This is a genomic window from Chthoniobacterales bacterium (assembly GCA_035274845.1).
GTDB lineage: Bacteria > Verrucomicrobiota > Verrucomicrobiia > Chthoniobacterales > UBA10450 > AV80.
This window is the reverse complement of the sequence record DATENU010000020.1, coordinates 115,343-343,110: the sequence shown is the minus strand read 5'-3', so window position 1 is coordinate 343,110 and position 227,768 is coordinate 115,343. Positions and strand designations below refer to the sequence as shown.

219 protein-coding genes, 3 tRNA genes and 1 riboswitch (2 of these 223 running past the window's edge) are annotated in these 227,768 nt (G+C 58.9%); of the genes, 104 read left to right on the top strand and 118 right to left on the bottom strand.

Annotated features, from left to right (window positions below; translation table 11 throughout):
* The 3 genes from VJU77_15115 to VJU77_15105 form a co-directional block, all read right to left on the bottom strand.
* On the bottom strand, positions 1-1,616 hold the 5' portion of the coding sequence (locus VJU77_15115; GenBank protein HKP04681.1) for a hypothetical protein. 487 nt of this gene lie to the left of the window's left edge; only the first 1,616 of its 2,103 coding nucleotides appear in the window; it begins with the start codon at positions 1,614-1,616; its stop codon lies off the left edge, out of view.
* Between the two features lie 138 nt (positions 1,617-1,754).
* Positions 1,755-2,843 (bottom strand): magnesium/cobalt transporter CorA, encoded by a 1,089-nt coding sequence (gene corA / locus VJU77_15110; protein HKP04680.1) that lies wholly within the window; start codon positions 2,841-2,843, stop codon positions 1,755-1,757.
* A 3-nt stretch (positions 2,844-2,846) separates the two neighbouring features.
* Positions 2,847-3,287 carry a hypothetical protein gene (locus tag VJU77_15105; GenBank protein HKP04679.1) on the bottom strand — a complete coding sequence of 147 codons (441 nt, stop codon included), beginning with the start codon at positions 3,285-3,287 and terminating at the stop codon, positions 2,847-2,849.
* A 123-nt stretch (positions 3,288-3,410) separates the two neighbouring features.
* Here VJU77_15105 and VJU77_15100 point away from each other — a divergent pair, with 123 nt between their 5' ends.
* The 3 genes from VJU77_15100 (at position 3,411) to VJU77_15090 (ending at position 5,331) form a co-directional block, all read left to right on the top strand.
* The gene (locus tag VJU77_15100; protein ID HKP04678.1) at positions 3,411-3,767 is read left to right on the top strand and encodes a hypothetical protein; all 357 of its coding nucleotides are present in this window, start codon (positions 3,411-3,413) and stop codon (positions 3,765-3,767) included.
* A 246-nt stretch (positions 3,768-4,013) separates the two neighbouring features.
* Positions 4,014-4,565: a hypothetical protein gene (locus VJU77_15095; GenBank protein HKP04677.1), complete on the top strand. Its 552-nt coding sequence runs from the start codon at positions 4,014-4,016 to the stop codon at positions 4,563-4,565.
* 166 nt (positions 4,566-4,731) lie between these two features.
* On the top strand, positions 4,732-5,331 hold the full coding sequence (locus VJU77_15090) for a DUF4145 domain-containing protein (GenBank protein HKP04676.1): 600 nt from the start codon (positions 4,732-4,734) through the stop codon (positions 5,329-5,331).
* Positions 5,332-5,564: 233 nt separating this feature from the next.
* Here VJU77_15090 and VJU77_15085 read toward each other — a convergent pair whose 3' ends face one another.
* From VJU77_15085 to VJU77_15065, 5 genes are all read right to left on the bottom strand, one after another.
* Positions 5,565-6,887 carry a dual specificity protein phosphatase family protein gene (locus VJU77_15085; GenBank protein ID HKP04675.1) on the bottom strand — a complete coding sequence of 441 codons (1,323 nt, stop codon included), beginning with the start codon at positions 6,885-6,887 and terminating at the stop codon, positions 5,565-5,567.
* Positions 6,874-8,679 (bottom strand): bifunctional alpha/beta hydrolase/class I SAM-dependent methyltransferase, encoded by a 1,806-nt coding sequence (locus tag VJU77_15080; GenBank protein ID HKP04674.1) that lies wholly within the window; start codon positions 8,677-8,679, stop codon positions 6,874-6,876. The genes VJU77_15085 and VJU77_15080 overlap by 14 nt, the downstream gene beginning before the upstream one ends.
* A 71-nt stretch (positions 8,680-8,750) precedes the next feature.
* Positions 8,751-9,464, bottom strand: a complete 714-nt coding sequence (locus VJU77_15075; GenBank protein ID HKP04673.1) for a lysophospholipid acyltransferase family protein — start codon at positions 9,462-9,464, stop codon at positions 8,751-8,753.
* A complete protein-coding gene (locus VJU77_15070) occupies positions 9,461-10,414 on the bottom strand; it encodes a phosphatidate cytidylyltransferase (GenBank protein HKP04672.1) in 954 nt (317 codons plus the stop codon). Before VJU77_15070 ends, VJU77_15075 begins: the two co-directional genes overlap by 4 nt.
* Positions 10,414-11,079, bottom strand: coding sequence for a CDP-alcohol phosphatidyltransferase family protein (locus VJU77_15065; GenBank protein HKP04671.1), 666 nt, complete (start codon positions 11,077-11,079; stop codon positions 10,414-10,416). Before VJU77_15065 ends, VJU77_15070 begins: the two co-directional genes overlap by 1 nt.
* Before the next feature lie 317 nt (positions 11,080-11,396).
* Between VJU77_15065 and VJU77_15060 the strand changes: the two genes are divergently transcribed.
* From VJU77_15060 to VJU77_15040, 5 genes are all read left to right on the top strand, one after another.
* Positions 11,397-12,176: a hypothetical protein gene (locus VJU77_15060; protein HKP04670.1), complete on the top strand. Its 780-nt coding sequence runs from the start codon at positions 11,397-11,399 to the stop codon at positions 12,174-12,176.
* 309 nt (positions 12,177-12,485) lie between these two features.
* Positions 12,486-12,992 carry a hypothetical protein gene (locus VJU77_15055; GenBank protein ID HKP04669.1) on the top strand — a complete coding sequence of 169 codons (507 nt, stop codon included), beginning with the start codon at positions 12,486-12,488 and terminating at the stop codon, positions 12,990-12,992.
* Positions 12,993-13,111: 119 nt separating this feature from the next.
* Positions 13,112-13,333, top strand: a complete 222-nt coding sequence (locus VJU77_15050) for a hypothetical protein (protein HKP04668.1) — start codon at positions 13,112-13,114, stop codon at positions 13,331-13,333.
* Entirely contained in the window at positions 13,326-13,571 is a 246-nt protein-coding gene (locus VJU77_15045) for a hypothetical protein (protein ID HKP04667.1), read from the top strand. Before VJU77_15050 ends, VJU77_15045 begins: the two co-directional genes overlap by 8 nt.
* A gap of 101 nt (positions 13,572-13,672) precedes the next feature.
* Positions 13,673-15,268, top strand: coding sequence for a hypothetical protein (locus tag VJU77_15040; GenBank protein HKP04666.1), 1,596 nt, complete (start codon positions 13,673-13,675; stop codon positions 15,266-15,268).
* Between the two features lie 574 nt (positions 15,269-15,842).
* On the opposite strand, the gene VJU77_15035 is transcribed toward VJU77_15040, so the two are convergent.
* The 3 genes from VJU77_15035 to VJU77_15025 all read right to left on the bottom strand — a co-directional run bounded on the left by VJU77_15035 (position 15,843) and on the right by VJU77_15025 (position 18,024).
* Positions 15,843-16,490, bottom strand: coding sequence for an NAD(P)-dependent oxidoreductase (locus VJU77_15035; GenBank protein ID HKP04665.1), 648 nt, complete (start codon positions 16,488-16,490; stop codon positions 15,843-15,845).
* Between the two features lie 5 nt (positions 16,491-16,495).
* Positions 16,496-16,831: a hypothetical protein gene (locus VJU77_15030; protein HKP04664.1), complete on the bottom strand. Its 336-nt coding sequence runs from the start codon at positions 16,829-16,831 to the stop codon at positions 16,496-16,498.
* Positions 16,832-16,917: 86 nt separating this feature from the next.
* On the bottom strand, positions 16,918-18,024 hold the full coding sequence (locus VJU77_15025) for a hypothetical protein (protein HKP04663.1): 1,107 nt from the start codon (positions 18,022-18,024) through the stop codon (positions 16,918-16,920).
* A 128-nt stretch (positions 18,025-18,152) separates the two neighbouring features.
* On the opposite strand from VJU77_15025, the gene VJU77_15020 reads away from it, so the two are divergent.
* Positions 18,153-19,007, top strand: coding sequence for a Ku protein (locus tag VJU77_15020; protein HKP04662.1), 855 nt, complete (start codon positions 18,153-18,155; stop codon positions 19,005-19,007).
* Between the two features lie 179 nt (positions 19,008-19,186).
* On the opposite strand, the gene VJU77_15015 is transcribed toward VJU77_15020, so the two are convergent.
* Positions 19,187-19,897, bottom strand: coding sequence for a DUF72 domain-containing protein (locus tag VJU77_15015; protein HKP04661.1), 711 nt, complete (start codon positions 19,895-19,897; stop codon positions 19,187-19,189).
* 44 nt (positions 19,898-19,941) lie between these two features.
* Positions 19,942-20,343: a fluoride efflux transporter CrcB gene (gene crcB, locus VJU77_15010; protein HKP04660.1), complete on the bottom strand. Its 402-nt coding sequence runs from the start codon at positions 20,341-20,343 to the stop codon at positions 19,942-19,944.
* Between the two features lie 196 nt (positions 20,344-20,539).
* Here crcB and VJU77_15005 point away from each other — a divergent pair, with 196 nt between their 5' ends.
* Together VJU77_15005 and VJU77_15000 are read left to right on the top strand one after the other, a co-directional pair.
* A complete protein-coding gene (locus VJU77_15005) occupies positions 20,540-20,857 on the top strand; it encodes a hypothetical protein (GenBank protein HKP04659.1) in 318 nt (105 codons plus the stop codon).
* 148 nt (positions 20,858-21,005) lie between these two features.
* Positions 21,006-21,158: a hypothetical protein gene (locus VJU77_15000; protein HKP04658.1), complete on the top strand. Its 153-nt coding sequence runs from the start codon at positions 21,006-21,008 to the stop codon at positions 21,156-21,158.
* Positions 21,159-21,481: 323 nt separating this feature from the next.
* Here VJU77_15000 and VJU77_14995 read toward each other — a convergent pair whose 3' ends face one another.
* From VJU77_14995 to VJU77_14980, 4 genes are read right to left on the bottom strand one after another with little or no spacing between them, the layout of a single operon-like run.
* Positions 21,482-22,351, bottom strand: coding sequence for a type II CAAX endopeptidase family protein (locus VJU77_14995; protein ID HKP04657.1), 870 nt, complete (start codon positions 22,349-22,351; stop codon positions 21,482-21,484).
* Position 22,352: 1 nt separating this feature from the next.
* The gene (locus VJU77_14990) at positions 22,353-22,760 is read right to left on the bottom strand and encodes a DUF1801 domain-containing protein (GenBank protein ID HKP04656.1); all 408 of its coding nucleotides are present in this window, start codon (positions 22,758-22,760) and stop codon (positions 22,353-22,355) included.
* Between the two features lie 6 nt (positions 22,761-22,766).
* Complete coding sequence (locus tag VJU77_14985; GenBank protein HKP04655.1) at positions 22,767-23,291, bottom strand: NAD(P)H-dependent oxidoreductase; 525 nt, start codon at positions 23,289-23,291, stop codon at positions 22,767-22,769.
* Positions 23,288-24,154: a TraB/GumN family protein gene (locus VJU77_14980; protein ID HKP04654.1), complete on the bottom strand. Its 867-nt coding sequence runs from the start codon at positions 24,152-24,154 to the stop codon at positions 23,288-23,290. The genes VJU77_14985 and VJU77_14980 overlap by 4 nt, the downstream gene beginning before the upstream one ends.
* An 87-nt stretch (positions 24,155-24,241) precedes the next feature.
* Between VJU77_14980 and VJU77_14975 the strand changes: the two genes are divergently transcribed.
* From VJU77_14975 to VJU77_14940, 8 genes are all read left to right on the top strand, one after another.
* Positions 24,242-25,363, top strand: coding sequence for a tetratricopeptide repeat protein (locus VJU77_14975; protein ID HKP04653.1), 1,122 nt, complete (start codon positions 24,242-24,244; stop codon positions 25,361-25,363).
* Between the two features lie 550 nt (positions 25,364-25,913).
* A complete protein-coding gene (locus VJU77_14970) occupies positions 25,914-26,453 on the top strand; it encodes a hypothetical protein (protein HKP04652.1) in 540 nt (179 codons plus the stop codon).
* A gap of 130 nt (positions 26,454-26,583) precedes the next feature.
* The gene (locus tag VJU77_14965; GenBank protein HKP04651.1) at positions 26,584-27,039 is read left to right on the top strand and encodes a hypothetical protein; all 456 of its coding nucleotides are present in this window, start codon (positions 26,584-26,586) and stop codon (positions 27,037-27,039) included.
* Between the two features lie 930 nt (positions 27,040-27,969).
* A complete protein-coding gene (locus tag VJU77_14960; protein ID HKP04650.1) occupies positions 27,970-28,326 on the top strand; it encodes a hypothetical protein in 357 nt (118 codons plus the stop codon).
* Complete coding sequence (locus VJU77_14955) at positions 28,320-29,990, top strand: AMP-binding protein (GenBank protein HKP04649.1); 1,671 nt, start codon at positions 28,320-28,322, stop codon at positions 29,988-29,990. Before VJU77_14960 ends, VJU77_14955 begins: the two co-directional genes overlap by 7 nt.
* 204 nt (positions 29,991-30,194) lie before the next feature.
* Positions 30,195-30,605 (top strand): hypothetical protein, encoded by a 411-nt coding sequence (locus tag VJU77_14950; protein HKP04648.1) that lies wholly within the window; start codon positions 30,195-30,197, stop codon positions 30,603-30,605.
* 112 nt (positions 30,606-30,717) lie between these two features.
* Positions 30,718-31,953, top strand: a complete 1,236-nt coding sequence (locus VJU77_14945; protein HKP04647.1) for a M24 family metallopeptidase — start codon at positions 30,718-30,720, stop codon at positions 31,951-31,953.
* A gap of 58 nt (positions 31,954-32,011) precedes the next feature.
* A complete protein-coding gene (locus VJU77_14940; GenBank protein ID HKP04646.1) occupies positions 32,012-32,395 on the top strand; it encodes a VOC family protein in 384 nt (127 codons plus the stop codon).
* Between the two features lie 7 nt (positions 32,396-32,402).
* Here VJU77_14940 and VJU77_14935 read toward each other — a convergent pair whose 3' ends face one another.
* Positions 32,403-34,514: a hypothetical protein gene (locus VJU77_14935; protein ID HKP04645.1), complete on the bottom strand. Its 2,112-nt coding sequence runs from the start codon at positions 34,512-34,514 to the stop codon at positions 32,403-32,405.
* Between the two features lie 217 nt (positions 34,515-34,731).
* On the opposite strand from VJU77_14935, the gene VJU77_14930 reads away from it, so the two are divergent.
* Positions 34,732-35,601, top strand: coding sequence for a hypothetical protein (locus VJU77_14930; protein ID HKP04644.1), 870 nt, complete (start codon positions 34,732-34,734; stop codon positions 35,599-35,601).
* A 62-nt stretch (positions 35,602-35,663) separates the two neighbouring features.
* On the top strand, positions 35,664-36,752 hold the full coding sequence (locus tag VJU77_14925; GenBank protein ID HKP04643.1) for a transporter substrate-binding domain-containing protein: 1,089 nt from the start codon (positions 35,664-35,666) through the stop codon (positions 36,750-36,752).
* Positions 36,753-36,763: 11 nt separating this feature from the next.
* Here VJU77_14925 and VJU77_14920 read toward each other — a convergent pair whose 3' ends face one another.
* Positions 36,764-37,162, bottom strand: coding sequence for a hypothetical protein (locus VJU77_14920; GenBank protein ID HKP04642.1), 399 nt, complete (start codon positions 37,160-37,162; stop codon positions 36,764-36,766).
* Between the two features lie 103 nt (positions 37,163-37,265).
* Between VJU77_14920 and VJU77_14915 the strand changes: the two genes are divergently transcribed.
* Both VJU77_14915 and VJU77_14910 read left to right on the top strand, forming a co-directional pair.
* On the top strand, positions 37,266-39,329 hold the full coding sequence (locus VJU77_14915; protein ID HKP04641.1) for a M13 family metallopeptidase: 2,064 nt from the start codon (positions 37,266-37,268) through the stop codon (positions 39,327-39,329).
* 71 nt (positions 39,330-39,400) lie between these two features.
* Positions 39,401-40,012, top strand: a complete 612-nt coding sequence (locus tag VJU77_14910; GenBank protein ID HKP04640.1) for a TonB family protein — start codon at positions 39,401-39,403, stop codon at positions 40,010-40,012.
* Here the strand turns inward: VJU77_14910 and VJU77_14905 are convergent.
* Genes VJU77_14905 through VJU77_14895 form a run of 3 tightly spaced genes read right to left on the bottom strand, consistent with a single transcriptional unit; the run spans position 40,009 to position 43,745 of the window.
* On the bottom strand, positions 40,009-40,542 hold the full coding sequence (locus tag VJU77_14905; GenBank protein ID HKP04639.1) for a response regulator: 534 nt from the start codon (positions 40,540-40,542) through the stop codon (positions 40,009-40,011). The two genes, VJU77_14910 and VJU77_14905, sit on opposite strands and share 4 nt — an antisense overlap.
* A gap of 6 nt (positions 40,543-40,548) precedes the next feature.
* On the bottom strand, positions 40,549-43,116 hold the full coding sequence (locus VJU77_14900; protein ID HKP04638.1) for a PAS domain S-box protein: 2,568 nt from the start codon (positions 43,114-43,116) through the stop codon (positions 40,549-40,551).
* Complete coding sequence (locus VJU77_14895) at positions 43,113-43,745, bottom strand: hypothetical protein (protein ID HKP04637.1); 633 nt, start codon at positions 43,743-43,745, stop codon at positions 43,113-43,115. Before VJU77_14895 ends, VJU77_14900 begins: the two co-directional genes overlap by 4 nt.
* A 251-nt stretch (positions 43,746-43,996) precedes the next feature.
* Here VJU77_14895 and VJU77_14890 point away from each other — a divergent pair, with 251 nt between their 5' ends.
* From VJU77_14890 to VJU77_14880, 3 genes are all read left to right on the top strand, one after another.
* The gene (locus VJU77_14890; GenBank protein ID HKP04636.1) at positions 43,997-45,295 is read left to right on the top strand and encodes a hypothetical protein; all 1,299 of its coding nucleotides are present in this window, start codon (positions 43,997-43,999) and stop codon (positions 45,293-45,295) included.
* Between the two features lie 65 nt (positions 45,296-45,360).
* Entirely contained in the window at positions 45,361-46,782 is a 1,422-nt protein-coding gene (locus VJU77_14885; GenBank protein ID HKP04635.1) for an MBOAT family O-acyltransferase, read from the top strand.
* Positions 46,757-47,830 (top strand): hypothetical protein, encoded by a 1,074-nt coding sequence (locus VJU77_14880; GenBank protein ID HKP04634.1) that lies wholly within the window; start codon positions 46,757-46,759, stop codon positions 47,828-47,830. The genes VJU77_14885 and VJU77_14880 overlap by 26 nt, the downstream gene beginning before the upstream one ends.
* Positions 47,831-47,964: 134 nt before the next feature.
* Here the strand turns inward: VJU77_14880 and VJU77_14875 are convergent, their stop codons facing one another.
* The 4 genes from VJU77_14875 to VJU77_14860 are packed head-to-tail and all read right to left on the bottom strand — an operon-like array spanning position 47,965 to position 51,363.
* On the bottom strand, positions 47,965-49,155 hold the full coding sequence (locus VJU77_14875; GenBank protein HKP04633.1) for a toll/interleukin-1 receptor domain-containing protein: 1,191 nt from the start codon (positions 49,153-49,155) through the stop codon (positions 47,965-47,967).
* Between the two features lie 57 nt (positions 49,156-49,212).
* Entirely contained in the window at positions 49,213-49,704 is a 492-nt protein-coding gene (locus VJU77_14870) for a hypothetical protein (GenBank protein HKP04632.1), read from the bottom strand.
* Positions 49,705-49,736: 32 nt separating this feature from the next.
* Positions 49,737-50,873, bottom strand: a complete 1,137-nt coding sequence (gene solA, locus VJU77_14865) for an N-methyl-L-tryptophan oxidase (GenBank protein HKP04631.1) — start codon at positions 50,871-50,873, stop codon at positions 49,737-49,739.
* Positions 50,874-50,883: 10 nt separating this feature from the next.
* Entirely contained in the window at positions 50,884-51,363 is a 480-nt protein-coding gene (locus VJU77_14860; GenBank protein ID HKP04630.1) for a hypothetical protein, read from the bottom strand.
* 88 nt (positions 51,364-51,451) lie between these two features.
* Between VJU77_14860 and VJU77_14855 the strand changes: the two genes are divergently transcribed.
* Positions 51,452-52,186: a PH domain-containing protein gene (locus VJU77_14855; GenBank protein HKP04629.1), complete on the top strand. Its 735-nt coding sequence runs from the start codon at positions 51,452-51,454 to the stop codon at positions 52,184-52,186.
* Positions 52,187-52,202: 16 nt separating this feature from the next.
* On the opposite strand, the gene VJU77_14850 is transcribed toward VJU77_14855, so the two are convergent.
* The 3 genes from VJU77_14850 to VJU77_14840 are packed head-to-tail and all read right to left on the bottom strand — an operon-like array spanning position 52,203 to position 54,119.
* Positions 52,203-52,754 (bottom strand): dihydrofolate reductase family protein, encoded by a 552-nt coding sequence (locus tag VJU77_14850; protein HKP04628.1) that lies wholly within the window; start codon positions 52,752-52,754, stop codon positions 52,203-52,205.
* 32 nt (positions 52,755-52,786) lie between these two features.
* Positions 52,787-53,461 carry a hypothetical protein gene (locus VJU77_14845; protein ID HKP04627.1) on the bottom strand — a complete coding sequence of 225 codons (675 nt, stop codon included), beginning with the start codon at positions 53,459-53,461 and terminating at the stop codon, positions 52,787-52,789.
* 1 nt (position 53,462) lies between these two features.
* Positions 53,463-54,119: a DinB family protein gene (locus VJU77_14840; protein ID HKP04626.1), complete on the bottom strand. Its 657-nt coding sequence runs from the start codon at positions 54,117-54,119 to the stop codon at positions 53,463-53,465.
* A 93-nt stretch (positions 54,120-54,212) separates the two neighbouring features.
* Between VJU77_14840 and VJU77_14835 the strand changes: the two genes are divergently transcribed.
* The 6 genes from VJU77_14835 to VJU77_14810 all read left to right on the top strand — a co-directional run bounded on the left by VJU77_14835 (position 54,213) and on the right by VJU77_14810 (position 60,494).
* Positions 54,213-54,686, top strand: coding sequence for an OsmC family protein (locus tag VJU77_14835; protein HKP04625.1), 474 nt, complete (start codon positions 54,213-54,215; stop codon positions 54,684-54,686).
* Positions 54,687-55,040: 354 nt separating this feature from the next.
* Positions 55,041-55,874 (top strand): type II CAAX endopeptidase family protein, encoded by an 834-nt coding sequence (locus tag VJU77_14830; GenBank protein HKP04624.1) that lies wholly within the window; start codon positions 55,041-55,043, stop codon positions 55,872-55,874.
* A gap of 71 nt (positions 55,875-55,945) precedes the next feature.
* A complete protein-coding gene (locus tag VJU77_14825) occupies positions 55,946-57,100 on the top strand; it encodes a DUF3466 family protein (protein HKP04623.1) in 1,155 nt (384 codons plus the stop codon).
* Positions 57,101-57,241: 141 nt separating this feature from the next.
* A complete protein-coding gene (locus tag VJU77_14820) occupies positions 57,242-57,835 on the top strand; it encodes a LemA family protein (GenBank protein ID HKP04622.1) in 594 nt (197 codons plus the stop codon).
* 24 nt (positions 57,836-57,859) lie between these two features.
* Positions 57,860-59,896, top strand: a complete 2,037-nt coding sequence (locus tag VJU77_14815) for a M48 family metallopeptidase (GenBank protein HKP04621.1) — start codon at positions 57,860-57,862, stop codon at positions 59,894-59,896.
* A gap of 31 nt (positions 59,897-59,927) precedes the next feature.
* Positions 59,928-60,494: a DNA-3-methyladenine glycosylase I gene (locus tag VJU77_14810; protein ID HKP04620.1), complete on the top strand. Its 567-nt coding sequence runs from the start codon at positions 59,928-59,930 to the stop codon at positions 60,492-60,494.
* Positions 60,495-60,503: 9 nt separating this feature from the next.
* On the opposite strand, the gene VJU77_14805 is transcribed toward VJU77_14810, so the two are convergent.
* The 4 genes from VJU77_14805 to VJU77_14790 form a co-directional block, all read right to left on the bottom strand.
* Positions 60,504-60,872: a hypothetical protein gene (locus VJU77_14805; GenBank protein HKP04619.1), complete on the bottom strand. Its 369-nt coding sequence runs from the start codon at positions 60,870-60,872 to the stop codon at positions 60,504-60,506.
* A 15-nt stretch (positions 60,873-60,887) separates the two neighbouring features.
* A complete protein-coding gene (locus VJU77_14800) occupies positions 60,888-62,195 on the bottom strand; it encodes a DEAD/DEAH box helicase (GenBank protein HKP04618.1) in 1,308 nt (435 codons plus the stop codon).
* 66 nt (positions 62,196-62,261) lie between these two features.
* Complete coding sequence (locus tag VJU77_14795; GenBank protein ID HKP04617.1) at positions 62,262-63,155, bottom strand: lysozyme inhibitor LprI family protein; 894 nt, start codon at positions 63,153-63,155, stop codon at positions 62,262-62,264.
* Between the two features lie 19 nt (positions 63,156-63,174).
* Positions 63,175-64,098, bottom strand: coding sequence for a hypothetical protein (locus VJU77_14790; GenBank protein ID HKP04616.1), 924 nt, complete (start codon positions 64,096-64,098; stop codon positions 63,175-63,177).
* Between the two features lie 234 nt (positions 64,099-64,332).
* On the opposite strand from VJU77_14790, the gene VJU77_14785 reads away from it, so the two are divergent.
* The gene (locus tag VJU77_14785) at positions 64,333-65,157 is read left to right on the top strand and encodes an MOSC domain-containing protein (protein HKP04615.1); all 825 of its coding nucleotides are present in this window, start codon (positions 64,333-64,335) and stop codon (positions 65,155-65,157) included.
* A 202-nt stretch (positions 65,158-65,359) separates the two neighbouring features.
* Here the strand turns inward: VJU77_14785 and VJU77_14780 are convergent, their stop codons facing one another.
* From VJU77_14780 to creB, 6 genes are all read right to left on the bottom strand, one after another.
* Positions 65,360-66,442: a hypothetical protein gene (locus VJU77_14780; protein ID HKP04614.1), complete on the bottom strand. Its 1,083-nt coding sequence runs from the start codon at positions 66,440-66,442 to the stop codon at positions 65,360-65,362.
* Between the two features lie 163 nt (positions 66,443-66,605).
* Positions 66,606-67,133 carry a hypothetical protein gene (locus VJU77_14775; protein ID HKP04613.1) on the bottom strand — a complete coding sequence of 176 codons (528 nt, stop codon included), beginning with the start codon at positions 67,131-67,133 and terminating at the stop codon, positions 66,606-66,608.
* Positions 67,115-67,903 carry an archaeosortase/exosortase family protein gene (locus VJU77_14770; protein HKP04612.1) on the bottom strand — a complete coding sequence of 263 codons (789 nt, stop codon included), beginning with the start codon at positions 67,901-67,903 and terminating at the stop codon, positions 67,115-67,117. The genes VJU77_14775 and VJU77_14770 overlap by 19 nt, the downstream gene beginning before the upstream one ends.
* On the bottom strand, positions 67,888-69,897 hold the full coding sequence (locus VJU77_14765) for a VIT and VWA domain-containing protein (protein HKP04611.1): 2,010 nt from the start codon (positions 69,895-69,897) through the stop codon (positions 67,888-67,890). Before VJU77_14765 ends, VJU77_14770 begins: the two co-directional genes overlap by 16 nt.
* 83 nt (positions 69,898-69,980) lie before the next feature.
* Positions 69,981-71,417, bottom strand: a complete 1,437-nt coding sequence (gene creC / locus VJU77_14760; GenBank protein HKP04610.1) for a two-component system sensor histidine kinase CreC — start codon at positions 71,415-71,417, stop codon at positions 69,981-69,983.
* Between the two features lies 1 nt (position 71,418).
* Positions 71,419-72,093, bottom strand: a complete 675-nt coding sequence (creB, locus tag VJU77_14755; protein ID HKP04609.1) for a two-component system response regulator CreB — start codon at positions 72,091-72,093, stop codon at positions 71,419-71,421.
* Positions 72,094-72,235: 142 nt separating this feature from the next.
* Between creB and VJU77_14750 the strand changes: the two genes are divergently transcribed.
* Together VJU77_14750 and VJU77_14745 are read left to right on the top strand one after the other, a co-directional pair.
* Positions 72,236-72,673 (top strand): cupin domain-containing protein, encoded by a 438-nt coding sequence (locus VJU77_14750; GenBank protein ID HKP04608.1) that lies wholly within the window; start codon positions 72,236-72,238, stop codon positions 72,671-72,673.
* Positions 72,674-72,687: 14 nt separating this feature from the next.
* A complete protein-coding gene (locus tag VJU77_14745) occupies positions 72,688-73,152 on the top strand; it encodes a DUF4126 family protein (protein HKP04607.1) in 465 nt (154 codons plus the stop codon).
* A 563-nt stretch (positions 73,153-73,715) separates the two neighbouring features.
* Here the strand turns inward: VJU77_14745 and VJU77_14740 are convergent.
* On the bottom strand, positions 73,716-76,016 hold the full coding sequence (locus VJU77_14740; protein ID HKP04606.1) for a cytochrome P450: 2,301 nt from the start codon (positions 76,014-76,016) through the stop codon (positions 73,716-73,718).
* A gap of 14 nt (positions 76,017-76,030) precedes the next feature.
* Between VJU77_14740 and VJU77_14735 the strand changes: the two genes are divergently transcribed.
* The gene (locus VJU77_14735; protein HKP04605.1) at positions 76,031-76,171 is read left to right on the top strand and encodes a hypothetical protein; all 141 of its coding nucleotides are present in this window, start codon (positions 76,031-76,033) and stop codon (positions 76,169-76,171) included.
* Positions 76,172-76,195: 24 nt separating this feature from the next.
* Here VJU77_14735 and VJU77_14730 read toward each other — a convergent pair whose 3' ends face one another.
* On the bottom strand, positions 76,196-76,639 hold the full coding sequence (locus tag VJU77_14730) for a VOC family protein (protein ID HKP04604.1): 444 nt from the start codon (positions 76,637-76,639) through the stop codon (positions 76,196-76,198).
* 101 nt (positions 76,640-76,740) lie between these two features.
* On the opposite strand from VJU77_14730, the gene VJU77_14725 reads away from it, so the two are divergent.
* Positions 76,741-77,229 (top strand): asparaginase domain-containing protein, encoded by a 489-nt coding sequence (locus VJU77_14725; GenBank protein HKP04603.1) that lies wholly within the window; start codon positions 76,741-76,743, stop codon positions 77,227-77,229.
* Between the two features lie 117 nt (positions 77,230-77,346).
* Here the strand turns inward: VJU77_14725 and VJU77_14720 are convergent, their stop codons facing one another.
* Genes VJU77_14720 through VJU77_14710 form a run of 3 tightly spaced genes read right to left on the bottom strand, consistent with a single transcriptional unit; the run spans position 77,347 to position 79,670 of the window.
* Entirely contained in the window at positions 77,347-77,640 is a 294-nt protein-coding gene (locus VJU77_14720) for a hypothetical protein (GenBank protein ID HKP04602.1), read from the bottom strand.
* Positions 77,641-77,700: 60 nt separating this feature from the next.
* Positions 77,701-77,970: a UBP-type zinc finger domain-containing protein gene (locus tag VJU77_14715; GenBank protein HKP04601.1), complete on the bottom strand. Its 270-nt coding sequence runs from the start codon at positions 77,968-77,970 to the stop codon at positions 77,701-77,703.
* Positions 77,967-79,670, bottom strand: a complete 1,704-nt coding sequence (locus VJU77_14710; GenBank protein ID HKP04600.1) for an FAD-dependent oxidoreductase — start codon at positions 79,668-79,670, stop codon at positions 77,967-77,969. Before VJU77_14710 ends, VJU77_14715 begins: the two co-directional genes overlap by 4 nt.
* Before the next feature lie 61 nt (positions 79,671-79,731).
* Here VJU77_14710 and VJU77_14705 point away from each other — a divergent pair, with 61 nt between their 5' ends.
* The 6 genes from VJU77_14705 (at position 79,732) to VJU77_14680 (ending at position 84,421) form a co-directional block, all read left to right on the top strand.
* Positions 79,732-80,586 (top strand): neutral zinc metallopeptidase, encoded by an 855-nt coding sequence (locus VJU77_14705; GenBank protein ID HKP04599.1) that lies wholly within the window; start codon positions 79,732-79,734, stop codon positions 80,584-80,586.
* Between the two features lie 399 nt (positions 80,587-80,985).
* A complete protein-coding gene (locus VJU77_14700; protein HKP04598.1) occupies positions 80,986-82,128 on the top strand; it encodes a DUF2911 domain-containing protein in 1,143 nt (380 codons plus the stop codon).
* 49 nt (positions 82,129-82,177) lie between these two features.
* Positions 82,178-82,528, top strand: coding sequence for a cupin domain-containing protein (locus VJU77_14695; GenBank protein ID HKP04597.1), 351 nt, complete (start codon positions 82,178-82,180; stop codon positions 82,526-82,528).
* A gap of 32 nt (positions 82,529-82,560) precedes the next feature.
* A complete protein-coding gene (locus tag VJU77_14690; protein ID HKP04596.1) occupies positions 82,561-83,040 on the top strand; it encodes a histidine phosphatase family protein in 480 nt (159 codons plus the stop codon).
* A gap of 45 nt (positions 83,041-83,085) precedes the next feature.
* Positions 83,086-83,808 carry an SIMPL domain-containing protein gene (locus tag VJU77_14685; GenBank protein ID HKP04595.1) on the top strand — a complete coding sequence of 241 codons (723 nt, stop codon included), beginning with the start codon at positions 83,086-83,088 and terminating at the stop codon, positions 83,806-83,808.
* 52 nt (positions 83,809-83,860) lie between these two features.
* Positions 83,861-84,421 carry a DUF1697 domain-containing protein gene (locus VJU77_14680; GenBank protein HKP04594.1) on the top strand — a complete coding sequence of 187 codons (561 nt, stop codon included), beginning with the start codon at positions 83,861-83,863 and terminating at the stop codon, positions 84,419-84,421.
* 247 nt (positions 84,422-84,668) lie between these two features.
* On the opposite strand, the gene VJU77_14675 is transcribed toward VJU77_14680, so the two are convergent.
* The gene (locus tag VJU77_14675; protein ID HKP04593.1) at positions 84,669-86,330 is read right to left on the bottom strand and encodes an alpha-amylase family protein; all 1,662 of its coding nucleotides are present in this window, start codon (positions 86,328-86,330) and stop codon (positions 84,669-84,671) included.
* A gap of 351 nt (positions 86,331-86,681) precedes the next feature.
* On the opposite strand from VJU77_14675, the gene msrB reads away from it, so the two are divergent.
* Positions 86,682-87,230 (top strand): peptide-methionine (R)-S-oxide reductase MsrB, encoded by a 549-nt coding sequence (gene msrB / locus VJU77_14670; protein ID HKP04592.1) that lies wholly within the window; start codon positions 86,682-86,684, stop codon positions 87,228-87,230.
* Positions 87,231-87,237: 7 nt separating this feature from the next.
* Here the strand turns inward: msrB and VJU77_14665 are convergent, their stop codons facing one another.
* The 3 genes from VJU77_14665 to VJU77_14655 all read right to left on the bottom strand — a co-directional run bounded on the left by VJU77_14665 (position 87,238) and on the right by VJU77_14655 (position 89,837).
* Entirely contained in the window at positions 87,238-87,906 is a 669-nt protein-coding gene (locus VJU77_14665) for a nitroreductase family protein (protein ID HKP04591.1), read from the bottom strand.
* Between the two features lie 52 nt (positions 87,907-87,958).
* Entirely contained in the window at positions 87,959-88,357 is a 399-nt protein-coding gene (locus VJU77_14660; GenBank protein ID HKP04590.1) for a hypothetical protein, read from the bottom strand.
* Between the two features lie 109 nt (positions 88,358-88,466).
* Complete coding sequence (locus VJU77_14655) at positions 88,467-89,837, bottom strand: hypothetical protein (protein ID HKP04589.1); 1,371 nt, start codon at positions 89,835-89,837, stop codon at positions 88,467-88,469.
* Positions 89,838-89,982: 145 nt separating this feature from the next.
* Here VJU77_14655 and VJU77_14650 point away from each other — a divergent pair, with 145 nt between their 5' ends.
* Positions 89,983-90,402, top strand: coding sequence for a secondary thiamine-phosphate synthase enzyme YjbQ (locus tag VJU77_14650; GenBank protein HKP04588.1), 420 nt, complete (start codon positions 89,983-89,985; stop codon positions 90,400-90,402).
* 88 nt (positions 90,403-90,490) lie between these two features.
* Here VJU77_14650 and VJU77_14645 read toward each other — a convergent pair whose 3' ends face one another.
* Positions 90,491-92,302: a hypothetical protein gene (locus VJU77_14645; protein ID HKP04587.1), complete on the bottom strand. Its 1,812-nt coding sequence runs from the start codon at positions 92,300-92,302 to the stop codon at positions 90,491-90,493.
* Between the two features lie 74 nt (positions 92,303-92,376).
* Here VJU77_14645 and VJU77_14640 point away from each other — a divergent pair, with 74 nt between their 5' ends.
* On the top strand, positions 92,377-93,159 hold the full coding sequence (locus VJU77_14640; protein HKP04586.1) for a hypothetical protein: 783 nt from the start codon (positions 92,377-92,379) through the stop codon (positions 93,157-93,159).
* Positions 93,160-93,286: 127 nt separating this feature from the next.
* Here VJU77_14640 and VJU77_14635 read toward each other — a convergent pair whose 3' ends face one another.
* The 5 genes from VJU77_14635 to VJU77_14615 form a co-directional block, all read right to left on the bottom strand.
* The gene (locus tag VJU77_14635) at positions 93,287-94,189 is read right to left on the bottom strand and encodes an alpha/beta hydrolase (protein ID HKP04585.1); all 903 of its coding nucleotides are present in this window, start codon (positions 94,187-94,189) and stop codon (positions 93,287-93,289) included.
* 34 nt (positions 94,190-94,223) lie between these two features.
* The gene (tsaA, locus tag VJU77_14630) at positions 94,224-94,631 is read right to left on the bottom strand and encodes a tRNA (N6-threonylcarbamoyladenosine(37)-N6)-methyltransferase TrmO (GenBank protein HKP04584.1); all 408 of its coding nucleotides are present in this window, start codon (positions 94,629-94,631) and stop codon (positions 94,224-94,226) included.
* A gap of 41 nt (positions 94,632-94,672) precedes the next feature.
* Positions 94,673-95,401: a hypothetical protein gene (locus VJU77_14625; GenBank protein HKP04583.1), complete on the bottom strand. Its 729-nt coding sequence runs from the start codon at positions 95,399-95,401 to the stop codon at positions 94,673-94,675.
* A gap of 109 nt (positions 95,402-95,510) precedes the next feature.
* Positions 95,511-97,007, bottom strand: coding sequence for an alpha/beta hydrolase (locus VJU77_14620; protein HKP04582.1), 1,497 nt, complete (start codon positions 97,005-97,007; stop codon positions 95,511-95,513).
* Between the two features lie 120 nt (positions 97,008-97,127).
* Entirely contained in the window at positions 97,128-98,750 is a 1,623-nt protein-coding gene (locus VJU77_14615) for an alpha/beta hydrolase (protein HKP04581.1), read from the bottom strand.
* Between the two features lie 177 nt (positions 98,751-98,927).
* On the opposite strand from VJU77_14615, the gene VJU77_14610 reads away from it, so the two are divergent.
* Positions 98,928-99,710, top strand: coding sequence for a hypothetical protein (locus VJU77_14610; GenBank protein ID HKP04580.1), 783 nt, complete (start codon positions 98,928-98,930; stop codon positions 99,708-99,710).
* Positions 99,711-99,826: 116 nt separating this feature from the next.
* Here the strand turns inward: VJU77_14610 and VJU77_14605 are convergent, their stop codons facing one another.
* Positions 99,827-100,660 carry an ion transporter gene (locus tag VJU77_14605; protein HKP04579.1) on the bottom strand — a complete coding sequence of 278 codons (834 nt, stop codon included), beginning with the start codon at positions 100,658-100,660 and terminating at the stop codon, positions 99,827-99,829.
* A 148-nt stretch (positions 100,661-100,808) separates the two neighbouring features.
* Between VJU77_14605 and VJU77_14600 the strand changes: the two genes are divergently transcribed.
* The 5 genes from VJU77_14600 (at position 100,809) to VJU77_14580 (ending at position 111,034) form a co-directional block, all read left to right on the top strand.
* Complete coding sequence (locus VJU77_14600) at positions 100,809-101,177, top strand: hypothetical protein (GenBank protein HKP04578.1); 369 nt, start codon at positions 100,809-100,811, stop codon at positions 101,175-101,177.
* 292 nt (positions 101,178-101,469) lie between these two features.
* Positions 101,470-106,191 (top strand): autotransporter-associated beta strand repeat-containing protein, encoded by a 4,722-nt coding sequence (locus tag VJU77_14595; GenBank protein ID HKP04577.1) that lies wholly within the window; start codon positions 101,470-101,472, stop codon positions 106,189-106,191.
* 377 nt (positions 106,192-106,568) lie between these two features.
* The gene (locus VJU77_14590) at positions 106,569-107,297 is read left to right on the top strand and encodes an alpha/beta hydrolase-fold protein (GenBank protein ID HKP04576.1); all 729 of its coding nucleotides are present in this window, start codon (positions 106,569-106,571) and stop codon (positions 107,295-107,297) included.
* Positions 107,298-107,540: 243 nt separating this feature from the next.
* Positions 107,541-109,760: a PKD domain-containing protein gene (locus VJU77_14585; protein ID HKP04575.1), complete on the top strand. Its 2,220-nt coding sequence runs from the start codon at positions 107,541-107,543 to the stop codon at positions 109,758-109,760.
* 389 nt (positions 109,761-110,149) lie between these two features.
* Entirely contained in the window at positions 110,150-111,034 is an 885-nt protein-coding gene (locus VJU77_14580; protein HKP04574.1) for a DUF4386 domain-containing protein, read from the top strand.
* A gap of 152 nt (positions 111,035-111,186) precedes the next feature.
* On the opposite strand, the gene VJU77_14575 is transcribed toward VJU77_14580, so the two are convergent.
* Together VJU77_14575 and VJU77_14570 are read right to left on the bottom strand one after the other, a co-directional pair.
* Positions 111,187-111,651 carry a DUF1801 domain-containing protein gene (locus VJU77_14575; GenBank protein ID HKP04573.1) on the bottom strand — a complete coding sequence of 155 codons (465 nt, stop codon included), beginning with the start codon at positions 111,649-111,651 and terminating at the stop codon, positions 111,187-111,189.
* Positions 111,652-111,764: 113 nt separating this feature from the next.
* Complete coding sequence (locus VJU77_14570) at positions 111,765-113,030, bottom strand: aspartate aminotransferase family protein (GenBank protein HKP04572.1); 1,266 nt, start codon at positions 113,028-113,030, stop codon at positions 111,765-111,767.
* A gap of 57 nt (positions 113,031-113,087) precedes the next feature.
* Between VJU77_14570 and VJU77_14565 the strand changes: the two genes are divergently transcribed.
* A complete protein-coding gene (locus tag VJU77_14565; protein ID HKP04571.1) occupies positions 113,088-113,684 on the top strand; it encodes a hypothetical protein in 597 nt (198 codons plus the stop codon).
* A gap of 657 nt (positions 113,685-114,341) precedes the next feature.
* Here the strand turns inward: VJU77_14565 and VJU77_14560 are convergent.
* The 7 genes from VJU77_14560 to VJU77_14530 all read right to left on the bottom strand — a co-directional run bounded on the left by VJU77_14560 (position 114,342) and on the right by VJU77_14530 (position 122,867).
* Complete coding sequence (locus VJU77_14560; GenBank protein HKP04570.1) at positions 114,342-114,587, bottom strand: hypothetical protein; 246 nt, start codon at positions 114,585-114,587, stop codon at positions 114,342-114,344.
* Between the two features lie 285 nt (positions 114,588-114,872).
* Positions 114,873-118,949 (bottom strand): hypothetical protein, encoded by a 4,077-nt coding sequence (locus tag VJU77_14555; GenBank protein ID HKP04569.1) that lies wholly within the window; start codon positions 118,947-118,949, stop codon positions 114,873-114,875.
* Positions 118,950-119,064: 115 nt separating this feature from the next.
* On the bottom strand, positions 119,065-119,841 hold the full coding sequence (locus tag VJU77_14550) for a DUF899 domain-containing protein (protein HKP04568.1): 777 nt from the start codon (positions 119,839-119,841) through the stop codon (positions 119,065-119,067).
* A gap of 208 nt (positions 119,842-120,049) precedes the next feature.
* Entirely contained in the window at positions 120,050-120,679 is a 630-nt protein-coding gene (locus VJU77_14545) for a hypothetical protein (protein HKP04567.1), read from the bottom strand.
* A complete protein-coding gene (locus VJU77_14540) occupies positions 120,676-121,305 on the bottom strand; it encodes a hypothetical protein (protein ID HKP04566.1) in 630 nt (209 codons plus the stop codon). Before VJU77_14540 ends, VJU77_14545 begins: the two co-directional genes overlap by 4 nt.
* Positions 121,306-121,475: 170 nt before the next feature.
* Positions 121,476-122,363 (bottom strand): DNA ligase, encoded by an 888-nt coding sequence (locus VJU77_14535; protein HKP04565.1) that lies wholly within the window; start codon positions 122,361-122,363, stop codon positions 121,476-121,478.
* A 126-nt stretch (positions 122,364-122,489) separates the two neighbouring features.
* Positions 122,490-122,867 (bottom strand): VOC family protein, encoded by a 378-nt coding sequence (locus VJU77_14530; GenBank protein HKP04564.1) that lies wholly within the window; start codon positions 122,865-122,867, stop codon positions 122,490-122,492.
* A gap of 125 nt (positions 122,868-122,992) precedes the next feature.
* Here VJU77_14530 and VJU77_14525 point away from each other — a divergent pair, with 125 nt between their 5' ends.
* Positions 122,993-124,201, top strand: a complete 1,209-nt coding sequence (locus tag VJU77_14525) for a hypothetical protein (protein HKP04563.1) — start codon at positions 122,993-122,995, stop codon at positions 124,199-124,201.
* Between the two features lie 49 nt (positions 124,202-124,250).
* On the opposite strand, the gene VJU77_14520 is transcribed toward VJU77_14525, so the two are convergent.
* Together VJU77_14520 and VJU77_14515 are read right to left on the bottom strand one after the other, a co-directional pair.
* Positions 124,251-124,385 carry a hypothetical protein gene (locus VJU77_14520; protein HKP04562.1) on the bottom strand — a complete coding sequence of 45 codons (135 nt, stop codon included), beginning with the start codon at positions 124,383-124,385 and terminating at the stop codon, positions 124,251-124,253.
* Between the two features lie 129 nt (positions 124,386-124,514).
* A complete protein-coding gene (locus VJU77_14515; GenBank protein HKP04561.1) occupies positions 124,515-124,895 on the bottom strand; it encodes a VOC family protein in 381 nt (126 codons plus the stop codon).
* A gap of 501 nt (positions 124,896-125,396) precedes the next feature.
* Between VJU77_14515 and VJU77_14510 the strand changes: the two genes are divergently transcribed.
* Positions 125,397-126,299, top strand: coding sequence for a hypothetical protein (locus VJU77_14510; protein HKP04560.1), 903 nt, complete (start codon positions 125,397-125,399; stop codon positions 126,297-126,299).
* Positions 126,300-126,668: 369 nt separating this feature from the next.
* On the opposite strand, the gene VJU77_14505 is transcribed toward VJU77_14510, so the two are convergent.
* The 5 genes from VJU77_14505 to VJU77_14485 all read right to left on the bottom strand — a co-directional run bounded on the left by VJU77_14505 (position 126,669) and on the right by VJU77_14485 (position 134,668).
* Positions 126,669-130,136 carry a hypothetical protein gene (locus VJU77_14505; protein HKP04559.1) on the bottom strand — a complete coding sequence of 1,156 codons (3,468 nt, stop codon included), beginning with the start codon at positions 130,134-130,136 and terminating at the stop codon, positions 126,669-126,671.
* Between the two features lie 6 nt (positions 130,137-130,142).
* Positions 130,143-130,376 carry a hypothetical protein gene (locus tag VJU77_14500; protein ID HKP04558.1) on the bottom strand — a complete coding sequence of 78 codons (234 nt, stop codon included), beginning with the start codon at positions 130,374-130,376 and terminating at the stop codon, positions 130,143-130,145.
* Positions 130,376-132,367: a phosphomethylpyrimidine synthase ThiC gene (gene thiC / locus VJU77_14495; protein HKP04557.1), complete on the bottom strand. Its 1,992-nt coding sequence runs from the start codon at positions 132,365-132,367 to the stop codon at positions 130,376-130,378. The genes VJU77_14500 and thiC overlap by 1 nt, the downstream gene beginning before the upstream one ends.
* A gap of 79 nt (positions 132,368-132,446) precedes the next feature.
* Positions 132,447-132,545, bottom strand: a riboswitch (TPP riboswitch).
* 211 nt (positions 132,546-132,756) lie between these two features.
* Complete coding sequence (locus tag VJU77_14490) at positions 132,757-133,194, bottom strand: nuclear transport factor 2 family protein (protein HKP04556.1); 438 nt, start codon at positions 133,192-133,194, stop codon at positions 132,757-132,759.
* A gap of 175 nt (positions 133,195-133,369) precedes the next feature.
* Positions 133,370-134,668, bottom strand: coding sequence for an N-acetylmuramoyl-L-alanine amidase (locus VJU77_14485; protein ID HKP04555.1), 1,299 nt, complete (start codon positions 134,666-134,668; stop codon positions 133,370-133,372).
* 269 nt (positions 134,669-134,937) lie between these two features.
* Here VJU77_14485 and VJU77_14480 point away from each other — a divergent pair, with 269 nt between their 5' ends.
* Positions 134,938-137,172 carry a M13-type metalloendopeptidase gene (locus tag VJU77_14480; protein ID HKP04554.1) on the top strand — a complete coding sequence of 745 codons (2,235 nt, stop codon included), beginning with the start codon at positions 134,938-134,940 and terminating at the stop codon, positions 137,170-137,172.
* A gap of 151 nt (positions 137,173-137,323) precedes the next feature.
* On the opposite strand, the gene VJU77_14475 is transcribed toward VJU77_14480, so the two are convergent.
* The 4 genes from VJU77_14475 to VJU77_14460 all read right to left on the bottom strand — a co-directional run bounded on the left by VJU77_14475 (position 137,324) and on the right by VJU77_14460 (position 141,850).
* The gene (locus VJU77_14475; GenBank protein ID HKP04553.1) at positions 137,324-138,139 is read right to left on the bottom strand and encodes a M23 family metallopeptidase; all 816 of its coding nucleotides are present in this window, start codon (positions 138,137-138,139) and stop codon (positions 137,324-137,326) included.
* Complete coding sequence (locus VJU77_14470; protein HKP04552.1) at positions 138,136-139,470, bottom strand: hypothetical protein; 1,335 nt, start codon at positions 139,468-139,470, stop codon at positions 138,136-138,138. Before VJU77_14470 ends, VJU77_14475 begins: the two co-directional genes overlap by 4 nt.
* 134 nt (positions 139,471-139,604) lie before the next feature.
* A complete protein-coding gene (gene ruvA, locus VJU77_14465; protein HKP04551.1) occupies positions 139,605-140,219 on the bottom strand; it encodes a Holliday junction branch migration protein RuvA in 615 nt (204 codons plus the stop codon).
* A gap of 209 nt (positions 140,220-140,428) precedes the next feature.
* Positions 140,429-141,850, bottom strand: a complete 1,422-nt coding sequence (locus tag VJU77_14460) for a glycosyltransferase family 39 protein (GenBank protein HKP04550.1) — start codon at positions 141,848-141,850, stop codon at positions 140,429-140,431.
* A 105-nt stretch (positions 141,851-141,955) separates the two neighbouring features.
* On the opposite strand from VJU77_14460, the gene VJU77_14455 reads away from it, so the two are divergent.
* The gene (locus tag VJU77_14455) at positions 141,956-142,588 is read left to right on the top strand and encodes a phosphatase PAP2 family protein (protein HKP04549.1); all 633 of its coding nucleotides are present in this window, start codon (positions 141,956-141,958) and stop codon (positions 142,586-142,588) included.
* A 49-nt stretch (positions 142,589-142,637) separates the two neighbouring features.
* Here VJU77_14455 and VJU77_14450 read toward each other — a convergent pair.
* Positions 142,638-142,725 (bottom strand) — tRNA-Ser (locus VJU77_14450).
* Positions 142,726-143,048: 323 nt separating this feature from the next.
* Here VJU77_14450 and VJU77_14445 point away from each other — a divergent pair.
* The gene (locus VJU77_14445) at positions 143,049-144,179 is read left to right on the top strand and encodes a PA0069 family radical SAM protein (GenBank protein HKP04548.1); all 1,131 of its coding nucleotides are present in this window, start codon (positions 143,049-143,051) and stop codon (positions 144,177-144,179) included.
* 87 nt (positions 144,180-144,266) lie between these two features.
* A complete protein-coding gene (locus tag VJU77_14440; protein HKP04547.1) occupies positions 144,267-144,809 on the top strand; it encodes a hypothetical protein in 543 nt (180 codons plus the stop codon).
* A gap of 6 nt (positions 144,810-144,815) precedes the next feature.
* Here VJU77_14440 and VJU77_14435 read toward each other — a convergent pair whose 3' ends face one another.
* From VJU77_14435 to thrB, 6 genes are all read right to left on the bottom strand, one after another.
* Positions 144,816-145,766, bottom strand: a complete 951-nt coding sequence (locus VJU77_14435) for a pyridoxal-phosphate dependent enzyme (GenBank protein HKP04546.1) — start codon at positions 145,764-145,766, stop codon at positions 144,816-144,818.
* Between the two features lie 7 nt (positions 145,767-145,773).
* On the bottom strand, positions 145,774-146,637 hold the full coding sequence (locus VJU77_14430) for a DMT family transporter (protein ID HKP04545.1): 864 nt from the start codon (positions 146,635-146,637) through the stop codon (positions 145,774-145,776).
* Between the two features lie 81 nt (positions 146,638-146,718).
* Positions 146,719-147,636, bottom strand: a complete 918-nt coding sequence (gene ligD / locus VJU77_14425; protein HKP04544.1) for a non-homologous end-joining DNA ligase — start codon at positions 147,634-147,636, stop codon at positions 146,719-146,721.
* A gap of 143 nt (positions 147,637-147,779) precedes the next feature.
* Positions 147,780-148,160 carry a hypothetical protein gene (locus VJU77_14420; protein ID HKP04543.1) on the bottom strand — a complete coding sequence of 127 codons (381 nt, stop codon included), beginning with the start codon at positions 148,158-148,160 and terminating at the stop codon, positions 147,780-147,782.
* Positions 148,161-148,248: 88 nt separating this feature from the next.
* Positions 148,249-149,439, bottom strand: a complete 1,191-nt coding sequence (gene lpxK, locus VJU77_14415; protein ID HKP04542.1) for a tetraacyldisaccharide 4'-kinase — start codon at positions 149,437-149,439, stop codon at positions 148,249-148,251.
* Positions 149,423-150,349 (bottom strand): homoserine kinase, encoded by a 927-nt coding sequence (gene thrB / locus VJU77_14410; GenBank protein HKP04541.1) that lies wholly within the window; start codon positions 150,347-150,349, stop codon positions 149,423-149,425. Before thrB ends, lpxK begins: the two co-directional genes overlap by 17 nt.
* 100 nt (positions 150,350-150,449) lie before the next feature.
* Between thrB and VJU77_14405 the strand changes: the two genes are divergently transcribed.
* Both VJU77_14405 and VJU77_14400 read left to right on the top strand, forming a co-directional pair.
* The gene (locus VJU77_14405) at positions 150,450-151,358 is read left to right on the top strand and encodes a class I SAM-dependent methyltransferase (GenBank protein HKP04540.1); all 909 of its coding nucleotides are present in this window, start codon (positions 150,450-150,452) and stop codon (positions 151,356-151,358) included.
* 356 nt (positions 151,359-151,714) lie between these two features.
* Positions 151,715-151,999, top strand: a complete 285-nt coding sequence (locus tag VJU77_14400; protein HKP04539.1) for a hypothetical protein — start codon at positions 151,715-151,717, stop codon at positions 151,997-151,999.
* Positions 152,000-152,087: 88 nt separating this feature from the next.
* Here the strand turns inward: VJU77_14400 and VJU77_14395 are convergent, their stop codons facing one another.
* Positions 152,088-152,297: a dodecin gene (locus VJU77_14395; protein ID HKP04538.1), complete on the bottom strand. Its 210-nt coding sequence runs from the start codon at positions 152,295-152,297 to the stop codon at positions 152,088-152,090.
* A gap of 398 nt (positions 152,298-152,695) precedes the next feature.
* On the opposite strand from VJU77_14395, the gene acs reads away from it, so the two are divergent.
* Genes acs through VJU77_14375 form a run of 4 tightly spaced genes read left to right on the top strand, consistent with a single transcriptional unit; the run spans position 152,696 to position 157,737 of the window.
* Positions 152,696-154,645: an acetate--CoA ligase gene (gene acs, locus VJU77_14390; GenBank protein HKP04537.1), complete on the top strand. Its 1,950-nt coding sequence runs from the start codon at positions 152,696-152,698 to the stop codon at positions 154,643-154,645.
* Positions 154,646-154,696: 51 nt separating this feature from the next.
* Positions 154,697-156,568 carry a hypothetical protein gene (locus VJU77_14385; GenBank protein HKP04536.1) on the top strand — a complete coding sequence of 624 codons (1,872 nt, stop codon included), beginning with the start codon at positions 154,697-154,699 and terminating at the stop codon, positions 156,566-156,568.
* A gap of 21 nt (positions 156,569-156,589) precedes the next feature.
* On the top strand, positions 156,590-157,240 hold the full coding sequence (locus tag VJU77_14380) for a M15 family metallopeptidase (protein HKP04535.1): 651 nt from the start codon (positions 156,590-156,592) through the stop codon (positions 157,238-157,240).
* Complete coding sequence (locus VJU77_14375; GenBank protein ID HKP04534.1) at positions 157,237-157,737, top strand: hypothetical protein; 501 nt, start codon at positions 157,237-157,239, stop codon at positions 157,735-157,737. The genes VJU77_14380 and VJU77_14375 overlap by 4 nt, the downstream gene beginning before the upstream one ends.
* Here the strand turns inward: VJU77_14375 and cutA are convergent.
* The 5 genes from cutA to VJU77_14350 form a co-directional block, all read right to left on the bottom strand.
* A complete protein-coding gene (gene cutA / locus VJU77_14370) occupies positions 157,734-158,060 on the bottom strand; it encodes a divalent-cation tolerance protein CutA (GenBank protein ID HKP04533.1) in 327 nt (108 codons plus the stop codon). The genes VJU77_14375 and cutA overlap by 4 nt on opposite strands.
* Positions 158,061-158,064: 4 nt before the next feature.
* Entirely contained in the window at positions 158,065-159,174 is a 1,110-nt protein-coding gene (mnmA, locus tag VJU77_14365; protein ID HKP04532.1) for a tRNA 2-thiouridine(34) synthase MnmA, read from the bottom strand.
* 28 nt (positions 159,175-159,202) lie between these two features.
* Entirely contained in the window at positions 159,203-159,784 is a 582-nt protein-coding gene (locus VJU77_14360) for a DNA-3-methyladenine glycosylase (protein ID HKP04531.1), read from the bottom strand.
* Positions 159,785-159,788: 4 nt separating this feature from the next.
* Positions 159,789-160,580 carry an energy transducer TonB gene (locus VJU77_14355; protein ID HKP04530.1) on the bottom strand — a complete coding sequence of 264 codons (792 nt, stop codon included), beginning with the start codon at positions 160,578-160,580 and terminating at the stop codon, positions 159,789-159,791.
* Positions 160,581-160,674: 94 nt separating this feature from the next.
* The gene (locus tag VJU77_14350; GenBank protein HKP04529.1) at positions 160,675-161,136 is read right to left on the bottom strand and encodes a hypothetical protein; all 462 of its coding nucleotides are present in this window, start codon (positions 161,134-161,136) and stop codon (positions 160,675-160,677) included.
* A gap of 156 nt (positions 161,137-161,292) precedes the next feature.
* Between VJU77_14350 and VJU77_14345 the strand changes: the two genes are divergently transcribed.
* The 5 genes from VJU77_14345 to gspG (VJU77_14325) all read left to right on the top strand — a co-directional run bounded on the left by VJU77_14345 (position 161,293) and on the right by gspG (VJU77_14325) (position 165,360).
* Complete coding sequence (locus VJU77_14345) at positions 161,293-162,588, top strand: type II secretion system F family protein (protein ID HKP04528.1); 1,296 nt, start codon at positions 161,293-161,295, stop codon at positions 162,586-162,588.
* An 18-nt stretch (positions 162,589-162,606) separates the two neighbouring features.
* Entirely contained in the window at positions 162,607-163,671 is a 1,065-nt protein-coding gene (locus VJU77_14340) for a hypothetical protein (protein ID HKP04527.1), read from the top strand.
* 5 nt (positions 163,672-163,676) lie between these two features.
* Positions 163,677-164,093: a type II secretion system major pseudopilin GspG gene (gene gspG, locus VJU77_14335; GenBank protein HKP04526.1), complete on the top strand. Its 417-nt coding sequence runs from the start codon at positions 163,677-163,679 to the stop codon at positions 164,091-164,093.
* Positions 164,094-164,300: 207 nt separating this feature from the next.
* Positions 164,301-164,726, top strand: a complete 426-nt coding sequence (gene gspG / locus VJU77_14330) for a type II secretion system major pseudopilin GspG (GenBank protein HKP04525.1) — start codon at positions 164,301-164,303, stop codon at positions 164,724-164,726.
* Between the two features lie 208 nt (positions 164,727-164,934).
* Positions 164,935-165,360, top strand: coding sequence for a type II secretion system major pseudopilin GspG (gspG, locus tag VJU77_14325; protein HKP04524.1), 426 nt, complete (start codon positions 164,935-164,937; stop codon positions 165,358-165,360).
* 3 nt (positions 165,361-165,363) lie between these two features.
* Here the strand turns inward: gspG (VJU77_14325) and VJU77_14320 are convergent, their stop codons facing one another.
* From VJU77_14320 to VJU77_14290, 7 genes are all read right to left on the bottom strand, one after another.
* On the bottom strand, positions 165,364-166,017 hold the full coding sequence (locus VJU77_14320; protein HKP04523.1) for a hypothetical protein: 654 nt from the start codon (positions 166,015-166,017) through the stop codon (positions 165,364-165,366).
* A gap of 60 nt (positions 166,018-166,077) precedes the next feature.
* Entirely contained in the window at positions 166,078-166,623 is a 546-nt protein-coding gene (locus VJU77_14315) for a hypothetical protein (protein HKP04522.1), read from the bottom strand.
* Positions 166,620-167,792, bottom strand: a complete 1,173-nt coding sequence (locus VJU77_14310; protein HKP04521.1) for a hypothetical protein — start codon at positions 167,790-167,792, stop codon at positions 166,620-166,622. The genes VJU77_14315 and VJU77_14310 overlap by 4 nt, the downstream gene beginning before the upstream one ends.
* 64 nt (positions 167,793-167,856) lie before the next feature.
* On the bottom strand, positions 167,857-168,873 hold the full coding sequence (locus tag VJU77_14305) for a hypothetical protein (protein ID HKP04520.1): 1,017 nt from the start codon (positions 168,871-168,873) through the stop codon (positions 167,857-167,859).
* Positions 168,873-169,484, bottom strand: a complete 612-nt coding sequence (locus VJU77_14300; protein HKP04519.1) for a type II secretion system protein GspJ — start codon at positions 169,482-169,484, stop codon at positions 168,873-168,875. Before VJU77_14300 ends, VJU77_14305 begins: the two co-directional genes overlap by 1 nt.
* Complete coding sequence (locus VJU77_14295; GenBank protein ID HKP04518.1) at positions 169,477-169,878, bottom strand: hypothetical protein; 402 nt, start codon at positions 169,876-169,878, stop codon at positions 169,477-169,479. The genes VJU77_14300 and VJU77_14295 overlap by 8 nt, the downstream gene beginning before the upstream one ends.
* On the bottom strand, positions 169,865-170,338 hold the full coding sequence (locus VJU77_14290) for a prepilin-type N-terminal cleavage/methylation domain-containing protein (GenBank protein HKP04517.1): 474 nt from the start codon (positions 170,336-170,338) through the stop codon (positions 169,865-169,867). Before VJU77_14290 ends, VJU77_14295 begins: the two co-directional genes overlap by 14 nt.
* Before the next feature lie 409 nt (positions 170,339-170,747).
* On the opposite strand from VJU77_14290, the gene VJU77_14285 reads away from it, so the two are divergent.
* The 5 genes from VJU77_14285 to VJU77_14265 all read left to right on the top strand — a co-directional run bounded on the left by VJU77_14285 (position 170,748) and on the right by VJU77_14265 (position 177,619).
* On the top strand, positions 170,748-171,854 hold the full coding sequence (locus tag VJU77_14285; protein HKP04516.1) for an FTR1 family protein: 1,107 nt from the start codon (positions 170,748-170,750) through the stop codon (positions 171,852-171,854).
* Positions 171,855-171,933: 79 nt separating this feature from the next.
* A complete protein-coding gene (locus VJU77_14280) occupies positions 171,934-172,692 on the top strand; it encodes a DUF6662 family protein (GenBank protein ID HKP04515.1) in 759 nt (252 codons plus the stop codon).
* Between the two features lie 2 nt (positions 172,693-172,694).
* Entirely contained in the window at positions 172,695-173,024 is a 330-nt protein-coding gene (locus VJU77_14275; protein HKP04514.1) for a hypothetical protein, read from the top strand.
* 89 nt (positions 173,025-173,113) lie between these two features.
* Complete coding sequence (locus tag VJU77_14270; protein HKP04513.1) at positions 173,114-174,328, top strand: PilT/PilU family type 4a pilus ATPase; 1,215 nt, start codon at positions 173,114-173,116, stop codon at positions 174,326-174,328.
* Positions 174,329-174,463: 135 nt separating this feature from the next.
* Positions 174,464-177,619: a hypothetical protein gene (locus VJU77_14265; protein ID HKP04512.1), complete on the top strand. Its 3,156-nt coding sequence runs from the start codon at positions 174,464-174,466 to the stop codon at positions 177,617-177,619.
* Positions 177,620-177,623: 4 nt separating this feature from the next.
* On the opposite strand, the gene VJU77_14260 is transcribed toward VJU77_14265, so the two are convergent.
* Positions 177,624-178,019: a hypothetical protein gene (locus VJU77_14260; GenBank protein HKP04511.1), complete on the bottom strand. Its 396-nt coding sequence runs from the start codon at positions 178,017-178,019 to the stop codon at positions 177,624-177,626.
* Between the two features lie 155 nt (positions 178,020-178,174).
* Here VJU77_14260 and VJU77_14255 point away from each other — a divergent pair, with 155 nt between their 5' ends.
* Positions 178,175-178,885 carry a sugar phosphate nucleotidyltransferase gene (locus tag VJU77_14255; GenBank protein HKP04510.1) on the top strand — a complete coding sequence of 237 codons (711 nt, stop codon included), beginning with the start codon at positions 178,175-178,177 and terminating at the stop codon, positions 178,883-178,885.
* A 104-nt stretch (positions 178,886-178,989) separates the two neighbouring features.
* Here VJU77_14255 and pssA read toward each other — a convergent pair whose 3' ends face one another.
* Positions 178,990-179,814 (bottom strand): CDP-diacylglycerol--serine O-phosphatidyltransferase, encoded by an 825-nt coding sequence (gene pssA / locus VJU77_14250; protein HKP04509.1) that lies wholly within the window; start codon positions 179,812-179,814, stop codon positions 178,990-178,992.
* 3 nt (positions 179,815-179,817) lie between these two features.
* Complete coding sequence (locus VJU77_14245; protein ID HKP04508.1) at positions 179,818-180,447, bottom strand: phosphatidylserine decarboxylase; 630 nt, start codon at positions 180,445-180,447, stop codon at positions 179,818-179,820.
* 243 nt (positions 180,448-180,690) lie between these two features.
* Here VJU77_14245 and gyrB point away from each other — a divergent pair, with 243 nt between their 5' ends.
* Positions 180,691-183,294, top strand: a complete 2,604-nt coding sequence (gene gyrB / locus VJU77_14240; protein ID HKP04507.1) for a DNA topoisomerase (ATP-hydrolyzing) subunit B — start codon at positions 180,691-180,693, stop codon at positions 183,292-183,294.
* Positions 183,287-185,881, top strand: a complete 2,595-nt coding sequence (gene gyrA / locus VJU77_14235) for a DNA gyrase subunit A (protein ID HKP04506.1) — start codon at positions 183,287-183,289, stop codon at positions 185,879-185,881. Before gyrB ends, gyrA begins: the two co-directional genes overlap by 8 nt.
* A 14-nt stretch (positions 185,882-185,895) precedes the next feature.
* On the opposite strand, the gene VJU77_14230 is transcribed toward gyrA, so the two are convergent.
* The 6 genes from VJU77_14230 to VJU77_14205 form a co-directional block, all read right to left on the bottom strand.
* Entirely contained in the window at positions 185,896-186,372 is a 477-nt protein-coding gene (locus VJU77_14230) for a PH domain-containing protein (GenBank protein ID HKP04505.1), read from the bottom strand.
* A 187-nt stretch (positions 186,373-186,559) separates the two neighbouring features.
* A complete protein-coding gene (locus tag VJU77_14225; protein ID HKP04504.1) occupies positions 186,560-186,745 on the bottom strand; it encodes a hypothetical protein in 186 nt (61 codons plus the stop codon).
* 89 nt (positions 186,746-186,834) lie between these two features.
* Positions 186,835-187,185, bottom strand: coding sequence for a peptide chain release factor-like protein (locus tag VJU77_14220; GenBank protein ID HKP04503.1), 351 nt, complete (start codon positions 187,183-187,185; stop codon positions 186,835-186,837).
* 104 nt (positions 187,186-187,289) lie between these two features.
* On the bottom strand, positions 187,290-187,856 hold the full coding sequence (locus VJU77_14215) for an NAD(P)H-dependent oxidoreductase (protein ID HKP04502.1): 567 nt from the start codon (positions 187,854-187,856) through the stop codon (positions 187,290-187,292).
* Positions 187,857-187,874: 18 nt separating this feature from the next.
* On the bottom strand, positions 187,875-188,327 hold the full coding sequence (locus tag VJU77_14210; protein ID HKP04501.1) for a hypothetical protein: 453 nt from the start codon (positions 188,325-188,327) through the stop codon (positions 187,875-187,877).
* A gap of 40 nt (positions 188,328-188,367) precedes the next feature.
* Positions 188,368-188,453, bottom strand: a tRNA-Leu gene (locus VJU77_14205).
* Positions 188,454-188,586: 133 nt separating this feature from the next.
* Here VJU77_14205 and VJU77_14200 point away from each other — a divergent pair.
* The 7 genes from VJU77_14200 (at position 188,587) to der (ending at position 194,248) form a co-directional block, all read left to right on the top strand.
* Positions 188,587-189,117, top strand: a complete 531-nt coding sequence (locus tag VJU77_14200) for a peptidoglycan recognition family protein (protein ID HKP04500.1) — start codon at positions 188,587-188,589, stop codon at positions 189,115-189,117.
* 16 nt (positions 189,118-189,133) lie between these two features.
* A complete protein-coding gene (locus tag VJU77_14195) occupies positions 189,134-189,523 on the top strand; it encodes a hypothetical protein (GenBank protein HKP04499.1) in 390 nt (129 codons plus the stop codon).
* Complete coding sequence (locus tag VJU77_14190) at positions 189,520-191,058, top strand: hypothetical protein (protein ID HKP04498.1); 1,539 nt, start codon at positions 189,520-189,522, stop codon at positions 191,056-191,058. Before VJU77_14195 ends, VJU77_14190 begins: the two co-directional genes overlap by 4 nt.
* Before the next feature lie 19 nt (positions 191,059-191,077).
* Positions 191,078-191,467, top strand: coding sequence for a hypothetical protein (locus VJU77_14185; GenBank protein ID HKP04497.1), 390 nt, complete (start codon positions 191,078-191,080; stop codon positions 191,465-191,467).
* Between the two features lie 93 nt (positions 191,468-191,560).
* Positions 191,561-192,142 carry a type 1 glutamine amidotransferase domain-containing protein gene (locus VJU77_14180; protein HKP04496.1) on the top strand — a complete coding sequence of 194 codons (582 nt, stop codon included), beginning with the start codon at positions 191,561-191,563 and terminating at the stop codon, positions 192,140-192,142.
* A gap of 66 nt (positions 192,143-192,208) precedes the next feature.
* On the top strand, positions 192,209-192,814 hold the full coding sequence (gene pgsA / locus VJU77_14175) for a CDP-diacylglycerol--glycerol-3-phosphate 3-phosphatidyltransferase (protein ID HKP04495.1): 606 nt from the start codon (positions 192,209-192,211) through the stop codon (positions 192,812-192,814).
* Positions 192,815-192,838: 24 nt separating this feature from the next.
* The gene (gene der, locus VJU77_14170; GenBank protein ID HKP04494.1) at positions 192,839-194,248 is read left to right on the top strand and encodes a ribosome biogenesis GTPase Der; all 1,410 of its coding nucleotides are present in this window, start codon (positions 192,839-192,841) and stop codon (positions 194,246-194,248) included.
* Positions 194,249-194,340: 92 nt separating this feature from the next.
* Here der and VJU77_14165 read toward each other — a convergent pair whose 3' ends face one another.
* Both VJU77_14165 and VJU77_14160 read right to left on the bottom strand, forming a co-directional pair.
* Positions 194,341-196,533 carry a tetratricopeptide repeat protein gene (locus tag VJU77_14165; GenBank protein HKP04493.1) on the bottom strand — a complete coding sequence of 731 codons (2,193 nt, stop codon included), beginning with the start codon at positions 196,531-196,533 and terminating at the stop codon, positions 194,341-194,343.
* Positions 196,530-197,417: a carboxypeptidase-like regulatory domain-containing protein gene (locus tag VJU77_14160; protein ID HKP04492.1), complete on the bottom strand. Its 888-nt coding sequence runs from the start codon at positions 197,415-197,417 to the stop codon at positions 196,530-196,532. Before VJU77_14160 ends, VJU77_14165 begins: the two co-directional genes overlap by 4 nt.
* A gap of 181 nt (positions 197,418-197,598) precedes the next feature.
* Here VJU77_14160 and VJU77_14155 point away from each other — a divergent pair, with 181 nt between their 5' ends.
* The 12 genes from VJU77_14155 to VJU77_14100 all read left to right on the top strand — a co-directional run bounded on the left by VJU77_14155 (position 197,599) and on the right by VJU77_14100 (position 210,236).
* Positions 197,599-198,585: a MoxR family ATPase gene (locus tag VJU77_14155; GenBank protein ID HKP04491.1), complete on the top strand. Its 987-nt coding sequence runs from the start codon at positions 197,599-197,601 to the stop codon at positions 198,583-198,585.
* Entirely contained in the window at positions 198,582-199,538 is a 957-nt protein-coding gene (locus tag VJU77_14150) for a DUF58 domain-containing protein (protein HKP04490.1), read from the top strand. Before VJU77_14155 ends, VJU77_14150 begins: the two co-directional genes overlap by 4 nt.
* A 3-nt stretch (positions 199,539-199,541) precedes the next feature.
* Positions 199,542-200,042, top strand: coding sequence for a DUF4381 family protein (locus tag VJU77_14145; protein HKP04489.1), 501 nt, complete (start codon positions 199,542-199,544; stop codon positions 200,040-200,042).
* A complete protein-coding gene (locus VJU77_14140) occupies positions 200,029-201,087 on the top strand; it encodes a VWA domain-containing protein (protein HKP04488.1) in 1,059 nt (352 codons plus the stop codon). Before VJU77_14145 ends, VJU77_14140 begins: the two co-directional genes overlap by 14 nt.
* A gap of 64 nt (positions 201,088-201,151) precedes the next feature.
* Positions 201,152-203,332: a VWA domain-containing protein gene (locus VJU77_14135; protein ID HKP04487.1), complete on the top strand. Its 2,181-nt coding sequence runs from the start codon at positions 201,152-201,154 to the stop codon at positions 203,330-203,332.
* A gap of 10 nt (positions 203,333-203,342) precedes the next feature.
* On the top strand, positions 203,343-205,211 hold the full coding sequence (locus VJU77_14130; GenBank protein HKP04486.1) for a BatD family protein: 1,869 nt from the start codon (positions 203,343-203,345) through the stop codon (positions 205,209-205,211).
* Complete coding sequence (locus VJU77_14125) at positions 205,208-205,963, top strand: tetratricopeptide repeat protein (protein ID HKP04485.1); 756 nt, start codon at positions 205,208-205,210, stop codon at positions 205,961-205,963. Before VJU77_14130 ends, VJU77_14125 begins: the two co-directional genes overlap by 4 nt.
* Before the next feature lie 59 nt (positions 205,964-206,022).
* The gene (locus VJU77_14120) at positions 206,023-207,435 is read left to right on the top strand and encodes a TonB-dependent receptor (GenBank protein HKP04484.1); all 1,413 of its coding nucleotides are present in this window, start codon (positions 206,023-206,025) and stop codon (positions 207,433-207,435) included.
* A 100-nt stretch (positions 207,436-207,535) separates the two neighbouring features.
* A complete protein-coding gene (gene pilM / locus VJU77_14115) occupies positions 207,536-208,609 on the top strand; it encodes a pilus assembly protein PilM (protein HKP04483.1) in 1,074 nt (357 codons plus the stop codon).
* Positions 208,610-208,618: 9 nt separating this feature from the next.
* The gene (locus VJU77_14110) at positions 208,619-209,263 is read left to right on the top strand and encodes a hypothetical protein (GenBank protein ID HKP04482.1); all 645 of its coding nucleotides are present in this window, start codon (positions 208,619-208,621) and stop codon (positions 209,261-209,263) included.
* On the top strand, positions 209,260-209,829 hold the full coding sequence (locus VJU77_14105) for a hypothetical protein (protein HKP04481.1): 570 nt from the start codon (positions 209,260-209,262) through the stop codon (positions 209,827-209,829). The genes VJU77_14110 and VJU77_14105 overlap by 4 nt, the downstream gene beginning before the upstream one ends.
* Complete coding sequence (locus tag VJU77_14100) at positions 209,826-210,236, top strand: hypothetical protein (protein HKP04480.1); 411 nt, start codon at positions 209,826-209,828, stop codon at positions 210,234-210,236. Before VJU77_14105 ends, VJU77_14100 begins: the two co-directional genes overlap by 4 nt.
* A gap of 24 nt (positions 210,237-210,260) precedes the next feature.
* Here VJU77_14100 and VJU77_14095 read toward each other — a convergent pair whose 3' ends face one another.
* Positions 210,261-212,306, bottom strand: a complete 2,046-nt coding sequence (locus VJU77_14095) for a carbon starvation CstA family protein (protein HKP04479.1) — start codon at positions 212,304-212,306, stop codon at positions 210,261-210,263.
* 72 nt (positions 212,307-212,378) lie between these two features.
* Here VJU77_14095 and VJU77_14090 point away from each other — a divergent pair, with 72 nt between their 5' ends.
* A complete protein-coding gene (locus tag VJU77_14090) occupies positions 212,379-213,125 on the top strand; it encodes a class I SAM-dependent methyltransferase (protein ID HKP04478.1) in 747 nt (248 codons plus the stop codon).
* Here VJU77_14090 and VJU77_14085 read toward each other — a convergent pair.
* A complete protein-coding gene (locus tag VJU77_14085; GenBank protein ID HKP04477.1) occupies positions 213,076-216,432 on the bottom strand; it encodes a valine--tRNA ligase in 3,357 nt (1,118 codons plus the stop codon). The genes VJU77_14090 and VJU77_14085 overlap by 50 nt on opposite strands.
* A gap of 182 nt (positions 216,433-216,614) precedes the next feature.
* On the opposite strand from VJU77_14085, the gene VJU77_14080 reads away from it, so the two are divergent.
* From VJU77_14080 to murI, 3 genes are all read left to right on the top strand, one after another.
* Positions 216,615-217,730 carry a beta-propeller fold lactonase family protein gene (locus VJU77_14080; protein ID HKP04476.1) on the top strand — a complete coding sequence of 372 codons (1,116 nt, stop codon included), beginning with the start codon at positions 216,615-216,617 and terminating at the stop codon, positions 217,728-217,730.
* A 143-nt stretch (positions 217,731-217,873) separates the two neighbouring features.
* Entirely contained in the window at positions 217,874-218,992 is a 1,119-nt protein-coding gene (locus VJU77_14075; GenBank protein HKP04475.1) for an N-acetylmuramoyl-L-alanine amidase, read from the top strand.
* Positions 218,985-219,815, top strand: coding sequence for a glutamate racemase (gene murI, locus VJU77_14070; protein HKP04474.1), 831 nt, complete (start codon positions 218,985-218,987; stop codon positions 219,813-219,815). Before VJU77_14075 ends, murI begins: the two co-directional genes overlap by 8 nt.
* A gap of 88 nt (positions 219,816-219,903) precedes the next feature.
* Here murI and VJU77_14065 read toward each other — a convergent pair whose 3' ends face one another.
* The 8 genes from VJU77_14065 to VJU77_14030 form a co-directional block, all read right to left on the bottom strand.
* Positions 219,904-220,242: an MmcQ/YjbR family DNA-binding protein gene (locus VJU77_14065; GenBank protein HKP04473.1), complete on the bottom strand. Its 339-nt coding sequence runs from the start codon at positions 220,240-220,242 to the stop codon at positions 219,904-219,906.
* Positions 220,239-220,508, bottom strand: a complete 270-nt coding sequence (locus VJU77_14060) for a luciferase family protein (protein ID HKP04472.1) — start codon at positions 220,506-220,508, stop codon at positions 220,239-220,241. The genes VJU77_14065 and VJU77_14060 overlap by 4 nt, the downstream gene beginning before the upstream one ends.
* A 137-nt stretch (positions 220,509-220,645) precedes the next feature.
* On the bottom strand, positions 220,646-222,226 hold the full coding sequence (locus tag VJU77_14055; GenBank protein ID HKP04471.1) for an FAD-dependent oxidoreductase: 1,581 nt from the start codon (positions 222,224-222,226) through the stop codon (positions 220,646-220,648).
* Between the two features lie 28 nt (positions 222,227-222,254).
* Complete coding sequence (locus VJU77_14050; protein HKP04470.1) at positions 222,255-223,616, bottom strand: glycine--tRNA ligase; 1,362 nt, start codon at positions 223,614-223,616, stop codon at positions 222,255-222,257.
* A gap of 102 nt (positions 223,617-223,718) precedes the next feature.
* On the bottom strand, positions 223,719-224,165 hold the full coding sequence (locus VJU77_14045; protein ID HKP04469.1) for an OsmC family protein: 447 nt from the start codon (positions 224,163-224,165) through the stop codon (positions 223,719-223,721).
* A 45-nt stretch (positions 224,166-224,210) separates the two neighbouring features.
* On the bottom strand, positions 224,211-224,846 hold the full coding sequence (locus VJU77_14040; protein ID HKP04468.1) for an OmpH family outer membrane protein: 636 nt from the start codon (positions 224,844-224,846) through the stop codon (positions 224,211-224,213).
* A 26-nt stretch (positions 224,847-224,872) separates the two neighbouring features.
* Positions 224,873-225,532 (bottom strand): hypothetical protein, encoded by a 660-nt coding sequence (locus tag VJU77_14035; protein ID HKP04467.1) that lies wholly within the window; start codon positions 225,530-225,532, stop codon positions 224,873-224,875.
* The gene (locus tag VJU77_14030; protein HKP04466.1) at positions 225,525-226,220 is read right to left on the bottom strand and encodes a sigma-70 family RNA polymerase sigma factor; all 696 of its coding nucleotides are present in this window, start codon (positions 226,218-226,220) and stop codon (positions 225,525-225,527) included. Before VJU77_14030 ends, VJU77_14035 begins: the two co-directional genes overlap by 8 nt.
* A 277-nt stretch (positions 226,221-226,497) precedes the next feature.
* Here VJU77_14030 and VJU77_14025 point away from each other — a divergent pair.
* Together VJU77_14025 and VJU77_14020 are read left to right on the top strand one after the other, a co-directional pair.
* A tRNA-Val gene (locus tag VJU77_14025) sits at positions 226,498-226,572 on the top strand.
* A gap of 13 nt (positions 226,573-226,585) precedes the next feature.
* The gene (locus tag VJU77_14020; GenBank protein HKP04465.1) at positions 226,586-226,855 is read left to right on the top strand and encodes a GIY-YIG nuclease family protein; all 270 of its coding nucleotides are present in this window, start codon (positions 226,586-226,588) and stop codon (positions 226,853-226,855) included.
* A 156-nt stretch (positions 226,856-227,011) separates the two neighbouring features.
* Here VJU77_14020 and VJU77_14015 read toward each other — a convergent pair whose 3' ends face one another.
* Together VJU77_14015 and VJU77_14010 are read right to left on the bottom strand one after the other, a co-directional pair.
* Positions 227,012-227,329, bottom strand: coding sequence for a hypothetical protein (locus tag VJU77_14015; protein ID HKP04464.1), 318 nt, complete (start codon positions 227,327-227,329; stop codon positions 227,012-227,014).
* Between the two features lie 58 nt (positions 227,330-227,387).
* Positions 227,388-227,768, bottom strand: partial view of an ATP-binding protein gene (locus tag VJU77_14010; protein HKP04463.1) — the final stretch only. The gene runs 2,613 nt beyond the window's last position; only the last 381 of its 2,994 coding nucleotides appear in the window; its start codon lies beyond the right edge, outside the window; it ends in the stop codon at positions 227,388-227,390.

The following is a 227,768-nucleotide window of genomic DNA, read 5'->3' as shown; positions in this document are numbered from 1 at the left end:
ATCGCCGACTCGAGATCATTCGTGGGCGCGAGATTCGCGTTGAGGAGGGCCTGTTCCTGGGACTCTCGCCAATTATTATTGTTCACGAGCAGGTTGCCGGCGGAATCGTAAAGATCGAGCACGGGATCGCTGAGGCCCCCCTGGACTCCAGCGGCGGCGAGCGACGGCCCGAGTCCGCGCACCACGACCTGCTTGGCGGTGTTTCCAGAAATGATTAAGCCGGAAATCGCCACATTGTTCCCAGTGCCGACTTGGACCCGGGTGGACATGTTCCCGAGCGCATCGTGGCCAGTCACCCGGACAACGACCGCGTCGTAGGCCACGGCATGCACGCCGTCATCCGCGCTGAGCAGGAACGTGTAAGTGCCCGGCGTGTTCATGGTCGCTGTCGTCGACGCTTGACCTGGGTTTCCGATGACAACGCCGGCCGGACCGGAATAAAGTTTCCAGAGAAGAGTCGCCTGCCCGGACGGATCGGTCACGGTCCCGCTCAGCGCGATGTTGGCCGGTGCTTCCAGAAATTGATCGGCGCCCGCCGAAACACTCGGCGCGCCAGGCGACCGTGGACCTTCCGTCGGGCCTGTCGTCTGGATAATCTCGAAGCTGCTGATGCCGATGGTCGAAAGATGATCGAACGCCGTTGCGCTGAACCGATCGTCGGGACAAACAGAGACCGAGAAGAAATTCCCGTTGTCCGCGACCAGCGCTCCATATTTTTTGAGCGCCCGCAGAACGGCTTTTTCCTCGATCGTCCAGGTCTCGGGAATAACGAAACTCGATTTGAGCCGGACGCGCTGGCCCATCGCCGGGTAGTTCGTCGAAGTGGCCGGAATCGAGGAAGCGTAGTGGGTCGCGGGGTAAATATATTCGCGGCGGGTCTTGGCCACGACGATGCGCAAGGCGTGCTCGACCATGCCGCGCTGGCATTCATCGTAGCGAACCACGGCCGGAAACATCGGCAATCCCGCCGCGTCACCCGAAGTCCATCCGGCGGGACGCAACGTATTTGAATTGAGATTGAATTTCGCACCGTTCGACGCCTCCCAACCGCCGGTAGTCAACTTCGTCAGCCACGTCTCCCAAATCGAGCCCGCACCCGGCGCCACGATGATGGCGTGGCGATCCCCGCCCGTGTTGTTCACATCCTGTTGCCATTGCTGCAAGGTGAGATTGCCAGTCCCACGCGGCCAGGTCTCGATCGGGAGATTGCTCGGAATGGGATAGCTGCCATTCGGAAAGGTGCCCCCGTCGAGGTCTGATTCGTCCGGGTAGTTGAAAAATGGGATTGTCAGCCGCGGCTGATTGTCCGGGACGAGGACATAATTCATCTCGTAGAATGGGCGAAGCGTCCGGCGGTTGGACGCGAGGTCATTCGTGATCTGGGCAATGATTGCCTCGGAGTTCGGGTGCACCGGCCGGCGGGAAATGTCTTCGTTCCACGGGTTCTCACGCGGCATGATTTGCATCGCGGAAACGATCGCGTCCGCTGCCGCGGTATTGAACAGGGTCGGCGCCGTAACTACCGGCGCGGGCCCCAGGATCCGGCCCTCGTGGTTGATCCGTTCGGCGTTGACCGCGGAAGCAGCAATTAACGAGAGGAACAAAAGGCGTCGCATGTGCGGTAAAGGCAGCAGTACTTAAGCCGAAAAACGCGTTGTAGCGACGGCGCTCTGTCGCCGTAAGAACGCTTTGGCAGCAGAGCACGCTTGTTACGCCGACAGAGCGGCGTCGCTACAACGTGATCGAAGCAACCCTTACAACCAGCGCCGTTTCTTGAAATAGATGATCTGGAAGATCGCCAAGGCGAGCATGACGGCCCAACAACCGACGTATCCATACGGGGAAACCAGCTCCGGCATGTTCCAGGGAAGTTTCTTGCCGTCCACCTCGCGCGCGAAATTCATCCCATAAACGCCCACGATAAAAGTGAGCGGAATAAAGATGGAGGTGACGACCGTCAAAACCCGCATGATCTCGTTCGTCCGAATACCGACAGCGGAGAGATACAATTCCATCAATCCCGAGAGCACGTCGCGATAACTCTCCACCAAATCCATCAGCTGGACCGTGTGATCGTAACAATCGCGCAGATAGACCTTCGTCCCCTTGGTGACAAAGCCGGTTTCATCGTGCATGAGAATGTTCACCAGATCGCGCTCCGGCCAGACGTAACGGCGGAGGCGCGCGAGGGTCCGTTTGTGGCCGTGCAATTCCGCAACCGGGCTCGCGTTGGGTTGTAAATCGACCAGGCCTTCTTCGATCGCCTCGATCTTCGCCCCCACGTCTTCAAGCACCGGGTAATAGTGGTCCACGATCGAATCGAGCAACGCGTAGGCGAGATAATCCGGGCCCATCTTGCGAATGGTGCCGGTGGTGTTGCGGATGCGGGCCCGGACCGGCTCGAAGACATCGAACTCCGCTTCTTCCTGGAGGGTAATGAGAAAATGTTTGCCGAGGAACATGCTGACTTGCTCGCCGCACATGATCTGCCCGCGATCGAGGTAAAGCATGTGGGCGACGAGGAAAAGATAGTTGTCGTATTGTTCGACCTTTGGCCGCTGAAAAGTGTCGAGCACATCCTCGAGAGCCAGGGGATGCAAATTGAACTTCGAACCGAGCGCCCGCAGAACCTCGATGTCGCCCAGGCCGTCGATGTTGATCCAGGTCACGCGCTGGTTGTCGAAATGCGAAAGGAGCTCGGTGGTGTCCTCGATCACGCGCTCTTCCAGGGCAACGCGGTCGTATTCGATGAGCGTAATGACCGGCTTGCGCCGCAACACTTCTTTCTCCAGGCGCAGGGTGCCGGGAGATTCGCCCGGAATTGATTTGCGTAATCTGAGCATGAGTTACGGAAAAGGCTGCGCCGTCATCGCCGCGACCGCCACGTTTTTTCTCCGGCGCAACTCCATGATCCAAAGGCCGGCGATCGTCAACACGTCGCTGATCAGGTGGGTGGTTTGGGTGGAACTGACGGTGGCCGGTTGCAGCGTCGGTTCCAGAAGGTCGCGCACCGGTTTGATCTCGGTGGCGGTCGAACCGGCATCGGATTGTTTAAGCGCCGCGAGAGTCGCGTGCCGCTGCGTCGCCGTCGCTTTTATGGCGTCAAGATTTTCGTAGGCGAAGAGACCGAACAGGATCGAAACGATCAAGGTCGTCAGGGCGGCCGGCTGTTTCCGCAAAGACGAAAAAGCGAGAATCCCGCCGACGATGACGACATAGAGCGTCCAATAATTCTGCAACGCGGTGGTCCGCTCGAAATAGAGCTGAATCAGATCGGTATATTTCATGGCAGCGCTCATTATTGAAGGAGCCGCGGCGTGAGTGCGAGGAGAAATACGGGTTCGCTCTTCACCAGCGGTCTGACGGGGAGGTAACCGGGCTGTTACTTTTCTTCATTTTCGAATTTCGATTTGCGATTTTCGATTGAGGAAGGCAAAAGAGAAGGGGTGATGTTCCTCCATATCCTCGCCGGAGAGACGATTTTCCAGCAGCAGGAAAGAACGCTTTGGGGCATAGAAAGCGCGCTGTGGTGGGCCGTGGCCTTGCTGGTCATCGTGGCGTTGACAGGTTTTGCCGCGGTCGCGCGCCTTACGAAATTACGGGAGGTGAGCCGAGCGATCCTGGAGGAGCAACAGAAAGCGACGAAGATGCTGCAATATCTCAACGAGCGGGAATACGAGAAGGCGAAGCAGGTCCACGGCGACAGAGCGCCGTCGCTACAGCAAGAGAAGAAACCGGCGGTACCGGAGATTTACCGGATCGATTAGCCGCGCGCCCCGGATAAGGGAGATCGGCCAATTCAATCTTGAGTGGCTCCCTGGTTTCGTGATTAATTAGCAAGAGCGTATAGTGCGGATCTGGAGGTGCCATGGCTCCCTTCTACCGGCCCACCCCACAAATGACCAACCCCAACCCCAATTTCCTTAATCCCTCGAAAATCCGCGTGCACATGCACGTGCACGCGCTTTCGCCTAATTCTCGTTAGGCCACTAGTGTCGGCCGTATTTCCTGTTATGAAGACTGTCAGATTGCCCCGCTCCTTCACAGTGACTGCTTCAGGAACTGTCGGAGAGGTGTCGCGGGTGGACGAGACGTTCATCGAGAACACAAAGAAAATCATCCTGGCCGCTGCTCACATTGAGTCGCAGCTTGAGCGGATTATCATGCGATTTCTGTTTCCGCAGGCAAATGAGCAGCAATCGCTCTTTGAAGCCGCGATTCTTACGGCAGAGTTTTTCACGATGTCGGCGAAACGACGTGTTTTCCTCGCTATTTTAGCGAACTTCGACGCCATCTCTGGCGCCGAGCGATCCGAGATTGATCGCCTCCTCGCTAGAGTCATCCGCTACCGAAACGCGTTTACACATGGTCGAGTTTCTTACGGCAAGGCTTATGAGGCGACCCTGAGTTACTTCGAGGGCGCGCCTAGGACAGCAGTGATCACAGATGATTACTTGACCACCTTGGAGACGGATATTCTTTCTTGCTTCACCGTGATAGATGAGCTCGCTGTAAAAGCCGGACTGTATCCGGCACCCAAAACAATGACCATGCCCTCGGCCTAACCCTACGATGGAGCGAACGACGGACCGCTGTGCGCTTTCAGTTTGAGATGACTTCCACACTTCTATTCCGTTCGACACGCGGTCTCGTCCGCCGTCGCTCATCTTGTTCTCGTTAGACCTGTTCAAGATGAAGGAACCAGTCCTTGTATGTCCACACTGCGGTAATATGACCCCGCACAAAGAGGTCTTCCGCCACAGCTACATCGGAGATTGGTATAACTCCAAAGGAGAGCCGATGGAAGATCCTCCCGAATCCTGCTATATCGGTTTCTCCTGCTCGACGTGTGGCGATCTAAGTATTTACGAGAGCGTCGACGACGCTGGCGAAATCGGATCGTTGGTTTTCCCAGCTGATGTCGCTCTCGATAAATCCATTCCGGAAATAGTCGCTGAAAACTACCGTGAGTCCAAGCGCGTGCAAAAGGTTTCCCAAAATGCTTTCGCGGTGTTGATGCGGCGCGCTCTGGAAGCTCTCTGCGACGACAGAAAAGTGCCGTCAGGCACGCTTCATACTCGGCTCAAACATCTCGCCAACACTGGGGAAATCCCGCCTACACTTGTTGATATCACATCGGTCCTGCGCACCCTCGGGAATTCCGGCGCTCATAACACTGAACAGAAGGTAACGGTCCCGATGACGTGGCAAATGGATAAGTTCTTCCGAACTTTGGTTGAGTATGTTTATGTAGCGCCGGCGCGTCTAGCGGAGTTTCAGAAAAGCATCGCGCAAACCAAAACTCAACAAAGCGGAGCAGAAGAGGCCTAACCCCTATGAAGAGTGTCAACGAGTGAGTTGGCGTGTGGCCTTGGCGCAACAGGCTTTCAACCCAGGGCACAAACTCCGTCGGCGCGAAACGCCGGGCTGCCTTGGCCAGGAGGTTGGGCTTCCGCCGATGAAGTTCCTCCCGCCAGCTGCCGATCGCATTATCCCGGAAAAGCGACGCCCACGATGTTTTCCCTGCCTTCAGGCCGAGGCTCAACTTTGCAGTGCAACATTAGCTAGAGCGCTTCATTCGTGAATCGATTTAGGGCCGCCACGATTTCGGGTCGAATGATTACCGTGGGACGAACGCCCCGAATCAGGTCGAGCGCTTCTGGAACCGTCGCGGCCAGCCCGGCGCGCAAGAGATACGCGGCCGCAGCCGCAGCCGTCCGCGAGTATCCGATTTTGCAGTGAACGTAAACGATGCCCCTGGCGGATTGTTCCGCGATGAAGACTGCCATTTCCTCGAGCTGCTCCGTCGTCGGCGCGGTGAGGTCGAGTACCGGCATGTTTAGATAAGTCATCGTCCGGAATGGCGGCGGCTCGGAAAATTCGGCGGTGAGATCGAGGATGGCGGTGACTCCCTGCTGGACGGCCGCGGCAGCTTCCCGTCGGTTGAGAGTTCGGCCGATCCACACTCGCGGCGTCAGCTCGTGCCACGCCCGGCATTGCCGCTGGTAGTAGAGGCGGGAGAGTTTGTGACCTAACAAAACAGGGCCCAGCGCCCACCACGACGTCCAAGGTAACTGACCGTTCTCTTTCCGGAACACTACCGGGCCGAAACCGAAGTAGGCTGCCGATGCGATGCCCAGCGACACCACCGGCCAAAGCAGGAACGCTCCCCACGGCCACCAAAGAACAACCAAGCCCAGAACAATCAGAGTGCCGATGAAATAGTATGCGCCGACGCGCCGATTCGCCATGACCGGAAGGCGCGGAGCCGGTTGCCGAAAGAAGTAGAGGCAATAGGCGCCCAGGGCGAAGCCGGCCACGACATCCATGACATGATGTTGATAAGTCAGGACTGCCGAGAGTCCGATGAGAATGAACCAGATGTTGGAAGCCTGACGTAAGACGCCGCGGGTATGGCGCGCGTAAAATTCCGCCAGGATGGTGCGCAGCGCGATGTGGAGCGATGGCAGCAAATTGTAAGGCTGATCCAGTCCCCGGAACCAATCGAAGAGCGCGCCGAGCCAGCCGTCCGCGTGCGGGCGCTCAAAAGCAAAGCGCAACGGGAAGAGGAGAAAGCAAATCCCGCCGACGAGAATCGCGGCCGCGATCCGGTTTGAAAACGTAGCGAGTTCGCGGTTGTCCCGGCAAAGAAACGGGGCCGCGACAAAAAACAGGTCGATCGACATGTAGGGAGCGATCATGAGCGGGACAAAGGGGATGGAACGCTCCCACTCGAAGAACAGCGTCGGGACGTTGGCCCGGTGCGCGGTGAACCAGTTGCACCAGCCGTAAACAATGAGGAAAAGCGCCGAGAGGCCGATTGAGGCCGCAAGAGCCTTAAAGGTGGATCGATCGCTCCGCCGCTCGATGTTCTTACCGTGCGCCATTGGCGCCATTCTCACCATCGCGCGACGGAGCGCGCGATCCACCTGGCGATCCATCACGTCGCGCCACGGACACGCTGAAAATCCCCCACTCATCGATCTCCATCGTCATCTTTTCGAAGCCGGCTTCACGGACCACCTCATCCATTTCCGCCGTCGTGCGACAGCGCATGATCCACGGCTCTCCTTCCCGGTTGCGCAAAACTCTCGCGATGAATTCGAGCTGCGGGTGCCACGGCTGGTTCGTGTAGATGAGATAACCGCCCGGCTGGATGGCGTCGGCGAGACCGCGGAGCGACGTCAGCACCTCCGCATTCGAAGGAAACAGCTCGAACAATCCCGAGACAATGCCGATCGTCGGGCGGGGTTCGATCGCGGCCAGCGAGGAGCGATCGAACGCGTTCCCCACCTCGACGGTTACGTTCGTTAGGCCAAGTTCGGCCGCGAATCGCGCCGCGGCCTCCACATTCTCCCGTTTGTAATCCCGCAGCAGCGCCGTCATCGGGATCTCCGGCAAGCGGTGCATGGTTTCGAGCAGATAACGGCCGCCTCCCGCCGCGATGTCGGCGATCCGGACGGGCAGGCCGCTGGCCTGAACGCGCTCGATTACCTGCCGTAAAAGGATTTCGAGATTTTTCTTTCGCTGCCGAATTCCGCGCCAGCCCGGGCTGTTCAGATAATTGCGGTCGATGAGCCGGCCCAGCGCCGTTGCGCCGCGCGGTTTGTTTTCGTAAACATAATCGAGCGTCAATCCGGAATCGAAACCGCTTCGCCAGCCGAGGTCGATCCCTTTGCTCAGGCGTCCGCCGGTTTTCAATGCGCCGCGGACGAGGGCAAACTGGGGACCGCCGCGCAGCTTCAGGCGCTCGTATTCCTCCCAGGTATGACCGTACTTGTCGGCTTCGAGCAACGAGGTCCGAGCAGGCGGCGCCGCGAAACGTTCGAGAATGAATTCGCGGGCACGATCGACCACCAGGGCCCGTTCCTTTTCGTGAAAGAGCGCATGAAACGCCGCCGGAAAAACGTGCATCCTTTTCATCGGCGACGAAAGGCCGTTGAAGAATTCTCGTTGCGCCTCCAGGCTGACGACCCAATCGCGGCCGGCGGAAAGCATCAGCGTTGGGACATTGATCGCGCCCGCATCGGCCAGGAGTCGCGTGCCGGCGTCGTGTAACCCAAGGAGAACGTTGACGGCGATCTGGCGAAAGATCAGCGGGTCGGCGTTGTAAAGCGCCGCCTGCCCGGGATCGTGGGTAAGCATCTTCGCTTTCACGTAACTCTTCACGAAGCCGGGTCCGAAGAATTTTTGTTTCAACCGGAGCGACGGAATGGCGAACGGAACGTAAAGCCGAACCCGAAACGCGGGAGTGGCCAGGATCATCGCGCGGATCGGCGGCGCGTAATCGTGCACCCAGGCCGCGGCGGTGACCGCCCCGACGCTGTGGGCCAGGACGATCATGTTTGGCAACTCGAAGCCATGATGTTCGCTGACGTGGCGGACAAAGGCATCGACGTCTTTCACCATCATGCCGAAATTCTCCGCCGAACCGCGCTCGCCCGGCGACCGGCCGTGGCCGCGCGCGTCCCATGCGAAGACGGCGACGTCGTCGAGGCCGAGCATTTTCACAAATTCCGCCCACCGTCCGGAATGTTCGTGACCGCGGTGGAACAGGAGGAGCGCTTTGTCAGTTTTCTTCGCGGGAATCCAGGCGCGATAAAAAAGCTGCACGCCGTCCCAGGTCGAAAAGAATTGCCCGGCTGGCGCTCCGCTTGCCGATCGCGGTTCCGATGGCAACCGGAGCGGTTGCCCTACAACAGATTCAGACGGCGTCGGTTGCCCGGAAATGGATTCAGTGGCTTGCACGGTTATGGCGCGAGTTTCTGCACGGCAGCCCGCAGCTCCGCCGCAATTGCGGCGCTCGAATTCCTGTCGGGAATGATCGCACCATAGCTTCGCGGCGCGCCGATGATCAGCCGCACTTTGCGCGGGCGTGGCAGCCGGGAGCCTTTCGGCCAGGCCCGGGCAGCGCCGTCGAGGTAACAGGGCAAAACGGGAATGTCTCGCCCGGCCAGAAGCGCGCCGATGCCCGGCTTAAATTCCTGGAGCGTGCCGCTCGTCGACCTGGTCCCTTCCGGAAAAATGATCAGGACGTTGCCGGCATTCGCCAGCAACTCGGCGCAAATTCCGAGACTTTGCCGGACATGGTTCTGGCGCGCGAAAGGCAGGGCGTTCGCCACCACCGTCGCGATCCAAGTTCGCGGCACGCTTTTGAAAAAATAATCCGCGGCAGCCGCGGGAAAGGCCCGGTGCAATCTTCGTAACGGGAGAGCGGAGAGCAGGCAAACGGTATCGAGATGGCTGGAGTGGTTGGCGACCAGAACAAATGAGCGATTACTGCGCAGATGTTCTTCGCCCACGATTTCGAACCGGCAATAAACCCGAAGAAGAGCCCGAATGATCAGCGCCACGAGCGAACGCAAGCCATAGACGAGCATGTCCGGCTCACGAGGAAAATGGCGGAGCCGTTCGACCATGGTTTGGTCGAGGTCCTGGGCGGAGTCGTATTGCCATTTCTTCATCGCAATTCGGTGTAGTAACCAGCCATGTGGAGGAAGAGCGGCGCAACGTAAATCAAACTGTCGATCCGATCGAGAATGCCGCCGTGGCCTGGGATCAAACCTCCCATATCTTTCGTGCCAATGTCACGCTTGATCACGCTGATGGAAAGGTCGCCGAGTTGTCCGCCGATGCCAACGATCAGTCCGGTCAGGATCAATTGCCACGGGCCGAACTCCGGGAACGAAAACCGCAGCAGCCACGGCAGCACCATTGAGACCGCCAGCGCGCCAAGAGCGCCTTCCCACGTTTTTTTGGGACTGATCTCGCTCCGCAACGGGTGACGTCCGAAAAGCCGGCCAAAGGTGAACGCGGCCACGTCGTTCAGTTCCGTCGCGAAGATGACATAGAGAAGATAGCCATAGGCGTTCACGGCATTGGCCAGGAATCCGAGGTGGCCGAACATCCAACCGATGTAAACAAAGCCAACAATGCCGAGCGACATTCGCTGCAATTCGCCGCGGGCGCGGTTTCTCAGGATCGGCACGAGCAGAATCAGCGCAATGGCGAAGACCGGCACCGCCACAAAAAAGCTGTACCAGCCCTGGCCCGGTTCCTCGCCGCGCGGATGCGAAACGAGCGACGCCACGCCGACCGTCACGATGCCGGCATAGACAGCGCCGGTCATCCACCAGTCGCGATAGAGCCCGGAGGCGCGCGCGAATTCCTTAAACCCGAAAATGGCGAGAAGCGTAACGCCAACAATCGTGGGAACCCGCCCGGCGAAAAGCACCGCCAGGCCGATCGGCGCCATCACGAGCCACGAACGATAGGTGCTCCAGATCGGCCCGAGTGGTTTCTTGAAACCCCAATGGAGAAGACCGAGCACGATCCCCCCGCCCGCCAGCGAGAAAGAAATAATGAAGAGATAGGCGCGGAAGATCGGGTCCTCGAGCGCGTGATGTGGCGACATTAATGAGAGGCGGACTTCGCTTTCAACGCCGCCATGATTCGCTTCAGCCGGATCGCCATGGTCTGCAAGCAACCTGCCACGACAATCAGGCAAGCCCAATCCAGAATCGTCAAGCTTCCGAAGCGAACCGCCCCGTGGTTCCAACGGAGGCACGCGAACGTGAGCCACGCGCCGGCGTGAAGCGTCACCATCCGCCACGGCTTCGACATCGTTCCGCTGAATTCGCGCTCTCCCCCAACCGCTTGTCCAAACATCCCCACATAGGCGGTCAGGAGGGCGAAAATTGCAGCCCAATAACCCAGGAACGGGTTCATCCAGCCGCTGTGGGCGGCGCCGGCGAAAATCAGCACGTCGGAAACACGATCCGGAAGATCGTTCAGGATTTCTCCGCGCGAGCTCGCTTTGCCGGACGCGATCGCCACCATGCCATCGAGCATGTTGAACCAGAGCCGCAATTGGCAGAAGAGCGGCGCCAGGATAAGCAGCCACGGATGTTCCCCTGATTTCCAAAAGCAAACCGCCGCCAGCGCCGCGGCGACGATCGACGCGTACGAAATCGAATCCGGATGAACGCCCAGCCGGACGCAAAGCCTGGTCGCAAAATGGGCGGTGGAACGAAACCCTTCCGCGATCGGCCGTCGCGAAGTTGGTTCGTATTGCCCCATGCGAAATCGTGCGATCTGGTTTTGGTTCTACGGTTTCTCCGGCGCACGGTCAATCGGCGGCTTTACAATTCGAGGCAAATACGGCCGCACGGTGTAGCCGCGGCCCGCGGGATTAGTGTAGCAACACATTATTGCAAGTCGGCCCGAATCAGTTAAACCCTTCAATTATGCCTCCGGTGGAACAAGTCCCTCCCCACTCAACCCGCAAATCGCTCGTCGTTTGGGCTGCGGTCACGCTCGCCGTTGCCGGGATTAGTGCGTATACGACACTCACTGTTCGCGAGAAAACAGACCCTGATTGTCAGCGACTTCATGGAATGCTTGAAACGGAATCCCAAGCGCGACGTGACGCCCAATCCCAATCACGTGACGCAGAAAAGGAAGCGACGAAGGAGAAAATGGCGCGAGAAGAGGCAGAGAGCCGTGTAGCGGTCGCAATTGCCAAACAAACCGATTCAGAGAAGCGCCTTAGCGATCTCGAGCGACAGATCGCAATCGCACGTGAGGCCAAAACTGCCGCCGAGCCGCGAGCAGAACGTGACAAAAAAACCACGGAAGGAGTCGGAGGAGAAAGAAATAAAACGGACAAGGCAATATCAACATTCAGCCGCGAACAGAGTGCAACATCGTCGGAAGCTGAAGCGACTCCTGCGCCCCAAGACGTAACCCGGCGCAGCTTCGACTGGGGCGATGTAGTTGCGACGCCTGAATGGGCGCGGCTGGGCGCACAGGAGCTCGAAGTATCAGTGAACTTTGTGAATAGGAGCCAACGGACGCTGTGGATAATCCCCGCCTCGCGAAGAAGCGAAGGCGGCATTCAAGCGTCAGACAACGTCAAGAATAACTATGATTTGAAGGCTACCGGTGGCTTCAAACGTCAATCTGAAAATCTGCGGGCGGATTCGCCGAGGGTTAACCAATTTCTCGAGCTCCAACCGAGTGTGCCGTCCCCGGCTACTTTCACGTTCGTCCGAGGAAGATTATCGATCCGCGGCGCGACTGAGGTTCGTTTCTTCGCCACGCTCACTATTATCGAGGACCGCCAGACGTTGAAGTCTTACAATCGAGCGCTCACGGCAACCTTGAATCTGAAGTGAGCACGCGCAACGGCAGTAAGGTTAGCCCAATTCGCAGCGATGAACGTGATTCACGTATATCATCGAAGCACCCTCACCCCGAGCTTTTTGCAAGAAAACGCCCGACTCTGTGGCCCTGCGAAACGGGCACTCAGACCCACCCGCGATTACTCTTCGGGATGAGAGTGGTGGTTTAGGATTCCGAGTCGTGACATTTCCGAATGGAATATCCCTTCCCAAAACGAATGTCGATACTGCGCTCTGACCCAGACCTCATTCCACTTCCGTCAGACTGCTCCCAGAGCCGGTACCACACGGAGTTCACCTAGTATGACCGACGACTTGGAACATAAGCGCTCTAACGCGTTGGAGCAGTATAAGGAGCTTTGCGAAACGTGTAGATACTACGACGCCAAGTTCTGGTCTTTCCCCGCCACCGCCTTCACATTCGAAGCTGCTGGGCTCCAGTTCCTGCTAGGTAGCCCACGAAGCGGTTGGCAACCAATAGTGGTGGCCGCTATGCTGACGATGGTTTTCTTTGGGTTTACCTATCAACTAATTCGTTTCCGCTCCTATCAATTGGTAACCGAAATGAATGCCCGAGCGCTCTTGAGTGAGTATTTCCCACATCTGCGATCATTTAATCAGTTTACCAAACTGGGACGCTTGTCGCACAGGGACGGTGCCGCCTTTTATTCAAGGCTTGCCGGCTTTTCAAGCACCTCCTACATGATCGTAACCATGCTCGTCTTTACGTTGTTCAATATGGGACTCACCGCGACATTTGTTCGACGGTTATGCGATCCAAATTTCCTTTCCTCCATCATGAGCAACTGATTGAATCCCTAGTGCGATCGATACCGTAATTGAGCGCGGAAGCACTTGCTCTCGATTTCATACATCGCAGCGAGGGTTCGGGGTTGAGTTTCCGAAGAGTTCGCGCTTATCTTGACCGCGTGAGTGCTGCCCAAATCATCGAGGAAATTCAGCATCTGACACCGACCGAACAAGCCGAGGTCATCCAATTTGCCTACCGCCTCGATGCCGAGCGAATGTTGAGTGGGAAAGAGCTGGTAGCGCTTGCGAAAAAAATGGTCGCGGCCACCGATTCCACGGAAGCCCTCGAGATTCGTGAGCAGATGATCCGCGGATTCTACGGCGGCAAGCCCGATGCCTAAGATTCGCCGGGAAGGGATTCCGGCCCCCCTCCTCCGGCACCTTTTCGATCGTATCCGCGAGCGTGAGATCTCCGAAGAACAGATTGGTCTGCTTTCGGATTGGCTCGAAATGAACCCCGAAGTTCCACACGGCAAATGGTTCAAACGTTTTCCAGGGTTGATAGTGTGCGGTGAGGGCGACCTAATTAAGACGTTTCTCCGGCCGGGGCAGATCGCGGAGGGCGGCGAAGTGCTGTGATCAGGCGGCGGTCCGATCAGATGGCGCTGAATTAGGGATGGGAAGGTGAATGCAATCGGCCGCTTTACATCCCGGAACGTAATTCATAGGCTCGGCAGCCGATGAAACCTCCATGTTTTCGGCGAAGCGCGGCGGCGATTGTGAGCCTCATCATCGCCTCCGCAATGCAGGCCGCCCCTGAACAACCGGCAAAACCGAAATTTGATCTGGCCCAGGTCCCCAAGTGGTCGGCGGACGATCTCAATTTCTTTCTGCACGGATCGATGAGCACCGAGGTTGTCCCCGAGCGGGTGCTGCGCGCTTTCATCAAGATTTATCCCGACCTTTTTCCGGCCTCCGACCTCGCCTATCTCGGTTTGATCCCGGACCCGGCTTTCGGTTGGCCGATCGGCATCAGCCGGAAATCCGATGTTAAACATCTCGGCGGTTTGTCGGCTGTCGGAATCAACTGCGCGTCGTGTCACGTGGCCCAGATCAATTCCAGCGGCGCCAGGGAGCCGATGCGGATCCTGGGCGCAACGAGCCATTTCGACGTCGAAGCGTTTTTCGGTTCGATCTTGATCTCGACCTTCAAGACCTCCGAGCCGGGCAACATGAAGTTGTTCTTGAATGCGTATTTCGCCGGGCCCGACAACGCGCCATCGAAGGAGGGAACGGTGCTGGACCGGGCCTGGGAAGCGCAGCAAGCCGGCATCACCGAGCGGATGGCGGCGGACCCGTTCGGCTCGAAGGAGGTCGCCGCGGGTGAGCTACACGAGATCGCGCCCGCCGATTTGGAACTGGCCAAAGACGCCTCCGGCCTTCCACAGCTCGCGCATTCAATGCTCAAGCTTTTTCACAACATGCGCGCGGCCCTGCACGTTCCGGATCAACCGCCGGACAAGGTGCCGCCGGCTTCCGGTCCGGGACGCAATGATGCTTTCGGCCTTCTCTCGGCCAGTCTCTTGAACAAGCCGCAACCGTACGCGCCGATAAAATTCGGTCTCGTTTGGGATGTGGACAAACGGACCTGGGTCCATTGGGATGGCAACACCAAGTCTCCTATAGCCAGAAATCTGCTGGCCTCGCTCGGTCTTGGGGCACCGCTGCATGGGAAACACGGCGACCTGGATTTTGCGATGGTGAAACGGCAAACCGATCTCTCCGAAAGTATTCGTCCACCGAAGTTTCCCTTCGCGATTGACCGCGCGGCGGCGAAGCAAGGCGCGGTTCACTTTGAAAAATCATGCGCCTCCTGTCACGGCGGCCCGGAGAGCGACAAGCGTTTGTATTCGATCGCCGATGTCGGGACCGATCCTCGCCGCGCGGAAATGTTTACCGAGAAACAGGCGGAAGGGTTCAACAAGTTCCTGGCCGAGCTGGAAGCGGTCGGTTACGAACCGCCGAAAGAATTTGGAGTCCGCAGCACCGGAAAATATTGGGCGGCGAGCCTGGGCGGCGTCTGGGCCCGGTCGCCTTATCTGCACAATGGTTCCGTTCGGACAATGCAGGAATTGCTCACCGCGCCGGCGCAGCGGGCGAAAAATTTTCATCGCGGCTCACAGGATTATGACGCAACCCAGATGGGTTACGCCGACGGCGGCGTTTATGTGTTCGACACGACCACTCCGGGAAATTCCAATTCCGGCCACGACTACGGCACCAAGCTTTCCAGCGAGCAAAAGCGGGAGCTGATAGAATATTTGAAGACGCTCTGAGCTGGCGAAGAAGGCGATCTCAAATGACGAAGCACGAATGACGAATGTCGAAGTTAGAGCCGGACCATGCTTTTAAGTTGTTCGTCAGTTGCTGCATCGCGTGCTTCCGTCACCCCTGCCGGGGTTTGATATCGTGCACGCTGGCAAACCCGGAGCTTTGCTGCGCTGCGCTCCGGGCTTGATTCCATCGTGCCTCCGGCACTGGTTTCGTTACCTATGAAATCGTAAGCGAGCGGCGGCGAATTTCGCTACTGCGCGCTCGTGCGGAAGCGTGGGACGGGACTGGCGATGAGCTGAAGCACCGAAGGTGCGGCGCAGTAAAGCCCGGAGTGAAGCGTCAGCGGAACTCCGCGTAAACCATTCCAAGAGACCCGAGCCCGGAAAGGGCGACGGAAGCGGGGAAATGATGAATGTCGAAACAATGACGAAACCCGAATGTCGAAGTTAGAGTACTTGCAGCCGGGATCGGTGATCCCGGCCGAGCGCATGCCTCACCCGATCCCCGGGATCAAGAAGCGACGGTTTTCAACCGTCGCGGAAGAGGGCGGTTTGGAAAGCGCCCCTCCTTGTTTTACTACCGGCGCGACATCTCGCGGATCTTCGGCACATCGAGAATCCGGACGCCTTCGGGAGGATTCTCGACTGCCCAGACGAGGGCCTCGAGCATCTGGGAAATGGTGATGAGTCCGAGCCGCTGCGCTGCGTCGCGTGTTGCCGGCAAGCGTTCCGCGATCCAGTAAAACGGCACGAGTGCATAGGCCCAGCGATGCCCGGGTCCCAGGACATACCAGGGCCGAACAAAAGTGGCGTTGATTCCGCTTGCGCGAATCATCGCTTCGCCTTCGCTGCGCACGGCAATGAATGCCTCCATCATCGGCGCCGGGTGCGCGACGCTTAGATAAATAAAGTGCCTGACTCCGGCGTCACGCGCCGCATTCAGCGCGACCTTCGCGGAAGGCAGGTCAATCGCGCGAAATTGCGCAGCCTTGGCCGGACTCGGATGCGGCACTCCAATAAGATGGACGAAGGTATCGCAGCCTTTGATCGCCTCCGTGTAAGAACCTTCTTCGAGCGGATCGGCCACGATCGAAGTCGCACCAGGCAATTGCTTTTTTGAACCCGGGCGAACCACCGCCCTCACTTCGTGCCCGCGACCGGCCAGCAACGGAATGAGCCGGCTCCCGATGTAACCCGTCCCCCCGGTGACAACGATCGAGGCCACAAAGGTTACGGGGTTCCCAGCGGCCGGATTTCGCCCGTCACTTCAGCGACAACCGGATAACCTTCGAGCGTTTTGGGCAATGCCCGTTCCGTTTCCGCCGAGGTCCGCGCGAGCATGACTTTCAAGCAGGGTGTCTTGCCGTCCTCCAAAAGAGCGACATACACGCCGACCACACCCGGGATCGCGAGCAACTGTTTGTCGTGATCATGCAAGACCGCGTTGATGTCGCGCTTCGCCTCGGGTGAATTGTTTTGCGCCATATTTTTCTGGCAACCGGCCGCGAAGGCGAGAGCGACCAGACAGGAAAGGAAGCTCAGCCAGCGCGATCGATTTCCGGCCATCAGGAATGATCGCCTTTCCTGCCAGAAAGCAAAACACCCGTTCGCAAAAAGCGAACGGGTGTTTCGAAGATTCGTTGGTTGAGGTTTTAGTTTCCGACCATGGTCGCGCCGAGGAAGCTCAGCACCTGTCCGATCGGGTTCGCGATCGCCGTCGAGCTGCTGCCGGCAAAGAGGAGGCCGACCGCGCGCGCATGCGTGGCCACATCTTCCACCATGAGCGATCCGGAATCGCCGCTGTTCAGGAAACGGCTGCCGTTGTTTCGGACGACGATCTGACCGGTGAACGTCTTGGTGAAGGCGGTTCCGCCAGCGCACTCGTTCTCGTATTGAACGCTGATGGTCGCGTTCAAACCGGAAATGGAGCTACGGGTGAGCCCGGTGGTGCGCCCACTCTTTTTCACGGCCTGGCCAATCGACGCCCCGACAGTCTGATTTGAGATCGTTCCGATCTCGAGGATGGCGCCATCACTGCGCACCATTCCGGGAATGACCGCGCCGACAGAGCAATCGACATTGCTGGCGGGAAGGGAGCTTCGCTTGACCAACGTGGCCACATCCTGGCCGCTGGCCGCGTTGCAATTAATATCGATAAGACCCGGCTGGACTATCGGGTCGCCGGTGAGGGCTATCCTGCCGTTGCCGCCGGGAACGATATCCGCCTCGAACACATGATAATTACTGAGGATGTGTTGGACGCCGCCGATTGAAACCAACGAGCCGAGCGTGCCGCCGCAGCAGAAACCGTTGGCCAAATCGTAACGCCATCCACCGGAAGTGCCGAGCTGAATGGGAGGCGTTTGCTTCGCTTTATGGCTGACCGCGGTGACGCTGGCGGCCGAACCAACCATGGACCGGAACTTATCGGTCAACTGCACCTGCACTCTTACTCCGCGCAGCTCACGCGGCAGATTCTGAACCACTTCACCGGCCTTGGGTGCGTCCTGATCGACGTAAACCAGCAGGGAGGTCCTGCCGGAATCATCGAGCCCGATGGCAGTCCCGAGGACTTCCTTCTGGCGCATCCAGTCGGTGGTTACTTCATTCTGCACGGCCTTGACGGCCATGACGTTGGCGTGGGTCTCATCGAGCACTCCGGCGGCGGGAGCCGCGAAGCTGCTGAGGGAAACAAGTCCGGAGAGGGCTCCGGCCGTAAGTGCTGCAAGAGCACGAAGGAACTGGCGAGGTTTTAACATGGGACGGATATATCGAATAACGACAGATGTGGCAAGCATAAAAACGGGTATTGCGAAAATTCTCAGACATGGCCAAAACCCTGCTTTGATTGACATTAACCGGGGGTTGTGAATAACCTCCCACCACTATGCGCGCCATTTGGAAAGGCAGTATCAGTTTCGGACTGGTTTATATCCCGATTGCCGTTTACCCGGCCACCCGCGAAGAGAAGCTCAGCTTCCGCCAGCTTCGGGCCACCGATCTCAGCCCAATCAAATACAAAAAAGTGGCGGAAGTCGACTCCAAGGAAGTGAGCGCGGACCAGATCGTCAAAGGCTTCGAATATGAGCGGGGCCAGTATGTGGTGATGAAAGAAGACGATTTCGCCAAAGTCCGGATCGAGTCCACTCATTCGATCGACATCACCGATTTCGTCGATCTCGCCCAGGTCGATCCGAAATTTTTCTATAAGCCTTACTTTCTGGAACCGCAGAAAGGCGGCGAAAAAGCCTACGCCCTTTTGCACAAGGCTCTCAGCGGGACGGGCAAGATCGGCATTGCCAAAGTGGTCATCAGCAACCGCGAGTACCTTGCCTCGGTAAAGCCGGACGGATTGTTCCTCGTCCTCGACCTGATGCACTTCGCGTCTGAGATTTTGAGCCCGGAGGAATTGAAGAACGGCAGCGTCACGGCGATTACCGACAAGGAATTGAAGATGGCGCAATCGCTCGTCGAGAGCATGTCGGTCGCGTGGGAGCCGGAAAAATACCGCGACGAATATCGCACCGCCGTGATGGAGCTGATCGAACAGAAAGCGCAGCACAAAGAGGTCACTGGCAAACCGGCGCCTGCCGTCCGCGCGACGAACGTGGTCGACCTGGTAAAGGTGCTTCAGGAAAGCTTGAATCGGAATCAGGCGGTCAAACCGAAACGAAACGGGGCCCGCTCGAGCAGCCGATCTACCGCAACGCTGGTCAAGCAAAAGCGTCGCGTCGCGGCGTAAGCATCAAGGAGCGGCGCTTTCCAAACCGCCGTCTTTCTTCTGTAGCGCCGCCCATGCGGCCCGCGTGGAACGCTCGGGCCCGCGAATGACGCGAATGGGCGCAAATCAATGTTAGGGACGGCGCGCTGCGCCCGGCCGGATCGAACCCGTCTGTTTTCTCCATTCGCGTCATTCGCGGGCTAGCCTTTTACCTCGAGTTTCTCCATCAGCTGTTTCGCCAGCTTCGGCCCCATGCCGCTCTCTTCGTGCTTTAGATAAACGAAAACGTCCGGCCAGACACTTTCCTTCTCCTTGATCGCGGTGGCCCACCGTTCCATGTCGGCGTCGGTGTAATCTTCGCGTCGAAGCCGGAGATAACCGTAATCGGCCGTCGCGACCACGGGAGTGCTCAGGTCCGCGCTTTCCGCAATGCAGAGCGCAATGTTCTTTCCATTCAGGATCGCGAACACCTCCTCATCGAACCACGAGGGATGCCGAAACTCGAACGCGGCCCGCAGTCCCGCCGGCACGTCCTCGAGAAACTCGCCCAGCACAGCCGTGTCCTTCTTGAAGTTCGGCGGCAATTGGAACAGCACCGGACCGAGCTTGGCTTCCAGGTCCGTAATGACCTGGCAAAAATAGCGCATGGTGTCCCCGCAATTTTTCAGCTTCGCGAAATGCGTCACCTTCTGGGGTGCTTTGAGACTGAACTTAAAACGCTCGGGCGTTCCCTCCCACCAATTCTGGATCGTCTTCGGGCTCGGGATTCGCCGAAAGCTGTAATTCACTTCCGTGGTCGCGAAGCGCTCCGCGTAAAACGCCAGCATCTTGCTCGCCGGCAAATCCTCCGGATAAAATGGCCCTTTCCACTCCGGATATTGGAAACCCGATGTGCCGATCCAGTAGTTCATGCTTTTTGGATAACGCCGGGCCGGGCGCGAAATCAATCAGCTAATTAATGCTGCGCCGGCCAGAAGATCTCGATCGTTTTGAATCCGGCGAAAACGGCGGCGAGACCGCAGACCACGCTAAGCCCGACGTAAAGCATCGAGGTTGAAACCAGGCCCCGGCGAATAAGGAACAGCGTCTCATAGCCAAAAGCAGAGAAGGTCGTGAACCCGCCAAGCAGGCCAGTGAACAGGAACAACCGAGTCCGCATCGAGAACAAATCATGATGCTCGACGAGCCCGGCCAGCAGACCGATCACGAGGCAGCCCGCCACGTTCACGCAAAAGGTGCTCAGTGGGAAGTTCCATGTCTGCGTCTCGTGCAGGACTGCGCCGCCGAGTTTGTAGCGCGCCACCGAACCAAGCGCGCCGCCCAGCGCCACCATTAGAATCTGTTTGCTGTCGAACATGCAAGTTGCCCAGTCAGTCCCTTCGATTGACCTTCCGATGCGCCGGGCTCATTGTCATCTCGCTGAGTTCAACCCGTTCATGAAATTTCCGCCAGAAATTGATTCGCCTTGCCCGATGCGGTGGGACGAAATGCGTGGGAACTCTCGTGTCCGGTACTGCGATCACTGTCAGCTCAATGTCCAGAACCTCTCCGCGATGTCGCGTCGTCGCGTGGCCAATGTTATGACGCGGACCCAGAGCGAGCGGGTATGCGTGACCTACACGCGTCGCGGAGATGGCAGCATGGTCACCCGCCGGGACCTCTTTCGCGAACGAGTGGTCAGCCGGTTTCGTCGGATTTTTTCCTGGCTCCTGACCGCCTCGGCGCCGCTAGTGGTCGGTGCCTGCCAGACACATTCTCAACTCACCGGTCGGAGCGCACCGCAATGCAAGAATCCTCCGCCGCAAAAGCCGAAGCCGGCGACAGAGGAGCGTGTCATCGTAACCGGCGGCGTGTTTGTGCCGCGCGGGTGACATCCCGGCCAGGAGGAGTGAACGCCGGGCAGCATTTTGTCCTGCCGATAAGATTTACGATGCGGTAGCTCCGGCCGAATCCGCCCCACCCGTAGTTCCAGTCGAGATTCGCGCGTGACAAACTTCCGCGGCCAGTCAGGATCGGGCCATGATTACCAAGAACCTGGGCATGCTGCTGTTGGCCATTTACCTCATCCTAGTCGGAATCGTCGGCATTTTCGGCGTCAGCCTGGGCGCCGCCGCCATCGTGCTGCCCATCCTGGCCCTTGTCGCCGGGATTCTCATTTTGCTGGGCAAATAGGATCGAGCGATCCTTTCGCTCTTGCTCTTGCTCGTGCAATTCGAGCGACGCCGTACGGCATCTCTTCGGCGCGCCGCGCCTTCTTCTGTAGCCGTTTCGCTGCGCGAAACGCCGGGGCTGAGCAGGGACACGCGACCTTGCGTCTCCCACAGGGCGACGGCTGCAAAAGAGGGCGGTTTGGAAAGCGCCCCTCCTTGTCCAGAGGGCGCGGCGCGCCGGAGACAATCGAGCGACAGAGCTCTCGATCCACCGGGGATGCTAAGATAAGAGCGTGGCGGCGGCCCGCCGCGGCGGGCCGTTACTGAGCCGGCCAAAGAGCGCCGCTAAGCGGGACGGCGCTGGACAAACGCGCGCCAGGCGAAGATCGCGCCGATCCCGACCGTGATCACCAGGCCGATACCGAATTCGTCGATGACGTAATTCGTCCGGCCGGTATCGCGAGTGAGCGGGGTGAGGATCGATTGAATAAAAAGATTGTGGCTGCCGTGGAAAATGGCGGCGGGCCAAAGACTGTTCGACCGCAACGTCAGCCACGCGAGGATGAACGAGTCAGCCACGACCATGAGCGTGAAGCAGGTCAGGCTATACCAGGCGGGCGCACCCTTGTTGTAATCCGCGTAAAGCAGGACCGGGAAATGATAGGCGGCCCACATCAGCCCGCTGATGAGACTGACGCCGGTGAAACCGACGACCTTGTTCAGTTCCGGGACAAGGAAGCCGCGCCAGCCAATTTCTTCACCCAGGGCCCGCGAGGTTTTGCCAACAAGGCCAACGGTGGCAGTTAACAGAACGAAGAGCAAAAGCGCCCAAGATGGAGGATAGCCTGACCACCCCATCTGCGCGGCCGTGCGGCTGAGAAAATCGGGTTCGAGGAAACCACCCAGTGGCGTGAGCCACGTGACCAGATAAACCGGAAGAGCGTAAGCCAGCGGAATGAGATAAGCCAGCCAGGCGTAGCGCGTCCCGCCCCACTTCCACGGCAACTCGCCGATTGGTTCGTCGAAGAGGCGTTTGGTGAGAAGTGCGGACAGTCCGGGGCTCCACATCGCGCCGGTGACATAGAGCAAATTGCCCGCGTCCATCTTGCCGGCGTGGAACACGAATTCGTTAAAAACATGACTGAAGCCCAGCGTGAACGCGTAAAAGGTCGCGATCTTCTTCCAGACCCGCGCGGCTGATTCGGTGGCAGCCACTTTAGTAAAGGTCGGCCTTCAGCTGGCGCGCGGCTTTCTTCACTAACTCGAGAGCGACCTTGAGGTTCAGGTCCTCGAGTTTCTTGAAGCGAACACAGACCCGCCCAACGTTGACATTGCCGAGGCGATGCGCGTTGCGTTCCGCCAAATAACCACTCTCGTCAGAGCCGCTAAGGTAAAGACTAATGCCGCGCTTCCGGCTCGAGATCGCAACCACGCCCGAGTCCCCTTCCCGGCCGCTTTCGTACTTGTAGCGATAGCGGCCGTAACCAATCCCCCAGGATTGCATGAATGGCTTGAGTTGCGGCATCGCCTTGCGAATTGCCTTGTGGATTGCGGTGACCGTCGCCTTGTGTTCCGGCGGCAGACTCGCCAGGTACTCGGTTGGCGTAGCCGGCTCCTTCTTCATCGCCTGTCAACCGCGGAGCGCTTTGGTGAAGCGAATCAGCTCATCTGCCAGCTCGTCGATTCGTTCGCCCACTTCCGTGTCCTTCAGGTCGTCGCCTTCGAACGCACGTCCGGTCGCATAAACAAAGCGCGGAATAATCACACTGCGAAAGTCCAGCATCAGGCTGTTTGCGAACGCCATCACCGACATATAACTGCTCATCCCGCCCGCCGCGCAGAGAAAGCCCACAACCTTTTCTTCCCACGCGCTCCCCGTCAGCTCGACCAGATTTTTCGCCGCGGCGGAGACGTCGTAATTATAAACCGGCGTCGCGAGGAGAATGCCGTCGGCCGCCTTGATTGCTTTGCTTACCTTTTGGGCGGCCGGCTGCGTATAGCAGGCGTCGGCATCGCACAACGGCAAACCGAGCTCGCTAATGTCGAGCCAGGTGCATTCGGCTTTCGCTTTCTCCAAATGCTTAAAAGCCCGGCGTGCCATCCGGCGGCTATTGCTGTCCGGATTGCCGCTCGTGCTGATAACGAGGAGTTTCACAGCTTTTCCAACCGATAACCCCGCGCCTTGAGCAGCGCCAGGAGTCCGTCGCTCCCGCCCAGATGCGCGGCGCCCACGACTACGAAGTAAGTCTTACCGCCCCGCAAATATTCTTCCACCTTCGGGATCCAATTCCGATTGCGCGCACCGATGATGCGATTGCCGAAGGCGGGAAAATCGGCGAACGATGCGTGGGTGATGCGCGCCAGCGTATCCACGTCGCCACGACGCCACGCCGACATGACGGCCCCCCGATCCGCGCCGCCGCTTTGCGGGATCAGCGTAATCAAAAGAAGCGCTTCGCTTTGCTTATCGGAGAGTCCGGAGAAGACGGCGGAGTGTTCCTGGGCCGACTCGAGTCCAAGGGCCGGCTTCGAGTTTGCCCGGGCCCGCTTGATCAGGAACTCGTCCACTCCGAGCTCATCGGACACGCCGCTTTGCGGAGAATCGAGCAACAGGACCAACAACCAGGGCCGGTATTGCGAATATTTTGACTCCGGAATTTTCATCAGCGAAAAGATCCGCTTCAGGTACTCGTAGGTCCGCGGATCGACGTGATTCTTGAGGTTGTCTCCCTTGGGATACTTGCCGGCCTTGAGAAGCGCGTCGCCGGAGCCGGCCAGGGCTTTGGGATCGATTTCGAAGACGATCCGGTGAGAGGCGTCGAACGCGATGTTGTAAGCCTGAGGCAACGGGTAATCGGAGCTGCGCAGCGCGTGCACCGACCCGCCGAGATAAAGAGTTCCACCCGTCGGGCCGGTCACCTTCCAGACACACCCGGAGGAGGCCTCGACGGAGCCGGCCGTTAGCAGCAACGCGACGAGGGAAAACGCCAGTCCTGGGAATCGGCTTTTGAAAAACACGCTCTGCCTCTATCAGCAGTGCCGAAAAGCGACAAGCCAGTTATTCAGTATTGACGGGAATAAACATTTCTGGCCCCCTCCTCCCCCGTGAAACCTTTGCCCACCCTCTGTTCCCGCTTGCTCGTCTCAGTTCTCGCTCTGACGGCCATCACCATTTCGATCGCAAACGGCCAGGACCCGTCCATCGACCGGTTGCTCAAGAAATTGCCGCCGCCGGAAAAATTGGTGAAACCTTCGGTGCAAAAGGCGATTCACAAATCCGATGCGTCGGTGAGCGACCCGCTTGTGCCTCAAATCTTTGCCGCGCTCAACTCCAACAGCTTCGGGCGGGCCCTGGAACTTTGCCGCAAACTGACGGCCGCCCATTCCAATAACGCCGCCGCCCATTGCCTCCGGGGCCTGGTCGCGATTCTGGCGAATCAATTCGCGGAAGCTCGCAGTTCCCTTAAACAAAGCGAAAAACTGAATCCCTCCCTCGGGGGGACTCAGCTTGGCCTCGCGGCGGTCGAGGCGTTCCAACAACATTATGCGGCCGCGATTCCCCCCCTGAAAAGGCTGACGCAGCTGGACCCAGGTTATCTGTTCGGCTGGCTAGCCTTGAGCGATTGCTGCCTGCGAGTCGGCCGCAACGCGGAGGCCGCGCAATACGCCCGCAAAGCGACGACCCTCGCCCCCTCTTCCGCCGACGCCTGGATGCAACTCGCGCGGAGCGAGCGGGCGGGCGGAAACATGAGCGCCGCGTTGGGCGCCCTAACCCGTGGCGCCGAGGTCTCACCCGACAGTGCCGACATCATGGCGATCATCGGGTACGCTTATATCAACGCGAACAAAATCGCGCAGGCCATTGCCCCGCTCCAGCGCGCCGCCCGGCTAGCGCCGCGGGATTATCTCATCCACGCCCAGCTCGGCTTCTGCCTTCAGGCCACTGGCCAGGTCGATGCCGGCATTCAGCATTTGCGCACCGCCACCAATCTGGCCCCGAAAAATTATGCCGCCGTCTGGGAACATCTCGGGCTCGCTTACCAAAAGAAAGGGATGCATCGCGAAGCTGTGAAAGCCTTCGAGAAAGCGACCCAGATCTCTCCCGGCCTCACCCTCGCCTGGCGTCATTTGGCCGACGAGTACCGCGCCCTCGGCCAACCCGCCGAAGCCGACCGCGCCGCCGCTCATGCCCGCTCCGCTCCCAGCAGCAAGAAAGCTAAGGGTTGATAGTCGACCAAGGAGCGGCGCTTTCCAAACCGCCGTCTTCTGTAGCGGCGGTGTCTCCACCGTCGTCTCTGTAGCGACCCTTTCGAAAACGCCCTCTGCGCCAAAGGCGCAATTTCAGATCAGCCTGGGGCAACGCCCCAGGACTCGCGAATCCCCGTCGATCCTCCGCGCTGAAAGCGCGATTCACTAAAGCGGGGACAACCGCGAATGGCCGCTAATAAACCTGCCCGCGATGCTACGCACAGTGTTGCAGGCACTGCGCGAATCAATGGTAGGGACGGCGCGCCGCGCCATCCGATGCCGTTTCGACCTTTCGGCAAGGCTCAAGACTTGCAGCAGGCTCAAGGCCCAGAGCTTGCCGAGGGGGAGCGAACGGCGGACCGCTGTCCGCTCCACTTTTGAGATGATTTCTCCACCTTCACTCCGAGCGACGCGCGGCCTCGTGTCGCCCGCATCGCTACCGCCATGCCCGCAGTGCTTCGCAACAGCGATGCAGGCGCGGCGCAGCGGTTGCGGGTAGGTCGGCCGTCGCTCATCTTGTTCCCGTTAGATGTCTGCGCGCCTCGTCATTCTGTTCACCCTGTGGAGCCTCTATCATGCATATGCGATCGAGCCAGACCCCATTTATCAGGAGACGGCCGTCCGCCACGCTCGTCCGCGTGCCGCGGGCGAGCGCTTTGATCCGCAGGAGGACGACCCAAAGCTACGCGACGTTTTCGCCGCGGTGGATGCCGCAGCCGAGCGTCGCGTCGCCAATGTTAAACGCAATGACAAATTCATCTTCGCATTTTGGGCCGAAAAGAAGGCAATCCTCCGTGACCAGCACCATATCGATTGGAAGACACCTAGCGAGCTCAACCCTCAGTTCACCTATAGCGACTACGGCCAACGAGAGATCAGCAAACGCGAGACCCTCGAGATTACACGGGTGATTCGCCGGCGCACGTCGAATCCGATCACCATTGATCGCGATTTCGAGGGCAAGGTCAGAGTCTGGACCAAAGGTTCCGGACGCGAAAGTACAGTTTATGTCGTGCAGCTGGAGCGAGGCGAATGGAAGATTGTGGATGTGGAGCACTGGCTTCCATGACGACGACATCTAACCAAACGGCGGAGCCAACGGCTGGCAGCTTTGGTTCCTCACTTTCTATAAACTTCCACCCTCAAGCCGAAGCGACGCTCTCCCGCCAGCCGTCGCTCATCTTCTTCTCGTTAGGCGTATGACGCGGATCACTCTTCTACTATTACTAGTCTGTGCTTCTGCGACGTTGTCAGCCGGCGAGTCACCGGTCAGAGTTACCGTCCAGCAGCTGCTGGTCGCCCCCGAAAAATTCGTCGGCAAGCGCGTCGACGTAACGGGCTATTATTCCGTGCACGCCGAAGACAGCCAGCTCTATGCGAGCAGCCGAGCGATGAGCAGCGGTACCGTCGACGATTCCATCTGGTTGGGGTCAGATTCCAAGGAGCCAAGTTCTTACCGGCGAACAGCGCGGGAAGTTGAGGAGGGGCGGCGTGTTGCGAATCGCGATGTTCGTGTTATCGGCACTTTTCATTATCAGCCGAGGCCTTACCTCGGAAAGAGCGTGCCCTATGAACGGCGATTTCAGGGCTTCGGCAGCTACCGCTTGAACAAACGCGCCATTCTCGAAATCACTTACATCCAACCCGCACATTAAAGCCACTTAATACTCCTAACCATACGATGCCGTTTCGACCTTTCGCAAGACTCAAGGCTTGCAGCAGGCTCAAGGCCCTGAGCGAGCCGAAGGGGAGGGAACGACGGACCGCTGTGCGTGCACTTTGGGGATGACTTCTACATGTCCACTCCGAGCTACGCGCTCTCCCACGCCCGCAGCGCTATCGCGCAGCGATTGCGGGCAGGTTATCCGCCACCGCTCATTTTGTTCTCGTTAGATGGTGCTCGCGCCCCCATTGAATCGTACGGTCCGATTGGCCACTTTGGCATTGCTCGCCGTTGCCACGTTCAGCCTGCTCTTTGTCTGGGGAGAACTACTTCATCGCTACACGCTTTTTCGTTCGGACGGCTCCGAGCCCTACGCGAATCACGTTGATGCGTCCTATTTTGTTTCGATACCTCGATACGCGCTTTTCGGCCTCGTCGCTTCTGCCGTTACGCTGTTAGCCGCGCTTTTGCAGCGGCGCTTCATTATCGCGCTGCTCTGCTGCGTCTTGGCGGTGTCCGCCGTTTATGCCCCACGGCTACTTCGGACTTTTCATGACAGACACATTTTGGTCACCTACGAGGAATTCATTGCATGCTGGACACACGTAATTTGTCCCTGACTCCGACCGCACCAAATAACCAGCCGCTCGCGCGAACGGCTGGCAGCCCATTGAAAGGCGGAATTTGAAAGTGGAAAACTGAAAGCGACGCGCTCTTCCATTCATGTCGAGGTGCTCAGTCGAAGGAAAAATGATGATGTATATCCGGAGTCATTCGACTCTGCGTACAAACGCTGGCAGGAGAAAGCCGCAGCTGGAACGGGCGAGGTTTGCCGGACGAGCCTGTATGAGTGCGTCGACACGAAAGCAAAGTAAGAGCTTTTATGTTGCCGCGGGTCAGTCCGCTCCATTGTATTTAGATTGTGAGCACTCGCCGCGCAGTAAAGTTTCTGTTGGTTTTGGCTTTGGTCGTTGCCGCCCTTTTGTGCTTGCCGCTTGCGATCGGGGTTTGGCTGCCGGATGTCCTCGTCGATCGCTCTCCCACGATCGCGTCGCTTCGGCTCAGCGATGGCAGCGAATTTCGCGTCGTTCAGTATTGGAACCACTTTGACTTCTACACGACCGAGCTCCGGCACATTCTTCCAGATGGACACCAGCAAACCTGGGTCCTCGACGGAGACGATCACAAACGGTGGCGGATCCCGCTCACCGTCGATGAAAACGCGCGAACCGTATTCGTGCCGCACCAAGGCGCCAACCTCAAGACAATCAAGTGGTGATTCGCCCAAACGAATCCGCCTTTCTTCGGGCCCGCGAGCTCCTGCAGCGGCACCGCGACGACTACGCCAAGGCCTACCGCGAGTTCGCCTGGCCATCGCTCGACCGGTTTAACTGGGCGCTCGACTATTTCGACGCGATCGCGCGCGGCAATTCGACCACCGCGCTCCACGTCGTCGAGGATGATGGGACCTCCCTGACGCGCACCTTTGCGGAAATGAGCGAACGCTCGACCCGCGTGGCCGACTTCCTCAGCCGGCAGGGCGTCCGTCGCGGAGACCGGATCCTGATCATGCTCGGGAACGTTCCCGAGCTCTGGGAAACTGTTCTCGCCGCGATGAAGCTCGGCGCCGTCTTCAGTCCGGCCACGACGCTGCTGACCGGGGAGGACCTTCAGGACCGGATCGATCGCGGCGGCATCCGGCACGTGATCGCCGCCGAGGGCGCCGAGAAGTTCGATGAGGTGAAGGGTGACTACACGCGCATCGCCGTGGGCCCGCCGCGTCGAGGATGGATTCCGTACCGCACTGAGGGGGAACGCGATTTCGTGCCCGAGGGGGAGACGCGTGGCAACGATCCGCTCCTCCTCTACTTCACCTCCGGGACCACGGCGAAGCCGAAGATGGTGCTCCACACGCACGTCAGCTATCCGGTCGGCCATCTCTCCACCATGTACTGGATCGGGCTGCGGGAAGGTGACGTGCACTGGAACATCAGCTCGCCCGGCTGGGCGAAACACGCCTGGAGCAGCTTCTTCGCGCCTTGGAATGCGGGCGCCACGATCTTCGTGTTCAACTACGCCCGCTTCGACGCGAAGCGCGTCCTCGACATGCTCGTCGCGCACCGCGTGACCACACTCTGCGCGCCGCCGACCGTATGGCGGATGCTCATCCTGGAGGATCTTCGGGCGTGGCGTCCCGCGCTTCGCGAGATCGTGAGCGCCGGCGAGCCGCTGAATCCCGAGGTCATCGAACGCGTGCGGGAGGCCTGGGGTATCACGATTCGTGACGGCTACGGACAAACGGAGTCGACGGCGATGTTTGGCAATGCTCCGGGGCAAATGGTCAAGCTGGGGTCGATGGGTAAACCGCTCCCGGGCTACCGCGTAGCCCTCCTCGATCCCGATGGCAACCAAAGCGAAGACGGCGAGATCGGCGTGGAGCTCGATCCGCCGCCCGTCGGGCTGATGGCCGGATATCTCGACACGCAAATGCCGGTGGCGGAGGCCGGTGGCCACCGCTATTACCGCACTTCAGACGTCGCCTCGCGCGACGCCGACGGCTACTACTGGTACGTCGGTCGTGCGGACGATGTGTTCAAGAGCGCGGACTACCGCATCAGTCCGTTCGAGCTGGAGAGCGCGCTCATCGAGCACGAGGCGATCGCCGAGACCGCGGTCGTGCCGAGTCCCCACGCGCTTCGGCTCGCCGTGCCGAAAGCGTTCATCATGCTGAAACCCGGCTACGCGCCGACCGCGGAGACAGCGCGCTCGATCTTCAGTTTCTGTCGCGAACGCCTCGCGCCCTACCTGCGCATTCGCCGCCTCGAGTTCTCCGAGCTGCCAAAGACAATCTCCGGAAAGATTCGCCGCGTGCAGCTCCGCGCGGCCGAACATCGCGCCGGGCGGGTGAAGGCATCAACCGAATTCTGGGAAGAGGACGTTTAGCAATGAGAGCGGCGATCTTAATCCTGCTGTTGAGTCTGCTTTTCCTCGCGGGCTGCGCCACCGATCGCAGAGCGAACGAACCCGCGCCGGAGCGGCGGTTTTTCGAATCGCCGGATGTTGACAGCCTCCACTGAGTGATTAGATGAAACCATCTCCTCCCGGAGTCATTTGGTTTCCCTCAATTCCCGGCAGGCCGACAAATTTATGGCAGCTGACTTCATCATCCTCTCGGAACACCAGGTGGTTTTTAGTTACGGCTGGGGCATCCTTTCCTTCGCGGACCTCGAAGAACATCGGCGGCGCCTGACCCAGGACGCTGCGTTCGACGCAACTTTCCGGCAAATTGCCAACCTGACGGATGTGACTGAGATGCGGTTTTCCAACGACCAGATCTGGTCGCTCGCACGCGAGCCGGTTCTGGCGCCGCGCTCGCTTCGGGCCGTGGTGGCGGGCGACAAGCAATACGGGTTCGCCCGAATTTTTCATGGCTATTCCGAGGGCCAGAATGTGCGCGTCTTCCGCCAGCTGAAAGAAGCCGTGGATTGGCTGGAGTTGTCGGCGGAAGTGGCAGACAAGGCTTTCGCCGAAATCCGCCAGCGGCACGGGTTGGCGTAAGCAAACGCTGGAGCGCAACCGCGCCGGCGTCTACACTCCTTCTTCTCTTATGCGACCGACCCAATTCTTCGCGGTGGCAACGCTCGCCGTTTTCTTCATCTTACCCCCCGCCATGCGTGCCGACCCTACACCTGCCGAACGAGTCGTGGCGATCCAGGAAGCTCTGCGCGCCGCGAAACTGGATGGCTGGCTCTTCTACGATTTTCGCGGGAGCGATCCGCTCGCAGCGCGCATCCTGAAACTCGGCGAGCACGCTTCCGGTTCCCGCCGCTGGTTCTATTACATCCCCAGTGAAGGCGAACCGACCAAGATCGTTCACTCGATCGAGCGCGGGAAACTCGACGCTCTCCCGGGCCAGCGGGTGATCTATCGCGGCTGGGAAGAACTGCACGCCTTTGTGGCCCAGGCGATCGCCGGTCCCGCGGAAAAACGATCTCGAGACCGGACGCAGAAACGCGTCGCGATGCAGTATTCGCCGGACAACGACATTCCCTACATCTCGCGCGTCGATGCCGGCACGGTGGAGCTGGTCCGGCGCAGCGCGGAAGTAGTCACCAGCGCCGAACTGGTCCAGCAATTCGAAGCGGTCGTCACCCCCGAACAAAAGCAGTCGCACTTCGAAGCGTCCGACAAACTGCATCGCGTCCTGATGGATGCATTCGCCGAGATCGGCCGGAATATCCGCGCGGACAAGGCGATCACTGAATACGACATCCAACAGTTCATTGCCCGCCGGCTCGAGGAAGAAGGGATGGTCCGCGAGGAGGGCATCGTCGCCGTGAACGCCAACGCCGCGAACCCGCATTACTTCCCTACTCGCGAAGCGGCGACGCCGATCAAACGCGGCGACTTCGTCCTGCTCGATATCGTGAGCAAACTAAAGAAGACGGGTGCCATTTGCACCGATCAAACCTGGACCGGTTTCGTCGGAGATAAGGTGCCGGAGGAGCATGTCCGCATTTTCAATATCGTCCGGGAAGCCCGCGACGCCGCGACGGAGTTCGTGCGCAAGAATGTCCGGGAAGGAAGACGGATCCACGGCGCCGAGGTGGACGATGTCTCGCGCGGCGTGATCAAGAAGGCCGGTTACGGCGAGCAATTCACCCACCGCACGGGCCATTCGATCGGTGAAGAATGCCACGGCAACGGTGTGAACATCGATAACTTCGAGACGCGCGACTCGCGCTTTATCACGGCAGGCGTTTTGTTTTCCATCGAGCCCGGCATCTATCTCGAAGGAAAGTTCGGCGTCCGCTCCGAGATCGACGTTTACGTCGGCGAGAAAGATATCGAAGTCACCGGCCAACCGATCCAGACGGAGATCGTGCCGATCCTGAAGGCGCTGTAGGGGCGCCATTGCCGATTTTAGATTTCAGATTGCAGATTGCAGATTGTGGTACCGCCCCATGCGACTTGAGCAAATCGACCACGCTGCTCTTCATTGTGCGTCGCCGGAACGCACCATGGAGTGGTATGTGAGCACACTCGGGTTTGAGCACGTATTTCAAGGGGAGTGGTCGGGCGTGCCGATCTTCATTCGGCTGGGCTCCACCTTCATGGCCCTCTTCCCGCAGAAGAAAGGCGAGCAGGCCGGGAGTCGCAGCGCGGTGTCGCATCTTGCGTTTCGCGCGGCGACCAGCGGCGATTTTCAATCGGCGCAGGCCGAGCTTGCGTCGAAAGGCATCCCCTTTGCGTTTGAAGACCACGGCATTTCGCACTCGATCTACTTTCGCGACCCGGACGGATTTCAGCTCGAGATCACGACCTACGACGTCGCGGACGCTAATTGATTAAAAGTTAGGGCGATCCGCGGTCGTAGACTTCCACCAGACCAACACCGGTGCCGCCATTGTTTCCCGCCAGCAAAGCCGTGTAGAGCCCCGGCGAAAGCGTCGCCGCAATCGCTGCTTCGAGATTATTTCCAGGCGCCAGACCCGCGCCGCTGATTTCCGCTGCCTGGGCCGGGTTTTCCTGCCAGTCGTTATTCGCGATCAAGAGCGCTCCATTTTGATCGCGCAGTTCCAGAGTAGGATTTGCCAGGGCATTGGACACTCCGGCCGCGGCGAGGCTCGGGCCCATCCCACGCACTACAAACCTGTCATTCCCGCTGTGGCTGCCGACAATGAAGCCGGCGATCACGATGTTGTTCCCGGTATCGACAAAGGCCCGCGTGCTGAGGTTGCCTAGCTTCGAAGGAGCTTCCGGGTTGAGATCGTAAATCTCGACCAGGGCGACCCCTTGAGTGGAATTCGTACACCTGACAATTGCAGTGTAAGCGCCCGGGTCCAGGGTGGTGTCGATTGCCGATTCGAGATCGTTGGCAGGCGCGAGACCGGTGGCCAGGATCGCCGCCTCCTGCGCAGCGTTATCTCGCCAGTTATCGTTCGTGCTGGTGACAAACGCGCCAGGACCGTGCAGCTCCAGCACGGGATCGGGCAGCGCATTGGAGATACCCGCCCGGACCAGAGAAGGTCCGACAGCCCGGAGAAGAACATGTTTCGGCGCGTTACCGGTAATGATGAAGCCGCCGATGCCAACATTTTCCCCGGTCTGAACCCGCATCCGCGTGGAAAGATTTACGGCCTGCGCGGTTCCCGGCGGAAATGGAGTGGGCGCAGGTGTCGGGGTCGCATTGCAGGGGGCCGGGCCTTGGATTGCGGCGAGAACCGGAGATCCCGTCTTAAAGAATCCGATCAGCGCATTCGTTGTCTGCGGCGGACGATCGGCATCGAAACGGAAATTATACAACGTGCCCCAGCGAATGGCGTTCGCATTCTGGTTCTGGGCGAAAGTCTCGGATCTCCAGCTCACCGCGCCGGCAGTCTGACTCGAGGTCCAGGCAGCGTTGCTGAATCCCGCGTCACCGCGGGTTCCATCGTTGGGGAATCCAGGATGATTGAGCGGAGCGTGAAATCCGAGGTTGCTCACACTGACGCCGCATCCCAGAGGCACACTGAAGTATTGGATGGCGCGATCGAGATTTTGGTTATAGACGGCGTATTCATAGTGCCACACCCCCGCGGACGGGTTGGTCACTTTGGAAGCTACGAACCCGCGACCGTCGGCACCCGCCTCGGGCTCAATTGGAACGATGGTCGCTCCAGTCCAGGCATTGATGGCCGGACTCATCCGCACGGTTTCTCCAGGGGCAGAAAAAGTGAAGCTACTCGCGCCGACAGCGACATCGTACCGACGGTAGGACGCATTGTTGTACATGTTGCATTGCCCGGGATGAGTCTGGCACCACGTATACTCATCTGGCGTGTTGTATTGGACTTCGGCATAATAGGTCGCGCCTGGATTTGCCGCGGGATCCAAATCGCCCGACTCCGTCAGAATCATGTGCGATTCGGGAGCATGAGTGTGGCCGGTGTGATCCCTTGCCGTCGACGGAAAATTACCGGTAAAAGGATTTACCCAAGCCCGCGACCCGAGATCGCCTTGCCACGCGCTTTGAAAGGAAAAATAGGTATCGGAACACCCAACGCCAAGACGAGTGCCGTCAAATGGGGTTGGCCGAGTACAACCAAAACCGCACAAATTGGCCGCGTCTGCGCCATAAGTATGTTTTACCCAGGATTGGCCAATTTGTTCAAAACGATCGTCATTGCCCGATCCGCCGCTCATTCGGTAGAGGTTTTGCGCGACGGTGGGATGATTGAGGCTGGGAAAGGCAACGAAATGCGCTTCCGCGTCTCCGGCATTGCAGGAGGTTATCCCTATTCCCAGGCCAAGACGCGTCTGGGTGTTTCCATAGACGGCCAGTTCATCCATGTCTCCAGTGATGACGTCCGGTCCCGGGACACGTGTTCCCGGGCTATTCCCCGCTGCCTCAACGGAATCTCTAACGCTGTTGTTCAAGAGCAAGAGCAGCAAGAGCGACAGACAACGTAACATTTTGCTAAACATCTTAGTCCTCCAGTTCAGCCCGTTTAGGGAATTTTGAAGTTGTTCGCCCCAAGACCTCGTCCCACCTATCGCGGGCGAGTCGATCCTAGGCATCTTGTTCTGCGAAGTAGAGGCTTTTCTTGACCCGGGCCTGGTCATACGACCTGGCAGGCCGCGGCTAAGCAAACGGAGATCGTGCCAATTCTAAAATCGCAGGAGGAGACGGCTCGTTTCCTGCATGCAGAATGCCGCGCGGCAGTATCCATTTTCTGCCAAACAATTGATGGTCAAATTCCTTTCAGTTCTCTGGGTGGCGGCGGTTAGTTTCGCCATGCTCCTGTCCCTCCTGCTCTGCGCAGGCGAACTTTGGCGGGTGTTGTATTGGGGAGTTCCGGCCACCCGTCTGCCGGAGTTCGCTGGTAGCATTCTTCTTTCTGGCGCTACCGTTCTTTATGCAGCCGTCGAGCTGTGGAGGTGGTTCTACCAGCGCCGGCCGTTGCTTCCACGCGTTGCTGTCGTAGCCGTGACTCTCCTCGGGTTCGTAACTTCAGTGCTGCTCGTTCCGATGGCGAAAAAACGGAGTGCCGATACCAGGATCATCCCGGAGCTGGCGTTCACTCAGCAGGAACGGCTCGATCGCGCAATCAGCGAACTAAATCAGGCGAAAACCGAAGAGGAGAGGTTTTACGCGCTTGGGGATGCGGCCAGGGAGAGTTTCATCGCGGGTAATATCGACGATGCCCGGAGGTACGCGGAGGAATTGCGGGCGCTGGCCCCGAAATTCGACTCTTGCTGGAACTATGGCAACGCGATTCAAAACGCGAACCTTGTTCTCGGCCGAATCGCTATCTGCGAAAAACGCATCGACGATGCAAAACGGCATTTGCTCGAAGCGGGAAAGAGCCCCGGGTCGCCCCAGATGAACAGCTTCGGTCCGAATATGAGTCTGGCGAAAGACCTGCTAGAGATTGGCGAAAGAGAGGTCGTGCTCCAGTATTTCGAGCTTTGCCGCAAGTTTTGGAGCCTCGGAGGAAAGCAGCTCGATCAATGGAGCGCAGAGGTCCAAACTGGGCGGATTCCAGATTTCGGCGCCAACTTGTTTTATTAAGAGAGCGCGGCCATAACAGCGGGGAATTGACACAAACCACGCATTCCAATTATCCCTCGCTGGTGCGAATCGCTCTCCGCCGGCTCCTCTTCGCGGTCATCGGCTTGTCGTTAGGCGCAGCGTCTGGCTTTGCCCAGCAAAAGGTTCGCGTCGTCACCAAGCCAATCGAACCGTTCTCATTTACGCAGAACGGCAAGCTCGTGGGATTCAGCATCGATCTCTGGGAAGCGGTCGCGCGGGAAGCCGGACTGCAGTTCGAAATGCAGAGCGTCGACGGCGTACCGAAGATGCTCGACGCAGTGAAAACCAAACAGGCGGATGTGGCGATCGCGGCGATCAGCATCACGGCGGAGCGGCATGCCATGATGGATTTTTCGCAGCCGTATTACGATTCCGGGCTGCAAATCCTCGTGGCCGGCAACGTAGCTGCCGGCAGCGGAAATTTCGGCTCGAACATGATGCGGCAATTCATGAATTGGAACACGCTCAAGGTCCTGGGGCTCGTGTTCCTGGTGATGTTCCTGATCTCGCATCTGGTGTGGTGGTTCGAGCGACGGCGCAACGCGGAGATGTACCCGGAGCCGTACGGACCGGGCGTCTGGGAATCGTTCTGGTGGACGATCAGCATGCTCTGCACCGGTGGCTGCGAAGCCAAAGGCCCCATGGGCGTGCCGGCACGCCTGGTCGCGATCCTCTGGATGGTCGTCAGCATCGTGCTCATCGCCTATTTCACCGCGGCGGTGACAACGGAGATGACGGTGAAAAGCCTGACCGGCGATATCGGCGGCCCCGGCGATTTACCCGGGGTAAAGGTCGGCACGGTTGCGGGGAGCACCGCGGAAACGTGGTTGCGAAGTAACAAAGCGAAGGTTTCCTCCTATCCCGACATCGCGACGGCAATCGCGGCTGTGAACTCGGGAGAGGTGAAGGCGGTGGTCTATGATGCGCCGGTGCTGCGTTATTACCTTTCAAAGAAGATCGGCACGCGGCTGCGCCTGGTCGGACCGACGTTCGAGAGGCAGTCGTACGGAATCGGATTGCAACAGGACAGCCCGTTGCGGCTGCCGATCAATCGCGCCCTCCTGGCCTTGAACGAGCGCGGCTTTATCGATGAGCTGCAAAAGAAATGGTTCGGGGCCAACACGGAATAGCTGTAGCTAATTCACCGCCGCTCGACTTTCGAGATTACCAGCTCGTCCTCTCCCAATGCTCCGAGCTTGTCGGAGTGAGCCAGCTCAATCTGAAATTCGCCGCCATCAACCTTGAAGCGGGCGGGGCCAATGTCACCGGTGCCCGCCGACCAGGAGACCGTTTGTTCGCCCGACTTGCTCCGGACAACAAAATCATAAACCCACCAGCCGCGCGGATACTGCGGTGGAGTGACCCGGCGTTTCTCGGCGGGAGTGACATCGAAATCGGGGAAATGCAAGACGAGCCCTTTGGCGAACGTGACCTTGGCCAGATACTTCGGCGGCTCCGAAGACGGGGCGCTTGCGGGACACAACATGAGCCAAAGCAGACTGAGAGTGACAACAGCGAAGAATCGAATGGGCGAATACATGCTCGTCTATGACGGATTCTAAAACCTTAGTTTCTCAATTTTTCCCAGCCGGACGAACAATACCTATAGCCGGGATCACCGATCCCAGCTAAAACGGCTCCCTATGAAAACGCGAGCCGCCTTGTTGATCCTCGTTTTATCTCTCGCCGTCGCCTTCGCCCAGCCGGCCGGCAAACCGCAATATGGCGCGTGGGGTTTCGACACCGAAGGCGCGGACCTGAAAACGAAACCGGCCGACGATTTCTTCCGCTACGCGAACGGCGCCTGGCTCGATAAGACTGAGATTCCGGCGGACAAGCCGGGTTACAGCCTGCGGCTGGCAATGACCGATCTAACAGAACAACGCGTCCACGATCTCCTGGAGGAAAACTCGAAGAAGGCGGAGCCGAAACCAACGACGATCGAGGGCAAGGTCGGCGCGTTCTACAAATCGTTCATGGATGAGGCGCGCGTGGAGAAGGCAGGCGCCTCGGCGTTGAAGGAAACGCTGGCGAAGATTCGGTCCGCGAAAACTCGGGACGCGCTGGCGGCAACGATGGGACGGCAGAACTCCGATTTTCACGGTGGCGTCTTCGCCGTGGGAGTGGATGTCGATATCAAGGAGCCGAAAAAATACGCAGTCTATCTGGGACAGGCCGGGCTTGGCTTGCCGGATCGCGATTATTACCTGAAGCCCGACTTCGCGGAGAAGAAGCAGAAGTATCAGACCTACGCCGTGCAGCTCTTGAAATTGCTCGAGTGGCCGGACGCGGAGAAACGCGCCGCGGAAGTAATCGATCTCGAAACGAAGATCGCGGACGCGAGCTGGACGAAGACGCAACAGCGCGATCCGGTGGCGACCTACAACGCGATGTCTGTCGCGGAGCTGGAAAAACTCGCGCCGAAATTTGCCTGGCGGAAATTTCTCGCGGAAGCGGGCTTATCGAAAGTGGAACGGGTGGTGGTCGCAGAGAAATCGGCGTTCCCGAAGATCGCCGAGATTTTCGACAAGGCGCCGATCGAGACCATTCAGGCCTGGCAGGCATTCAACATTGCCGATCACGCCGCCCCGTATCTTTCGAAGGCTTTCGTGGACGCGTTCTTCGAGATGCGGAACAAGACGCTTTCCGGACAGGCAGAACAGAAGGTCCGGTGGAAACGCGGCGTCCAGGCGGTGAGCGGCGGGGATTACGGCGCGGGCGATCGTTACGATCGGTTCGGCAATTTGGGCTGGGCGGTCGGCCAACTTTACAGCGCGAAATATTTTCCACCCGCGGCGAAGGCCAAGATCGAAGAGCTGGTCCGCAACCTGAAAGTGGCGATGCACGAGCGGATCACAAAGCTCGATTGGATGAGCGAAGCGACGAAAGTGCAGGCGCTCAAGAAGCTCGACACTTACAACATCAAGGTCGGGTATCCGGATAAGGCCCGCGATTATTCGAAAGTCGAAATCCGCGATGACGATCTCGTGGGTAACGTGCGCCGCGCGGGCGCGGCCGACTGGGCCTTCTACTCGGGACGCCTGCCGGAGCCGGTCGACATGGCGGATTGGGGCATGACGCCGCAGACCAACGATGCTTACAACGGCGCGCTGCGCGACATCGTTTTCCCTGCTGGCATTCTTCAGCCGCCGATGTTCGATGCGAACGCGGATCCGGCGATTAACTACGGCGCGATCGGCGCGGTGATCGGCCACGAGTTGACCCATGGCTTCGACGACCAGGGCCGGAAGTTCGACGCCGAGGGCAAGCTCAATGACTGGTGGACGGCGGAAGACGCGAAGACGTTCGAGGCCCGCGCCAAGGTGCTCGGTGAGCAATATTCGAGATTCGAGCCGTTGCCCGGCGCGAAAGTGAATGGGGAGCTGACCATGGGCGAAAACATCGCCGACCTCGGCGGCGTCGTGATTGCGCTGGACGCGTATCGAGCGTCGCTCCAGGGCAACGCGTCGCTGATGATCGACGGATTGAGCGGCGAGCAACGCGTTCTCCTCGGCTGGGCCCAGGCCTGGCGCGGCAAGGTGCGGGACGATTTTGTGCGTCGTCAGGTGGTGAGCGATCCGCATTCGCCGCGGCAATATCGCGTCAACGGCGTGATGCGGAACATCGACACCTGGTACGATGCTTTCAAAGTGCAGCCGGACGAGAAGCTGTTTGTAGACCCGAAAGACCGAGTGCGAATCTGGTGAGTTTTCGAAGCCGCGGCGCTTCAACTTAAGATTCGCCGCTTTCGCGTGTCTGACTGGTGAAAGGACCAGTCATGAACGCCTTAATCTATCAGCCAGAAAACAAGTGGCGCTTCGTCACAGCGCTGACGGCAGCCGCGGCGATCCACGTTGCCGCCATCACTTTCGCGAGGACACAAACAGTGCCACCGATCCCCTTCGAGCCCACGGGCGATCCGCCCGTAATCGAATTAGAGCCTGTGGACCCGACTCCTGATCCGCAGCCGGAACAAACCGATCCGCTCCCCACGCCACCGGTGCTCGATCAATTGTTCGTTGAGCCCGCCACGACTCCCCCACCCGTCCGCCGGCCTCCGACGAAATTCACGCCGATAACAGCGCAGCGAAATACTCACGCTCCGAGTTCGCTGAATATGTCCGCGGCAAAAGTGCTCGCGCTCAACGCGCCGCGTCCAAAATATCCTTACGAAGCGCGCCGACAGAAAATCACCGGCGACGGCGTGGTCGTCATGAGCGTCGATCCGGCAAGCGGCGGCGTGACCGGCGTGACCATGGCGAAAAGCACAGGCAGCGCGTTTCTCGACAACGCGGCGATCGCGGGATTTCGGAGGTGGCGCTTCAAGCCGGGATCGGTTTCGACCGTAACCTGTCCGGTCACCTTCACGCTGTCCGGCGCGTCGTACTAGGCTTTTTGCAACAGGGTTTGCGCTTCGCGCAATTCGGACGTGCGTTCGCGGACCGCATCAGCGTAGGCCGCCACCTGCATGTCGAGCTGGAGATGAAGCCGCCGCGTCTCCAGCAAATTGTTCATCCGCAAGAGCACCTCCAGTTGATCGAAAGGTTTCAGGAGAAAATCGGTCGCTCCCGCACGCAAGGCCCGAAGCTTGGTAGATTCATTCGCGTCCGCCGTCAGCACGATTACCGGCAGGAATTCTTCGGCCCCGGCGGCGCGGATCGATTCCAGGATGCTGAATCCATCCACGAACGGCATCATCAGATCAAGCAACACCAGGTCGGGATCGAAACTGTGACACGTCTCCATGGCCAGCCGGGAATCGGTGATCGTTTGGACCCGCGTGTATCCGCCTTCGAGCAGCATCGCTTCGAGGAGGGCGACGTTGACCGGCTCGTCGTCGATGACAAGTATCTTCATCTTCGCGAAGGGCGCGGCGTTCGGGAGCCAGTTGTGATCGATCTTCTCAGGTTCGGCACTCATACACAATCAGGCGGCGGCGTTTTCGAGCCGGGAACCGTGACCGCGCATCGTTTCGTCGATGACCCGGAAAAATTCGCCGATGTCGATAGGTTTGGTGAGATAACTGCGGGCGCCTGCCGACATCAGACGCTGGATCTGGCGCGCGGTGGCATCGGCGCTGATCACGACCACCGGAATATGTCGGGTGAGCGAATCCTCACGAAGGCCGGCCAGGACTTTGTGTCCCGGCAGGTCGGGCAAATGAAGATCGAGCAAGATGAGGTCGGGGGAATGTCGCCGGGCCAGCTCGAGCCCCAGGCCGCCCTGCATCGCCGTCAGCAGTTCGATCTCCGGCTGCTCCGCGAGCATCTGCTCGACGAGTGTCAGGTTCGAAAGGTTATCTTCGATGTAGAGAATTTTTCCGCGGCCGTTCGCTTCCGCCAGCTTCGCGCCGCGATCTTTCGGCAACGTTTTCAGGGGCGAATCGACTGAGGGAAGCTCGATCCAAAACGCGCTTCCCTTGTTCACCACACTATGAACACCGATATCGCCGCCCATCGCATGCATGAGCCTCTGACAAAGCGCCAGACCTAGCCCGGTCCCTTCCACGCCGGATTGCTCGGCGCCAAGCCGGTCGAAGGGCGTAAAGAGCCGCTCCAGTTTTTCCGGGCCAATGCCGGCGCCGGTATCCGTCACCACCAGGCGCGTATTGGTCGATTGCGATTGATCGAGAACGACGGCGATGCTGCCGCCGACCGGCGTATATTTCACCGCGTTCGTGAGCAGATTCAGCAACACCTGTTTCAACCGCTGTCTGTCCGCGCCGACGTGAAGCTCCTTGTCGAGGTGCGGATCGACGGAGATTTCCATTTCGCGGGCGGCGGCGAGCGGCCGCATCAGGGCCAGGGTTTCTTCCAAAACGTCGGTCACGGAGACCGGCTCCACGGACAATTGCAGATGGCCCGCTTCGATTCGGCTGATATCGAGAACTTCATTGATCAGGTTGAGCAGATGACGGCCGGCGCTGGTGATGTGCTCGACGCGCGCCCGCTGTTGCACGGTGGGGTTTTGCCGCTCGAGTAACTGGCCGAATCCGAGAATGGCATTGAGCGGGGTGCGCAACTCGTGGCTCATGCGGGAAAGGAATTCGCTCTTGGCGTGGTTGGCCCGGTCGGCTTCGTTCTTCGCCTCGCGCAAGGCTGCCTCGATCCGCGTCCGCTCGGTGATATCGTGCGCCACGCAGAAAAGCATTTTCTTGCTGTCCGACCAGGACGCGGACCAAAGCACGCTGACGACCGATCCATCCTTGCGCACGTAGCGATTGACGAAGTCGACAACTTTGCCGTTGACGCGAATATCGGCGGCGGCTTGCTCGGTAGCAGCTTGGTCCTCGGGATGGACGAGCTCCATGTAACGCCGCCCGATCAGCTCCGCGGGGACGTAACCCCAAAGTGTTTCGCTCGCCTGGTTCATCGTCACGAAGCGGCCCTCCTCGTCGATCGTGCAAATAACGTCCTGGGAGTTGTCCATGATGAGCTGGTTGGTCTCGAGCGCCGCAGCGAGCTTGCGCTGGCTCTCGCGGACCGCTTCCTCGGCCCGTTTCCGTTCCGTGATGTCTTCGACCATGATCAGGAAGTCGCGCGCCGTGCCGTCCTTGTCGCGAATGACGCAGGCGGTGCGCTCAGCCCAAAGGACCTCGCCGTTCTTGCGCAGGTAACGTTTCTCGACGCAGCACCGCCCGGCTCCCTCCAGCATCGCCGTAACGAGCCGTTGCGTTTCAGCCAGATCGCCGGGATGAGTCAGGTCGAGGGGCGTCAAAGCCGTGAGCTCAGCCTCCGAGTACCCGATCATCTCCGCGAACCGGGCGTTGACCTGCTTGAATTTCTTGTTGTCAGCGGACACCACCGCCATGCCGATCGGCGCGTCATCAAAGAGCTGGCGCGAGCGCGCGTCACTGGCTTCCAAGGCCGCGGTGCGGTTGGCGATGAAGCGCATTTCCCGAATACTTCTAAAACACGAAATAACGAGAAAAACATTCTCAAATATGACCCAGCCAGCATGTTCTATTGAACGCCACGGACTCGCGCTCAGTACTCCGTAAACCGAATAGGGCAAAAACACGCCTCGCAGAAAATGGTCGAGCGCCACTACAATTGTCGCCGGCACCAGCACCCGCCAATCGCGATAAAATGACAGAATTACCAGCGAACCGAAGACGTGGAAATGCGTTTCGATCCGGCCCCCGGTCAGCGCGATCAACAACGCCGACATCAGCATTTGCGCGACGGCGATCACGTGCCGCGTCGCGACTGATCCGGGCCAGGCGCGGGTCATCCAGACCGGGAACAAGCTGATAACGCCTCCGATGACGACGGCCGCCCAAACGTGAATGTGGATCTGGCTCGATCCCCCACTCCACGTGAGGGGCGATACGACGAGGGCGGTGACGATGCAGGCCACCCATTGGAAGATCATCAGCTTCGCAAAAAGCTGGTCTGTGTGGCGAAAAATTTCCCGGCGATGCTGCTGGAACAGTTCTTCCGCGCGCTCGGTGGCGGGTTCGGGAGTCGCTCCCAAGGTGGCTAGCTCGATCATAATTTGTCTGCCGGGCACGGAACCCGGTTCGCGAGCGAACAACCGAACACTGCGGTCCGCGCACGATCGGGCACTTGTTGTCGTAGCGCGGCGAGAGCGGCATTTTCCCCGGCGTTGCTTCCAACGTGGCCGCGAGTAGCCGTGATTCCGCCGCTAAATAACAGGTTCCCAGTTCGGTCGAACACCAGCGTGTGTCCGGACGTTTGGGCGCCAAATCGCGCCGCTTCGGTTCCGTTCGCGTCGGTTAGAACGCTGACCCCGGGAATGGCGGCCGCGCTCCGGCGCAAATCAGTGTCATCCCAATCCGGCCCCGCGCCGGACGGCTTCACGAAAAGCACGGTTGCCGCCGTTCCTTCGGGCGCGTGCGCCATGATCTGGGCGAGCTCCGCGACGCTGGCGCGCGTGCAGGGGCAATGCGGGTGCGCTATCATCAACAGCATCGGTTTGTCCGGCTGCCGGTGCACCATGGACGCCGACGGCCATTTTGGGGTGAGCGGGCCCGAAGAGCCCGGGGTGGTCTCGTATTTGAGCAGAACCTGCATTCCGTATCCGAGCGCAGCCACCCAAGTCACCGCCAGCACGGCAGTAATGAAAATTTTTGGGCGAAAATAGGTTCCCATGGCGAGCACGCGGCGCGTTATCTAAGCAGCCGCCATTCCAATCCCTCCCTGGACGGCACGGGAGAAAAAGCTCGGCGCAGGGGTCGCGAACCAGTAACCGCCAAAGGCCAGTGGGCGGTGTCTCCCTCTCGCGCTAGGTAAGCGGGATAAACGTCGCCTTTCTTAAGAACCGGACAGAATGAGCGAAAGACCGAGCATCAAAGCGCTGAATCATAAATGCTTCTTGCCGCGAAACTTCCGTGACGCCAATATCCGCCGGCATGAACGCAATCCGGCGATTTTTCGTTTCGATCTCGCAGCTGATGGTCCTGGCCGTAGCATTTATTTCCCCCGCGGAGGCCGCGGAAAAACTCAGCGACTTGCGAGGCGTTTTCCGCGCCAGCTTCAATCACGACGCGTCGAGGGTCATCACCATTTCCCGCGAGGGAGCCTTCGCCATCTGGGAACTGCCGGCGGGAACAATCGTGGCCGGCGATTTGGATCCGAACGCCGCAGCCGGCGGATTTGTAATGAGCAGCGACGCGAAACTGGCCGTAGTGGGGTTCAAGGATGGTCACTCGCGCGTCTTTGATGCCACCACGGCCAAAGCGATATCACCGCTCCTCGATTACCAGTTCAACGCGGAGTTCCAGATGCCGGCGCTGTTCTCTCCCGATGGAACAACGCTCCTCCTCTTCGCAAACAAAGAAGCCGTCGTCTTTGGGATTCCAAGCGGCAAAAAAATCGCGACGATTTCTCTTGGCGAACCCGTGAGTGATGAAGCCACCGGCTTCGCTATTTTCGCGGCGGGTGGATCGCAATGCTTCCTGATGGACGGAGCGGGCACCGTAACGCGTTACGACACGAAAGAGTGGAAGGCCGCCGGCGCGCCGATGCGTCACCCGAAGACGGAGGCTGCCTACGGCCTGGGGTTCGACGCGAGCGACGACGGGAAATGGGTCGTAACCTTCGACACTCCGGGTGAAAACGGTCCGAAGAGTAATCTCCAGGTCTGGGATGCGATCACGAATAAGGCGATCGGCAAGCCGTTGACTGCGACCAACGGAATGGCGGGCCATTTCGTCGGCAAGGATCGCGTCCTTGTCCTGCCTGGTCGTGGGGATGCGAGGGTGCACGAGCTTCCTTCGATGAAGGTCGCCTATACGCTCCGGAGACATGACGATATCGAGGGGCCCAACACGCTAATTTCACCGGATCGAAAATGGATCCTGGTCTGGGGTGCGGACCACGTGTTGGATTTGGTTGATACCTCCAGCGGCAAAGTCGCACACGTTTATTCGGGAACTGCGAGAATCGAGAAGGTGATAATGGCCCCGGACTCGTCAGGCTGCTACTTCGTGGCCGACAACACCGCTTTCATGAGTCAGAAACATTACGACAACTACGTCGTGAAGCTACGTTTCCCCGAAATGGAAATCGTAAAGACATTTCGCATCCTCGATTTCGTCCTCGGCGTTTCGCTCTCGCCGGATGGAAAGCGGCTCATGGTCCAACAGGGGGAGTCCGATCAGGAGCGGCTGGTGCTTTTAGACGTCGCCTCATTGAAGTCGATCGAATAGCTGATAAACGCTGCGAAAATCCGCTTGTCGTGACGGCAGCCACTCGCTAGGAAAACCGGCTTCGGATGCTGTTTAACTCGCTTACCTTCGTCGTTTTCTTCCTGGTCGTCCTCGCGGCTTACTGGTCGATGGGTTCGTGGGAGGGACGGAAGAATCTGCTCCTGGTCGCGAGCTACATTTTTTACGGCGCCTGGAACCCGCCATTCGCCGCGCTGCTCTTCGCCACGACCGCGCTCGATTTCTATCTCGGCCGGAAAATGGGAAAAGTGGATACGCCGCATGAACGCCGGCTCTGGCTGATCATCAGCGTCGCGGTGAACCTGAGCATGCTCGGGTTTTTCAAATACGGGAATTTCCTCCTCGAAAATTTCCAGTGGGTCCTGGCGCGCGGCGGCATCGAGTATAAGCCGCCCCATCTCGACGTCTTTCTGCCCATCGGCATTTCCTTTTACACCTTTCACTCTCTCTCCTACACGCTCGACATCTACCGCGGCGTGATGCGCCCCACCCGGTCGCTGCGTGATTTCACTCTGGCGGTTTCGTTTTTCCCGCAGCTGGTCGCCGGACCGATCGTCCGGGCGGGTGATTTCCTGCCCCAACTCGATGCGCCGCCAAAACCACAATCAGGCCGCTTTCTTTGGGGCCTCTTTCTGATGACCCTCGGGCTTTTCGAGAAAGTCGTGCTCGCCGATACGATGCTCTCAGGCTCCGCCGATCGCGTCTTCGGCCACGGCGGTCCGCTGGTCGCCCTCGACTCCTGGATGGGCGTGATCGCGTTCGCGGGCCAGATCTTCTTCGACTTCGCCGGTTATTCCACCTGCGCAATCGGCGCCGCCCTCTGCCTCGGGTTTCATCTCAAGGACAATTTCCGTTTCCCCTACGCGGCGATCGGGTTCTCCGATTTCTGGCGGCGCTGGCACATTTCGCTTTCCACGTTCCTGCGCGATTACCTCTACATTCCGCTGGGCGGCAATCGCCAGGGAGCGGCGCGGGCCATGGTGAATCTCGTCATCGTGATGTTCCTCGGCGGACTCTGGCACGGCGCGGCCTGGACCTTCGTCGTCTGGGGCTTGCTCCACGGCTCCTATCTGGCCATTGAGCGTTTGCTAAAAGCGACGATCAAAGACGCGGCCTGGACGGAAAACCTGGGCGTAAAACTCCTGATCGGACTAACGACTTATTTCGCGGTCCTGATCGCATGGGTTTACTTCCGCGCGTCCACTTTCGAAGCCGCCAGCCGTATGATCGCCGGAATGTTCGGACGTCATCCGAACGGCGACGCCATCCTCAGCACCCGCGAGATTTTGCAGGTCGCGATCGTCACTCTCTTCCTGCTTATCGGGCACTGGTCCTTGCGGGACATCTCGCTGGAAGCCGCCGTCAGCCGCGTCCCCCGCTGGCTCGTAACCACAGTTTGGTTCCTCATGGCTTCCGCCATTATTCTTAACCAGGGAAACAGCAATGCCTTCATCTACTTCCAGTTTTGAGCGGGTGATTCCGCCGCTGCCGTGGCGCGGCATCGCCGTGACGGTCGCCGTGGCGGTGTTGGTCGCGGTGGCGGCCTGGGAAGTCTATTGCCGTTCGTTAGGCTACGAGCCGACCTTGAACGATACGAGCGATCTCTGGGCCGAAGCCCGCCGGCACGTCGAGCCCGAATCGATCGTGCTCGTCGGTGATTCGCGGATCTGGTTCGACATGGATCTCGACGAATTGGAGCAGGGGCTCGGCAAACGGCCCGTGCAACTCGGGCTCGCCGGCGGCTGCGCCTATCCGGTCCTGGCCGACCTGGTTAACGACGAGCACTTTCACGGCACCATCATTTGCAGCATCGTGCCGGGGCTTTATTTCGCACCGCCCGGGTCGTTCCCGGTCGAGCGCGGCGAAAAAGCGGTCCAGCGTTATCACGGCCAGACTCTGGCGCAGCGGGTCAGCCACGAAATTTCCGTGCCGCTCGAGCGCAGTTTCGCATTCCTCAAACAGGACGACCTGACGCTGGAGGCGCTGCTGAAAGAACTGCCGGTCCCAAACCGTCCGAATGCGCAGGTGCCGCCGCCCTTCCCACCTTACTTCTGCTCGATCGATCGCGAACGGCGCGCCCGGATGTTCGAACAATGCGCCCGGCCCGGCCGCTTGCAGGATCGGGTCAAGAATGGCTGGATCGCGCTCTTCACGCCGCCGCCGCCGCCGAGCTTTGTGCCTCCGGAAGTTTTCGGCGAGAAAATCAAGGCGGCGATTGGAGCGCGGTTCGGCGACACGATCGCCGCCGTCCAGAAGTTCCGCGCCCGCGGCGGCAAATTGGTCTTCGTCCGGTTTCCGGTTAGCGATCAATTAAGGAAACTCGAAGACGCCCAGACTCCACGCGCCCGGACCTGGGACCCGCTCGTCCAGCAAAGCGGCGTTCCCGGGATTTACTTCGAAGATTTTCCAGAATTGGCGAGCTTCCATTGTCCCGAATGGTCGCACCTCTCCGCGGGCGACTCCGTCGAATTCACGAAACGCCTCGTACCCCATTTGCGGACAGCGCTTAAGCTCTGACGCGTCGAACGTAATTGCGCTTCAAGGAGCGGCGGTTTGAAACCGCCGTCTTTGTTGTGGCGCGCCGCTGCAACGCGTCCGACAGGGACGCGGCTACAGAAAACCGGCGGTTTCAAACCGCCGCTCCTTGAAGCTCATTTCGTCTCAAACCGCACCAGCGTTAACCGTTCAATCAGGATGGCGCTGAACGCGGCGAAGGGTCGACCGTCGAGCCTCGGGTCGGAATCGAAACGAAGCCCGGCGATCGGCTCGAATCCCGGGGCCCGCAGAATATAAACCGCCCCGGGTACATCCGAGAAGCTCCTGGTCAGCCCCTCACTTTGCGCGCTTAGCTCCCGGCCTTCCCGATCGAGGGCATGAACGCTCCAGGCTGGATGGGTGATTCCGCTGTTGGTCGCCGGATAAAGAGAAGGGCGAATGAAGCTGACGCTTCGGGCGGGATCTCGGAACTTCAGCGTAAACGAGGCCGGGACATTCCCGGTGTTCATCTGGGTGAGCAGGTTCTGGCTCGTCGTCGGCGCGACGGCCTGGCCTTGATACACCGCGCGATTATTGATCAGGACAATCTCCGAGCCAGGCGGCTCGACGTCTGTGACGGATATTCCGAGCCGATGCAGGTAAGGAAGGGCGGCCACGGTGTGTCCCGGCGCACTGTTGGTATCGACCTCGGGAAATTCGACGACCACTTCGTCCGTGGCGGCGGCTGTCGGTGACGAACTGACGGATGCGCGGGATGCGGCAGAAGGCGCGGGGGGCGAAGACCGATCTTGCGTTGGTCGCGAAGCTTTCCAAACCAAGGCGGCCGCGCCCATGGCGACGAGCAGGCCGGCGCAAATCCAGGCGAGTTTTGCAGAGGGCCGTGGGCGAAGTGGCACACCGGGCGCGGTGGAAGCCAGTTGCCTCGCCGCCCGTTCGGTCGTGGCGCCATCGAGCAGTGTTTTGACCGACGTTTCCAGCTTTCGCAGGTGATTCTCCAGCGGCGGCGTCAACGCATCCAGCCAATGCGGCGTGCTCAGGAAATACTCGAGATCGTCATTGAGACGAACATCTTCGATTCGGAATTGAATGATGTGCAGGCGTGCCTTCACGGCGAGCTGCACTTCGCGCAAGACCTGTTCGGAATTATTCGAGTGCGCGGAGAAGATCAGCACCATGATCCTGCTCTCTTGAATGGCACGGGTAATTTCGCCGGCAAACGATCGTCCGGCCTGGACGTCGCGCGGCGCGACCCAGCAGCGGACTCCGCCATTTTCGAGCGCGGCACAAACAGCGTCCGAAACAACCTTATCTCTGGTCGAGTGTGAGATGAATACGTCCTGAGCCATGCCGTGCGCTTGCTCCCGCGTTGTAATCGGTAAGGCCCGTGAAAGGCAACGCCTGTTCTAGGGCGTGAGGAAGGTCTTCCCGCTATAGGGGTCTTTCACTTCCGTCCCGCTCGGGAAACCGCGCACATCCACCAGGCCTTGCTTCGGCGCATACGGACTCGTAACGAAACCAGGCTTGTTCGGCACCGGGATGGCGTACGGGATGTCGCGCCTGGTCTTGATCGTCGGCGCCGATGCCGGGCGAACCGGCGGCTGGCTCGTTGTTGCCGTAGGCGTGGACGTCGGCGCTGGCGCCGGAGGCGTGGGCGGCACGGGAGGGTAATCGGCGGCTTGTTGTTCCCCTTTCGTCCTCGGTTTTTTCGTCGTTGTCGTCGTTCCCGGCTTCGGAGGTGGCGTCTTCTTTTTCTGGCCCGGATGTGCGATCGAATTACCAAGCGCCTTGAAAAAATCGCCGACCGAACCGGCGCGCACAGGCTGAATGGCGATGAACGCGATCGCCACGAAAGCAACTAAGAATTTCTTTAACCGGCCGTGCATCGGTCCAAACATTTCGGCGTTCTGCGAAAAAACTCCAAGCGAATTTATTCGCCGGTTTTGAATCGCTGGAGCGAAAGAAAATCGATTCGATGACGCGAGCCGCCGTCCAAAGCCAGGTCCGCCGCGATTTCACCAATGACGGGGGCGAACTTGAAGCCGTGTCCCGAAAAACCGCCGCAGAGGATCACGTTGGCGTGGGCTGGATGGCGATCGATCACAAAATTGCCGTCGGGCGTCAGGCTGTACATGCATGGCTTTGCTTCGCGGAAATTCGAGGCCGCGCCAGGCATCCATTGTTCCATCGCGGTCACAATCGGTTCGACGTCTGATTTGAGATGGACTTCGCGATCGACCTCGTCAGCGGTTGTGATCTGGCCATGGCCGTGAAACGCCGCTTTTACGCCATCGCCAAAATCAGGGAATCCATAGAGCGGCGAGGGCAAGCCGGCCCGATCGAGAAGGAACGCAGGGAAATCGCCGGCGTTGTAGGAAGCGACGCTCGGCGAGAACCAGGTTTGAACGTTTCTTTGGATACGGAGCGGCGCGCCGAGAGCGTCCATCGTTTCCTTGAACCACGGGCCTAACGACAGGATGAGCTTTCTCGCCGACACTTGCGTTCCATCTTCGAGGCCGATCGCCACGTTGCCTGGCGTCGCTTCCCACCCCCGAACGGAAACCTGAAAGCGCAGTTCCGCGCCCTTCTTTTGCGCCACCTGCAAATGCGCACGGATCGCGCGCTCCGGATCCAGAACGCCGCCATCGGGCTCGAACAACACGACCTCGTTCGGCAACAAGCGCAACCTTGGGTAACGCTCCCGCACCTGGTGCTGGCTCAAGGTTTCCAGTCGAAGCCCGTGTTCGCCGGCAGAGCGCTTTGTCCCCGCAATGATTTCGCACGACTCTTCTCCAACGGAGAGCACGCCTGTGATCCGCAACAATTCTTCCGCCGTTTGCCGCTCCAGCTCCCGCCACAATTCGTAACTGCGGAGGACCAGCGGCACATAGGCGGCATCTTCAAAGTAAGCCTGCCGGATCATCCGGCTTTTGCCGTGCGACGACCCGAGATCGTGGGCCGCGCCGAATTGCTCGAGCCCGATCACGGACGCGCCGCGGGCCGCGCAATGCGCCGCGATGGCGCTGCCTATTCCGCCCAGGCCGGCAATGGCCACGTCATAAGTCATGCGGCCTGTTTTAATCCTCGATGATAGCGGCCCACACGGTGCCGGTGTAGTTGCCCTTGTAATAGGCGACCTTGATGCGGTCGCCCACCTTCAGTTTGTCGTAGTGGGCCCGGTCGCTTTGAATTGTTTTCGACCGGCCGATATCGACGATCTGAACCTCGATCCGCCATTGTTCTTCCTTATTCGCCCGCGGATCTTTGCTCGTGCCCCGGACTTCTTTCTTCATGACGAAGCCGTCGACGGCGATCTCGTCAGGAGCCATTTCTTGAAGCGTCACCTCTTCGGCCGGAGTGTCAGCCGGCCGGTCCTTTACGTCATCCATTGACGGGGTTGCGGTCGGCGAAGGGTTGGCCTCCGCCACGTCAATATGCTCCTTGGCGAGGACAATGGCTTCGCTTCGTTTCTTCGAGCAGCCGGAAACGCCGAGCAAAAGAGCAACAACCAACTGCAACGAGACGAGCCTTGCGCTGATCACCATGGCGCGTTCCATAAGAGCGAGAGAGTGCTCTTCGTCAAGCGTTCCTCCGGGTTCGTGGCGACTTTACAACCGGCGGGCAACGATTACTCAACGACCACCGATGGAATTCATGATTCGCCACGACGGCCGCGAGCTTGGGCCGTATTCGGAGCCTGAGATCCGGAGCCGCCTGATCGCCGGCCAGGTTGCGCTCTCCGACCTTGGGCGGCCTGAAGGCGGGACGGAATGGGTTCCGCTTTCCACCTTTGAACAATTTTCGATCGCGCACCGGGACCCGCCTTTGTCGCAGGCGCCCCCGACCCCTCCGGACATCCCGCGAGTCGCTCCGGAGAAACAAGCGGCGCCGACACCCCACAAGCTCGGCGCGTACACCACCGCGACCTTGCAGCCGGACGAGCGGCCGCTGCACCAAACCGCGATCCATTGGATGGCGCTGAGTGGATCAATCGTCGTTGCATTCCTGACGCTGATCATAATTGTGCCGATCGCGATGTTCGCGTCGTGGCGCGGCTTTTATTTGGCATGGCTGCTCCTGCTGATTCCCGCCGTCATTTTGCTTTCCGCGACCTTGACCTTGAAAACGAGCGAGCTGGTCATTACCGACCGGCGCGTCCTCATCAAAGTCGGGTTTATTCGTCGCCACACCTTCGAGATGTTCATTTCTAAGATCGAGTCGGTCGCCGTGTTCCAAAGCATGCTCGGACGGCTCTTCAATTACGGCACGGTGGAAATTCGCGGGACGGGCGGGTCGTCGGAATCATTCTCCACCATCGCTGCTCCGCTGCCATTCCGCGACGCGATCCAGTTAGTGCAGAGCAACTCCGAGCGCCGCTAAAGCCCTGGAGATTCCTCTACTTCTTGCTGCGTTTCGGTTTTGAACCTTTCACTCGGTACAAAACGTAAACGCAGCCGTTCTTGAACGGCTTGCACTCGACCAGCTCCAGATCAATCTGGCGTTTCATCCGGTGAAAAAGCGGAATGCCTGAGCCGAGCAGGATGGGCTGAATGTTGAAGCCGATCTCGTCGATGACTCCGGCTTCGAGAAGTGGTCGCGCCAGTTCGCCGCCTCCCATCACACAAATGCCCTTCCCCGCCTGTCGTCGCAGCTTGCGCATGAATGCGACCGCGTCCGTCGCGACAATCTCCGGCCCGTTCTTTTGCGGCTTCAGCGTCCGCGAGAAAACGTAACATTTGATCCCCGGATAGGGATTGGCTTTCCCTTTCGTTAATTTTAGTCCGGCCAAATAGGTTTTCCGGCCCATGACCATCGTGTCGATGGTCGTCCAGAAATCCTCCATGATCTCGGCGGCTTCGTCCGACCACATCAGCCAGTCGACGGAGTCGTCTTCCCGCGCAAAAAAACCATCGAGACTACAAGCGCCGCCGAACGTTACTTTACGCATCGCCAGATTCTTACTCCGGCGCGGGGACGTTTTCATCCGCCATTTGGCGACGGCATGGCGAAGCTGACCGTTTGATCTGCTTCCCGATGGTTCGTCCAAAGTTTTTCTCCATCGAACCCCAGCGATCGGCATTGAAACGGGACGCGAGCGAGTTCCTCCACCCGGGGGTTCGCTTCGACCGAATCGAGGCGCGCCAGCCGCCAATCGCCGCCGTTCTGCTCGGTCCCTTCCAGGACGTAGATCGAACCGTTTACAAAAGTGTGACCGCTGATCTCGGCACCGACCGCGATCTCACCAACGATGCCCCCTTTCGCGTCCAGCTTCAGGATCCGGTTCTTGTACCACTGGCTCAAATAAAGATCGTTCCCATCGTAGCTAAGATAGGAGCCCGTGAAGTCAGGACAGGCGATGCGTTCGTCGTCTGAAAATCCTCTCCCCGGAACGTAGCGCCGAAGATAGCGATCGTCCTCGGCGCCTTCACCCAGCGTGAAATAGAGCGAATCTCCGACCGAGACCGCCGCCCAGGGAATTCCCGGCGCTTCGATTTCCTCGAGCACGCGTCCGTTTGGTCGATCCATTCGATAAATTCGCTGGAGATCACGCGACCCCAGCCAAAGCTCACCCTGGTGCCAGGCCAGGGCCTGCGGCGTGTTCCCCGGCGATGGGATGCGATCGCGCTCGACGATCAATGAAAGTGTATCCGCCACGTTAGCTCTTCGGGTAGTTCGGATCTGCCTTCACTTCGAGAATCTGGGCGGTGTGCCGCTTGCAATGGGCGCCGTTAAAGAGAAGCCATTGCCAGGCGTCCATCGTCTTAACGGCCGGATGGTCCTCGAAATGGCTTCGCAAGTCTTCCTTTGTTTCGGTGACGTAAGCGATTTCCTTCTCCCGGGTCGATTCAAACTCCTTCGTGAGCGCGGCGCGAGTCGCCCATCGCCCCGTTGGTTTCAACTGCTCCGGGGCCTGTGCCTTTCGCGATCGATCAGGAATCTTGGTAAAAATAATCTCTTCCTTGCCCTTCACCTCGGCTTTCTTTTCCGGCGCGGCCGGTGACTTCATGATTTTTCCGGTAACCAGCTCCCAGATCGTTTGCTCAGCGACGGCGATATGCTCCGCGGTCTCGGCGATCGACCAACGGTCGGGCGCGGCCTTAAACCTCCATTGCGCGTCCGAAACACCATCGATGGAAGCAAGGAAATCTTTTTTGGTCTGCTTCAGATATTCGATCGCGCGCGTCCGTTCTTCCGGCGTCAGGGTGGCTGTTTCCTGGGCAGGCGCTTTGGAGGCTGGAGTGGGAGAAGTCTGGCCGAGCAGAGATGAGATCCCGGCGGATGCCAGGCAAATGGCAAAGAGGAATGATTTCATGAACCCACCTTAACGCCCCGGCCCAGCGAATGGCAAAACTCTTTCATTCGCTTTCAGACTTCCGACCGCGCCGCTCTCCGGTATCCTTGCGCCATGGACACAAATACCTCGCCTGCCACAGAACCAGCCACGCAGCCTCCGGACGTCGTCGTCCGCGGGAATGCGCGCGAATTTCTCCAGGAAGTCGTCACCGGCCGGCACCATTTGCAGGCGGATGAACCGGTCAGCGACGGTGGCGGCGATGCCGCTCCCGGGCCGTATGATTACCTCCTGATCGGCTTGGGCGTTTGCACGTCGATGACCGTCGGTTTGTACGCGCGAAAGAGGCGATTGCCACTCGAAAATATCACCGTCTCTCTGCGCCATTCCCGCATTCACGCGAAGGACTGCGATGATTGCGAAACGAAAGAGGGCCTGCTCGACCGGATCGACGTCGCCGTCGAGCTGACCGGTCCCCTCACCTCTGAGCAACATGCGAAGCTGATGGAGATCGCCGGGAAATGTCCCGTCCACCGGACTTTGAAATCCGAGATCCAGATCAAGCTTCACACGGTCGACAGCAAGTAATTCCCCTGCTTGTCCCGGCGAGCAGTTGGCTGCTGATTAGGCGGCGCACCCCAGGAGTTGAATCGCGCTTTCAGCGCTAGGATTTCTTGCCATTCATGTCCTGGGGCGACGCCCCAGGCTGATTTGATTTGCGCCGCTGGCGCAAAGGCAGCGCCAACGGCGCTCCTCATTTAAAGCCTGGGGCGACGCCCCAGGATAATCCGCGGTCCCCGATCGCAAGCGCTGAAAGCGCGTTTCATTCGCGTTGATTCGGCTCCCCGCATCACTGCGCACATCACGTAATTCGCGAGCGAGCATCTGTTCCCCGCCGCGGCGCAGTATTATGACTCAAAACCAATTTGTTGAATCCAGCGAATGCGCTGGCCGCATCACATCCACAAAGTGAAAGCCTTCCTCAATCGCCACAAGCTATCGGCGTTCTTCACGCTCGCTTATCTCCTCTCCTGGTATCCTTGGATCATTGCCCTGGCTCGCGGTCGCAACACCGGGCCCAATCCTCTCGGGCCGCTCGTCGCTGGAATTGTCATTACGGCCGTCGCGTATGGCCGGCCCGGACTCCGTGAATATTTCAGCCGTATCGTGCGTTGGCGCGTCGGCCTGAAATGGTACGGCATCGTCTTCCTCGTGCCGCTCGCGATTTGTGTGGCCGCGGTTGGGATTACCTTTTGCTTTCTGCCTCACAGCCCGGTTGCGAATCTGTCCGCGGAGAAAATTCGCGAACTGCCAGACCGGTTTCTTTTCATCCTGCTCTTCATCGGGCTGGGCGAAGAACCGGGCTGGCGCGGCTTCGCTCTGCCGGAATTGCTACGCAAACACTCAGCGCTGAGGGCAAGCCTGATTCTCGCTCTCCTGTGGGCGGTCTGGCATTTGCCGTTGGTTGGCCACGAGTTTCCCGGACCAATCGTCCCCGCGTTTCTTATCTCGGTCTTCGGCGGAACGTTCATGCTGACCTGGCTTTTCAATCACACCAAAGGCAGCGTGCTGCTCGCGATGTTGTTTCACGCCACCATTAACGCGGTCGGCGCCGGGTTAATCTTCCCGCTGTTCTCGGGCCCGACGCTCATTCTTCTGTGGTATGTTTACGCGGTCCTGTGGCTCGGTGTTGGTCTCACCGCGCTCGTGCGGAGTCGAACCAAGACCAACTTGGCGGAAATTTCGTTGCCTTCAGCGAGCGTTTTTCCCTCGTAAAAGACGAAGGTAACAGTCGGTTTACTTTTCCCGATTGGCGCGGGTTTTGTAGCGCCCGTATCTCTTCCCCCATGAAACTACCTATCCACTCAAACACTTCACATCGCCTTCTGGCACTCACCCTGGCCGCGTCCTGCGCGTTTGGGGTTTTGAGCGCCGAGGCGCAAACTTACAACGTCACCGACCTCGGGGTTCTCCCCGACCAGGAGCATAGCGAACCGGCCGCGATCAATGCCAACGCTCAGGTCGCGGGCACTTCGGGAACCTCCGCTTTTCGCTATACCGAAACCGCGAAGGAAAAAATGGAGGATGTCGCCAAGTATTCGAAAGGAATCAGTCACGGCTTCGGAATCAATGACTCCGGTCTGGTCGTCGGTGATTCGACTTTCGGCATGGACATCCCGCACGCCGCCGTTTTCAGCAATGGAACGGCCACCGACCTGGGCTCGCTCAAAGGCCGCCCGTATAGCCGAGGCAATGACATCAACTCCTTTAACCAGGTAGTTGGGATTGCCAGCGAAAGCTCGGACATCAGCTCAGGCCGCGCCTTCATTACCAGCACGTCGTCTCGCACCGGCATGACCGATCTTGGCACGCTCGGCGGAGCCTTCGCGCAGGCGTGGGCAATCAATGACGGCGGAGCAGTGACCGGAAATTCTCAGCTCAAGAGCGACACAGGAGCCACCCACGCGTTTGTCTGGAGCACCAAAACCGGAATGCGCGACCTCGGAACGCTCGGCGGTGACTTCAGTTATGGCATGGCCATCAATGAAAAGGGCCACGTGGTCGGCTATTCAACAATCGACTCAAAAGGGCAAGGAATTCATGCTTTCCTATACGATGGCAGAGCCATGCGCGACCTCGGCACCCTGGCCGGCAGTTCCCGAGATCTGGACTACAGCTATGCCTTGGGAATCAATTCAACCGACGCAGTTGTTGGTTACACTTATCTTCCGTCCGACACACGGGGAATCATTGACGCGACTCGCGGACCCTGGTCGGTAGCCTTCGTCTCCCAAAACGGCGCGATGAGCAATCTGAACGACCTAATCGGCGAAGCGGCCAAAGAATACCGCCTCGATCGTGCCACGGCGATCAACGATAAAGGCCAGATCGCCGCAGTAGCCTTCGTCAATTCGGTTGGCGCTTACCATGCCGTCCTGTTGACCCCCGTGCCATCCGGCGGCGTAGAATCCCCTGTGCTCGCTTCGACGCTGGTCGACTAAGCAGGAACACTCGATTTTCTGTAGGCATGGTGCGAGGGCGCGGTCGTTAAGGCCGCGCCCTTTTGCTTTGCCGCAATCTTGTGATTGCCTGTCGTTCCGCTTTGGTCTACCAGTGCACCATTCTAGGAGAAAGGTAATCGGATGCTCTTGCTTTCTTGCGGCTTCTTCGTGCTGATCGCGGTTGTTCTCGTGGTTTTCGTCGTCGGCGCCTACAACTCACTGGTCGCGTTGCGGAATCGTTACAAGAACGCCTACTCGCAGATCGATGTTCAGCTCAAGCGACGCTACGACCTTATTCCGAACCTGGTCGAAACGGCCAAGGGCTATCTCCAGCACGAGCGCGGCACTCTCGAAGCGGTGATCGCGGCCCGGAACGCGGCCGCTACCGCCAATACCGCCGCCGCGCAGAACCCGGGCGACGCGGCCGCGATGAAACAGCTCTCTTCCGCGGAATCGGGATTGTCCGGCGTCCTCGGCCGGTTGTTTGCCCTGGCCGAGTCCTACCCCGATCTCAAGGCCAATACGACCATGCTGAACTTGATGGAGGAATTGACCTCCACTGAAAACAAAGTCTCCTTCGCGCGCCAGGCTTACAACGATTCGGTGATGGCTTACAACACGCGCCGCGAAGTTTTTCCCACTAATATCATCGCGAACACGTTCAATTTTGCCCCGGCCGAACCTTTCGTCATCGAAAACCCGGAACAAAAGGAAGCTCCCAAGGTCGCGTTCTAGGTCTTCGCAGATAATCCGGAGCGGGTGGACTTTTTCGAGCGCCAGGACAAGGCCCGTCGCAATACCAAGTTCCTGGTATTTTATTTTGCCGTCGCCGTCGTCCTCCTGATCGTGTCGGTTTACGTGGCGGTCGCGCTGATTTTCTCCGGCGTCGAGCTCAAGAATTCTTCCGGGCGAACGACCTTCAACTGGGCGAACCCGGGGCTGTTCTTCGGCACGGCGCTCGGCACCCTGGCTGTCATTTCCATCGGCAGCGTCGCGAAGACGATGGCCCTGGCGCGCGGCGGTCGCGCCGTCGCGGAGCTCATGGACGGCCGTCTCGTTGATTCCAACACAACCGATTTCAACGAGCGGAAGCTCCTGAACGTGGTCGAAGAAATGGCGATCGCTTCCGGCGTTCCTGTTCCGCAGGTCTATGTAATGGAGAACGAAAGCGGGATCAACGCGTTCGCCGCCGGACATTCCGCCAGCGACGCCGCGGTCGCCGTCACCCGGGGATGCATCAACCTGCTGAGCCGCGACGAGCTGCAGGGGGTCATCGCGCACGAGTTTAGCCATCTCCTCAATGGCGATATGCGGCTCAATCTCCGACTGATGGGACTCATCTTCGGAATTCTTTGCCTGACTGTCATCGGCCGCGTCCTTCTCCAGACGCGTGGGAAGAAAAATCCTCTGCCGCTGCTCGGTCTGGCGCTCATCGCCATTGGCTGGATCGGCGTCCTCTTTGGCCGGCTGATCCAATCCGCGGTCAGTCGCCAGCGGGAATTCCTGGCAGACGCTTCCGCTGTGCAATTCACGCGCAATCCCGGCGGGCTGGCGAATGCATTGAAAAAAATTGGGGGAATTGCGGAAGGCTCTCGCTTGCAGGCGCCTCGGGCCGAAGAAGCCAGTCACTTGTTTTTTGCGAACGGGTTGAAGAGCAATTTTTTTGGATTCGCAACTCACCCGCCGTTGATCGAAAGAATTCGCGCCCTTGACCCGAGCTTCGACGGAAATTTTCCAAGCGTTGTGATGCCCGACGCCGCGCCATCAGCTCCCCCGCCTCTCCCGGGAGTTGCGCCTTTAGTGCAACCCCAACCGCCGCCTCCGCCACCCGCCGCGCAACCCCAACCGCCGCCCCCACCGCCACCGCGGATGCAACCGCCTCCCCTGCCGCCGATGCGGCCGCCGCCACCGCCTGGAGCCAAGCCGCCACCGCTTCCGGCATCAGCGCCGACGGTTATTACCCAGCAGGCGCTCGTGGCAGACATTGGCCGTCCGACAACCGAACACCTTGAATATGCGATCGATCTTCACCAGACAATTTCGCCGGCGCTTCGGACCGCCGTCCGCGATCCGCTCGAAGCCGGAGCGTTAGTCTGCGCGTTCCTCCTCGCGAAAGATCCCGCGGCGCGCGAGAAGCAGCTCGACGAGCTGAGCCGCGCAACCTGGGAAGGCATGCAGGACGCGGCAATTCGAATCTTTCCCGAGATCCAACAACTTCCCGCGCCGGCCAGAATTCCGTTGCTGGACCTCGCCCTTCCCGCTCTGCGCCGTCTCTCTCGTCCGCAGTTCGAACAGTTCCGGGCCGCCGTAAAAATGCTCGTGGAGAGCGATGCCGAGACGAACTTGTTCGAATACATGCTCCAAAAAATTGTAATGCGTCATCTCGAGACCTTCTTCTTTCCCAGCGGCAGGTCGGTCATCCAGTTCTACGACTTGCGTCCCCTGGCGCGCGATTGCGGCGTGCTCCTCTCAGCCACGGCCTACGCCGGCCAGGACGATCCCGCCCAGGCGCGCGTTGCCTTTGCCCAGGGAGCCGAGTCGTTAGGCCGAATCGCCCGTTCCGAAATACCCTGGCTGCCGCCGGGCGAATGCGATCTCGCCCATCTCGATCCTGTCCTGGAGCGTTTCAGCCAGGCTGTGCCGCAGATCAAAAAGAATGTCCTGAACGCCTGCGCCCAAACCGTTGCCGCCGATCGCCTGATCCAGCCGCGCGAGGCCGAGTTGCTTCGCGCAGTGGCCGATGCGCTCGACTGCCCGGTTCCGCCATTTTTGCGGGATCAAGGCGCGGTGGTTTGAAACCGCCGATGCGTTCGCGCATCGTCTGCCTATGCCTCGTTGTCCATGGGCCACGATTGAGCCGGCAATCAGCTATCACGACAAAGAATGGGGAGTGCCTCTGCATGACGATCGAAGCCTGTTTGAATTCCTGATCCTGGAGGGCGCGCAGGCAGGACTGAGCTGGATCACGATTTTGAAAAAACGGGAGAACTACCGCAAAGCGTTTGATGGATTTCGCGCCGAGAATATCGCCCGCTACGGAACGCGTGAGGTGAAAAGACTGCTCGGCGACGAGGGAATCGTCCGCAACCGCCTCAAGATCGCGGCCGCGATTCAGAACGCGAACGCATTTCTTAAAGTCCGAAAAGAGTTCGGAAGTTTCGATGCCTACCTCTGGAGTTTCGTCGGTGGTAAACCGATTCAAAACCGGTGGCGCCGCCCAGCGCAGGTGCCGGCGCGCACCGCGGAATCCGACGCGATGAGCCGCGATCTTCTCCGCCGCGGATTCAAGTTTGTCGGTTCGACAATCTGTTACGCGTTGATGCAGGCGACCGGCATGGTCAACGACCATCTTGTCACCTGTCCGCGACACGCGCCGATTAGCCGCAAGCGGTGACCCCGCACCTTACTTCCTCGTCTGCGCATGCATGAAAGCCTCGCACTGCGGACAATAGGAAGTCTCGACCGCCCGTGAGTAAAGCTGGCTCTTCGTCCGGCTGACGCCAAAAGAGATGGCGTTAGGCGAACAGGCGCGCGCTTTGGCGGCCTCTTTGTTTTCCTGGACCAGGATGCAGATCGCGGGATCAGGTCCGTAGACTGTGGTTTTCCGCAAGGGCTCGCGATGCTTCCCGCAAAGACGTTCGCCCGATGGTTTAATAATAACCGGCGCTCCTCTCCACGGCGGACATGCTGCCGTTGCGGCAAGAGAGACAACCAGCACCAGAACGCCCATGGCAATGTGAGCGAGTCGCCGCCGCCAGCCTCGATCCTCCATTCTCTATCCTCTGTTCTACCGTCCTCGTGAGCGGCGATTCGAAGAAAAGCGGCGCGGCCGCCACCCGGTCTTGCGTTGCGCCGCGTCACCGCTCCCGCGCGGCGAATTCCCTGGGGATTTCGGTTCTAACTTCGGTGGAGAAAGCCGTCGCTCTCCTCTGCCCCTCTCTTCCCGTGGCGGAGCGGGCGCGTTGTAGTCGAAGCCTTCCGCGCGTCTGCGCACGATGCCGCGCCCAATGAAACGTTCGAGCGAGCGCAACGGGCCGTGATCTTCCGCGGTGATAAAGCTGATCGCGTCGCCAATGGCGAGAGCGCGGCCGGTGCGTCCGATGCGATGGACGTAATCCTCCGGGTGCATGGGGAAATCGTAGTTCACCACGTGCGAAATCCCATCCACGTCGATACCGCGCGCGGCGATGTCCGTAGCCACCAAAACCCGGACTGCGCCCGACTTGAAATCCTTCAGTGCGCGCAGCCGCTGATTTTGGGAGCGGTTGGAATGGATCGTTCCGGTTTTGATTCCACTGCTTTCGAGACGGCGTGCGATTCGATCGGCCCCGCGCTTGGTCCGCGTGAAAACCAGGACCGTGTCGAACTGCGGGTCCCCCAGGAGATGGAGCAGGAGCGCCGGCCTCAAGTGCGACGACACCTCGTAGGCAAACTGCGTGACCGTGTCGGCCGGGTTAGCGCGCCGGCCGATTTCAACAATCTTCGGCGAACGCTGAAACTCGTGGGTAAGTTTCTCGATCTCACGCGAAAGCGTCGCGGAGAACATGAGGGTTTGGCGGTTTCGCGGCAGCGCCTTCACGATCTGGCGGATGGGCGGAAGAAATCCCATGTCGAGCATTCGGTCCGCCTCGTCCAGCACGAGGAATTCGAGCCCGGAAAAGTTGGCGGCGCGTTGGCCCATTAAATCGATTAGCCGGCCCGGGGTCGCGACCACCAACTCGACTCCGGAACGCAGGGCCTCGAGCTGAGGGCGCTCGCTGACGCCGCCGAAAACCGTCGCCATTCGTAAAGGAAGGTGTTTCGCGTAAGCGCGGACATTCTCCTCTATCTGCACGACCAACTCGCGAGTAGGCGCAACCACGAGGGCACGCGTGCCACGCCTTTGCCCGCTTTGGAGCGAGCCGGCGAGCTTCGTCAAAATCGGCAGCACAAACGCCGCTGTCTTTCCGGTCCCGGTTTGCGCGATGCCGATCAGGTCCTGTCCGGCGAGAATGGGCGGAATGGCCGCGACCTGAATCGGAGTGGGCTCTGTGTAGCCGGCCTCAAGAACCGCCTGCAAGATTTGAGGTGAAAGGTGGAGAGCGCGAAAAGGCATGAAGGCTGGAACTATCGCGCTTCAAACTCGTTCTGCACCTTCCTTCTCGGCCGGCCAGCATTTCCCTTATTTGGAAACTTCCAGAGAGTGCAACTCTTCGATCCGGTGCTGAGTGAATCGTTCCCGGCTATTGTCGTTGGCGATTTGCTCGCGCAATTTCAGCCAGCGCGTTTGCTCGTCGCGCAAGGTATCGCGGTCGCGGGGCGACAAGCTGCTCCGCACCTTGGTGTAAACCCGGTTTAACTCCTCTTCCGGATCACTGGGAAGGGCCCTCGACTCCTCCGGCAGACGCCGGCCACTTTGCAGATGGAATTGAACCTTGTCGCCTGCTCCGGTGATAGTGAACTTCAGCGCATAATCGGCGGTTTCATCTTCTTTCGGGATTGAGCCGGAAGCGCGGATAACAAGGACCCCTGGCTTGGGAATCACGGCCCCAAAGAATCGGACCTCGACGGTCTTGAAGCGCTTCTCGTTCTTGTGCAGCACAGTCATAAAGCCTTTCGCAAGCTGCTCCTGCACATCCACCATCTTGCGCGTTCGCGGTTCGATCCAGACCACGGCTTCCGAACTCCAGCGCCCATCGAATATTCCCAGCCCGGACTGCGCATCGGGCGTCCAGGCGATGTTGAGGCCCGATCGGTTCTTGCGGAGATTCGGCCCGGCAAAATAGGAAAAGCCGGGAATGGTCGCGACGATCTTGTTCGTAGCTGTCTCGACCAAATAGTTGTTTACATCCGCGTCGACGTTCGCCTGGTCGAAATCGTCGTTCTCGTAGGGAACCTCGGTAAATTGCGCCGTATCCCCAGCCTGTTCTCCACCCGCTCCCCAGGCCAGGACATAAGCGCCGTCGGGCGAAATCGTTTCCGGAAACCGCTTGAACTCACCGCCGGCTGATGTTGCCGGCCTGGCCAGCACCGTCGTCGCCAGAGCGAACCAAACAGCAGATTTACGAGGTCCCATCCTATCCGAGTCTTACCAACTACAGATCCTCTCGCGAGTAAATAACGAGCTCCAACCCGGAAGCGGTATTGCCGAGCGCGTGGAAGATCGTAAACCGGATAAGGTGGGGCTTCAGAATACCGGTCGAGTAAGTCGAGGTCAGGGCCAACGTCTCCATCGGTTTGGGATTCGACATTTTGTAGGTGCCTTGCAGGAACTGCTGCGTCGCAGAGAAAGTGGCTTTCGTCCCCGGGTCTTCGAAGGAGACCATGATGTTAACCAGGAAACCGTTCTCGAATTTGTATTCCACTTTTACGGGGCGATCCAGCCATTGCATTTTCTCCTCCAGGTTGCCCTCCGAGTCGGGAGTTGCGTTGGGACAAACCTTTTTCACCTCCTCCTGATACATCAACCACCTGGCTGGCCCGAATCCCACCGGCGCCTTCGCCTCAAGGGCCTGTTTTTCCACCTGGCCGCGCTCGGCAATCAAAGCCGCCTTCTTTGCTCGCATAATTCCGAGCTTTTCTTCGCGGACCTGTTTCCAGGTCTTTTCGGGTGCGGCCGGCTTTCGACTGCTTTGAGCGGCGTCCGATTCTGCTCTGCGTTGCAAGGCGTCCTTAAAATCGCCATCGACTCCAACCTTCTCCGCGAAACGATGAATAGCAGCGTGAAGCGCGGTTAGCGATCGTTGCGCGCTGTCGTCCCCATTTTTCGGATCGAGTCCAAGAAGTTGATTGTAGGCGGCATTCGGGAAAACCACCGGAAGAGGGCCGGCCGCAGCCTCCGCTTCAGGTCGCGCGGCGTTGTCCCTGATATTTTGGTCCAGGCATTTCGCGACGTAAAGAATGAGCGCATCCAGCTGGCGCGCTTCTTCCTGTGCTCGCTCGGAAGCATCGGCGCGAAGCCCCTCCCGCTCCCGGTCCATACCTCGGGATTGTTTCTCGACCTCCCGTAAATCGGACATGGAACCGAAGCCGAGGAATTTAACTACTTGCGTGCACGAGAATGCGTACTGGACCGCTGCCCGCTGGCCTTTGGATGATTCCCCGCATGAAATCAGGCCGAGGCATATAGCCACCAGGAACGCCAGACTCGTTCGCGAGATTTTTTCCATCCTGGGCCCTTCTAGCGGATTATCGGATTGAAAGGAATCTTGGAAAAACGTCCCGTTGCCGCCTTAAGCAGAGCGACTGGATTTGTGCTTTTACTTTGGTCCATCGGTTTTCTACCGTGCGCTGTGAGCGTCATCGGGACCATCGACAGTCTTTGGCGTTACCCCGTAAAGAGCATGAAGGGCGAAGAGCTCGACGAACTGTTCGCGGGTTATGCCGGAGTCTATGGCGACCGCCTTTTTGCCTTTTGCAGTTCCGGCGCTCCCCCGGGCTTTCCCTATTTCACCGGACGCGACCAGCGCCAGATGATTCGCTACCGGGCCTGTTTCCGCGCCGGCGCCCAAGCGGCCCGGCCGATCAACCTGCTCGAGGCCGAGGAAAACGGCGCGTGGCCCCTTCCCGCGGCCGCGGCGGAGATGGGGCTCGATGTGGAAAGCCCGGACGGAAAAGTCTTCGCGATTGATGACCCAGCCTTGATCGAGAATCTGCGCGCGGGAATTAATCATCTCCACGAGATCAGGCTCATTCGGTCCGATCGTAGCCTAACCGATTGCGCGCCAGTTTCTTTTTTCTCGCTGCAAACAGCTCGCCAACTGGCCGAAGAATCCGGGACGTCAATCGATAAGCGGCAGTTCCGCGCCAACGTCTATCTGGACCTTCCCGGCCTCCCGGCCTTCGCGGAGGACGACTTCGTGGGACGATCGCTACGCCTTGGCTCGAAAGTCGTCGCTTCCATAGTCAAACGCGATGGCCGCTGCATGATGATCACACTCGATCCGGAGACGGCTGAGAAGTCACCGCAGGTGTTGAAGGCAGTCGCCCAAAACCACGATGGCAAAGCCGGCCTCTACGGCGCCGTGCTCATTGAAGGTCTCGTGCGGAAAGGCGATCCGGTTGAGTTGCTGGATTAATCCTGATTTTCCACTATGGAGCCGGCACGCCTTCGTGCCGGAGACGGAAAGCGCCGCTGCTGCCTTTCTTCCAACAACCGCGCTTCCCCCAACGGCCTGAAGGCAGGCCGTCTCCATCCCTCGGACGACGCAGCACGCCGTTCCTACGATTCATTCGCGTTTATTCGCGTCCATTCGCGGGCGGTCTCTTCCCGCATCGAGATCAGAAATCTTCGCGAGAATAAACCACCAGCTCCACACTGGCCGGCGGCGTTCCCAGGACGTGGGAAATGGAGAAGCGGACAATGTGGCCGCTCGTGAGACCGGTGGTGTAATGCGAAGAAAGAAGATATTTCTCCGTCTTATCAGCGGCGGGCATTCGTCCGTAGAGGCCCTGCAAAAAACCCTGGGTCATGGCGAATTCCGCCTCCGATGCGCGGCCGAAAGAGATACTGACCATCACCAAAAAATCGTTACTGAAGTTGTACCAGACCCGGGCGGGACGACCGAGCCATTCCATCGACTCCACCAGGTCGCCATCAGCGTCGACGGTAGTGTTGGGTCGGACGTGCCTGACCTCGTCGGGGTGCATCAGCCATTTCGCACCCGCGAATCCCACCGGCGCATTCGCCGCCGCCGCGTCTTTTTCGACTTTGTCGCGCTGACTGGCCAAGCTCGCCGCCTTTTTCCTGCTCGCTCGAACTTTTTCCTCCCTGATCTCCAGCCAGCTCAGCTCGGTCGTAACAGGTCCGCCGCCGCCCTGTGCGGCGTCGGCCTGGTTCCGCTGCTCGAGCGCCTCTTTGAATTCCTTTCCAACCCCTGTCTTGTCGGCGAAGCGAATGATTGCTTCATGAAGCGCAGCCAGGGCTTTTGGCGGATTGTTATCGCCCTCCTTCGGATCGAGCCCGAGGAGTTTGTTGAGCGAAGGATTTGCAAAATCCACGGCAATCGGCGCGCGGGACACGGCCGATTCCGACCGGGCTGAGTTGACCCGGATATTTTCGTCCAGGGTCCGGGCAACGTAGAGAACGAGGTTGTCGAGCTGGTCCCCTTCGGCCCGCATCGTCTCCGAGCCCAAGGCTCGCAGGGCGACGCGCTCCGGATCGAGATTGCGGGACTGCGTCTCGACCGCCTTGAGATCGGACAAATCCTGCAGACCGAGCACCCGGATCGTCTGCTCCCACGAATAGGCGAAATGGACCGCGGCCGCGTTCGCCTCGCGATTAGGCGAATGACAGGAAAGCAGAGCAAGGCAAAGCGCGGCGACGAACGCCGCTCCCGCTGCGGAAATCATTTTTCGAATCATCGCTTTTCGGAGCGGTCGCGCGGCGGACCACGTTGCTGGCCGAAGCGGTGTTGCGTCCCCCTCAATCATTCTCACCGGTGCCGGCGAGCTTCTCTTTTTCGTCCTCTTTCTCAAAGACAAAAATCACCGGCCGCGCAGAGAGCGCATTCCGAACCTTTATCGATCAAGGCGGAACGTCGGCCTCGACCACAGTCACGCTCAACCAGGGTCCCTGGGTCTGACCGAAGGCCACGCTCCAAAACCACGAGGAGACATCGGTCCATTCGTGGCCGTGCCGGTCGGCAATCCGTTCGCGCACAATAAGCTGGCGCTGATCGCGGCCGGCCAGAAACGAACTCCATTGTCTTTCCTCCCGGTCGCGAAAGGCCGGTCGCGGCGTAATCGTGAACCCCGCCCCACGGAAGCAATCGGCGCTGGGGTGCAACTGTCGCGTCCCGATTGTCACCCACCGGAAAATGAATTCGCGTCGGCCATCGGTAAACTTCGCGATTCGGCCTGGAAAGTTTTCACCGAACCTTTCGTCGCTCCCGCTCAAGGGAATCTGCCAGATTTCGCGGCCATCCCACCCGGTCGGCCACTCCGGTAATCGAAGCGGCGGGCTGCCGTGCGCGACCGGTCGCAACGGCACCAGGCCAGCGACCAGGCAGGCGGCCGCGAACGACGAGCGAATAATCAGGTCGCGGAAACGCATGGTGACAATGCTCTCGTTAGGCGGACGATGATAAGAACGGCGGCGACAAAGAGAACGACGCCGATACCGGTGTGCGTCCAATCCGGCAGGGCAACGATTTGTGTTTCCTTAAAGAAGAGCGCGGTTGCGCGCACGACGTTGGCCGTGATAACCAGGATGAGCGCTCCACTCAGCGCGGCCAGGCTTCGTCGGTTATCGAGTCGGCCCAGCGCCGCCAGAGCGGCGGCAAGATAGAGCCCAAACCAGAGCATTCGGACTCCGCTGCAGGGCGCGTCGACCAAAATGGTTTCGCCGCGCCAGTGCAGCAGGGTGCCTTCGCGAGAAACCTCCAAATGGAGGGCCCGCAGAACCAGCACCGACGCTTCCGCCGCCACTACGCGTAACGGAAAGCCGAGATAAAACTGCACGGTTGCCACGACCGGCAGGGAAAGGCCAAGCAGGGCCGTTTGCGCGACGACGTTGCGCTGACGAAAAAGGAGGATCGCCAGCGCTGCCGCTGCCACGAGCGCGCGTGGCAGCGGCGAGAACACGGAATACAACAGCGCGTACCCGAGGAGGAGACCGCCCGCGCAGCTCCACCGCAGTTCGCTATCCGGCAATGAGAATCCTTTTCTGACGAGCACGATCACCAGTGTCCCGAGCGCGATGAGGCCGTAGGGTTCGTCGCTGCCGTCAAACATGCGCAAAGCGTACCAACGCCCCACCGGCCAGAGCGCAACCGCGAAAGCCGCGAGCATGAGCCGCGGCGGATTGATCAGGCCCGAGCGCATCTTGTTTTCCTCGCGCGATACACGCGGGCGCCCAGGACCACTGCCACGACGCTGAACAGAGCCCACGTTCCCGGCTCCGGGGTGGTGTGAATCGGTGTGCCGACGGCGCTGTTTTCCACTCCGGCCGGCATCGGCAACGGTTGTTTCACTGTCTGGGCGTTCCCGTTGGGATTACGCACGATGTCGTCCACGGCGACGAACGAAGTGTACGCCGTGAGCAGATTGTAGGTGAGCCCGAGGTTTGTGACCTCCTTTACGCGTTCCTCCTCCGGCCCAGCGTGTCCGAAGTCTACCAGCGCCGCGATACGCGTCCGCGCCCAGAGATAGATGAGCGCATTACTCCCGCTCATCGAGCGCGCATCCTGGAGCGCGAACTCGGCGTGATAATCCCCGGCCCCGGTCTTGCCGCGGAGTGAGATCGTTCCGCTCGCGTTGCCTTTCCATTTGCCAAAAATGACCAGGGGGCGGTCGGCCAGGAGATCGGGCACCGAACGGGGCTCTACGTCGTAAACATCGAAGCCGCCGAAGTCGACGGCGACGTGAGTCAACAGTGGCGCGGCGACGTAATCGCGGAATTTCGCGACCGCGCTCTCCGCTTCCTCGGGTTTGGTTACGACAAATGGCTCACCACCACCGGCGTGCGCCATTCCCTCGATCAGGTGACGGTTCACGCTGGAGCCGATTCCGAAGGCAAACAGATTCGCGCGGTTCAGGTTCCCGCGAATCAGGTCGAACGCCTTCGCTTCGCAATCGACGTAACCATCTGTAATGACAACTATGCTGCGCGCTGCTTCGTTGGGATTCGGCAGGGCCAGCGCCTGCTCCAACGCCGGCAAGAGCTCCGTCCCACCGCCCCCTTTCTCGTGGTCGATCACGCCCAGGGCGCGCGTGAGGTTCTCCTTTGTCGCAACAAGTTCCGTGGGGGAAATGACGGTCGAGCCACCTGAGAACAGGAGCACGTTGAAAGTATCGTTAGGCTTGAGCGTGCCGAACAGCTGCCGGATCAACTGCTTCGCGGTTTGGATCGGGAAACCGTGCATCGATCCGGAAACGTCCAGCACGAAGACATAGTCACGCGGCGGCAACGCTACCGGCGTGCTTCGCTTGGGCGGTTGCACCGTGAGCAGGAAAAAGTTTTCCTTCTCCCCCGTGCTCACGAGGAGGCCGGACTCGATTTTGGAATCGGCCAGCCGGTACTTGAGAATAAAATCGCGGTTGTTCGCGGTCGCGTCGCCGGGCATAAGCGTTATCGTTGCCCGCGACGGATCGGTGAATTGCGGTTTCACCTCGTGAGTTTCACAGCGAAAGTCCAGCAATGGCATCCCGGCTGCGATATCCACCGCGACGCTGAAGGTCGCCGGCGACTTCTCGCCTTTCATCAGATACGGGTTCTTAATCCATTTGTCGGTCTCCGGCGCGGTCGACTCCGACTGGTTGGAGTAACGCGGTCCCACCACCGTCGGGTAGATGAAGGAATACTCACCGCTGTCCGGCACGAGCAGCTCGGTGTAACGCAGCTCCACTTCAACGGTGTCGCCCGGCATGATATTGGCCACGTTCATTTGGAAGACGTTGGGGCGATGCTGTTCGAGGAGTGACGCGCTCTTGCCTTCAGTCTTTGCCTGCTCGTAGGTGCGGCGCGCTTCCTGGCGCGGTTCTACCTTCGCCTTCAGCAGACGATCGCCGATCTTCATCTGCATTCCGTAAACGGCTGCGCGGGTCGAACCGGGAAACACATAGGTCGCCTCCAGCGGCACACCGCCCGCATTCGAATACGTCTGCGTCACGACCACGTCGGCAATGACGCCCGCGATGGTCGCGCGAACGTTGGTGGACTTGAGCGGCATCGCGTCGACGCTGGTCTCGGCCGTCTTCACGTGGAAATAGGGCGAGAGCGTTTTGTCCGCTTTATTATCTTCAGATTCGCTCGCTCGGATTTGACTGATCGGCAGCAGCGCGAGCAGCAGCGCCGTCAGGATGATTTTTGTTTTCATGCCGCCACTCTGGCGACGGCGTGTGAAAACATTTTGAAGTCAGCGTGAAATCGACGTGAAATAGTGCACCGCGTCTCACTCCGCTAGATCGGCAGCACCAGCTCAGCGATCACGCCACCCCGCGGCGCGTTCTTCACTTCGATGGACCCGCGATGCAACAACGCTACCTCGCGGACAAAGGCCAGCCCCAACCCCGAGCTTTTCTTTCCCGTATCCGGCCGCGGCAGCGAATAGAAACGCTCGAAGATTTTTGTTTCGGCGAACCCTGGAATACCCGGGCCGTTGTCCGTTATCCGCACCGCCGCGGAACTGTCGGTCCGAACCAGCTCGGCCGAGACGCTTCCGCCAGCCGGGGCAAACGCGATCGCATTTTGAAGCAAATTGAGAATCGCTTTCTCGAGGAGAAATTCGTCGCCGGATATCACCGCGGGCGCAGCCGGCAATTTGGTTTCGAGGTGGATGGTCTTCGCCGAAGCCTGTGCCGCTACGCTCGCCACGGTTCGCTCCAAAAGTTCCGCCAGGTTGACCGGCTTCTGGTCCTCGAGCGACTTCTTCGCTTCCACCGCCGAAAGCAGCAGAAGCCGATCCACGATTTCCTGGATGCGGACGGTCTCGCCCTCAATGTTCTCCAGAAATTTATCCCGCTGCTCGGACGGCATTTGTTCGTGAAGCAATTCGGCCGCTCCCCGAATCGCCGCGACCGGACTCTTGATCTCGTGCGTCAGTGTCTGGACGTAACTCTCGATGTATTTCCGCCCGTCGAGCGCGTCCCGCATTTCCTCGAAGGCCTTCCCCAGCGATCCGATCTCCGAGCCGCCCAGCTTTGGGAGCGGCGTCCGGCGCCCATCCCGGACCCCGCGCGCATATTTTGTGAGCCGCTCAATCGGCCGCGTTATCCAGGCCGACAGGATCGCGCCGGCAATCACGACCGCAACCGCGGCGATCGCACCCATGACGAAAATCTTTCGTCGCGTCTCTTGCATGAACGTCGCCATGCTCTTCTGCGGCTTCGAAACCGTCAGGACGCCAATCACGTTGCCTTCGCTCATGACGGGCGCTCCCACAAAAAGCACGGCGGAAGTCGGATCGTTCGGATCCGCTCGAGTAGATCGCGCCCCGTATTTCCCCCGCAAGGTCAACCAGACATCGTTCTGCCTGGAGAAGTCGCGGCCCTCGGCCTTGCCTCCATTCGAATCGAAGAGGACGATTCCGTTCGCGTCAGTGACGTAAACATGGAGGTCGATGTCCGTCTTGAGTTTGCTGTAAATCTTCGCGCTGAAGGGGCGGGAGCGAGCGCGCTGAAACGATTCGCGGAACGGCCCGATATCGATGTTGCCGCCGGGGCTCTGGCTCTCGAGCAGCGCCGCCAGGAGCCGCGCCGTATCCACCATCGGTTCCTCGATCGATTGCATGTAGCGCGGCTTGATCTCATTCACGTCGGTGATCTTCTTCACCAGATAAAAAAATCCGATTCCCACGATGAGGAGCTGGGTGACGATGATGCGGGCGCGAATGCTCACGTCAGTCTTTCAGCGAATAGCCGAGCCCCCGATGAGTGCGGATCGGGTCTTCATCGTCGCGGATCGCCCGCAGCTTGGCTCGAAGCATCTTGATATGCGCGTCCACCGTGCGGTCGAGCGCGGTATCGGGCTCTTCCCAGGCCAACTCCATCAGCTGGTCGCGCGAATAAACCCGCCCCGGCTTTTGGACCAGCACTTTAAGGAGGCGAAACTCATATCGCGACAGTTGAAGCGGGCTGCCGCAATAACGGATCTCGCAACGCTCCTCGTCGATCGAAAACAGGCGCGTTGTCTCCGGCTGCGCCGCGCCGGCAGATTCGGTTCGGCGCAGGATCGCTTTCACTCGCGCGGTGAGCTCCCGCGGCGTAAAGGGCTTCACTACATAATCGTCAGCGCCAATCTCGAGCCCGACCACGCGGTCGATTTCGTCTTTGCGTGCCGTGACGAAAACGATGGGAACCCGAGAGCGCGTCCGGAGCTGTTTGCAAAGCTCGAAGCCGCTCATGTCGGGCAGCCCTACGTCAAGAATCACGAGCACGAAAGTTTGCTCGGCGAAGGTGCGCAGCCCGTCGCCCCCAGTCTGGCACCAGGTGGGCGAGAAACCTTCCGTCTTTAATGCATAGATGATGTTGTCGGCAATCGACGGCTCATCTTCGATCAGCAAAATCTTACGCATCCGGGCTCAACTTAACCGTAAGTCGCGTCGCTCAACAACGCCGTTGGCGCGGCGGAAACAGATTGCTCGTTCGTGGATTACGCCTGTAACCTCGCAGGAAACAGAACCGCCGGGTAGAACTTGTGGAAATTCCCGAAGCAAGATGAAGAACGACAAAGATAAGGTCGAGCTCAACGCCGTCGAGGATCATGATGGGATCCTGACGATTCGCGGCGGCGGCCCCCGCCGGGATTGGAACGGTATTCATTACAAGCAGGGCATGTCGGCAAAGAACGTCGGCACGACCAAACTATCGGCCAACATCGCCACCATTCCTCCGGGCGGCGTGGCCTATGCACACATCCACGTCGGCTTCGAGCTAATCCTCTACATTCTCGAGGGAAAAGTGCGGCACGAATTCGGGCCGGGGCTCAAGCAGGTCCTGGAGAACGAGGCCGGCGATTTCATTTACATCAAACCGGGCGTGCCCCATGAAGTCTTTAACATGAGCGACACCGAACCGGTCGTCGCTTTCGTCGCCCGCTCCTCGGCCGAGGAATGGGACAATATCATTCCGTACGACCGGAATAAGGCTGAGTAACGCCCGCGCTTTTCGTGGAAACATTTCTCTTCGCGGCCGGCATCGGTTTCGTCGCGGGTTTGCGGACTTTCCTCGCGCCCGCGGCGGCCGCGTGGGCTGTCCGGCTCGGTTGGCTGAACCTGAATGGTTCGCCCTTCGCGTTCATGGAATCGAATCTCGCGCTCGCAGGACTAACGATCGGCGCGCTTGGCGAACTGGTGGCCGATCTCGTCCCGTCGATTCCCAGGCGAACCGCCGTCGCGCCTTTGCTCGCTCGTCTGCTTTCCGGAGCCTTCTGCGGCGCCTGCTTGTGCGCGTCGGCCAATCGCTCGTTACCGATCGGCGCCCTGCTCGGAGCGGTCGGCGCCATAATCGGTGCCTTTGCCGGCTACGAAATCCGGCGATGGCTGGTGACGAAACTTAACATCAAAGACGTCTTCATCGCTCTCAGCGAAGACCTGGTCGCTGTCGGATTGGCATTATTTTTCGTGTCACGCTAACCCGCTTTCCGTCGCCCCTTCCGGGGCTCGTCAGGGTGCGCGTCATACACCGGGAGTTCCGCTCCGCTTTACTCCCGGCTTTAGTCCTTCGCGCCTTTCAGGCGCTGTTAGGCTGCCGGCAACAACCCGAGGGGCGCGGGCTCAGAGCCCGAATAGAGCGCAGCGAAACCCCCGGCCTTGCCCCCTCGCGCCTTTCAAGCGCTACCTGGCCGCCGCCAACAACCCCGGGGCGGCGTGGAATTAGAGCCCACGAGTGGAGCGTCGCGAAACTTCCCGCTTTATTCGTCGCACCTTTCGGGCGCTGTTAGGCCGCCGCCCACAACCCCGGAGGGGCGTGGGATTAGAGCCCACGAGTGGAGCGTCGCGAAACTTCCGACTTTATTCCTCGCACCTTTCAGGCGCTGTTAGGCCGCCGGCAACAGCCCCGGAGGGGCGTGGGATTAGAGCCCGGAGTGGAGCGCAGCGGAACTCCGGGAACCGATCCAATGGCATTTGTCGAACCCCTGGCAAGGGGTGACGGACGGCGCGACAATCAGAGGACACTTGCCGCAGCCGCAAAACCGTCAGGCGACCGGGTCGCGGAGTCTGCCGGACAACGCCAAAGCGAGATCGCCGGCCGGACCCCCCGCCTCCCGGACCAGAAGATCGAAAGCGCTCCGATCGCAGGAATAAGCGACGGTCTCGCCGTCACTCGAAGCGGTCACAGTGGCGTTGCGGGGAGCATTGTGAATCAGGCCCGCTTCCCCAAAATAATCTCCGGGACGCAACGTCGCGACCTGCTGGTCGCGTCCCGCCTTGTCGCGTTGAGAGACACTGACTGTTCCCCGAACGAGAAGGTAGAAGCGGTCCGGTAAATCGCCTTCCCGCAGGACCACTTCTCCGGGAGCAAACCTCTCGCGCTTGAACTCCGGAAATCGGCTCTGAATTTCCGATTCATTCATGCCCACCACCGACCCTAGCAAGAATTCCTGGGCCACGCGTTTCCGGGCGACGCGAGCTATCTCACTGCTCACCATGTCGGATTCCGCCACCACTTGCCGGAACGCCTCCGCGCCCAGCTTCAGGACGCGAGCTGGTGATCCCGGCAGGACGCGCACCGTGGCATTTCGGGGCGCGTTCGTGAGCAGGCCGATCTCACCGAAGTAATCGCCCGGAAGAAGAATCGCCACGAACGCCACCTCGGTGCCGCCCGCATTCGTGCGGAATACTTCCACCCGGCCCTCGAGCAGAATATAGAACGCGTCGGCTTCATCCCCCTGACGGATGATTTCGGTTCCGGGCTCGAAGCTGATGTATTCACCCTGCCGGAAAGCCTCGATCACATCGACGTTGTCCGCCCCGTCGAAGGTGGCGAGGAAAACTTCTTCGCGCAGCGGAAGGGCGGCACCCGGCCTAACGAGCGCTTGTTCGCGGGGGCGAACTCGCATTTTGAAATGGCGATCTGGCGCGGGCAACGGCTTGACCGTCATCCGGAGCCGATAACCGGGCGGCGCCATCTCCAGGGTCCGTTCATGGAGCAAGGTGGCCACCATGGTGATGGCCATCATTTCGACCAGGCCCATCGCGGCGCAGGTCCGATGATGCATTCCAAAGGGATTGAACGCGCCCCCCTTACGATGCTCGTTCCTCGCCTCCAGACAACGCGACGGATCGAATCGGCCCGGATCGGGGAACGCGTTTTCGTCGAAGAGCATCGGCAGCTGCGAGAGCACAACCATGTCCCCTTTCTCGACGCGGTTCCCGTTGAACCGGAAACTCTCTTTCGCCACATACGGCATTCCCTGCGAAACCGGATGAAAGCGCAGGGTTTCATGAAAGACAGCGCGCAGAAGCCGCATCTCATGGATATCGGAAGCGTCCTGAAGGCCCGAGGCAAACGCCACGTCGACCTCCTCGATCAGCCGCGCCTGGAGATCAGGATGCTTGAAGATCTCGTAGAGCATGAACGCCACGAGGCGCCCCATGTAACTGCTGCTCCCCGCGAATCCATAGAGCGCGTAGCAGACCACTTCGTCATCGCTCATCGGGCGGCCATCCGGAAACTTGAGAGAGATCAGGGTGTCGATGATGTCGGGTGGCCGATCCAGAGAGCGACCGTCCCGGCGATGACGTGCCACCAGATCGCTCGTCAGTTTCAAGACCCGCCGGCGGGCGGCGCGATAGGGCGGCCAGCGAAACATCCACAACGGCAGGACCCGGCCGCCGACTTCCATGTTCATGTCGGTCACGACCCGGCAATCGCGATAATGCTCGCGAAACGAAACATTTCCCATCACCTGGCAATACTGCTGGAACGCCAGCAACTGCACGCCTTCGAACACTTCCTGGACGCTACCGGCCGGCCATTCCCGCAGAGTTTCCCGGACAGCCTGAACGAGCTGCGGCAAATAGGGGCTCGCAACTTCACGTGAATAGGCAAGCTGAAGGAGCCGGCGCAGATGAAGATGCTTCTCTCCGGAGAGGGCCAGGGCGAAATCCGCGCTGCCCAATTGCTCGCCGACCGGATCAAAAATGGGGTGACGGGTCAGGTGACGCTCGCCCCCCGTCGTCATGAACTCCTTCGCTTCGAAGCCGAGGATCACGGTGAACTTCAGCCAGAGCATTCGGATCCGGAAAATCGGTCCGTGCTCGCGATAGGATGAGACCAGGAACCCGGTCGTGTCTCTCAGGAAGTCACGCGTATTGCCGAGCAGCGGCAGCCCGGGAACACGCGGTGAAAATGGGCAGCGCGAAACCGGCGACTCGTCGGTCGCTAGTGGAGCGGCGCCTTCCTTCCCTGTCGCCGGCGTTGAGGAGGTTTGCATCACGTCGACGTCCTTGCTCGGCAATTTCAAATAACGGAGTCTGCCAACGCCGTCCAGCATCGCTTTCCGGGACGATGAGTTTCGCCGACGCGACAGCCCTCCAGGTATTGCGAGTGGACCACAATCAACTGAGCGGGCCGATTCCCGCCGGCCTCGCGAAACGCCTGATGACGTTCCACGCCTTGAACAATCCGGGCGTTTTCCCCGCCCCGTAGCCGAATCAAAAATCGACTGCCGGCTTATTTTGCTTCCGGCTTGTGCATCACGGAAACCATCCAGCCCACTCCGAACCGGTCCTGCAAGACCCCGAACTTATCGGCCCAGAAAGTCTTCGCGAGCGGCATCGTCACCAGCCCGCCTTCACTGAGGGCGGTGAAAACGCGCGTCGCCTCGGCTTCATCGGGCACGGTCACGGAGAGCGAAAACCCTTCGAAATTCGCCTCGCCTTCGCAGCGGCCGTCGGAGGCCATCAACATCGTATCGCCGATGCGGATGCTGGCGTGCATCACTTTGTCTCCGAAACATTCAGGCAGACCCGGCTGCGGTTCCGGGCTCTCCTTGAACCGCGAAAGCATCACCACTTCGGCCCCGAGCGTGGCGCGATAGAATTCGATCGCTTCGTCACAGCGGCCGCCAAAGAACAAATACGGATGAACGAACGTGTTGGGCTTCGATGTCGTCATGAGGTCACCTAGGGCCGGTTTGGGTGAAGGTCAATCGCCGCAGGATTGCGGTGCGCCCGCCGCAACGCTAGCTTCGGCTTGCTTCGCGAACCATCAGTCCCATGACGATCCGAATTCTCGTTACCGGCGGCACGTTTGATAAGAAATACAACGAGCGCAACGGCGAGCTTTTCTTCCAGGATACGCACGTCGCCGAGATGCTCCGGCTGGGGCGTTCCCGCGTCGACGTCACCATCCGCACCGTGATGATGATCGACAGCCTGGAAATGACCGACGCCGATCGCGCGCTCATCGTCCAAAATTGCCTCCAGTCCGAAGAGGACCGCATCGTCATCACGCACGGCACCGACACCATGACGGAGACCGCCGCCGCGGTGGCTCGCGCGGTCACCGGGAAAACCGTTGTCCTGACGGGGGCGATTATCCCTTACGCTTTCGGAAGTTCCGATGGGCTGTTCAATCTCGGCAGCGCTCTTTCGTTCGCGCAGGTGTTGCCCGCGGGAGTTTACCTGGCGATGAACGGCAAATGTTTTGGGTGGGAACGCGTCCGGAAAAATCGCGAGCGCGGCGAGTTCGAGGAGATCGGATAACGAGACCGCCTCGTCCGCGTCCTCGCCCACCCTCGCCCCTTGTCCCTCGTCCCTCCAAACGACGAGGGCCCGCAGGCATTACGCCTGCGAGCCCAGTCGCTAGATTATTCTATCCTGTTACCGCCAATTGGAGTCTGAAACCCAGACCCGATGATGGCGATAATGTGTCCGAGCGTAGTGGGAATTGTATCCGCCTCGCCGACTATAATGTCCAGGAACCCAGCGGCCCCAGCGATGGCTGTAGTGCCCCGGAACCCAGACCCAGTAATACCCCTGGTGCCAGTAACCGCCCCCATGATAATAGGGCCGATCACCCACACTGACGGTGAAATCGAGCGCACGAGTCTCCTGAATCAGCGGCGCACTGAGTGCCGCCACAGCTGCCAGGAGAATTAAGATCTTCTTTTTCATACTTCCTTTGACCGTATGGCCTCGAAATTTATTCGGCAAGGGGCAATCTTTTTTCCTGTTTCAATATTCGGTAAATGCGTCGTGGGCATAACAATATAGCCAGCGCTCCCCCGGCTGGGCGGATGCAATCACGGGATGACCGCTGGCTCGCGCGTGTTTCGTGGCGTGCTTGTTCGGCGAATCGTCGCAGCAGAGCGTGACTCCGCAGGTCTGGCAGCTCCGCAAGTGCACCCACTGCGCCCCGATTCTTACGCACTCGTTGCACTCGAGAACGTCGGGGAGCTTGACCTCAACAACGGCATCGATGTGCGGGCACGTGCCGGCGTTCATGATTTCTCCTTCAATGATTCGTGAACTCCGGCGATGGCCATGCTCCCTTCGCCCACCGCGGCCGCGCAACGTTTCACCGAGCCCGAACGAACATCGCCTACGGCAAAGATCCCTGGCAGGCTCGTCTCCAGCGCCGCCGGCGAACGTGCCAGGCCCGCCCACTCCGGCGCGGCGGCCACCAGCGCGCCCGTTTGGATGAAGCCCTTCTTGTCGCGCAAGATCTCGGGGGGCAACCATTCGGTGCAGGGGGTTGCCCCGATCATGGAAAAGACCGCGGGCGTTTCAACCAAACGGCGTTCGCCTGTCTTTGTGTTTTCCAACTCCACCGCCTCCAGCACGGAGTTGCCTGTCATCCGCCGAATCGTGGTGCAGGGAAGGAGCTCAATGTTTTCCCGAGCCAGAACGCGCCGCGACAGGTAATCCGACATGCTTTGGGAAAGATCGTGGCCGCGAATGACCAGCAACACTTTCGCCGCGCCTTCGGACAAAAACATCGCCGCCTGGCCTGCCGAATTTCCGCCGCCCACCACAATCACGGTCGCGCCCCGGCAGAGCCTGCCCTCGAATGCAGTGGCCGCATAATAAACCCCAACATTCTCGAACCGATGGCACCCCTCGGCTTCGAGCCGATTGTAGTTTGCGCCGGTCGCGATCACCGCCGCCTTAGCGCAGAGCGTGGCGGAACAACCTTCCACCTGAAAGTGGGCGCGGTATTCAGCGTGCGGAGTATATTTTAGAGACAAGGCTTGCGCGGGTGTGGAAAATTTTGCTCCAAAACGGTAGGCCTGAAGCTGCGCGCGCCAAGTCAGGTCGCCGCCGCTGATGCCGGTGGGAAAACCGAAAAAGTTTTCGATCAACGAAGAGGAACCGGCCTGGCCGCCGGGCGCGTAACTCTCCAAGACCACTGTATCCAATCCTTCCGAGGTCGCATAGACCGCCGCCGCTAAGCCGGCCGGCCCGGCGCCAATTATCACCAGGTCGCAGGCAATCTCGTCTTGGTTTTCGTCGACATGCGACTGAAGCAAACCGACCTCCCGCGCCACTTCGCGGAGGGAAGGCCGGCGCAGAGGCATTCCGCGCGGCGTAATGAGCGCCGGCAGATCTCGATCGGACAAATGCAAACGGCTCGCCAGGGTTGCGCCCTGCTCGCTCTTCACATCGATCAGGCGGTGAGGAATGTGGTTCTTGTCGAGGAAATCGTCCAACTGCCGGCCTGCGCGCGAGTCTGGCTCCGCGAGAATCCGCAGCCCGGCAAACTCCTTGTCCCGCTTCAACCGGACCCGTCGCATGATCAGCGCATTCACGATCGGCTCACCGATCTTCGGCATTTCCGCCAGGGCGCGCCGGAGTTTTTGGGCCGGGACTTGCAGCACTTCTGCGTCCTCCGATTTCACCCGCGCGCTCGCCAGCGCTGAGGTTCCCTGAAGCATTGAGACATCGCCCAGGAAATCGCGCGGACCCGCAGTCGCCAGGATTTGCTCCTCGCCGTCACGCGTTTCGAAGGCCTCGAGCTCGCCTTCCAACACCACAGTGAGTGGGAATTCCCGCTGGCCGGCTTTCAGCACAATGTCGCCACGCTTCAGGTTGCGCCGCGTTCCCAGCGGTTCCAAAAGCGCGAGCTGTTCGTCCGTCAGCTTCGGAAACGCGATCGCTTCCGTATCGCGATAGAACCGTTCGTCCTCCTCTTCCGTGCGCGTCATCACCCGGAGTCTACGCAACGCTCCTTGTAAATCCAAATGAGTCGGGCCACTCTGAAGGGCGATGCTCTGGCGGGACCAAAGGGAAAGCGAGAATGTTGAAGACCAACGCGGATCCGGCGGCGGCGGCGGCCGGATTGCGGTCGGCGGAGGAATCGGCGGAGTCATTCTCGTCGTCGCTTATCTTCTCCTCGGGGGCGATCCGCAGGCGCTCATCAATTCGCAGCAGCAATCGGCTTCGACCCAACCGCGCTCGGTCGATAGCAACGCGCCCAAAGACGAAGCCTCGAAATTCGTCGCCGTCGTCCTGGCCGATACCGAGGATGCCTGGCGGGCCATCTTCGCCAAAATGGGTCGGCAGTACGAAGACCCGAAGCTCGTCCTCTTCTCGAACCAGACTCGTTCAGGTTGTGGATTCGCCAGCGGTGCCACCGGGCCGTTTTACTGTCCGGAAGACCGGCGCGTTTATATCGACCTCAGTTTCTATCGCGAACTGCGGGACCGCTTCGGCGCCCCGGGCGATTTCGCGCAAGCGTATGTGATCGCGCACGAGGTTGGGCATCACGTGCAGAATCTCCTCGGCATCTCCGATCGCGTGCAAGCCGCGCGCGGCCGGGTCAGTGAAGCGGAATATAACAAGCTCTCCGTTCGGCTTGAGCTTCAGGCCGACTTCTTCGCTGGCGTGTGGGCGCATTATGCCGATCGGGTCAAACACATCGTCGAAGCTGGCGACCTCGACGAAGCGATCAAGGCCGCCAGTGCGGTGGGCGACGATAATCTGCAACGCCAGTCCCGCGGCTACGTCGTCCCTGATTCATTTACCCACGGCACTTCCGCGCAACGCGTCCGCTGGTTTCGGAAAGGCTACGAAACCGGCGACCTGAACCAGGGCGATACCTTCCAGGCCCGCGATCTCTGATCGCTGCTTCTGTAGCCGTCGTCCTGCGGGCGACGTCAGAGGAAACGCCGCGCGTCCCGATAGCCCCGGAGGGGCGTCGGATTAGAGCCCGGAGTGAAGCGGCAGCGAAACTCCGGGAACCGATTCGATGCCAATTTCTCCAACCCCTGACAAGGGGTGGCGGACGACGCACCGTCGCCCCTTTCAGGGGCTCGCTATCGTTGCGCACCATACCCGGGAGTTCCGCTCCGCTTCACTCCCGGCTTAATTCCTGCGCGCCTTTCAGGCGCTGGGTGCGGCATCTCCCAGGATTCCGCGCGAGCGTCCCACAGGGACGCTGCTACAGAAGAGGGCTGGCGCACTGAGACGCCATTCAATTCATTCTCGCGCTGCCAGAGCCACACAGCCTAAACTCACCCCATGAAACGGATTCTGTTTTCGTGCGCCCTTTTGTTATCCACTTCGCTCCCCGTTTGGGGCCAGGAGCTATCGGACCTCGCCCAACCGCCGAACAGCGACAACCAAAAGGCGAAAGTCTCGCAATGGATCGGCCTGGTGGAGGTATCCATCACTTACCACAGCCCGCGCGTTCACTTCAACAAGCAGGAGCGGACCGGCCATATCTGGGGCGAATTGATCCCGTACGGGTTTTTCGACGACGGCTTCGGCCCGAGCAAAGCCCAACCCTGGCGGACCGGCGCCAACGAAACGACGACGATCACCTTGTCGCACGACGTGAAGATCGGCGGGAAAGATTTGAAAGCCGGCACCTACGGGTTGTTCCTCGCCCTCGAGAAAACCGGACCGTGGACCTGGATCTTCTCCAAGACCATCGGCTGGGGCGCCTATCAATACGATCCGGCGAATGATGTGCTCCGCGTGCCCGCCGATCCCAAAGATGCGCCGTTCACCGAATTCATGACGTTCGGTTTCGACGATCGCCTGCCCGACTCCGCGACAGCGTTCCTGCAATGGGAAAACAAGCGCGTCTCTTTCAAGATCGATGTGCCCAACGTAAACGAGCTCTACGTCGCCAAAATGCGGGAACAACTCAATTCCTGGCCGGGGTTCAATTACCGCAGCTGGCAGGCCGCCGCTCAATTTTGCGCGGATCACAAAGTGAACCTCGAGGAAGCGCTTGTCTGGGCCGACAAAGCGATTAAGGAACCGTTCCGCGGCGAGGGAGGCGGCCGCGAAGATTTTTCAACGCTCCAGACTAAGGTCGCCGTCCTGACGGCAATGGGCCGCGAATCCGAAGCCGATGCGACCCTGGACAAAGCCCTTCATCTGCCAAACCCCGACGTGATCACGGTGCATCAGGCGGCAATGAGGATTCTTCGGGGCGGCCGCAAAGAAAAAGCGATGGAGGTATTCAAGTTCAACGCCGCCCAGCATCCCGACGAAAAATTCTACACCTACGTCGGCCTCGCTCGCGGCTACACCGCGCTGGGCGACAAACCGAACGCCATCAAGAACTGGGAGATCGCCCTAAAGAGCGTCCCCGAGGTCCAAAAACCAAATCTCCCCATTTACGAAAAGGCCCTCGCCGATCTCAAGAAGTAAGACCGCCCTCTCAACTTTCTTCCTTCTTCCTTCTTACTTCTTACTTCCCGTGAGCTTTCTCAACCTCGACCAGCTCCCCTTCGTCGGCATGTCGTACGACTTCATCGGCGAAAACCACGGCGCGCCCTTCTCCGCCTACATTGTGAACGCTGATCCGGGGAAAGGTCCGCCGTTGCACAGTCACCCGTACGTCGAAGTCGCCTTCACGCTCGAGGGCACCGCCACTATCACCGTCGGCGATGAAGAGCGCGAAGTGAAAGCCGGCGGCATCGTCGTTATTCCAGCCGGCACCCCGCATCGCTTCGTAAATTCTGGCGACACGATCCTGCGCCAGATCGATGTCCACGCCAGCCCGAAGTTCATTCAAACGAACCTGCCCGCTTCGGGCTTCTCGCCTTAATCAGCACCGCGATAAGTCGCGCAAACTCCACCATGAAAACACTTCTCGCTCTTCTGCTTTCCTGCGTCTTGTTCGCGGGCAACGCCCTCGCGGGTCCGACGATCTTCTTCGTTCGCCATGCCGAAAAAACCACTACCGGCGGCGACGATATGGACATATCCGAAGCCGGCCGGGCCCGGGCCGAATCCCTGGCGACCCTTCTCAAAGACGCCGAGATTTCCGCGATCTTCACCACCGAGCTCAAGCGCACTCAACAAACCGCCGCGCCGCTCGCGAAAGCGCTCCATCTCGAGCCAACCATCATTCCGGCCAAGGATCAGCCCGCGCTCATCGCGAAACTCCAGGGTTCATCCGGCAACATCCTCGTCGTCGGTCACGGCAACACCATTCCCAACCTCATCAAGACTCTCGGCATCACGACGCCGATCAAGATCGACGATCCCGATTACGACAATCTTTTCATCGTCCTCCTCGAAGAAAAGCCCCGCCTGATCCGATTGCACTACCGGTGACGTTGCGATCTTGAAGGATGCGGCCAGTTCCGTCACGCTGGCACAATGAAGAAGCTCCTTCTCCTCGCCTGTCTCGCTCTCCCCGTGCCCTTGTTTGCCCAGGGCGGCCTTCCGGACAAACCCTACATCTACGTCGAAGGCAAAGCCGAAATCGAGAAAGCGGCCGACATGGTAACGCTGCGATTCGACTCCGTCGCTCGCAATCCGGACCAGGCTAAGGCAAATCAGGAGGTCCAAACAAAAGCCACGAAGATTCTCGCGCTCCTAAAGGACAAGAATATCGCGCAAAGCGATACCATTGCCGCGGATATCAAATCAGAGCCCGAATTCGAATATGACGAGCCCGGTCACAGGAAGGGTAAGATCATCCGCTACAGTGTGACGAGACGCTTCGAAGTGAAGGTGCATAATCTCGAGATATTTCCGAAGCTGGTCGATGAATTAATAGGTATTCCCGGCACGGAGTTCACCGAGATCACTGGGGCTCTGAAAAAACAGAAAGAAGTAGAGGACGAAATCTGGCGGAGCGCCTTGGTTAATGCCCGCGAACAAGCGGATAAAACTGCGAAAGCAATGGGCGTCACAATTGATTCCGTGTTCGCCATATCGCCAAAGCCATTCGCGCAAATTCGCGGTGACATATTTGGTTCCGACTATGCGGAGACCACCGCACGCTCGATTGTGACCGGCCCGCCCGAGTACCTTCTCGGGCCGATGACCGTGAGCCAAAGTGTTCACGTTATCTACCTGATCTCTCCGGCGAAATAAGCAGGGCTCGTCTGCCTTCTTAATTTTTAATTCTTCCTTCTTACTTTCCTGGATGTCTTCCGTCGTCTTTCTCCGCGCCGTGAACGTCGGCAAAGCCAATCGTTGCCGGCCCGGCGAGATCGCGAAGAAGCTGTCGAGGTTCGACGTAGTGAACATCGGCGCGGTCGGAACGTTCGTGGTTCGAAAAGAGGTCAGCGAATCCACTCTGCGGGCCGCGATCGCCCGGGAGCTCCCATTCAAAATCGAAATTATGATTTGTCCCGCCCGGGAGATTCTCAATCTCGTGGCAAGCGATCCATTTAAAGGACAGCCCTCTGGTCCAATGATCACCCGTTTCGTGAACGTGCTTCACAAGCCCCTCACGTCACACGTCACTCGCCTGCCACGCCGAAGCACGGCGAAGGAGGGTCACATGTCACTTTCCCTTCCCTCCGAGGAAGCCTGGCTCGCCAAGGTCATCGCCATCCGAGGCCGATTCGTTCTGGGCGTTTATCGCCGCGAAATGAAAGCCATCGGTTGCCTCGGCAAGCTCGAGAAGCAAATCGGCGTCCCCGCCACGAACCGCAACTGGAACACCATCGAGAAGATCGTCGCGGTGCTGAAAGCTGGCTGAGGTTCCGCGCGCTGAAGGCGCACTTCAACTTAAGCCTGGGGCAACGCCCCAGGAATCACGCTTCAAACCTGACCGAGCGCTGAAAGCGCGATTCAAAACATGAGTCGCGCCTTCAGCGCTGGAACCAGTGAAATCCCCTATTCCTGGGGCGTTGCCCCAGGCTGGAGTTAAGGTCGCGCCGTTGGCGCTGCGTCGCTCCTTCTGTTGCTGTCGCTTGCCTGTCAGCCGTAGCCTTGGCGAAGGCTGATCACACTGCCGTCCGCTTCAAAAGATAATCGAGGCCACCCACCCGGTACCACCGATAACCGTAGCCTTCGAGCACGATGCGGTGTTTGCCCGACTTTTCGGCCTGGCTGTGTTCATCGCCAAGCAGGTTCATCAAGCGCAGCCCCTCTTTGCCAAGCTCTACATCAACGACTACTTCACGCGGTTCCTCATGCAGATTGTGCAGAACCAAAACAGAATTGTTCCGCCAATCATACCGCATCGCGAGCACCGCGGGATCGCGCATCTTTAGAATGGCGAAATCGCCCCAACCGATCTCCGGCACCTCCTTGCGCATGCGCATGATGCGTTCCGTCCAGTTCAGCATCGACTCCGGATGCCGCCGCTGGATCGCCGCATTGAGCCGCTGATAGCCGTACGGGCCTTCCTCGATCACCGGGTTGTTCGGTTTGTCCGCTTTCGTGAACCCACCGTGCGGTTCGGACGACCACTGCATCGGCGTGCGGGCGCAATTCCGCTCCGGCAGCTCAAGATTGTCACCCATCGCAAGCTCATCGCCATAACGGATCACCGGCGTCCCTGGCAGGGTAAACATGAGGCTGTAAGCGAGCTCGAGCCGGCGCTGGTCGCCCCCGAGCATCGGCGCCAGCCGCCTCCGAATGCCACGATCGTAGAGCTGCATTTTCTTCTCCGGCCCGAATTCATCGAACACCTGTTGACGCTGTTTCTTCGTCAGGCGGCCGAGGTCCAGCTCGTCGTGATTGCGCAGGAACATTCCCCATTGCGCGGTCGCCGGGCGCGGCTTGGTCGCCTTCATCGCTTTGATCAACGGCCGCGTGTCGCAGGAGGCGAGGGCATAAAAGAGGTGCTGGTTTACCTGGAAGTTAAACATCATGTGCATCCGCTCGCCGTCCTTGCCGAAATAATCGAGATCGGTCTCCGGCAGGACATTCGCCTCGGCCAGGATGATGCAATCGCCCTGGCGCCATTGGAGGAATTCCCGAAACGTCCGCAGCATGTCCCATTGTTCCTTCGGCCGGCTCACGTTCGCGCCTTTGGTCCCGATAATGAACGGCACCGCGTCCATCCGGAATCCGGACACGCCCTGTTGAATCCAGAAGCCCATGATCTTCAGAATCTCCGCCTGCACCCGCGGATTCGAAGTGTTGAGGTCCGGCTGGAAATCGTAAAAGCGATGGAAATAATAAGCGCGCGCTTCCTTGTCGTAACTCCAGGTCGTTTTCTGGACGCCGGGAAACACCATTCCCTTGTGGGCGTTTGAGGGCTTCTTCTTCGACCACACATACCAATCGCGATACTTCGACTCCGGATCTTTCCGCGCCTCCTTGAACCACGGATGCTCGTTCGAGGTGTGGTTGACGACCAGATCGATCAAGACCCGGATTCCGCGCTGTTTGGCCGCGTGGGTAAACTCCACGAAATCCCCGAGCGTCCCGTAACGCGGATCAACGTTGTAATAATCCGCAACGTCGTACCCGTCGTCTTTGCAGGGCGACGTCTGGAACGGCATCAACCACACCGCGGTTACACCCAGCCCATGAAGGTAATCCAGCCGCCGCATCAACCCCTCGAAATCGCCGACGCCGTCGCCGTTCGAATCCATGTAGGAGCCGACCGAGAGGCAATAGATGACCGCGTTCTTGTACCAAAGATCGTTGATCATTTTGTCCTCCCTATCATCGTTCCCCAGCGCTCCGCCGCGCCCCTCGCCGGTTACCGGGCCGACCAAAGCCGGCGTCCGTTTCCGCGCTGAAGGCGCACTTCAATTTAAGCCTGGGGCAACGCCCCAGGAATCACGCATCAAAATTGACCGAGCGCTGAAAGCGCGATTCAAAACATGAGTCGCGCCTTCAGCGCTGGAACCAACGGAATCCCCCTATCCTGGGGCGTTGCCCCAGGCTGGAGTTGAGGGCGCGCCGTTGGCGCTGCATCACCCGGGAATAATATTCAGCGCTCGTGCGTCTCCTGTATTGAACAGGAGCGGCCCAAGGCTGTCTCTTGAGAAAGCCCGCTTATGAATCGCCTCACCATCCGATCTCTTATTCTCCTCGCCGTAATCGCGCTTGGCGCTCTTTATATAGCGCGGCAACCGCATGCCCAGGGAACCGAAAAAGTTGCCGTCAAAAATATGGAACCATTGAAGCCCACCGCCCAGGATCTGGCGCCCGTCCCGAAAGTGGAGAAATCGGACGCCGAATGGAAAAAGCAGCTCACGCCGGAGCAATATGCGATTCTCCGCGGCCACTCGACCGAGCGCTCCTGTTCTTCCGTCCTGCTCACCGAACATCGCCGCGGCGTGTTCCATTGCGTCGGGTGCAACGCACCTTTGTTCGCGAGTGACGCGAAGTTTGAATCCGGCACCGGCTGGCCCAGCTTCACTGGGCCGTTCATCCCGGGAATCATCACGACCGTGAAAGATCGCAGCTTCGGGATGGATCGGGACGAGATTCTCTGTTCGCGTTGCGGCGCCCACCTCGGCCACGTCTTCGATGACGGCCCCGCTCCAACCGGATTACGATACTGCCTGAACGGGCTGGCCCTCAAATTCGAGGAACGCCCGTAGAGATTCATCATCGAAAGGTGCTGATTTCGTCTAGCTCCTTGCGGCTTATGTCCGGCACGCGCGCATCTTCCGCGGGACGGCCGACGACCAAAAGAACAAACGGTTTTTCGTGCGAAGGGCGCCCAAGGATCTTGTTCAGGAATCCCATCGGGCTCGGAGTGTGAGTTAACGCCACCAAACCGCACGAGTGCACTGCGGTTACCAGAATACCCGTCGCAATCCCGACTGACTCGATCGCGTAATACGTTGGCGTGCGACTTCCATCGGCCAGGATGCGAAACGGCTGCGCGAACACCGCGATGAGCCACGGCGCAATTTCCAGAAATGGTTTACTCGAATCGGTGCCGAGCGGGGCCAGCGCTTCCAGCCATGCTTTCGGCGCGCGCTGTTCGTAAAACTCTTTTTCTTCCCTTTCGGCCGCGACGCGTATCTCCCGCTTGAGCGCCGGATCGCTCACCGCCACGAAATGCCACGGCTGCAAGTTCGCTCCGCTCGGCGCGGTGCCTGCGGCACGCAAACAATATTCGATCACCTCACGTGGCACGGGCCGGTCGGAATACTCGCGAATCGTCCGCCGGCGATCCATCGCTTCATAAAACTCGCGGGCGCGCCGAAGCAATTCTTCGTCCGATCGAGGACCGATCCCGGGCGCCGGGACAAACCGGGGTTCTGGCATTGCGGCGGACGATCGTGACGATCAGATCACTCTCGGTGGACCACGGTGATCGTTACGAAGCCGGAGCGACTTCCTGAACTCCAAGGTTCAGATCCGGGACCGCGGGTTGCGAATTCATCGCTGCGGCGGCTCGTTTGGCAGCCCAGCGAGCTTTCATGGCCGCCGCAAGTTGCGCACGCCGCTCAGGCGAAATATTGAGCTTTTTCTTCACCTTTTTCGGAGCGGCCGGCTTCTGAACGGGAACTGATTTCGCAACTGCTTTGGGGGCGATTGGCTTGAAAGCGGCGGCCTTTTTCCGCGCGACGGCAGCCGGTTTGCGCTGGGCGGCCACGATCTTCTTTGCCGTTTCCATCGCCTCCAATTTCTGCCTCAGCTTGCTCAATTTCTTTGGACCTTCCCGGAGACGCTTTTCCAGCCGACGGATCTTTTTCCTGAGAGTCCTAAGTTTCATAGTACGAACGAGTTTGTCCGGTCTCCCCAGATTTGTCGATCTTCGCGTTTCGTGCCCTCGATCAATTCAGCGCGAACCCGTCGAGGCATTTCGCGACCTCACGACCGGCCTACTGGCCGTCCCAGGAAAGGCCTTCGGTGAACATCTGGACCTGGCTGCCACCGTCCGCCGGTTTCACGAAAATGGTGAGCGTGGCCGCGCCCCGTTTCCGCTTCATGATCGAGGATTGCGGCTGGATCATGTCCGCGCCGTCGTTCGTCCATCCCTGGGCTTTTAGCGCCGTCGCCAGCTCCGCGCACACCTTCTTCACGTCCGATTTGCTCTTAAAGAGAATGTGCTCGACGACCTTTTTATATTCGACGTCGGTCGCATCTTTCGTGAGCGCCAGTTCCTTCACGTTTAATCCGGCGACTTTTGGTTGAGCCGAGGTTGTAGCATCTTCGACGTCGTCCTCGTCCTCCGAATCCGCCTTCGTGGACTTCTCGCTCGGTTTGGTCGTCGGCTTCTCTTCCTTCTTCGATTCCGGCACCTGAAATTCCTTCGGGATTTCGCCCAGCGGCGCCACGAACTTCAATTTCACCTCCCAGGTTTCGCCGAACGTTTCGACCTGCCCATTGGTGGTCAGTTCTCCCTCGACCTTGCCATCCGCGAACGTGAAGTCGCTCATCTCAATGCTGCCGATTGAGCTGAAGCCCGATTTCTTGTGCGCGCTATGCGCTACCTGGCATCCAAAAATTTGACCATCTTCATGCGCTGAAACGACCAGCGCGCTGCCGAGTTTTCCGAACGCCGCGTCGAAGTCGGGTTTCTTAATTTTCGACTGATCTTTCTCGGAGAACACGAGCACGATTCCCGTCTTGCCGCTGAACGGTTCGCCCCACCGCGCCGACACAAAGGCGATCTTGGCGTCTTTGCCGTTACCCTTGAAAATTCCGGCAACGGTCGCGGGCACATTCGCGGCCGGGCCGGGCGGCTTAACCACGGTCGCCGGCGGCGTATCGCCCGCCTTGAGCAGCGCAACATCGAAATGCACATCGAACCCCGTGGGAAACATTCCCTCGGTTTCCATCGGCTGGCTGGCTTTGCCGATGGCGTGACCGTTCTGCACTTTCAATTCGCCTTTCGCGGTGCCGCTGTGCCGGCCGAGCGAGGTGCCACCGGCAGCGGCACTGAAATACTTGAACTCGCCGGTTTTCTTGAAAATGAGCTTCAGGAATGGCCGCCCGAAATCGGTGTCCCCGCTTTGCCTGTCGTTTTCGCGTGCTTCCTTGATCTTCTCGCCCGGAACCGCCTTGGAGGTCAACACCACCACGATCGCTTCCTCGTTGTCGACTGTCGTTTCGAACGCCAACGCCTGCTTAAATTGGTATGTTTTCTTGTCCAGGTTCAGTGTTCCCTCCCCTGTTTTCTCCTGGGCAAAAAGCGTCCCGGCGCCGATCAGAATTCCGATCGCCATCACATAGATAAATTTTCTCGGCATACGCCGTTATCCCATCAGACAAGCACCGCCGTGCCAAGTGTTTCCGGCGTTGCAGGAACGGCGCCATGCGAAGCGTCATTGGCAACCGGAGCGGTTGCCCTACAATTCCTCTCGTCACGCGTCACATTTCACACGTCACTGCTCCTTGAAATCGCTCACCGAACACCTCTGGTTCGAAGTTCCGGGACGCCGGGGGTTCATCAACATCACGCCGACGATCGAGCAATTGGTCACCCGGAGCGGCGTTGCCGAAGGTCTCTGCCTGGCCAACGCCATGCACATCACGGCGTCCGTCTTCATCAACGACGATGAATCCGGTCTGCACCACGATTACGAGGTCTGGCTCGAGAAGCTGGCGCCGCACGCGCCCACCTCTGCCTATCGCCACAATCGCACCGGCGAAGACAACGCCGACGCCCATCTCAAGCGCCAGATCATGGGCCGCGAAGTTGTCGTCGCGATCACCAAAGGCAGTCTCGATCTCGGTCCCTGGGAGCAAATCTTCTACGGCGAATTCGACGGCCGCCGGAAGAAGAGGGTTTTGGTCAAAATCATCGGCGAATAGAAATCTCAGCCCAGTTGACTGTTCTACAGCAACCGTTTTTCTCTGCAAACTATGCGCCCGAAGTCCTTCAAACCAGAGCAGGGCAAACTTACAGCGATCTGGGGCGGGCTATTTCCAGATCGAAGAGCTTAGACAAGCGTTTGCCTCCCGCCGGGTCAAGCATAACAAAACGTCCGGGACGGAGTCGGGGGATCAGTTCGCTCAACCCCCATCTTATCAATCCTGATTCCACATCCAGCGGATCTTGGAGGTACGTCCAACCTTGGCGCATCCAAGGCCAGAACCCGGCGACGGCACCTTCCGATGCTCTTAATTTCTCAAATGTCCAAGGAAAGTCCTTCTCCGCCTTCGTGCGTGGTTTCTGCGCAGGCACCGCCGGTATCCTGACCCAAAGTCGCGATTCTCGCATTTCACCGGGTACCTGTGCCAGCAGGGCGATGTCGTACGGAATGGGTTGCCCGTTTTCGACATAATAATATGCCATCCGACGAATGTTTCCCAGATCACCGACGGAGTCGTAGAGATAGGCGGAGATGACGCCGAGCATGGGATCGCGATGCTTCTCTTTCCGCAGGCTGGTGGCAAAATCGACTACCGCGTCCATCCTCAGGGTGCCGTTCTCCATCGCCGACAAGGCGGTTTCGGCCATGCGGTTGGTGGAATTAGGGTCAAGGGTTGATTGGTAAACTAGTCCGGATACGCCACGGGAATCGCGTATCACGTGGGTGGTAAAATTAGGCACTCCCGTTACCGAGGCAAACATACCGTCCACAAATTCTATCAGGACCGGTTCGGCTGATTCTGGAGAATGGACGTCGGAAAGCAGCCATAAGTCCTTTTGTGTACTGTTCTGCCAAAGTGTCTTTTTCGTTCCTCGGGTCCTCAAACTTTTGACTGCCTCGCCTTGTATCTTTATGCCGATACAATTGTAGCCCATGCCGGGAATGCGGAGTCGATCGATTTTGTTGATCAACCATTGCCCAGTATTTTCGGATTCTGGAAAAGGCGTGCTGTCTTCTGGTACCGACACAGACCCCCACTCTGCGTCAAGCCGCCGAGTCTCTATAATCTTCGGGCCCGGTGGTCCTATAACAAGATCCGGCGGCGGCCAGCGCGGGAGAACCGGCGGTTTGAACGTCGGATCGGCTTCAAAATAAATATCATCTGCTTCCTCAAACGTGGGACTGATTCTGGGCTTCAACTCCCGGTTATATATTTTTGCGACCCGTGGCACCTCCGTTTTGAGATAGCTCCCAAGGCTTCCGCTTGTGATCTTGTTTTGTTTTAGCTTGGAGAAGGCGTTCGTTTTGGTGCCCCAGAGTGCTTCCAGCAGTACGCCAGAGAACACTCCACGATCGTCGCTGGCGTCCTCGAACGGGAGCATCAAGGCCGCATCCCCGTCTTGCGAGGCATCGAACCGATCAATTTGCGTTTCCCCTGTTGGCGTGCCGGACCTTTGTGAGACTACCCCATCCAGTGAAAGATCCAGTTGTTCGATCTTCGAGGGCAACACGCTGCACGCATCCGCAAAAATGGCGATCTGCTCGATGTTGTAGTACCGCATCAATCGTCGCCGAAGCATTTCCACATGGACTACGCGTAGCTCTGTATCCCATTTGGACAGAAACCACAGCCGTTCCTCCGCATCACGGATCATCCCATGGCCTGAGAAATACAATAACAACCGGTGGACCGGAGCGCCGCCGCTGAACATGGCGTCGAACTTTGACCGCAGAACATCCACCGTCACCGGGTCGGGATCATCCACGAGCAGATGCGATTCGTAGGACGACGTCTTTGCCCACTCATGAAAGGCGCGAGCACCGTTGATCGCCCCGTTCAAAAAAGCCAAATGGCCAGCCTGCGCCACACCGACTGCCAGAGAAAGATTCCGTTGCATCTTGCCTTATCTGATGACGTTCATGATTGACAGACGACGTTGCTTCTCGTCCGATGGGGGAAAAGCCCCTTCATATGAAATACGACTCCTTCCAGGCAAGAAATTTTCTTAACGCAATCGATCTACGCGGCACTCCCCGCGGCATCCTTGAGCTGTCAGCGGCCGACGAGGCTGGGCCTGTTTTTGATCAGGCTAAAACCCAGGCGCAGATTTCGGGCTCCGCCGTGTTCTCCTTCGCCCAAGGCGTCACCACCGACGTCCGTGAGGCCATATCCGATTCTGCCTTACTGGCTCAATTGGTGGCGAACAAGAAGTTTCCAGCCGACCAATCGCCGCTCGAATGGTTCGGGGCCTACGCCGACGTGCTGCAAAACGTCGGTTGGACCCTTCAAGAGAGTAGCTGGACGGATTACACTGCTCAAGGCACGGCCGTTGAGGTGCACAAGAAGATCATCGAAGTCCTGACCGTCGCGTTGGGGCCGGCTCCGGCGGCGCTCCTCATTATTACCACTACTATCAATGCATTGAGCGCAATGAAATCGGACAGCCCGTGGATCACTCTGTTTGAACGTGAAGCGAAGAAGGCGAAGATAGCGCGTTTTCAAATTGGGTTGGTTGACAAGGATCCTAATGGCGACGTCTTCGTTTCTCTCTTTGCGTTCTTGATAAAGGCCCAGGATAACATCACGCAGGTTCTCTTTTTTAAGTTCAAAAATGCGAGAGCCACCTTCCAGGCGAACTCCATGAAGGTCTCCATAGATCGGGCTGCCCTAACCGACATCGGACCCGGAATTCGCAACAAAATTCGGATCTACCAACACGACTACCTAAGCAACGTCTTGGACCTGAGCCCATAATTCAGAACCGGCGGTCATGACGTGGCGGCGATCAAAAGGCGCCCGAAAGCATCGTCTCCGAGCGATCGCGTGGCTGATATGGCGCGTCGTAATCCACTCTACCGGCCAGACAGAGGCCAGCTTCCGATCATTTGTGCACGCACCTCTCGGCGAAATCCTTCAGCCGCTTGATTAGGTCGTCCGGTTTCTCGAGTTGGATTAGGTGGCCGGCGCCCTTTACCACGATCCGCTCGGATCCGCTGATACCGCCGCTGATCGCCCGAGTGTGAACCTGCACATCCCCGATGTCGCCTTCACCAAGGAGAATCAGCGTCGGCGCTTTGATCTCGCCGAGCCGTTCGCTGGCTGGCGGCGCGAGTTTGTTTTCGAGAGCGCCGTCGTATTTCTTTAGCTTTTCCGCGTTCGCGACGAGATGCTCGTAGATTTTGCGGCGCGCCTTCTCATTCGGGCCCGTGAGGAGAAACTTGTCCTGCGACCAATTCCTAGCCATTGCGCGGACATCGTCGCGCTCCATCGGCTCATTGTTGCGATTCGCTCTCGCCCGAAACTCAGCGCTGAAGTCCATGCCGTGCAGGACCGGGCCAATCAGAAACAGCCCAACCGTCATCTCCGGTTGCTCAATGGCAAAATCGATCGCGAGTGCGCCGCCTGATGAGCTGCCGGCCACTACCGTGTGTTGCACCTTCAAGTGCGTCAGCAGTTTCGCCAGGTCCTCGACCGGCGAAAACGAACTGGTGGCCGGATCGGAACGCCCGTAACCGCGTCGATCATACCGGATCACATGGCACTTCGCCCCGAGCCGTTGCCAGACCTCGTCCCACGACTTGGAGTCAAGCAAGCCATCATGCAAGAGAACTACCGCCGGACCGGAACCGCATTCTTCGTAGTAAAGTTTCGCTCCGGAGACATCAACGTAACCAGTCTTGCCTCCGCCCTGCCCGTTTGAATCGGCCGCGAGAGCTGCAGCTGCGATCAGCGCAGCGAGGATAGAAAAGATGGAATAGAAAATAGTCTTGCTGCTTCCCGCCATCCTCAATCCTCGATCCTCCATCCCCGCTTCTCCCTTACTCGTCCGCCCGCGTCGACGCTGACTTGATATCGACCACCGGAGTGCCATCGAACGCTTCGATTGGCCCGATCTTTAAGCGCGTGCCATCGATCTCGCGCACGATGACCGGGTGCAAGCCGAGCGGATTTGGTCGCGCCGGCGAGCGCGTGTAAAAGACGCCGGTAAGCGGACGGCTCTCATCACTCCGCGGATGGTTCTTCAAGACCGCGCGGTCCGCCTTATCCAACCAGGTGATCACAATCAGCTCGTGACCAACCTCCATACCAAGCAGCGCGTCCGCGAATCGCGGTTCGATCTCGAGCCACGCATCCGGGGCTCCTTCCGGTCCCTGCCGCGGCGCGTCTTCGCGTCCCTGCACCGTCGACCGGATGAAACCAACCGGCTCCAGCGTGTACTCGTTCATAATATGTAACCTCTTCCTTCTTCCTTCTTCCTTCTCACTTCTCACTTCCCCTTCTCCGGATCGTATTCCCAAAGCCTTTTCGGATCGCCAAACACCGCGCCGAGTACGCGCTCGGGCCAAATCTCGAAGTAGGTCAGCACCAGCGCCATCAGCGGAACCATAACAAGGGCGAGCCCGTGCGCGGCCATGAAAAACATGGCGACGGCGCGCAAGATCAGAAGATAAGTATCCCAACGCACTCGTTGCTTCAGCTCATTGTCCGGCATCGTGTCGTAACCGGAGCGGAACGCCTTCCAGAAATGCCCGGCCGCGAGCGATCCAAAAGTCAGCCAAAGCAGCGGCGACTCCGCCAGCGCTCGCCGCAACTCTGTTCCAAGCAACAGACCGTGGAGCGGAATCAACACAATCCAGTAGGGCAATCCGACAACGACCATCAGCACCACCCAGGTCACTACTCCACCGACGACATTCTTCGCCACCAATGCCACTTTTCCCGTCGTAGCGTTACGCAAGTGCGGCTGGCTTTCCCGCACCGCTCTCGGCACCATGGCCGTTACGATCGCCGCCAGAGCCGCCAGCCCATCGAACCAATAACTAAACACTGCCAGCGCGGCCGACCACCCGAACGCATAAATTCCGACGACCGGAACCAGGTTTCGGCCCAGGACCACCCAGGCATGCGGATTCCGCACAAACTCGCGCAAATGCTGCGACACCGGCGGCGGCCTGATCTGCCGAGTTGCTGGCGAAGTCTCACCCGTTGAATCCACGCGATGATCTAATCACAGCCCGCCGGCGAACGAACGCGAATAAACGTGTTCAATCTTGTTCCCCACTCTCCCTTGCCGACGGTCCGAGACCGCCGCTACAGGATTGAGCTCACGGCGCGGTGACCGCCGGCTTCTCGATGCTCGCCACCGCCTCTCGCAAATCCTTGTTCATCTGTTCGGTGTAATACTCCGTCAGGTTGCTCTCGAACATCCACTTTCCCACGTCCGATTGCATCAGGTTGGGCAACATGGAGCGCTTCCACTCGGCGAGCTTGGGGTCGTCCACGGACATGTATCCGCGGTTACGCAGGTCATCGAGCTGCGAATACTGATCGAGAACGATGTAAACATAGTAAATCTGTTTGACCAATTCTTCCGTCTCCTTCTGCCGCTGAGCCTCCGGGACATTTTGAAGTCTTGCCTTCACCGCGTCGGCGATATTACGCCAGCAAAGACCCACCATCGGATTTCGGTCGACCACGAACCGGTTCATCTCAAATATCGTGGAATTAATTCGATCGAACGTGCTTTGCCGAATCTGTTCGACATCGGCCGAGAGACTTCGCGGAGGCACGCCAATGCGATCGAAGAGCAACTGCTCGAAACGATCAAAGAATGAGAAATCCTTCTGTTCGCCCATCCTGATCAGGATGGCATGCGCATAGGCAGGATTCTTCACTCCGCTTTTCTTCTCGCGCGCGTCCTCTTCCGTCCCACCGATGTCGCTATAGCGAAGCGTGACCAGCCGAGGCGGGCCGAGCGTGGGCGATTCACTCAGCGTTCGCACTCCTTCGTTTATGATCTTTTCGCCGTTAGGCCCGACATCAACCACCCCGTCGCGCTCGGCGTTGATGACGTAGAGATGGTCGGTCACTTCCCGTTTGAATGTCTCCATGCGCGCCTGGCCGGCCGGGTCGCGTGGATCAAGCAAGGCCTTCAAATCCTCCTTCACCCTTCCCAGCTCCGACTCGGTGCTGGCTTGAATTCGTTCCAGCTCCGCCCTCTGCCCGCCCAGCAGCTTCACGAGCTCGGTGTGTTGCGCTAAAACAACATTCTCGGTCGGCGGCGAGAACAGGACAATCTTGTGAATCTTATAAGGTTGTTTCTTTGGAAAATCTTTCGCCCGATTAAGAAGAGTGCGCATCGCGAGCAGTGAGCCCTTGCCGTGGGCGACGATCGTGATGGTCTTATAATTATCCTCCAGGTGGCTGAGCAGGTTATCCAGCTTTGCCGCTCCCTCATCAAACGCTGCCGCATCGCCATAGAGCGCCTTCTCGAACCCGCAAAACACGAAATCGTAGTTTCGATTGAACCGCGGGTCATCAAGCAGGACTTTCGGTTTGCCCCAGGTGTTGACGTAATCGCCGGTGAACCCGCGCACGAAAACAATCACGTCCTTGGCCTGAAAAACGTTGTGCCGCAGATGCAACAGGGCGCCTTTGTAATGTGGTTCTTCGCAAAACCATCCTTTGTCCGTCAGTCCAAGCCAGCCGAGAGTCATTTGATCGGAAACGAGGGCGCCGAGAGCCAGGTTGTTATAATCCCGGGCAAACCATCGCCTGATCAGGCCGGGGACGGTCCAGTATCCAATCAGCGCGATGATCACAAACACAAAATAGCGATAGCGCCAGCACAGGCGCCGGTACGAACTGATCCGGTGACATTCCCTGCAGCGATAGGATCGATCGTGGATCTCCGAGTAACAGGCTGGGCAATTCATCGGTCGTTAATTACCGCCTGTTTGCGGTGATGCTTTGGGAGTGGCAGCCGGTGCTGCAGCCGCTCGCAGGTCCTTGACCATCGTCTCGGAGTAATACTCCATCAGGTTATTATCCAGCATCCAGCGGCCTAACTCCGATTGCATCAGGTTTGGCAGCCAGGAGCGCTTCCAAGTGACGATCATGTCATCGTTCGGCGAGAGAATTCCGCGGCTTCGCAGACCGTCCATCCGCGCATACAAGCTGAGGAAGATATAGACGTAGTAGGCTTGCCTGGTGAGGTCTTCCATTTGCTTGGTCCGGGCCGGCTCCGGGACATCTTTGAATCTGGCCCGAACGGCGTCGGAAATGTCCTTCCAGGCCAGGCCGACCATCGCGTTCTTGTCGACGACGAACTTGTTCATCTCGAAAATGGTGTCCTCGATTCGATCATGCGTGCTTTGCCTGATCTGTTCGGCGTTGGCCGCAAGGCTTCGCGGCGGCAGACCAATGCGATCGTAGAGCAGTTCCTCGAAATGATTGAAGAATGAGAAAGCGCCTTGCGCTCCCATCTTCACTACGATGCCGTGCGCATAACTCGGATCTTTCACTCCACTTCTTGTTTCTCGCGCCTCTTCCTGTGATCCGCCGATGTCACTGTAGCGAAGCGTGACCAACCGCGGCACGCCCTGAGTCGGCAGCTGGCTCAATTTTCGCATTGCTTCGCTCACGACCTTTTCGCCGTCCGGTCCCACATCCACGACTTCGTCCCGCTCGGCATTGATGACGTAAAGATGTTCGGCCACATCCTTCATGAACGCTTCCTTCCGCGCCTGGGCCATGGGATCCTGCGGCTCAAGCAACGCCTTCAGGTCCTCCTTCACGCGGCCAAGTTCTGAGTAGGTGTTCGCCTGCATTTGCGCGATATCCGCGCTCTGCTCGCCGAGTATTTTCACGACCTCCTGCTGCCCCGCGAGGGAGACGTTTTCGGTCAGCGGCGTAAACATGACGATGCGGTGGATCTTGTACGGTTGCTTCGTTGGAAAGTCGTGAACGCGATTGAGAAGCGTGCGCATCGCCAGCAGACCGCCCTTGCTGTGAGTCACGATCGTGATGCTTTTATAATCCTCCTCGAGATGAGTCAGGGTGCGATCGAGCCTGTTCGCTTCCTCATCGAACGCGGGCACGTCCCCAAAGAGCGCCGTTTTGAATCCATAAAAGACAAAGTCGTAGTTCCGATTAAACCGCGGATCGTCCAGCAACATGCTCGGCTTGCCCCAGGTGTTGATGTAATCTCCGATGAACCCGTGGACGAAAACGATGACGTCCTTGGCTTGGAAAACCTTATGCCGCAGATGAAGCAGGTTGCCCTTGTAATGCGGCTCCACGCAAAACCATTCCTTATCGGTCAGTCCAAGCCATCCCAGGGTCGTGGCATCCGAGACCGCCGCGCCCGCGGGCAGCTTGTCGTAACCGTGCACGAATCTTTGCCTGATCAGTCCGGGGAGCGTCCAGAATCCGATCAGGACAATAATTATCAGGACGACGTAACGATACCGCCAGCAAAGGCGCCGGTACGAACAGATCCGGCGGCAATGCCGGCAACGGTACGAGCGATCGTCAATCTCGGAACGACAGGCCGGGCATTTCATGGCGGATCCACGGACCGCCATCCTCCAGACTGATTCAGGCCAGCGCTATTGGACCAAGGTACTATTCGTCATCCTGAGGGCCTCCCGGGAAAGCCTTCGCGGCGAGGTACGACTTAAGTCCGATAGCACCGCGTCGCGCCGCGGGGAACTATGCCGGGGCACAGCCCTGATACCAGCATGAACCTGTTGCGCCTGCCGCCCTGGATTTTCGGCATCATCGTCGTCACCACCTTCGTAGTGTTGGCGATCGGGGGCCTGTTTGTTTTTCAACTTCTCGCGCGCGGCCGGCTCCGATTGGTCGAGCACCTCAATAACCAGGTCATTTTCTTCGCCTCGATGATCGGCATGTTCTACAGCCTCACGGCCGGCATGATCGCGGTCGGCGTCTGGACCAGCTACCGGAACGCGGAAAATGTCGTCTCGTCCGAGGCCACGGCGATCGGTTGCCTCTACCGCGACGTCACCGGTTATCCGGAGCCGGCCAAGACCCAGATGCAGATCGAGATTCGTGCCTACGTCGACTTCCTCCTCAACCGAGCGTGGCCCCTCCAGAGGCAGGGGCTGCCGACGGATGAGGCGACGCGGATGTTAACAAATCTCGAACATTTGCTGGTCCAATTCGAGCCCACGACGAGCGGACAACAAATCCTCCACTCCCAGGTGATGACCCAATACAACCAGGTCGCCGCTCTCCGCCGCCAGCGCCTGAACGCCATCGGCGGCGGTCTGCCTTCCGTCATGTGGTCGGTCGTCCTGATCGGCGCCTTCCTGACCATCACCATCACCTACCTGCTCGACATCAATCGCAAACTCCATTTCATTCTGACCGGATTCCTCTCCATGTTCATCGGCCTGGTCGTGTTCGTGATCGCCAGCCTCGACCGTCCCTTAAGCGGTCCCCTCGCCATCGATTCCCACTCTTACCAGCTCGTCCTCGATCGCCTGATCGATCTGAAGTGATTCGGCGGGCTCGCCGGAGCGGGCCTTCCAGACGACGGTTCTTATTGCCAACCGATCAGTCGCCGGCCAATCCCGAGCCCATCACTCCACCACTCCATTACTCCAGCCTGCTTGCCCTACCCCAGCGCCCTCCCGCAGCGCCGGCAGAAACGCGCCTCGCGATCCGTTTCAACTGTCCCACAGGCCGAACACGCTGGTCCTTCCTTCGCTTTGGCGGCTTCGCGCAGTTCCACGGCAAAAATGCCGGTAGGCACAGCGATGATGCCGTAGCCCATAATCATGAGGAAACAGGCCAGAGTGCGCCCGAGCACCGTGTGCGGCGTCACGTCTCCGTAGCCAACGGTCGTGATCGTGACAATCGACCAATAAACCCCGCGAGGAATGCTTTCAAAACCATTCTCCGGACCTTCGACCAGATACATGATCGTGCCCATGATGAGAACGACCGCCAGCACGGTGGAGATGAAAACGGCGATCTTGCGCCGGCTGGAGTAGAGCGCGGCCATGAGTGTCTCGCTCTCTTCCATGAACTCCGAGAGCTTGAGAATTCGAAAGATGCGCAGGAGCCGGAGGACCCGGACCATCAGAAGGAAATTCGCGGTCGGGATAAAGAGATTGATGTAACTCGGGAGAAACGCGAACAGGTCAATGACCCCGTAGAAACTCCAGACATAACGCAGGGGACGCCGCACACAGGCCAGGCGCGCCGCGTACTCAAGAGTGAAAAGGATGGTGCAGGCCCATTCCAGGCTGCGCAGCAGAACAGCGTGGGCGGTCCAGATGAACTCCACGCTTTCCAGCATCACCACCGTGATGCTGACTCCAATCGCGATCAGCAGCCCAATGTCGAATGCTCTTCCCGCCCGCGTGTCGCTCTCGAAGATGATCGAGTAGAGCCGATGCTTCCACGCCGGCTGGCTGCGGGTCGGGCGATGTTCGGCAAAAGGCATGTGACCGACTCGACCTTTAACTGGGTATCCCGTGATCTGACATAGTCCTTTCGGGAAAGTCCTCGCTCGCGGGGGGCCCACGGTCCACGTCACCAGTCTTCGTCGCACGCTTTACAAGAAGCCCGCGTCCGGGGCAAAATTGTGACCTATGAAGACAACTCGCCACACGGTCAATGTCCCGGCCGAACTGGAACAACTTCTCAATGATCGCGTCCGAGATTTCCGAAGTCTTTCCGCTTACTTTGTGTCGCTCTGTTTTACCGACCTGCTTTATCTTCCCAAGCGCCCGATCGCCAAGGCTTTTGCCAATGCGAGCTGGCAGCAGCAACGCCGCGCGATCGAGAGCCTCGTCACCCTGCGCAAGCAGGGCTGGAAAGGCGTCAATCTGCAATTGCATTTCGACGCCGCAACCCAGGTGGAAAAGGTCGCCAAGAAGTGCCTCAAACCGGACGACTGGCTCCTCGACCATATCCAGGAAGAACTCGCTTTCATGCGGGGCGCTGATTTGCGTCGCTAGCGGGGCCGGCGCAGCGCATCGTTGCGCCGCGCAATACATCCCAGAACTGCAGGGCGCTGCGCAGCGCATCACTCCGCCGCGCAATGCACTCCAGATAGTGAATGCAGGCTCGGCGATATGATGAAATCTCCCGCTTCCCAATCACCGAAGCGAAATGAACAATCCCGTCCGCCAAATCGAATCTGTCCCGCAACTTTGCCTAACGAATGGATTACTATTCCGTAGGTTAACGGAATTAGATAAGACTAAGGTCCCATTTCGGACGCGGCGCGAACCGTGCACAATCGCGGCCATGAACGCGTCTCCCACAGCCGTATTGTCGTCAATTCGTTCCCGTAAGCGCACCTCGCGCTTCTTCTTTTTACTCACGCTCGCGCTTCTCTGCGTTATCGTCGCTCCGCTCCGCGCCGCTGATGTAACCTGGAACAATGGCCAGGGAAATTTTCTCTGGAACACCACCGACATGAACTGGTCTTCGGGCATCTGGAATAACGCGAACGGAGACGGCGCGATCTTCGGCTCGACCGGCGTCGGTACGGTCAGCGTCGCTTTGCCGATCAACGTCAACAGTATTGGCTTAATCGCGGGCGGCTATGTCCTGAATGGCTCCGGCCCGCTCAACTTCGTCAGTGGCACCAGTTCGCTTGGCACCAGGAAAGCCTTCGTGGATACCGGTCTCACCGCCACGATCAACACGCCAATCAACAGCTCGTTTGGCCTGACGAAGGCGGGCCAGGGAATCTTGCAGTTGGCCGGGCCTCTTACTTTTAGCGGCTTCGGCTTATCCCTTACCAGCGCGACTAACATTCTCCCCGTCGACATTTACGCGGGAGGAATCAGCAGCCAAACTCCGACCCAGTACAGTGGCACTACCCAGATTATGAACACCAGCGTTCTGCCCGCGACCACGCGTCTCGGCATTTCCGATGGCCTGTTTGATTTTGGCGCCCTGAACATCACCCTGGGCTCGATCACCTTTTATAACGACACGGATTTCTTCGCCTTTAATCCGGCCACTAACACGGCCGGTCTTGGTATTACCGGCACCGGGACCCTGCGCGTCACCGGCGAGATCAATGTTCTGGGAAATGTGTTTAACTTCAGTGTCGGCAGCAACACGATCGCTCCCAACCTGGATTTCGGCGGCGGCACCCAGATCATCCGCGTCTCAAACGCCGTAACCCAGAATCAGTGGGGAGCGCTGCAACTGATGGGGGTTCTTTCCAACGGTTCGCTCCTCAAGACGCTGAGTTACAATCAGAACGGCGTTATGGCCCCCGGCGATGGGATCGGCCTGTTCGGCAACAATACCTACACCGGATCGACTCGAATCGGTGGCGGTTTCAGCGCCGTCACTGGCACGAATGCTTCTACTTCGGTTGAAGTGATTGGAAATACCGGTCAGGGCGCACTTTCGCTCCAAGGCGCCAACGGCTCTTATCTTTCAGCCACCACGATCCAGGTATTCTCCGGCGCCACCTTCCAAATTGAGAATAACGCGTCCATCGGCGGAGCCGGGAACTTTTCTCCGACAATTCCTGGGGCGCAGAATAACAATCGTTTGGCGGACAACGTCGCGCTTCAGCTACGCGACGCCAACTTTACTTACCGGGGGCAAAATAATGTCGCTGCCTCCGAGACGATCGGCAGCGTCAGCGTGCTCGGCGGAAACAATGTCTTTACGATAAATACCGGTGGGACTGGCACAGCCACCTTTACCATTGCGAGCGATCTCACCGTGGCGGCGCGATCGACCCTCACCCTGAGCTCGACCAGCCTTGCCGTTAACGACAAGGTTTTTGTGAACGGCACCCTTCCCCCCGTGGACGCGACCGGCATCTTGCCGCGCATTGTCCAGACGACTGACTTCCTTACTTACAACGGCGCGACCGGACTCACGCCTTACACCGGTTATTCTACTGACTTCAGCACATCCGGAACGAACGTTTCGGTGACCGCGGCCGCCACGGTTAGTTCTTCGGTGAATATCAACGCCCTAAAGCGCGGCACCACCTCCTTTGCTCTCACGCTTGGAGGCGGTGTCACTCTGGGAATCAATTCCGGAATGGTCCTGAGCACTGGCGGCACAGGCACCTACACTGGCGGAACGATTGCCTTCGGCTCCGCCCCCGGCACCTTCTTTGGCACCAATACCGTGAGTAGCGCCATCACCGGCAGCGCTGGCTTACTAAATTCCACCGGCACGCTTACCCTGAGCGGCGACTTGTCCGGACTTGCTGGAACGATCACAGAGAACACCATAGGAACGATCGCCCTGGCTACGAACACCTTCGGTGGCTCGATCGAAGTTCGCGAGGGGGCTTTTAATATTAACATCAGCCAGACGCTCGCTGGTCAGGGAGCGATTACCCTGGGCGTCTCAGCCAACGACCCCGATATGGTGGGTGCAGTTCCCAGCCTCAGTATCTCGGGCGCAGGCGCCAACGCCACCATCGGTCGTGACATTATCGTTAATAACGGCACTCAGGCCAACGTCGGTGTAGCGCTTGGCAACTCTTTCATGGCCGGGCTGAGTCCCCTGAATAATACCACTGGTTCTCAAACCCTCACCGGTAATATCACGGTGAACACCCCATTCCGGATCCAAGGCGGCGGCGCCACCGGAACCGGGTCCACCAATTTCATGGGTAACATCTCCGGTCCCTCCTCCATTCGCGTCGTCAACGGGCGCATGACGTTCTCGGGTAACTACAGCAACGCTGGTGGCTTCTGGCTCGGCGAAACAGGGAACAACACCCAGGTGACCTTCAATGGCACACCAGGCGCCACAGCCCCGCTTATCATTAATGGCACGAACAACAATAGTTTCATCGCCTACACCTCCGGAGCGCTGCCCACCGGCTTGATCTCGACGAACAATTCGAACACGAGCGGGCTGGCCTTCCTCACCCCGCTGGATAATTCGACCATCAACAACAATTTCGTCCTCAACGGAGTCGGGTATAATATCAACCCCCCAAGCGGCAGCATTCCGATCGCGGGGAGTGGAAGCGTCGGCGCCAACATTGGCAGCGGCCTTAGTTCCATTTGGACGGGGCAAATAAGCGGCGCGGGCGGCCTTGTGAAAAATGGCCCCGGCATCCTGACTCTCAGCAACGCCTCGAATACGTACACCGGCATCACGACGATTAACGCCGGGACTTTGCTGATAAACGGCAACACTTCCGGCAGTTTGATGAATGTTAACGGGGGGACGCTGGGCGGCTCCGGCACAGTCGGCGGCATTATCGCGACCAATGGATCCGTGGCCCCAGGAAACAGCGCCGGCGTGCTGACTTCCGCCGGCAATGTGACCTTCAACACGGCAACGACTTTCACCATCGAAATCGGCGGCGTGAATTTCGGCACCGGATATGATCAGCTGCAAGTTACTGGGACCGTTAGTCTCGGGGCCGGTGTCACTACCCTCAGCGGCACGCTCATCAACGGCTTCACGCCCACACCCGGACAACAGTTCGCCATCATTCAAAGCACCGACGTGCTCACCGGCACGTTCGCGCAAGGCTCTTCTATCAACATTGATGGCACCGATTTCACCATTACTTATAACGCGAACAGCGTCGTCCTGACCGTTGCGGCGCCCACGCCAACGCCAACGCCAACCCCCTCACCGACCGCAACGGCGACAGCGACGCCAACCGCTACCCCGACTGCGACACCCACGGCTACACCTACCGCGACGCCAACTGCCACCCCGACGGCGACGCCGACCGCGACTCCGACCGCAACACCAACTGCAACGCCAACCGCAACCCCAACGGCGACTCCGACCGCGACGCCAACTGCAACGCCGACCGCGACGCCGACTGCAACACCGACCGCGACGCCAACCGCAACCGCCACTGCGACTCCGACCGCAACTGCCACTGCGACCCCGACCGCAACCGCCACTACGACGCCAACCGCAACCGCCACTGCGACGCCAACCGCAACTGCCACTGCGACTCCGACCGCAACTGCCACCGCGACTCCAACCGCAACTGCTACGGCAACCGCTACCCCCACGGCCACAGCTAGTCCGACTGCGACCCCAACCGCGACGCCGACTGCGACCCCCTCCGCAACTCCGACCGCGACGCCCGTAATCTCACCGACGCCTACGGCCACGGCGACACCTACACCGACGGCCACTGCTACGGCTTCCCCTACCCCAACCGCCACTGCCACGGCTTCCGCGACCGCTACTGCTACGGCCACCCCAACGGCGGCGCCAGCTCGGCCGATGAACCTCTCCAGTCGTCTCAACGTCGGCACCGGTGACAAACTTATGATCGGCGGCTTCATTATCACCGGGAACGCGCCGAAGAAGATCGTCCTCCGCGGAATGGGCCCGGTCCTCGCCGGTTCTGGCATCACCAATTTCCTTGCCGACCCGTTCCTGGAACTGCGCGGCTCCAACGGCTTGCTGATCCAGTCGAACGATAATTGGAAGGACACGCAACGCGCAGAGATCGAGGCCACTGGCCTGCAACCGGGTGACGATCGCGAATCTGCGATGGTGGTCACCCTTGCACCCGGAGCGTACACCGCTCTCCTCACCGGCAAGAATGGAACTACCGGCGTCGGCGTTGTGGAAGTTTACGATGCGAGCGCCAGCTCCGATTCACACCTGGGTAACATCAGCACCCGCGGCTTTGTCCAATCCGGAAACAACGTCCTTATCGCCGGGTTCATCCTGGGCGGCAGCACCGCCAACGGCAACGTCGTGGTCCGCGGGATGGGCCCATCGCTCAGCCAGTTCGGTCTTAACGGCGTCCTCGCGGATCCGACAATCGAGCTGCGCGACAGCAATGGCACTGTCTTGATCACAAACGACGACTGGGAGAGCGATCCGGTTTCTGCCGCGGCCCTCATTGCCAGTCAGCTCGCGCCGTCCGATCCGAAGGAATCCGGTATCTACACTTCCCTGCCGCCCGGCGCCTTCACGGCCATCCTTGCTGGGAAGAACGGCGGCGTCGGTATCGGACTCGTCGAGGTCTACAGCGTTCAGTAATCCAAGAGTTCCGTCGAAACGAACATCGGGCAATGGCGCTTGCGGCCAGCGTAAAGGAAAAATTGTCACTCGGTTCAGATCCCAAAAATTCCAGGCGCGTGATTGTCTCGGTAGGGCAACGATGATTTCCCGATGGCGATTCCCCTCGTGAAGGAAAAAGCGAAATGGTCATTCGCTTCAACCCCGACAAAAACTGGGAGCCCACCCGCGACCGCCGGCCGGACCCGAAAAACTGAATCGCTGTAGCGGTGGGTGTCTCCACCCGCAGAATCATTCCGCCTTCCCCTCCCGCTGCGGGTGTGACACGCGCCCCACACCGATTGGAATCTAGGATTTGGGATTGGCACTTCCCGCGAACCGGGTATTTTCGCGGAATTATGCATCGCGAACATCACCGCTGGTATTCCCACCGCCTCAGCCGCGACATGGGCATCAACGTCTACGGCAATTACGGCCTGCCCATCATTGCCTTCCCCACCAGCATGGGGGACGAACACGAACAGGAAGGCCAGGGCATGATCCGCACCCTCTCCCCGTATCTCGACCAGGGCCGGATCAGGATCTTCTGCATCAACGGCGTCCAGAGCGATTCGTTCAATAACAAGAACGCGCACCCCTTCCATCGCAGCTGGCTCCAGGCGCAATACGACGACTACGTGGCCAGCGAAGTCATCCCTTTCATCTACGACCAATGCCAGAGCGCCGTCCCGGTCACCACCTACGGCGCCTCGCTCGGGGCCTATCACGCCGCCAACACTCTCTTCAAACACCCCGACCGCGTGAAGCGCTGCTACGCCCTCTCCGGCGTTTACGATCTGCGCGATTCCATGGACGGAATGTACGACGACAACTTCTACTTCAATAACCCGGTCGACTACATGGCGAACCAGAATGATCCCTGGTTTCGCGAGCAGCTCGCCAGCTGCGACATCCATCTCGCCACCGGCTGCGGCCCGTGGGAACAACCCGGCCCCACCTACAAAATGTCCGAAGTCCTCCGGAACGCCGGCATTCCTCATCATCTCGACGACTGGGGTCCGAAAGGCGGCCACGAGTGGCCCTATTGGCACCACCAGATGTGGGAATACGTCGGCCAGCATTTTTAGCCGCTGATTGTTAAACACGCCGTCTCACGAGACGGCCTACAATCCGATCTCCTGACAATTTGCAATGAGAGGACGAGAGCGCGCTGGCGCCGCGCTCGGCGGACCTGAAGGCTTGCGTTCTCGCGGTGGCCCGGGCATGATCCGGGCATCCGAGCACTTGCCGAGATTCCCCGCCTCATTGCCTGGGCCGCGCCGGCCGTCCCAGCGGTCAGGGGCCTTTCACGCCGCGCAGGTTGGTGCGCCATGTTGTTTGTCGCAGCGCTTGTCCTAAGGCCTGCGCTTCTGCGCGCCGACTGTTCTCTTACCAGCACCGGCACCATTCCGCTCAATGATTTGGGACCCGGTAGTTACCAAGGCTTCACGGCAGGGCTGTATCCAGCCGGTTTCGATACGCCTCCGAATGCGCACGCTGCGGCTGCTCTCACCATAGCCACCGATCAGATCAAGCCATTGAACGCCTCCGGCGATCCGGATTCGGTCAATGGCAGGATCGTCATGATTTCAATCGGCATGTCAAACACGACGCAGGAATTCGCGACCAAGGGCACACAGAACTTCAAACTGCGCGCCGACGCTGATCCCGCGAAGAATCCGCAGCTGGTTATCGTAGACGGCGCGCAAGGCGGCCAGGACGCTCCGGCCTGGATCAACCCGAACGCGACGACGTGGAGCATAGTCAATCAGCGTCTCGCAGCGGCCGGGGTTGCGCCGCAGCAGGTGCAAGTGGCCTGGCTCAAGCAAGCACTGGCAGGTCCAAATAACTACGGTGCGTTCCCGGCGCACGCGCAGGCGTTGCAGGCCGACCTTGAGATCATCGTGCGCAATCTCAAGACGAAATTCCCTAACATCAAGATCACCTATCTTTCCCCGCGCTCACGGGCTTACACGAATACTCCGACCGCCTTGAATCCGGAGCCCTTCGCCTATGAGACCGGCTTCGCAGTTAAGTGGACGATTGAGGATCAGATTACCGGCGCAGGCAATCTTAATTTCGATCCTGCTAAGGGCGCCGTGGTTGCGCCGCTGATCTTATGGGGTCCTTATATCTGGGCTGACGGTCTTACCCCGCGCTCCGATGGGTTCACCTGGCTCTGCTCCGATCTCGAGTCCGACTTTACGCATCCTTCTGCGAGCGGAGGCGTGCCGAAAGTGGGCGCTCACCTTCTCGCGTTTTTCAAGACCGATCCCACCGCCGCCCCCTGGTTTCTCAAGCGAACTGTTACCGGCCAGCCGCCGCAGGTAACAGCTGGCGCGAGCGTCTCGAGCGGCCCGCCTCCACTGAGCGTGAACTTCACGGCAAGTGCCACCGATCCTGACGGAACAATCGTGGCGTATCAATGGACCTTCGACGACGGCACGTTTTCCATCGCGCAGAATCCGGCGAAGACATTTCCGGCGCCGGGGAATTATTCCGTTCGCCTCACCGTCACCGATGACAGCGGCAATACTACGTTGCGGGCTCTGCCTATCTCAGTGGCCCCGGCGCAAAGCTCACCCACGCCGACCTCGACCCCAACTCCCGCTTCGCCAACCCCGACTCCTGCTTCGCCGACTCCAACGCCCCCTTCGCCGACCCCAACGCCCCCTTCGCCGACCCCAACGCCCCCTGCCACCCCCGCGCCCACACCAACCCCAACCACCACGCCGATTCCAACTGCAACACCCAGCTCGTCTCCGGCGGCCCAGGCCCTCAACCTTTCCAGCCGGATGCGAGTGCAGACCGGTGATAACGTGGGCATTGGTGGGTTTATCATCACCGGCAACGCACCCAAACACGTGGTTCTTCGGGCCATTGGGGCAATGTACGTCAAGTTCGATCGGCTGTATGACCCGGTGTTGGAACTGCACGGTCCGGGTGCATTTCCTACGATCACAAACGACAACTGGCGAGATGATCCTGTCCAGGCTGCCGCGATCCTGGCCACTGGCCTCGCGCCCTACGATGATTTCGGATCAGCGATAGATGCGACCTTGAGTCCTGGCCTCTATACCGCGGTCATCAGAGGCAAGAATAATACTTCCGGTATCGGCGTGGTAGAAGTGTACGACCTGAGTCAGACAGTGGACTCGAAGCTGGCTAATATCAGCACGCGGGCCTTTGTCGGGACGAATTCCAACATCGTGATCGCGGGCTTCATTCTGGGCGGTAACAGCGGGGAGGACCGGATTGTGGTGCGGGGAATTGGTCCCAGTCTCGCTGCGGCAGGGGTGCCAAACGCTCTGGCGAATCCCACCCTGGAACTGCGCGATCTCAATGGATCCCTCCTCATCGCGAATAACGACTGGCGGGATGTTCCGGCTCAAGCAGCGGAAATCAGTGCGGCGGGTTTGGCGCCGAGTAGCAATCTCGAGGCGGCCATCGCTGCTACGCTGTCGCCAGGCCCTTACACTGCGCTGATGTATGGGGACACCAATTCCATTGGTGTCGGCCTTATTGAAATCTACGATCGAGGGACGCCGTAGGGCGGACTTCGAATCTCGACGATTGGGGCCCGAAAGGCGGCCACGAATGGCCCTATTGGCACCACCAGATGTGGGAATACGTCGGCCAGCATTTCTAACATTGTAGGGCGACCGCTTCGGTTGCCGTGATTTCTCCCCGGCAAGCCGAGTGCTTGCCCTACAATAGGCAAGCGGGGAGCCTGTCGTTGCCTTCGCCTGCGAGATTTGTAGGCCGGGCGCGCCGGCTGCCCTCGTTCGAGGCAACCGCTGCGGTTGCCCTACACTGCTTCTTCTTGTAGCCGTCGCCCTGTGGGCGACGCAAGACAGAGCGTCTCCAATTGCAACGCGTCCTCCGCGGCGGACGCGTCCGTATTTCCTTCTGAAAAATAACCCAGCGCTAAACCGCTGGAATGACTATTAGCCTCGCGATCGAGTCCCGCGATGCGGCACGACAGAATTCTTCCGCCCGGCGCCTGCCGGACGGCAATCACGACAATATCATTGCCCCCTCGACGCTTCGTGTCGGGGAATATAACGTCCGCAGCGTGACCCCGAACTCGGAATCGAACGTTCCTGGCAGCCCGGCCATAGCCGAGGCAGCGGGCACGCGCCGGACCGCACGAATCGCTGGCGCGCTCTACGTCCTCGTCATCGCGGGCGGTTTATTTGCCGGTATCGTCGATGAGTCTGTCACGGTCCATGGCGACACCGCAGCTACAGCTGCAGCCATCGCCGCCCATGAATCGCTCTGGCGTTGGGGTATTGCGGTTCATCTCATCTACTTGGCCGGTCCGGCCACGGTGATGAACGTGCTCCTTTACGGAATTATTAAGCAGGTCCAGCCGACTCTCGCCCTGATCGCCTTGACGTCCGGCATCGTGTCTCAAGCCGTGGAAGCCGCGGCTCTTCTCCCGCTCTATGTCCCACTCTTAACGATTGAATTCCCGAGCGCGTTGGCCGGCATCGGCGGAGCAGATCGGCAGGCACTCCTCTACGTTGCCCTCCGTCTCTCTCAAATCGGCTTCGGGCTCGCTCTATTCTTCTTTTCGGGTTTTTGCGCCGCCCTTGGAACCGCGATCCTGCGCACCGCCCTGGTGCCAAAAACTATCGGCGTGATGATGATCATTGCCGGGATTTGCTACTTCATCAGCACATTGTCCGACGCGATCGCGCCTTCGCTGGCTCATCTTCTCTCTCCCTGGATCATCATCCCTTGCTTCTTCGGTGAAGCCTCCCTGGCCATGTGGCTCCTGGTCAAAGGAACACATTCAAGTAATCCGTCCGGCCGCCAATGACGGCCGCTCGCCGGGTCGATCGGTAGTGATTTTGCTCTGCGCGGCAACGACGAGCGCGCCCCTCGCTGGATCAACTTCCCAACTCGCTTACCGCTACCCTCTCCGTCGTCTATGTCGCTCGACTCGCGCGCTCCATTCTTACTTCTTCCTTCTTACTTCTTACTTTTCTTGGCGGCGCCCCGCATAGCCTGATACCCTGCGATGTAATCCTCGACCGGAAGCCGGGCCACCGTCTTTTCCACCACATCCAGCGCGAGGTCCGGCAACGTCTTGAAACGAAGACAGCCCTGGCCCATGTCCAGTTTCTTGCCGCTCTTGGCGTATTGCGCGGTAAACCACTCCCGCAACGCCGGCTGTCCGTAAAAACAAACCATGTGCAATGCCATGTAATTCTTCTGTGACGCCAGGCTGACAAGCGGCAGCGCGACCTTTTTGTTGCCACCATAGCCCGCCGGATATGTGGACAGCGGAACGAACCAGCTGATCATGCCAAACTGGATGCCTTCTTTGTAACCCGGCGGCAGGGCCCGGTTAATTCCCCGGCGAACTTCGTTCAACGCGTCACGGCGATCCGCGGGGAGCGCGGCAAGATACTCAGTCACGATAGATGCTGGCATCCGGCAAGCCTACCATGAGAGCGTTCCCGGCCGCAATTGCACCGTGCGATATCGGCTGGATCACGTGCGCCAACTGCCAGGGCGACTCGCACCTTTAACTCAGATCTGAGTCGTTAACTTCTTTTTCCGACCGCGCAGCTTTCCAGAATCTTGAGTCCTTCTTCCACAAGTCTCCGCTCTATGTTTAGGGGCGGAAACATTGTGATCGCATTGCCGGAGGAACTGAGGAGCAATCCATTTTCCTCGCAACGACTGGCAATCCTATCCGCGTAATCCGAATCATCGAACTCAACGGCAATGGCTAATCCTTTTGCGCGAATCGTAGGCCGCTGTTTGAATTCGATCTGAGCCAGTCGCTCCGCAAACACGGTGCCGATCGCATTCACATGTGCGAGCAATTTCGTCTTGTGCCGAATCCAGTACCGTACATTCGCGAGCGCAGCTTCGACCGCGAGCGGATGCCAGCCGTAAGTCGAATAAAAACTTCCATCTTCTTCCGCCGACTTTGCCACGGTGGCTGTCGTCATCACTGCCCCCATCGGCGCGTAACCACCCGTGATTGCTTTCGCCAGGCACATGATGTCCGGCGCAATCGGAAAATGTTCGGTCGCGAACAAGCGGCCGGTGCGGCCCCAGCCGGATGCAACTTCATCCACGATCAGCAGCGTCCCATATTTTTTGCAAAGCCGCACCAGCCCAGTCATGAATTCCTTGTCCGGCACGAGGACGTTCAGGTTGCAACTGATCGGCTCCATGATGAATGCGGCCACGTCGCGTTTCCGCAATCGATTGTCGATCTTGCCCAGAGCCGCGCGATTCAATGGCGGTGAGATTTTGTAACAATGGGGAAGCAAATTCGGATAGGTTTCGCGATTGCTCGACGCGCCAATGCTCAGTCCGCCGATCGTGTTGCCGTGATAGGCGTTCTCGAGCGAGATAACGCCGCGCCGGTTGGTGTGCACCATCGCGATCTGCAGCGCGATCTCGACCGCCTCGCTGCCGCCGGTCGCGCGAAACGATTTCGTCAGGCGGCCCGGCGCGATTTTTGCCAGCAATTCCGCCAGATCGACCCAGGGCCGGTAAAGATAATACGGATACGCATAGGTTACTTTTGGGGCGGCTCGCAACGCCCGTTCGATCTCGGGGTTGTTCCAACCGAGATTGCCCACACACCAGCCCGCTAAAAAATCGATGTAACGTTTCCCTTTCGAATCGAAAACGCAGCTGCCGTCAGTGCGCGCGACCTGAAACTCCTCCGCGTCCGCAGCGCGACCGAGAAACTTGCGCGCGCGTTGTTCGAGCTTCACGTCAAGGAAACGCTTTTGGGAACCGCCCCGGACGCCAGGAAAGCCGGTGGCCGCCACCGCCGGGAACCGCACCGGTCGCAAGTTCTATCTTCTCGTTTCGCCGTTTTCCCGCCACAATCGCCGCATGCCATGAAAGAGATCCCGATCATTGTCGAGCTGGTCATTATCGGCTTCGAAGTCGTGGCCTGGATCCTTTTGCTTGTGTTCTCGGTCTTCGGTTATCAATGGATCCGATTCGATTTCGTTAACCAATGGGCGACTCAACTCTCCTTCGGCCTTGTCGGAGTGGGCTACCTGTTCGGCCTGATTTGCGACAAGGCTATCTCCTCGCTGCCGTTTAGCTGGATCGTCCGCGGCAGCGCGGCGTCGGAAAGCGCGGACGCCCCGACGCCGCTCGCGATGCGCATGCGAGTGCTCGCCAAAGACCCGGACATTTATCACGTGCTTCAACAGCACATCAACCAACACCGCCTCGTTCGTTCCACGGTCTTCAATTTCGCCTTGATCTCCCTCGCCGCGCTTGTCTTTGTCGTCACCCAGGTCGGATTCAACCTCCGTCTCCTAGTTGTTCTCATCTTTCTTTCCGTTCTCTTCGTTGGCCTGACCTTGTTCACCGGCCGCCAATCCGCCCGCACTCTCATGCTCGAGTTGCAATACGCCAGCGAGGCGTTGGAAAAGAAGGATACGGACGGGAAGTCACGGGGTGACGACGAATCGCGCTCGTAGCGATCAAGAATTCCCTTTGTAGCCGTCGCCCTGTGGGCGACGCGCACGTTCGCCAAAGCCGAACGGCTACAGACGCGCTAAAGCGCGCATATCAAGACGCGGCGCGGCAGGTGCGCAAAGTTCCGGCTGAGCCTGGAAGACGAGGTGGCTAAAGGCATGCCACACTTTGCAAAGTATGACCAACGGGTCAACGCAAGCTCGGAGATTCGTACCCGATTGGATGCCTATTCGTATCCCGGCAGGACCCGGTTGATTCCCCGGTCGAACGTCGTTCAACGCGTTTCAAGCGATCCGCCGGAGACGCGGCAAGATACTCAGTCACGGTGAATGCTGGCATCCGGCAGCCCACCATGACCGCTTTTGCAGGCGCAGTTGCAACCTCCGAACACCCGGAATCGCGCAAGGCCAGAGATTTCAGCGACCAGATTTCTTCGTCCCAGTTGCCACGTGATCAACCTGCAACTGGGCGAGCGCGGCAGGTGAAATCGGACGGCGGTCCCTGTCCAGGTACTGATTTTGTTTACGGGCATCTCCCGTATACGCGTAGACGTCGTCCGGCTTGGTTTTGCTGAAGAATAAACCGCCCGGATACAAAATGCCCGGAAGCGGAAATATGCTGAAGTGGTTCTTGTCGAAGACCCACACCCCCTTCGGCGCCTAGTAGTAGATGCCATCGCTATCCTCGCTCACCGGCATGAGCACGCCACCCTGGAGCGCGAGGACCCCGTCGAGCCCACCGTCACCGTGATGAAGGAACATTTGTTTACGAAAGAGGAGAATACGCTCTACCACGCCGCGCGCTGTGCGCGGCGGACCGAACAGCGGGTGTCGCGGGGGATCGGCCTTCGCCGGGCTAACCAAGAGAACGATCGTTACAGCCACCGCAATCGACGAGGTCTGCATTCGCCCAAATCTGGCGTTCACTTCCCTTCGTTTCAAATGTCGAGATTCTGAGGTTTGTATCGTCGTTCTTGGTAAGCGACTGCGGGCCGTTCAAGAGAAGACCCTTTCGGGTTGGATTGGCGGTGTAATGTCCCCACCCGCAACATACAGCACCCAAAATCGATCGGATCACGACCGTTTGGAACGCAACAAATTGCAAGAAAAAAGGACTGACCCCGAATTCCGAATTCATCTCGACGCCTGAGCCCCGAGAGGCAGCCAAGAATGGCCTACCGCCCGCTGTGATCATAACAACTGAGACTTCGACGCAATTGAATTCAGTTGATCCTGGTATTCTTTAGGCAAGCGCCTCCCAATTGCTTGTTGCACTGCGAGGAGTATCTTCGCCGATTTCTGCAGCGGCCCAAGATTCGACTCACACGCAGCCAAGACCGCTGGAACTGTCAGCCGCGGCGATTGTAAGGCAAACGTGGAAATCATCTTCGCAGGCCAGACTCTTGCTAAAATAGCCACGAGAACTTCGGCAGCTGTAGAACGCACGATCGACGCGCTAAAAAAGACCAGAATTGTGACGTGTGAATAAAATATACTGTCGACATCTAATGTTTTATCAGCGGACATTCTTAGAGCGGCCAGAAGGCGCCTCTCTCGAGGTTGTTCTTCTGACTTCGCGATGACTACGGCGTCTTCGGTCGCCATCAGCAAGATTTCGCGCCCATCTTGAAGCCAAGATTTTAATCCGGCTTCGATTACGAGCCCTTTAATGGCTTTCGACCAGTCGGCCAAAGTATCCGAAATGGATGTTTCACGCACGATGATCGACAAAAGACCAGAAACTAAAACTTGCTGAGCGACAGCAATATCTCCAAGCTCCGCCGGAGCACGGGCAAGCTCTTCGTTCGCTTTCTCAGCGGAGTCATTTCGAATGGATTGATTACCGAAAACAAGTCGATTAACTCTGGCCATTTCCTCGGCCGTAATCGGGAGCTTAGTCAACTCTCCGCTTCTGATCGCATGCTTTACTTCTAGCTCTGCGCCGAACCAGCGGACAGTTGGTAGAGTTGATCCTCCTATTCTTGTTCGAAGCTCAGTGAATGCCCGTGGCTCTAAATGCAATGCCGCTTCGGTTTGCGCAAGCAACAACCAAAGTTGCTCTGGTGAGGTCACTGGCAGTTCGAGCCATTTCTCGCCCGCTTCGGGATTACTTCCGGCTCCCGGCGGAGGCGCATATGCGCCTTCTTTTTGCACGCCGGCTGCGGAGTGCTCAATGTGGATCAGCATCTGCCCAACGATCTTTCGAACGCGAAACGAAGGAATGTCCTCTTTGGAGTTGGGGAGGATCTCTAAACGTTTTAGCACGTCGACGAATACCGAAATTGCATAATCAAAGTCGCCACCGCGCCATTTGGAAAACGCCGCGTCGGCAAGCAAGCCTGCGGCAATAGCGGTTAATCCCGCAGCATCCGCTTTCGCAACTCCAGTTAAAAAGTATTGGCTCGCCCGTTCAAATTCTTCAAGACCCACTGACGCCATGCCCGCTTTTCGATGAGCGAATACCACGCTCGAATCCAGAGATACCGGATGGACCTGCCAATCTGGCAAAATGCTATCCCAAAGCTTAAGCGCATCTGCATTTCTACCATCGCTTACGAGCAAGTTGGCATGAGCATCGACATAAACGTTGGAATGTGATGACAGGCTCGCCCCGATCTTCTCCAAGATTTGGAACGCGCGGGGACGATCATTAAGATACTCGTCGCAAACGATAACCATCGCGCGAACAGCCGCATCGGCCAGGTTTGGCACATCAAACTCCTTGGCGAACTCGACTCCCTCTTGCATCACCTCGATACAGCGATTCCAATTTTGCGGCTCACGCTTTTCATCGCCGATCCAAGCGCGATCGACCAGCATTCGAGCCTGCATATCGTCTGCTGCAAAAAATTCGCGAAAATGATCGATCAGCTTTGATCGATTGTTTCGTAGCTCCGCTAATGTTGCCGAAAGATACTCTGACCCATCGCACCTAATGCTGACGAAGCCAAATAGGACTGCCGCTAATCCTGCTTCACTGTGTATCACACGCGACAAACTGGCTTTGATCTCTCGGACGCCTCTAGCCAGATCATCGTCTCCTGCTGCTAGTCTCAAATAAACAAGGTCGATCTCGTCAATGAAATGCAGCAGCATCTTAGGCGAAAACCGGGCCTGAAACGCTAACACGACAGACAGAAGTGAAAGAAGTCGGCCGATTTCGTAATTCCCTCCCAAAAATTGCGAAGTTGTTTCGATGTCCAAACGATTTGCAATTGCATTGATGTTTTTATCTGCAAGCGCAGCGGCAACATGAAACTGCAACGCGCGGAGCATCCAGTTAATCTGTAGCTGCTCAGGAAATACCGGCCTGTCGGTAACGAGGGCTGTCAGCCAAAACAAACTTTGGGCCATCGGCTCTTGCAGCGGCAAATTCCTAGCCAATATATTGCTCGACATGGCAAAAAGAAGAGGTCGTGACCGAGAAACAAATCCTAGCATCAATATCTGGTTTGCTTCCGCCGTCGTAAGTTTGCCGCATTGCAGCAACGCAAGACCCACCTGTTCGCGATAACCGTTTACCTTATCCGCCGACCACACCTCGGTGGCCGCGTTCGCGAGCAACGGTGACAAACGAAAATAGTTCGGGCTGACCGGCTCAATCCAAGGACCCAACAGGTGATCAAAAATGTCGCCAGGGATGCCGGCAGCGGGCGGCATCTCCGCAATTGCTATAGCATGGTCACGCCTGAAAGGTCCGCTGATGAGACTTAAATAATAAAGAAGGCGCTTTTCCTCCTCTGGGAGTTCCGCTAGGAGCATTCTCGCGCGCGCGCGCTCAGCCGCGATTTCTTTTGGTATCTCAATAACAGCGTTCATGTCGACGTCTGGCCAGCCCTGACGTGACAACGTAAGGAGCTGCGCATGTACGAGCTGGGGATGCCCTTCCGACTTCATCTCGACGACAGAAGCCCAATGTTTCGTTTTGTCTGCGGGGCAACCAAGACTTAAAGCAAAACTCTCAATTTCCGTCCGCGCTAGTGACGGAACGGCGATTGTCGGATCTTTGCTGAGACCCATGCCGCGCCAGATTGACGGCGGGAATACTCGCTCACTCGTCGCGATGACTTCTCCGCCACGGGCAAGAATTGTGTACAAGAGCCCGCCAAGCACCGCTTCGTAATCGCGCGTCGCAGTCGGATCAAAATCCAGATCGTCTAGCACGATCGTCTTCAGCGAGCGATTCTCGTCAATAACATGCCCGAGTTGTCGCAAACCCGAATTCGTTTCCCGCGGTGTCAGTCCGCGGAAAGGTGCCCAAACAAGGTCTGATCTCGACTGAACGACAAGCGCAGCAAGGATCGTTTTACCTTTACCGGTCGAACCTTGGAAAGAGACGATGTGACTGTGCGTCAATTGCAATTGCGCTTGTTGCACAACAGCTGTTCGCGGCGCGTAAATCTTAGGCAGAGGGGGCGGCTTACGCTGTGTTGCCGTCCTTAAGTCAAGCGTGAGGGAGGTCGACGATAACGATCCGGAAAGGAGGGAAATAATTGCCGCCACGCTTGCTTGATGCTGGGCAATTGGAACGCTTATGCGCGTTTCTTCGTCAAAGATCTGAACGAAGTCGGCGTATTGGAGAGCGCGACGCTCTTTCGACCCGGCTGCATCGGCGACCTCCCGCAGAAGTCGAGACGCCACACGTTCGGCATCCGGCGCAGGCACATGACGCGTAACACCGAAATCGATTAGTTTCCGTTTGACGGCTTCCTGCACGCCAGTGCTGTCGGATGCTCCAACGTCCCACGTGATGCGTGAAATCAATTCTTCGGCAAGCTCCGACGTTGTTGCGGATTCGATGAAGCTTTTAAGATCTCCATCAAAACATTTCTCATCGATGAGAAATGCTCTCAAGACTTCGACGAGAGAAGGGTCACGGATTGACCGCTCCCATATGCCAAGACCAGAGACGCCAGGACCGAACGGTGCTCCTCGCTCCTGGCCTTTCTCCGATGTAGAAAGAAAGCGATAATAAATCCGGTGGTCCCGGTTTTTTTGTCGCGTGTTCCAGAAATTCTTGACTGTTTCTACGACGTCCGCCGAGCGAAGGGTGATGTTCGCGCTCGTTGCTTTGACTTGCGTGGCAGTCGCTGATTGGCCCGAGACTACATCAAAATCTTCCGCACCTTCGACGAACAGAATGTCGCCTGATGGGAGGTCTAGCCAAGCATGGACCGTATGCCAAAATTGAGAGATAAAACCGTGCACTGCATCGCTGGCTCGCCGCGCGGGATCTCCAGCCAATCCCTCTTTTTTTTCCGCGCCCATGGCCGTTACCAATCACTCGGCCAAAACGCTGGGTGCGTGAACCTTCGCAAAAACGAGTTAGTGAATTCCGCGATTTGCCGGGGGGAACGAGCGTTCATAGGGGCGTCCCCGGTTGTTAGCAACAGCCGGTGGTCTGAGCGCCCGACCCGTATTCGTCGTGCCGACGAAACCACAAGCCTTCCTCGTTGCGCCCCTTCGGAGCGCGATCAAGCCACTGATACATGCTCCACAGGGCGTCGAGGCCGCGGGCGTAGGCGGAGTAGGTGTGGTAGACGACGCCGTTCTCGAGGGCAAACGCGCTCATGCCAGGGGCCTCGCGCGTATAGTGCGCGTGGTCGGTTCCGCTCATTTTGGCGAACATGACGGCACCGCTGTCGGGATCTTTGGGGGGCTCGTAGGGCGGCTCTTTCCGGTAATTGTATTCGACGCCTTCGCGCTCCTGCTCCTCGGTGAACGAGGAACTGAAGTCGTAGTTGAAGTCGGTGCCGAATGACGAGGCCCACGGAAAACTCCAACCCATCCGCTGCTTGTAGGCCTGGAGCTTTGCGAGCGGGGCGCGCGACACCGCCCAGAGCATGACGTCGTGGTTCGCGAGATGGACGGTGATGCCGTTGAAGCCGTCGGCGATGGCAGAACAGGCGGGGCAGCCGGCGGTGTAATCGGGGCCGAACATGAAGTGGTAAATGAGGAGTTGGGAGTTTTCTCGGAAGAGGTCGGCGAGCGAATTGGTGCCCTCTGTCGTGTCGAACCGGTATTCCTTGTCGATCCGGACCCAGGGGAGTTCCTGACGTTGCTTCGCGAGTTCGTCGCTACGGTGGGTGTGTTCCTTTTCTTTCTTGAGCAGCTCAAGGCGTGCTGTGAGCCACTCTTGGCGCGATGCGGTCTTATGCATAGGGAGAAGTGTCGTGTGACGTGAAGAGAACCGAGAAGATTTATCAGATTTCGCACCGCTTGATCAACATGTCACTGGTCACTCGTCACAGGTCACTTTCCTTGCCGAGAGTGCGCCGATCCGACGGCTGCGGTTCGACGGTCTGAGACCGCCGCTACAGGTCACGTCACTCGTCTCACGTCACCTCACTTTCCTTTATTCCGATTCATCATCGGCCAAAGACCTTGTGAGCGGCGGCGGCGGGGGAAGTGTCCCCGGGCTTGGTGGTGTCGATCGACATTCCTCGTCCCGTGACTTTCCAGACGCGGCCGTCCGGTGTGCCGACAAAGATTGGCTGCTTCATCAGATGAGCGATGTAAATGAGCGTCTCCACGGGCTTGTTGCTCACAATTTGATTCATATAGGCGGCCGCGGGGGTAGTGCCCTTGGGCGTATCGCGACGCGGGTCGCCGATCATTAACGTCTGGGAAAGGGCGTCGACCCGCTCGGCCCTCCTGCCATCGGCCGAGATGGTGACGCGGCGATGACCCGCGAGGACGAACTGCCCGGGTTTGCCGCTCGAGCCGATCGCGTAAACCAGAAAGCCGCTCTTATCGGGGTCGTCGAGCACGACATAGTCGTAGCGGATACTAAAGAGGCGGCCGCGGAGGGCATTGATCGCGGTTTCCCTGGCTCGTTTGCGCTCGGCCGTGGTTGCGCCGCGGTCCGGTGTCTGGATGACGCGCGTTAGTTCATTCCCAAGGCGCTGTAATGTCTTGACGTCGAACTCGCGAATCTCGCCGGCCAATGCTTCAACGCTCGTCAGGAAGCAGATGATGAAAACCGCAAACCGTTTCATTTCTTTTTCCCTGCGGATTCCAATTTTTCGAGCTCAGCCTTCGTGAACTTGTGAATTGTCCCGTTCGCGATTCGCCAGAAAGATTTGTCCATCGTGGCTATGAATATTGGCAGGTGATAAAGATCGCTGGTGTAAATCCAGGTCTCGACCGGATGTTGGGCTTCAACTTGCGCAATGACCAGGGCAGCGAAGCTGTTTCCCACGGCTGGTTTCGGCTGTTCGATCAGTTGAGATAGCAGATCGACACGCTTCGCGACCGTGCCGTCAGCGGATGTCGTTACCCGATAATGACCTCCCGTTGTGATGCCGCCTTTCTTCTTTTGAATGGCGAGGGCGTAGACCAGAAAGCCGCTGCCAGCGGGATCGTCCAAGACCGCATAATCGTACCGGACCTGGTCGTAGAGTCGATCGCGGACGGCCGCGATGGCGGTTTCTCTTCCGTGCTTCTTTGCGGGCGTGGCGAACCCGCGGTCAGCGCGCTTACTTACCCTGACAAGCTCGTTGCCCAGCCGCTCGGTCGTTTTCACATCGAACTCGCGAATCTCGCCAGCGCTGGTTGCGCCGATGGCCAGCAGGACCTGAATCGCGGCGAGAAACCGGGGAAGAAAACGCATCGCTTTGTTCATATCAGGGGCAAGGGACGTGTGACGTGTGACGTGTTGTATCAGAAGAGGGCGGCGTACTTAAGGAAAAGTTCGTCGCAGATTCGACGGTCATCCTCCTTCGCCTGGCTACGGCGCGACGGGTAGACCGCCGCTACAGGAGGGGCGCGTCCAACACGGCTACAGTCGCTGATTCAATCGCGGCGGACGCGCAGATAGGCAGGGAACCTCGGCAGGCCTTTGGCGGTCAATCCCTGGAATCGATAGGTGATGACCGCTCCTACCGGCGGTGGCGATTCGCGGTCGGCGTCGGTCAGGCCGGTGCCGATCGAAAATTCACGGCCATCGTCAGTCCGCACACGAAGGGCTCCGAGTTTGCCGGCGAATTTTCCGGTGCCGTGTTCGTGCGCAACGACCGTGGCTTCGGCATCATCGTAAGGCTTGACCTTGAGCAAGGTGGGCGAGCGGCGCGGTTCGTAAAGCGACTCCGGCTGGCGCAACATCAATCCTTCACCCCCCTCCCGGACGACGCGATCGCGCTCGGCCAGGAGTTGAGCCGGTCCCTGGCAGCGTTCCTGCGCCACGACCCGAACGAACTGGTTTCCTTCCGAAACCGTCGCGCGCAGGAATTCCATTCGCTGTTCAAAAGTGCGTTTCATCCGCGGAGCATCGAACACCATATAGTGAATGCGTTTCCAGCGGTCATCCGGCGTTTGTGAACGCACTATGCTGGCGGTCTCTTCGAATTTCCCGTGGCCAATCCATAACTCGCCGTCCAACGCGATGTCGCGCGGCAATTCGGCAAGAAAGTAATCCGGCGCGTGAATGAGATTGCCGTTCCGGGTCCATAACTTTTGGCCATCCCAAAAGGCGCGGAGGCCATCGTATTTTTCGCTCATCCACCAGCCGGTCGGATCGATGGACGGGTTCCACACATTTGCCAGGAGCAGAGGCGGCGGTTGTTTTTCTGCCGGCGGAGCGACGGCTGGAGGATCATTCTGCTCTGCCGCGACACTGCAGATCAGGAAGTAGGAGGCGGAGCAGGCGACAGCGGTAGCTAGGAATCCGGGGGGAACCTTCATACCCAAGCCTCGGCATTTCGCATTCCGTCTGTCAAGGCTTTCGCGGCGGCGCGGCGAAGGCTAAAACCAAGGGGTGCGGAATAAAGTCCGCTGGAGACAGCGGAAGCTACAGCGCCGAGTCGAGGATCATTCTGGCTTAAGGACTGACAAAATATTACCGGCCGGGTCTGTGAACCAGGCGATGGTGGGGCCGTTTCCGCGCATGATTCCTTTTTCGTCCGTCTTCAGATCCCCCTGGTCGTAATGTTCGAAGCGGACTCCGCGCCGCTTCAGTTCGTCCACGGCACGATCGACATCGTCGACGGGAAAATTTAGCACGGTGAACGTCGCGGGAACGTGGTTTGGCTTCGGATAAATGAGAACATTGTTTCCACCCGCGAGATGCAAAATGAGCAGACCGTGATCTTCGCTGGTCTTCAGTCCCAGCGTTTCGGTAAAAAACGCTTTTACTTTGGCAATATCGGGCGCTGCGAATCCGCTGAAAGCCTTACTGTTTTCCAACATGATTTCTCCTTCCGTTCAAGGTGACGTGTGTCGAGTTGAAAGCATTATGCTGTAGCCACGGCGCTGTGTCGCCGTGAAAGGAGGCTCGCCTTCGGGCCGCGCCCTTGGCTACGGTCGAATTGCGCATGGCCCTCCGGATTCACGATAACGTGGTCGCTGGCGAGATCGATAATCGCTCCAAAGGAATTGTCCGAGGCAAGATCTGGTTGGAGGGTCAGCCGGAGCCGATTCTGCTCGAATTGAACGGCAACGCGCATCCAGATCTCGCCGGCTGCCTGCTCACCTTCAGCAACCGCGGGCGCCGCTTTGCCGATCCAGGCCTCGAAAGGATTTCGCGACACCAACAGGGTATGGTCGGCGATCTCACTGCCTCGCGTAAAGCGCGTGTTCTCGACGTTTCTGTTGAGGAGGCTTACGCGATGTCGAAGCACGGTGAGAAACCGCCGGAGCATGTGGCGAATTCCTTATATCTGGAGTGGTTCAGTGAAACGAATGGCCGTGTCGTAATAGAGAGCACAGATTATCATCTGACGATTTCTCCGCCGCAATGGAAGCTGACTCCGGAAGAAAACGAACAACGCGCGCGTGACGTTGCGAGGGCGATGGGGACGTTTCTGCAAAGACTAACCGATGCGATCGAACACCATAAGCGCGGGCAGAAGGAACACGAGCAGCCGTGGGACGAGCACGATTACGAGCGCTTTCTCAAAGAATCGGACGCCCGCACGGAGAAATACGGGGAGTTACTCGAGAAATACGGCGATTCGGACGAAGCCGACGCCGTAATCGCCCGGGAGATGGGCTGGGAACGCGAGCTCGGAGAAGAGGAAGCTGAAGAACAAGAACGGCGGATCGATGAAATGAATCGTGCCTGCGAAGAAGCGCTGGCCGAACCTGAACCCGAGCCCGACCGGCATCGCGAAGGAATTGATTGGATTCGGACCGAAAGCGGCGACCTGCGTCATCCGCTCCAGCATCGGGCCTTCGAAGCCGCGATGAAATTTCACCGTGTGGTTGAGGAGTTAAACGACGACGAGGTGAGGGACGACCTCGACGCATTCGTTTTCGAATTTCAGACGACGAGCGTAAAGCTGGCCGGTGCGTTGAACGGGATTGCGCGCGGCCAAGGCTTTCACGACCCCGCCCTCACAGTCGCCTATCTGAAACGCGCGTTGGATCACCTTCACAAAGCGCAGGCCGCTTTGTCAGCAGTGGTGGCGAAGGGGTTGCTGCCCCCCGAGATTAGCACCGAAGCACGCCAGGAAGTGTTTGCGACTCGGGAAGGGATTTTGCAGCTAATGGATGAATTTCGCGGACAAATAGGCGGCATTTAACGGCATCGACCCGAGACGAGGTAGCTTCTGCGGGTGGTGACACCCGCCGCTACACCTTCGAGTAGAGCTCGGCACCGGTCTCGACGAATTCTTTCCTTTTTTCCTGCAGTCCTGATTCGAGAGCTTTGTCTTCCGCTATCACCTGCTCTGCGGCGAATTTGCGGACATCCTCGGTGATCTTCATGGAACAAAAGTGAGGGCCGCACATGGAGCATCCGCCTTCGCCAAGGCTCCGGCGCAACAGGAAAATGGTCCGCCTTGACGCCGCGCCTCTATTTGTGTCGCCGGAATTTCGTTGTGTCGGGCACGCGCGTTATTCCGGCTCGTGGCACACTGCTTCGATGTTATGGCCGTCGGGATCGAAGACATAGGCCGAGAAATAGTCAGCATGATGTTCAGGGCTGAGCGCTGGCGCGCCGTTGTCCCCACCGCCCGCGGCCAGAGCCTCTCTGTGGAACTCCCTCACCTCCGCCCGGGTCGCAGCCCGGAACGCAACGTGGATCGGCGGCCGGATTCGCGAACCTTCGACTATAAAAAACTCCTTATCCTCGCCTCCCAACCCAACGCCGCGCGCTTGTATCGGGCCCCAGGGAAACTCCGGCGTCGCCGTCATCCCCAGCGGCGCGAGCGCCCGCTCGTAAAAAGCTTTGCTCCGGTCGAGGTCGCTGACGGTGATAATGACGTGATCGATCATGCCCAATCCTCCGCGATTTGCTCGGAATGGTCGAGTGCTGGCCGGCGAAATGTCGCCCACACCAGCGATGCAGCGTTCCTCTTCCTTCTAACAACGTCGCTGCTCAGGAAACCGTCGCAGTAGTTCAGCGTTTCAGGTTTTCAGCTTTTGCTGTCGGCCTGTTGTCCATGATCGCAGTGAGCGCCGGGTGTTCCGTCGCGAAGCGACATCTATAACGGGCACGCATTCTCGAACGTCTAGCGCCAGGGAGCGTAACGTTCACGTGTGTGCTGGCGCTGCCAGCGCACAGTCTTCACAGCGCGCGCGAACTCAACGCGCTCGATTAGTAAGCTGCGACGGGAAAGAAAACGTGAGCGGAAGGAAAGGGGCACGTCTAAACATCTAACATTTCCTCGGAAGCGCCCCTTGCACCACCAAATGTCAAATGTTTACACGCGACCCCGGCCCGGCTTCCCTCGTCCACCACTTTGCCTCAGCACCGGGTGATGCGAGAGTAGCGCCGTGGCCAAGCTGTGGCATCAGATTAAAGAATTAGACCTTCTCGGACGAATCGCGCTCGGTGCAAATCTGATCAGTTGTGGGGTCTTCGTTGTCGCGGTCTTTTCCGCACTGCTGCGGCCGATGACCGTCGAAGGGCTAGCTTACAGTCACGGTCCGGTTTGGGGGCCACGAAATACGGTGCGCCATTCGGATATATACCCTCTGCTAACAAAGGACGTTGCGAGAACGTATGTTGTTAGAGTCGTCGTCTGGAATGGCAGTGACAAGTCGTTCTCAGCAAGAGACATCTCGAGTACAAACGGGTTTCGTCTTACCACGGACGCTCCAGTCGTTATCAAGAGCGCTGAAGTCATTGCATCCAGCCGGCCGCAGTTGGCGATCACTGCGACACCGCGCGGGAGCAGCATTGACCTCCACGTCGCAAGTGATGCCGCGATCGAACGCAACGATGGCTTCGCTATTAAGGCGACACTAGAATCACCGGAATTGCTAACGGGATACGAGCATTTTGAACTGGATGTCGACCTAAAAGGTGTTTCTCAGGACGCGAGTGAGTATCCATACCCTGTGCTTGCGAGCGGCACGGGATTCGTCACGTACATCGGAACGCGAGTCTCGGTCGGATTCGGCATGTTGCTGTTCGGGCTTGGCGTCGTAATCGTCACGGTTTCCGTGTGGCGCCCGCAGTCGAAACGTTTAGCTGCTGCGAAGTTCGTGCGCAGCGCTGTCGGCACGCTTCTTTCGATGTTGCTCTTCTTTGGCGTGTATACCGCCGCTAAATCAGCCAACTACATCCGGAGCGGTCGGTATCCGAGCTGGTACACGGATAAATCTTTTAGCGATTACTATGATCGCTTGTCTGAGGCCGAACGCGCGCGCTATGGCACGACTATGAGCCGATAACGCGGACCACAGCAGCAAGCATCCGCCGCTTAGATCAGAGGTAGTCACACCGACTTCCGCCGACCGCAACTAGAGCTGGCGTCGCCCTCGGCGTCGGCGTCTTCGTTTTAGCCGCCACCGTCGGTGGATTTCGCCTGGGCTTGCTGCTGATGATCGCGGTGAGCGCTGGAACATTCCCGTGCGTGTTAGCGCTGCCACCGCACAGTTTGCATGAGGCGCACGAAGTAAAAGCCAACGAATGAAAGAAATCGTTGCCAGCTAAGTTGACGATATCAAGCTCTGGCCCCTAGCAGCTCCCCATATTGTTATGACGCCGGGCTAAGGTTCGGCCAGTCCCTAGCGACGGGAGTGGACTTCTACACAGATCACTCAGCTCAGAAAGACATACTCGTCTTTGTTGTGGATTAGCCGGAAGGCCTCAGGAAGCGCCTCGATTAGCTGCTGTCGCGAAACAATCCCCGGCAGACAGACGACATTCAAATCGCGATCCCCGGTGAACAGCAAGCTCCAACCGTTCTCCACGCCGTCGACGTACTCGGGGTCTTCAGCACGATATCTTTCGAGCTCACTGCTCTCCGCATCGCTTAGCTCACGTGGTGCAACGAACGCTGTGATCATCGGTCGCACACGCTTCAAGCCTGATTCGCCAGTATCGGATTCTAACTCCGCGAACCAAAAATCGTTGCGTGCCTGTTCAAACCGATAAACGAAACTCGACGGTTTTCGCTCCGGAAAGCTCCGGTGCTTCGCGTCGTAAATCCCGAGCTTTTGGTGTATAAGAAGCGGATCTAGCATGCTCACCGCACTCAATGAGTTGCTGTAATGGTGAATTACCTTCGTCCGCTTATTGAGGAACTCCATTTCGCCATAGTGCGAGCCGAGTTGATCAAATAGTCGCAGCGGAATGACAGGCCACACTTCAGATAGCAAGTCGAAATGTTCATAGCACCCGGTCCACGTATCAGCTCGAAACACATACTGCCGCTCGCGGAAATGGTCCCAATCGTAGAAGTTTCTGAGGGGTGCAAATGCGCCGCCGCGAATCTCAACGTGGCCGTCTTTGACGTGGACCTCCTCGGCTTCGGAAAGCTTCGCGATCAACAGGAGCTTCGTTGTTTGACTGAGCCCATGGTATCTGCCGAGCGTTAGTGTGGTAACAGGTGCTGCAGCAAACGCTTCGATCGTCGTCGAGCACCCAACCACTTGAGACAGCTCTCGGTGCGGGACGTGAGCTTCCGCGCGGCCCACGATAGCGTTGATCAGGTCGCCCGCCAGAAATCCGAAGCGCGAAAAGAGGTACTCCCATGTTAGCGCGAGTTCGTCAGAATCCGCCGTCAATCGTTCAGTGGCAGCGTGCCTCTCAACTTCTTGTATGAGGCGTAACGTAAGTCGACTCGCTAGCTCGGTCGTTATCTCCTCAATGTTGCTGGGCCACTCGACGACGTTCATTCGATTGACCGAGAGAACCGGCCGGGTTCGTCCGGAGAAGTTGATAATGCCAACCCGCGATAGCGAGTCTGATCGCTCGAACCGATACTGGATCTCGGCTTTGCCAATGCTTATACCATCAACTAAGACTCCACTGTCCTTGGACAGAGCGCGTACTTCTCCGAACGCGCGGCAGTCAGATGGCACAAAGCCGCGCCGCGGTAATGTCACGATACAGCTGAACGTTGTTCCTTCATGTTCGACAGTAATTTCCTTTGAAACCACCGCATCGATGACATCGAGGTACGCGTAATTCTTCTCTTCCCATCGGAGCTTCCTACGTGCCTCGTCCAGAACTTTGATCTTACTTTCGTCGATCCCGAGAGTCCTGTAGTTGAACGGGATCGTCGACCGTAGGACGGGCACTCTGCGATTTTTCGCCAGTTGAATGGTGACGTTGATTCCGGCAACCGGCTGAGCAACAAACATGGCGACCTTGTGATAAAGATGAGACTCCCATCGTTTCGCCTGCTTCGAAAACGGCGTGTCGTGCGTGAGGGCGGATGCGCCGTGCTCATAAAACGCAACATCTTCGTCGTCGTTGTAAATCGCCTTTTGAGCGTCTTCCTTCAGGAAAACCTTTACTAGGGTTCCGTGCAGACCAACAGCTTCGGCATCTGCAGGATGTACAGGCGTGTAGTAGAAATGCTCGTGCGGGCCATCGATTACAAACGAGATCGGCGCTGACGTTCCGCTCATACTACTAATTGGCTGCGATACGATTTCCATTCGATGTCCGATCATGAAACATGACAGGATGCCAATCCCAAATTGCGAAGTCGGCGTGAATGTACTTCCGAGATTTGTCGCAAGACGTTGGAACTCTGACGACCGGTAGAAGGAGTTCCCGATTTGTAGCAGGAACCGAGAGACAATGTCCTTTGTCATCCCGATGCCATTGTCCCGGCAGAACAAGTACGTTTCCCCTGCGCCAGCACTTTTCCCGAAACCGAACTCGATGTTCCCGTCTATGCTCGCGTTTGCGGCGATGGATCGCATGCATCTGCATGCATCGAGCGCGTTCTGGTACAGTTCGCGCAGACACGCAAACCGGTCTTGGTAAAGGTTCACACCCATCAGCAAGTCAAGAATGCGCTTCTGGTTGAGTGAAAACTTCAAACCCGCGATCGGTTCGAACTTGGCCGGGTCGTAGCGAACGCCAGCGCGATCACTACGAAGCGCAAGGAGCGGAACCGAAGCGATGCCGGAACCGTCCGCCTTGGGACGGCTAATTAGCTCATTGTATAGCCCGAGCTCGCGATCGATGGAATCGGCGTATTCCTGAAAGAGAAAATACAGCCCCGGTGTTTGGAAGTATGCCGAATATCGGACCGTCCGCTCGCCGGAAGGTAATGTTGAGATCGCATTGTTGATTCCCTCGTTCTTTACGGCCCAATGCTTCCTGCTCATCGGCGACGCGATCAGCTTTTCCCGGAAGAGAATCAATGGTGCTCGATCCGCGCTGAAATGAATGATGTCCCCGAGGCGGAGCAACGTCGCGACGAGCTGCAAATCCGCGCAGGACGATCCGACGAAAGATGCCGTCCGGGGCAATGCTCGGATGTACTCGCCTCCTTCCCCATGGCTCCTACATACCCGTGCCAGATCATGCGCCAGAGCTTTTCCCCAACGACCCGACAGCCTCTCTTCGAACAGTTCGTCGAGATTGCGAACCCAAGTCTCGATTCTCGTCGAGTGCGTTTCCCGGATAAAACCCTGTCGGAGCTCGTCCGAATATTTGCTAAAGTGTTCGGCGTTCTCAGCAAGTTCGCGCAATGCGGTGGCATGGCCACTTCGGAAATCTTGGTACGCACGAAGCCGTGCCGCAAGATCATCCACAAACGCGGTTTCGCTTCGCGCCGAAAACAGCCATCGTCGCGCTTCCGAATAATCGCCGTAAAGCTCACGGGAGCGGCCCCGAACGAGGTGTACAGCTGCTTCGTAGCTGAGCGTCGGCTTCAAATCATTGCGGACGCCGCTCTCGTCGTTCGTCCCATCCTTACTGACTCCTTCAGTGAGCTGAAATAGATTTATCTCCCACTGCGGCAGCGCCATCGCGCAGTCGTGAAGATACGCGGCCGCCAAAAGTATAAACAGCTCGAACGTGGAACGGGCATTTAGGCACTGTCCGAGCAGTTTGAAAATATTCTCGGCAACGGCCGCAGAATGCTTCTCGTCGTGTAGGTCGAACCCGGGATGCTGCGCGATGATCTGTTTTAGATGCGCCTCGGCTTGAGGGATAATGTACCCTGCTAATTCTGTCAGACTCCGCGCCAATTCACTCTCAGCGGCATCAGAATCCGCACGAATTTGCAACTCACGCTGCAAAGAAGGACGTTTGGGTTCCACAAGGAGCTACTTGTCGGCTACGTAGAGTTCGGCGCCGCTCGCGCGGAACGTAGCGGCTTTTTCGGCCATTCCTTTCGCTAACCCCTCTTGGTCCAACATACCGTGCTCGGCAGCATATTTGCGCACGTCCTCAGTGATTTTGATAAGCTTCGTCAGCCCGCGAAGCTTACCTGAAGGCAGCACATCCGTGCGGTCTACCCGCGCGCTCCCGCTCAAACGCGTGTTCATGGAAATGCGCATCACACTTTTTGATAAACTTCGCCGGTCTTCGCGAACTCCGCCGATTTCTCTTCGAAACCACGCTTAATTGCGTCGTCCTCCGTTAAACTTTGCTCGGCTGCGTACCGGCGAACATCTTCGGTAATTTTCATTGAACAAAAATGAGGTCCACACATGCTGCAAAAATGAGCCGTTTTCGCTCCCTCTTGGGGGAGAGTTTCATCATGAAACTCTCTGGCCGTTTCAGGATCGAGGCTCAGGTTGAACTGATCTTCCCACCTGAACTCGAAGCGGGCCTTCGAGATTGCATTGTCGCGGTACTGGGCGCCGGGATGGCTTTTGGCGAGATCGGCGGCGTGGGCGGCGATCTTGTAGGCGATCACGCCGTCTTTGACGTCTTTCTTGTTCGGCAACCCGAGGTGTTCCTTCGGGGTGACGTAGCAAAGCATGGCGCAACCGTACCAGCCGATCATGGCGGCGCCGATGGCGCTGGTGATGTGGTCGTAGCCGGGCGCGATGTCGGTGGTGAGCGGGCCGAGAGTGTAGAAGGGCGCTTCGGCGCACCATTCGAGTTGTTTCTCCATGTTCTCCTTGATCATGTGCATGGGGACGTGGCCGGGACCTTCGTTCATCACCTGCACGTGCTGTTTCCAGGCGCGCTGGGTCAGCTCGCCCTGGGTGTAGAGCTCGGCGAACTGCGCTTCGTCGTTCGCGTCGGCAATGGAGCCGGGCCGGAGACCATCGCCGATGGAAAAGCTGACGTCGTAGGCGGCCATGATCTCGCAGATTTCGTCCCAATAGGTGTAGAGAAAACTTTCCTGGTGATGGGCGAGGCACCATTTGGCCATGATGGAGCCGCCACGAGAGACGATGCCGGTGGCGCGGCGCGCGGTCATCGGGATGTAGCGGAGAAGGACGCCGGCGTGGACGGTGAAGTAATCAACCCCCTGCTCCGCCTGTTCGATCAGGGTGTCGCGATAAATTTCCCAGGTCAGTTCCTCGGCGCGGCCGCCGACTTTTTCGAGCGCCTGATAAATCGGCACGGTGCCGATGGGCACGGGCGAATTGCGAATGATCCATTCGCGGGTGGCGTGGATGTTTTTGCCGGTGGAGAGGTCCATCACGGTGTCGGCGCCCCATTTGGTGGCCCAGCGCATTTTCTCGACTTCTTCCTCGATCGAGGAAGCGACGGCGCTGTTGCCGATGTTGGCGTTGATCTTTACCAGGAAATTGCGGCCGATGATCATCGGCTCGGATTCGGGGTGGTTGATGTTGGCAGGGATGATGGCGCGCCCTCGCGCGACTTCGGAGCGGACAAATTCTGCGGTGATCTCGCTGGGAACGCTCGCGCCGAAGGAGTGGCCGATGTGCTGGTGCGCGAGGGAATTTCGCTCAGTCGAGAGTTGCCGTTCGACAGGCTCAGGCCCTGAGCGGGAGTCGAAGGGATAGTTGGGAGTTGAGAGCCGGCCGTTTTCGCGGATGGCGATGAACTCCATCTCAGGAGTGATGATCCCGCGGCGAGCGTAAGCGAGTTGAGTAACGGCGCCGGATTTGGCGCGAAGCGGCCGGCGCGCACTGAATGACGAATGACGAATGACGAATGACGAACTGCCGTTGCTCCCGTTTGAGTTGGACGTTGGACGTTTGGCGTTGGACGTTGGACGTTCCGCGGCGATAGCGGCGTGCTTCGCGGAAAGGTATCCGTCGTCGATGGGCATTACGGCCCGGCCGTCGATCTCTTCCACATCGCCGCGGGCGCGGATCCAGTTTTCGCGCAACGGTGGCAGACCTTGCTCGACATTAAGCGCAACGGCTTCGTCGCCCCAGGGGCCGCTGGTATCGTAAACGCGGACGGGTTCGTTGACTTCGATTTCGCCGGAGATGGTCTTGGTCGGGGCGAGGGAGATTTCGCGGAACGGAACGCGAATGTCGGGATGGAGCGAGCCGGGGAAGTAGACTTTTTTCGAATTGTAGGGCGGGCGCTCCGCCTGCCCCGTTTCTTCGGACGGCAAGCGGTGCGCTTGCCCTACAAGATCAGAACCATTGTCCATAAAAAAAAATGCCATGCGCGGGAAACGCATGGCTGAAAAATCCTACTATTGCCTCGCTCCCTTCGGCGGAATTACCCGCATCAGGTTCAAGGGGTTCGTCCAGGACGTCTCAGCCAATTCGGCTCCCCCGCTATGGGGGAAAGTAAGAAGGAAGAAGTAAGAAGTAAAAAGGAAAATTGGGAAATTGCAGATTGCCGAATTCAGATTTCAGATTGGGACGCCGGCAATCAAATTGCCCCTGGACGCGCGAAGCGCACTCTTCGCGACCTTCACCCCGCAGCCTTTGGGCACGAGGGGGCAACAGACCCCCGCCGCAGGAATCCGCAATCTGCAATCCTAAATCTAAAATCCTACTTCGCCGTCTCGGCTTTGGCGTTGGTGTGGAAGATGGCCATCCAGACGTTGTTTTCCATTTTCCAAACGGTACCGCAGTTATACGTGCCGGAGGTGTCCTTGCCGCCGTTCGAGCTCTGGATGGCGCACTTGTAGGTGGTGACTATGACGTCTTTCTCGTCGGAGAAGGATGTGAAATCGCTGATCGCGAACGACTTCATGTCGGTCGTTTTCATCTCAGCCAGTTCCTGATCCAGATTGACGATGCCCTCGGCATAAACGCCGCGAAAATCCTTATCCACCACTTTCTTAAACGCATCGGCGTTCTTGTCTTTGAAAGCCTGCCAGGCTTCTTTCTCTTTGGCCATGATCGCGTCCTTGTCGGGCGTTGCGGCAACGGCGAGGATGATCGACGCGAACCAAACTGTCACTGCGAGGCTGAAGTATTTTTTCATGGGTTCCTTTCGGTTGATTGCTCGGCGGCCAGCCTAACGAAGGAAGGAAGAATTAAGAAGGGAAAATTAAGAAATTCAGAGGCTGTAGCCACGGCGCTCGGCCGCCGTGAAACGCTCGATAGCAAATTAGGCGCTTTTACGCCGACAGAGCGGCGTCGCTACAAACGTTTCCCGGCTACGGTTCCGGGTCGGGACCGGTCAGCGCGCTGTCCAAGGGCGGGGCGATGGTTGGAGGGGTCCCAGCTGGCGCCGGAGTGATGTTGGGGACGAAGGGCGGGTTCGACACGGGCATAACGGCATCAGGTTCCAGCTTGGATGGCGGAACGGCGAGATCGACGACTGTGATTTCGCCGGAAGCCTGGGCGCGGTATTCGGCGACGAGCATGGGGCGCTGCTTCTTTTCAACCAGCGCGCGGTAGCCTTCGAGTCCAACGCAGATCGATTCGGCCAATTGCTTTCGCCAGCCGGCGTCGGCGATCTGTTTGGCGTCGCCGGTTTCGCTGAGGAAACCGCCCTCGACGAGGATCGACGGAATCTTCGTGTGACGCAGGACCGCGAACCGGGCGCGTTTGATGCCGCGGTCAAACTCCTGGAGGAAATGCCCGAGCATCGAATGATAAACGACCGCGGAGAGCTCGAAGCTCTGCGCTTCCACCGGGCTGCCGGTCTGCATGTTCACGAAATGGAGCGCGAGCGATTCATCGTTCGTCGAGGGCGCGCCGCGCGGAGTAAGCGAGAAAATCTCGAAACCGGTCGCGTGCGGGTTCGCACCGGTAGCGTTGAAATGAATGCTGACGAAAATGGAATCTTTGGTCGCGTTCGCGATCCGGGCCCGGACTTCGAGCGGAATGAAAACGTCGTTCTCGCGGGTCACGACGACCTTGAATCCTTTCGCCTGGAGCATGGGGCGAAGCTGGCGGGCGACATCGAGCGCGTAAGTTTTTTCGTTGCCGAAAGTGCTGGCGGCGCCTTTGTCGAACCCGCCGTGGCCGGCATCGAGGACGATGGTTGTGACTTTCCCGCTACGCTGGATCATGTGGGGCCGAAGCTGCGGCTCGATGGTTTTGGCGAGGTCGATGCGCGAAACGAGGAATTTGTTGTCGTGCGCGATGACCGGGAACGAGAGCCAGTTGCGAACGCCATTCACGATCGCTTCCCGGCTGTCGAGGGTGACCTGAAGCTGGTTGCGGCCATTATTGAGAACGACGCTTTTGCCGGTGGCGTCAACGTTGCCGAGCAGGCCGTAAAACTTCGCGATGTTATCGGCGCTGAGGTAATCGCGCGGACCGACTTTGATGACCTGCCAATCTTTATTGGGTGCGGGAGAAGGCTTGGCGGCGGGGGTCGCGGCGGATTTCGGGGAGGATTTGGCGGACTTCTTCGCGGATTTGGATTTGGCCCCGAACGAGTGGGGGCTGAGCCAAAGGCAGATCGCGCCCGCAAGAGCGAGGAAAATTGAGCGGCGGGCGTTCATCACGGATAAGGGTGCAGGATAGGTGCCACAATCGTAATCGGATGCGGAATTGGAGTTGGTTTGCCGGCGCGGCGTTCAAAAAATGGAGACGGCTCGCCATCGGGCCGTTGGGGGTGAGCGTGATTGGGCGCCAGCCCCTCGGCACGCGGGCGTGCCGTCTCCATGCGAGAACGAGGACGAGGACGAGAACGAGCAGGAGCAGGAGGAGCAGAAGGAGGAGGAAGATTAGGATGACTGGACAAGGGCGCGGTTTCATCCTTTGGTGCAGGATGCGTAAACCGATCTATCTCCTGATCTCTGGTTTGCTGGCAGCCGGCCCTCTGCTCGCGCAAACCGAACCGAATAAATCGCCGTCCAAGGATGCTGATAAACCGCCGACGGTTAAGGAACCTGGGAAAAAGCCGGCTGACCAAAGTCCGCCTCCGGTCACGGGACAAAGCCCGGCCATCGCGCCCAACAGTTCGACCGATGCCGCCGCCAAGCCACAGGTAGATAAGAACCCGCCACCGCTGGATCCCAAGAACATGGATACGTCGGTGAAACCGGCGGACGATTTTTTCCTCTATGCGAATGGCGGCTGGGTAAAGGCTAATCCGGTTCCGCCGGAGTTTTCGCGCTGGGCGTCTTTCAATGAGCTGGCGGAAAAGAACAACGACGCGCTCCATGAGATCGCGGAGAAGGCGGCGGGCGGCACCGCACCGGCGGACGCCTCCAGCTCCACGAAGAAATCGAAGGGGAATGACAAGGCGGATTCCGCCGATGTGCAGAAGGTCGGCGATTTCTACGCCAGCGGGATGAATGAATCAGCCGTGGACGGGGCGAAAGCGACCCCGCTCGACGAGGAATTCAAGCGGATCGACGCGATGAAAGATCGCAAGGACGTGCTGAAAGAGATCGGGCGTTTTCATTCGATGGGCCTCCACGCCTTCTTCTTCTTCATCTCCGGCCAGGACGACAAAGACAGCACCAAAGTCATCGCCCAGGCGTATCAGGGCGGGCTCGGGCTGCCGGACCGGGATTACTACACGAAGGACGACGAGGAGCACAAAAAAATCCGGGAGCAATACCTCGAGCACGTTACCAAGATGCTGACGATGGCCGGCGCGCCGGCGGACAAGGCGGCGGCGGACGCGAAGAAGGTAATGGACCTGGAAATGTCGCTGGCCAAACCGGCCCGGACCCGCGTCGAGCTGCGCGATCCGCAGAAAAATTACAACAAGATGAAGCAGGCCGACCTCCAGAAGATGATGCCTGATTTCAACTGGGCTGATTACCTGAAGGAGTTGAAGCTCAGCAACGCGGGCGACATCAACGTCGGCCAGCCGGACTTCTTCAAAGCGGCGAACGACGTGTTCAAGACGGTAGCGGTGGACGACTGGAAACCGTATCTGCGGTGGCACCTGATCAAGGACATGGCGCCGATGCTTTCGAGCGATTTCGTAAACGAGAACTTCCAGTTTTACGAAGCGACCCTGCGCGGGACCAAACAGATCAAACCGCGGTGGAAGCGAGTCGTGACCCAGACGGACGACAAGTTGGGCGAAGCGCTCGGTAAACTTTATGTCGCGGAGAAATTCCCGCCTGAAGCCAAGGCTCGCGCGCTCGAAATGGTGAACAACCTGCGGGAAGCGCTGGCCGACCGGATCAAGTCGCTGGAGTGGATGGACCAGCCGACCAAAGACCAGGCCTTGAAGAAACTCGCGGCCTTTGGGGTGAAGATCGGTTACCCCGACAAATGGCGCGATTATTCGGCCCTGAAAATCGACCGCACCTCCTACGTTCAAAATGTCCTGCGCGCCGACATGTTCGAGATCGATCGGCTCTTGAAAAAAATCGGCAAACCGGTTGATCGGACCGAGTGGGGCATTACGCCGCCGACTGTAAACGCCTACTACAACCCGAACATGAATGAGATCGTGTTCCCGGCCGGCATTCTCCAACCGCCCTTCTTCGATCCGAAAGCGGACGACGCCGTTAACTATGGCGGCATGGGCGCGGTGATCGGCCATGAAATGACGCACGGGTTTGACGACCAGGGCCGCCAATATGACGCGGTCGGCAACCTGCGGGATTGGTGGACGAAAGCGTCGGCGGACGAGTACGACAAGCGGCGACAGGTAGTGGTGGCGCAATACGCTGCCGCCGAGCCGTTGCCGAACGTGCATATCAATGGCGAACTGACCCAGGGCGAAAACATCGCCGACATCGGCGGAGTGAAGATCGCATTCATGGCGTTCAAGAAGGCGCTGGCCAAGAAAGGTCCGCAGCCGAAGATCGACGGGTTTACGCCGGAGCAGCGGTTCTTCCTCGGTTACGCCCAGATTTGGCGGAACACGCAGCGGGACGAGGATCTGAAGCTGCGGCTGGCCACGGACCCGCATTCGCCGGGCCGCTTCCGCGCTAATATTCCGCTCTCGAACTTCGAAGAGTTCCAGAAGGCGTTCGATATTCCGGACGGCTCGCCGATGGCGCGGCCGAAGGACCAGAGGGTGAACATCTGGTAGAGATTTCTTCTGTAGCCGTCGCCCTGCGGGCGACGTGCAGTGTGCAGTGTGCGCTACAACGCTTCGCGCAGCGAAGCGGCTACAGAAGAGTGGATCGGGAGCTCTGCGCTCGATATTTTTTTGGCATCGCGCGACGTAGTGCGCGATCCACCTAGTACGCCTGCCCGCGAACGAAATCGGTGAAGGTGCCGTGATTGGTCTTTAATCGGAACGGCAAGCTCTGCTTCCGTTTCCCGTCGATGGCCTGGAAGACGTCGAAATGGAGATGCGGCTTGCTGGCAAATCCGGTTTGACCGGAAAGCCCAATCGGCTGGCCGGTGGTGACTTCATCGCCCAGCTTCACCATGGCGCCATCCTTTTGCAGATGGACGTATTCGGCAAACGTGCCGTCGGCGTGCTTGACGATGACATAATTGGCGAAGGGCCGAAAACTTCGATCCGCGCCGCCAATGTTCGAATCCTGCTTTACCCCGACGACGCGGCCATCCCGCGCGGCGCAGACGATCGTGCCTTCGGGGACTGTCCAATCCACCGCATTCTCACTGCCCGATCCGGCGAAGTGACTGAAGGTGCCGCGCGGTCCCTGCATGACAACGTAACGGCCCGGCCCAAAAGGCATGGCGTAGTCCGCGTCATTGCTGGTGGTGGAGCGGCGGGCGCCAAATTGGCAATAAGGGCGGTAGTCGTAACGAAAGCGTTTCGTTTTGTCATTTCGCTCGAAACGAACGAGAACGAAAGAGCTTCGGCCGGCGGACTCCACCGTGAACGGCACGGGCCGGGACGGAGTCATGTTCTCGAGGGTGGCCTCCAGAGTGACGGTGAATTCGGAGACGTATTTGCTTTTGGCGATCAGCGTAATGGCATCGCCGTTCTGCTCTTTGACGAATTCGACATCTCTAATCGAGTCCTCGGCAAAAAGAGGGCGTGCAAAAAACAGGAGAAGCGCGAAAACGAAGCGTCTGCTCATTTGTCGGCGCTTCCCGCGGTCGGCTCGAAGCCCGCCGGCGCGAGAATGGCATTGGACATTCCGTGAAGCAGTTTTTTGTCGGCGGGAACAATCGTCGCCAGCGCTCCGCTCAATTTCACCTTCGCATTCTCCACAAAATAATAAGGGCAAAGGCGGACCCGGCCACGCATCGTCTTCACTTCGCCGGTGCCGTTATCCCAATGCGGATGATCGAGCAAACGCGCCTTATGGAAGCGCTGCATGACGCGCGGAGTAGTTTGAAAGGTCGCGAGCGCCTCTTCTATTTCGCGCTCCCATTCCACCTGCGGAACGTCGGAACCTACCACGATGCCGCGGCTTCCCCACCCTAACGGCGAAAAGCCGCTCACCTTGATGAGAAGGTCGCGCTCTTTCTGGCTGAGCTTGCCGGCTTCCCGCCAGTCGTGGATTTCCAGGCGAGGAATCACGGCGTTCTGCGGCAGCGGCGCGGGATCGAGGGGCCAGCTGTAAGGAATGACCTCCTGGAGCTTCAGGAAATATTTTTCGCCCAGCTCGCGCCGCCAGAATTCGCGGAGTGGCTGCATCCAGAAAAGGGCGAACCACATTTTTTCTTCTAGGAACGGTTTGATTGGGGGTGTGATTTTCACCACGCCATCGCGAACCGCGTTGAGCAGTGACTGGATCTTCGGCAGGTTTGGCAGATCGAAGAGCTCGAAGAAGCGATAGACGTTACGAGCGGGCGCCGGCTCGTATGTCTCGGCTTCAACGACCTTGTAGCCGGGATCAGCGCCGCCGGCTGCAGTTTTCGCGTTCAACTGCGCGGCGACCCAATTCATCTCGGGCCGATAAGTGGACGCTTCCTCTGAAATCACGATATCGCCGCCGTCCGGCAGCAGACTGCGGAAACCTTCGAGCATGCCGTCGGCGCCGCCGAGCACATCGCGCCCCAGCGCCGCGTAGGTCTGGTTCAGCCAACCGGTGAGGCCGATCCCGCCCGGCACCGAATCGATCTCGGCGATGGTGAAACCGGATTCAGTCAGGATGAGGTCAGGCCGGATAACCAGCGGCACGTCGTCGCGAAACTGTTTTTGGCGGGAGAACTCGACGAGCTCTGCAGGTTTCCCGGCATCAAGGTATTGCGCGATCCAGGCCGGCTGTTTGCCTTTGACGCTGCGCTGATAGAGCTCGTTGCAGGCGCGCTGAAAAATGAAAAGCCGGTGGCCGAGCTGTTCGAGTTCCCTGGCAAACTTCTCGTCGATCGGGAAAGGATCGGGGGAAAGATGGAAATCCTTCTCGGCGAAGAGGCCCTCCTTGGGGAAGGAAGAGCGAATTGAGGCAAGGTCGAGCGTCACAGGAAGCAAACGTCCAACGTCCAACGTCCAACGTCCAACATTGAACTTCAGAAAACCGTAATTAGACCGGCGCCTCTAGTTGAACGTTGGATGTTGAGCGTTGGACGTTGAACGTTTCGCCGCCGGCGCCTTCTTCATCTCCCAGCCGCCATCTTCTTCAGCGCGGACTTTACCAAATCTTCCGCCGATTTGGCTCCAGGTTCGCGCTCCTGCAAATCGCGCACGGTTTTATGGGCATCGACCTGTTTGTACCCGAGCGCGATGAGCGCGAGGACGGCTTCGTTCGCCTGGGTTTGCTCGGGGGTCGGGGCGTGCTGAGCGCTGGCCGCTTCCCAGGCCGCCACCACGCCCAGCTTGTCTTTCAATTCCAGGACAATGCGCTCCGCCGTTTTTTTGCCGAGCCCGCTGATTTTCGAGAGCGAGGCAATATCAGCATTCACCACCGCGCTCTTGAAATTGCTCACGCTCATTCCGCTCAGGACCGCGAGCGCCAGCTTCGGGCCGATTCCGCTGACGTTGTTGACCAGGAGCCGAAAGAGATCGCGTTCGGCCGCGGTCATGAAGCCGTAGAGAATGTGCGCGTCTTCGCGGACATGGAGATGGGTGAGGATTTGGACCGGCTGGCCGGGCGCGGGGAGTTTGTCGTAGCTGGAAAGCGGGATGAAAACCTCGTAGCCGACGCCGCGGACGTCCACGATCGCCTGCGTTGGTAATGCCGTCGTGAGCGTGCCGTTGAGAAAAGTGATCATCCGCGCAATCCCTAGCCAGCTGTGCTAGAAATCCCAAGAACCAAATCCCAAATCCCAAATAATCTTCAACTATTCAAAATACCAAAGCGGAAACTGCTCAAGAGTGCGCCGCGACGTTTTTGGTTATTGGAATTTAAAGTTCCTTGGGATTTGGATCCTGGGATTTGGGATTTCCGCGGCCGCTTTGCGGACGCGGGTGCGGCCGCGGTTCACTGCGACTGTTTTAAGATCAGAGTGAGATCGGTCGGCCGTCCTTTCACGATGGTGAAACCTTGCGCCCGATAGGTTTTCCAGTCCGGCTTGATCTTGGCGGAGAGCGCGGTGGCCAGGGGCGTGGGGACGATCACGAATCGCGGCCCTGGATTATTCATAAATCTTTCCACCATGTCCGGATTGAGGCCCCGGAAAAATCCATGGGCGCGGCTGCGGAAATACCAGACGACGCTGGGCTCCGCGTAATCGACATTCGCAAATTCCATCTCCGGGAGAAGATCGTTGCGGGACAACTTGTAGAGCTGCGCGGAAGGAAAGGTGGGCGCCAGCATCGGGAACACGACAAACGACACCGCCAGGGAAGCGACAGCCGCAATCTTCGCAGTCCGGACGACGAACCGCTCCGAACCCGGCAAATTGAAGAGATAGCGCGCCAGCAAAAGCGAGAGGAGCGGAAACGCCGGGAGCGTGTAGTGCGGAAGTTTCGTTTTCACCAGGCTCATGATGACAAAATAGAGCAGGGTGCCGGAGAGAAGGTAATTGTCGATCGCGTCGCGCTTTCGCCAGAGATGTTTGACCAACGCCGGGAGCTTGATGGACCACGGAAAAAAACTGATAAAGACGGTGATGAAATAGAAAGGCAGCGCGGCGAGGTAGGTGTTCCAGGAATTGGCGCCGTGACCTTCGATGACGTTGAAGCTGCGCTCGACGACGTGGCGGCCGATGCCGACGCGAAAGTAGTCGCCATGGGTGCGAACCACAGCGGGAATTCCCCAGGCGCACACGATCGCGAGCATGCCGAGAATCCCGGTTACGAACCAGAACCGGCGATAGAACGAGAGGTCGCGAACGAAAAATCGCGAAGCCGCGACCGTGAGGAGAGGAATCCAGCCCAGCGGGCCTTTGGCGAGAAAGGCCAGGCCGAGAGCGGTGTAGAAGGCGAACCGCCAGTATTTCAGCTGCGGGTTGTTTTCCGATACGGGCGTTTCCCCCACGGCACGAAGGCGTGCCGTCTCCATGGAAGGCGTCGCCAAGGGCGCGAGCAATTCGAAGCCGGCCCAATGCGCGGCGGTGACGAAGAAGACCAGCCACATATCGGCCACGGACGCCTTGGCGTGGATGAAGGTTTGCAGGCAAAGAGTGAAAATGATGGCCGCCCACCAGCCGAGGCGCTCGCTTCCCAGGCGGCGGCCCCAGGCAAAAAGCACGAGGGCGGTCAGGGCGGCCGCGACCGCGGACGGCAAACGGGCTCCGAATTCATTTTCGCCAAAAAGGCGGTAGCTGACCACCTGCGTCCAATAAATGAAGGGCGGCTTGTCGAAGCGGTATTTGTCGTTGAAATACGGGACGACGTAATCATGGCGCTCCCGCATCTCTCGCGAAGCCTCGGCGAAACGGGGCTCGTCCCGATCGACCAGCGGGATGGCCCAGCTACCGGCGACGTTCAGGAGCAGGGCGCCAAAAAAGACCAGGACGAAATTGCGGATTGCGGGTGACAGAGCCGAACTGAAAGATAGGCACGAGTGAAAGACAAACGGGAAATTCGGTCGATCGCCTCCATGCGCTGGTGGTTCCTGATCTTTGCCGGCTCGGCCGTTCTGCTCATGATTAGTTTTTATTTCGATGCCGGCGTGCAGGCCTGGATGGCGCAGCACCAAAACGCCGGATTGAGGAACTTTATGGGCGCGGTGAGCCGGTTCGGCGATTGGCCCGAGCATGTGGCGCTGGGAGTTGTTCTCCTCGGGCTCGCTTATTGGCGCCGAAACAAAAAATGGATGCGTATATTTGCTGCGATGATTTTGGCCTGCGCGCTGGCCGGGGCCGCGGCGCGGGTAGTCAAAATTTCCACGGGCCGCGCCCGGCCAAACGTGCAAACGGAAGCCGAATGGAACGGCCCGCGGTTTATCCCCCGCTTCAATTCCTTTCCGTCGGGGCACACCGCCGCTTCCACGGCGTTCTTCGCCACGCTGGCGTTTGTCAGCTGGCGGATCGGAGCCGGACTTCTCTTCATTCCCCTCTTAATTGCCTTCTCCCGGATGTACGTCGCCGCGCACCACTTATCCGATGTCCTGGCCGCCGCCTTGATCGGGCTCGTCGCGGCGTTCTGCGTCGTCCGCTGGAAGCCGCTTCAAATCGAAAATCGAAATTCGCCGTAACGCAGCTCGCGCAGCGAGCGAGGCCGGGCTTTCCAATTCGAAAATTAAGTGGCGGAGGGGGTGGGATTCGAACCCACGAGGGCTTGCGCCCTGCCGGTTTTCAAGACCGGAGCCATCAACCACTCGACCACCCCTCCTGGAAGCGCCGATCGGTCGCGAGAAGTGTGCCATCGCCTTGGCGGCGGGCAAGGTGGATCGAGCGCTACGCCGCTCGATGGGAGCCAAGCCATAGATGAATTGAAGCTTACACCCAATCGCCCGCGTAGCGGCCGATCCACCATTGATCCTCACTTTGACTCGACAGCTCTGCGGCGGGCAAGGTGGATCGAGCGCTACGCCGCTCGATGGGAGCCAAGCCATAGATGAATTGCAGCTTACACCAATCGCCCGCGTAGCGGCCGATCCACCATTGATCCTCACTTTGACTCGACAGCTCTATATGTTCATGTGAACTTGAGTGATGTCGGCGCCTCGGAAGAAGAAAAAATTCGTCCCGATTGTGGAGGAAGCGCCCCCACCGTTGCCGGCGATTCACGGCCGAAGCGCTTCCTGGAATCCGGCGAATCGATTCGAAAAGCTGCACGTCGACCTAGGCGACGAAGACGTGGTCCAGATCGCTCCGACCAGCGCCGAGGAAGAAAAGCCAAGGCGCGAGACTCAGTTCTTTCGCGACCTGACGAAAACGATTATCGCCCGGAACGACAGCCCCGACGTCGGGTTCGAGACAAGCCTCAACCCCTACCGCGGTTGCGAACATGGCTGCATCTACTGCTTTGCGAGGCCGACCCACGAATACCTCGGGTTTTCCGCGGGGTTGGATTTCGAGAGCAGAATCATGGTGAAAACCGACGCGGCCAAATTGCTCGAGGCGGAATTGTCCTCGCCGAAGTGGGAGCCGCAAACGCTGGTGATGAGCGGCGTGACCGACCCCTACCAACCGGTCGAGCGCAAGCTGAGGATCACCCGCAGTTGCCTGGAAGTGCTGGTGAAATTTCGCAACCCCGTCGCGATTATTACCAAGAACCGGCTCGTGACCCGGGACATCGATCTTCTCGGCGACCTGGCGCGGGATAACGCTTCGGCGGTGAATGTCTCGGTCACCTCGCTCGATCCGAAGGTGCAGCGGGTGCTGGAGCCGCGCACTTCGTCGCCAGCGGCGCGCCTCGAAGCCATCGCCGCGCTGCACGGCGCCGGAATTCCAGTCGGCGTGATGGTGGCTCCGATTATTCCCGGACTCACCGATCACGAGGTGCCGCGAATCGTCGAGGCCTGCGCCAAAGCGGGCGCGCAATTCGCCGGATATACCATTGTCCGGCTGCCGTGGGCTATTGCTCCGCTTTTCGAGCATTGGCTGGACGAGCATTTTCCCGACAAGAAAGAAAAGGTCCTCTCGAGAATCCGCCACATCCGGGGCGGGAAGATCAATGATCCGCGCTGGGGGTTCCGCACCAAAGGTGAAGGAATTTTCGCGGAGCAGATCAGGTCGATGTTCGAGGTGAGTTGCCGCAGGGCAGGAATAAATGGCCGGCCCGGGTTATCGACCGCGGCGTTCCGAAAGCCCCGGGAGCAATTACAGCTTTCGCTCGGATAATTGGAGGGCCGAGCTCGCCGCAGGACGAGTTCGTCCGACGGGCGGACTTGCGCTTCGGTCGAGAGTTAGCAGGGTGAATCACCAAGCATGAATATCGAATCTATCCGAATTGGAATGAAAGTGCGCCACCCGCAGTATGGCGTGGGCGTTGTCAGGTCGCTCACCGAACACACGGCCGAAATCGCCTTCGACGACGCGCCGCGGACGGTGGCGCCCGAATCAAGCGATCTCGAGCCAGCCGAACCGACCGCGACCCTGAGCGAGCTACAAGTACCGCTCGGCGGCCTCATCCGCGAGACCGCGCACGCGGTGGTGGAAGCGCTGGGGTTGGAAAAAAAGGACGTGGTGGTCGAAGGGTTGGCGAACCGGTGGCAGCGCGGAACGCTCGTCCTGCAATCGGCCGACAGTTCGTTGCAGCCGAAGGAAGTGCCGCTCGAAACTTTCTTTCACAAGATCGTGATGATCCGGAACAATCTGCGCGTCCTCGAGCAAAAGGTGAATGCCAGCGACAAGCTGAGCGACGGCGACAAGTTCGAGATGCAGCAATACATCACTCGCTCCTACGGCTCGCTCACAACGTTCAACATCCTGTTCAAAAACAAGGACGACCAATTCAGGACCGGCGGTTAGCCGGACTCAGGAAAGCCAGAGCTTCATCTGCTCGGGGGTGAGGTTCCCGCCGCAAAGGACGATCGCAACATTTCGACCGGCAAAGCGGTCTCGGTTTTCCAGGATCGCGGCGAGGCCTGCCGCGCCCGAAGGTTCGAGCACGAGGCCGAGATGCTGGTGGGCCAGGCGCATCGCTTCGATCAGGCTGGCGTCCTTCACGAGAATGCCGTCATCGACAATTCCTTCCATGTCCTGGACGCATTCGGGAATCGGGATCCGGACGCCGATCCCGTCGGCGATGGTCGTCATCGTATCGAAGGTAACAACGCTCTTTTGCTTCCAGGACTCGAGCATCGCGGGCGCCCCGGCAGCCTGGATGGCGACAATGCGGATCTCCGGGCGAGCGTGCTTCAAATAGCGGCCCACTCCGCAGGTCAGCGCACCGTTCCCCAGCGGCAGCAAGACCGCGTCGATTTCATCGCTTCCTTTCGCCAGCTCAATCCCGATGGTGCCCGCCCCTTCGCCGGTTTCGGGTTCGAGGCCATCCTCGACCATTCGGACGCCGGCCGCGCCAGCGAGACGCTTCGCCTCCATTTTAGCCGCATCGAAATCGTCGCCGTGGAGCACCACCGTCGCCCCAAGCGCTCGCATCCGTTCCAGTTTGAGAGCGTTGGCATTGACGCTCGCGTAAATGGTGAGCTCGATCCCGCGCCGGGCGCAGGCGTAAGCCATGGCCTGTCCGAAATTGCCGGCACTCGCTGTGATCAGTTTTGTGTTGGCCGGAATCTTCGACGCCAGAAATTCAGCGCCGCGGCCTTTAAACGATCGGATCGGATTGGCGGTCTCGACCTTGACCAGGATTTTGGTTCCGAGCAATCGCGACAGGGAATCGGCGTGATATTGCGGGGTGCGTCGGAAGACCGGATCGATCGCTTCCGCCGCGGCCAGGATGTTTTCGATCTTGAGGCGGTGTTCCATAGGTCTGTTAGCCGGATGTTCCGACAATCAGCGCGACGGCGGCAAGCGCACAGCCCAGACCAATTCCCTGGATAAGGCTAAGACGTTCGCCGAGAACCATACGAGCGAGGATGACGGTGCTCGCCGGATAGAGAGAGGCGAGCGTAACGACGATGCTCAACGGCCCAATCCGGGCAGCAATCATGTAGAGCGCATTGGCGAGCATATCGAGGGCGCCTCCGGTTACGGCGGTCGAAATTGCGGACCGGCTCATGCCAAGCGACCGGCGCGTGATAAGAGCGATGACGCCAAACAGAGCGATCGATGCAATTCGAGCCGCGATGAGCGGCCACATTCCCGCGGCGCTCGTCGTCCGGGCGAGCGAGAGGAAAAAAATTCCTACCGAGATACCGGCCAGCAAGGCCAGAATGAATCCAGGCGGCAACGAAAGCTTCCCTGGTGTCCGGGATTCAGAATCTTTCTGCGGCGCCGGCCTGCTCACTAATCCAATCGCGACCAGGGCGAGTGCCACGCCCACAAGCGTCAACGGTCGCAACCGCTCGCCCAACACGAAGGCAAAGAGGACTGGAATGATCGCGGCGATCACCGCGGTGGTGGGAGCGATGACGGCCATCGCGCCAACCGCTAGCGCCCGATACAGAAGGGCAACGCCGATCCCGCCCGTGAAACCGGCGACGAATCCCCAGATCCAGTCGCGCGATGAAACAATTGTGGGCGGAAGAAACGGCAAAAGCAGGAGAAGAAGGACGAAGCCTGCAAACTGCGACCAGAAGACGGTGGCGACAGTGCTTGCGCGGCGCGCGGTAAGTCCGCCAAAGAAATCGGCGGAGCCGTAAAACACCGCCGCTCCCAGCGCGAGGATTTCAATCATGATTTACAAGGAGGGGCGCTTTCCAAATCGCCCACAGAATCGACGCAGAAAAAGGGCGGTTTGGAAAGCGCCCCTCCTTGGCTACAATTTCCCCTTCTTCGGCATCTTTTGCTTGAGCGTCTCGACCGGCTCAAACAAGTCGCCCATTTTCTCCACGCGCTGCAAAACCTTGTCGAACGGGAAAACGAGCAGCTTCGCGTTCTTTTTCTTCAAGCAATTCTCGACCTCTTCCCATTTCACCGGCGTGGAAACCGTCGGCTGCTCCTTGGCCCGCATCGAATACACGTTCACGGTCGTCTTGTGTTCGTCGTTCTGGCTCCAGTCGACAAAAATTTTGCCGGTCCGCAATGCCTTGGCCATTTTCGAGACGACCAACTTGGGATGTTCGCGTTCCAGATGTTCCGCGAGCGCGCGGGAAAGCTCTTTCGTCTGGTCGAAAGTGACGGCGGTGTTGAGCGGCACGTAAATTTGCAGCCCTTTCGACCCGGAGGTTTTGGCCCAGCTCTTCAGCTTCATCCCGGCCAGCAATTCGCGGAGCCAAAGCCCGACCTGACAGCACTGGACAATATCGGCAGGGGCGCCGGGATCGAGGTCGAACACCATCATAGTCGGTCGGGCGACATCTTTTTTGCGGGCGAGCGAAGTGTGCAATTCGATGTCGGCCAGGTTTGCCGCCCACACCAGGGTCGGCAAATCCTGGGCGAGGCAATAATGCATGTCGCGCTGGTTGCCTTCGCTCCAGACTTTCGCGGTTTTCACCCAGCTCGGTCGATGCGAGGGGCAATTCTTTTCATAAAAGAACGGCTGATCGACGCCATTCGGGTAGCGCTTCATGGTGAGCGGCCGGTCTTTCAAATGCGGGAGAAGGAACGGAGCGACGCGGATGTAGTAATCGATCAGCTGGCCCTTGGTGAATCCGGCCTTCGGGTAAAGGACTTTGTTTAGATTCGAGACCGGAAGCTTTTTGCCCTCGACGATCAGCTCTGCTTTTTCGCTCATTTCTTGAATCTATCGCGTGGAAGCGACTCCGCGCGCGCTTTGTTGGGGAGGTAGTGGAGCCGGCACGCCATCGTGCCGGAGAGGGAGACCGTGGATTCAAGCCTCCGCTCAACTGCCTGGGGGCAGGCCGTCTCCAAGGTTAGTTACCAATGGACCAGCAAAATCCAGATGGCGAGGGCCACACTGAATATGCCGGCCACCACGAACTGCCAGGAGCGCTCCATCGAAACGACCCCCAGCATGCGAACGCCCCAGCGAGGGAAAAGGAAGTAGATCGTGCCTTTGATGGTCAGTCCCCAGCCGATGAGGGTGACGATGGTGCCGGGGAGTCCGTGCCAGATGTTGTGAAAAGCCACGATGAAGGCGCCCAGCGGAAAATGAAGAAAGGCGTTCAGGAAACTGCCGACCTCCCCTTTCTCGCGGAGCATGATGAAGAATTGAACCCAGACGCGCGGTTGCAGGATGTGGGAAAGACCGGTGACCAGGAAGAAGAGGGCGGTGAGTTTCTGGACCGCGATTTCCATGATCTCATTGTAGCGACGGCACCGTGTCTTCGTCCAGTGGTGTTGATTAGCTGCAGCGTGTTTACGGCGACAGAGCGCCGTTGCTACCTCACGCGAAGAAGCGCTCGGGCGAGAGCATCGGCTGGGGCCGGCAGATCCGGGCGACGCAATGCTCCCAGCTTTCGTGGCCGCTCAGGATTTCGATCTCGACGCGCAGAAAATAAATTGGCACGTCCACCTTCCCGAGGCGCGGGAAACGGACCGCGTCTTTCTCGGTGGTCACGATCATTTCGAGATCGCGGCGGACGCAGCGGTTAATGAAGCTGTTCAACTCCGCATCGGTGTAACGATGGTGGTCAGTGTAGCGCTTCGAAAGTTCAAGGCGCGCCCCGAGTTTGCGCAGCCCTTCTTCGAAGCTCTCGGGCGCGGCGATACCGCAAATCGACCCGATATACGTGTTCCGGAGACGCTCGAGCGGGATCTGTTCGCCGGTCAGGACGTCCTGGAGATGGAGCGGCTGGTGGGCGCATTCGATGATTTCGGCGGTGCGATTGTAACGCCGGATCCGTTTGATCAACTCGTCGTTAGGCTCGCCGGTGCTCTTGGTGATAAATATGTAACTCGCCCGCCGCAAATTGCGGGGCGGCTCCCGGAGCGTGCCCCGCGGGAGTAGATGCTCGTTTCCAAAAGGCGCCTGGCGATCGATGAGGACGATGTCGAGGCGATGTTTCAGGTGGAGATATTGGAGGCCATCATCGAGAAGAAGCGTGTCCGCCTTGAGTTCCTTGATAGCAAACAGCCCGCTCTTCACGCGATCCTTGTCCACCAGGACGACGACATCCTTGAGATTTTTCGCCAGCATGTAGGGCTCGTCACCCGCGGTCAGCGAGTCGAGCAGGAGCGCCTTTCCATCCGAAACAATTCGCGGCGGCAACGGCTCTCTTCGGCGCAACCGCTGCCACCATTTTCGCGGGGCGCGCCGCGGCACACTCTTGTAACCGCGGCTTAAGATTGCGACCCGCCGCCCGCCGGCCCGCAGGGCACGGGCAAATTTTTCGACGATCGGAGTCTTGCCGGTCCCTCCCACCGTCAGGTTCCCGATGCTGATGACCAGGCACCCGAGAGTGTGTTCCCGCAGGATCCGCCGCCGATAAAGAAACAGGCGCATCTGGACGATCCGCTCATAAATAAAGGAGAGGAAGTAAAGCAGCGCCCGGAGGAGCGCGGCCCGCACGCCGTGGCGACGCTCCAGGATAACGTCGATGGCAAACTGCTCGAGATTTTCAGCGCGCTGGCCCATTGGAAGATTTTCGAATTTCGATTTTCGAATTTCGATTTTTGAGGACGCGGGCGCCGCGGTTGTCGGCGGTGGTGAGGATGGTTTGGGCTCCGCGGGAATTGGCGGCGGCTTTCATCTCATGGGCGATTTTTTCAGGCGAACGAAGGGTGATGGCGCAGATGGTGGAACCGGAGCCGCTGAGAAAGGCGCCAAGCGCGCCGGCGGATTCTGCGGCGCCAATGACAACATCGAGGAACGGGATCAGCGTTTTTCGGAACGGCTGGTGGAGATGGTCGGCGAACGCGCCCCGAAGTGAATGGTAATCGCGGGAGGCGAAAGCGGCGGTAATGGCGCAGGCGTTGCGCGCATTCTCGACGGCATGCAGAAGTTCGATCCGCGCAGGCAGGAGGCGCCGGGCGTCGGCCGTGGCGATCTCGAAATTGGGGACGAGGAGGACGAAATGGAGCTGGGCAGAGACGGTAAACATCTGGCGTTCAAGGCGACGCACGACATTGAAACCTCCGTAGCAGGCGGGCGCGGCGTTGTCGGGGTGACCTTCGAGCCCGGCGCAGAGCTCAAAAAGATCACGACGCTCGAGAGGTCGATTCGCGAGCTCGTTCAAGCCGAGGAGGACTCCGATGCGAACCGCCGCGCTGCTCCCCAAGCCCCGGGACTGCGGGATTTCGCCGGCAATCGAACAGGAGAACGGGAACGGCCTCGTTCCGGCCCGCTTAAAAAACGAACTCGCGGCGGACCCCACGATCGCTTGAGGCGGCCCGCCCTCGTCGCGCGAGACGGTCACGTTATTGTAAAGGCGGAGGGCGATACCCAGGCAGTCGAAGCCGGGTCCGAGGTTGGATGTGCTCGCCGGGACGCGGACGGTGACCTGTTGCATGATTAAGGCGATCCAAAGGGCAAAGCGCGATGCCATTGTAACCTCCCGCGCCTGACGGGCAAGAGACGGACGCAAAAGCGCCCTGACAAGCGAATCACGTATTGAGATTGTCTCTGTCCGCTCCTTTACCGTGAAAATGTCCGAATGGATCGACCCTGATCTCCACCGGGATTTCATCTCGCAGCAGACCGACGCGATCCGGCTTTGCACCTACCCCGATGGATGGGTGGAACGATTTGGCGTCGATGTCCTTATCTCGTACAAAACCGAGGCGGCCCTCGAGCGGCTCAAGACCGAACTCTGTCTCTGGGCGCTCAACGTCGACTTTGGTTTTCGCCGGGTTTTTGCCCGGTTTCTCCCGAAGAAAAACGCGGACCGGGAAGCGCCGACCCTCATCCTGGGCGATCCGGGCGCGAACCTCCAAAGCACGGCCATGGAAAGAACCCTGAGCTACGCGATCGATTTCGGCGCGGGGTATTCGGTGGGCCTCTTTATCGATCAACGGGAGAACCGCCGCTTTGTGCGGGAGCTGGCGCCGAGCTCGCTGCTCAATTGCTTTGCCTACACTTGTTCGTTCTCGGTCGCGGCGGCGACGGTCGGGGCAAAAACGATAAGCGTCGATTTATCCAAGAAATCTCTCGCGCGCGGCCGGGAGAATTTCGCGCTGAATTCTCTGCCGACGAACGACCACCGCTTCCTGGCGGATGACGTCATGGCGGTCCTGCCGCGTTTGGCGCGAAAAGGCGAGAAGTTCGACGTCATCATTCTCGATCCGCCGACCTTCTCGCGCTCCCATAAGGGAAAGGCGTTTCAGGTGGAGCAGGATTTCGAACGCCTGCTGCTGGCCGCCCTCGAGGTTGCCGAACGAAACGCGAAGATCCTGCTTTCGACCAATTGCTCGACGCTCCGGGAGCGCGCGCTCGAAGTGATGGGACGCTTCTGCTTGAAAGCGACCCGCCGCGCGGGAAATTTTCATCACGAACCTCCCCTGCCCGATTTTCCGGCGCATGCAGGCGCCGCTACGGTTTGGTTGACGCTGAGGTGAATATGGCCAGCCCCAACGGGGCGTCGGAAATAAAGCCCGGAGTGAAGCGAAGCGGAACTCCGGGTGGCGATTCCCCCAACCCAGATCAGCCCCTGACAAGGGCCGACGGAAACAGCGACGTAACCAAAACGCACGATTCCGTCACCCCTCCGGGGTTTAGGTTTTTGCGACGTGTTCCGGGAGTTCGCTCCGCTTCACTCCCGGCTCTAATCCGACGCGCCTCCGGCGCCTCAAACTCTCGATCCCGCCGTGCGGCGCCTATACGCGTCCGGTGCGTCACGACTCGTGATCATGATCACGAGCAGGAGAGATATTAAAACACGCGACAACGCGGCGGAATTCGATAGTTAAGTACCATGGACGAACAGTTTTCAGCAACCTCAGGAGACGTTGCCGAGCGCGGACTCCGCTACACCAAGGATCAGTTCGAGCAGATTCTCGGGCAGACCGAAGAATACGTTCGGGAGAATCCCACGCGATCGATCGCTTACGCGGTCCTGGCTGGATTCATCCTCAATCGGTTGCCGATTGGCCGAATTCTCGGAGGATTTGTGCGGTTAGCGATGATTGCCTTTAAGCCGGCGATCCTGGCCTACGGAGCCACGAAGCTTTACCAGGCTACCCAGAGCGACGAGGGATAGTGACGAGTGACGAGTGACTAGTGACGTGATGAAGACAGGCTAACTCGTCACTGCCGAGTCACACGTCACCTGTCACCTGCCCCCAATCTTATTTATCCAAGGTGAACCCGACTTTAACGGTCACCTGCCAATGATTGACCTTGCCGTCCTCGATTTGCCCGCGCATTTCGGTGACCTCAAACCAGCGCATGTTGCGAATGGTTTTTTGGGCTCGGCTCAGGGCATTCGCCACCGCTTCTTCGATGCTGGCCGGTGACGAACCGACGAGCTCAATCTTTTTGTAAACGTGATCGCTCATGAAAGCACTCTTGGGCGCGGAGCTGACCAACACAAATCAATTGTAGGCGACTCGACCCTTATTACGGGTCGCGTCCGTCACCCCTCCGGGGTTCGTTCCGATTATCCCTAAACCCCCGGAGTTCCGCTTCGCTTCACTCCGGGCTCTATTCCGACGCGCCTTCGGCGCTACTGTTCATTGCCGTGACGCTCGCTCTCTGCCAGTCCCGAAGGGACGACGGAGTAAAGCCCGGAGTGAAGCGAAGCGGAACTCCGGGGGATACGTGAAAATCGCGACAAGCCCCGGAGGGGCGACGGAGAGCGAAATACTCCTCTGTTTGGTGCGCCGATCTCTCCGATTCGATGGTCGCGTAACTTTGAATTGAGGGAACCATCAGGATCGCTAGCCTCTTGAGGCAAATGGGCGACAACAACATCGAATCGCATTTGATCGAGAAACGGGTTTTCAAACCTTCGAAAGCTTTCGCGAAAGCCGCGCGGATCAAAAGCCTGGAGAAATACCGGCGCATGTATCGCGAATCGATAAAGAGCCCCGCGAAATTCTGGACGCGCGAAGCGAACGAGCTGGTTTGGCAGAAGCGCTGGAAGACCGTCCTGAAATGGAAGGCGCCGTTCGCGCAATGGTTTGTGGGCGGAAAGCTGAACCTTTCGGAGAATTGTCTCGACCGCCATCTTTCCGGTTCGAAAAGGAACAAGGTTGCGATCCTGTGGGAAGGCGAGCCGGGCGACAAACGCGCGCTGACCTATCAGCAGCTGCATCGCGATGTCTGCCGGTTCGCGAACGTGCTCAAGCGAAACAACATTCGCAAAGGCGACCGCGTCATCATTTACATGCCCACGATTCCGGAGGCGGCGATCGCGATGCTGGCCTGCACCCGGATCGGCGCGGTTCACTCTGTGGTGTTCGGCGGTTTTAGCGCGGACAGCATTCGGGACCGGATCGCCGACTGCGGCGCGACAGCCGTTATCACGGCGGATGGTGGGTATCGGCGCGGCTCGATTGTTCCCTTGAAAAAGAACGTGGACGACGCGCTCCGCGGCGAGACCACGATCAAACGCGTGATCGTGTTTCGCCGGGCCGGCAACGATATCCATATCGAGGAAGGCCGGGACGTCTGGTGGCATCGCGAGCTGGAATATGTGGACGCCAATTGCCCGCCCGCTGCGCTCGATAGCGAGCATCCCCTTTACATTCTTTATACGAGCGGCTCGACCGGAAAACCGAAAGGCATTCTCCACACGACTGGCGGGTATCTCGTGCAGATTTATTCGACGATGAAATATGTCTTCGATCTGCGCGAAGACGATCTTTATTGGTGCACGGCCGACATCGGCTGGGTGACGGGGCACAGCTATGTTGTCTACGGTCCGCTCGCCAATGGGGCGACGACCCTGATGTATGAAGGCGCACCGAACTGGCCGGAAGCAGACCGTTTGTGGCGGATCATCGAGGAATACGGGGTCAACATTCTCTACACGGCGCCGACCGCGATCCGGGCCGTTATTCGCTGGGGCGATCATTGGGTCATGAAGCATGATCTCTCCTCGCTCCGCCTTCTCGGATCGGTGGGCGAGCCGATCAATCCCGAGGCCTGGATGTGGTATCGCAAGGTGGTGGGCGGCGATCGTTGCCCGATCGTCGACACCTGGTGGCAGACGGAGACCGGCTCGATGATGATCACGCCCATCCCGGGAGCAATCCCGACCAAGCCGGGGAGCGCGACGCTGCCTTTCTTTGGGGTGGATGCAGCGATTGTCGATGAGCGCGGGAAAGAAGTGGGGCCGGATGTCGGCGGGAAGCTGATTATTCGCAAACCATGGCCTTCGATGCTGCGAACGATTTACGGCGACAAGGAGCGTTACAAAAAACAATACTGGAGCGAATTCAAAGGGAGTTACTTCACCGGAGACGGAGCCCGCCGCGACAAGGATGGCTATTTTTGGATCGTGGGCCGAATCGACGATGTCCTGAACGTGGCCGGCCATCGGCTCGGCACGTCTGAAATCGAGAGCGCCCTGGTAAGCCATGAGAATGTGGCGGAAGCGGCCGTGGTGGGGCGCCCCGACGACTTGAAGGGCCAGAGCGTGGTGGCGTTCGTGACCGTGAAAGGGAACGTGACCGTGAGCAATTCGCTCAAGGCGGAACTCCGCGAACACGTTGGCCGCCATATCGGGGCGATCGCGAAGCCGGACGAAATCCGATTCGCCGAGGCGCTGCCCAAGACGCGGAGCGGCAAGATCATGCGCCGTCTGCTGAAAGAGATTGCCAGCGGGAAAAGCGTGACGGGGGACACGACCACGCTGGAAGATCTCAGCGTCCTGGCCAAGCTGGCCGCCGAAGAGGAATAGCGAGGCCAAGGAAAACCTTTGTCAAAAGCTGAGTTCGATTAGCGTTACCCCGTGAGTTTCATTCGAACAGGCCTCCGGGAGATCGGGTTGAAGATCCGCCGGCAGAAGACGCGGATGGCGTTGCGCCACGAAAAGCGCCTGCTCCAAAAAAGCGAAATCAACCTGGGCCGGGAAGGCTGTTCGCAGGCGGTGAATTTCCCGGAAGTCCGGAGTGAGATCGTGGCGCTCAAGAAACTCGAGCAGGAGCAGAAGGAAGTCGCGCTCCGGATTGCACGGATCGAGGAAGGCATCCGCCAGATTGAATTGCAGCGGGAACACAACGCGAAAGAGCAAAACCAGGCCCTGGCCAAACTGGAGGAGGAAAAAAAACCGGTCCTCGAGAAGCGGAATTCGGCGAAGTCCGCGGCGGACCTTTGCGATCGCGAATTGCAGGGGGTGGAACGGCGACTTCAGGAGAACGATGCGGCGGACCGGGACCTGTTGAAAAAGCTGGCCGAATTACAGGCCCAGACGCCTCCTCCCGACGACCTCGACGCGCAAATGGCCTCGATCAGCGCGCGCCGGGTCCGGTTGCCCGAAGAAAAGGCGGAAGTTACCCGCGCGCGGATGGGAAGCGCGGAAGCCTGCCGGATCGCCCGGGAAAAACTGGCCGAGCAGGACGGGGCGTTGGCGGCGATGGACAAAAACATCGCGCGGGTGCGCGAGGAATTTGAAGCGCGAGACCGGGTCCTGAATGAAAGCAGCCGCGCCCAGCAGGATGCGTTGAAAGAGGCGCGCGGTCTTCATGAAACCGTCGAGGAGAAGAAAAATCCCGCCTACCTGAACATCGGGCGGCATCTTGCTTCGCAGGGAATCGCGCCGCCCAACGCGCCCCATTTGCTGGCGGAAGTGCAAAAGCACCGCGCGGCGGTCGATCGTCATTCTCAGCACACCGCGGAGCTCGCGGTTCTTTCCAGCCAGATCGACAAACAGGAGCTGCGGAAATTTTATTTCGCCGGCCTGTCCGTGGTGGTGCTGGTCGCCATCATTCTCGTCCTTGTCTTCCAATCACCGCAGAAGCGCGAATGGCTTCCTCTAGGAACGGAAGCGATTTTGTCCGTGAACCTCGAACAACTCGAACGGGACGATTTGCCGAGACGCTGGCGCAAAGACCAGAGCACGGAATGGCAAAGTGTCTGGGCTGGTCTCCTGGCCGACGCCCAGCGCACCCCGGTCCTGAACCTGCCGCGCGATGCCGTCCGGGTCACGCGAGCCATGTCCACGAGCGACAACGGATCGACGCGTGAATATGTCTTGGTCGAGGCTCGCGGCGATGTTTCCCGCGTCATTAGTTCCATCGAGAAGGACAAATCGTTCGAGCGTCGCACGATCACCGGGCTACCGATGTGGTTGCATCCGGATTTTGCCCTGGCCCGCGTGGGACCGAAAACGCTGGCGGTGGGAACCGAACGCGAAGTGGCGTCGCTGGCCCGGGTCCGTTTGGGAATCGATCCCGACTTGAAAATCACTGGTCCCCTCTTCGACCGCTTTCAGTCGTTGAAGGAAGGCAATGCGCTTCGTCTCGTCTCGAACGAACCGACAAAGCTGTCGAAGATGTTCCCGCTCGTTTTCCAGGATGAGATGCTGGCGGGGGTCGATCTTCTCGGCCTCTCCATGACGCTGCAGAACCCGGTGAAGGCGCGCCTGATTCTAAAAGCAAAATCGGCGCAGGCGGCGACTGAATTGGCCGCCCGAATCCGAAATGAGCCGCAGCGTTTTCTTCGTCTCCAGGATTCCGATCAGCTCTTTTACGTGCAACCGCCGGAAGTGGATGTGCAGGGGACCGATGTCCAGATGCGTTTCGATGTTCCGGAGAACAGCGCGCGCCTGATTCTGCAGCGCTTCGCCAGGACCAATTCCGTCCCCTCGATGGCGGGAAACTGAGGCCGCTTCGCAGACGCTGCCATGATCACGCTCGGAATGTTGGTGCTGGCTGCGTGGTGGTCCTTCCTGGGAAACGGCCAGGCTCCGCCGGCGGATGAGAGCGAGTTCGTTGACATTCATCAGGTCGATCGCTCCATCGCGATCGATCTGCACTACGCGACCGCAAACAATGTCGCTCGCCGGCCGCTTTATCCTCCTGGAACGCCGGCCCTGGTCCGGTCGGGCGTTGCCCAACGTCTCGTGGTTGTGCAAAAATATCTGCAGGCAAAGGGATTCGGCCTCAAGATCTGGGACGCCTACCGGCCGGAGTCGATCCAGACCGAACTCTGGAAGGCGACCCATAACCGGTCGTTTGTCGCCGACCCGAACGAGGGCATTGGCTCGATGCACACTCGCGGCGCGGCGGTGGACGCCACCCTGGTGGATCGGGCAGGCCGTGAACTTCCGATGCCGACCGGGTTCGACAATTTCACGCCGGCTGCCCTGATGATTTACCAGGGTCGCGATCCGGCCGTCCGCGCCAACTTGAAACTCCTGCAAAAAGCGATGGCCCACGGTGGCTTCTATGGGATGCGAACCGAGTGGTGGCATTTCGCCGCGCCGGACTGGAAGAAATATCCGCACGTTCCCGATCTCAAATTCCAGAATCAGGCAAGCACGGCCCGGCCATGATCGAGACTCTCGCGCTGGCAGTCCGGCAACCGGAATATCTGCACGTCCTGCTCAATCCTCTCCCGGTTTACGGATTGGCCATCGCGTTGTTTGGCCTGATCGCCGCGCTCTATCTCGGCACCCGAGGCGGCCAGGTGACCGCGCTCGTCCTTGTGTTCGCCTGTGGCGCTTCGGCCTGGCCAGTCGCTCATTATGGGGAAGCTGCCGAAGATTCGGTCCAGGTGATGGCCGATGAGGACGGGGCCGCCTGGCTCAAGGCGCATGCGCAGCGCGCGGACAGCCTGGTCTACGTCTTTTACGCGCTCGCCCTGCTCTCAGCCGCGGCGATTTTTGTTCCGAAAAAGTGGCCGCGGACGGCGCAGCCACTGGTCTGGGCGACGGTAGCGCTCGCCCTGGTGTCGTTAGGCGCGGGCGTTTACATTGCCTCGGCCGGCGGGAAAATTCGGCATCGCGAATTTCGAAACGGCCCTCCGCCGAAGACCGCCGAGTCGCCTTAAGTTGCTTCGGTATTCTCGCTGACCCACCGGAGGTATTCCGGCAGGCCATTACGAATATCGAGGCAGACGATCTCGGGGACATCGTAGGGGTGGAGCGACTTCAGTTTCTCCTGAAACGCCGCATAACGGACTTCGGTGGTCTTGAAGAAAGCGAGCGCTTCCCTCCCCTGCTCCAGCTTGCCCTGCCAGCGATAGATTGAATCGATCGCCGGAATAATGTTCGCGCAGGCCGCGAAATTTTCGGCCACCAATTGCCCGGCGATGCGGCGCGCGGTCTCGACGTCCGGAAACGTGCTCAGGGCCAGGAGAGTCGCCGTGCCCATTGACTCAGGCCGGCTGAAGCGCCGCCGCCCGGCAAATCCAGCCGCCTCCCACGACGATATCGCCGTCATAAATTACGGCGGCCTGACCGGGAGTGACCGCCTTCTGCGGTTCGTGCAACTGAACGCGGACGCGCCCACCCTCCAGCGGTGTCACCGTCGCGCGGGTGCCGGGATGGCTGTAGCGAATCTTCACCGTCGCTTCGAAACTGTTTGGGTTGCGGCTGGAGCCAGCCGCCTTTAGATCACCGATCCAGTTCACCCGGTCGATTTCGAAGTCGTCCGAGACAAGATCTTCCGCGGCGCCGACGATGACGCGGTTCGTTGCCGGATCGAGATCGACCACATAACGCGGCTGGGCCGAGCCGCCGGGCAAACCTTTCCGCTGACCGATGGTGAACATCTCGATCCCCCCATGTTCGCCCAGGAAATTTCCCTCGAGATCGTAGATTGCGCCGGGGTGAAATTCCTCCGCGCCGAGGTGCGACCGGAGAAATGCCTTGTAGTCGTTGCCCGGCACGAAGCAGATCTCCTGGCTGTCCACCTTATCCGCCACCTTCAAGCCTAACGAACGCGCAATTTCCCGAATGGCCGGCTTCGACATTCCGCCCAGGGGCGTGAGAGCCCGCCGGAGCTGGGCCTGGCGCAGACTAAAAAGGAAGTAGGACTGGTCTTTCCGCGAATCGGCGCCCTTTCGCAAAACCGCGCGATCCGGATGATGCTCAATAATCGCGTAATGTCCGGTGCCAATATAATCGCAGCCGAGCGCTTCGGCTTTCTTCCAAAGATTTCCGAATTTGAGTTTCTCGTTGCACATCACGCACGGATTCGGGGTGCGGCCCGCCTGGTATTCGCTGGAGAAATAATCGATCACGAGCCGTTCGAATTGATCGGCCTCATCCACCACGTAATGAGGAATGCCTAACGAGTGGGCCACGTTCCGCGCGTCGGCGACGGCCTGGGGGCCACAGCATTTGTCCTCGGCGCGCGAGATGCAATCCTGGGGCCAGACCTTCATGGTAACGCCCACGACGTCGTATCCCTGCTCGCGGAGAAGGTAGCCCGCGACACTGGAATCGACGCCGCCGCTCATGCCAAGGAGGACGCGTGTTTTCATCGAATAGGACTTATAGGCCAAATAGAACCTATGCGCGAACAGGGCGGCTCACGAACTCGCTGCCGGCGAGGGTAAACCGCCAGGGAAAGTCCTTCGAGCGGCTGATGCCAATGCGCGGGTCGGCCACCACGGAAACCTTCCCGGCGCGCGGCAGCAGGCAATGGCGCGGCCCCGCGCAGATGCTCATCTCGTGATGCCGGTTCGTAATTTCCAGAGCCTGGGTCAGCTTTCCCGGGCCCGAGCAAAGCCGCCGGATCTCTTCCACTCCGCGGCGCTTTTTCATCAGGGCCAGGCCGCACCGCGGTTCGAGCGCCCGGATTAAAACGAGGCCGCTGCGTTCCCCGCCCTTGACGAGCAAGTTAAGCATCCAATGGACGCCGTAGTTGAAATAAATGTAAACCGCCCCGGGTAGATTGCGCTCGACGAAAGCGCGCGTGCTCGGCCGGGTAAAGGTGTGGCAGGCCTCGTCATGCAGCGTCAGATACGCCTCCGTCTCGACGATAATGCCGGAGCATCTTCCCCAGACCAATTCCGTGCCGACGAGTTCACGGGCACAGAGCAGTGGATCGCGCTCGAAGAACGAGCACGGCAAGAAGGCAGCTTTCGGCACGCCGCTACGGTTCGTAATAAACCGGCAGGGTGACGCTGCACTCGACCGGTTTCCCGTCGCGAAATGCGGGAATGAAGCGCGCGACCCGGAAGTCTTCCGCCGCCGCCCGCCGGAAGCCCACCAACGGAGGATCCTCGGAAACAATTCGCAGGTCCTTCAGGTTTCCGGCGGCGTCCACTTTCACGGCCAGCTCGACGATGCCGCTCAGCTCGGACGTCAAACTGTCGTTGGGATAATGCAATCCTTCGAACTTGGAACCCGGTCCGATAAACGGCTGGGGCCCGATGAAGTCGCTCTCCTTTTTCAACTCTTCCGTCTCCTGGTTCGCGAAAATGCGCAGGCGCGGTTTTCCGTTTACGACCTTGAAGATGACCGTGCCGAAAAAGAGAACGTTGACGGGGTGTTGCTCGTAAACGGCGGGGATGAAGGAGGACCGGTCGAGGCATCTCACCAATTCGCGCTCGAGTAATTTGGATTCCGGAGTCCCGCGATATGTCCAGGAGTGCATGATCTCTCCGAGAGAGCTGACGGAGCAGCAAAACGAAACCGACGCGTCCTTTTGCCCATCCTTGATCAGGCCTGCGGTGTCGATGCGGTTGATCACAGCCGTCGGCCCGATCCCGAGAAGCGCGGGCCGATATTGAGGCGTTTGCGCTGATGGAGTCGGCGATTGCGATTTGGGCGACCCCGTCGGGGATGGGCTGGCCGCCGGTTTGACCTGAACCTGGACTTCGGCGGCCAGGAGATTTCCGCACGCGAGCAAAGCCGTCGCGAAAGTTAAAGGGATTCGAAGCATGACTGCCTACGCAACGCGATGCCGGTTCTTTCGCAAGGTCATTTTGAAAATGACCCGCTTACCCGCGGGGCCGACAAGGCTTCCCCGACGTTACCTACTTGTGGTGCGATTTGTTTCCGTGCCCATTGCCGTGGCCATGTCCCTTGCTGGCCGGCTTGTGGCGCAGGGACGGTCCCGGCGAATGGGACCGCGGTTTCATGACGCGCGCGGGCGCGACCGGCGCTGAATTTGTCTTGGGCCGGGGACCGGCGCCCACCTCTGGCGGCGCATTCGCCGCGGCTTCATTGGCAGCGCCGCGAGACGTAGGCATGCTGTTATCGACTGGGATAGTGTCGCGCTGGGTTTTGGCCTGGGAATGCAGGGCCGCCGCATAATTCGAAGCAGGCGGAAGATGATAAATGACCTGCGGCTTCACTCTTGGGCGCTGCGATTTGGCTTCCGCCGGCGGGGGTGGAGCAGCGGCAGGCTGTTGCGCCACGGCCCACGACCAAAATCCCCAGCCCGCGATGAACGCGGCCAGGAAGAACGTTCGGCGGTGATGAAAGGGAGCGTTCATGGGCGGCCACCAAGCGGGGCAACAGCGGTCAGACAATTTACGCTACAACCGGCTTCCCGGACAGGAAAAACTCTCGGTTCCCATGATTACTGAGCGAAGGCCGCCCTCGGCCGGTCCGAACTAGACGACCGTGAGACTGCAAGGTAGTTTCCCCGCATGCCGCAGTTTTCGTATCGCGCTCGGAATGCGCAGGGGGGCCTCGTTGAAGGCGTCCTGGATTGTCCCGATCGCGCCTTCGCCATCCGGCAAATCGAACAGCTTCACTACGTCCCGGTGCGGATCGATGCCGTAGCCAGCGAGCCGCCTGCAGCGAAGAGCGGGAAAAACGGGGCAGCGACAAAAGCAGTCGCGGCTCCGGCGACAACCGCGGCGCCGGCCGTTCCCGCGACCCCATCCCAGAAGCTAAAAATTCCCCACAGCCAGTTGCTCATTTTCACCGAGCAGCTCGGACATTTGCTGAAGGCGGGCATGACCCTGGACGAAGGGCTATCGGTCCTCGAGAAACGCCTGAAACAGCCACGCGTGCAGGCGATGACCCACTCTTTGCACCAGGCCCTGGTGGACGGGCGTAGTTTTTCCCAGGCGTTGCGCGATTTTCCCCGCATCTTTCCGGCGATCTATGTGAATCTCGTCGCGGCGGGCGAAGCGAGCGGCGCGTTGCCGGACATTCTTACCCGCCTCGTCGAGCACCTGATGCAGTCGAAGAATCTGCGGGACCGCGTCCAGCAAGCGCTGATTTATCCGGCGTTTCTTGCCCTGGCGGGCGCGGGCCTGATCACGGTCTTCATCACCTTCATGGTGCCGCAACTGGTCGGCTTCATGTCGCAGAACGGCGGCACTCTGCCTTTGCCCACAAGGATCCTGTTGGGCGCGAATCATTTCATCACCGCCTACTGGTGGCTCGGTCTCCTGGCGGTCCTGGGCGTGATGATCGGCTTTCGCGCGTTCGTCCGCACGGACGAGGGGCGAACCGGCTGGGACCGCTTTCGCCTGATGATCCCGGGTTACGGGCGAGTGATCCGTCACCGGTATTACGCCCAGTTCTCGCGAACCATGGGAACCCTGATGGAAAATGGCGTCCCGTTGCTGAAGGCAATCGATCTCGTGAGCGAGATCGCGGGTAACCGTTATCTGGAAAAAAAGATCGCGGATGTCCGGCGCGCCGTCATCGATGGTGCGACGCTCTCGACCGCCCTGAGCGAGGAGCGACTTTTCCCGGAATTGTTCACCGACATGATGGCGGTGGGCGAACAGACGGGCCATTTCGCGCAGACCATGCAAACTATCGCTGACGTTTACGAGCGGGAGCTGGACCGCACGGTCAAGACCATCTCGGCCCTGGTCCCGCCCGTTATTATCGTGCTCATCGCGATTGTGGTCGGATTCGTGGTTTACAGTATCCTCTCGGCGGTGTTCGAGATGACACATAGTTTGCAGTTTCAACCGCACTGAGTTACTCTCCGACCGTAAATGCTAAATCGGACCGCTGCGTTCTTCCTTTTTCTCTGCGCGGTCGTCTCGACTCGCGGCCAGGACGTGCTGGTCGGAAGGCTCTCCAGGGATACCCCGAAGACTTCCGGCAAAAATGTCGAGAGCGCCTGGCTTGATCTTCGCCAAATCCCGGCGGCCAATTCCAAGCCGCAATCGACCCCGGATTGGGTCGAGTCGGTTTCGCTCGTTCCCGGGGACAAAACTCCCGGGCTTCCCGAGAAGACCATTTTCCGCATCCGCCTCGATCACCCGAGTCCTGACCTCCAGATGCTATTTTTCCGTTTGTTTTTCGACGACAACGCCGAGCAACAACCGCGTCTAATCGCCTGGAATGAATTGGGCACGATCGTAGTGCAATCCGGCCAGCTCGGTGGAGGCACCGGCCTCTCCACTTCGGAAAGTCTCATGGTGCCGATGGTGGGCGTCTCCACGATCGACCTGGAAGTTCCGGGAGATGGGAAAACGATCCGCGGCGCCTACATGGATTGGATGGCGAATGCGGAAGTGCTCCACCCGGTTAGCGCCGAACACCGCGACCTGATTCCCGAGCCTTTCTCCACGATGGCCCCGCTCCATCCGGCGGAACATGATTCGGAAAAATTCGGCACCGTGACTGCGTCGCTGGCGGATGAAACGATCCGGATCGGCGCGAGCGTTTCCCAAGGCGCAGCGTTTCAATTCGGCCTCGAATCGGAACCGCTCATGGCGCTGCTCACGTTCGAAGTGGCGAGCCCCAATATTGCTTCGCCGCCCGAAGTTTTCCTCAATGGCGAAAGTCTCGGGGCGGTTGCCATCACTCTGCCGGAGCTGGCCGATCCTGGATATCGTGGGATGACCCAGTCGCTCATCCGCGGCATGAGCTTTCAATACACCGGCTGGCTCCGCGCCCAAAAGCTGGTGCCGGCCAGTAACTTGAAGGTGGGAACGAACGATCTCCTCATCATTGGCGGCGCTGGGACGCCCATTTCGGCCATCCGCGCGACCCAGATTCAATTGAAATATCTCTGGGATAAAACAGATTATCAGCTCCAGACTGATCGTTAATCGCCATGAGAACAAACCATCGCCAAAGCGCGTTCACCCTGTTGGAAATCATGCTGGTGATCAGCATCATCGTCATTCTTTTGGGAGTAGCGATCAACAAGCTCGGTAATACCACGGGAATGGCCAAGGGCGTGGCCGTAAAGGCGGACATCCAGGCGATTGGCACACAGCTAAAGCTTTACGAAAGCATGAATGGATACGCGCCGACCACCGAGCAGGGACTGCAGGCTCTCGTGACCCAACCTTCCACCGACCCGAAACCGCAGCGGTGGTATCAACTCTTCAAAGAGATTCCGAAAGATCCCTGGGGAAATAACTATATTTATCTCTCTCCCGGCCGGCGGAACCCGACCTCATACGATCTTTATTCGGCCGGACCAGATCGCCGGGCGGATACCGCCGACGACGACTGGGGCAACTAGGCTTACTCCGGCTCCGCGCCCGGCGCGTTCTTCGCTGCGGAGGAATTGCGTGGAATAGCGCCTCGCACGCGTGGAGGCAGCGTGGGCAACATCGGCCCTAATCTCTGCCGGCCGCGCTATCCAGATTCGGTTGAAGATGAGATTTCTTTTACAGTCTTCGCACACCGCTCTGACACACGATTTCGAACATCGTGCCTAACTACGCATATGAAAAAGCCAATGCTCCTCGGTCGACAGAGCGCGTTCACTCTGTTGGAAATCATGCTGGTGATTAGTATCATCGTCATTCTTTTGGGCGTGGCGATCAACAAGCTCGGTAATACCACGGGAATGGCCAAGGGTGTGGCCGTGAAAGCGGACATCCAGGCGATTGGCACGCAGCTAAAGCTTTACGAAAGCATGAATGGATACGCACCGTCCACCGAGCAGGGACTCCAGGCTCTCGTGACTCAACCTTCCACCGACCCGAAACCACAGCGGTGGTATCAGCTCTTCAAGGAAATTCCGAAAGATCCCTGGGGAAATAACTATATCTATCTCTCTCCCGGCCGGCGGAACTCTACCTCATACGATCTTTATTCAGCCGGACCAGATCGCAAGGCGGATAGCGCCGACGACGACTGGGGCGGCTAAGCTTACTCCGGCTCCGCGCCCGGCGCGTCCTTGCCGCGGAGGGATTGCGTGGAATCACGCCTCGCACGCGTGGAGGCGGCGTGGGCAACATCGGCCCTAATCTCTCTGCCGTCCGCGCTACCCAGGTTCGGTTGAAAGATGAGATATCTTTTACAGTCTTCGCACGCAGCTCTGACACACGATTTCGAGATTGTGTCTAACTGAGCAAATGAAAAAACCAGTGCTCCTAGGTCCACAGAGCGCGTTTACTCTGTTGGAAATCATGCTGGTGATCAGCATCATCGTCGTTCTTTTGGGAGTGGCGATTAGCAAGATAGTTGGGACCAGGGACGTGGCCACGTCAGTGGCAGTCCAAGCCGACATTCAGTCGATTGGCACGCAACTAAAGCTTTACGAAAGCTTGAACGGCTATCCACCCACGACCGAACAAGGTCTGCAAGCTCTCGTTACGCAGCCTTCCAGCGATCCCAAGCCTCAGCGTTGGCATCAGCTCTTCAAGGAAATTCCGAGAGATCCGTGGGGCAACAATTACATTTATCTCTCTCCCGGCCGCAAGAACTCCACAGGATACGATCTCTATTCGGCTGGACGGGACCGGAAAGCCGATACGGCCGACGACGACTGGGGCGGCTAGGATTTACTCCGGCTCAGCGCCCGGGTCTTTCGCCGCGGCGGGATTGCGTGGAATAACGCCTCGCACCCGCGGCGGCGGCGACGGCAGCATCGGCACCGGGGCTGGTTTCTGGAAACTGGCTGGCGGCTGGACCGCCTGGGGCACAGTCACGCCCGGCACAACCGGCTGAAGTGGAACGCCCGGCGGCGGCGGGACCTGTTGCTGCTCGATCGCCGCCTTGGCCGGGTTTGGATTCTGCCCACCGGTGGCCACCGGCGCGTGAAGGAGGGCTTCATTAAACGACAGAGTCGCGGTCTGCCCATCCTTCGTGATCGTCACCTTGGTCGCACCCACTTTGTCCGACCATTCGATGTTGGTGATCGTGTAGCCCTCTTCGGTCTGGTTGGTCGTCAGGTATTTTTTGAAATTCTTGTCCGCGTTCGAGGCGAGCGTGACCATGTCGCCATCAGCGGAATGGGCCGCATTGGCAATGTAAAGGTCCTTGGCAAAATTCGGCGCGACCACCGGCGCCACCACCGCCGTCGCCACGGCAAAGGGTGATCGATCCAGCATCGCCTGGTAACGCGCGAAGGTGAACGGCTTCGGGACATCGTCCGCCGCGAGGAAGCGCAACGGCATGGTGCCCGCGAGCACGAGAAGAACGGTCCTGGTCTTCATAATTCTCATTCTGTTACTTCAGTTTGGGACAACAAGGGAAGGCGCACCGTTCGAATATCCTTATTTTCCGGCCGGCGCAAACCAGCGCGCAATCTTGAATTTCCCGCGCATCATCGTCGGATCGGAGGGGTCGATGTTAAGAGTCACGTTTTCAAAAACCACGAACGATTCCGGCTGCTGAACGTCGTAGAGGAAATGGAGGAGCGGCGGCCAGGGACTCTTGGTGTCGATGGAAGCGAAAACCGACTGGCGATCCGGCGTGGCGTCGCTGGTGCCGATGGCCGGGTTTTCAATCAGCACATTGTGCTTGCTGGCCACACCTTTGATCTGGTCGAGAAGAGTAGAGGCTTCTCCCGGCCCTTTCAGAACCGGCTGATGAGCCTTGAGCCATTCCGACCGAGTGTTCCACAGGTCGCGCTCCTTGATATAAACCTCCTGGGCTTTGCGGGTCGCTTTTTGCTCGGCCAGCTCCGCGCGGGCGGCGTCGAGCGAGCTGAAAAGTTTGCCCCAAACGTAGAGATTAAGGAGAAAAAAGACGGTCCCGGCCACGATCGCGGCCAGAAAGCGCTCCCGTCGGTTCATCCGGTGGTACCAGGCGGGCATCATTTCGGTTTTCCCTCCAGGCGAAACTGGGCGTGGTCGTTAGGCAGGAGTCGGGGCGCGCCCAGCTCGAACTGAAACGCCTGCAGATCCGGGTTCTTCTTTACTTTTTCGGCAAACTGGTAGGCCAGCGCCGCCGAGTTCGCTTCCCCATCCACTGAGATTTGCTTGGCCGATTGGTTGAAAACGGTAATTCGAACGTCCGCGGAGGGCAGGCTATCGAAGAGATGGAGAATGACTTCGATCGGGTAATAGCGTGGGTCGATCGCCGGGGCGAGCGCCTTCCATCGGGCTTCCGTTGTCTTGACAAATTCCGTGCGGGGCGCATCGCGCGAGATCCGCTTATTCAACTGTCGAATCTGCACCCGGAGATAAACGAGATAGGCCAAGAAAAGGAGAAGCACGCCGGCATACGCGCCAGCGAGGATGAGGAGGCGTTTTCGCCAATCCTTTTGCCTGACGAGTTGAGCACGGCGTTGCCGCCAGCTCTCGGGAAGAAGGTTCAGCTTCGTTTCGGCCGGCGGCGCCTCGATCGCGATCAATTCGGACGGCATGGCGAAAATGCCCTCCACGGTGTCGCGCAGTTCGAATAAACTTTCCGCGAGGAGAATTCGCGGCGCGGAAGTGTTGATGCCCTGTAGCTCCGCGCTCAGGGCGAGTTGCGGCAAATCGCGCTGGAGTTGGAGGGGGTCGGCCGCATCGAGAGTGGAGGTGAAACTCAATTTGCCTTCCTCCGCGATGGCGCAAACGATGGAATCACTTTCCGGATAAATCAGGAGGGAGGTCCCCTGCGGCGCGTGGGTGGCCGCTCGATGCACCGCGTAAACCGTGACCTGCCGTGGAATCAGCCCTCGGGAAAGCAGAGGCGCGGCGAGCTGGTTTAGTTTCTCATTGTGCACCGCCACGGCGGAAATGACACTGCCGGTTTCGCTCTGGGAAATGATTTCCGAATCGGTCGTCATTTCATCCGTCGAGTACGGCATCGCTTTTTCGACCTGGATCCGGACCATCTCGACGAACTCCGAGGGATCGGTGGTGGGCAGCTGGAGGCGTTGCGCCAGGACGAGGTCCAGGGGGAGCGCGAGCACGATGTCGTCGCCCGGACGCAGCAGTTCCGCCGCCTCGTCGAGAGACGCCACACCGCGCACTTCCCAGGCGCCGTTGTGTTGCGCCATGCGCACCAGGTCCCAGCCCCCCGCGGCCGGAATCAGGTAACTGCGTTTTACTTCCGTCTCGATATTAAAGTTCCTTCCAGGTTCCGGGGACTAATTGAACGCCTCCTGCTTTGCGGACCACCACTCGCACGGTTCGGGTTACGGCTCCAGATTTCCCTATGCTGACGATGCGGAGTACTTGTGGTTGGCCAGGCTGAGTAATAGTGACTAATTGTCCAAGTTGAGCATACTGCGCCGCCTGCAGGCCCAGCGCAACTTGAACGTCTTGCGGGGTCTTAAAAACGAAATCGTCTTCGGTGCCCTCTTCTTCGTCAGGGCCGCGGCGCAGGGACAAAAAGCGATCGACCATGCCATCCGTTATTCCGGGCAAGGACAGGAGGACGTCGCGCGTGGCCCACTGCAAATCGATCGAGCCGGGCGGGTCACTCTTCAGGGTCAGGTCCTCGTCCCAGCCGGGCCGGGAAGTGAATTCGTCCCAACCCCGCACACGTTTCAAATCTTCCAGGTTCGCCAGTGGTTTGTTGGCCGGCTTATAACCCGGCTCGTCTTCCGCTCCATTAATTTGAACCAGGTTGTCGGGATCAATCCAGTCGATCAGGCAATCGATCATCCGCTCGCGGTCGTTTAAGTCGATGCCTTTGACTTCCAGGAATTTTCGCAGCAGCTCGCGGTGACCAAGGGGATCCTGCCCGCCCAGCATCGCGGCCACGATCAAATTCAAATTCAGGCGCCCTGCCTCCCCGGTAATATGAGCTTCGTAGCTTTGGCCCGGTGCGAACCCTCCTCTAAGCACCGGCGAGTTCGGCAGAACCATGGGATGCATCGCCACGTCCACGCCGGAACAGGCCATCGCCACTGCCTCGAGCGACCGGTTCGCGTAGCCTGAATTCGTGACCTTGGTGCCGATATCGAGCGCCCATGAAATGATCATCGCGCTGAGTAAGAAAAGGGCCCAAAGCGAAAGCAAGATGGCGGCGCCCCGCGCCCGGCGGAAGCGGCGCCGTTTGGACACGGGAACGAAATCGCGCCCGACCTTGCCGGGACGCGCCTCATCGGCCGCCGCTGGTTTCTGTTTAACCATTAGAGAGGAGTTCGCCCCAGGGCGATAATTGCCTGCCAGTTTGCCCGATTTGGCCTCTCCAGAATTACTTCGACGAGTCGAGGTAGAGTCGAGGAATCGGTCCATCGATCGACCCAGGCGTTCAATCGCGGATCGAAATATCGAATGCGCATCCCGCGCACGTCATCCATCACCGGAACCCAGGTTTCCCCGTCGTCAGAGCCTTCCGCGGCGTCCCGTGGCCTGCGCAGAAACCCCAGCTGCATTTTGTCACTCTTCTCCATCGGCCGCAGCCGCATGCGAACGGCAAATTCGCCTTCGGCGTAGCGGGTCAGGAGCCCGGGACCGGTTGAACAAAACCAGGTGATCTCATCGCGGGGTCGGTCGTTGAACTTGAAAGGTTCGCCGCTCAGCGCGCCGACACCCGGCGGCAGCTCCTGCCACTCGGTGGTCAGAAGATCGAGCAATCCCGAGTAACGCGCTTCTTCCATTGTTTCGGACGCATTGAGGCGCAGGACCGTGATGTTTGATTGCACGAAGCGATAAATCGCCAGGCACATCATTCCCAGAATGCCCGCGGCCAGCGCGATTTCGAGGAGCGTAAACCCGCGGGAACGGCGCCCTTTAACCATTGCGATAAACATAGAAATCGATCTTCCTCACCTGCTCGATCCCGTTCCGGGTCCACTCCGCCCGCAGCCTCACTACGTTGATCCCTTGTAGCTCGACGTTTTTGTCCCCCTTCAGGCCCGCCGGCTCGCTCGTCTGAATCAGTCTTACCTCGCCATACCCGGTATCGATTTTTATTTCCTTGCGCCGGTCGGGAAATCCCGGAGTCGCCTGGACTTCGGCCATGCGGTTGGCCAGGATTTGGCGCACCCGATCTTCCTGCGAACTCAGGCCGCTGGCGTTGATGCAATTTTGAGCCGATTTGCCCAGCGCGATAACGCCCACGGCGAAAATCGCCAGGCCGAGCAGCACTTCGTAAAGCGCGAACGCGCTTGGCCTTCGTTTATCGCGCCACATAGTTTGAAACTTCGGCGCGGGCCGTGAGGGCGGAATACCTCGCCGTCCACCCGCCGTTTCTTCCCCGATATGTAACGACGGCAGGCTCACAGTTGCCTGACGACCAAAAGATCCACTCCGGCGGCGGATCGTCGATCAAGGCCGAAGGAAATGAAATGCGCAGCGATTCGCCCTTGTTGAATTTCCACACGGCCACCGGCTCACGGTCTTCTCCCCGAAGAAGGGCTTCCGGCCGCAAGACCAAATTGCCCTCCCGCCACATGATCAAATAGGAACGCCGCTCGGCGATGCTCCGCTCGTGAGCCTGGCGGACAAGGCTGTTAAAGGCATCGAGCGACTTGCGCAGGCGCCGATCCGCCAGGACACCGTTCATGCTCGGCACCGCCAGCATGAGGATGATGACGAGAATGACGACCGCAATCGCCAGCTCCATCAACGTAAATCCTCCCTCGCGTTTCATGGGAAAAGTTACGTGCTTCGCCGCAAATCACAAGATAGGCCTGGGGACGAACCCATTGCGCCGGGACCTTTTCATGTGCCCAGTTAGGCACAATCCACGAAATCGTATGTCAGATCTTCGTGCGAAGATTGTAAAAGAAATCTCGAATTTGAACTGAATCTCGGCGCCGCGGATGGCAGAAATCAGTGTCGATGTTGCCCACGCTGCCTGCACGCGCGCTTGTTGTCGCGACCGCGAGCTGTCTTCCGATAATAGCCCAGCGCTAAAGCGCTGGGCTATTTTCAGGAAGGGTCTGCGGAAAGAAATGCGGCGCACGACCGAGGAGCATTGGTTTTTCCGTCGCAACCAGCCGCTAAAAAAACGCAAGCGACCGGCAGCGGCTGCCAGGCGTATGTGATAATTTTAGCCCGTGAAGGAAATCACGGCGCTGGCAAAACCCTCGGAGATCGACGCCCAGCTCGACCCGTGTTCGCCCCATTGCCGGAGCGCTCGCGCCGCCGCCCGCCGCCGTTCCGGCATGATCGCCGCCAGCCTTTCCCTGGCGGCGGCCGCCGTCGTTGGGGTCCTGATCTGGCAAGGTTTGACCGAGCAGGGCGCTCCCGACCCGTTGCGGCCCAATACGAGCCCGACCGTCGCGTTTCTCGACATCGGGGTCCTTGTCTTTCGTGAAGGCCTGGAGTGCATCCTGGTGCTGGCTGCCGTGACGGCAAGCATGACCGGAACGAAACAAGCCCATCGCCGCCCCGTGGCCGTAGGCGCCGCCATTGCCTTCGGTGCGACTTTGGTCACGTGGTTGATCGCCGTGCGCGTTCTCGGCTCGCTCATGGAGAGCGTTCCGGCGCTCGATCTCCAGGCGGCGACCGGCTTGCTGGCCGTGGTCGTGCTCCTCGTGATCATGAACTGGTTCTTCCACAAAATTTATTGGGGCGGCTGGATTCGCGCGCACAATCGGCGGCGAAAGACGCTTCTCGCCAATGGAAGCGGGTCCACTCATTCGCGCTTGTGGTGGGGCCTGGTCCTGCTGGGATTCACCTCGCTTTACCGGGAAGGGTTCGAGGTGGTTCTTTTTCTCCAAAGCTATCAGCTGCGCCTGGGCGGCGCGGTGGTTTTCAAAGGCGCGCTCCTGGGTCTCCTGCTCTCCGGCATGGTGGCGGTGCTCACCTTTATTCTGCAACAGCGCCTGCCCTATCGAAAAATGCTGATCACGACGGGAATCCTCCTCGGCGTAGTTCTGCTGGTCATGGTGGGCGAACAGGCGCAGGAGATGCAGTTGGCCCACTGGATTTCGCGCACGGAAATTCCGTGGCTGGTCGACGTTCTCCCCGCCTGGGTTGGGATGTGGTTCGCGATTTTCCCGACCTACGAAACGCTCATCGCCCAGGGTGTCGCCGCCGTTTTGGTAGTCGGTTCGTATTATGCCGCCCGGCATTTTGGCGGGTTGCCACCCGAGCTCGAAGAAACGCCTCAGCCCGCGCCGGACGCGCGGATCGTGGAGCAGCTGGAAACTGTTCCATGATGGGCATCGAACTCACGCTTATCCCCAGACAACGGCCGGCCATCTGATCCACCGGCCGGCTAATTCCTTGAGTTTTCTAATGACAAAACGCATTCTCTTTATCCTCGCCGCGATCACGCTACTGCCGCTGTTTTCATCCGAGGCCGGCTCACGGCGCTTCACCTACGTTTATGAAGTGACCACTTCGCCCCCGGGCGATGTCGAAATTGAAAACTGGGTGATGTGGAAAACGCGAAAACCGGACGATCACGGGTTCGACCAGGTCGAATTCCGGCACGAGCTCGAATTCGGAATCACCGACAAATTCCAGATGGCGGTTTACGTCGCCGACTGGAACTACCATCACGGGATATCGGCGGGCGAACCCGGCTTCACCCTCGAAGGTTCCGCGATCGAGCTGATCTACAACTTCACCAACCCCGTGGATGACCCGATCGGCCTCTCGGTTTACCAGGAATTCAAGGCTGGCTATCGGCTCTTCGAATCGGAGTCGAAAATTCTGGCCCAAAAGAATTTTGGCCGCTTCGTCGTCGCCTACAATGCGGTTCTCGAGGCTGAATGGGAGGGCGAAGGACTCGAGGAGCGCGAAGGCGAATTCCAGCAGTCGTTAGGCCTGAGCTATGAGGTGAACCCGCACTTCCTTTTCGGCGCCGAGCTCCTCCACGAAATCGCCTTTCCCGATTGGTCGGAATCTGAGCCCGGTAAATTTTTCGCCGGTCCCAACGTTTCCTTCCGGAAGAATAACTGGTGGGTCACCCTGACCGCGTTGGGCCAGGTGACCAACGCCGGCGACGAACCGGACCTTCAAGTTCGAACCATCTTTGGCTTCTCGTTTTAAAAATGAAAACTCGTAACTTTTTCGCAGGAGCGGCACTCGGGGTCTGTGCGCTTTTCCTGGATGCCTGTGGATCGACCGCCTCGCTGGCTCCGCCGGTCACGCCTGCCCTGGTTAAGGCTGCGTCACGCGAAAAGGCGGACGCCGCTACCCTCACGGCCGGGCGCTCAATCTTCGTCAGCCGGTGTATCCAGTGTCATGCCCTGCAGGACGTTTCCCGGTTCAACGCCCCGCGTTTGACCGCAATCGTCGGAATGATGTCGCGCCGCGCTAATTTGAACCCTGCCCAGCATGACGCCCTCTTGAAGTATTTGCAGACCGTTCGTTCGCTCTAAACAGGCCGTCGGCAACATTTTCCGCATCGCCCGGAGGACCAACCGATCTGCCTGCAGGGGCATGATCCTAGCTATCTTTCCCGGCACGCATGGACCGGAAGACAGTTGACGCATTGCTAACCGGCATGCTCGAAAGCAGCGAGGATGTTTCCGACCTGCTTTTCATCTCGGGAAAGCCGCCGCTGGTTGAGGTCCACGGCCGGTTAAGCGAATTTCAGATCGACACGCCGGGATCGGTCCTCACCCCGCAACAAATCGAGCAACTGGCTGGGCAAATCATCAACGGCAACGAGCGTCTCCGTTTGGACTTCGCCAACACAGGGTCGTGCGATTGCAGCTACGCCATCGAAAATATCGCCCGCTTCCGGGTCAACATCTTCAAACAGAATGGCCGTCACGCTATCGTGATGCGCAAACTGCGATCAAAGATTCCGACGCTCGATAGCCTCGGACTGCCGCCAATTTTCCGCGAAATGGTCAAGGAAAAGGACGGCATCATTCTTCTCACCGGCGGGACGGGGACCGGCAAGACCACCACCCTGGCGGCGATGATAAACGAGCTGAACCAGACGCAGGATATCCACATCGTTACCCTCGAGGATCCCATCGAATTTTTTCACGAACATGGCAAGGCCGCGATCAGCCAGCGCGAGTTAGGCAAGGATTTTCCAAACTTCGCGGATGGCATGCGGGCGGCGTTGCGTCAGGCGCCGAAGGCAATCCTGGTCGGCGAAATTCGTGACCGCGAGACGCTCGAGATAGCGATGACGGCCTCTGAAACCGGCCACGTTGTTTTTACCACTCTCCACACGACCAATGCCGGCCAGACCATCAACCGGATCCTTGGCATGTTTCCGCGCGAGGAAGAGGCCCAACTCCGCCAACGCCTCTCCCCACTGCTCCGCTACGTCGTCAGCCAGCGACTCGTGAACAAGGTGAATGGCGGCCGTCTGCTCGTTACGGAAATCATGGGCAGCAATCTGCGCACGCGCGAAACCATTCTTTACGGCGAATCGGAGAACAAATCGTTTCAGGAGATCATCGAAGCGGCCACGAACCAGGGGTGGCACACGTTCGACCAATCGATCCTCGAAGCCTACAAGGCCGACATCGTCAGCGAAGAAACCGCGATGACGTCCTGCACGAACAAAGGCAAAATGCGCCGGGATATCGATCAGATCCAAAGACAGCGCGGCGCCAAGCTGGAACAGGCGCCTTCCGGGCTGAAGATGAATATCCCCGAACCGATCCGGATCATCGAAGAACCGGTCTCGCCTCCGTCCCCGCCGCCTTTGGCGCGGTAAATGGAGACGGCCGGTCTGGAGACGGCCTGCCCTCAGGCCGTTGTTTGCTCGCCGCCCCCCCGGGGCCGGAGGCAGGCCGGCTCCAAGGAATCAACATTCTGGTTGAATGACGCGTCCCCGCTCTGATCTTCGGAAATGCGGTTCCGATCTTTCGTCTTCGCTCTCTTCCTCTGCCCCTTCCTTCTTCCAGCTGCTCGCGGAGCCGACCCTTCGCCAGCCCTCCCCGGAACGATCGACGAGAAGCTTTTTCGCGGAATGCAATGGCGCCAGGTAGGACCGTTCCGCGGGGGGCGCGCCCTGGCCATCGAGGGCATTGCGGGAGAACCGGGCACGTGTTATTTCGGCGCGGTCGCGGGCGGCGTCTGGAAGACAACGGATGGCGGCGCAAATTGGACGCCCCTTTTTGACAAGGAAGCCATTTCATCCATCGGCGCGGTGGCCGTCGCGCCCTCGGATCACAACGTCATTTATGTCGGCACGGGTGAAGCAGCCGTTCGCGGAAACATCTCCTACGGGACTGGAGTTTATAAATCGGTCGACGCCGGCAAGACCTGGAAGAACATCGGCCTGAAAGACACGCGACATATCGGGGGGCTCATCGTCGACCCCCGGAATGCCGACATCGTCCTCGTGGCCGCGCTCGGTCACATCTTTGGTCCGAACCAGGAGCGCGGGATCTTTCGCACCACCGATGGGGGCAAGACCTGGGCGAAAGTCCTGGGCAAAGATCAGGATACGGGCGGGATCGAAGTGGTGTTCGACCCGCAAAACTCAAACATCGTTTTTGCGGCGCTCTGGCAGGCGCGACGCCAGCCGTGGTTCTTCTCCAGCGGCGGGCCGGGCAGCGGTTTGTATCGGTCGGAAGACGGTGGCGCTACCTGGAAGCGGCTGGAGGGCAACGGACTGCCGGAGGGCATCCTGGGCCGGATCGGCGTAAGCGTGTCGGGCGCCGATTCAAGCCGGGTTTACGCCCTCATCGAAGCGAAAGAAGGAGGATTATTCCGCTCGGAAGATGGCGGCGCGAAATGGACGCGGGTCAATGAAGACGGCCGTTTCCGGCAACGGGCCTGGTATTTCAGCAAGGTTTACGCGGACCCGAAAGCCGCCGACACAGTTTATGTCCTGAACACGGGCCTGTTTCGCTCGGTTGATGGCGGGAAATCATTCACCCTGTTGCCCGCGCGTCACGGAGATCATCACGGTCTCTGGATCGATCCCCAGAATCCGCAACGAATTGCCAATGCCAACGACGGCGGCGCTGCTATTTCGACGGATGGAGGCAAGACCTGGACAACGCAAAACAATCAACCGACTGCGCAGTTTTATCACGTGGCCGTGGACAACGCGTTTCCGTATCACATTTACGGCGCGCAACAGGACAGCTCGAATGTCGGCATAGCCAGCCGGACCGATTCGGGCGTGATCGCTCGCGAAGACTGGTTCCAGGCCGGCGGCGGTGAGTGCGGCTTCGTAATCCCAGACCCTCGTGACTGGCAACTGATTTATTCCAACAACGAAGGGTACCTGACGGTTTACGATAAGAAAAAGGAGCACGCTCATGATGCGAGCGTTCTCCCGCTGGACAATTCCGGACACGGCGCGGCCGATCTCGCTCATCGCTTTCAATGGATTTCGCCGCTTCTCCTTTCGCCCCACGATCCGGACACGATTTACACCGCGGCCGAAAGCGTTTTCAAAACGACGGACAAGGGAAACAGCTGGACGAAAATCAGCGGCGATCTCACCCGTAACGACAAGAGCAAGCAACAACCCAGCGGCGGCCCGCTCACCAACGACATTACTTCGGTCGAATATTACGACACGGTTTTCGCGCTCGCCGAGTCGCCGAAGAAAAAAGGAATGCTCTGGGCCGGCACGGACGACGGGCTGGTTCACCTAACGACTGATGAGGGCGCGCATTGGGCAAACGTTTCGCCGAAAGCGCCGGAGTGGAGCACGGTAAGCCTGATCGATCCCTCCCCCCATGACCCCGCGGTCGCGTACGTCGTTTTCGATCGGCATAAGCTCGACGATTTCAAACCATACATTTTCAAGACAGGCGATTCCGGAAAAACCTGGACGGCGATCACGACCGGGATCCCGGAAGGCGCTTACGTCCACGCCGTCCGGGAAGATCCGGCGAAGCGCGGATTGCTCTACGCGGGAACGGAGACGGGCGTTTATGTGTCGTTCGATGACGGCGGGCGTTGGCAGCCACTGCAATGGAACCTGCCTGTCACCCCGATCCACGATCTGGTCGTTAAAGATGACGACCTCGTGGTGGCTACCCACGGCCGCTCCTTCTGGGTCCTCGACGACATCACCCCGTTGCGCCAGGTGACGGCGCAATCAGCGCAAATGGACGCGCTCCTTTATCAGCCCCAGACGGCCCTGCGCTTGCATTACCCGACCGAGGCCGACAAACGGCAACCGGTCGGCGACAATCCGCCATCCGGCGCGATTATCGATTATTACCTGAAGGTCGCGGCGAAGGATGAAGTCACCCTCGATATCATCGACGCGCAGGGAAAGGTCGTGCGCCATTTGTCGAGCAAGGACAAAAAGAAGAACGATCAACCGCCCGAATGGCCAGACCAGATCGAGACGCCCCGCACGATTCCCGCCGCCGAAGGGATGAATCGGTTCGCGTGGGATTTGCATTACGATGACCCGATCGAAACCCCGGGCGCCTTTTATTACGGCGAAGGCCCTCGCGGGCCACTCGCTCTTCCCGGTGAATACCAGGTGAAAATGACCGCGGGCGGCAAAACGCAAACCGTCCCGCTCCATCTCGTGATCGATCCGCGGATCAAGGACGCGGAGCCTGTGATCGCGAGGCAGTTCGAATTGTCAGCGAAAGTCGCGGGACGGATCGGGGAACTGCACCAGGCGATCAACGAGATTCGCAATGTAAAGACCCAGCTCCAGGGGTTGCATAAGCGATTCGGCGACGATGAACGGTTGAAGACTGCCCTCGCGGCCGCGGACGACCTGGAAAAGAAAATGGTCGCCGTCGAAGAGCAACTCATTCAGGTCAACATGAAGGGTTCCGAGGGCAATCTCGCGTTCCCGAACATGCTGAACGAAGCCTTCTATTCCTTCAGCCGGACAATCGAGTACGCGGATTACGGACCGACTCAGCCGCAACAAGAGGTCTTCAAACAGCTCGATGGCCGGCTGGACGAGCAGCTAAAAAAATGGACTCAGCTCAAGACTGAAGAGGTGCCGAAGATCGCGGCCTTGATCCGGCAGGCCGAGTTGCCCGCCATCTCCGTGGGCGAGAAACCGTGACGGGTTATGTTTTATCGACGCTGTATTTGCCTGGACCGACGAAGAGAATTCCGGCCAGGACGAAGCAGATTTCGATCGAGGGAAGAGCGATGCGAAAACCACCGCCATGTTTGACGCCGATCGCATGGGCAATGGCGACGAGCAGCAAAATCAGAATCCCGGGCCGAAAGAACAATCCGAAAATGACCAGAACGCTGCCAATTGAGCCGAGCAGCGCGCCGATGAACCCCCACAGCTGAAAATGCGAATGAATGCCGATATTCCTAACCCCAGCTCCGAAATGCCCCCAGGCACTTGGCCCACCGAGCAGCACCGGCGCGGTGTAAAGGAGGAAGAGGACGCCTATGCTGACGCGCAACAGGAGCAGGCCGAAATCGGCGTATTTGGCGAGGAAAGCCATTCGCATGGCGCGATGATCAAACCGTTACCTGATAGATGCAAATCAAACTCTCGAGCTAGCGTGCACCTCAAGGAACGGCGATTTGAAATCGCCGACGAAGAGAACGGCGGTTTCAAACCGCCGCTCCTTGAAGCTTTTGAAGCGCTCCGCGTTTTATGAACAAGGCCGTTCTATTAGCCGCCGGCCGCGGGACCAGAATGCGTGAGCTCACGGAAGCGCTCCCCAAGCCGATGCTCGAGGTGCGCGGCAAGCCGGTCCTGCAGCATATCGTCGAAGGGCTGCGCGATGCGGGCCTGATTGACTTATTGATCGTCGTCGGCTGGCGCGCAGAGGTCGTGCGCGAATTTTTCCAGAACGGTTCGAAGCTCGGAGTGCGCATCGATTACACCACTCAGGAGGCGCAGAACGGGACCGGCAAGGTCGTTGAATTGGCGCGTCCGTTTGTCGGCAGCGAACCGTTTGTCCTGAGTTACGGCGACATTCTTGTGGCGCCGCAAAATTATTCGCGGATTTGCGCGGCACTAGCGGACGCCGAAGCAGTGGTCAGCGTGAAGCGGAGCGACGACGTCAGCCAGGGCGGCGCTGTTTTCGTGAATGAAGAATTCCACCTCGTCGATCTGCGTGAGAAACCGAAACCCGGAGAGCCGACCAGTCCCTGGTACAACGCCGGGGTGTATGTCTTTCGATCGAGTATCTTCGATCACATTGCGAAGCTCGAGCGTTCGCCGCGCGGCGAATACGAGCTCACCGACGCGATCCGCAATCTCGCGCTGGCCGGGAAGAAAGTTCGGGCGCTCGAGTTATCGGGAGATTGGGCCGATGTAAGGGACCCTGAGATCCTGGCGCGACTAAATGCAAAACCGTAGCTGTAGCGGCGGTCTCTGACCGTCGTTGTAGCGGCGGTCTCTGACCGTCGTTGTGAAGCGAGCGCTTTCGACGGTCAGAGACCGCCGCTACAGGGAAAGCAGGCCTACGGCGTTTCCTCAACGGGCGCCTCGGCGGCCGGCTCCTCCCCAATCTCTTCTTCGATCTCGCGCCGGCGCTTCGGAGAGATAAGCAGACGTAGAAATCCGTAAAGGAGGTAGACGAGAAAGACAATCGCCGCCATCCACTGGTAAAACTTAACCGTGACGGCAATGAGGCCGATCACGATCAAGAACCGAGTGGCAGACTGCGTCGTGCGCCAGTTGACCGCCTTGAAGCTGGGATAGCGCACCTTGCTAAACATCATGGCGGACAAAAAGATCATCAAAAACGGAAGCACGTACTTCCATCTCCCGATCGAGCGCTGCCCTTCGTCGAGCCAGAGGAGGAAAAGCGTGATGGAGGCGATGACGCCGGCCGCCGCTGTGATTGGAAAGCCGGTAAAGTTCTTGTCGGCCCCACCTCCGCCGCCTTCCGCGGCGACGCAATTAAACCGGGCGAGCCGGAGGGTCCCGCAGGCGAGGTAAACGAAGGCCACCATCCAACCGAGGTTTTGGAATTCGCCCAGGACAATCTGGTAAACCAGGAGTGCAGGCGCGATTCCAAACGAAACCACATCGGCGAGCGAGTCGAACTCGCGCCCGAAAGCGCTGTCGTGTCCGCCGAGGCGGGCTAGCCGGCCATCAAGCAGATCGAAAATGCAGGCGGCGAGGATGAACCAGATCGCGTCGTGAAACTTCAGCGCCGCGAGCCGGAAATCCGTGTCCTGGGCGCCATCGTAAATGCACAGAACGGCCGCGAAGCCGCAAAAGAGATTGCCGGCCGTCATTAGATTCGGCAGCAGATAAATCTTGGGATTGGGCGTGCTCATTCTCTAACGAAGCCGGGCGATCACACTCAAACCGCCTGTCACGCGGTCCCCTACCTTTACCAGAACCTCGGCATCCAGAGGCAAATATACTTCCGTTCGCGATCCGAAGCGAATCATCCCAAAGTGCTCCCCCTTCCGGAGTTCGTCTCCGACTTCCGACCAGCCCACAATTCGGCGCGCGATCATTCCCGTTAGCTGGCGAACGACGAAGGTGCCGCGCGAATTTTGAAACGCCCAGGTCAGGGCCCGGTTCTTCGTCGTGCAATCGGCATGGCGCGCATCGAGACAAAGTCCGGCGTGCGCTTTGCGGTAAATAATTTTGCCCTCGACCGGCGCGCGGTTGGTGTGGACGTCGAAGACGGAAAGAAAAATGCCGACTCGCTTTTGGCGGGCATGGACGACTTCGGGCTCATCAATTTCGACGATGTCGGCAACGGTGCCGTCGGCTGCGGCCAGGACGGCGTCAGGGTCTGTCGGAGAAACGCGCGGCGGGTCGCGGAAAAACCAGAAGACGTAAATGGCCAGCAGGCCAACGAGAATGAGCAGCCAGGGCAGGAAGAACGCGCTCAGGATGGCGGCCAGCAAAAGGGCCGCGAAAATCCAACGCGCTTCGTAAAGGGTTTGGAACCGCATGCGACGGGGAGTTTCGGGGGCGCTGGACACCGGGTCAAGCACGCCGCAGAACCGCCTAAAACAGGGGTCCGCAGGGGCCGCCTCGGGATGTCCCGGGAGGGGCAGACGCCTATTCCTCCCCCACCCACTAAATACTGTGCTCCGCCCCCGCCCCACCCCCAATTTGTTGCGCAAAATAAGGTCCCAAAACGATACAATATCGGTTGTTGAAAGGCCGTTTTTCGCCTATGTTTTCCGCTGTATATGCCAGCCACTGCTTTGCGGGTTCAAGATGACGAAAATTCGGACAATCGGAAACGACAAACCGACGCCACCGGGATCAGTCAAAGCCAGAAATACGACGCCGCCCAGATCGATAAACTCGAGGGTCTGGAGGCGGTTCGGAAGCGCCCCGGCATGTATATCGGCGACCCGGACGAGCGCGGGTTGCACCACATGGTTTTCGAAGTGCTCGACAACTCGATCGACGAGCATTTGGCCGGTTTCTGCACCCGAATCGATGTCGCCATCCACGTCGACGGGTCCGTTTCGGTAAAGGACAATGGGCGCGGCATTCCGGTCGACACCCATCCGAAATGGAAGATGCCGGCGGTCGAATTGGTCCTGACGAATCTGCACGCGGGCGGAAAATTCGGACAGGGAGCCTACAAATATTCGGGCGGCCTGCACGGCGTCGGGGCGAAATGCGTCAACGCCCTTTCCGATTGGTTCAAGGTCGAGGTCTCGCGCGAGGGCAAGGTGCATCACATGGCGTTCGAGCGGGGCAAGACGACCCAGAAATTGGAAGTGATCGGCGAGCTTAAGAACAAGAAGCAGACCGGCACGCTCATCACGTTCTTCCCCGACCCGACGATCTTCACGATCACGACTGAGTTTAAGTTCGAACGGTTGGCGAGCCGTTTGCGCGAGCTGGCCTTCCTGAATCCGGGTCTCGAGATCACGCTCGTCGATGAACGAAGCGAGTCCGGAAAAAAGGAAACGTTCCTCTACAAAAAAGGGATCGAAGAGTTTGTTCGCGAGCTGGGCGAGAACAAACAGGTCATTCACCCAAAGCCCGTCGTGCTTTCCCGGCAGCGCGATGAAGTCTTTGTCGACGTCGTTCTCCAATACAACGACAGCTACAACGACCAGATCCTTTGTTTCGCGAACTCGATTCCGAATCCGGACGGCGGCACGCATTTGACCGGTTTCCGGAGCGCACTGACGAAAGCAGTCAATCAGTACGCGAAGACGAACGGGCTGACGAAAGAGAAGGACCCGGCGATCTCCGGCGATGACGTGCGCGAGGGCTTGATCTGCGTGCTCAGCATCAAGCTGCCGAACCCGCGGTTCGAATCGCAGACCAAGGTGAAGCTCGTGAACACCGAGATCGACGGCATCGTGAACTCGATCGTTTACGAAGGGCTGATGACCTTTTTCGATCAGACTCCGCCGGTCGCGCGACGAATTTTCGACAAGGTCCTGACGGCCGCGCGCGCGCGCGAAGCCGCCCGGAAAGCGCGCGAGACGATCCGGAAAGGTGCGCTCACTGGGGGCGGGCTTCCGGGAAAGCTGGCGGATTGTTCCGAGCGCGATCCGGATCTGACCGAGCTTTACATCGTCGAGGGTGATTCCGCTGGCGGCTCGGCGAAGCAGGGTCGCGATCGGCGTTACCAGGCGATTCTGCCGATCCGCGGCAAACTGATCAACGTCGAGAAAGCGCGGATCGATCAGTTCCTCAAGAACACCGAAATCCAGTCGATGATCACGGCGATCGGGACCGGGATAGGCAAACCGAAGGAGGAGATCGAAGGCACCCCGAAGAGCAAAGACGAAACAAGCTTCGATATTTCGAAGCTCCGCTACGGGCGCATCATTATCATGACCGACGCCGACGTGGACGGCTCGCACATCCGCACCCTGTTGCTCACCTTTTTCTTCCGGCAGATGACCGAACTGGTGCGAGCTGGCAAAATCTACATTGCCCAGCCGCCGCTCTATCAAATCAAGCGGAAGAAGCGCGAAGAATACGTCGACGACGACGTGCAACTGAATAAGATCCTGATCACGCTCGGGGCGGAAGACGTTCGCTTGAAGAACCTGGCGGACGACAAGGAGCTTTCGGCCGCGCAGTTAAAGGACATTCTCGAATCACTTGAGAGACTGGCGAAGCTCAGTGAGTCGATCCGGCGGCATGGCGGCGATTTCGAAAGCTTCCTGGGCGAGCGCGCAAAGAAGACCGGTAAACTTCCGACCTATCTCGTGAAGGCGCGCGATGGGAACGAGGAAATCGTGCACTACTTCCACGACGAAAAAGAAGTCCGAAAGTTTCACGAGGAAAATCCGGACCTGAATCTGTTCGAGGACGAGACGCAGCAGGAGTTGCTGCCGCTGGCGAGTCCGACCGTGGCGAAAACCAACGGCGCGAGCCGGCGGCGCGGCAAACTGGTCGAGCTCCACGAGTCGACGACAATCCAGAAGATTATGGGCGAGCTGGCCCGCAAAGGATTGCAGGTCGAGCATTACGCGGCCGCCGATCGCCCGATCTTTGAGCTGATCGAAGGCGAAGGGGACAAGGCCACCGTTCATCCCCTCTTCTCGATCCCGGAGATCCATCAGAAGATCGTCGAGATCGGCCGGCGCGGCGTCCAGATCAAGCGTTTCAAAGGCCTTGGCGAAATGAACGCCAAAGAACTTTTCAACACCACCATGGACCCCGAGAAGCGCAAGCTCCTCAAGGTCGATCTTAACGACGACAACGCCGTCGACGCCGACAAAATGTTCACCATCCTCATGGGCGACGTGGTGGAACCGCGCCGGCAATTCATCGAGGACAACGCCTTAAACGTCCGAAACCTTGATGTATAACCCAAACGAAAAAGTAGAGCCGATCAACGTAGCCGAGGAAGTATCGAGGTCGTTCCTCGACTACTCGATGTCGGTCATCATCTCGCGGGCGTTGCCGGATGCGCGGGACGGGCTGAAGCCATCGCAGCGGCGCATCCTTTACGCCATGCACGATCTGTCGCTCTTCCCGAACCGGCAGCACCGGAAATGCGCCAAGATTTGCGGCGACACGAGCGGTAACTACCACCCGCACGGCGAAGCGGTGATTTACCCGACGCTCGTCCACATGGCCCAGGCCTGGGCGATGCGCGAGACGCTCGTCGACGGCCAGGGTAACTTCGGCTCGGTTGAAGGCGATCCGCCGGCCGCCATGCGTTACACCGAGGCGCGCATGACCCATCTCGGCGCGGCCCTCATGACCGACATGGACAAGGAGACGGTCGATTTCGTCCCGAACTACGACGAGACCCGGACCGAGCCCACTGTTTTCCCCGCGGCGTTCCCAAATCTTCTCGTCAATGGCGGCACCGGCATCGCCGTGGGCATGGCAACGAACATGCCGCCGCACAATCTCGGCGAAGTAATCGACGGCATTTGCGCGCAGATCGACGACCCGGAAATCACCCTCGAGGATTTGAGGAAGCACGTGAAGGGGCCGGATTTCCCGACCGGCTGCGCCATTCTCGGGCTCTCCGGCATTAAGCAGTATCTGGAGACCGGTCGCGGCAGCATGAAAGTCCGCGGCAAAGCGGGGGTTGAAGAGCTGAAGGGGAACCGCGAGCAGATCGTCATTACCGAGATTCCTTACAACGTAAATCGCGCCACCCTCGTCGAGCGCATCGCGGCCCTTGTAAATGACAAGGTGCTTGGCGACATCACTGCCATCCGGGACGAATCGGACGAGAACACCCGCGTGGTCATCGAACTGAAACGGGACGCGAACCCGAAGATCGTCATCAACAATCTTTACAAGCACACCGCGATGGAGAGCTCGTTCGCGGTCAACATGCTGGCGATCGATCACGGCCGGCCAAAGCTCCTTTCGCTCAAGGCCGCGAACCAGGCCTATATCGATCACCGGCGCGACGTCGTTCTCCGCCGGACCCGCTTCGAGTTACGCAAGGCCGAGGAACGCGCCGAGACCCTCGAAGGTTACTTGATCGCGCTGGCGAACCTCGACGAATTCATCCGGATCATTCGCGGATCGGCCAACCGGGATGAAGCCCGGGTGAAATTGCTCGCGTTCGAGTTCACCCGGAAGCAGGTCGAGAAAATTGGGATTCTGATCCGGAACGAAGCGCGGCTGGTCGACGGCCGTTACGCCTTCAGCGAACACCAGGCGAACCAGATCCTCGATTTGCGCCTCTATCAACTCACCGGGCTCGAGCGGGAGAAGATCGAGAAGGAATACAGTGAATTGCTCGATACGATCAAGGACCTGCGCGACATCCTCGCGAAAGAATCGCGGGTCTTCCAGATCATCAAGAAAGAGCTCCGCGAGATTCGCGACAAACACGCGTCGCCGCGGTTGACCCAGCTCGTTCCCGACGAGGGCGAGATCAACATGGAAGACCTGATCGCGAACGAGGGATGCATTATCAGCATCACTCACGGCGGGTTCATCAAGCGGACTGCGGTGAGCGCCTTCCGGGCCCAGCGGCGTGGCGGCAAAGGCGTGATCGGCATGACGACGCGGGAGGGCGCTACCGAAGAAGAAGAGGGCGATTTCATCGAACATCTCTTCACCGCGACTACGCACGATTACCTGATGTTCTTCACCGAATCGGGCCGCGCCTACGTCGAGAAGGTTTACGAGATTCCGGAAATGGGGCGGGCCGCGAAGGGCCGTTCGATCGCCAACCTCCTCGATCTTCGGTCCGACGAGAAAATCGCGGCCACGATCCGGATTCAATCCAAGAAATCAGGCACCGGCGCCGCCCAGACCGATGAGACGTGGGACGAGAAACTTCACGTCGTTTTCGCGACCCGCTCGGGCATCGTCAAGAAATCCAACCTGTCGGATTACAGCAACGTCCGGAAAGGCGGCATCATCGCGATCCAGATCGAAGAGGGCGACCGATTGATCGACGCGAAGTTGACGACGGGCGACAACGAAATCGTGCTGATCACCAAGGAAGGAATGAGTCTTCGTTTCCACGAAGAGCAACTGCGCGATCAGGGCCGAAACACGGTAGGCGTCTGGGGGATTCGGCCGGAGAAAGGCGACTGGGTCGTGGCCAACGCGATCGTCAATCCGAACGCGATGCTGCTGGTCGCCGGCGAAAATGGAATCGGGAAACGGACGCCGTTCGACGATTACCGGCGCCAGTCCCGTGGCGGCAAAGGGATCATCACGATGAAGACCGGGGAAAAGACCGGTAACGTGGTCGGCGCGCTCAGCGTCACCGAAAGCGACGAACTAATGCTTATCACGACCAAGGGCCAGATGGTGCGGACACGGGTGAAGGAAATCCGGGCGGTGGGCCGCAATACGATGGGCGTGAAGCTGATGGATTTGCGCGGAGCCGAAAAGCTCCAGGCGATTGCGCCGGTGGTGAGCCAGGTGGAAGAAGACGCTCAAACCGAAGCGGCGCCGTCCGAAAAATAGTTTCTCAAGCGAGATCAACTCGCAGCCGCAATCTGTTGGACAAAATCGTCGGGGGCGGAAGGCGAAACGACCACCTTTCGGGCCGCAAATCGCAGGACCACGGTCCGATGCGGGTCCGTCACGAACGCCCGGTAGGCGCCTAACATCTTGTTCCAGTAGAAGCCGGTAAACGAGAACAGACCGCCGTTGCCGAACGTGCGGAGGCTGCGAGCCATGGCATCCGGCTCAAACTGCGCCGACTGCAACCCGGCCAGCGGCAAGCGGGTTGTCCAAAAGAGCCGATGAATCAAAACGGCGTCTCCCGTGACGGTGTATCCGCGAATCGTAAAGAGCGCGCTGCCGGCAATAATGGCAAGCGGAAGCATTGCGGCCCAGATGGGACGCTCCCGGCCGGTCGATAGAACCCCCACCGCGACACCGATACAGACAAGAGTGGCGATTGAGGAAAGGACGATGAGGGAAATACTCCACGGGGCTTTGTAGCTTTTCATGAGGGAATTCCTTGCGGCTGGGCGCACCCATAACGCTCTCAATTTAGGACAGTCATTCCCGATTAGCCAAACTCAAATCACTACCACAAGAGCGGGGTCCGGACGGCGCAGCGCGCCGTCCCTACCAAAAGAAAAGGGACACGCCTTCGCGCGTCCCCTTCCCGATTTGGTTGTCGCTGGAAGCGATCTAGTAATTGGTCGACCGAACCGTCGTGCTGCTGTCCGTGGTGGTTGCAGGAGTCCTCTTCGTCGTGGTCGACTGCGTAGTGGTAGTGGTGGTAGTTGGCGCTGGTTTTTCCACGACGGTGGTGCACGAAGTCAGAAGCACCGAAGCGACCAAAACTAACGGAGTAAGAATGATAAGCTTTTTCATAAGTTGGAGTGTTGTTCCTTCAAGGACGATTCGGCGCAGGTTCTTCGGCCAGATGTATTTCGAGCGAAGATTTTTTTGATTTCCCCGCCTTAATCTTCGAAGCGGGAACGCAATTTTTTCGTTTTCGAACGACGCCGTTTCGATTCCAGGATGCGCTCTTTCAGGGCCCGTGGCCGGGGCGAACGCTGGCGGCGGATCTTTTCCCGGCGCGAGACTTCCGCGGCGCGCCGCGCCTGGTCACGACGCTCCACCATTTCCGCCAAACGCTCACGAGCGAGTTTGCGGTTCTGGGCTTGCGACCGCGAATCCTGGACGGTCACGCTGAGGCCAGTGGGCCGATGGCGAAGCGTCACCGCCGTCGAGACTTTGTTGACGTTTTGCCCGCCCGGTCCGCCCGAACGGGCGAAGGTTTCCTCCAGATCAGCCTCGCGGAGTGGCATTGCCTTTGTGGGCCCGCGAATGAACGCGAATAAGCGCGAATAACTGCAGTGCCGAATCCATTCGCGTCAATTCGCGTTCATTCGCGGGCTAAATAGCTCCGATTCTACAGCGGGGGAATATTCTCCCGGCCGTGCCGGAAAACGCGCGCCATCCAGACCAGCTCGTTCAAAAACTTCGCCACGCGTCCGACATACTTTTCGTCTTTCAACTTTCCCTGTTCATCGAAGGCGTCGCGGACCCGGCTGAAATTCACGTCCGTGAAGGTAACGGCCAACCCCAGCTCGCGAACCACCGGCACCAATTGCTCGATCACGCGGGACCCGCCGAAGGGCCCCGCCGAAACGCCGACCAAGCCAACCACCTTATGGATGTATTCCTCGAGGCACATGTCGAGCGCGTGCTTCAAAAGTCCGGGGTATCCGTGATTGTATTCCGGCGCCACGATCGCCAGCCCGTCCGCCCGCGTCATCTTCTTCGCGTACTCCGGGTCTTTCATCTCTTCGCCCGCGTCATCGAGCGTCATCTTGAGCTGCCGGACATCGATCACCTCGGTTTCGATCTCCGGCCGTTTCTTCATCTCACTGAGAAGAAAATTCGCGACGTGCTCGCTCTGCCGGCCCTGCCGGGCGGTCCCGAGAATGATGGGAATATAGAGTGGTTTGTCGGTCATGTTCTCAGCTCCATCAGATCAGTTGCTTTTGCTACAAATCATCTGCCTTTCCTCGTGGTCGTCGCTATATCGAATGTCAATCGTCGGAACTTTGCCATGCTTGAGGAAATAGACGCTTTGGTGGATGGCCCCCATGGCGCTGACCCAGACAAACGAGTTGCTCCAGGTGAGGTGACCGTTCGCGTCCGACGTAAATGAGATAAACTCGCGGGAGTCAATCGGGTCGCCCTTGCTCGCGGTCCGGTAGGTTTTGCCATGCAATTCCAAAGTGCCCAAATCGGTCATATCGACCGCGACTTTGGGCTTTAGGATAATCACGATTCTCCGGCAAGTGTACATGCCATCTGCCTCCGGACCTGGTTCGACGGGCCTGGCCAAAACCGCGGAAACGAGCAAAAGGCCTCCCGTCAGGGAAACGCCAAGGGCCATCATCTTGCGGACAAACCGGTTCCGTCGAAGGAAGTCTAGCATGGTGATTGTTTCATTTTTCAAGTCAGGCCTGCGCTGGTCATGCCGATGGCCGGACTCGAACCGGCACGGGCCGTTTAAGCCCAACGGATTTTAAGTCCGTTGCGTCTGCCATTTCGCCACATCGGCGGCTGCGCCCTACGCTAAGGAGAGTCTCACGCCAGGCCAAGCGAAATTGCCCGGGCGTCGCCGTTCGGCCAGAATTATTTAAGAACTTCTTCCCAACCCTTCCGTAGTTTCTTGCAACCAAATCACCCCTCCAATGGCAAACTCCCCATCTGAGCGTCCCGGTCACGGCAGCAGCAACGAACACGCAAAGCCGCCGATCAAGCAATTCATCGCGAGCCCCAACCATTCATCGCGTAACGGAGCGCGGATCGACAAGGTGGTCCTCCATTGCACCGAAGCATCGTTGAATAGCACCCTGGCGGAATTCCAGAACGCGGTCGGGCGCCAGGTTTCGGCCCATTACGTGATCGATCGGAACGGCGACATCTACCAAATGGTGGAAGACAGCGAGCGGGCCAATCATTGCCGCGGCGCGAACGAGAGCTCGATCGGCATTGAGCACGTGGGGAAAGAGACCGATGTCCTGACCGAGGAGCAGGCGGCTGCTTCCGCGGCGCTTATTCGCTGGCTGCTCCAACAGTACGACATTCCCCGGGCGAGGGTGTTCGGACACGATTTCACGCCGGGCTACAATTTGCCTGGAGGAACAAGCTGCCCGGACAAACTCTTCGGAGCGAAGCATTCGCAGCCCACAATCGCGGCGTGGGTGGACAAAAACGTCTAACCCCCCACCCCTACCTATGTTAGCCCAAAGCCAGATTACCCTGTCAGCGAACGGCGGAAGTCCGGACATTCTCACCATTTTCGGAAACGCCAACTGGGGCGGTTACGATATCTACCTGTGGGATTCGCCGACGCATTACGAAATTATCGGCTCGAACGACGGGACACAGCAGACTAATCGATTCTCGCTTCGACATTCTCCGGCTGAGTTGGTGACGCGGCGGCTCGTCTGGCAGGGAGTTGTTCGTCCGTTCGATCCCGCATCGAAAGGGCCGTTCTCGGTAAAATGCGGGTTCTACCAGAACAACCAGCTGGTCACGACCTATGACGTGGAGCCGAAGGCCGCGGGGCAGTTCAGCGGACCGTTCGAATACGTCGTCATCATCTGCACCTTCACAATAGGATGAGTGCCTCGTACCGACGGATTCTGTTTGCTCTCGCAGCCGGTCTCCTGCCGCTTTGTCTTATCCGGGCCGCGGACTCGATCGGTTCGATTGATTACGACGCCGCGGGCGACCAAGTTCACGTCAGTTCAAACTCAAGCGGTCAGATCCAGATTAAAATTCCGCTCAACCGGCATCCCGTCGGAACCGGTCAATATTCGATGACGGTGGACGGCGAGACCGCCGTCTGGACGTTTCCCAAGGAATCCCTGATTGCGCCGCGCTCCGGGCATTTCGATGTCTTCGCGGCGTCGCAAGCGAAGGTAGCGGCGGTCACGCCAGTTTCGACACCGATCGAAAATCGGACCGAAAAGGTTAAGGCAAATTTTTCAAAACCGATCCTGGAGCGCACTACCACCCTGGCGACCGTGAATGCGAACGGAGTCCAAAAGGCGGAGACCCCGACAGACCAAATAACCGCTGTTTCTTCCCCTCCACCGGCGGCGGATCAGAAACAGGTCGAACTTCAAACAAAGCTGAAGGACTGGAACCTTGACCGATCAATTCCCGAATCGCCGGCATTCACGGCTTTGGGCATCAGTCCGGAAACCGTGACTCGTCCCGCGTCGGTGCGAGAATTCGGAACTGCTTTGCTCAACGGCGTAGATAAAGATGGGAAACTGCAATCCGGTGTGGCCATCGACGTTGCTCCTTACCAAATCCTCGCGGGCCAGGAGACGACCTTGCCGGAATACAAGAATCATCCGCTGACGCGCATTCTTTATAACACCCAGCTTTCGATCGGAACCGCCAAGGCCACGACCGATGACAAGGCGTTGCGACTGGCCGCCGGAGTTAATATTACCCTCTGGGATAACGGCGACCCCAGACTCAACGAGGACATCGCGAATCTTTACACTAAGAATTTTGTCGATCATCGCCCGCCACCGCTCAATCCGTTTGGCCAAGTTCAAGATCAGATGGACGCATATACGAAATCCCTCAACGCTTACGAAAAGGATCTCCAGGCCCGGGTGGCAGAGATTCGAAAGAAGTCCTGGGCGAAAAGCAGTTGGATCGTCGCCGCTGCTCCGACCTGGATCACCGCCACGGGCGATGCCAATGAACTTAAGTGGGACGGAGCGACCGTCTGGAGTTCGTTCGCATACGGGTTCGAAGGAATGCAAGCGTTGGAGAATAAGGCGCAGCTCATCGTCAACGCGCGCTATCGAAACTTCGAGAATGTCGCCGAGCCCTCGGACGCAAAAGTATTCTTTCGCCAGGACACCTTCACCGTCGGAGCCCGGCTCCGTTTTGGTTCGCCGGACTTTAACGCGTCGTTCGAAGGCGCCTATTTCCGGACATGGTCCGACGCGCACGGCAGAGACAGCGCCTATCGGCTCGGCGGTAACATCGAACGGAAAATTGCCGAGAACCTGTGGCTGACTCTTGCTCTCGGCCAGGACTTCGGCGACTCGCCGACAGGCGAACAACTATTTGTAGTCAGCGGGCTACGATTCGGAACGTCCGATAAGCCGCAGCTCACCAGCGGATTCTAGAACGACGAAAGGAATACTCGTGAATTCAAATAACGCCCTCAGTTATGTTGCTCTAAGTCTGCTTCTCGGTGCGATCGGACAGGTCGCCCGAATGGTGATTGGCTTGAAAAAAACTTCTGACGAAGCCCAGGCCAAAAACATCCCGTTCTCAGCCTGTTTCGATGGAAAACAGCTGATGGTAAGTTTGATCCTTGGCGCGGTCGCCGGCGGTCTCGCTTCGATCGCAATGTGGGATAACCCGGTCTTCAACAAGCAAACGGTGATGATTCTGATCACGGCAGGCTACGCCGGGGCCGATTTTATCGAGGGCTTCATGCGCAAAGAATCGGGCGGTCCCAAAACGACTTCCACGCCGGCTGGCCCAACCGGTTCGACGCTCGCGCCGGTCAATCCGTTCGACCACACCTAGAGCAGCGCTCTACGAAAGGGCTGTGGTCAGAGCCGGTTGTATCGTTTCGTTGCATCCGATCGAACTCCTTCCCTCGTTGTACCGGTAAACACCATGGGAAAAGTAACGGGAAAGAAAATCGCGATCCTGGCGGCGGACGGTTTTGAAGAAGTCGAGCTGACGAAGCCGAAGAAAGCGCTGGAAGAGGCGGGCGCGAAGACCAGCGTGGTTTCGATCAAGTCGGGCAAGATCCAGGGAATGAACCACGCCGATAAAGGCGAGACTGTTCCGGTTGATTTGACGTTGGCGGAGGCGAAGCCGGAGGATTTCGACGCGCTCATGATTCCCGGCGGCTTGATGAATCCGGACACGTTGCGTTCGACCGAGGAAGCGCTGGAGTTCGTTCGCCATTTCTTTCGCGAGGGCAAACCGGTCGCCGCGATTTGCCATGGGCCCTGGGTGTTGATCGATGCCGGGGTCGCGCGCGGACGGACCCTTACTTCGTGGCCGGCGATCAAAACCGACGTTCGAAATGCCGGTGGCAACTGGGTCGATAATGAAGTGGTCGTGGATAATGGACTCGTCACCAGCCGAAAGCCGGACGACATTCCTGCCTTCAACGAAAAGATGATCGAAGAGTTTTGCGAAGGGCGCCACGCCGCGAAATCTCCGGCCGCGACTCAGCTGGAAACGTAGCGGGCAAATTGCCTTGCATCGCAGGCGGCGCGTCCTCCAAGTTTTCGATGATCGCGAGATCTGCCCATGACGACCGCCAACAAAATTACCGTGATCCGGATCCTGATGATCCCGGTGTTCGTCACGCTCGCGATCTATTACGGGGGAAGCATCCAGGAAGGTAACCCACAGGATTGGATGCGATTCACCGCCATCGCGGTGTTTTTGCTGGCCGCCATCAGCGACGGCCTCGATGGTTATGTCGCGCGCCGCTACAATCAGCGCAGCTCCCTCGGCATGATCCTCGATCCGATCGCCGACAAGGGCCTCCTCCTCAGCGGAATTATCACCCTTAGCATCAGCAACTGGAGCCAGATCGATCCGCATTACGGGAAGTTTCCCGTCTGGTTTCCCGTGCTCGTGATCACGCGCGACGTGGTGATTCTCGTGGGAAGCGCGGTGCTCCACATTTTGAACGGAACGGTGCGGGTCCGGCCGAGCTGGACCGGAAAAGTGGCGACGGTCCTCCAAATGGCGGCGATCGCCTGGGTGATGTTGCAGCTGCGCGTTCCGCCGCTGCTTTATGTGGTGGTGGCGGCAGGCGTTTTCACCCTGGTTTCTGGCATGATTTACGTTCGCGATGGCGTGCGACAGTTATCGGCCCAGGGCCACGCCAACGCGAAGTTGAGTTGACGCGCGACCGCAGCCAGCAAAGCCATGGACTCCAAATCTGCCACGGACAGCGTGGGCACCGTCGCCATCGTGGGAAGGCCCAACGTCGGCAAGTCGGCGCTCTTCAACCGCCTCGCCGGCCGCAACATCGCCATCGTTCACGATCAGCCGGGCATTACCCGCGATCGCCTGGCCGCGCCCTGCCGGAAGGGCCACAGGCCGTTTACGGTGTGGGATACGGGCGGAATTGGCGGCGCGGGGGAAACCGAATTGACGGCGCCGGTGCGCGCCGCAGCCGACACCGCGATGCGGGAGAGCGACGTGATTCTCTTTGTCGTGGACGCGCAGGACGGACTCACCCCGATCGACCAGGAACTGGCGCGGCTCCTTCGGAAATCGAAAAGACCGGTCGTTCTCGTCGTCAATAAGATCGATCACGAAAAGCACGAGAACCTGGAAACGGATTTCCTTCGCCTGGGTTTTGACACGACCATTCCCATCAGCGCCGCCCACGGCCGCGGCATCTCTGGCCTTCTGGAAACAATCGACTCGCTCCTTCCCGCGTCGCCTGCCTCTCCAATCGAAAATCGAAATTCGAAAATCGAAAATCCGATCGCTCTCGCGATTGTCGGTCGGCCGAACGCCGGCAAGTCGTCGCTGATCAATTCCATCCTGCGCGACGAACGCACGATCGTCAGCAATTTGCCCGGGACCACCCGCGACGCCGTCGACGTTTTTTACGAACGCGAGGGTGAGAAGTTTCTCCTCATCGACACCGCCGGGATGCGTCCCCGGAGCAAGCACTCGACTTCCGTCGAGGTCTTCAGTGTGATGCGCGCCGAACGCACAATCCGGCGCGCGGACCTCTGCGTGCTCGTGATCGATCTGACCAGCGGCGTGACCGGCCAGGACAAGAAGATCGCCGGTCTGATTCAGAAGGCGGAAAAGCCCTGTTTGATTGTCCTCAACAAATGGGACCAGGTGAAACCGCCACGGGGCGCGAAAGCAGCGATCGATCAAATCGTCGCGGGGTCCCGCGAAGATCTTTTCTTTCTCGAGTATGCCCCGGTGCTGGTGGCCTCCGCCTTGACCGGCGAAAACGTCGATCAACTTTTTCGCCTTATCACGCGGGTTCGGCGCGCTGCCGGCAAGCGCATCGGAACGGGCGTCCTGAACCGGCTGTTGCGCGCGGCTTTCGAAGAAAATCCACCGCCGATGATCGGGACCCGGCGCTTGAAACTGTTTTATGCCGCCCAGGCCCGGGGCGAAGATGACGCGACGCTCGAGGCGCTTAAGTTTGTTCTGTTCGTAAATCAACCGGGCCTTCTCAGCGATACCTACGCGCGCTATCTCGAGCGCCGGATCCGCGCCGCCGAACCCTACCCAGGATTGCCCCTTCTTCTGAGCTGTCGCGCAAGGAGCGAATCTGGAAGCGGCCTGCCCTCAGGCCGCTAGGACTTCGGCGCGCCAATCTTGCGTCCTCGGAGGGAAGCTCTTCCGCGCGTCCAGGTTCCAAGCGCGGGTAGATGCTCGAATACGGACCTTGGTCAATGCCCAAGCGCCTCCAGGTTGTTTTTCACCAGCGCGGCGCGACTTGAGTACTGGTCGGGGTCCCTTTTCGCAAATCTCGTGTAGATGTCCAAGGCCTCAATGAAAGCCTTGCGTGCCTCCTCCTTTCGATTCTGATCGCGGCGCAGATTGCCAAGATTGTTCAGCGTCATCGCCACATCCGGCAGATAAGTGTCGGGGTTCTTCTCCGCTAGCGCGCGATAGCTCTTGAGCGCTTCTTCGTAGGCCTTGCGCGCCTCCTCCATCCGATTCTGGTCGCGGTCCAGAACGCCGAGATTGTTCAGCGTCATCGCCACATCCGGCAGATAGGTATCGGGGTTCTTCTCCGCCAGTGCGCGGTAGCTCCTGAGCGATTCTTCGTAGGCCTTGCGCGCCTCCTCCATCCGGTTCTGGGCGCGGTGCAGAACGCCGAGATTGTTCAGCGTGTTCGCCACATACGGCAGATAGGTATCGGGGTTCTTCTCCGCCAGTGCGCGGCGAATCTTGAGCGATTCTTCGTAGGCTTTGCGCGCCTCCTCCATCCGATTCTGGTCACGGTGCAGGACGCCGAGATTGTTCAGCGTCTTCGCCACATCCGGCAGATACGTATCGGGGTTCTTCTTCGCCAGCGCGCGGCCAATCTTGAGCGATTCTTCGTAGGTCTTGCGCGCCTCCTCCATCCGATTCTGGTCGCTGTGCAGGTTGCCGAGATTGTTCAGCGTCATCGCCACATCCGGCAGATAGGCATCGGGGTTCTTCTCCGCCAGTGCGCGGTAGCTCCTGAGCGATTCTTCGTAGGCATTGCGCGCCTCCTCCATCCGATTCTGGGCGCGGTGCAGAACGCCGAGATTGTTCAGCGTCATCGCTACATCCGGGAGATAGGTATCGGAGTTCTTCTCCGCCAGTGCGCGGTAGCTCTTGAGCGCTTCTTCATAGGCCTTGCGCGCCTCCTCCATCCGATTCTGGTCGCTGTGCAGAACGCCGAGATTGTTCAGCGTGTTCGCTACATCCGGGAGATAGGTATCGGGGTTCTTCTCCGCCAGTGCGCGGCGAATCTTGAGCGATTCTTCGTAGGCCTTGCGCGCCTCCTCCATCCGATTCTGCTCGCGGTGTAGGACGCCGAGATTGTTCAGCGTCTTCGCCACGTCCGGGAGATAGGTATCGGGGTTCTTCTCCGCCAGCGCACGGCGAATCTTAAGCGATTCTTCGTGGGCCTTGCGCGCCTCCTCCATCCGATTCTGGGCGCGGTGCAGAACGCCGAGATTGTTCAGCGTCATCGCCACCTTCGAGACAGTCTCCTGTCGCTGCGCAATACCAAGGGCGCGCGCGTAGGCTTCATTCGCTTTGTCGAAGCGGTTTAGCTCGTGGTTAAACAGAGCAAACGCGAAATTCGCCTCAAAGCTTTCCGGGGCGGCAGAAAGCGCACTGGCATGCGTGTCCTCAGCCTCTTTGAAACGGAACTGCGTAGTGAGAAGTTGCGCTTTGAGTAGCCATGCTTGGACCAGCTCGGCGAGCTGCTTGTCGGCTTCTTCTCTTTTCTTAGCGACAGCGGTCGTCGCACGGCGCAGCTTCTCCTCATCGAGGACGTTGAGCGCTCGGTCGATCTTTCCTTCGAGGAAGAGCCGCATCGCTTCGCGATAAAGCTGCGAGCTTTCTTCCGGGTTAACCTTAGCGAGTTGCTCAGCCGTGGTCTGGGCTGCGGCAATCGCTCGATGACGCTCTTGGGCGAGCCGTGAAAGCGCTTCAACGTTCTCGTGCTGCTGTTCCTGCAGCTTCGCCAGCTCCTCTTCATACCGTTGGCGGATCGCTTCGAGGGACTTCAAGCGATAGAAGCGGCTTGCCATCTCTTCACGAACCCCTTCTTTGCAGAGGAGAATGGTCAACGGAGTAGCGTCAGGATTTGCGGGAAGCGCCTGTTCCAATTGGACGTCGTTGACGACGACGTGCCCACTTTTCTTAACGACGACGCGAACCCTGTCCCCTGGATGAAAACTCGGGAATTCCAGAGCGAAGGCGCCGTTGCTATGCGACACGGTCGGGTTACCTCCACTGGCAGCGCTGATTTCAACATTCTCCAGAGGCGGGCCGCCAAGCTCATTCTCGATGACGATGCCTTTAAGCACAGCGCCTTCCGCCGTAGCCGCCGTGAGCAAAAGAAATCCGAGGTACAAACGGCGGTACACCGTCTTCATGGCGCAGCTGTGAGAACGACCGTAATTTCATTTTTCCCCGCAGTGACTATGTGACTGGTGGGCTTATAGCCACTGGCAGTGGTGTACAACTCTAGCTCCGGCTTCACGCGCGGACCTGGAAGCGCAAACTCGAATCGTCCTGCGGCGTCGCTGGTCGCTGAGATACCAGCGATTGACAGGCTCGCGCCTGGGATCGGGTTACCGTCTCGGTCTTGCACACGTCCCGAGATCACAGCTGATTTCTTGCGAACGGGGAGGTAGATGCGCGAGCTATCAAGTCGCTGCATCTCGCCCGGTTTGACTGGCTCGTACGAATCAGACTCAACCGACGCAAGTACTGGCTGTCCGCGAAACGCTGCGGGAACGGCAGGAAAATAGGCCTGTCCATTCTCGCCGATTGGTTCGCGCCGCCGGTCAGGTCCCAGGTCCAGGACGACGTGTCCGGAGTTTCGCAGTGCCACATCCTGTCGGCCAGCATCTCCGTGCACAAAGACGGTGAGAGGAAATGTGTCCGGACTCTTCACGAGAACAAAGCCGCCGATGACCACAAGCGCGAAGCCGACCACCGGACCGCCAAGTTCGAGAACGCCGTTGAAGTACCGCCCGCGAAACCGAGCGTACGACTTCAGAACTCCGAACAGAAATGCGGCAGCGCTGAGGCCGAGCGGCAGCAAAACGATGTAATAGAGATTCCCAGTAAGCCCGAGAGAAACTAACCGGTCCGCTTTCCATACCATGAGCCCGAGCAGAGCTACGCCGCACGCGAAGCTAACCAGCGCAATCAGCGCATACAGGATGATTGCCGCGTCCCAGCGCGCCGTGATCGAGCCCGGCTGCGCTTGAGGAGAATGCGCTTGGCGCGAGGCGCGTTTCTGAGGAGTCATACTGCGAGCGCGATTCTGCCTAATCGCCTCGTCGAAATTCAAGCTTTCTCGTCAGGTTCCAATTGACTAATCGCTGCGCCGCCCATGCCAAGCCGGCAGAAATCAGGGGCGCAAGGGAGCACGTCCCGTCAGGCTGAGTTTGATCGAACGATCTTCCCGCCGTACCTGTCTCACTCTTCTTATGAAATCGACGCAGGAAATCACGCAGCAGGTTCAGGAATTAGGCCAATGGATTTCACCGCTGCGCGAGCAAATCGGTCACGTCGTGATCGGCCAGAAATACCTGGTTGACCGGCTTTTGCTCGGTTTGCTCGCCAACGGCCATATCCTGCTCGAAGGCGTTCCCGGCCTGGCCAAGACCCTCACCGTCAAGACGATGGCCGCCTGCATTCAAACCGGTTTCCAGCGTCTCCAATTTACTCCCGACCTGTTGCCCGCGGATTTGATCGGCACCCTCATTTACAATCCGCGCACCGGCGAGTTTACGACCAAGCTCGGACCGCTCTTTTCGAACCTGATCCTGGCCGACGAAATCAACCGCGCGCCGGCCAAAGTCCAAAGCGCGCTGCTGGAGGCAATGCAGGAGCGTCAGGTGACCATCGGAGAAACGACGTATCCACTTTCCGATCCCTTTCTGGTCCTCGCGACGCAGAATCCGCTCGAACAGGAGGGAACCTATCAACTCCCGGAAGCGCAACTCGACCGCTTCATGCTGAAATTGCACATCGGATATCCGCACAAGACCGAGGAACGCCTGATTCTGGATTTGATGGCGACGTCCGCACCGAACCTGAACGTCACACCGGTAGTCGATCCGCAACAGATTATCGCCGCGCGTTCGGTGGTGAACGAAATCTACATCGACGACCGGGTGAAGGACTACATCGTGGACGTTGTCTGGGCGACGCGAGACCCGGCTTCCTACAACTTGAAATTGGAAGGGCTGATTCGTTACGGGGCCTCACCGCGCGCCACCATTTACCTGGCGCTGGCGGCCCGCGCGCACGCCTTCCTGAACGGCCGCGGCTACGTCACCCCGCAGGACGTGAAGAGCATCGGCACCGATGTCCTGCGGCATCGCATTATCGTCAGTTACGAAGCCGAAGCCGAGACGATTACGAGCGAGACGATCGTCGATCGCATTTTCGCGGGATTGCCGGTGCCGTGAGCAGGGGCGTGAACATGGGTCCCTCGACTGCTCCCGCCAAAGCGGGATCCGCTCGCGATGACGACAAAAAGACGCCGGCGGAGATTCTAAAGAAAATCCGAGCGCTCGAAATCAAGACCAAGGGCCTCGTCCAGACCATCTTCGCGGGCGATTACCACAGCGTCTTCAAAGGTCGCGGAATGAACTTCGAGGACGTCCGGGAATATCAACCGGGGGACGAAATTCGCGCGATCGATTGGAACGTGACGGCGCGCCTCGGGACCGCGTTCGTGAAAAAGTTCACGGAAGAACGCGAGCTGACAGTCGTCCTGGTGGTGGACGTGAGTGCGTCTGGAAATTTCGGCAGCGTCTCCCAGTCAAAACGCGAGCTGGCCGCGGAGGTCGCCTGCCTGCTCGCCTTCAGCGCGATTCGAAACAACGACAAGGTCGGTCTTCTCCTTTTCAGCGATCGGGTGGAGCTCTTTATCCCGCCGAAAAAAGGGCGGTCGCACACTCTGCGCATCATCCGCGAAATCCTGTTCTTCCAACCGAAGGGACGCGGAACCGCCCCTTCCCTGGCGCTGGATTATCTGAACAAGGTCGTGACCCGGCGCGCCGTGGTTTTCTTTGTCTCCGATTTTCAAGCGGGCGATTTTTCGCGCGAACTCGCCGTGAGCGGGCGACGGCATGATTTCATCGCCGTCCATATCCAGGATCAGCGGGAAGAGCAGCTGCCCAACGTGGGAATAATTACCCTTGAGGACGCCGAAACCGGCGAACAAATCGAGATCAATACCGCGGATCGCGCCACGCGCGCGCGCTTCAATGCGATGGCCGAGACCCGCCGCGCCGATCTCAATCATCTTCTCCGGCGCAATCATATCGACGCGATCTCACTCCGGACGGGAGAGAATTATCTGCCGGCCCTGCGGTCATTTTTCAAACAACGAGAGCGCCGGCTGGCGGTTAGATAAGGGATGTTTTTCGCTGCCGCTGACATTCACGAGATTGCGCCACCGGTTGATTACTCACTGGTGCCGCCCTGGGTCGTCTTCGGCGGCATCATTCTCGGTCTTGTTCTTCTCGGCCTGATGGGCTGGTGGATCCGAAAACGTTTATTGCGTCCCAAGCCCCAACCGTCAGCGCGCGACCGCGCCCTCCAAAACCTCGACCGCATCGGCCGCGAAATGGAATCAATGACGCCGTACCAATTCAGTATCCGCGTCTCGGACATTTTGCGGAGCTACGTAACGGAACAATACGCTTTGCCGGTGACTCGCCAGACCTCGGTCGAGTTCCTTACCGCGATCGCAAAAGCCTCGCCGTTTTCCGAGGATGAAAAGTCATTGCTGGAGGATTTTCTCAACCGCTGCGACTTGATCAAGTTCGCTCGCTACGACGCCACGCTCGAAGACGGGAGACTGCTTTTGGAAGAGGCAACCCGGTTTGTCCAAGGAGGAAAACTTGAGCCTGCCTGATTGGTTCCCGGCCAACTCCGCCCTCACGTTTGCCCAGCCGTGGCTGCTCCTGCTCCTGGCAGCGATTCCCCTGCTGGCTTATTGGCGAGGCAAGAGCGGACCCGCCGCGGCGTTGACCTTTTCGTCAACCGCGGCACTTCGTTCGCTCGGAAAAACCAGCGCGGCCCGCGCGGGACAATTTCTGCGCGCCCTTTTGCTGCTCAGCCTCGCGCTCTTCGCGATTGCGATGGCTCGCCCGCAGCTGGGGAAAAGCCTTACTCAGGTCGAAGCAAGCGGGATCGACATCATGGTGGTCCTCGACGTCTCCGGGTCGATGCTGACCAAGGATTTTACGATTGGCGGCGACTCGGCCACGCGGATCGACGCGATCCGGGAAGTCACGCGCAAGTTCGTCGAGGGCCGGCCTAACGACCGCATTGGCATTATTGCCTTCGCGGGCCGGCCTTATGTGGTCAGCCCGATGACGCTGGACCACGATTGGCTGCTGAAGAATCTCGAGCGGATCAAGATTGGCCTGGTGGAGGATGGAACGGCCATCGGTTCGGGAATGGCGGCCGCGGCCAATCGACTGAACGACAAACGGTCGAAGAGCCGGGTGATCGTGCTTCTGACCGACGGCGAAAATAATACCGGGAAGATTCCGCCCAATACCGCGGCCGAGGCCATCAAGGCGCTGAAGATTCACTTCTACGCAATCGGCGCCGGCATTAACGGAGTGGCGCCGACGCCGGTGTTCAACCCTCAAAATGGCAAACCGATGACCGACATGTTCGGCAACGTTGTTTATCAGAATCAGCGGGTCCATTTCAACGAAGCCGGTTTGAAGGAGGTGAGCAGGATCGCCGATGGCCAATTCTTCCGGGCGACGGACACGAAATCGCTGGAACAGATTTTTGGCGATATCGACAAGTTGGAGAAGACGACGGTCTCCGTGAAGAAATACCAGCAATACAACGACCTGTTTCCGGCCTTCATCATGGCCGGGCTTGGCCTGCTGATCGCGCAACTGGTGTTGTCCCAGACGATTTGGAAGAAATTGCCGTGAGAATTTTATCCGACCAACCGATGGAGCCGGCCTGCCCTCAGGCCGGAGGGAGCGGGTGGACCGTATGAGCTTCGGCGCGCCACAATGGTTCTGGGCTCTGCTCGTCGTCCCATTTTTAGCGATCATTTTCGCTCGCGGCGAACGGCGGGCCGTGGTCCGGCTCCGCGAGTTCGTGTCGGAGCGGCTGCTGCCCGATCTCGCCCGCACGGTGGACCGGCGGCGCCGCAAGCTTCGCTTTGCTCTCGTCCTGCTGGGGGTTGCTTTCCTGGTCACGGCGCTGGCGGAACCGCGCTGGGGTTACATTTACGAGGATGTTAAGCGCAAGGGCCTGGACCTGATCTTCGCCGCCGACACGTCGCGCAGCATGCTTTCGAACGACGTGCCTCCGAGCCGTCTCCAGCGGGTGAAACTGGCGATGCAGGATCTGCTCAACGAACTCCAGGGCGATCGCGTCGGCCTGGTGGCCTTCGCGGGACGCAGCTTTCTCCAGGCGCCGCTGACAATTGATTACAGCGCCGCGGTCGAGGCGATCAACGATCTCGATACGAATACAATTCCGGAAGGCGGAACAAACATTTCGGCCGCGATCGACCTGGCGGTGGGAACGTTCGGGAAAAGTGCGATCGGCAATCGCGCGATGATTATTTTCACTGACGGCGAAGAATTGAGCGGCGACGCGGTCAAGACGGCCAGGAGCGCCGCCGATGCGGGAGTGCGGATCTTCACGGTCGGAGTGGGCACGCCGGAAGGCTCGCTCATTCCGATTAACGGCGAGGGCGGAGGGAACGCGTTCGTCAAAGACAGCAACGGACAGGTCGTCAAATCCAGACTGGACGAAAGCCGCCTCAAGGAAATCGCGGAGGCCACGGGCGGCTTCTATATTCACCTGGAAGATGGGCCGCGAACGATGAAGACGCTCTTCAGCGAGGGATTAGCGAAGATGCAGACGGGCGAGATTGACGACCGGATGTCGCGGCGACCGATCGAGCGATATCAATGGCCGCTTGCCGCCGCGCTCATTGCTCTAACGCTTTCTTACCTGGTGCGAGAACGAAAACGAGTGCGGGCGCCGTCGGTTTCCCGAGTGGAGCCCAAGCGAGCGCTAGCGGCAGCGGCGCTCTTGCTGATCCTCGCTGGGACATCCCTGGCCGCGTCGCCGGGCCTGGACGCATACCGTAACGACAAATACACCGAGGCCTACCAGGAATTTGAGAAGACGCTAAAAGAACATCCGAACACCCACGCGGCCGACAAAATTGAGTTCGATGCCGGGGCGGCCGCCTACAAAATGGGGGACTTCAACAAAGCCCTGGAGTGGTTCAGTCGCTCGTTGCTTTCCAAAGACAAAACGCTCCAGGAGAAAAGCCATTATAACATCGGCCGGACTTTGGAAGAGCGTGCGGATCGCGCGCAATCGAATGAGAAGGCTCTGGGGGACTTGCAGAATGCGCAGTCGCATTACGAGGAGGCGCTCAAAATTGATCCGAAGGATGAACGGGCGAAGGCCAATCTGGAGGAAGTAAAAAAGAAGATTGAGCGCCTGAAACAAGAGCCTCCGAAAAAACCGTCGCCTCCTCCCCAATCCCAGAAAGACAAGCAGCAGAAAGATCAACCGAAGGACCAACAGCAGAAAGATCAGCAACAAAAGGATCAGCAACAGAAAGACGAGCAAAAGAAGCAGGATCAACAGAACCAACAGGACCAGCAGAAATCCGAAAAGAGCGAAGACAAAAACAAGAAAGAAGAACCCAAAGCGGGCGAGACGCCTTCGCCGTCACCGGGTGGCGATCGGCAGCAGCAACAACAGGAGCAGAATCAAGCCAGCCCGTCCCCCTCAGCCGGCCAGGGCAAAGGCGAAGGTCAAGAGAAAGACCAGAAATCACCTTCGGGCGATGACCAGAACGCCTCTCCGTCGCCCTCGGAGTCGGCTTCCCCTTCCCCCAACGAGTCGGGATCACCCTCTCCGTCGCCGGGCGCCGGAGATGAAACCCAACCGAACGCTTCGCCTTCCGCGAGCGCCAGCGCCTCGCCGCAAAAGAAACTATCCGGCGATGTAAAGGGAGCAGGCGAAGAAAAGCCAAATCAACCGCCCCAGACCGCCGAGGCCGCGCCCGCCGAGCCGGAGAAAGAAGGCCAGATGAGCGAGAAACAAGCGCAGCTCTTATTGCAATCGATGAAAGACGAAGAGCAACGGGTCCAGCTCGATGAACGCAAGGCTGCGCGCCGTGTCTATAAGGACTGGTAAGGTACCGGAAATGAGAGACGCCCGATGGATTCCCCTTCCCGCTGCGACACGGCTGGCGCTTGTGGCGCTCCTGGCGTTTCTTCCGCTGGCCCATCTTCTGGCGGCGTCCGCGAGCGTCACGGCGGTCCTGACCAATTCGGAGACGGTTGTAGGCCAGCCGGTGCAGCTTCAAATCAAAGTCAGTGGCTCGGCCAGCGCGAGACCGCCTGGCGAAATATCGGTGGACGGGCTCGACATTCGTTTTAGCGGACAGTCGCAGCTGCTCGAGGGCCGCAATTTTCAGTTCACTTACAGTTACATCTACAATTACACGGTCATGCCGACGAAGGCGGGCACGTTCAAGATTCCGCCGCTCACCGTCCAGGCCGGCGGAGAATCTTTTCGCACTCCGGAGCTTTCCTTGCAGGTGGCGGACGCCTCCGCGCAGTCTCCCCGGTCGAATCGCTCTGGCGGGTCGATTGATCCAAGCAAGATCGCGTTTGTGGAGCTCACCCTGAGCAAGACGACCGCTTATGTTGGCGAGATGATTCCGGCGGTAGTACGGCTGGGATTCAACGTCCGCACCCCGGTGGAATCGCTCGGCAATGGGGTCGAAATCACGGGCCAGGGATTCACCGCCCAAAAAATGCGCGAGCCCAGGCAAACCATCGAAACGATTGGTGGAAAAACGTATCAGACGTTCACCTTCAAGACCGCGCTCTCCCCGGCACGAAGCGGGAAGATTGAGATCGGTCCGGTGCAGCTTAATCCGGTTGTGCGAATTCCCCGGACGCCCGCACGCAATCCAAACATGCCGCGCGATCTCTTCGATTTGAACGACCCGTTCATGGACAATTTTTTTCGCGATCCCATGTTCACGCCGAGCACGCCCACGGAAATAAAACTGAAAAGCGAAGCCGTCACCCTGGAGGTGAAAGCATTGCCGCCCGGGGCTCCGCCGGATTTTGGAGGAGCGGTCGGTAATTTTACCATGACGACGGACGCCAAGCCGAAGGCCGCCCAGGTGGGCGATCCTTTCACGATCACGGCCAAGATCACTGGCCGGGGGAATTTCGACCGGGTGACGGGCCCGAGCTTCGAAGACGAGAAGGGCTGGCACAAATATCCGCCCTCGTCCGAATTCAAGCAGGATGACGACATTGGGATCAGCGGGATAAAAACCTTTGAGACGGTCCTTAGCGCGAACGAGCGAAAAGACAAAATCCCGGCTCAGCTTTTCAGTTATTTCGATCCGGTGAAGGAGCAGTACGTCACCCTGCGGGGAGAAGCGATCCCGGTTCGGGTGGAAGGGGGAGCCGCTCCAGCCCCGGCGCCGTCCAGCCCCGCCAACCAGGCGCCTGCCTCAACTCCGGCCACGGCCACCGCACCGGCGCCGAGTCCAAAACCACAGGGGATCCTCAATCAAATCACCGAGCTTCCGGCGGAGCCGCAATCGTTTACTCCCCTTTTCGCGCGCCGATCGTTCTGGCTGGCGCAATTGGTCCCGTTGCTTTTCCTGCTCGGATTTGTCGGCTGGAAAATGCGCCAGGCGCATTTGGGTAATCGCGACGCTCAGCGCCGGGAGGCTTTGCAATCCGAGGCCACTGCGCTCCAGCGAAGTTTGCGCGGAGAAGATGTGCCGCCGCAGGAATATTTCTCGAGAGCATCACGGGCAGTGCAGTTGAAGACGGCCCTGGCGCGAGGGGTCGACCCGAATTTGGTCGATGCCGAGACGGCTGCAGCCGCATTCCGCGCGGATGAAGACACGCGGCGGCGGCTCCAACGTTTGTTCGAAAAAAGCGATGAAGCCCGCTACAGCGGCGGACAAAACGGCATTCGTCTGCTCCCGCCGGAGACCCGGCAAGAAGTCCTCGAATTGATCGAGAATTTGCGCGCATGAAGAAGCGAATCGGTTCATGGATTAGCCTGGGGGCTTTGGCGGTGTTCTGCCTGGGGGCAACTGGAACACGGGGCGAAGCAGATCCGACCTTTACCAAGGCCAACCAGGCCTTTGCGGAAGGCCGTTTCCAGGAAGCCGTCGACGGCTATCAGAATGTCGTCCGATCCGGCCGCTGGAGCGCGAACCTGTTTTACGATTTGGGCAACGCCTGGTTCCGAGCCGGAAATTTCGGCCAGGCAATTCTGAACTACGAACGGGCCCTGGCACTGGATGCGCACCATCCGGAAGCGGAAGCGAACCTGCTTCTGGCGCGCGAAGAAGCGCGCGCGCTGGAATTGAAAAAGAATTGGATCGATCGATATCTCGAGCCAGGAACGACGACGCAATACTCGATCGCCGCGTCTCTTGGGCTTTGGTTCGCCCTTTTCTTCGCGACGCGTTTGTCTCTTTCGGGCCGGCGCTCTGCCGGCAAGGTGGCCTTGCTGGCCTTGTCGATTCTGGTCTCGAGCGGCGCATGCTTTGCCCTCTACAGGATGGAGACCGGACCGAGAGGAAACGCCTTCGCGATTGTGACTGGAAAAAATATCGAAGCGCGCCTGGCGACCGCCGACAGCGCCAGCAGTGTCCTGGCGTTGCCGCCCGGCAGCGAGATCAAGATCTTGAGCGAACGCGGCGATTGGATTTACGCTGCGTTGCCGAATGATCTGCGGGGCTGGATTCCCGCCAAGAGCGCCGAGCGGGTCCGCCTCTAACGTCAATCCGAGCTTCGCTCCGGATGACAAGCAGCCGAATGTCCGCATCTTGAGAAGCGATGAAGGCGGAAATGGACATCGGAACGGACAAGAAGGCGTTCCAGATAAATCTCGACGCGAAGAAATACGGCACGTTCGCGGAAATCGGGGCCGGCCAGGAAGTCGCCCGCCGATTCTTCCATGTGGGCGGCGCGGCGGGAACGGTCGCCAAGACGATGTCCGCCTACGACATGACTTTCAGCGATGCCATTTACGGCACGGCCGACCGTTACGTGAGCCGGAATCGCCTCCAGACCATGCTGGATCACGAGTACGATTTGTTGATCGAGCGTCTCAACGAAAAGCTCGGCGGTTTCCGCACCTTTTTCGTTTTCGCGGACACCGTGGCCGCGCGCAGTTTCAAACAGCACAACGAGTCCCACGGCTGGCTCGGGGTCCGGTTTCAGCAAGAGCCTCGCGGGGAACCGAGCCAGATTATCATCCACGTCCGGATGCTGGATGAATCGAACGTCGATCAGCAGGAAGCGCTCGGGATCATCGGCGTCAATCTTCTCTTTGGCGCCTTCTATCATCCGCAGCCGGAGAAGCTGATTGCCTCGCTCCAGGAAAACCTGGCGCCCAATCGAATGCAGATCGACCTGATCAAATTCTCCGGGCCCGCCTATGCCGCAGTCGACAACCGTTTGATGAGCCTTCAGCTCGTCAGCCAGGGATTGACCGACGCAGTTATTTTCACCGCGAATGGCGAGATGGTTCAGGCGGCGGACATCCTCCACAAGAAGGCGATCCTGGTGGAGCGCGGCAGTTTTCGGCCAGTCACCTGTGCGACGAATGACATGCTGAACGGCGCGCGGAGCGCCTTTCTCAAACATTCTGCCTGCTCGGAAAGCGATCTGGTTGTCCTAATGGAAATGACCCTCGAAAATCTGCTGTCCGAAGGCCAGCTCAACCACGCCGACTTCCTCGCCCGGGTGGATATCCTGGGAGCGCTCGGCCGAACCGTCATGATCTCAAAATTCGGCGAATATTTCCGGCTGGCCTCGTACCTGGCGCGTTACACGAACCGGGTGATTGGCCTCGTCATGGGTTTGCCGAGCCTGATGGAAATTTTTGACGAAAAATATTATCTCAACCTCGAAGGCGGGATCCTGGAAGCGCTCGGCCGCATGTTTAAGAGCGGGCTAAAGCTTTATGTTTATCCGATGATCGACGAGACCACCGGCGCGCCGGTGACGGCCCGGAAACTCGAGGTCGCGCCCAATCTGCGATCGCTCTATCGCTACCTGATCGACAACGAATTCATCGAGGAAATCACCGATTATAACCCGGAGTTTCTGCGCATTTATCCGCCGGACGCGCTCGTCAAATTGCAGTCCGGCGACCCAGCCTGGGAACGGATGGTGCCGCCGGAGGTAACGAAAATCATCAAAGAACGGCAATTCTTCGGATATCGCGCTTTTTCAGCTAATTAGCGCCATAATTTCCTGCTTTGGCCACTCCCCCGAAGCGGTATTTTCGCGGTAGAAAAGGGCGTTTGTCGGCACGGTTCCCGCTTTAGACAGGAATACCACCATGGCGCGGCGCGGAAACTCTGTCTTTGGCATCGATCTCGGAAAGCACATTTTCAAAGGAGTCTTGCTCCAGCGAAAAGGTGACGAACGATTTGTCCTGACGAGCTACGCTTCCCGGGAGGTCCCGGAAGAACTCAACACCCCGGAACAACTCGCCCAGCAGCTGAAGCTCTTGTTAAAGGATCTCGGCGGGAGCGCCAAAGGATGCGCCATCGCCGTCTCCGATCCCGGATCCCTGCTTCGCATTATCGAGCAGCCGAATACGCCCATTGACCTGCTCCGGAACGCCCTCCGCCTCAATGGCCTCGCGGTCCTGAACCAGGAATGCAAGGATTTCGTCCTCGATTGCGCCCCAGTCGTGGCAGAAGGGCCAAACGGTAACGGAACAAATGGCCATGTTGCGACCGACGCGATTGCCAGCGCTAACGGGGTCGAAAAGACGAAATATCTGGTCGGCGGAATGTTGCGCCCGACCGTGAAACAAATTTCCGAGGCGTGCAGCAAGACGCGGGTCGCAGCCGATATCCTTCAACTGGCGCCGGTCTGCTCGTTCAATGCCTTCGAGTTTGCCTATCCCGAGACTTTCGCGAAAGACGCCTTCCTCCTCCTCGACATGGGCCATCTCCAAAGCACGGTCCTGATCGGCAGCAAGAAGGAACTCGTTCTGGTTCGCAGCATCGATTATGGCGGCAAGGCATTAATTCAGGCTTTGACGGCAGACGGCGCGCTCGACGCCAATGCCGCGCGGCTCATGATGCAGGAAGGCGACGCCGGAATGGCGGATATTTGCCGCGCGTCGCTCGCCCGCCTGGCCACTGAAGTCCGTAATTCAATCGGCTTCTTTGAAGGGCAGCACGAGCAGAACATCCATCGCATTTTTGTTTCCGGCGGCCTCGCCCGCACCGAAACGATCCTGCAAACCCTGAGCGATGAGCTGGGATTGCCCTGTGAAATCTGGGACCCGCTCGAGACCTGCGAAGTGGCGTTGCCACCGGAGAAGCGACAGGCCCTGCCGGATGAATTTGTCTCTCTCAATGTCGCCTGCGGGGCCGCGTTCGAATACCTGAGAAACTAAGGCGCGCGCATGGCACTTCACCTCAACCTCCTCCACGAGGAAATCCTCGAACAACGGCAGCGCCAGCGCGACCCGCTCAAGATCGGGATGATGGTGCTCGGAGCCCTCGGCGCGCTCATGCTCGTGTATTACATGTGGAACGCCTACAAGACGCTGGAAATCCGAAACCGGCTCGGGCAAGCCCAGCGCGATTGGGCCAAAGTGGAGCCTAAAGTCACCGCCGCCCAGAAACGTTCGGCGGAATTGAACAGCATCATCAGCACGACCAAGGTGCTCGATGGAATTATCGACGGCCGCTTTTACTGGGGTCCGTTCCTGGAAAAACTTTCGCGCTGCGTCGCGCTCAACGCCCAATTAACAAACATCGACGGCACTGTTCTCGAAGACAACAAGGTCAGCGTTACCATTGAAGGACTCGCCGCCGGACGGGAACCGCGGGCGGCCGCGGAAGAACTTCGCCAGCTCCTCCTGGAACAGCTCGGCCAGGGCTACAACGAGACGAAAGTGGAATTCAAAACGCTGGAGGACCTCGACACCATTGTGAACATCGGAGGGTCTAATCTGGGCATGGCCCATTTCGGGTTGAGCGTAACTTTCACCACCGGCACGACCAAGCCGGCGCCACCCCCGCGAGCCCGCGCACCAAGGCCATGAAAAAGGTAAAACTTACCAAGGACCAGATCCAGAAACTGGCGCTCAGCACGATCGGCTTTTTCGTGCTCCTCTATGTTTATTTCAGTTTCTTCCTCGGGCCCCTGAACACCAGCCGCGATACGATGCTTGCGACGATTGATGATGTTCAGAACAAGATCGCCAACTCCAAGAACGAAATGGCCAAGACGACCAATCTTGAAAGGCAGGCGACCAACGCCACGACTCGCTTTGCCGCACTGAAAGCCCTGAGCCCGGAAGGCGCTCCCATCGCCTGGTTTCCGCCGCGGATGAAAGCATTCTTCGCAAACCAGGAGATCGACAAGGCCACTGCCCGCCTCGAGAACAGCGTTGCCTACAAGGAGGCCGATCTCTCCGGCTGGATGCGTTACAACTGGGCCATCGACTTGCCTCAAACTGATTTCTCAACGCTGGGCAAGGCCGTCGCGGCCCTGGAAAACGGTGAGCCGCTTCTCTCCGTGATGCGCATCACCATTCGCGCGACTCCGGAAGATCCGCAGTTCCAGCAGGTGAACCTCAACGTGAGCACAGCGCTTTTGAAACGATGAAACTCACCTCCACGATCCTGATCCTGGCCTCGCTTGCCCTGGTTCGGGCCGCCAGCGCGGAAGAAAACGCCCCCGTCATTGAATTGAAAAACAAGTCTTCCTTTACGATGGATGCAAGCGGCCGGAATCCCTTTTGGCCGATTGGCTGGAAACCGGTGGCCCGGGCCCAGACCAGCGAACACACCGGCCCGGATATTTCTCCGTCAGCCTTCCTGGTCAGCTCCATCACGCTGGATCAGGGCGCGCGCTACGCCATCATCAACGGAAAAGTGATGCAGGAAGGGCAGCAGTTTGGCCTACAGCTGGGCAACCAGACTTACCAGCTCACGGTCAAAGCCATCGAAGACGGCCGGGTAATCCTGGCGCGGCGCGACCAGGAAATCATAGTCCCGCTCCGGCGCAAGTAAGGGGGGACCACGCCCTGCCCGGGATCAAACGCCCGGTGATTCAACCCGCGAGAGCGGCACAAACTCGCTCTCCTGCAAAACGATTCGTTTTGAGCCGCGGAGAAGTTTCCACCATTCCCACGCACTCCCAGCGGCAATCAGGATGACCAGGGTCACAAAACCGAACGCGACCAGCGCGTCGAACCGCCAGATCGCGGCCTGCCGGGTCAACTCGGCGGCCTTCGCCGCGTCGGTGATCGTGCTCGCGGTTCGAGTCAATGACTCGGCGCCGCTCAGGAATCCCAGCCGGGGGTCGGCGGAAAAAATCTTCAGGTAGGCCGCGCTAAAGGTCACCGCGCACATGAAACAAAGAGGAATCAGCGTGACAAAAACGTATCTCACCTTTCCCATTTTGATCAGGATGGTGGTGCCGAGACAGAGGGCGATAATCGAGAGCAGCTGGTTCGCAATGCCGAAGAGTGGCCAGAGACTGTTAATTCCGCCAAGCGGATCAATCACGCCTTGATACAGGAACCATCCCCAGGCGCCGACCAGCAGAACGCTCGAGAAAAGATTGGCCGCGAGGGAACCGGTATTGCCCAGCGGCTTCCACAAATTTCCCAGGAAATCCTGGAGCAAGAATCGTCCGACCCGTGTCCCGGCGTCGAGCGTGGTCAAAATGAAAAGCGCTTCGAACATGATCGCGAAGTGATACCAGAGAGCCAGCGCCGTCGGGTTCGATGAGACCCGTGAGAACATGTGGGCCATCCCGACCGCAAACGTTGGCGCCCCCCCAGCCCGGCCGAACATCGTCGTCTCTCCCAAATCAGTCGCGAGCTTCTGCATCGCCGGTTCCGTGACAGGGAAGCCAGCCGTGCTGATCTTTGCGACCACTTCAGCCGGCGCTCCCTTGGTGTTGATGGCAAAATATTCGCCGGGCTGAAGGACGCAGGCTGCGATCATCGCCATGAGCGCGACCATCATTTCCGTAACCATCGCGCCGTAGCCGATGTCACGAATGCGGGACTCGCGCGCGACCATTTTCGAGGTCGTTCCCGAGGCGATCAGCGAATGAAATCCTGAAACCGCCCCACAGGCGATCGTGATGCAGACAAAGGGGAAAACCGGCCCGGCAAAGATCGGCCCGCTGCCATCGATGAACTTGGTGATCGAGGGCATCAGAAGCATGGGCCGCAAAAGGACCACCGCTACCGCCAGGGCCGCGACCGTCCCGAGCTTCAGGAATGTGCTGAGGTAATCACGCGGCGTGAGCAACAGCCAGACGGGCAGAATCGAGGCGGCCAGGCCATAAATCATCACCGCCCAGGCGAGCCATTTTTCATCATGGCGGAACCAGCTTTCGATTGAGGGATAACTCGAGAGGAATTGTCCGCCCCAAACCGCGAAGGCGAGGCCGGCGATCCCGAAAGCGGTGACCCAGCCCACGCTGATTTTTCCCACTCTCAAACCGAGGCCCATGATGATCGCGACCGGAATTGTCGTCGCCATGGTGAAAACGCCCCAGGGGCTTTTCGCCAGCGCCTGGACCACGACGAGCGCGAGGACCGCCATGATCATGATCATGATGAGGAGCACACTGACGAGAGCCAGGGCCCCCACTCCGCGGCCGATCTCCTCTTTCACCATTTGTCCGAGCGTTTTGCCGCGCCGGCGGACGGAGCTGAACAGCACGATCATGTCGTGAACAGCGCCACCCAAAGTCGCCCCTATCAGGATCCAAAGAGTTCCCGGCAAAAAGCCGAACTGCGCGGCCAGCACCGGCCCGACCAGCGGTCCCGGCCCGGCGATGGCCGCGAAATGATGACCGAAAACCATCCAGCGGTTCGTCGGAACGAAATCTTTGCCGTCTTCGTTTGCAATCGCCGGGGTGGCGCGTTCATTGTTCAAGACCAATACCTTCGCCGCCAGCCACTTGCTGTAGAAACGATAGCTGACCGCGAAGGTGCAAAGCCCGGCGGTCACGATCCAGAGAGCGCTGATTTGTTCGCCCCTCGAGAGTGCGAGCACGACCAGAGCCACCAAACCCAGGGCGCTGACCGCAATCCAGAGCAGCTTTTTCCAGATATTCATCGATTGAATCCCATGCGCGCTGATGAGATTTTAGGCGAAACCATGGCTCGCTGACAACAGGAACAGGTAAGCATGCAGTTATCCTACAAACTTCGAAAAGTCCTCACTGGGGACGCGGTGACGAGCGCGCGCCGGCACGTGAAGCAATGGGTGCTCGGCCGAGCGCCGCTCCGTTTTGACGCGGCCAAGATTACCAAGACCGTCGATCCCGAGAAGTTTCGCGCGATTTGTGAGCGCTATGGCGTGGAAGACCCGGGCGATCACTGGCCGAAATATCTGGACCTGCAAACCTGGATGGAAATCAACCTGAAACGCGTCCGCGATCTCGGTCTCGATCTCGGAGGTCGTAAGCGCGTCCTCGATATCGGCTGCGGCACCGGATATTTTCTCTACATCTGCCAATACCTCGGGCACGACGTTCTGGGGATGGATCTGGATGTGGAACCCGGTTTCACCGAAATGGTGGAACTGCTGGGCGTAAAACGGGTGATCTACCGGATCGAAGCGTTCGAACCGCTGCCTGACCTCGGCCGCAAATTCGATGTCATCACGGCGCATATGATTTGCTTCAACGGCCACAAGAGCGACAAGCTTTGGACCAGCGCAGAGTGGGAATTTTTCCTCAACGACCTGGCAGAGCACCAACTGGAGCCCGGGGGGCAAATCTGTCTCGAGCTCAACCGCGAGTACGACGACTCGCTTTACACGCCGGAATTAAAGGAATATTTCGAAGCCCGAGGAGCGGAAATCCATACTCAGCGGATCCACTTCAATCCATTGCTGCCCGCGCCTGCTGCAACTGCGACAACTGTTCGGTAAAATCCGTCTTCCGCTTCCGGTGTTCCTCCACGACGGCTGCCGGAGCGCGGTCGACGAACGAGCTGTTTGAAAGCTTCGCCTCCACAGTCCGCAGCTCTCCTTCGAGTCGCGCTATCTCCTTGTCGAGGCGATCGCGTTCCGCGCCCTTGTCGGCGGTCGCAATAATCAGGAACAATTCGCCCAGTGGTGTGGCTGCCATCGGAACGCCGGCTTCGGCCTGAAAATTCGAGTCGAGCTTCAGTTCATCCGCGTTAAGAAGGCGCGAGATGGTGGGGACAACCTGGTCGTCGATCGCAGCCGCCAGCCGAAGAACGAAATTCGCTTTCTTGTTCGAAGGAACGCGCGAGACGGCGCGCAGGTTCCGGCCCGTTTGGATTGTCTCGTAAATCCCGGCGACCGTTTGCCTCGATTGCGAAACGGTCTGATCCGGTACTCCCTCCAACGCCGGCCCCGGCAATGGCGCGAACTGGATTGTGTCCTTACCGAACCCGAGCAGCGACCAAAGCTCCTCCGTGATATGCGGCATGAATGGGTGCAGGAGCCGGAGAAACCCGGAGAGCACAAAATCCATGACCGCGAGCACCGATTTCTTTCGCCCTTCGTCCTCCGCGAAAATGTCGGTCTTGGCCGCTTCGACGAACCAATCGCAGTAATCGCCCCAGAAGAAATCGTAGAGGCGCTGTGCTACTTCGTTGAACTTGTATTCGCGATACGCGTCCTCGACCGCGACCAGCAACTCGTTGAATCGCGCCAGGAGTTCGATCGAGTAGATCGACAAATCTGTGGGGCAAGTTTCCAACTTGCCGTCCGACTCGGATCGCAAGTTGAAAACTTGCGCCACATTTTGCATCTGGCGGAACCGCGCGGCGTTCCAGAGTTTCGTGGCGAAGTTCCGTCCTTCCTCGATCTGTTTTTCGTCGAAGGCGATGTCCTGGCCGCTCGGCGCGATCCGCATCAGGCCGAAGCGCAATCCATCGGCACCGTATTTCGCGATCAAATCGAGCGGGTCGGGCGAGTTTCCCAACGATTTCGACATCTTCCTCCCCTGCTTGTCCCGAATCAGCCCGGTGAGGAAAACATCCCGGAACGGAATGTTGTCCTCGACCCGCTCCGATTTGCCAGGTTTGAATTCCAAACCCGCGATGATCATGCGCGCGACCCAGAAAAAGATTATGTCGGGTCCCGTCACCAGCGCGGACGTCGGATAAAATTTTCGCCGGGTCTCTTCGTCCATCGTCTCGTAGGCCCAGAGCCAGGACGAAAACCAGGTATCGAGCGTATCTGGATCCTGCTGCCAATCAGGCCCCGGCGATTCGAGTTGAACCCGAATCTCAGTGTGGGGCAAGTTTTCAACTTGCCCGCCGGCTTGCCCCCGCAAGTTTTCAACTTCTCCAGCTTGCCCGCGCAAGTTGGAAACTTGCGCCACATTGATCCCCTCGGGATTGCGCGCGATGTACGCCTTGATCCGTGCCAGCGCGGCTTGGTCGCGAACGATGTGATCGTAGGATTCGTGCTGCCACAATTGTCCTTCTCGACCAAGTAACTGATTAATCTCCTTCGCGGTAAAACGCTTCCAAGAGTGCAGAATATCGCCCAATGAATGTTCCGCCTTTGGCCGGACAATCGCGTGGACGTGGTTTGGCATCACCACCCATTCACCGAGCTCGTAGCGGTCGCCATCAAAGTATTTCAACGCGTTTGCGACGATCTGGCCGGCCTCCGGTCGCGCCAAAACGCACGACCCGTAGCCCGCATCAAGCCATCGTTCAATCGGAACACAGAAGAGAGTATAGTAATCGCGCTTTTGATTTTCCGTCCAAGGTTCGGGGTGCGACGCGAGCCATCGGTCGCGTTCCTCCTCAAGATACGCGAGCTTGTCCGCCGGAATTGAGTCGGCCAGGCGAAATGTAACGAAGTACGTAACACCCTCCTGTTTCCAATGGGGCAGGCGGCGGCGTGTGACTTCGACTTCCGCGAACTCATCGAACCCGCGAAAGTCTGCAATTTGCGGGGTGTCTCGAGAAGGCAAGTTGGAAACTCGCCCCACCTTGTACCAGGCCGGAATCCGGTGCCCCCACCAAATCTGGCGGCTGATGCACCAGTCCCGAATGTTCTCCAGCCATTGCGCGTAAACTTTCTCCCAATGCCTCGGGAAGAACCGGATGAGATGATCGCGCACCACCTCGAGCGCTTCCTTCGTTTTCGGATAGCGCAGAAACCATTGCTCGCTCAACCGCGGCTCAATCGGCACTTCACTCCGCTGACTGAACCCGACATTGTTCTCGTGTGGTTCTTCTTTCCCGAGGAGGTTCGCCTCGGCCAGCATTTCAGCAGCCTTGGTCCGCGCCTTAAATCGATCCAAGCCGTCCAGCTCCGGGACCGCGGGGCAATTAATACGGCCATCCGGATGCAGAACATCGACGACCGGCAGCGAGTGCCGGACGCCGATCTCGAAATCGAGCGTGTCGTGGGCCGGCGTAACCTTTAGGACGCCCGTCCCGAATTTCGGGTCGATCTCGGCGTCGCCCACGATCGGCAATTTCTCGCGGGCGAGCGGACGCCAGACTTGTTTGCCAATCAACTCGCGGTAACGCGGATCGTCGGGATGAACGGCGACGCCCGTATCGGCCATGATCGTTTCCGGACGCGTCGTCGCGACTTCGAGATAGCGACCCGGCTCGTCCACCATCTCGTAGCGGACGTAATAGAGCTTTCCTTTCTGCGGCCTTGCGATCACTTCCTCGTCGGAAAGCGCGGTCTGGGCCGCCGGATCCCAATTGATCATTCGCCGGCCGCGGTAGACGTAGCCCTTGCGATAAAGATCGATGAAAACGTTCTCGACCGCGCGAACGTAACCGTCGTCAAACGTGTAACGCTGGCGCGACCAATCGCACGAGGCGCCCAGCCGCTTCAGTTGTGTGATAATTATCCCACCGTGTTTTTCGGTCCAGTCTACCACGCGCCGCAGAAATTCCTCCCGGCCCAGGTCGTGCCGCGTCTTCTTTTCCGTCTGCCGCAAATATTTCTCGACCGCCGTTTGCGTCCCAACGCCCGCGTGATCGGTCCCGGGCAGCCAGAGAACTTCGAAACCCTGCATGCGGGCGCGGCGCGCGAGAATGTCCTGGATCGTGTTGTTAAGAACGTGGCCCAGCGTCAGGATGCCCGTGACGTTTGGCGGCGGAATGACGATGGAGTACGGCGGCTTCGCTGAATGCACGTCGGCCCGGAAGTATCCGGCTTCCTCCCAGCGCGCGTACCATTTCGGTTCGACGGCGTTGGGATCGTAGGTTTTCGGCAGCTCAGGCATCGGGAGGAATGATGCGGGCACGATAGGCGAATGCAACGAAAACCAAGCGGACGCCCCACCGGGGCCGCCTAGTTGTGGTATAGCGTTGACTGATTTGCAGCATTGCCCTAAAAATCGATTTGCGTGCTCCTCGCGGGGTGGCTACCCCTCGACGGAAGATCCCGCCAAGAAAGAAGGATATTATGCCAACGACGCCCCCTCTCCCAACCCAACGAAAAGCAGCTGGCTTTCTCTACACCATCAACAACGACACGAACGAGAACGCCGTCGTGGTTCTGAAGCGCAAAGCCGACGGAACCCTGACGGAGGTCCCCGGCTCGCCCTTCCGCACCGGTGGCAAGGGTTTGAGTGGTGGAGACATCGATCAACAAGGCGCAATTTGCGTCCATGGTAATTTCGTGATCGCCGTTAACCCGGGAAGCGATAGCGTTGCAGTCCTGCGAAAGGGCGACGGCGGCAAGCTGACGCCAGTGGCCGGCTCCCCCTTTGCCTCCGGGGGCCCTGCGCCGCTAAGTATCGCCGCGCATAAGGGTCTGGTCTACGTCGCCAATCAGGCGCCTCCGTTTGCCAACCCCAAGACCGCCCCAAATGTCACTGGCTTTCGCATCGACCGGAACGGAAAACTGCAACCGATCGCCAAGTCGAAGATCGCCTTCCCAAAGGATCATGGCCCGGCTCAGATTGCGTTCAATCCCAGCGGAAAAATTGTGGTAGTGACCTCCGGCTTCCAGGACGCAGAAACGAGCCGGGTGCACAGCTTCAAAGTTCAACCGGACTCGACGCTGAAGAAATCCCCTGGCTCTCCCGTCCGTCCCGCAGGTGCGTCCGGCCCGGTCGGCTTCTCCTGGAATGCAGCGGGGAACCGCGTTTACGTTTCTAACTTTCGCCGGAGCTCGATCATCGTTTTCGACGTGGACCCGAAGACTGGCAGCTTGACGCAAAACGGGGCCGCCCACCCGACCGACGGATCGGCTGCTTGCTGGACCGCTCTTTCCGCTGACGGCAAGACCCTTTACACCGCCAATTTCGCCAGCAATACGATCAGCGGGTTCAACGTGCGGGACGACGGCAAGCTCGTTCTTTTGGGTTCGGTCGATCGGCGGGGAGCGGGAGATCCCGATACAAAAGATATGGTGCTCTCGAAGGACGGCCGGTTTTTGTACGCAGTTGCCTCGCTGGCACGCCAGATTGCAATTTTTAAGATCGACGCCCAGCGCGGGCTGACCGAATTGCCGGCCGGAAAATCCCCAGCGAAAATTAAGAGTGGCCAGCAAATCCTCGGACTGACTACTGACTGAACCGCGAAGGTTGCTCCAATTTCGCGGCGGCCGGTCCGTAAACGCAGGGGAATGCTTTTTCTGGATCGGACGATCTTCCAATTCGACCAACCTCGTCTTTCGCGCCATTCTCTTCCGTTCGCGCGTTAAACCGCTTCCTGACTGTGTCGTCCGCAAAAAAATTCCTTTGGCCGCTCGTAACCGTAGGCCTTTTTGTCTGCACCATATTCGCCGACGATTGGACGGTCCTGCGGCCGAACAACCGGCCTTACGTGACCTTCGGGAACGTCGCGCAATTCTATCAATTCCCCGAATACACCCGGGTTAGCCGCACCGTCTCGCTTCGCAGCGAGCGGCGCACGATCCGCGCCCAGGCCGGAACGAGCGAACTTTCCATCAACGGCGTCCGGTTCTTCACCCATTTTCCGCTCCTCAACAACAACGGGGAAGATCTGATCTCAGTCATGGATGTGAGCAAGATCATTGAGCCGGTCCTAAGGCCGAGCCGGATTGCGAGATCGGAGAAGGTGGACACCGTCGTGCTCGATCCCGGACACGGCGGCAGCGACAACGGGGCCTCGAGCAGTTGGGGCAGCGAAAAATTCTTTACCCTCGACGTCGCCCTGGCCGCTCGCCGGGAATTGATCCGGGCCGGCTACCGCGTTGAAATGACGCGTGCGACCGATACCGCTGTCTCCCTGGAGGATCGAGTAAATTTCGCGAATCGGTTTCCGCGCGCGGTTTTCGTCAGCATTCATTTCAACTCGTCGGCCGGGGACGCCACCGGCGTGGAAACTTACGCGCTGGCCCCAGAAGGAGTGACCTCTAATATGTCCAGCGAGCACCATGTCTCGGCGGCCGATGTGGCCCGGCATGCCGGAAATGTTCAGGACGAACGAAATATCGCGTTGACCGCGTCTATCCACGCAAACGTCTTGTCGAAGCTCGCGGCGTTCGACCGCGGCGTGCGGCATGCCCGGTTTCATGTCCTGCGCGATGTGAAGATTCCGGCCGTGCTGGTGGAAGGCGGTTTCATCAGCAGCGTCGCCGAGGGGGAACGCATTGCGACGAGTTATTACCGGCAACAGCTTGCCGTGGCGATTGCGCAGGGCATTCAGAATTACAACGCGGCGGTAAATTATCGGACGCAGGGCGCGAACTTCGCGGTGGCGAAAGTGACGCTGCCGCCTCATGGCCGGCCGATCAGCGAACCCCTCGGCGCGGACATGCCCCCCGAACAGCAACATCACCCGCCGTCCATTTCGATTAGCGCCGGTGAATAGCGACAGAGCAAACCCGGGATCGGACAGGGCCGCCCAGCCGATTGGCGTCTTCGACTCCGGGATCGGCGGATTGACGGTAGTGAGCGCATTACGGGCGCTCTTGCCTAACGAATCGATCTTTTATCTCGGCGACACCGCTCGCGTTCCCTACGGCGGGAAAAGTGCCGCAACCGTTCAACGCTACAGTCTCGAAATCGCGGAGATGTTGCTCCAGGAAAGAGCAAAGACCGTCGTAGTCGCCTGCAATACCGCTTCCGCTCTGGCCCTGCCACGTTTGGAGGAAACGCTGCCGGTCGCCGTGACCGGCGTCATTCTTCCTGGGGCGCGCGCGGCCATTGCGCAAACTCGCAGCGGGCATATTGGCGTGATTGGCACGAGGGCGACGATCGCGAGCGGCGCCTACGAACGAGCGCTGCGATCGCTCAATGAGGAAATCCAAGTGACCGCCCGGGCTTGTCCGCTGCTGGTGCCGCTCATTGAGGAAGGTTGGCTGGAGAGTCCCATCACCGACGAGATCATTCTGCAATATCTCGCGCCCCTGATGAATGATGGCGTTGATACGCTGGTGCTCGGTTGCACCCATTATCCGCTTTTGCGAAACGCCATCGCGCGCCTGGTGGGGGACAAAGTCGCTCTGGTCGATTCCGCGCAGAACTGTGCCCTCGCTGTCCGCGATCTTCTGGAACGCGAGAATCTCGGCGGCCCGGAGAGCGATTGCGGTGTGCTTCGAGTCGCGCTAACCGATCCGCCAGACGCGTTCCTCCGGGTCGCCCGCGAAGCATTGCAGCTGGACGTGGGGGAAGTGGAACTGCGCACGTTGTGATGAGATGCGGGTGGATCGCGCGCTCCGTCGCGCGATACGTCTGTTCAAGTTCAACTCGTCGATATCGCGCGCGTAGCGCCCGTTCCACCTAACGCTTTTTCTTCGGCAGGCTCTGCGCGACCAGTTCGTAGGAATGGTCGATCATTCCTCGCACTTCGCCGTCCGGAATCACCCCATCGAGCACCACCGTGTTCCAATGTTTCTTGTTCATGTGGTAACCCGGCTCGACCTGCTCGTAGCGGTCTCGCAATTCCAACGCAAGGTCCGGATCGCACTTTAGATTCACCTGCGGCGGAATTTCGTCGAGCGCGAGAAGGGCAAACATTTTGCCCTTCACCTTGAAGACGATGTTATCGGGACCGAACGGCATCCCTTCCGTCGCCGCCTGCTTGGCCAGACAATAAGCGCGGAAGCTCTCGGCGTTCATTCGGCCGCGGCAATCCGGATCAACCCGAGCGCTGCCTCAATATCGGTTTCGTTTTCAACCCAGAAACTAATCCAGCCGGAATTGGGAAAAACATGATGCGGCAAGGCCTGCCCGTTGGCCACCAGTTGATCGCGCTTCTCCCGGCCAACAAAGCAATCCAGCAGTCCATTCCCGTGGATGTGGCTGCACTCCCTGCCGCGAAAGAAGAAGCCGATGCCTCCCAGGCGATGGACGCCGACCCCCATGCCGGGCCAGCTGCGCACCATCGCTTCAATAGTGCTTATCGCGCGGAGCCGTCTGGGGTGAAACACTCCCGTCGCCCCTAGCAGCATTGTGTCGAAGAAATGCGGCGCTCCCGGAATTCGCGCGAGCCATTTCAATCGCCGGACAGTGAACGAAAAAATTACGTGCCGTTCCCCTCGACTGGCGCCAGGTCGGCGACCGACGGACCATTCAGGACTTTCCCGAGCGCGTCGAAGCGGGAGCCGTGGCAGGGACAATCCCAGGTCGTTTCCGTCCGGTTCCAGTGCACGATGCATTTCAAGTGGGGGCAGACCGCCGTCATCTCGTGCAGCGCGCCCGCCTCGTCACGATACACTGCGATTTTCTTCACGCCTCTCCGAATCACGGCGCCTTCGCCCGGTTTCAAATCCTCCGGGGAACCAGCATCGCCGCCAGTGAAATAATCGGCGAATTGCGCGGCCACGTTGATGTTCTCCTTCGCGAAATCCGCGCTCGCCCTCAGGGTAACGCGCGACGGCTCGTAGAGCTTCGCCCAGGCGTGATCGCCCCGCCGGATCAGCTCAGAAATGAGCATTCCCGCGATCACCCCGTGCGTCATCCCGTTCCCGGAATCGCCGGTGGCAATGTAAACATTCGCTTCGTCTGCAGGGTTGCGCCCGATGTAACCAAGGCCGTCCACCGGCTCCATGACCTGGCCCGACCACTGGAAAAGAATGTCGCCGGCTTTCGGCCAGCGGGCGCGCGCCCAATCCTCCAGACGCTGAAACCGCTGCTCGAAATCATCGGCCTGGCCGGTCTTGTGATCTTCTCCGCCCACAATCAAGACCTCGTTATCCGCGTCATCGCCTCTTGCGGTCCGGACGTAATGGTACGGCACCGCCCCGAGACCGGTCTCCATTCCGGCGCGTTCGGCCGTGTCCCAAAAGAGAGCTCGCGTGACATCTCCCGAACGCACCTGCAACCCGATGACATAGGTCGTGTATGGCGCCTGCTTGGTGTGAATGACGTAGCGGTCGTTGATCGGTGAATTGGTTGCGACCACCACCGCCTTGGCCGTCACATTCAATTTGTTGGTCGTCGTCACCCGCGCATTCTCTCCGCCGACGGCTTCCTCGACCTTCGTCCCGGTAAAGATCTGCCCGCCGCGCCGGGTGACCGCCGCCGCCAGCCCTTGCAGATATTTCAAAGGATGGATTTGGGCCTGGTTCGGAAAACGAATCGCTCGATGGGTTTCGAATCCTTCGATCGGCGCGTTCTTGACCCATGTCACCGCGATCCCAGCCCGCTGACACGCCTCGAACTCTTTTTCCAAATTCTTCAGCGACTCGTTCGGCGGCTCGAAGAGATAGCCATCCAGCCGCTCAAAATCGCAGTCGATGTTCTCCGTCTCGACAATTCTCTCCACCCGATCGATCGCCGCGCTATGGCTTTGCGCCGCCATCCGCGCGCCATCTTCGCCATGATATTTCTCGAGGTCGTAATAGCGATCGTCCAGCGCGTTCACCAGGTGCGCCGTCGTTCGCGCCGTCATCCCACGGCCGATGGAGCCGTCATCCAGGACGATCACTTTCTTGCCGGCGTGACTGAGCTCATACGCAATCGAGAGCCCCGCGATCCCCGCGCCGACGATGCAAACGTCCGCCGAACTGTTTTCGCGAAGCGGGTGCAGCGCCGGCTCGGCATCCGTCGCCTCCCAAAATGACAAATTTGCCCCCGCCCGTTCCTCTTGATCTATAGCCATAATTACCTCCGGGAAATCCCAAAGGTAATTACGTAACTCGGGCGGTCAGAAGTTGTAACAAATCGCCGATTTTCACGCGCTCCTGCTTCATCGAGTCGCGTTCACGCAAGGTAACGGTGTCGCGCAAAGCCGGATCTTTTTCCTCCAGGGTTTCGAAATCGACCGTGACGCCAAACGGCGTTCCGGCTTCATCCTGGCGCCGGTACCGCCGGCCGATCGCGCCCGTTTCGTCGTAAAAGACGTTCATGTGGGCACGAAGCAACGCCACGATCTCTCGTGCCTTACTCACGAGTTGCTCGTTATTCTTCAAGAGCGGAAACACCCCCACTTTCACTGGCGCGATCCGCGGATGAAAACGCATCACGATTCGCGTCTCGCTCTTCCCTTTCTCGTCCGTCACGGTCTCCTCGTCATAGGCATTGCAGAGAAGCGCGAGAACGGTCCGGTCCACCCCGGCGCTCGGCTCGACAACGTGCGGAATGAAACGCTGTTTCGTTTCCTCATCGAAATAGTCGAGCGGTTTTCCGCTCGCTTCCTGGTGCTGCTTCAAATCGTAATCCGTGCGATAGGCGACACCTTCCAACTCCTGGCGGCCGAAGGGGAAATCGTATTCGATGTCGTAGGTGCCCTTCGAATAAAAGGCGCGGTCGGCATCAGGAACCGTGAGTACGTGGAGTTTTTCGCGCGCCAACCCAATGTTCTCGTAGAACTTCAGGCGCTCTTCCTTCCAGTATTCGAGCAGTTCCATCCCCTGCTCCGGCCGGCAGAAATACTCCAACTCCATCTGCTCGAACTCACGGGAACGAAAGATGTAATTGCGCGGATTGATCTCGTTCCGGAACGCTTTCCCGATCTGCGCGATCCCGAACGGCAGTTTCTTCCTCGCCGTATCGAGCACGTTCTTGAATTGAACAAAAATCGACTGCGCCGTTTCGGGTCGAAGATAGGTCACGGCGTCTTCGTCTTCCGTCGCGCCGACGAAGGTTTTGAACATCAGGTTGAACGCGCGCGGCTCGGTGAGGTCCTTTCCACCGCAGTTCGGGCATTGTTTGACCCCGTTTTTCTCGGGGAGCTGGTCCGCCCGCAGCCGAGCTTTGCAGGTCCGGCAATCCACCATCGGGTCGGTGAATGTGGCCTCGTGGCCGCTGGCTTTCCAGACCGCGCGGCTCATCAGGATCGCGCCGTCCATCCCCACGACATCGTCCCGCCCGCGCACCATGACGCGCCACCAGTAATCTTTCACGTTCCGCTTCAGTTCGACGCCGAGCGGGCCGTAATCCCAGCAGCCGTTCAATCCGCCGTAGACTTCGCTCGATTGGAAAATGAATCCCCGCCGCTTGCATAGGCTGACGATCTTCTCCATGCGCTGGGCGTCTGGCTTGTCGCTCATGATGAAAAAATGGCTACCGCGGATTACGCGGATGCCACGGATGAAAAGAGGGCAAATCTCCAGTTCAAAAACATCCGAGTAATCCGCGTCATCCGCGGTTAATTATTTCTCGACCGTCACTTTGGTCTTCACCGAGTTCGCGATGAAACACTCGGTGTGCGCGAAGTGATGCATCTCATCGAGCTCCTGCTCGGTCGGCTGTTTCTCGCCGGAAAACTTGATCTTCGGATGCAGCTCCACCCGCGTAATCGCCATCTTGCCGTTCTCATTCTTTTCCATGTGGCCAACGGCAGCGTCCGTGTATTCGTCGAGGACGAACTTCTTTTTGCAGGCCACGGCGAGAAACGTGAGCATGTGGCAACTGGAGAGCGACGCCACGAACGCTTCTTCCGGATCGGTGTTCGCCGGATTCCCAAGATAAGCCGGCGCCGCCGAGGCCATCATCTCGTGCCCGCCGTCGAATTTCCAGGTGTGATCGCGCGAATACTTCTGATACTCGAACGGCTTATCGCCGCGTTGCCAGTTGAGCGTAACTTTGTGTTCGGACATGCCTTCTAAATACATGCCCGCCTCTGCCTGACAAGGCGGAGATGGTCAGGGCTTCGACGAGGACGAAGGCGTGGGTGTCGGCGTGGCCGTTGGAGCAGGCGGTTTGTTTAACGCGGCCACAACATCCGCGGTGAAGTCAGCACGCTCCCTCGAAAACAGAACGGGAGGGAACTGGTTGAGGCTGGCGCCCGAGGTGTCGAACACCAGGTCGAAGTTCTTCCTCTTCGCCTGCTCGAGCACGACCGCTGTGATTTCCTTGATGAGATTTTCCTGGAGATTCCGCACCAATTGCTGGAGCTGCCGCTCGCGCGTTTGGCGAAAGTCGGTCATCTCCCGTTCCATGCTTTTGATCGTCTCAATCTTTTCGTCGCGCTCTTTTACTTTTTGCGCTTTTGCCGCCGCCGCCAGAATCGGCGTATCAAGTTGGGCGTTCAGCTTGTTGATCGCTTCCAGTTCCTTCTTATAAGCATCCGCGCGCTCGTCTAACTCCTTCGTGGCGGCGTCCTTGGCGGCATTGACCTTTTTTTCAGACTCCCTGGTATTGCGATACTCCTTGAAGACTCGGTTTACGTCGACCGTGCCGACGCTCAGTTCCGCTCGCGCAACGTGGGCCAGCGCGACGGAAGACAACAAGGTGACGGAGAGCATCAAACGCCTGACAGGAGAATAATCATTGATCATAAGGTGTGGAGGAGCTGGTCTGCCGGTTACGGCGTTCTCATCGCCTCGACATCGAGACGAATTTGCCTGATCGGAAGGTCGAGCAGCAGCCCGCGGTCCGGCAGGGCGAGGTCGGGGAACGCGCGGCCGTTTGTCAGAAGCGAGGGGTCCAGGGAGGCCAAATCGATCCGGCTCACACCCAGCGTGAGATCATTGGCGGAACGCTTGAAGGCATCGCGGTTCGAAAAGGCCGCCGGCCATGGGTTGACGTTGGAAGCGCCAGCCGACTCCTGCGAAATTTGAGCCGCTGAATGGCGCGAGCTGGAGAAATGCAGTCCCGTCCAGGCAAGGGCAACAGCGAGCGCCGCAGCCGCCGCGGTTCGGGATAGAGCGGCGAGGTCTGACCTCTGAAACCAAGCGACCAATGACCAAAAAATACCGGCAGGGTGCCCTGAGACGCGAACTGCCTGTTCGACAAGGGCGAGGTGCACCGCCGCTGGAAGACTCGGCTGAGTCAGACCCAGTGAGGCATCGCGTCGTCGCGCCGCGGCGAGCAGGGCCGTTTCGACCGGCAGCGCCGCTGCCAAAAATGCCTGCAATTGCTCGAGCCGATCAGGGGATATTGCTTCCGCTTCGCACAATTGGCTGTCGCGCTGTTCAGCGATCTGGCGCATCGCGCCCGCCAGGCCGTCAATCTGTCTATCCATCGGCCCTCGTCAGGTTGGAACGGATCAGGAGGTCCAGGAGCTTCGCCTTGGAGCGCGAAACCCGGGTGTAAACGGTTTTCGGGTTCATCTTCCGCACCGCCCCGATTTCCTTGAAAGTTAGTTCTCCAAAAAAATGCAGGTGAACCAAATCGCGGTCTTCTTCTGGCAACTGTTCCAGGGCGCGGTGCAAGATGGTCGCCCGATCGCTCTCCGCGGTCGCATCCGACGGCGATTTGGCGGTGTCGTCGGTGCGGTCGGTCGAGTGGCTTATCGGAGCGAGAACCTTCAAGCCTCGCTTGGCCGCGAATTTTCGGCGGAAAAGCCCGCGCGCCTGCTGGGACGCAATGCCAAAGAGCCACGCTCGAAAGAGTCCATCGCCCGAATAGGTGTGGATGCCTCTAATGGCCGCCTCGAGCGATGTCTGCGCGACATCCTCGGCGTCCTGTTCATCGAGAGAATGGTAAAGCCGGTGAACGAACGTCACGAGCACCGGCCAAACGATGGGGAAAAGCGCCGTCCACGCGCTGGCGTCCCCAGCCCGGCATCGCTCTCCCAGCCGCTCGATTTCGGCCAGCTTCGAATCTTTCGGCGCGGGGCCCGGCCATGGCTTCATAGGAACTGGCGCCGCGGCAGTCTTCGCCGCTCCTTCAGAAATGACGCTGGGAAAGGCGGTGACGGAGGAAGGCATTGTTTGAGGTTATGATTTCATTGTCAGTGCCCTGAGGGGCGTTCTCGTACTCTTCGTAGCAACCGGCCGGAACAATCCTTCAATCGGAGACAAGATTTCCGCGGTGCGGTCTCTTTCCGGTCGGTCCCGTATTGGAATTGCCAGGGGAGAGCGCTCGTCATCCTCCATCCGACATGCGCGAGGCCGATTTGATCAAAAAGCGGTTGCGTCGAGCAGAGCGCGTCCGCCAAATTCTTCTGGAAAGCGAACGGTCGCGTTTTATGCTGCCCGCCACCCCGCGCGATTAGCTCAGTGGTAGAGCGCTTGCTTCACACGCAAGAAGTCGCAGGTTCGAACCCTGCATCGCGCACCATCTCATCGCCCTGATGTTCTACACCTACATGCTCAGATGTAGTGACGGGGAGCTCTACGTCGGCTCGACGGGCGATCTGAAAACCCGTTTCGCCCAACACAGGGGCGGTCAAGTGGCTGCAACTGCGTACCGCCTGCCCGTGTGTTCGGAATATTACGAGGCGTGCCAATCTGAAATGGGGGCCCGCAAGAGGGAAAAACAGCTGAAAACTGGGATTTGGACGCGCGTACCTGAAGCGGCGTTTGAACGAATAGTCGCACCGCGCCCGCAACGCTTCGCGTAGCGATGCGGGCGGGGGTTCGAACCCTGCATCGCGCACGATTTCGGAATCTTGCCCGATCGCGGAGCCCGTATCATTTTGACGCGCTGCCCTCCTGCAGGAAGTCGCACCGCGCCTGCATCGCGAATTACTGACTCGGCCGAAGCTGTCTCTTGACGTTCACTCCAAAACAGTCCCGTCTTCGCCCTGCTTCTTGATCAAGCTTTCCCGAATGGCTGTCGTGCCCACGATCTTTGAATACTTGAGGTAGTACCCAAAGAAACCGATGGCCAAGCCAATCGAGTAAGCGCCGAACATTGGGCCCTTGGCATCGAACAACCCGAGAATCGTCGCGCCGCCTAGTGTGCCAATGATAGTAGTGAGGTCGCTGAGAGCCGTTGGCTTGGCCCGCCGTAAAATAAAATATGTTGTCCAACCGATTACACTGCCGAAGGCGAGCGCGCCTGCCATGACAGTTAAGAAGATGAATTTTTCCATTTTGCTTGCTTTCAATAAAACGACCGGAGGTGATTTGATTAGCCACCAGTCGATATGTTCATTTTGTCAGATGCAAATCCGCCGAGCAGTAGGCTGTATAGACAAGGCCCAGAGGATTGTATTTCAGTAACAGCTCCAGCCGCAGATCTCTTATGATTTGACCCACGCATTGACCCCCACTGCCGTTCGGCAGCAAGCGTTCGAAAAACTTTTGGGCGAAATAACGAGCCAAAAACGTGTGGACGGTGATTTCGGTTCCTATAATTCCCGATGCATATGCCTTAATGAAGGGCGCCATAATAATCGACAAATCCTTTGGTTGGAGATCGGCGGTATGGCAGCCATTAATAAAAACCAAACCGTGCGTATTGAGCCACTTGAAATCCAGGTCGTCCAAGGCTGCAGGGCGAAGCGAGTCGTTCTTGCCGATCTGAAGATA

What these genes read in the sequence shown, in the direction of transcription:
- VJU77_14200 (HKP04500.1), top strand. Translation starts at nt 188,587, where the DNA reads ATGGCAAACTCCCCATCTGAGCGTCCCGGTCACGGCAGCAGCAACGAA.
- VJU77_14195 (HKP04499.1), top strand. Translation starts at nt 189,134, where the DNA reads ATGTTAGCCCAAAGCCAGATTACCCTGTCAGCGAACGGCGGAAGTCCG.
- VJU77_14950 (HKP04648.1), top strand. Translation starts at nt 30,195, where the DNA reads ATGGCAGCTGACTTCATCATCCTCTCGGAACACCAGGTGGTTTTTAGT.
- VJU77_14600 (HKP04578.1), top strand. Translation starts at nt 100,809, where the DNA reads ATGAAGACAACTCGCCACACGGTCAATGTCCCGGCCGAACTGGAACAA.
- VJU77_14535 (HKP04565.1), bottom strand. Translation starts at nt 122,363, where the DNA reads ATGAAGGTTCCCCCCGGATTCCTAGCTACCGCTGTCGCCTGCTCCGCC.
- lpxK (HKP04542.1), bottom strand. Translation starts at nt 149,439, where the DNA reads ATGGGCCAGCGCGCTGAAAATCTCGAGCAGTTTGCCATCGACGTTATC.
- VJU77_14280 (HKP04515.1), top strand. Translation starts at nt 171,934, where the DNA reads ATGACAAAACGCATTCTCTTTATCCTCGCCGCGATCACGCTACTGCCG.
- VJU77_14215 (HKP04502.1), bottom strand. Translation starts at nt 187,856, where the DNA reads ATGACCGACAAACCACTCTATATTCCCATCATTCTCGGGACCGCCCGG.
- VJU77_14750 (HKP04608.1), top strand. Translation starts at nt 72,236, where the DNA reads ATGAAGAACGACAAAGATAAGGTCGAGCTCAACGCCGTCGAGGATCAT.
- crcB (HKP04660.1), bottom strand. Translation starts at nt 20,343, where the DNA reads ATGTTCGACAGCAAACAGATTCTAATGGTGGCGCTGGGCGGCGCGCTT.
- VJU77_14800 (HKP04618.1), bottom strand. Translation starts at nt 62,195, where the DNA reads ATGCCTTTTCGCGCTCTCCACCTTTCACCTCAAATCTTGCAGGCGGTT.
- solA (HKP04631.1), bottom strand. Translation starts at nt 50,873, where the DNA reads ATGACTTATGACGTGGCCATTGCCGGCCTGGGCGGAATAGGCAGCGCC.
- VJU77_14145 (HKP04489.1), top strand. Translation starts at nt 199,542, where the DNA reads ATGTTTTTCGCTGCCGCTGACATTCACGAGATTGCGCCACCGGTTGAT.
- VJU77_14715 (HKP04601.1), bottom strand. Translation starts at nt 77,970, where the DNA reads ATGAACGCCGGCACGTGCCCGCACATCGATGCCGTTGTTGAGGTCAAG.
- VJU77_14105 (HKP04481.1), top strand. Translation starts at nt 209,260, where the DNA reads ATGAAAAAGGTAAAACTTACCAAGGACCAGATCCAGAAACTGGCGCTC.
- VJU77_14780 (HKP04614.1), bottom strand. Translation starts at nt 66,442, where the DNA reads ATGATTCGAAAAATGATTTCCGCAGCGGGAGCGGCGTTCGTCGCCGCG.
- VJU77_14065 (HKP04473.1), bottom strand. Translation starts at nt 220,242, where the DNA reads ATGAACGCCGAGAGCTTCCGCGCTTATTGTCTGGCCAAGCAGGCGGCG.
- VJU77_14680 (HKP04594.1), top strand. Translation starts at nt 83,861, where the DNA reads ATGTCTTCCGTCGTCTTTCTCCGCGCCGTGAACGTCGGCAAAGCCAAT.
- VJU77_14875 (HKP04633.1), bottom strand. Translation starts at nt 49,155, where the DNA reads ATGGCTCAGGACGTATTCATCTCACACTCGACCAGAGATAAGGTTGTT.
- VJU77_14255 (HKP04510.1), top strand. Translation starts at nt 178,175, where the DNA reads ATGAACAAGGCCGTTCTATTAGCCGCCGGCCGCGGGACCAGAATGCGT.
- VJU77_14935 (HKP04645.1), bottom strand. Translation starts at nt 34,514, where the DNA reads ATGTTTAGCAAAATGTTACGTTGTCTGTCGCTCTTGCTGCTCTTGCTC.
- VJU77_14090 (HKP04478.1), top strand. Translation starts at nt 212,379, where the DNA reads ATGCAGTTATCCTACAAACTTCGAAAAGTCCTCACTGGGGACGCGGTG.
- VJU77_14860 (HKP04630.1), bottom strand. Translation starts at nt 51,363, where the DNA reads ATGGAACGCGCCATGGTGATCAGCGCAAGGCTCGTCTCGTTGCAGTTG.
- VJU77_14710 (HKP04600.1), bottom strand. Translation starts at nt 79,670, where the DNA reads ATGACGCGCACGGAAGAGGAGGACGAACGGTTCTATCGCGATACGGAA.
- cutA (HKP04533.1), bottom strand. Translation starts at nt 158,060, where the DNA reads ATGGGCACGGCGACTCTCCTGGCCCTGAGCACGTTTCCGGACGTCGAG.
- gspG (HKP04525.1), top strand. Translation starts at nt 164,301, where the DNA reads ATGAAAAAGCCAATGCTCCTCGGTCGACAGAGCGCGTTCACTCTGTTG.
- ruvA (HKP04551.1), bottom strand. Translation starts at nt 140,219, where the DNA reads ATGATCACTTTTCTCAACGGCACGCTCACGACGGCATTACCAACGCAG.
- VJU77_15090 (HKP04676.1), top strand. Translation starts at nt 4,732, where the DNA reads ATGACCCCGCACAAAGAGGTCTTCCGCCACAGCTACATCGGAGATTGG.
- VJU77_14400 (HKP04539.1), top strand. Translation starts at nt 151,715, where the DNA reads ATGGACGAACAGTTTTCAGCAACCTCAGGAGACGTTGCCGAGCGCGGA.
- VJU77_15040 (HKP04666.1), top strand. Translation starts at nt 13,673, where the DNA reads ATGAAACCTCCATGTTTTCGGCGAAGCGCGGCGGCGATTGTGAGCCTC.
- mnmA (HKP04532.1), bottom strand. Translation starts at nt 159,174, where the DNA reads ATGAAAACACGCGTCCTCCTTGGCATGAGCGGCGGCGTCGATTCCAGT.
- VJU77_14345 (HKP04528.1), top strand. Translation starts at nt 161,293, where the DNA reads ATGCCGCAGTTTTCGTATCGCGCTCGGAATGCGCAGGGGGGCCTCGTT.
- VJU77_14155 (HKP04491.1), top strand. Translation starts at nt 197,599, where the DNA reads ATGAAATCGACGCAGGAAATCACGCAGCAGGTTCAGGAATTAGGCCAA.
- VJU77_14555 (HKP04569.1), bottom strand. Translation starts at nt 118,949, where the DNA reads ATGGGCGCGGAAAAAAAAGAGGGATTGGCTGGAGATCCCGCGCGGCGA.
- VJU77_15005 (HKP04659.1), top strand. Translation starts at nt 20,540, where the DNA reads ATGTCGCGTCGTCGCGTGGCCAATGTTATGACGCGGACCCAGAGCGAG.
- VJU77_14965 (HKP04651.1), top strand. Translation starts at nt 26,584, where the DNA reads ATGACGCGGATCACTCTTCTACTATTACTAGTCTGTGCTTCTGCGACG.
- gyrA (HKP04506.1), top strand. Translation starts at nt 183,287, where the DNA reads ATGTATAACCCAAACGAAAAAGTAGAGCCGATCAACGTAGCCGAGGAA.
- VJU77_14305 (HKP04520.1), bottom strand. Translation starts at nt 168,873, where the DNA reads ATGGTTAAACAGAAACCAGCGGCGGCCGATGAGGCGCGTCCCGGCAAG.
- VJU77_15095 (HKP04677.1), top strand. Translation starts at nt 4,014, where the DNA reads ATGAAGACTGTCAGATTGCCCCGCTCCTTCACAGTGACTGCTTCAGGA.
- VJU77_14870 (HKP04632.1), bottom strand. Translation starts at nt 49,704, where the DNA reads ATGTTTGGACCGATGCACGGCCGGTTAAAGAAATTCTTAGTTGCTTTC.
- VJU77_14440 (HKP04547.1), top strand. Translation starts at nt 144,267, where the DNA reads ATGAATATCGAATCTATCCGAATTGGAATGAAAGTGCGCCACCCGCAG.
- gspG (HKP04526.1), top strand. Translation starts at nt 163,677, where the DNA reads ATGAGAACAAACCATCGCCAAAGCGCGTTCACCCTGTTGGAAATCATG.
- VJU77_14310 (HKP04521.1), bottom strand. Translation starts at nt 167,792, where the DNA reads ATGGCGCAACACAACGGCGCCTGGGAAGTGCGCGGTGTGGCGTCTCTC.
- VJU77_14405 (HKP04540.1), top strand. Translation starts at nt 150,450, where the DNA reads ATGTCCGAATGGATCGACCCTGATCTCCACCGGGATTTCATCTCGCAG.
- VJU77_14120 (HKP04484.1), top strand. Translation starts at nt 206,023, where the DNA reads ATGAAGGCGGAAATGGACATCGGAACGGACAAGAAGGCGTTCCAGATA.
- VJU77_14295 (HKP04518.1), bottom strand. Translation starts at nt 169,878, where the DNA reads ATGTGGCGCGATAAACGAAGGCCAAGCGCGTTCGCGCTTTACGAAGTG.
- VJU77_14720 (HKP04602.1), bottom strand. Translation starts at nt 77,640, where the DNA reads ATGAAAAAGAAGATCTTAATTCTCCTGGCAGCTGTGGCGGCACTCAGT.
- VJU77_15000 (HKP04658.1), top strand. Translation starts at nt 21,006, where the DNA reads ATGATTACCAAGAACCTGGGCATGCTGCTGTTGGCCATTTACCTCATC.
- VJU77_14300 (HKP04519.1), bottom strand. Translation starts at nt 169,484, where the DNA reads ATGGTTAAAGGGCGCCGTTCCCGCGGGTTTACGCTCCTCGAAATCGCG.
- VJU77_14080 (HKP04476.1), top strand. Translation starts at nt 216,615, where the DNA reads ATGCCAACGACGCCCCCTCTCCCAACCCAACGAAAAGCAGCTGGCTTT.
- VJU77_14085 (HKP04477.1), bottom strand. Translation starts at nt 216,432, where the DNA reads ATGCCTGAGCTGCCGAAAACCTACGATCCCAACGCCGTCGAACCGAAA.
- VJU77_14045 (HKP04469.1), bottom strand. Translation starts at nt 224,165, where the DNA reads ATGTCCGAACACAAAGTTACGCTCAACTGGCAACGCGGCGATAAGCCG.
- VJU77_14790 (HKP04616.1), bottom strand. Translation starts at nt 64,098, where the DNA reads ATGTCCGATTTACGGGAGGTCGAGAAACAATCCCGAGGTATGGACCGG.
- ligD (HKP04544.1), bottom strand. Translation starts at nt 147,636, where the DNA reads ATGAGCGAAAAAGCAGAGCTGATCGTCGAGGGCAAAAAGCTTCCGGTC.
- VJU77_14940 (HKP04646.1), top strand. Translation starts at nt 32,012, where the DNA reads ATGCGACTTGAGCAAATCGACCACGCTGCTCTTCATTGTGCGTCGCCG.
- VJU77_14040 (HKP04468.1), bottom strand. Translation starts at nt 224,846, where the DNA reads ATGATCAATGATTATTCTCCTGTCAGGCGTTTGATGCTCTCCGTCACC.
- VJU77_14165 (HKP04493.1), bottom strand. Translation starts at nt 196,533, where the DNA reads ATGAAGACGGTGTACCGCCGTTTGTACCTCGGATTTCTTTTGCTCACG.
- VJU77_14905 (HKP04639.1), bottom strand. Translation starts at nt 40,542, where the DNA reads ATGAGTGCCGAACCTGAGAAGATCGATCACAACTGGCTCCCGAACGCC.
- VJU77_14135 (HKP04487.1), top strand. Translation starts at nt 201,152, where the DNA reads ATGAGCTTCGGCGCGCCACAATGGTTCTGGGCTCTGCTCGTCGTCCCA.
- VJU77_15105 (HKP04679.1), bottom strand. Translation starts at nt 3,287, where the DNA reads ATGAAATATACCGATCTGATTCAGCTCTATTTCGAGCGGACCACCGCG.
- VJU77_14685 (HKP04595.1), top strand. Translation starts at nt 83,086, where the DNA reads ATGAAGAAGCTCCTTCTCCTCGCCTGTCTCGCTCTCCCCGTGCCCTTG.
- VJU77_14920 (HKP04642.1), bottom strand. Translation starts at nt 37,162, where the DNA reads ATGTATTCGCCCATTCGATTCTTCGCTGTTGTCACTCTCAGTCTGCTT.
- VJU77_14900 (HKP04638.1), bottom strand. Translation starts at nt 43,116, where the DNA reads ATGATCGAGCTAGCCACCTTGGGAGCGACTCCCGAACCCGCCACCGAG.
- VJU77_14945 (HKP04647.1), top strand. Translation starts at nt 30,718, where the DNA reads ATGCGTGCCGACCCTACACCTGCCGAACGAGTCGTGGCGATCCAGGAA.
- gspG (HKP04524.1), top strand. Translation starts at nt 164,935, where the DNA reads ATGAAAAAACCAGTGCTCCTAGGTCCACAGAGCGCGTTTACTCTGTTG.
- VJU77_14885 (HKP04635.1), top strand. Translation starts at nt 45,361, where the DNA reads ATGCTGTTTAACTCGCTTACCTTCGTCGTTTTCTTCCTGGTCGTCCTC.
- msrB (HKP04592.1), top strand. Translation starts at nt 86,682, where the DNA reads ATGAATCGCCTCACCATCCGATCTCTTATTCTCCTCGCCGTAATCGCG.
- VJU77_14575 (HKP04573.1), bottom strand. Translation starts at nt 111,651, where the DNA reads ATGCCAGCATCTATCGTGACTGAGTATCTTGCCGCGCTCCCCGCGGAT.
- VJU77_14260 (HKP04511.1), bottom strand. Translation starts at nt 178,019, where the DNA reads ATGGCTTTCCTCGCCAAATACGCCGATTTCGGCCTGCTCCTGTTGCGC.
- VJU77_14160 (HKP04492.1), bottom strand. Translation starts at nt 197,417, where the DNA reads ATGACTCCTCAGAAACGCGCCTCGCGCCAAGCGCATTCTCCTCAAGCG.
- VJU77_14035 (HKP04467.1), bottom strand. Translation starts at nt 225,532, where the DNA reads ATGGATAGACAGATTGACGGCCTGGCGGGCGCGATGCGCCAGATCGCT.
- VJU77_14580 (HKP04574.1), top strand. Translation starts at nt 110,150, where the DNA reads ATGACTATTAGCCTCGCGATCGAGTCCCGCGATGCGGCACGACAGAAT.
- VJU77_14565 (HKP04571.1), top strand. Translation starts at nt 113,088, where the DNA reads ATGAAAGAGATCCCGATCATTGTCGAGCTGGTCATTATCGGCTTCGAA.
- VJU77_14550 (HKP04568.1), bottom strand. Translation starts at nt 119,841, where the DNA reads ATGCATAAGACCGCATCGCGCCAAGAGTGGCTCACAGCACGCCTTGAG.
- pgsA (HKP04495.1), top strand. Translation starts at nt 192,209, where the DNA reads ATGACGACCGCCAACAAAATTACCGTGATCCGGATCCTGATGATCCCG.
- VJU77_14585 (HKP04575.1), top strand. Translation starts at nt 107,541, where the DNA reads ATGTTGTTTGTCGCAGCGCTTGTCCTAAGGCCTGCGCTTCTGCGCGCC.
- VJU77_14700 (HKP04598.1), top strand. Translation starts at nt 80,986, where the DNA reads ATGAAACGGATTCTGTTTTCGTGCGCCCTTTTGTTATCCACTTCGCTC.
- VJU77_14605 (HKP04579.1), bottom strand. Translation starts at nt 100,660, where the DNA reads ATGCCTTTTGCCGAACATCGCCCGACCCGCAGCCAGCCGGCGTGGAAG.
- VJU77_14525 (HKP04563.1), top strand. Translation starts at nt 122,993, where the DNA reads ATGGCCCTCCGGATTCACGATAACGTGGTCGCTGGCGAGATCGATAAT.
- VJU77_14245 (HKP04508.1), bottom strand. Translation starts at nt 180,447, where the DNA reads ATGCGGTTCCAAACCCTTTACGAAGCGCGTTGGATTTTCGCGGCCCTT.
- VJU77_14795 (HKP04617.1), bottom strand. Translation starts at nt 63,155, where the DNA reads ATGGGACCTCGTAAATCTGCTGTTTGGTTCGCTCTGGCGACGACGGTG.
- VJU77_14015 (HKP04464.1), bottom strand. Translation starts at nt 227,329, where the DNA reads ATGGAAAAATTCATCTTCTTAACTGTCATGGCAGGCGCGCTCGCCTTC.
- VJU77_15075 (HKP04673.1), bottom strand. Translation starts at nt 9,464, where the DNA reads ATGAAGAAATGGCAATACGACTCCGCCCAGGACCTCGACCAAACCATG.
- VJU77_14530 (HKP04564.1), bottom strand. Translation starts at nt 122,867, where the DNA reads ATGTTGGAAAACAGTAAGGCTTTCAGCGGATTCGCAGCGCCCGATATT.
- VJU77_14635 (HKP04585.1), bottom strand. Translation starts at nt 94,189, where the DNA reads ATGGCGGGAAGCAGCAAGACTATTTTCTATTCCATCTTTTCTATCCTC.
- VJU77_14805 (HKP04619.1), bottom strand. Translation starts at nt 60,872, where the DNA reads ATGGAGGATCGAGGCTGGCGGCGGCGACTCGCTCACATTGCCATGGGC.
- VJU77_14560 (HKP04570.1), bottom strand. Translation starts at nt 114,587, where the DNA reads ATGCAGACCTCGTCGATTGCGGTGGCTGTAACGATCGTTCTCTTGGTT.
- corA (HKP04680.1), bottom strand. Translation starts at nt 2,843, where the DNA reads ATGCTCAGATTACGCAAATCAATTCCGGGCGAATCTCCCGGCACCCTG.
- VJU77_14340 (HKP04527.1), top strand. Translation starts at nt 162,607, where the DNA reads ATGCTAAATCGGACCGCTGCGTTCTTCCTTTTTCTCTGCGCGGTCGTC.
- VJU77_14520 (HKP04562.1), bottom strand. Translation starts at nt 124,385, where the DNA reads ATGAAGATCACCGAGGATGTCCGCAAATTCGCCGCAGAGCAGGTGATA.
- VJU77_14645 (HKP04587.1), bottom strand. Translation starts at nt 92,302, where the DNA reads ATGCAACGGAATCTTTCTCTGGCAGTCGGTGTGGCGCAGGCTGGCCAT.
- VJU77_14490 (HKP04556.1), bottom strand. Translation starts at nt 133,194, where the DNA reads ATGAAAAAATACTTCAGCCTCGCAGTGACAGTTTGGTTCGCGTCGATC.
- VJU77_14375 (HKP04534.1), top strand. Translation starts at nt 157,237, where the DNA reads ATGATCGAGACTCTCGCGCTGGCAGTCCGGCAACCGGAATATCTGCAC.
- tsaA (HKP04584.1), bottom strand. Translation starts at nt 94,631, where the DNA reads ATGAACGAGTACACGCTGGAGCCGGTTGGTTTCATCCGGTCGACGGTG.
- VJU77_14820 (HKP04622.1), top strand. Translation starts at nt 57,242, where the DNA reads ATGCTCTTGCTTTCTTGCGGCTTCTTCGTGCTGATCGCGGTTGTTCTC.
- VJU77_14970 (HKP04652.1), top strand. Translation starts at nt 25,914, where the DNA reads ATGTCTGCGCGCCTCGTCATTCTGTTCACCCTGTGGAGCCTCTATCAT.
- der (HKP04494.1), top strand. Translation starts at nt 192,839, where the DNA reads ATGGACTCCAAATCTGCCACGGACAGCGTGGGCACCGTCGCCATCGTG.
- VJU77_14770 (HKP04612.1), bottom strand. Translation starts at nt 67,903, where the DNA reads ATGCGCTCGGGCCTGATCAATCCGCCGCGGCTCATGCTCGCGGCTTTC.
- VJU77_14915 (HKP04641.1), top strand. Translation starts at nt 37,266, where the DNA reads ATGAAAACGCGAGCCGCCTTGTTGATCCTCGTTTTATCTCTCGCCGTC.
- VJU77_14430 (HKP04545.1), bottom strand. Translation starts at nt 146,637, where the DNA reads ATGATTGAAATCCTCGCGCTGGGAGCGGCGGTGTTTTACGGCTCCGCC.
- VJU77_15015 (HKP04661.1), bottom strand. Translation starts at nt 19,897, where the DNA reads ATGAACTACTGGATCGGCACATCGGGTTTCCAATATCCGGAGTGGAAA.
- VJU77_14725 (HKP04603.1), top strand. Translation starts at nt 76,741, where the DNA reads ATGACGATCCGAATTCTCGTTACCGGCGGCACGTTTGATAAGAAATAC.
- VJU77_14230 (HKP04505.1), bottom strand. Translation starts at nt 186,372, where the DNA reads ATGAAAAGCTACAAAGCCCCGTGGAGTATTTCCCTCATCGTCCTTTCC.
- VJU77_14595 (HKP04577.1), top strand. Translation starts at nt 101,470, where the DNA reads ATGAACGCGTCTCCCACAGCCGTATTGTCGTCAATTCGTTCCCGTAAG.
- VJU77_15065 (HKP04671.1), bottom strand. Translation starts at nt 11,079, where the DNA reads ATGGGGCAATACGAACCAACTTCGCGACGGCCGATCGCGGAAGGGTTT.
- VJU77_15085 (HKP04675.1), bottom strand. Translation starts at nt 6,887, where the DNA reads ATGGCGCACGGTAAGAACATCGAGCGGCGGAGCGATCGATCCACCTTT.
- VJU77_14705 (HKP04599.1), top strand. Translation starts at nt 79,732, where the DNA reads ATGCTCTGGCGGGACCAAAGGGAAAGCGAGAATGTTGAAGACCAACGC.
- pilM (HKP04483.1), top strand. Translation starts at nt 207,536, where the DNA reads ATGGCGCGGCGCGGAAACTCTGTCTTTGGCATCGATCTCGGAAAGCAC.
- VJU77_14540 (HKP04566.1), bottom strand. Translation starts at nt 121,305, where the DNA reads ATGAACAAAGCGATGCGTTTTCTTCCCCGGTTTCTCGCCGCGATTCAG.
- VJU77_14125 (HKP04485.1), top strand. Translation starts at nt 205,208, where the DNA reads ATGAAGAAGCGAATCGGTTCATGGATTAGCCTGGGGGCTTTGGCGGTG.
- VJU77_14855 (HKP04629.1), top strand. Translation starts at nt 51,452, where the DNA reads ATGGAATTCATGATTCGCCACGACGGCCGCGAGCTTGGGCCGTATTCG.
- thrB (HKP04541.1), bottom strand. Translation starts at nt 150,349, where the DNA reads ATGGCATCGCGCTTTGCCCTTTGGATCGCCTTAATCATGCAACAGGTC.
- VJU77_14290 (HKP04517.1), bottom strand. Translation starts at nt 170,338, where the DNA reads ATGAAACGCGAGGGAGGATTTACGTTGATGGAGCTGGCGATTGCGGTC.
- VJU77_15030 (HKP04664.1), bottom strand. Translation starts at nt 16,831, where the DNA reads ATGGCCGGAAATCGATCGCGCTGGCTGAGCTTCCTTTCCTGTCTGGTC.
- VJU77_14825 (HKP04623.1), top strand. Translation starts at nt 55,946, where the DNA reads ATGAAACTACCTATCCACTCAAACACTTCACATCGCCTTCTGGCACTC.
- VJU77_14095 (HKP04479.1), bottom strand. Translation starts at nt 212,306, where the DNA reads ATGAATATCTGGAAAAAGCTGCTCTGGATTGCGGTCAGCGCCCTGGGT.
- VJU77_14730 (HKP04604.1), bottom strand. Translation starts at nt 76,639, where the DNA reads ATGACGACATCGAAGCCCAACACGTTCGTTCATCCGTATTTGTTCTTT.
- VJU77_15070 (HKP04672.1), bottom strand. Translation starts at nt 10,414, where the DNA reads ATGTCGCCACATCACGCGCTCGAGGACCCGATCTTCCGCGCCTATCTC.
- VJU77_14775 (HKP04613.1), bottom strand. Translation starts at nt 67,133, where the DNA reads ATGCGTTTCCGCGACCTGATTATTCGCTCGTCGTTCGCGGCCGCCTGC.
- VJU77_14615 (HKP04581.1), bottom strand. Translation starts at nt 98,750, where the DNA reads ATGAAATGCCCGGCCTGTCGTTCCGAGATTGACGATCGCTCGTACCGT.
- VJU77_14130 (HKP04486.1), top strand. Translation starts at nt 203,343, where the DNA reads ATGAGAGACGCCCGATGGATTCCCCTTCCCGCTGCGACACGGCTGGCG.
- VJU77_14380 (HKP04535.1), top strand. Translation starts at nt 156,590, where the DNA reads ATGATCACGCTCGGAATGTTGGTGCTGGCTGCGTGGTGGTCCTTCCTG.
- VJU77_14990 (HKP04656.1), bottom strand. Translation starts at nt 22,760, where the DNA reads ATGAAGAAGGAGCCGGCTACGCCAACCGAGTACCTGGCGAGTCTGCCG.
- VJU77_14840 (HKP04626.1), bottom strand. Translation starts at nt 54,119, where the DNA reads ATGAAATCATTCCTCTTTGCCATTTGCCTGGCATCCGCCGGGATCTCA.
- VJU77_14395 (HKP04538.1), bottom strand. Translation starts at nt 152,297, where the DNA reads ATGAGCGATCACGTTTACAAAAAGATTGAGCTCGTCGGTTCGTCACCG.
- VJU77_15025 (HKP04663.1), bottom strand. Translation starts at nt 18,024, where the DNA reads ATGTTAAAACCTCGCCAGTTCCTTCGTGCTCTTGCAGCACTTACGGCC.
- VJU77_14100 (HKP04480.1), top strand. Translation starts at nt 209,826, where the DNA reads ATGAAACTCACCTCCACGATCCTGATCCTGGCCTCGCTTGCCCTGGTT.
- VJU77_14610 (HKP04580.1), top strand. Translation starts at nt 98,928, where the DNA reads ATGAACCTGTTGCGCCTGCCGCCCTGGATTTTCGGCATCATCGTCGTC.
- VJU77_14270 (HKP04513.1), top strand. Translation starts at nt 173,114, where the DNA reads ATGGACCGGAAGACAGTTGACGCATTGCTAACCGGCATGCTCGAAAGC.
- acs (HKP04537.1), top strand. Translation starts at nt 152,696, where the DNA reads ATGGGCGACAACAACATCGAATCGCATTTGATCGAGAAACGGGTTTTC.
- VJU77_14655 (HKP04589.1), bottom strand. Translation starts at nt 89,837, where the DNA reads ATGCCGAGAAAATTTATCTATGTGATGGCGATCGGAATTCTGATCGGC.
- VJU77_14445 (HKP04548.1), top strand. Translation starts at nt 143,049, where the DNA reads ATGTCGGCGCCTCGGAAGAAGAAAAAATTCGTCCCGATTGTGGAGGAA.
- VJU77_14210 (HKP04501.1), bottom strand. Translation starts at nt 188,327, where the DNA reads ATGCTAGACTTCCTTCGACGGAACCGGTTTGTCCGCAAGATGATGGCC.
- VJU77_14355 (HKP04530.1), bottom strand. Translation starts at nt 160,580, where the DNA reads ATGCTTCGAATCCCTTTAACTTTCGCGACGGCTTTGCTCGCGTGCGGA.
- VJU77_14740 (HKP04606.1), bottom strand. Translation starts at nt 76,016, where the DNA reads ATGCTGGACGGCGTTGGCAGACTCCGTTATTTGAAATTGCCGAGCAAG.
- VJU77_14220 (HKP04503.1), bottom strand. Translation starts at nt 187,185, where the DNA reads ATGCCACTCCGCGAGGCTGATCTGGAGGAAACCTTCGCCCGTTCGGGC.
- VJU77_14500 (HKP04558.1), bottom strand. Translation starts at nt 130,376, where the DNA reads ATGCGCATTTCCATGAACACGCGTTTGAGCGGGAGCGCGCGGGTAGAC.
- VJU77_14480 (HKP04554.1), top strand. Translation starts at nt 134,938, where the DNA reads ATGCGTAAACCGATCTATCTCCTGATCTCTGGTTTGCTGGCAGCCGGC.
- pssA (HKP04509.1), bottom strand. Translation starts at nt 179,814, where the DNA reads ATGAGCACGCCCAATCCCAAGATTTATCTGCTGCCGAATCTAATGACG.
- VJU77_14880 (HKP04634.1), top strand. Translation starts at nt 46,757, where the DNA reads ATGCCTTCATCTACTTCCAGTTTTGAGCGGGTGATTCCGCCGCTGCCG.
- VJU77_14735 (HKP04605.1), top strand. Translation starts at nt 76,031, where the DNA reads ATGAGTTTCGCCGACGCGACAGCCCTCCAGGTATTGCGAGTGGACCAC.
- VJU77_14590 (HKP04576.1), top strand. Translation starts at nt 106,569, where the DNA reads ATGCATCGCGAACATCACCGCTGGTATTCCCACCGCCTCAGCCGCGAC.
- VJU77_14180 (HKP04496.1), top strand. Translation starts at nt 191,561, where the DNA reads ATGGGAAAAGTAACGGGAAAGAAAATCGCGATCCTGGCGGCGGACGGT.
- VJU77_14665 (HKP04591.1), bottom strand. Translation starts at nt 87,906, where the DNA reads ATGCCAGAACCCCGGTTTGTCCCGGCGCCCGGGATCGGTCCTCGATCG.
- VJU77_14485 (HKP04555.1), bottom strand. Translation starts at nt 134,668, where the DNA reads ATGAACGCCCGCCGCTCAATTTTCCTCGCTCTTGCGGGCGCGATCTGC.
- VJU77_14675 (HKP04593.1), bottom strand. Translation starts at nt 86,330, where the DNA reads ATGATCAACGATCTTTGGTACAAGAACGCGGTCATCTATTGCCTCTCG.
- VJU77_15045 (HKP04667.1), top strand. Translation starts at nt 13,326, where the DNA reads ATGCCTAAGATTCGCCGGGAAGGGATTCCGGCCCCCCTCCTCCGGCAC.
- VJU77_15055 (HKP04669.1), top strand. Translation starts at nt 12,486, where the DNA reads ATGACCGACGACTTGGAACATAAGCGCTCTAACGCGTTGGAGCAGTAT.
- VJU77_14475 (HKP04553.1), bottom strand. Translation starts at nt 138,139, where the DNA reads ATGAGCAGACGCTTCGTTTTCGCGCTTCTCCTGTTTTTTGCACGCCCT.
- VJU77_14050 (HKP04470.1), bottom strand. Translation starts at nt 223,616, where the DNA reads ATGAGCGACAAGCCAGACGCCCAGCGCATGGAGAAGATCGTCAGCCTA.
- VJU77_15020 (HKP04662.1), top strand. Translation starts at nt 18,153, where the DNA reads ATGCGCGCCATTTGGAAAGGCAGTATCAGTTTCGGACTGGTTTATATC.
- VJU77_14030 (HKP04466.1), bottom strand. Translation starts at nt 226,220, where the DNA reads ATGCCTTCCTCCGTCACCGCCTTTCCCAGCGTCATTTCTGAAGGAGCG.
- VJU77_14435 (HKP04546.1), bottom strand. Translation starts at nt 145,766, where the DNA reads ATGGAACACCGCCTCAAGATCGAAAACATCCTGGCCGCGGCGGAAGCG.
- VJU77_14265 (HKP04512.1), top strand. Translation starts at nt 174,464, where the DNA reads ATGCGGTTCCGATCTTTCGTCTTCGCTCTCTTCCTCTGCCCCTTCCTT.
- gyrB (HKP04507.1), top strand. Translation starts at nt 180,691, where the DNA reads ATGCCAGCCACTGCTTTGCGGGTTCAAGATGACGAAAATTCGGACAAT.
- VJU77_14640 (HKP04586.1), top strand. Translation starts at nt 92,377, where the DNA reads ATGAAATACGACTCCTTCCAGGCAAGAAATTTTCTTAACGCAATCGAT.
- VJU77_14020 (HKP04465.1), top strand. Translation starts at nt 226,586, where the DNA reads ATGTTCTACACCTACATGCTCAGATGTAGTGACGGGGAGCTCTACGTC.
- VJU77_14765 (HKP04611.1), bottom strand. Translation starts at nt 69,897, where the DNA reads ATGAAAACAAAAATCATCCTGACGGCGCTGCTGCTCGCGCTGCTGCCG.
- VJU77_14830 (HKP04624.1), top strand. Translation starts at nt 55,041, where the DNA reads ATGCGCTGGCCGCATCACATCCACAAAGTGAAAGCCTTCCTCAATCGC.
- VJU77_14315 (HKP04522.1), bottom strand. Translation starts at nt 166,623, where the DNA reads ATGATGCCCGCCTGGTACCACCGGATGAACCGACGGGAGCGCTTTCTG.
- creB (HKP04609.1), bottom strand. Translation starts at nt 72,093, where the DNA reads ATGCGTAAGATTTTGCTGATCGAAGATGAGCCGTCGATTGCCGACAAC.
- VJU77_14930 (HKP04644.1), top strand. Translation starts at nt 34,732, where the DNA reads ATGCAGAATGCCGCGCGGCAGTATCCATTTTCTGCCAAACAATTGATG.
- VJU77_14320 (HKP04523.1), bottom strand. Translation starts at nt 166,017, where the DNA reads ATGAAGACCAGGACCGTTCTTCTCGTGCTCGCGGGCACCATGCCGTTG.
- VJU77_14890 (HKP04636.1), top strand. Translation starts at nt 43,997, where the DNA reads ATGAACGCAATCCGGCGATTTTTCGTTTCGATCTCGCAGCTGATGGTC.
- VJU77_14225 (HKP04504.1), bottom strand. Translation starts at nt 186,745, where the DNA reads ATGAAAAAGCTTATCATTCTTACTCCGTTAGTTTTGGTCGCTTCGGTG.
- VJU77_14420 (HKP04543.1), bottom strand. Translation starts at nt 148,160, where the DNA reads ATGGAAATCGCGGTCCAGAAACTCACCGCCCTCTTCTTCCTGGTCACC.
- VJU77_14835 (HKP04625.1), top strand. Translation starts at nt 54,213, where the DNA reads ATGGACACAAATACCTCGCCTGCCACAGAACCAGCCACGCAGCCTCCG.
- VJU77_14055 (HKP04471.1), bottom strand. Translation starts at nt 222,226, where the DNA reads ATGGCTATAGATCAAGAGGAACGGGCGGGGGCAAATTTGTCATTTTGG.
- VJU77_14515 (HKP04561.1), bottom strand. Translation starts at nt 124,895, where the DNA reads ATGATCGATCACGTCATTATCACCGTCAGCGACCTCGACCGGAGCAAA.
- VJU77_14660 (HKP04590.1), bottom strand. Translation starts at nt 88,357, where the DNA reads ATGAAACTTAGGACTCTCAGGAAAAAGATCCGTCGGCTGGAAAAGCGT.
- VJU77_14810 (HKP04620.1), top strand. Translation starts at nt 59,928, where the DNA reads ATGCCTCGTTGTCCATGGGCCACGATTGAGCCGGCAATCAGCTATCAC.
- VJU77_15060 (HKP04670.1), top strand. Translation starts at nt 11,397, where the DNA reads ATGCTTGAAACGGAATCCCAAGCGCGACGTGACGCCCAATCCCAATCA.
- VJU77_14275 (HKP04514.1), top strand. Translation starts at nt 172,695, where the DNA reads ATGAAAACTCGTAACTTTTTCGCAGGAGCGGCACTCGGGGTCTGTGCG.
- VJU77_14110 (HKP04482.1), top strand. Translation starts at nt 208,619, where the DNA reads ATGGCACTTCACCTCAACCTCCTCCACGAGGAAATCCTCGAACAACGG.
- VJU77_14910 (HKP04640.1), top strand. Translation starts at nt 39,401, where the DNA reads ATGAACGCCTTAATCTATCAGCCAGAAAACAAGTGGCGCTTCGTCACA.
- VJU77_14350 (HKP04529.1), bottom strand. Translation starts at nt 161,136, where the DNA reads ATGAACGCTCCCTTTCATCACCGCCGAACGTTCTTCCTGGCCGCGTTC.
- VJU77_14690 (HKP04596.1), top strand. Translation starts at nt 82,561, where the DNA reads ATGAAAACACTTCTCGCTCTTCTGCTTTCCTGCGTCTTGTTCGCGGGC.
- VJU77_14190 (HKP04498.1), top strand. Translation starts at nt 189,520, where the DNA reads ATGAGTGCCTCGTACCGACGGATTCTGTTTGCTCTCGCAGCCGGTCTC.
- VJU77_14850 (HKP04628.1), bottom strand. Translation starts at nt 52,754, where the DNA reads ATGCGTAAAGTAACGTTCGGCGGCGCTTGTAGTCTCGATGGTTTTTTT.
- VJU77_14060 (HKP04472.1), bottom strand. Translation starts at nt 220,508, where the DNA reads ATGGTGCGCAGCTGGCCCGGCATGGGGGTCGGCGTCCATCGCCTGGGA.
- VJU77_14545 (HKP04567.1), bottom strand. Translation starts at nt 120,679, where the DNA reads ATGAAACGGTTTGCGGTTTTCATCATCTGCTTCCTGACGAGCGTTGAA.